This is a genomic window from Natrinema sp. 74 (assembly GCF_046097095.1).
Classification (GTDB): domain Archaea; phylum Halobacteriota; class Halobacteria; order Halobacteriales; family Natrialbaceae; genus Natrinema.
In genome coordinates this window covers 1119365-1339811 of sequence record NZ_CP175698.1, presented here as the reverse complement: position 1 = coordinate 1339811, position 220447 = coordinate 1119365, and the positions used below count along the sequence as shown (strand labels likewise).

Below are 220447 nucleotides of genomic sequence, written 5' to 3'. Positions count from 1 at the left end.
CGCGGCTTCTCCCCGCGACGCCCGTCTGGGAGCGCGAGTGGGACGTCTGCTGTATCCTCGACGGCTGTCGCCTCGATCTCATGCGCGAGGTCGCCGCGGTCGGCCACGACGCGCTTCCCGGCCCCGAGGCGGTCGACTCGCTGTGGTCCGTCGGCTCGCAGTCGGCCGAGTGGATGGACCGGACCTTCGGCCCGGCACACCGCGCGGAGATGGCTCGGACCGCCTACGTGACCGGCAACCCCTTTTCGTCGCAGTCCTGCGAGCACATCCTCGTCACCTCCGACGAGGTCCTCCCGCTTTCGGCCGACGATTTCGGCGTCTTCCACGAGGCCTGGCGCGACGAGTGGGTCGACGACGAAATCTCGACGATTCCGCCCGGGTCCCTGACCGACGCCGCGATCGCCGTCTGGCGCGAGCGCGAGGCTCTCGGGATCGACCGCGTCCTCGTTCATTACATGCAGCCCCACGCACCGTTCCGATCGCAGCCGGGGTGGTTCTTCGGCTCGGCCGACATCGAACACTGGGGGCAGTTCACCGACGGCGACGACGGCGCGAACGGCGACGACGAGGACCTCGAGCTCGCCGACCTCTCGCCCGAGGAGCGCGAGGCCCTCGAGGCGCTCGCCGAAGCGGAAGACGATGGTGGCGACTCGATGAACGACCCCTGGCTGCGCGTCCGCGACGGCGACCTCTCCTTCGAGGCGGTCTGGGGGGCCTACCGGGACAACCTCGAGTGGGTCCTCGACGACCTGACGCGACTGCTCGAGAACTGCGACGGCCGTGTCGCGATGACCAGCGACCACGGCAACGGCGTCGGCGAATTCGGCGTCTGGTCGCACCCGCCCGGGACGCCGGTCCCCGCGGTCCGTCGGGTCCCCTGGGTGGTCCGCGAGGGGCGTGATCGAGAGACCTGCGATCCCGGGCTCCCCGACGGAATCCGTGATCGCGACGGCAACGCGGCCGGCGACGAGATCGGCTCGCGCCTCGAGGCGCTGGGATACAAGTAATGGCGGGGCTCGTCCGCGACGCGATCTACGCCGTCCGGAAGGCTCGCCTCGACCTCGAGCGTCGCCGTCTCGATTACGGCCAGGAAACACGCGAGCGCGCCGAGCGACTGGCTGACGTGCTTCCGGCGTCGGCGGCCGAACTCCGCGAGTACGAGCGCGAGTATGGCGATCTCGAGTGGTTCCACGACTCCTACGCCGACGGTGTCGCGGAAATCCACGAGGCCGGCGTCGCGACCGACACGACCCACTGGCGCGACGGGATGACGACCTACGTCGTCTGTCGCGCGCTGGGGATCGAGACCGCCGTCGAAACCGGCGTACTGTTCGGCTCGTTCGACGCACACGTGCTGGCGGCGATGGAGCAAAACGGCGGCGGGACGCTGCACTCGGTCGACCTGCCCGGCGGACCACCAGGGCCGTTCGAGTACGGCCACCTGATCCCAGACCACTGTCGCGACCGCTGGCGGCTTCACGAAGGCGACGCCCGGGAGGTACTTCCGACGTTGCTCGAGCGCGTCGGTCCCGTCGATCTCTTCTTGCACGATTCGGACCACCGGCTGCCCCACATGCGCTTCGAGTACGAGACGGCACTCGAATCCCTCGAGCCCGGCGGGGTGCTGGCGAGTCACGACGTGCGGCTCTCAAGGCTGTTCGATCGATTCACCGCGGAAAACGAGTTGCGGTCGTGCGTCGTCTGTGATACCGGAATCGCGCGGGCGTCTCACTCGAGGCGGCTCGGTTGATGTCGTCGGATCGGCTATCCGAAGCGGTGACGGTCGCCCACACGAGCGAGTGGCGTATCAGGGGCTGGCCCGGAACGCGAGCTTCCTTCTGTTGCTCGTCCCGGTCGTCGCTCTCGGCCTCGACCACGTCGCGGCCATCGCTGCGCTCCCGCTGTCGCTCGGACTCACCGGGAGCGTCTCCCCCGAGGACGACGTGCTGGTCGCGTACGTCTCCTCGCAGTTCCGTCGCCTGACCGGCCCGAGGGCTTGAGCACCAGTTGTCAGACCCACGTGAACCGCACGGGGACGGAGAACCGATCGATAGTAGTCCACTTTTTTCACCGCCGATATCTTAGTTAGCATATGGATCGTCCGGCGACAATGTTTCTGCTTAGCGTGGTCGGCGTCATCGGTGCGCTACTGTTCCTCGGACTCTCCGTCTACCCCTTCCAGTACGGGGTAGTAGAGAGCATCGTCTTGGCGGGCGGCTTCGTCGTGTTGTCAATTTTTCAATTTGTCCTGGACGATACGGATATCTGACGACGAGTCGCGCCCTAGTCGCCACTGAAACGATTCACACACTGATCGCAACGCTGTCGAGCGATCAGGTATGCAACGACGCAGCAACCCGTACTTCGCATGTATATTCGGTGGGTAGATTCTGCCAACGTACTTAAAAGGAATCGCGGGACCTAACGAGAGTGGTACAACTAACGGGCGCAGGTATGTGGCTAATAAGTCACCTAACCGGTAAGACAATAACACCGAATTCAACGCCCGTCATCCGGTGAATACCTCCAATGTCTCATCACCGATGCCTGACCGCGAGTGGATCGTAACGAAGTCGTCAACTTCGATCGTCGTCTCTCCTGTCGGTGTGATAGCCTGATCGTCTCGGTCGATTCTCACGATTAAAACGCTCGAGGGAATAAGATTCGCTTCGTTCGCCTGTTGGAGTGTCTTACCGGCGATCGGCGCTCCCTCTTTAACGATGGCTTCGATCACGTCTGCATCCCCAGAGAGACCCGCAACACCCGTCACCGGCGAGATCGGCTCTTGCTCTCTCGGACCGAACCGTGCGTACGGGCGGAAATACTCTCGATGAATCAGGCCCTCGTCATCGATTTCGATGCCGAGAGCGGTGATATCTTGTGCGATTCGTGTGAGGTCGTCGGTATCCGTTCCGACGACCTTGATTTGAAGGTCACCCTTGCCCGTCATGATCTCTCTCACGTTAATAACGCCGGGGACATCGAGCACACGCTGGGCCAGTTCCTGCCGATCGGTCGCTGACGTACTACAGATGAATAGATTCGTTAGCCGGCTATCAGCGTGTTCGTAATCGATATGCGCATGATACCCTCTGATGATTCCGTCTTCTTCGAGTCGCCGAATTCGATTACGAACTGTCGGGGCCGAGACATCAACATTACCGGCGATATCCGGTGCAGATGTGTGGCGGCCCTCCTGAGTGAGGTAATAGAGTATTTGCTTATCGATATCATCGATACTCTGAGACATATTTATATGGGAGTATTGGTTCCGTATTTCCTTTTAACTTGGCTTTTGTTATTGATTGGAGAAGATGTCCGACCGGGGAGATCGCTTTACAGTTCGGTTTGAATTCTTTGGCTTCTACTAGCTACATGGTCTCCCGGTACCAAACGATCCGAAAGCATTCTCCGATCGAGCAAACGAACCAGTATATACAACGGAAGTATTTTCCTTTCCCGATCGAATGGTTTTCGTATGAGCGATCCAGTTGACGAACAATCGGTACCGGACCAACTCCCGGACTCTCTCGTCAAAGAACTTGATACGCTTGGATCGGCAGAACTCCGCGTAGTTCACGAATACGTCGAACAGCGTCTCACAGAGAGTCAGCAACCCATCGAAGAACAGATCCTCGAGGACGCAGAGGGAGAAGTCTTGAGCATTGAGGACCGGGGGATCTACACCCTCGTCCGAAAGCGTCCACCGAGTCAAGGAGACTCCGAGAGGGAAACTCGACTCGTCTCTCTCTATCAGGTGACACGAGAAAGACACCCTGACGGGGAGGAAACCTTACACTGGTCGTTCCTGGGAGACGTACATGATACGAATTCCGAGTAGATGCGATCGGTCACGGACCACACCGCGGAGCCAGTCACCAACAAGTGACTGCACGCGCCATCAAGATGGTTCCAAACACTATCGCTTCCCGAGAGCGGTAGTCATTATTGATCGAAGAGATAGTCGGCCGGTCGCCTGAGGTATACGTTCTGTATGTATATTATCATCGTTGGAGCGGGCGATATCGGAACACCGCTGATGGAAATCGCGACCAGATCGGGAAACGAAGTCGTCGTCATCGAGCGAGATGCCGAACGAGCAAACCGGATCGCCGGTGAGCATGACTGTCTAGTCCTTACTGCCGACGCAACGGCCCACGAAGTGCTTACCGACGCTGGTATTGATCAGGCAGATGCACTGATAAGCACGACCGACCGTGATGCGACCAACATCATGGTCTGTCTGCTCGCACAGGAACACGACGTCCCGTCGATCGTCTCGGTCGTGCACGATCCCGAACATATGAACGTATTCCGTCAGATCGACGTCAACACGATAGAAAATCCGCAAGACCTCATCGCTGAATACCTCTATCGAGCGGTCGCTCGGCCGGCCATCATCGACTACATGCGGATCGGCGATGACGCGGAAGTATTCGAAATCCGTGTCACCGGAAAGGCACCTATCGCCGGAAAGACTCTCCTCGAAACGGCTGACGAGGACTTACTTCCCGATGAGGTGCTGGTCGTCGCGATCGAACGCGAAGGACGGGACCCACCGCTTACACCGCAGGGGAGTACGCGGATTGAGGCCGGCGATCTGTTGACAGTGTATTCGGCGTTTGGGGCGACGCCAAAACTCACCGATGCGTTCGGCCATCCCGAAGATCGGATCGAATGAGTCCCGGAACGAGCGATCGAGGTGCGGTCTCTCGGTCGGACGCTCTCCGTGCTAACGTAGCCGATCTACGATGGACATATCGCTCGCGACGTTGTCTGGGCCGCTAATCGTCTCACTGCTAGGTTCTCTGGTCTGGGCGAGTAGTGGGCAGTATCAGCACTGATTGTCTCCGGAATCGTTATTGGAGACATGCGTCTCTCTCCCTTGGTTTTCATCACGACGCCCTGTCTCGAGGACTCTACGAGGTCCGTCAGTAGCACTTAGGTCTGAAGGCCAGAGTTCGCATCGGGGTCTCTGACCCATCGCGCAATATCGATCACGAGCGCGAGGACCATGACGAAGAGTGCAATTCCGAGTAGCGCTGCGATGATACTGATGAGGGCCATAGTTCCCCTTCGCTTCCTATTCGGATAGCGCTTATCGTTGAAAGCGTACTCGTCGTCGAACTCCGGATTAGGCTTTCACTGGCGAGCTGTTCCACAGATAATCCAGCGCCATTGCGCACGTCATCATGAAGGCCGCAACCTCGACTCCGAAGGTTACGAACTGGAACTACTTGTTCACTATCGTCTTAGAGCCAACGATTGAGGAGTGACGTTATTCCGAGATTCCGCTTTGCCATGAGAACCGTGCTTTTTGCGTTCCAGCCGATCTCTTCCGGCACAGAACCGAAGGTGAGCTGATTAAGGAGTCCTTCTCGTGTTGCGCCGACGATCGTAATGTCGTATCCCTCCGACTCTTCGACGATCGTCTCGACCACGTCATCGCCTTCTATGACTCGTGTCGTGATTTCTCCTGCATCACTCACATAATCTTTCGTTGACGCAAGTTGCTCTTGTGCGTTTCGTCGTTCCGTCTCGTCTGCATCCGGATCGACAACGTGGACGATATCGACCCTCGAGTTGTCACTATCAGCGATCGCAGATGCGATCTCTGCTGCGAACTCGGCGTGTGGACCCCCCGCAGTAGGGAGGAGCACGGTCTCTGCCGCACCAGTTGCATCGGGACCTAACCGCTCAACGAGTACGTCTGCGTTCGCTTCTTGGGCAACCGTGTCTACGTTACTTCCGAGCACGATATCACGCCGTTGGCTCTTGTGCTGTCCTTTCCACCCCATCAGCACACCCTCACTCCCATACTGGTCAATGGTATTCAAAATCGCCTGTGCGACATCGTGACCGATACGGATGGTACCGCTTACGGGGATATCCTCTGCTTCTGCGATTTCCATCGCCTCGTTCAGCACCTCGCGTTCGTCTGTGATGAACTGCCGACCCTGCGAAATCGGTGTCTGTTGGGGCACCGTCACCACACTCATGACGAGTATTTCGCCGCCACGATCCTCTACGATATCGACCGCAGTCCGCATGAGTTGAGTCGCGTTCTCGGGGTTCGCAATAGGAACGACGAGTTGCTGCTCCGCCTCTGACGGTGTTCGCTCAGAAATGATCGTCGGTGTTTCCTCCTCGAGTTGCTCGGCTTCTTGCTGTTTCGAGTAGCCGTAGTAGATCGCAAGCCCGAGTCCCATCCAGACCGTCGTCGTAACAAGTGCGATGAGCCCATGGTTGCTGGTACCGATCCCGACGAACTCGAGTCCCAGCGTGTAGATGAGAAACGGCGTCAAGAGAAACTGCAGGAAGATCCCGATAAGCGGCGGCCACGGCATAAACGGAACAGTATACGTCCGCGGGAGGTCAGGATGGGTCTGACGCATTCGGATGACGGTCCAGTTCACCTGCACGAAGAGCAGAATGAACATGATGTCTGCCGAGGCGGCGACCGCCTCGATAGGGAGCGCGACTGCCATAATCGCAATAAGGACGGCTGAGAGGAAGATCGCCACGTCGGGTGTGCGCTTGTCCGGATTGATTCGCTTAAACATCGCCGGCAGTGCCCGATCACGACCCATCGCGAACGAGACTCGACTGGACGAGTACACCGTCGCGTTCAGCGCACTCATCGTCGCTGCCAGTCCAGCGAAGAGAAGGAGTGGAACGCCAAACGGAACGAACTGCCCCGCCGCTTCGATAATACCGAGTTCTCCGAGTTCTCCGAGCAGTTCCCACGTGTACACCTGTTGTTGGCCGCCGAGGCCACCTTGCTGAACGAGATCCTGCGTTACTTCGATGCCACCGATGGAGGCGAACGCGACGAGGATGTATATGGGAACAACGATGACCATCGAGTAGAACACCGCCTTCGGGATGTTCGTTCCCGGATTGACGACTTCCTCACCTGATTGGACGATGATCTCGTATCCTTCGAAGGCGATGTAGGTAAACCCCATCGCGCCGACGATCCCGAACAAACCGGCCGGCGCGAACTCTGGACTGTTCAGGAACTTGCCGGTCCAGTTGGGGCTGTTGACGGTTGCAAGGATACCGAAGCCGACGAAAATCCCGAGGACGATAACCTTGATTACAGTGACGATGATCCCGGCGGTGCCCGTTTCCTCGGCACCGCGGTAATTGATATACGCAAACAGCGCGACCATCAGCACCGCAAATAGCTTCTCGAGGAGCGAGCCGGTGATGAACCCAAAGAGGAGGATCTCTTCTCGAGCAGGGAGATAGCCGGCGTAGTGAATCAGTTCCAGCAAGAACGTTCCGAAGGTGATTGCGTACAGTGAACAGGCGACGGCGTGGGCGAACCAACTCATCCAGCCGGCGTAGAACCCGTTCGGATCGACCAGTGCTTCCTTGACCCAGAGATAGCCACCGCCGGCCTCGGGAAACGCAGCACCGAGCTCGGCATACGAGACCGCAGTGAACGTTGCGACGAAGCCGTTCAGCAGGAACGCCAGTGTCAACGCCGGCCCGGCGAGCCCGGCAGCAAACCCAGTTAAGGCGAAGACACCGGCACCGATCATCGCCCCAACGCCGATGAACGTCACGTCGGCGAGACTCATGTCCCGTGAGAGTTCTGTCTCAACCTCGCCTGCCGCCTCCGACTGGCCAGTATCGGCCTCTGACCCAGAGGAGGTGCTGTCTCGAGCGTCATCAGCCATCGTATATACCGCCTATACGGCAACAGGAAAAAGCGAATGGCTTTCAAAATGCGCACTCGCCTGTGGGACAGGGATTGGATGTAGAAAACAAACGCCCGATTTCACAAACGGAGGTCGCAGCAGTTTATCTGTTCCCCTATCGGGTCCGCACAAGAGTACAATGATTGAATTCGTCCTGGACGATACGCTATCTGACGACGAGTCGCGCTCTAGTCGCCACTGAAACGATCCACACACTACTTGCAACGCCGTCCAGCGATCAAGTGTCAGTGACAGTGGGTACGATAGCTACGACTCTGCCACCCCGCTCCCCCGGAAGTCACAGAGCACAGCGAGCCGTTCGGCCCGCTGAATCAGCAGCGCGCTCCCGGCACCCGTCAGGCGGTAGACGGCCATGTAGGCCGGCGGTTGGGCACCGGTCCGCCTTCTCTCGAGGACCGATTCGGGTAGCTGTGGGTCCTTCTCAACGAGGGAAACCGACCCCTCATCGCGAATCCGTCCACTGTCGAGGCCAACATCGATTACAAAATCTCGCACGTTCGGCGCAGACTGCGAGCACTGCAGGACGGTGGATTCGTAGAGTATTACGACGAAGATCGGGGTCTGTATCGGATCAGTGAGCAGGGTCGGGCATATCTTGCTGGGGAGCTTGCTGCCGATGATCTAACTGAGTATTGACCACTAAATGCGCTCACTGGTGTCGTGGTTTATTTGATGTTATATACAAATGGGCCTCTCAATTTGAGATTTTGTCGGCAAATGAATTTATAACCAAATAAATAGGCAGCCCGTAAAGAGTGATCATGAGCGGTATCACGATGATCATAGGGGTGCTGTCTCCTTCTCCAATTACATAAACTATTGATGCTAAGAAAAATACGATCAGTCCCAGAAACCATTCTGTTCGGTCCATATATCAGGATCCATTCTTAAAGAATTTAAGGATAATGCTTCCAAACTCGAGATCGGATATGACGTGATCGTTGAACTGACACTGAGTGACGAGTTCATGCGGGAAAATCCAGAAGTAGCGGGAGTATTCAACCTGAGGTACCAACTCCTTGTCTCCGCGCGACCGTCTAATTTAGCCCCAGTAAGCGAACTGATTCACTGACAGCCGCCCGGTAGAGATCACTCCGGCTACGGATTAGTAAACAGATCCGCGGCCCCCGATACCCCCGATAACGCATCAGCAGCTAGCACCGCCGCCCCGCAGGTCCACGTCGGCCGTTCGCTCGGCCAGAACACCTCGTCTTCGAACTGGTAGCCCGTCCAGAAGACGCCCTCGTCGTCGGTCCATTGGAACAGCCACTCGTAAATCTCGCGTGCGCGCTCCGTGTGCCCTACCGCGGCCAGGGAAATCACCAGTTCGCAGGACTCGGCGACGGTCACCCACGGCTCGTCGTCCACGCAGCGACAGCCCAGCCCGTCCTCGAGAAATCTCCCCATCCCGGCCTCGAGCCGATCTCGCGCCGGCTCACCAGTCAGGACGCCACAGAGGACGGGGTAGAACCAGTCCATCGCGTAGCGGGACTTGCTCTCCCACGTGCGGTCGAACCGGTCGGGCCGCGTGCGAATCGCGGTCCCGAGGTCGGCGCGGGCCTCGAGCCACCGGTCGCGGACCGCGACGTGGCCGAGTTCGTCCGCGATTGCCGCGCCGCAAGCGAGGCTCTTGTAGAGCGAGGCACAGCCGGCGATGAGCGCGTCCTCGTAGGCCTCGCCGCTCGGGTCGACCGACCAGTAGATTTCACCGCTGTCGGCCTGCTGGGCGCACGCGAACGCGAGCGCGTCGCAGACGGTCGGCCACAATGCTTCGAGAAACGCTCGGTCGCCGGTACACAGGTAGTGGTGCCAGACGCCGACGGCGACGTAGGCGCTGCGGTGGGTCTCCTTGCGCGGCTCGTCGCCCGCGTGGGCCCCGTCGCCGTCTTCCGATTCGCCGTAGGTGGCCCACAGCGCGCCGTCGTCGTGCTGGGCGTCGGCCACCCAGCGGTAGGCGCGCTCGGCGGCCTCGCGGCGGCCGGCGATCGATAGCCCCATCGCGCTTTCGACGTGATCCCAGGGATCTGCCGGCCCGTCGGGGTACCAGAGAATGAGCCCGTCCGATCGCTGGACGCGCTCGACGTAGTCGATCGCGGGCTCGAGGCTCCACGCCGAGAGCGACTGGCGGCCGGAGGCGTCGCTCACGCCCGCCCCTCCAGCCGGAAGTAGTAGACGACGCTCTTGCCGACGACCGGATCGAGCGCGCGCTCGAGCAGCCGCACCGGACGGGGTGACTCGAGGACGTCCCACTCCAGAAAGCGGTCGTAGGCCCGCAGCGCCAGCGGCGCGTCGTCGTTTTGATCGCGGTCCCACCAGAGACATTTCAGCCACCAGTAGGGCGCGTGTAAGGCGTGGGCGAAGTGGCCGCCGACCTTCCGGAAGCCCCGGTGCTCGATCGCGGCCCGAAGCTCCTCGCGGTCGAAGATACGGACGTGGCCGCCCTCGACGCGGTGGTACTCGTCGGAGAGCGCCCAGCAGACTCGCTCCGGCCCCGCTCGTGGCACGCTCACCGCGAGCGTCCCGCCGGGTGCACAGACGCGCCGGAGTTCGTCGATCGCCGCCTCGTAATCTGGAAGGTGCTCTAACACTTCGGTACAGCAGACGATGTCAAACGCGCCGTCTTCGAAGGGAAGCCGGAGCGCGTCTCCGGACAGAAAGGTGACTGGCACGTCCGTCTCGCCGGCGATGTACTCCTCGAAATCGTCGCGGGCCGCGGCCAGGTTTTCAGGCTCGAGATCGAGGCCGACGACCTCGGCGACGTTCTCGAGGGCGGCGGCGTGGACGTGTCGTCCCTCGCCACAGCCAACGTCGAGGACGCGCGTACTCGGCGTCAGCGGAAGCCGGTCGAAGTCGATCGTCTCCATCTCAGGTCCTCCGTGTACGCGTTTCGATCGCATCGCGGTATGTTCGGACGGTCTCGCGGGCAGCCCGCCCCCAGTCGAACTCCTCGACGATGCGCTCGCGGCCGCGCTCGCCGAGCCGACGGCGGCGCTCGTCGTCGGTCAGTAGCTCCCGAATCGCCTCCGCGAGTGCGGCCGAATCGGCCGGTTCGACGAGGACGCCGGCGTCGCCGACCACTTCGGGGAGCCCCCCGCCGGTGGTCGCGACGACCGGGACGCCACAGGCCAGTGCCTCGCCCGCGGGGAGGCCAAAGCCCTCGTAGATCGACGGGACGACGGCTACGTCGGCGGTTCCATAGAGGTCGACCATCCGGTCGTAGCTGATCTCGCTGTGGGTCTCGATCGCGTCACCGATTCCCAGTCTCGAGATCAGCCGGTCGCAGTCGCCGCCCTCGTCAAACTCGCCGACGACGACGAGTTCGGCGTCGACGGCTTCGCGTACCTCGGCGACGGCCTCGAGGAGGTAACGCGCCCCCTTCAGCGGCACGTCGGCGCTGACGGTCGTCATGATCCGCGGGCGGTCGCGGGGCCGCTCGCGGGGTTCGAACAACTCTGTATCGATGCCGTTGTGGACGACGCGGATCGCATCGGGATCGGCACCGAAATCGGAGACGGTGTGGCGTTTGGCCGACTCGGAGACGGTCAGGACGTGGGGGAGCGCTTGGACGACTTCGCGTTGCATCTCGAGGAAGCGATACCACCGGCGGATCAGCAGTCGCTCTTTCCAGTCGTCTGCCGCGGCGAGGGCGGCGTCGCGGTCGACGGTGATCGGATGGTGGACGGTCGCCACGACGGGGTGGCCCCGCTCGCGCAGCGCGTGGAGGCCGTGACAGAGCGACTGGTTGTCGTGGATCACGTCGTAATCGGGCTCGTGTTCGTCGAAGTAGTCGACGACGCGGTGGCCGAAGGCGTAGGGATCCGGAAAGCCGCCGGTGAGCGCGCTCAGCCACTCGTAGAGGGCGAGCGGATCGCGGAGATAGGACGGTTCGAACTGACCTAGCCGGTCGAGTTCGTCGACGACGTTCTCGCCAGGTAGTTTCACCAGGTCGACGTCGTCGTCCAGTTCCGGATACGGTTTTCCCGAGATCACGTCGACGGAGTGGCCGAGCTCGGTCAGTGCCCGACTGAGGTACTTCACGTAGACTCCCTGTCCCCCCGAATACGGGTTCGACCGGTAGCTCAGCAGACAGATATCGAGCGGTGTACCGGCCTCGGCCGCCTTGAGCGACGGCTCGGACTTCCCCGTCGGTTCCACGGCGGTCGCTCCCCTTGCCGACGCGGACGAGGTGAGAACGCTCCCCCGGAGAAGACGCCTGAACGTACCAATGACCATCGCAGTCTATCCTGCATGTGTGGGCACTCCCTCATAAACCTCCCGCTCGTGTACTGTTTCTTGATACTGTTCAGTCTCGAAACGTGGCTCGAGCGGGGGGCGATCGTCGTGCTCGAGACCGGAGATCGGTCCTCGAGCGACCGGATCGCGTCGTTTGGCTCCGAACGCTGTGGAGCGAAACTGGTTCCCGCGCTGGGTGGTCCGCTGGGCTATTCGCTGGGCGATACCTTCAGAGCGGTCGCCGTAGTAGCGGTCAAGTGACGCGATATCTAGTTACTCGGTATCTCGTCGCATGGCAATTTCGAACCACGGGCAGAACCGGAACTGGCGGTACCACTCCGGATGGGCGCTGAGTCGCTCGTAAGGGACCCACATCACGCCGGCGACTTCCTCCTCGTCGGGATCGAGGCTGCGGTCCGACAGCGTCAGTTTGAGGACGGCACACACCTCGTGCTCGACCCCCTCGTTCTCGAAGTAGCGCTTGTACTCGAAGCGGTCGGTCAGCCGCAGGTCGTCGTACTGGTCGGGGGTGATCCCCAGTTCCTCCTCAACGCGCTCGCGGGTCGCTTCCTTCTGGCTTTGGCCCTCGACGGGATGGGAGGCGACGGTGCCGTCCCAGTAGGTCCCCCAGAGGCGCTTATCTGGCGCTCGCTGGGCGAGCAGTACGTTGCCGTCGCCGTCGAAGACGAGCGAGGTAAAGGCGCGGTGGCGGATACCGTCGCCCGTATGGGCATTGAGTCGGTTGACTAACTCGAGTTCGGTGTCGTCGGCGTCGACGGCGATCACGTCCTGTCCTGCGTTCTCGTGTTGGAGCTCCTCGTCCGGCGTACTCATACCCCGATAATTACGATGGCTCTTGAAACCAGTATCGTCTCGTCACGGCTGTTTCGAATCGATACCCGGCGCTATTCGGCCCGCTCGAGCGGCCACAGTTCCTCGCCGTCAGGGTTGGGCTGATACGCCTCGCCGACGGCCATACTGAGCGTCTTCGCTTCCGTCTCGAGGCGCAGCGTTTCGGTCTCGAGCATCTCGCCGTCGAGGCTGTACTCGACGGAATCCGTTCGGCTCTCGATGACGACTGACGGCGTGCGACGCCGGACGATGTGCTCGCTGCCGCGGTCGAACAGCCTCTCGAGGGCCGCCCCCTTGAGCAGGGTGGCCGGCGACGCGTCCGCGACGATGGTGACCTCGAGCAGGCCGTCTTCGACGTTTGCCTGCGCCGCTCGCGCGCCGGTAAACCGCCGGCAGTTCCCGATGAGAACGAACATCGCCTCCCCGTTCCAAGCCTGCCTCGTCTCCCCGTTCGGGCCTGCAACCGTTTCCACTCGCAGCGGCAGCGACTCGAACGAGCCGATCGTCTCGAGCGTGGTCTTGACGTACGCGAGGACGCCGAGTTCTTTTTTACTCTCCGAGGAGGTCTCGCTGCTGGCTTCGGCCGTGACGCCACCGACACAGGAGTTGACGAAGACGCGATCGTTCGCGACTCCGATGTCGATCGACTGCCGTCGCCCCTCTTCGATCACCGTAAACGCGTGCTCGATTCCGCGAACGCCGATGTTCGTCGCGAAGTTATTGCCCGTGCCCGCCGGGACGACCGCGACGGTCGTCGTCTCGAGTTCGTCCGCGGCTGCGACGCCGTTGACGACTTCGTTCACCGTCCCGTCGCCGCCGGCCACGGCCACGAGGTCGGCGGTGGGCGCGGCGTCGCGGGTGAGTCGGCGCGCGTCGCCTTCCCCCTCGGTCGTTCGAACGTCGAACCCGTGTGCTTCGCCGCGCTCGACGATCTCGTCGACGTGATCACCGCTTCCGCTGACGGGGTTGAGGACGAGGACGCGGTCGTCGCTCGGCTGGCCGTCGTCCGGACCCGCGAGTGCCATGCCACGGAAAACGCCGGCCGAGCGCAAAAGGGTCTGGCCGGCGTTTGCACTTCCGTGTACTCCGTCGACCTGCACGCGCACACGCGATTCTTCCACGGGCGTCGGGACCTCGGGGACCGGTTCGATCCGCTTGGCGTTCGATTGCTCGCCGAAGTCGCCGACCGACGCGGCCTCGAGGGGGTCGCGACGACCAACCATGACTACTACACGCCGCTCGAGCCAGACGGCGGTACCGCGACGCTGCCGGGGATCGAGATCACGACCGATCGGGGCCACGTCCTCGTCGTCGGTCCTGATCCGCCCGAGGCGACCAAGCCGGGCGCGCTCTCGCCCGAGGAGGCCGTCGCGCTGGCACACGACCGCGACTGTGCCGCCATCGTCGCCCACCCGTTTCGCAACAGCACCGTCCGCGAACTCGAGGATATTCCCTTCGACGCCATTGAACTCAACGGCAAACACCCCCGCTCGCGCCCGCTGGTGGAGGAACTGGCTCGAGAGCGCGGCCTGCCGCTCGTCGGCGGTAGCGACGCCCACTACCCCTTCGAGGTGGGCCGGGCCTACACCGTCGTCGAAGCCGACCGGCTCACGCCCGAAGCGGTCGTCGACGCCATCCGCGACGGTCGCGTGAGCGCGCGCGTCTCACACTCGCGGTTCGATAGCCTCCTCCGCCGGGGCTACCGCGCGATTCACGACCGCAAGCGCGTAATCGACGCGCTCGAGCGGCCGACCCCCGGTGTCGGAACGCCGCCCGGCGAGGAGGGATCCTGAACCGCCCGCTCTCGGTCTCTCGATAAGCTGGCTCGCAGCGCCGTCGGCCGATAACGAGCGAGGCTGCCGTTCAGCGCGGCCGGTTCAGCCGAGCTCTTCGTCCAGAATCAGCCGGGTCTTCGTGCTCACGACCTCTTCCTGATCGCGGGCCTTCGTGATGAGATCGTTGACCCCGCGCGTGTCCGCGGCGTCGACGACGAGCACCACGTCTTGCTCGCCCGAGACCATCCAGACGAAGTCGACCTCGTCCCACTCGGCCATCCGCTCGGAGACGGCCTTGGTGTCGACGTCGACCGCGACGCTAATCTCGAGCATCGCCTGGACGTTGCCCGTGCGAGTCGAGATCGTAAAGCGCTCGATGACGTCGTCGTCCATCATGCGCTCGACGCGGTTGCGAACGGTTCCCTCACTCGTCTCCACCTCGTCGGCGATCTCGGTGTACGGCGTCCGAGCATCCCGCCGGAGGATATCGAGGATTTGCCGGTCCAGGTCGTCCATGGAGATGCACGACTACGACCAGCCTGCACTTACCGATTACGAAAATCGTAACTGAGCTTCGAAGACAACACTTATGGAGGTCCATCCGATACGTAGATCGTAATGACGGAAGCCTACGTCGCACTGGAAGGCGGCCACGTACTCGAGGGACGTGGTCGTGCATCAGGTACGGCCCGCGGGGAACTCGTTTTCACGACAGCGTATACGGGTTACGAGGAGAGTCTGACCGATCCCTCCTACGAGGAGCAGATTCTCACGTTCTCGTACCCGCTGATCGGAAACTACGGCGTCCGCGAGGAGCGTTTCGAGGACGACCGCGTGCACCCGCGTGCGGTGCTTGCAAAGGAACTCACCGACGACGTCGCCGAGTGGCTCGAGGGCGAGGGCGTCCCGGCGGTCGACCACCTCGACACCCGCGAGGTCGTCACCGACATCCGCGACGGCGGCGCGATGAAGTGCGGCATCGCCGTCGGCGAGGACGTCTCCGAGGAAGACGCCATAGAGCAACTCGAGGCCTGCAAAGCGATGAGCGACCACACCGAGATCGGTGCGCAGGTCAGCGTCGACGAACCCGAGGTCCACGGCGAAGACAACGACGGTGAGACCGTCGCGCTGGTCGATTGCGGCGCGAAGGGTTCGATCGTCGACTCGCTGCTGGCCCGCGACGCGACGGTTCACGTCCTGCCCTACGACGCCAGCGTCGCGGATGTCGAGGCCGTCGACCCCGATGTGCTGTTCATCTCGAACGGACCCGGCGATCCGGTCAATTTCGAACAGGCGATCGCGCTCGTTGAAGCGTTCGTCGAGGACACGCCCGTCGCCGGCATCTGCCTCGGCCAGCAGATCGTCGCCGAGGCGCTGGGCGGTTCCACCGAGAAGATGACCTTCGGCCACCGCGGCGTCAACCAGCCCGTCCTCGACTTAGAGTCCGGACAGGTCGTCATGACCACGCAGAACCACGGCTACACCGTGGCCGAGCCCGGCGAGCACCTCGAGGTCACCCAGATCAACGTCAACGACGACACGCCGGAAGGAATCGACGGCGTCGAGTACGACGTGATTACCCGTCAGTATCACCCCGAAGCGAACCCCGGTCCTGAAGACACCCTCGACTTCTTCGACGACGTGCTCGCCATGGCTTCCGGGCGAGCAGACACGCAGGCGGTTCCCGCCGACGACTGATCGTCAGGCACTGACCGCTGATTGTTGTTTTCGCCGTTTTACTGCAACTGATCGACGCCGTAACGCCGTTTCCGTTTCGATCCCGGGACAGGATTACACGTTCACGCACACGCTCGTGAGAACAGAAAGGACGCTACCAGTACCGGTGACCCGCCGCTCGAGGCTCGACGATATCGTCGCGACCTCGAGACGGTGTGGCCGACGACCGGAGTCATGGTCTGCAATCGCAGCCGCGGTTTCAAACGCCCCCGGTAACGATGTTCGCAACGCGTTCACGGTCGAACAGCGTCGCATCTGCGAACGCACCGGGGTAGATGTCGTTTGCAGCGCGTTCGGTCTGGTAGAAGTTGATGATCGGCCCCTGATCGAGATAGCCGGCATTATAGACGGCCTCGTCCCGGACTGCTTGTACCTCGCTGGCGACTGGGTCGTCCTGTAGCGGATCGACGACCGCTTCTTGGAACTCCGATTCGGACGCACCGCCGTGGTTGCGCACCAGCAACACCTCGGGATCGATCTCGAGGAGCATCTCCAGATCGAGTGTCCCCCGCTCGCTATAGCTGTAGTGGTCCACGTCGGTCGCCGTGAGCGCATCCGTCAAACCGAGATCCCGCCACTGTTTGGTGCTGATCCCGCCGTCGTCGAACCGGAAGGGGAAGAACTCGGTGCCCGAGCCGCTGGCCGGGTAGACGAGCATCGCGTTCGGTCGCTCCTCGGCCGGCGGCAGTCGTTCGTCGATCGTCGCGAGCATTTCGTCGTGGAGTTCAACGTACGCCTCGTAGCGCGCTCGTGCCTGAAATACATCGGCCATCAGTTCGAGGGCCTCGTAGAGGTCGTAGTAGCGGTAATCGTGCCACTCGTCACTGTGACGGCGAATGAAGTTACCAAAGAAGGGCCCGATGTCGTCTCGTACGTTATCGACGTCGGACCGCTCCCAGCCGTACCAGTGTGTCAGTATGTGTGGGTCGATGAAATGGGCGTCGGCGTTCATTTCATAGAACAGTTCCCTATCGACACCGCCTTCGGTCAGTTCAACGACGTCGTCCTCGTCGAACTCGAGGCCGGGAAGCTCGTCGTAGACCTCGGTTCCGAACCGAGCGTGGTTCTGAATCCCGAGTGTCTGTCCGCCGCCGAGTGCGAACCCCATATCCGCGTAAGTCGGCAGCAACGCGGTCCACTTCTCGGGTGGGCCTTCGAATTCGACCTCGCCCATCGGCGCTATCGAGACCGTGTACGTCTCGTCGCTCGAGCCGTCCATTGCGTCGCCGCTAATACAGCCCGCGAGGAGCGCGCTGCCGGTGGCGACCCCCGCGCCGATGAACTTCCGTCGTGTCGTTTCGGACGATCTCATCACGCCTGATATTTTAGGCTGACCTAAAAATCGTATCGATTGATCAGTCGTCGATCAGGTCGGCGTCCGACCGCGCGTTACCGCCCTCGAGTTCCGCCGCCCGCTCGCGGATCGCCTCGTCGTCGACGGCCTCGAGCAACACGTCGTCGTCGAGCGCGGCCGCGAGCCGCCGTTGCCCCCGTTCGGCCTGTCGGTCGGCGGTCTCCGAATCGACGTAGGCCGTGTCGCGGTCCGCGGCGTAGCGTTCGGCGAGTCGGCGGACCGTCTCGGTCTCGCGGTCGTCGGGCGCGCTGTCTTCGAATAGCGCAATCCATCGCTCGAGGTCGTCCCACTTCTCCCGCCGGTTGCCGGCCTTGCGCCGCCAGTCGTAGTGGCCCGCGAACCGGCCCCAGTACCCCTCGTCCTCGCGCAGTTTCCGGAGCAGCGTCCGGGCGACCGTGGCACCGTGACCGGCCGCGACGATCGCCTGATCGCCACCGCCGGCGAGCGGCCCGGCGACGTAGAGCCTGTCGACGGGCGTCCGACCGTCGCTATCGGGGTAGTCGCGATCGAATCGCCGAGTGGTCTCGCCGTCGTGTTCTTCGGTGACGAACATCGCGCCCTCGTCGTCTAGCCCGCTGAGGTACGACCCGTCGTATTTCGTCGCGGCGATCACGAATCCGGCCGTGACGGGATCTCCGTCCTGTGGCTCGAGCCGAAAGCCGCCTCGCTCGAGCGCCGTCACCGACTCGATCAGGTCGGCCTCGATCCGACACCCCGCGATTTCGGCGTGGTCGTGGGCCAACTCGAGGAAGGTCTCGGGGTCGATCGCACGGGGGAAGCCAAGGTAGTTCTCGAGGGAGGCACACCGCCGTAGCGAGGAGGGGCCGCGATCGAAGACGACCGTCTCGAGGCCCGCGCGGGCAGTGTAGATGCCGGCCGAGCAGCCGGCTGGGCCGCCGCCGACGACGGCGACCGCAGCGTCGTGGTCCGTGTCGGTGTCGAACGCGACGTTCTCACTGCCCATCGCTGCCCGCTCCGGTGACGATGTTTGCGATCTGCTCGCGATCGAACAGCCGCTCGTCTGCCGGAATCTCCGGATAGGACTGGCCCGATTCGTAGCCCGGCCATGCGCCGAACTGGTCGGGGTAGAGCTGCTTGGCGGTCATCTCGAGTTGGAACAGGTTCATGATCGGTCCCTGATAGCGCATCCCGCTGGCGACGACCCGGTCGTTTTGTACCGCGGTCAGTTCGCTGCCGGCGGCGTGTGATTCCATTCGGTCGCGGACGTCCTCGATGGCGTATCTCGAGGTGATGCCCCAGAGGTGGAGGATGACGTCCGGGTCCGCCTCGAGCATCGTCTCGTAGTTGACGGTGCCCCAGTCGCCCGACCACTCCACGTCGGCGAGCGCATCGCGTGCGCCGAGCGGTCGCGTCTCGGCCTGCCAAAAGCCCGGCGTATTGAGGTGGTAAGAGTAGAACACGCCGTCGCCTAGCGTGACTCGGGCGGCCGTGGGTCGCTCATCCTCGGGCGGGAGATTCGACTCGATGTACGACCGCGTCTCATTGTAGACGCTCCGGAGCTCCTCGTAGCGCTTTCGCTCCTGGAAGATGGCCGCGACCTTCTCGAAGAGTTCCCAGAGCGTGTAGTACTCGTAGCTGTCGGCGTACGCCGCCGCGGGGTCGCTGTGAACGCCGCTGTGGTAGCTACCGACCCACGGAGCGACCGTGTCGGCGATGTCCTCGATGTCGGATGCGTCCCAGTCGTTCTGCGTCGTAAGCACGTACGACGGATCGAGGAAGTGGACGTCGCTCTCCGCGTTGTAGAGTTGCTCCTTGGTCACGCCGTCATCGAGCGGGTTCTCCAGTCCCTCCCAGTCGAAGGAAACGCCCGGAAGCCGTTCATAGAACTTGCTCATCGTCGATCCCGACATCTCTGGAGCGTGCAGCGAATTCACCGCGTCGCCGTGGCCGAGCGCGACCGCCATGTCGGCGTACTGTGCGAAGGTGACGAAGGCGTCCTCGGGAACGGCGTCGAACTCGAGGTCCCCCATCGGTGCCATCGACACCGTGTACGAGCCGTCGCTCTCCGAGGGAGACCCCGCTCCACCGATACAGCCGGCCAGCGCCGCGCTCCCGGCCGTAATCCCCGCCGTCACGAACGCTCGTCGACTCGAGCCGAACTGCCGTGTCACTTCCATGCAGTTTAGGCTCACCTAACAATTCAAAAGTCGTTCGGTTTTAGGCCGGCCGAAATCGGGCGGAGCGATACGACGGCGTCGGTCGGCGACGATCGCTGCCGACCGACACCGTCACTCGGCGAAGGCGTACGTGACCGTCACGCTGGCGCTGACGCTGACTGGCTCCGCGTCGATCTCCGTCGGGGGCGCGCCGCCCGCCGCGTCGCCGCTGGCCATCGTTTCCTGTCGAACCGGATGGACCTGAACGTCGCCGGTCGTGACGGCCGTCGTCCCCTCGAGGCTGACGCCGCGGTTGTCGGCGATGTGGGTCGCCTCCGCGTCGGCGTTCGAAAGCGCCGCGTCGATCGCGTCCTTGCGGAGTTCGGCGCGCGTTTCCGCTTGCAGCGAGAAGTTCACGTAGCCGACATCGTCCGCGCCCGCCGTGACCGCCGCGTCGATGACCTCGCCGACGCGGTCGACGTCGGTCAGCGTCACCTCGAACGAGTGAGTTCCCTCGAACCTCACCTCCTCGCCGGTACGCTTGCGGGCCGGCGAGATTCGATACTGTCCCTCCTCGACATTTTCGCCGGGGATACCCAGTTCGTCGAACGCCGCGCGGAGCCGTTCGGCTCCCGTCGCCAACTCGTCGGTGACGGCTTCGGCGCTCTCGCCGCTGGCCTCGACGCCGACGCTGACGATCGCTCGGTCCGGATCCGCTTCGACCGTGCCGTCGGCGCTGACCGTGATCTCGCCTCGATCGGCGCTTTGCTTCCCCTCTCCGTCCGAGCCGGCATCGTCGGTGCGAAGCGGACTGCCAGTACAGCCCGTCACCGTCGCCGCGAGTCCGACCGTCGATGCCGCGATGAACTGTCGTCGGTCCATGGGGGTCCGTCACGGGGAACGGAGAAAAACGCATCTCAAGCTCAAACGAACGTTTACCCTTTCGCGACGGCGCTCGAGACCGCCTCGTCGCGGATGACCATGACCTTCACGCGACGCACGTCGTCGAAGTCGCGAAGCCTGTCGGTGAGGTCGCGGACCCGGTCGGCCGAGCCGCGACAGAACAGCGACTCGAGACACCACTCGCCCTGATGAGTGTGACTCGTGTTGAGAATCACGTCTTGATACTCGTGTTGTACGGCGTGGAGCGCCCGGATCACGTCGTGGTGTCGGTAATCGAACCCGACCAGAGCGACGATTTCACCGGTCGTCGCCTCGAGCCGCGAGTGGGCTTCAATGTACTCCTGCATCGCCTCTCTGACCGCTCGAGACCGGTTGTCGATGCCCTGCTCGCGCCAGATCTGATCGAACTCCTCGAGGAGGTCGTCTGGGACGGTGAACGATGTTCGCATATCTCCGGAACAGTCGCGGTTCCATAAGAGTCTCCCGTATGATCGAACCCCGGTTTCGGTAGTAACAACCGTTAACCGTGCCGTCACGCTCTCTCAGATAGACGATGATACACGGCGATGCGTTCGGCCTGTTCGCAGGTGCCGTCGCGCTCGGTGCAGTCCACGGCATCGAACCGGGACACGGCTGGCCGATCGCGGCATCGTATGCGCTCGATACGGGAAACGAATGGGCGTACGGCCTCGTGGCAAGTCTCATCATCGGCGTCGGCCACCTCGTGAGCAGCATCGCGATGGTGGCAGTGTTCTTCTACGCGAAGGATTATTTCGGCCTCACACAGCTCAACGAGCCGATCACGGTCCTCGGTGGCGTGCAGATCGGCGGGCCGGTGAGTCTCGTGGCCGGCGTCTTGCTCATTACACTCGGCGTCCGCGAGTACCGCCACGGCCATACGCACGGAAGCCACGACGGTGGGCACGGCCACGATTCCGCCCGCGCTGACCGCGCTGCCGGTCATCACCACGGGTCCGATATCGAACACTCCCACAGCGATTCGCGTTCACACGATCACGGCCACTCACACGACCACAACTTGCACGACCACGATCACGGCCACTCACACGACGATCTCGAGCCAGACGCCGACCGCGACCTGCTCGGCATCGCGTGGTTCGCGTTCGTCCTCGGGTTCGCCCACGAAGAGGAGTTCGAGATCATCGCGCTCTGTGCCGGCTCGACTCACTGTCTCGAACTGATGAGCGCCTACGCGCTCACGGTCATCGTCGGCATCGTCGGGTTGACCATGCTCCTGATCGCGGGCTATCAGCACTACGAGGAGCGGGTCGAGCAATACACGCCCTATCTTCCCGCCTTCTCCGCTGCGGTCCTCGTTGCCATGGGCGTCGGCTTCGCCGTCGGGCTGTTCTAAGTCCCACGCCGGCCACGTATCGGCAGCACGTTCTCCCTCACCGACTGTTAAGCATGTGGACAGTGGCCACGACTCATGGAATCAGTTGGCAATGGATTCGCATCGATCGAGTGGCACGACCACCGCGCCGACGTCTCCCTCTCGAGGCCGGATACGCGAAACGCGATGACCGTCCCACTCATGCACGATCTGATCGAGGCCTTCGAGCGGGTCGACGCGACCGACGATATCCGCGCGGTCACGTTGCTTGGCGAGGGTCCCGTCTTCTGTGCGGGAATGGACCTAAACATGATGCGCGACCGCGTCGAACCCGATTCCGAAATCGACCGCGACGTCTTCCCCGACCTCCTCGAGACGATCGAGGGACTCCGCCAGCCGGTCGTCGCGGGAATCAAGCGGGCCGCCCCAGCGGGTGCGTTCGAACTCACGCTCCCCTGTGATTTCCGAATCATCGGCCGCGACGCGAAATACGGCCTGCTCGAGATCGAACTTGGAACCTTCCCCCACGGCGGCGGTACCCAGCGTCTGCCTCGGCTGGTCGGTCTCTCGAAGGCCAAAGAGATCGTCCTGACCGGCGGATTCGTCGAGCCCGAGGACGCCGCCGAGATGGGGCTGGTCCACGAGGTCGTCGACGCCGGCGCGGTCGACAAGCGAGCGAAAGCCTTCGCCGATGACCTCTGTGAGAACGCGCCGCTCGGCCTTCGAAACGGAAAACGGGCACTCAACGCCGCTTTCGAGATGTCCCTCGAGCAGGGGCTCGAGTACGAGCGTCGACTCGGCCACGAACTCGACGACACCCATGACTACCGCGAGGGGTTCGAAGCGCGACTCGAGGACAGAGAACCGGCGTTCCGCGGCGAGTGAGTGGGCAGGGCCGATCGCGGCCGCTCACCGCCGATCGTAGAGTTGAACTGCACGGTCGTGTCGCACCGAGAGCCCGTTCGGGTTGCGCTGCTCCGACCGATCGGTGTACCGGGCGCGAACGCCGTCCCACAGTCCGCGGGCGACGTTTTTGGTCACGTCGGTGCCGTCGGAGAGCCAGTCCGTCGGCGTCGAGTCGCCGGCGATAAGCCGGCGGGCTCCGGTGATACCGTCTCGGACGGCACTGCCGGCGGTTCGAGCGAGCACGCTCGGTCGCAGCCCGTAGTTCTTCGCGAGCCGGTACGACAGCGATCGGTAGGTCTCTCCCCAATCGGGATCCGCCCGACCGCCGTCGGTCCCGACTTCGAAGCGGGCGGCCATCGCCGCGTCCCAGGCGATGTCGTAGCCGAGTTCGGTCGCGCGGTGTGCACAGTCGCGCTCGCCCGCCGCCTCGAGGTACTCGTCGAACCCGTCTAGGGCCTCGAGGACCGGCCGCTCGAAGGCGACGTTGTCGCCGTGGAAATGCGTTACCGCGCGCCCGCCGATTCGCTGGGGCGATCGCAGATCGCTCCCGTCGGGATCACCGGTGACGGGACCGGTGACGATGTTCGTTCCGTCGCCGATCACCTCGTCGATGGCCGCGTACCAGCCGTGGTCGATCGCGTACTCGCCGTCGAGGAAGGCGACGATCTCGCCCGTCGCCTGCTCGAGGCCGGCATTTCTCGAGACGCCGGCGTTTCGTTCCGAAATTTCGACGAGGACGTCGACGTCGCCGCGCTCGCGTACTACGCCGGTCGTCCCGTCCGAGGAGGGGCCGTTGACGACGATGACCTCCGTCGACGGTGGCGTCCGCTCCTCGAGAGCGTCGAGACACGACAGCAACCGCTCCCGGTCGTTGAGCGTCGACACGACTACCGAGAGCTCCATACCTCGCGTTAGGAGCCCCCGATAGTAAATAGATTGGATTTCGGCCGGTCCGATCAGCGGACGTGGGCGTTCCAGTACGACACCGACGCGAAGTGGTCGCTAAGCGGGAGTTCACCGGTCGCTTCGTCGATCGCACGCAGCGGCGACGCCAGTCCGTTGGGGATCGACCGGTAGAGCCCGTACGGCAGGAGGAAGTCGTCTTCGACGTCCTCGAGTCGCAGTTCCGTCTTCGCGAGCAGGACGGCCACTTCGCTCTTCGAGTAGAGCCGCGATCCCATCGGGAGCGCCCAGTTGTAGACGCTGCGCGACGAGAAGCGATTGAAGGTATCGAAGACGATCTGATCGCGCGAGACGCGTCGCATCTCCCGAAGGAACGCCTCCGGATCGTCCGCAAGATGGAAAAACCGCATCGCGACGACGATATCGAAGTGATCGTCCGGAAACGGCAGCCGTCCCGCGTCTCCCCGGAGGAACTCGAGTGTTCCCTCCGTCTCGGTGTTTTGTGCCTTCCGCCGTCCCTGCTGTAACATCGCCGCCGAGATGTCCAGTCCGACGACATCTGCTCCCTGATGGGCGAGCATGAGCGTAAATCGCCCGGTACCACAGGCGATCTCGAGAACCGACCGGTCCTCGACGGGCATGATCGCCTCGAGGACGGCCTCCTTCTCCCGGCGATCGATCAGCTGTCCGCCCCGGGAGAACCGCTTATCGTCGTATTCCTCGGCGACGTCATCGGCTTGGTACCACTCCTGTCCTTTCACACTGAGCGAAGCTACAGTCCTGATGGGATAAAACGATACTGGACTCCGTCCGAGCGGCTGGCGTATTCAAACCGAAGACGTCCGATCTTCGCGGTGGCCGTGGCCGAGAGACGATGTCGAAATCCTGTGTTAATACTCCATCCATATGCCTTATACAAATTGCATCATTCGTATCTGAATATAGGGAAGCTTTACCATTAGCGATTCCGCTCACGTAGATATGAGCACGCGTACAGCCGAGGACCGTGGCGCTGCCGCCGAGGAACCCCTCTCGGAGGACGAATACCGCGATCGACTCCGTGACCTGCCCCCGAGCGCGAAACTCGTCGCGAAAGTCCTAGAGACGGAGTCGCCGCTCTCGCAAGGCCAACTCGCCGAGGAATCACTGCTCCCCGACCGAACCGTTCGCTACGCCCTCAATCGACTCGAGGAAGTCGGCCTCGTCGGCTCTCGATACAGCTTCCGTGACGCCCGTAAGCAAGTCTACTTCCTCAAGCACTGACCGGTCCGTCCCGATCGCCCTCCCGTTCGCCCGTCTGTGTTCCACCGCTTGGGGGGAGCGGGAGGTGGACTGACCGATGTCGTCCCCGCCGATACATCCTTTTTCGTCCGCTCGTATTGTCGACGTATGCACGTTACGCGGTGTTCCGTCCCGGTTGCGACGCGCGCTCCCAGCGGCGACACCAACGCCTATCTGCTGCGAGAGCCGACGTCCTCGTCGCCGGATGACGACCGTCGCGAGTCCGGGACCGATCCCGCGGTCCTCGTCGACCCGGCGGCACGAACCGCCGATCTCGATCGACTGGTCGCCGAGCACACCATCGAGCACATGCTTGTTACTCACACTCATCCCGACCACGTCGGTGCCGTCGACGAGTACGCCACAGAGACCGATGCCACGGTCTGGGCCCGCTACGGCCGCACCGACCGCTTTCGCGACGCGACGGGCTGTGAGCCCGATCGGACGTTCGCACCCAGAACGACGCTCTCGCTGGGGGACGAGCGCGTTCGCGTTCTCGACGCGCCAGGACACGCACCGGACCACATCGCACTCGAGGCCGGCCGCGGCGGCCCGGTTCTGTGCGGCGACGTTGCCGTCCGCGAGGGCAGCGTCGTCGTCGGCGCGCCCGAAGGCGACATGCGCGCGTACGTGACGACACTGCGTCGGCTCTGGGCGCGAAACCCGCCGGCGCTGTACCCCGGACACGGGCCCGCGATCGACGCTCCGCGGGAGACCCTCGAGCGACTGCTCGCCCACCGCGCCGACCGCGAACAGCGGGTGTGCGAGGCCGTCCGCGGCGGTGCGGAAACGCTCGATGAAATTCTCGATGCGGCCTACGACAAGGAGCTCTCGGGCGTGCGCGATCTCGCACGGGCGACGGTCCGCGCCCACCTCGAGAAACTCGCCGTCGAGGGACGAGTCGCATGGGACGGCGACCGCGCGACGCCGCCGACGGTCGACTGACTTTTCCGCGTCGCCGCCCACGTTCGGGTGTGCAATCGCTCGAGGCCGAACTCGAAGATGCCCGCCGACTGGCCGTCGACGACCTCGCGGACGCGATCGAGTCGATCGGCTTCGAGTGTACCCGCTGTGGGGCCTGCTGCAAAGCCGACGCCGAGGACGATCACACGGCGACGGTGTTTCCGGACGAAGTGCGCGACCTCGAAGCCGGAGACAGTTACGACGGCGACTACGACTGGCGCGATATCGCCCGGCCGATGCCCTACGGTCTCTCCGAAACCGACGACGGCGGCTTCGAGGGCGAAACCTTCGAGTGGGCGCTCCAGACCGACGACTGCGGCGACTGTACCTTCTACGAGGAAGACGAGTCCGGCACCGGCGCGTGTACCGCTCACGACGACCGCCCGCTGATCTGTCGAACCTATCCCTTCAGCGTCGCGCTCGCGGGCACCAGCCAGCCCATGGGCGAGGCCGTCGACGAGGCTGGCGTGGTCCGGGCCCACGAGTGCGAGGGCCTCGGCCGCGATATCTCGCGAGATGACGCCGAGGAACTGGCTCGAGCGCTGAAAGAACGAGCTGTGCGCGAACTCGAGGAGGCCATCGCCGTCCGAGACGAGTACGAACCCGCCGATCCCGACCCCGGTGAGGTCGTCGTCCACGACTCCGAGGGTACAAAACGAGTCGACGGAACGCCGCTCGAGGAATGAGACGGAGCCGCGGCCGATCGTTCGATTCTTGGCTGGTACTGAATCCGACCGCTGTGACTTCTGTGACGAAATCGGACGATAGCTAACGGCTTGGCTACGAAATCGGTTACTGTACGGTGCGCTTTGCGCGCCGTTTCACCGAGCGCGAGCGTCGCTCGCACTCGGCCTTTTTTAGTCGAGATTTTTTGCCGGGGGTTGAGGGCGACGTCGAAGACGCCAGCCGATGCCCCCGGTAAAAAGGTCGTTCTTAGAACGTATCTTCGATGATCTCGCCGACCGCGAAGTTCGACTTGACCTCGGTGACTTCGATCTTGACGCGTTCGCCGACGTCGGCATCGGGGACGATGATGACGTAACCGCGTTCGACGCGGGCGATCCCGTCGCCCTGTTTGCCGATGTCTTCGATCTCGACGTAGCGCGTTTCGCCGACGTCGACCGGCGGTTGGGGTTCGGACGGCGCGGTCGACGGTTGACTCGTCGTCGTGGTGTCGTCGTCGCCGGCGGCCTCGTCGCGCGAGATGAGCGCAACGCGGTAGACCTCACCGGGGTCGATGTCGCCGGTCTCGACCTCTTGTCGCGGCACCTCGATGACGTACCGATCCTCCTCTTCCGAAACGTCCGTACTGAACAGACACAGCAGTTTGTCAGATATCTCCACAGGTAGACCCTCTATTTCAGTGCAGATCCCCATCCATAATAGAACTACCGACACCGAACCGCCGGTTGACGGAGGAATCGGCGGCACGAGGTCCCGCGAACGGGGCCGAAACTTCCTGTGGTTGGTTCACAAGAGCCGCGAGGGGAGGGGAAGTAGGGGTATCAGTCGGCGCGCTCGAGCGGCCGCGTCGTGACGAACTGGGAGAGGTCAAACGCCGTCTCGAGGTCGGCGTCGCCGACGGACTCGTAGGGGCGGTTGACGACGAGGTCGCCCGCGGTGCGGTCGCCGACGCCGGGGATGGCGGTGAGTTCGTCCATCGAGGCCGCGTTGAGATCGAGCGGGTAGGGAACGGCGGTGACCGAGCGGTAGCCGTGGTCGACGACCGCCGCGTCGATCGTGCGGCCGAGTTCGCGCTCGCCCGGGATGCCGACCAGCAGCGGGTAGGTGCCCAGTTGGCGGCCGAAGGTCGTGCCGTCTTGATGGTACTCGAGGTGGACGTCCGGCAGGACGGTGCCGGTGGGCGCGACCCGCTCGAGCATCGGATTGTCGATCTCCTCGCGGACCCGCTTTTTGTACCGTTTGAACAGCTTCTTGTGTTCGTTGGCGATCTCGGCTCCCGTATCGGACATGTCGGTGCCGTCGAAGGCCATCACCTGCCGGATGTTGATCCGCCGGAGCATGTAGCCCTCGTCGTAGACCCGCTGGAGGAACGCGCGGTTGCGCTCGTAGGTCTCCTCGCGCTCGCCTTTGAGCCCGTGCAGAAGGTTAATGCCGGGGAGTAGCTTGGGGAGCCGGTTCGGAGCGTCCTGCCCGAAACTCGGGCCGTCCGCGGGATCTTCGCCGGGTCGCCAGCCGGCCTCCTCGTTGACGATTCGGACCGCCTCGAAGCACTCCTCGGCGGTGACGTTGAGGTTGTTCTCCTCCTGTACGACGGGATCGGCGGATTCGAGGCCGAACGCGGCCGTGTCACCGGGCGTGTTGTGCTCGGCGATGATCCGAATCCCCTCGCGGCTGGCCTCGGGCCACTCGACGATCGTGATGGGGTTCATGTTGTCCAGATGCAGCGTCTCGAGGTCGGGTGCGACCTCGCGGATGCCGCCGTAGAGCTGCCGTAAGGCGTCCGGATTCGGCGCTTCGCCGTCGCCGCCGTAGGCGAGGATATCGGCCTGGCGACCGAGCCGGAAGTGTTTCACGCCGTGGTCTGCGAGCGTGTCGACCTCGCCGACGACGGTCGGCGGCGGCCGGAATTCGGGGTTGCCGTACAGCGGCTCCGTACAGAACGAACAGCGGTAGGCACAGCCACGCGAGGTCTCGAGTTCGGCGATGAGGTGGTCCGGATGGTTCGGATGCTGTTCGACGATGAACGCTCCCTCCCGAGCCCACCGCGAGACCTCCTCGACGTCGCGCATCCGGTTGTTGAAGCCCTCGAGGCCGCTCTCGACGAGATCGTAGACGGCGGCCTCGACGTCGCCCTTGGCGACGAAGTCGAAGTCCAGGTCCTGTCGCTCGGTCTCGGTCGCGCCGGCGTTTTCCTCGCCGACGCCGAATTTGACGGGGCCGCCCATCAGGCTCGTGCCGTTCGCGGTCCAGGCGAGTTTGCGCACCTCGTCGGGTTCGGCCGGCGTGCCGCCGACGTACTTGCCGGGGACGGTCATGCCCCCGAGATAGATCATGAGGTCGGCCTCGTCGACGGCCCGCCACTGGTCGGGTTCGTCGCGGAGGCCGTCGATCGTGTGGTACGTAATTCCCTCGCGGGGAACCCCCGCGTCGACGAGCGCCCCCGCAACGTATCGCGGGTACGTCGAGATGTACGGCGGCACCCCGAAGTGTGCCGGCTCGTCGACGTAGCCGTCGACGATCGTCACGGACAGCGTCTCGGGGTCGGTCATAGCTTCCGATAGCGACTCGAGGGCTAAAACGGTGACTACACGAAGTCCCGCCTCGACGGCCCGCGAGCCCGCCGAGGCGTCCCTTCCAGTTCCGCTCGAGTCGTCCGAAGCTGTGCCCTCTGCGCCTGACTCGCTCGCTTCGGTCGCTCGACCTCGCACGCCTTCGCCGACACGCCGTCGCTGGTGTCCAGATACGTCGCCAGCGTGTGCCGTGCCGACGGTCGATCCGCCGATTTCCGCCGCTCGTTCGGTACTATCGCACGACTCGACGCCGCTTTAGTGCCGCAACCCCGACGTTGATGGTCGTCGTGACGCTACTATCGCGTATGCCTCCGACGGAAGAGATCGTGTGCACCGACGATGACTGCTTTCTCGATCTGTTCGAGAACCACTACACGTACGACGTGCCCGACGACTTCGACGTCTCGGGGCTATCGTGTCCGGTCTGTGGCGGCACCGACTGTCTCGAGCGGGTGGAGCTCTGACCGGGCGATCGCGACAGCCCGGACCGACAGGGTCAGTCGGCTCGCGGCGACCGTTGTCTGACGTTTCTTTTGATAGCGCCAAAAGGGATATGAACGCGGCCGTTGTAGCTTTCGATAGAGTCCTCTCTGTCATGTACTGCCATGCCCTTCCCTCGATCCCTGTGACCGCTCCCGGCCTCGAACGCCCCGTCCGAGGTGACCGTCCGTGACGCTTACGGACCTCGGTAAATCGCTCGGCAGCGCGTTGTACCGTCAGGTCGGACGGGCGAACGGCCGTGTCCAGCGTCACCGCTCGCTCCCCGTCGACATCCTCGAGGACGGCGATTCCTATCGCGTCGTCTTCGATGCACCCGGTGCCGAACCGGACGACGTGGAGGTCCGCTACCTCGAGGGCACCGTCAAGATCAGGATCGATCGGTTCCGCCAGTTTCACGAGGGGTACGAGATGCGGTTCCCCGGCCGCGGGATGGGGCTGAGCGGCGAGGCCGAGTTGCCTGCCGACGCGGTTGTCGACCCGGACGCCGGCACGGCGAAACTCTCCGAAACGGGCACGCTGACGGTCGAAATCCCGAAGGATTCCGCGGTTGGCGGCGTCGAGACGACCGACGCTGCGACCGCTCTCGACGAGCGCGACGAGTCGACGTCGGACGCAAGCGCGGAGACGGAGCCCGTCGCCGTCGATGACTAATTCAGTCCGGGTCGATCGCCATCCCTGATCCGATCTCGAACGCCTCGTCGCCGTCGAACCGCGTCGGATCGAACGCGTCGATCCCCGACCCGCCTAAGAGTTCTGCCGCGATCCGCTCTCCGATCGCCGGCGCACGCATGAAGCCGTGGCCCTGAAACCCGGTCGCGACGTAGAGTCCGTCCGCACATTCTCCGACTAGCGGATCGCGGTCCGGCGTCGCGGTACAGAGTCCGGCCCACGCCTGCTCGAGGGTTGCGTCCCCGTCTGCGACGGCCGGTATGCGGTGTGCGACCCGTTCGCTGAGATCGTCGGCGAACCCGTCGTCGGCCTCGCGGTCGTACGCGTCTGGATCGGCCTCGCGGTTCTCGGTGCCATCGCCCGCGAGAAGGCCATCCGCGTGGGGCCGTAGGTAGAAGTCGCCGGTCGCATCGTAGCACATCGGCTCTGCGAGCTCGCCACTCGCGACGAGCGCTTGCACCCGGTAGGGTTTCATCGCGAGGGAGATCCCGGCGTTCGCGAGCAATTCCTTCGTGTGTGCACCCGCGGCCACGAGCACCGCGTCGACCTCGCTGGTCTCGCCGTCCGGACGGACCACCCGCGCCGGGTCGGTTCGAATCTCGACCGGCGTCTCGGTCTCGAGGGTCGCCCCGGCACCGGTGGCCGCGGCCGCGAGACAGGCCGCGTACGCGCTCGGATCGGCGTAGCCCGCCGCGCCGGCGATCCCCGCGACCGCGATGTCGTCGGTTCGCAGGGCAGGGAAGCGGTCCGCAAGCGTAGCGGCGTCCATTTCGAAGGCGACGACGTCGTTGTCCTGCATCCGCGCGACCTGTGTGCGGATGGCGTCGGCCCCTTCGTCGTCGCCCTCACGGGCGAGCCAGACGTAGGGACACTCGACAAACGGGAAGGTGTCGTCGCCCGACAGCGCGCGGAAGCGCTCGATCGCATCGCTCGCGAGTTCGGCGTCCAGTCCGTCCGCGAACGCGTCGTAACAGATCCCCGCCGCCCGACCGGTCGCGCCGCTCGCGACGGTCCCGCGGTCGTAGAGGGTCACGTCCGCACCCTCGCGGGCCAGATCGTAGGCCGCGGTCGCGCCGACGGCACCCGCGCCGACGACCGCCACCTCGAGACCCGCACCATCTCGCGTGAACGCGTCTGCGCCGACGGCCAGTTCGGGGTCGTCGGCGCCGCTCATCGGTGATCACTCGCTGATATCGGTCGGAACCGACGACTCGAGACGGGACCGCGACGTGAGTTCGTGCGTTCGAATTTGGCGTTCATGCGGCCCACTGGGGACGGGGTCCACTTACGTCTATGTGGTCCGGCCGCGTGTCCGGCCATTACCTTTCGGGTCCCTCGTCGGGTCGGAGAGGAAGGAAGGGGGTGGGGGTGGGGGTACGACGGCAGGGCGAACGGAACTCCATGGTTCAGTGTTGCCTGTCCCTGCCGTATTCATTTGTATGAACAGGGCACCGATACGGCTGTCTCCAAATATATTTGGGTCCAACCGGGAACCGACGTCAACCGGTTCGAGATGAGACTGCCCTCGCGCGAACGGTATCGCGACGGTGACGGACGAGGCGCGCCTATGAAACGTACAGCGAGTGTGCGATCACGAGGAAGCCGGCCAGCACCAGCAGGCTCTCGAGGAGAATACCGGTCATCAACGGGACCGCGAGCAGTTCGTACGACATCCCGGCGAGTACCAGCCCGAGCGTGACGAGGCCAAACCCAAGCGAGAGATAGCCGAGGGCCGGTTGCCGGGTTCGCCGGTAGGCTTTGTACGCAAAGAAGGTGATCACCCCGCCGACGATGAGCACGAGCGTTTTGACGACCGCGAGAGCGATCGCGGTCGGCATCACGGCGGCGGAGGACGACATAACTGTGTCTACTCGGATATCCGAGACCGGTACCAAGAACCTTGTCGTTCCCGAACTGGTGTGGGGTGACAACACCACACGTGATTGGAGCGATCGAACGGTGTGGCGCGAGCGAAGCGTTTTGACGGCGGCGACCGGAGACGTGACCGATGACACGATTGGTCGAACTCGAGGAGCGGGGCCCGCGGAAGCTCGATCCCTCGGATCTCGACGACGAGAAAGGCGACGTTGCGGTCTGTCAGTGCGGACTCTCGGAGTCGTTTCCGTTCTGCGATGGGAGCCATCGGCGGACGCGCGACGAGGACGAGGGGACGACCTATATCTACGAAGACGGGCAGCGGCGGGAGGTCAAACGAGTCGTGACGGTGGACGACGCCGCCGAGGAGTGAACGTCACATCGACCGCGCTGGCGGTCATCATCCGGGCGGTGTAGTCGCCCGACGACGCTACCGACACGTCGTCACGGCTCGGCTGACTGACGCTGCGTTTCGATTCGCCACCGCTCAGAACGCGTCGCGCTCGCGCAGCCGATCGACGATCGTCCGCACCCGCTGGGACGCCCCGCGAGGGGCGACGAGAATTCGGTCGTCGAACGCCGCGACGATCAGGTCGTCCACCTCGAGCAGGGAGACGCGGGCGTCGGGCGCAGCGACGACGTTATGTTCGGCGTCGATCGACAGCGTGTCGCCGGCGACGGTCGCGTTCGCACTCTCGTCGCCTCCGGCCCCGTCGTCGGCCGCGAGCACGCGCCCGACGGCGTCCCACGTGCCGAGGTCGTCCCAGCCGACCGACAACGGTGTCACGAAGACGTCGCTCGCCCGTTCCATGATCGCATAGTCGACGCTGACGGCGTCGACCGCGTCGAACCCTCGACCGGGCTCGCCGTCCTCGAGCGCGTCGACCAACGGCGCAAGCGGCGAGTCGCGCGCCTCGCGGAGGAGGGCGCTCGGCGTCCAGGCGAAGATGCCGGCGTTCCAGTACGCCCCGCCTTCGATGACGTGCTCTGCGTCCTCGCGGTCGGGTTTCTCGGTGAAGCGGTCGACCGCGGCGTAGTCGTCGGCTCCGAGGCCGTCGTCACCGGCCTCGAGAGCGGTCTCGACGCCCGCGGGCTCGGTCCCGTCGCTCTCAGGAACGATATAGCCGTATCCCGTCGCCGGACGCGTCGGCTCGACGCCCAGCGTGACGAGTCCGTCCGTCTCGACGGCGACCTCAGCGGCCCGCTCGAGGCGCGTCGCGAACGCGGCGTCGTCGGCGACGTGGTGGTCGCTGGGCAGACAGCACAGCACCGGCTCGGCGTCAAATCGGTCGCGGAGCCGCCAGGCGGCGTAGACCAGCGCCGGGCCGGTGTCCCTGCCGGCGGGTTCGACGAGCGCACCCGCCTCGGGTGCATGCTCGCGGATCTCGTCGGCAAACTCCTCGCGGGTCAGGACGTAGCGCTCGTCGGCGAAGGCCGTCCGATCGAGCGTTCGAGAGAGCAGCGACTGCTCGCCGCCGAACGCGAGGAACTGTTTTGGGCGGTCACTCCGGCTCGCGGGATAGAGCCGGCTGCCGATACCGCCGGCGAGGACGCAGGCAACGATTGGCCGGTCCATGTCACCAGGTTTCGATCCGGCCTTTGCGGACGTCCTCTGTACACCCCTCGCAGTCGGGATGGCCGGCCTCGTAACACGCCGGTCGGTACTTCTCGTCTAACTTCGCCGCGCGCTGCTCGGCGTAGCGCCGGCAGACGATCTTCGCCCGGCCCGCCTCGTCCGAGGGGAGGCTGCGGGCGTTTTTCGCCACCTCGTAGGAGTCACGAGCCTCCGTGAGTTGTTCGTCGGTCGATCTGCGAAGCTCTTCGAACTGCTCGCCCGCGCCCTGCAGCGTCGTACGCAGGAGGCGCTCGAGTCGACGCCGATCCGCCATTGCCACACCGTTTGGCCGCCGGGCACATATACTGTTGGCCGTCACCGGCGGTTGCCCCGCCCGCCCGACGGCAACGACTTTGACGAATCGAACTGACTCTCGAGCATGGACATCCGAGACGCGCTTCGGGGTATCACCTGTCCGACGGTGACGCCGTTCGACGATGGTTCGATCGACGAGTCGGCACTCGCCGACCTGCTCGCACACGTACAAGCGGGCGGGGTCGACGCCGTCTTCCCCTGTGGGACGACTGGCGAATTCCCGAGTCTGACGCCCGACGAACGCCGGCGCGTCGTCGCGGCTACCGTCGAGCGCGCCGACGTCCCCGTCGTCGCCGGAGCCGCCGCCACGAGCGTCGGGGAGACGGTCGCGGCCATCGACCGCGCCGCCGATGCGGGGGCCGACGCCGCCGCGATCGTCGCGCCCTACTTCACCACTGCGAACGCGCCCGCGGGCAACCGGCGGTTCCTCGAGGCCGTCCTCGACGACGCCTCGCTGCCCGTCTTGCTGTACAACATCCCGCAGTGTACGGGCCAGCGCATCGAACCCGAAACCGTGGCCGCCGTCGCGGAGCACGAGGCGGCCCTTGGGCTGAAAGACTCGAGCGGCGACCTCGCGTACTTCCTCTCGGTGCTCCGCGAGACCCCCGACGACTTCCTGTGCCTGCAGGGGTACGACGCGCTGCTGGTTCCCGCCTTGCGGATGGGTGCCGACGGCGGGATCAACGCGCTGTCGAACGTCGTCCCCGACGTACTGTGCGAGGCGCTCGAGCGAGCCGAAGCCGAACGCGGCCGCGAGCTACAACGCGACGCGATTTCGCCGCTGTTCGAGGCGTGTACGACCCACGACTTCGCTCCAGCGACGAAGGCGGCCCTGGCTCACCGCGGCGTCGTCCCCGCCGACGAGGTCCGCCCGCCGCTCGTTCCTGTCGACGACGCGGGGACGGAAGCGATCGGCGACGCCGTCGACGCGGCGCTCCAAGTCGGCGATCGATAGCATTAGTGTGGGTGTCGTAGATGTCTTCTCACGGCGCTCATTTCATACAATTACACGATGGATTAGTAGATAACTAGATGTACAAACCTAACACTGATACTTCAATCAGATATCATTGCTGTTGATAGAGCCGTGCCGAACACACAGTTCGTTTCGGTCACGGTTGTGACGAGGATCATTCGGAGGAGTTGCATTTCGCTCATAAGATGTCATGTTCGGACATGAATACATCATTCCTTCTATCTTGTCTTAAGTTCGGCTTTCTCCACGGTAGTCAAATACTGCCCAATAATAATCGACTTGCTGGAAGTCGCGTACAAAACTATTTACTCGTGTACTAATATTGCTAAGGGTATGAAGGGTGTAGAAACTGTCGAACGCATCTTCACTGCTCCTGAAGCCGAAGCCGAAATGAACGAACGCAGTGAAGTTAAGGCCGTCGCTAGAAGTGGCCTCCGGCGTGACAGATATTTCAGCGAAATCGAAACTGGGACCTTCGTCACGTGGGAGCCGGACGAAGAGCGCCCTGCTGGCTACGATCTGACACTCATTGAGCAAGAATCCATCGAGGCACTTGAGCGCGAAGCAGATATTAAACTCGCTCCCGGCGAGCATCGGCGGAATATCGTCACGCGGGATACCGCACTCAACCATCTCGTCGGCGAGCGATTCCGTGTCGGTGAAGCCATCTGTCGGGGCGATCGACTGTGTGAACCCTGTGGGTATCTACAGCACATCACCGGAAAAGACGTCTTGGATGCATTAGCCCATCGGGGAGGGCTTCGAGCGGACATCCTCGAAAGCGGGATGATTCGTCCCGGCGACAAAATCGAACCGCTCGAATAGTCCTCCCTATTCGTTCGGACCTGGATTGCATTCTCGCTTACGGCCGCCACGACCGATGGTCGGTCGCCCTGTTTGTAGACCGGGGCAGTCAGGAGGAAGGGGACGCGCTTACGGCAGCGCCGTCCGAAGGTCCTCGCGGAGGTCGTCGACACCTTCGATGCCGACCGATAGCCGGACCAAGGTCTCGGGAATGTCCGCGGTGTCCGATCCGTGGCTGACCTCGTCGGGGATCATCAGCGACGGTACCTCAACGAGGCTTTCAACGCCACCCAGACTGGCCCCTGGAGTGAATACATTGAGTCCTTTGACGAACGCCTCGGTTTCGGTTAGTGAGCCGTCGAACTCGAAGGAAAGCATCCCGCTGTATCCCGACATCTGTTCGACCGCGAGATCGTGTTGCGGGTGACTCTCGAGACCTGGATAGTAGACGCGGGCGATGTGGTCGTGGTCCTCAAGGAGGCGAGCGACCGCCATCGCGTTCTCCTCGTGTTGTTCCATCCGTGCCGGCAGCGTCTTGATGCCTCGCGCGACGAGGTAGCAGTCGAACGGCGAAAGCATGTTTCCGAGCCCGATCCGCTGGGAAAACGCCAGGTTCTCAAAGACCTCATCGTCATCGGTGACGATGGCACCGCCGATTGAGTCGGAGTGTCCGTTGAGGTATTTGGTGGTGCTGTGAACGACGATGTCGGCACCCAACTCGAGTGGAGCCTGGAAGTACGGGCTCGCGAAAGTGCTGTCGACCCCGAACGGGATGCCGTGGTCATCGGCGATGTTGGCTATCGAACGGATGTCGCACAGCCGCATCAGCGGGTTCGTCGGCGTCTCTGTCCAGACCAAGTCGGTATCTGAATCGACTGTCGCGGCGACGTTTTCGGGGTTGTGGGCATCGACGAACTCAACGTTGACACCGAAATGCCCGGCGATGAATTCCGTGAGCAGTTTTTCGGTTCCGCTATAGATGGAGTCCGACGAGACAAGGTGACCCCCCGGTGGAACGAGCGACAGCATCGTCGTCGAGATGGCAGCCATCCCCGAGGCGAACGCCAACCCGTGTTCGCCACCTTCGAGGCGGGCTAACTGCCCCTCAAGGGCCGCTCTCGTTGGGTTACTCTCGCGTGAGTAGTCGTGTTCGTTACCATCGTCCCCGCTGGCCCACTCGAAGGTACTCGAGAGATGTACCGGCGGGATGACGTCGCTCGTTCCGCCCTCGTTGGGGTGTGTCGCGTTCTCAGCCGACCCGACGGCGAGCGTCTTAAATCGGTTCTCATGGGCACGATCATCGTGTCGTGTCATAGGTGAACCACCGCAAGTGTATTCTGCACGTTGTCTCTGACAACTACCAGAGAGTTAGGATAGTCGTTTTGGTAACGTCTTCGTTTCTATCCACCAACAATAAGTGACACCGTCTAATGGTATACTGTTGAAGTCCCGTGGTGATCAGTAAGATTCACCCCACGTCATCGTTTGATCGATGCACTGTTTCGTGTTCGTCTACGAATCCGCTTAGTTCTTGGAGGTATGTTTTGAATGCAGTTACCCCTGACTTTGTGATATGGTAGCGCGTTTCGAAGCCATTTTGAGCCCACGCGCGTCGGTCCTCGACGTATCCTGCCTGTTCAAGTTTCTCTGCATGTGAGGCGAGATTCCCATCTGTGAGATCCAGATGATCTCGGACGCGAGTGTACGAGACGTCTCTGTGTTTGTATAGAACCCCCATGATTCGAAGTCGGGTTGGTTGATGGATGAGTTTGAGATCCGATGGGAGATCCATTGTTAGCCTCGATACGCGATGATCCAGCCGGTGACGAAATACGCGGCTCCCTGAATGAATCCGAGGGAAAAGCCTTCTCCGGCGACAGAGACATCTGCCTGGTGAATCGCGATGCTTGCGAGGAGGATCGCGATGCCGGCCAATACCATCGGTGTCAGCATCCATCTCGCGGTGTGCAAGAGAGAGTAGACGACGCCGATGATGGCTGTGAAGATGCCACCAGCGATTCCCATGACGATGTAGATGCTTGCCTCAGAGCCAAGGATAAGGGAGACGCCAGTTGTGACCGCGAAGAACAGGATGGTGAATCCGATTCCAAGGGAGCTTCCGCCGAGTGACGTGTGGTCCTGACCGAGTGTGATCGAGTGGGTGGACCAGAGCATTGCCGTGATGGCGACTGCGCCAGCGATCCATGGGAACCAGAGGACCGAAAGTGCCAGTGAGCCGTTTTCGAGCGTGGAGAGCCACGGATCGGCCGCCGTATAGGAGATCGGAATCGCTGCGATCGCCAGCGCGAACACCATGAGGTTCAATCCGAACACGCGTGCGGTCAGGCTTTCATCGTATCCCTCAATATCAGAGAGCGCCTGTGCTGCTTTGCTTGCGGGGAAGTCCTGAGTCGTATCTTCCGTCATCAGTTCTTCCTTATCGTCGGACACATATATTGAAATTGACCCTTTGTGGGGCAAAGACCGAAATGCCAGCGTTATTGAGATTGTCAGAGGGTTCTAATACCAACACGTGAAGAAACCGAACGTAGATCTCTGTGATACGCTAGCAAGAGCACCGGCTGATACGATCCCTGCCCGATCGTACGACGGCTACGCGACCGAGTGAACATCGACTTTCAGCGAGTGCGAAGTAGTCGACCACGCCCGCACCGATCGCCAGACCGGACGTGTCACGCTGCCGCCCTCTGCCGGTTTCTTTCCTCGTTGTTCACTTCCGCTCCGGTGCCGGCAGTTTAAATACTATGGGGAGCGAACGGACGTATGCCTCCCAGTGAAACCAAAGAGGAGGCGAGACACTATGAGCGACGTACGACAGCACGCGGACGACATCCACGAGCAGTTTTCGGACCACCTCGACGTGAGCGTCGAGGACGTCGAGGAGCGCCTGACCACGCTCGTCGACGAGTACAAAGTACCGATCGACGAGGCGCGCCGGAGCGTCACGAATCACTACCTCGAGGAGGCCGGCTTGGAGCGCGAGGACCTTGCGGGCGGTGACAGCGAGAAAGCCACCATCGAGGACGTCGACGAGCCCGAGGAGTGGATCGACCTCACCGCGAAGGTCATCGAACTCTGGGATCCCCGCAGCGACTCGGTCGCGCAAGTCGGCCTGCTGGGCGATCCGACGGGGACAATCAAGTTCACGAAGTGGGCCAAATCCGACCTCCCCGCGCTCGAGGAGGGCGGTGTCTACGAGCTTCGCAACGTCGTCACCGACGAGTACCAGGGCCGGTACTCGGTCAAACTCAACTCGACGACGGTGATCGAGGAGCTCGACGAAGACATAGAGGTCGGCGACGACACCAGCGAGATCGAGGGCGCGCTGGTCGACATGCAAAGTGGCAGCGGCCTGATCAAGCGCTGCCCGGAGGACGACTGCACGCGCGTCCTCCAAAACGGCCGCTGTAACGAACACGGTGAGGTCGAGGGCGAGTTCGACCTTCGCATCAAGGCCGTTGTCGACGACGGCATCGACGCCCACGAGGTTATCTTCGACAAGGACGCCACCGAGGACCTGACCGGACTGAGCTTAGAGGAGGCCAAGGACATGGCGATGGACGCGCTGGACACGACGATCGTCGCCGACGAAATCGCAGACGACATCGTTGGCACCTACTACCGCATCGAGGGACCGACCTTCGGTCGGTACGTCTTGGCCGACGAGGTCGACGAACTCGACGAGCCGGCGGATGCAGAGGAACTGCTGATCAAAGCGAGGTCGATGTGATATGAGCCAGGCAGAACTCACCCGCGAAGTCGCCCGCCGCGTCTTCGCCTCCGAATTCAACGATTCGACGTACGCCTTCAAAGAGAGCGACGACGAGCGCGCGCCCAACTACGCGTTGCTCCCGACGGGCGACCGCGCGAACCGCGTGTTCGTCGCCGGCACGCTGACCGAGACCGAAGACGTCGGCGATGAGAGCGAGTACTGGCGCGGCCGGGTCGTCGATCCGACCGGGACGTTCTTCGTCTACGCCGGTCAGTACCAGCCGGAGGCCGCCTCGGTCCTGCGGGAAACGGAGCCGCCAGCGTACGTCTCCATCGTCGGCAAACCGCGCACGTACGAGACCGACGACGGCACGGTCAACGTCTCCCTGCGACCCGAGTCCATCGCGGTCGTCGACGACGCCACCCGCGACCGCTGGGTCGTCGAGACCGCCGAGCGCACCCTCGATCGCATCGAGGCCTTCGAGGAGTGGGAAAGCGAGCAGGAAGCGCCGGAAAGCGGTTCGACCGCGCCCACGAACGAGTACGCCCAGATGGCCCGCGAGCAGTACGACTCGCCCGTCGTCAACTACCGCAATGACGTGATCCAGGCGCTCGAGAGCCTCGAGACCGTCGATTCGGACGACGCGGAAGCGTCCGTCTGATCCAGCGACCGATCCCACTTTTCGTTTTTCGACCGAGCAGTAGCGACGCCGAGTCGATCCCGGCGACTGCCCTCGGCTGTGACGCGAGGAAGGCGACACCGTGGTAGTCGCCTCGAGTCCGACCGCCGTTCGCTTCGGCTCAGGCTCTCGTCTGACTAATGGTTAAGTGTCGTGAACGACGAGTAGGGGTATCGATGGGGAACAAGAACAAGACCATCTCGTTTCGGGTCAACGAGGACGCGTTCGCGGCGCTACAGGAGATCGCCGAAGAGCGCGACATCTCGCTGTCGGCCGTCTTTCGGGACTACGTCGACCGGCTCGTCGAACACGACGGCCAGGTCGAGGTCGTCCCCGAGGCCGACCTCGAGGCCCGAACCGAATCGGACGCGGACGACGACGTCTCGTTCCCGCCGACCGTCGAGGTCCCAAAGCGGTTCATCCGCGAACACGAGCGGCTCGAACTCGAGGCCGAGCATCTCCGGGAGCAACTCGACGAATACAAGGCCTACGTCAATGACCTGCAGGACCGACTCGAGGACGGAGAAGACGAGGTGCTGTTGCTCGACGAGTTAGACGACGAAGACGAATCGTACCAGCTCCGGTAAGTACAGCGCGCGCGTTCGTTCCGAGCGGGTCACAGACGGTCGGGCCCAGCCGCCGCGCTATCGGGCGAGATCCTGCTTTGTCTGTCGAATCTCGTCGCGGTTCTCGTCTGCGCCGTCGACTCGAGCGAGCCCTTCGGCCGCCTCGAGCGTCCGAACGGCACTATCGAGGAAGGAAAGCACGTCGCCGGAGTAGGCATAGACCATGTAGTCGTCGGTCATCACGTCGACGATCGCGTCGGGGCCGAGCCCCTGTGCGCGCAACTCGAGCAAGTACCGCATGAATTTCCGCTCTGGACAGCCACAGTAGGGGTTGTTATCGCAATCGCAGTCGAGGAAGTCCTGTGCGAAGTCGAGGATCCGATCGCGGGTTGCGTCGTCTAACTTCTCTATGCCGTCGCCCTGGAAGAGCACGTCAAGCGTCGCGCCCTTGAACGCTCCCTTTGGGATGTTCGTCTCGAGCTGGGAGCTGAGCTGGCGGTGGTTCTTGACGTAGATCTTGTCGGTGATGGCCACGCGTTGACTGTCCTAACGGCTGTGCGCCGAAAAACGTCTCGGTCACGGTCCGACGAACCGGGCGAGCGCGACCGGTCGTCTTCGCCGTTCGAAATCGCGCGGTACGGAGTCGCATACCTCGATCTCGGAGTCGTAACGTATTTCAGGCCAACCGCGTGTAGAATAGCGTGCAAGCGCGTCCGGGTTGGGGTAGTGGTTATCCTTCAGCCTTGTGGAGGCTGAGACGCGGGTTCGATTCTCGCACCCGGACTTCCTGCGGCGTTATCGCGAACGGAGTGAGCGATGGCTCGGAGCAGTCTTGCTGCTCCGGTGAACAAACTCGTGAGCCGACGGAATCGTCAGAGGTTTCTAACCCGTCGGACGCGGCCGAGATGATGGCGCTCGACTCGAGCGCGTATCTGAAGGAGTGGCGCACTCAGGCGCTCGGGTTTAGCCGCCGGCTGCCGTATCGAACGGTATGGCTGACGCCCGATTCGACGGGCCGCTTGACGAGCCGCGGCGTGCGGTTCTGGCCTGGCTCGTCACGGCAGTCCTCGCCGCTTTCGCGATCGCACACGGGCTCGTCGGCTCGTATCGCTGGTTCATCTTTACCGGCTTCGCGGTCGCGATCATCGTGTTGCCGGCGGCCGCGTTTCGCGAGCCGCGCGCGATACCGCCGTGGCCGTTGCTCGTTCTCGTCTTGCTGCCGATCGCCGACGCGGCGACGTTCGGACGGTCGTTTCTGACCGCGATCGCCGTCTACGTGGCCGTCGCTGCGGTCGCGCTCGTGGCTGCGGTCGAACTCGATCGGTTCACGGCGGTCCAAATGAGTCACTCCTTCGCGGTCGCGCTGGTTGTCCTCGTGACGCTGGCCGTCGCTGGCGGCTGGCACGTCGCCCAGTGGGCTGCCGACGTGGCCGTCGGGACCGACTACCTCCTGACCGATCGCTCACAGGAGGCGGCTAATCGGGCGCTAATGTATGACTTCGCCTACGCGGCCGCTGCCGGCCTGCTCGCGGGCGTTCTCTTCGACCGGTACTTCCGTCCCTACTCCGGTCGCGTCGCCGGGCGACCGAGCGCGTCCCGTGGCCCACAGCCGTCCGCGGAGTCGGTTCCGGACCCCGTGCCGTCCCTGCTCCGCGATCGGCTCGACGCCTCGGACGCGCTCGTCAGGCGGCTCTCGCGGATCACGCAGGCCTCCCTCGTTGCGCTCTTGCTGTTCGGATTGGTCCGCCGGGACCTGACGACCGTCGTCAACGCCGGCGTCGCGCTGGGGATCACGGTCCTCCCCGCCGTCCTCGAGCGAGACGCCAAATTTCCCCTCGAGCCGGGGCTCGTGTTCTGGCTCACGGCGGCCGTCTTCCTCCACGCGCTCGGCTCGGCCGGCCTCTACGGGGTCGTCGGTCAGTGGGACAGTTTGACGCACACGATCTCGGCGTCGATCGTCGCCGCGGCGGGCTACGCGGTCGTCCGGGCAATCGACCTTCACTCCGACGAGGTGTACCTGCCGACGCCGATGCTGTTTGCCTTCATTCTGATCTTCGTCCTCGCTTTCGGCGTCGTCTGGGAGCTCCTCGAGTTCGCCATCGACGAGAGCGCACGGCTGCTTGGGACGCAGGCGGTTGTCGCCCAGTACGGGCTTAGCGATACGATCGTCGATCTCGTCTACGACACCCTCGGTGCCGTCGTCGCCGCGGTCTGGGGATCGTTCTACCTCACCGATCTCTCTCAGCGCATCGCGGGGCGACTCGAGGGCTGACGGATCGTTCGTCTCGCTCTCACTCCGCCGCGTCCGTCAGTCGCTGTACCTCGTCGTCGGACAGCGACAGCTGCGAGGCGGCGACGTTCGACTCGAGGTGGCCGGGATCGGACGTACCCGGGATCGGGAGGATGACCTCGGAACGCTCGAGCAGCCACGCCAGCCCGACCTGTCGCCGGGTGGCGTCGTGTTCGTCGGCGATTTCGTCGAGCAGATCGCCGTGTTCGTCCAGATCGTCGCCGTTGATGGGGGCCCATGGGATGAAGCCGATGTCGTGCTCCTCGCAGTACTCGAGGGCCTCGCGGCTGCCGCGGTCGTTCAGGTTGTACCGGTTCTGGACGGTCGCGACCTCGACGTGCTCGCGGGCGCGCTCGATGAGGTCGACCGAGACGTTGCTAAGACCGACCTGCTCGACGAGTCCGTCGTCCTGAAGTTCGGCGAACGCCTGTACGGAGTCCTCGAACGGCGTGTCCTCGTCGTCGGGCCGGTGGAACTGGTAGAGGTCGATGGTCTCAGTCTGAAGCCGATCGAGCGACGTGAGGGCCTGATTGCGGATGTAGTCGGGGTCGCCGTGGGCGATCCACTCGCCCTCCCGGTTGCGCAGCAGGCCGGCCTTGGTCGCGACCAGCACGTCGTCGGGGTCGCCGATCGCCTCGCCGATGAGCCGCTCGCTGACGGCGGGGCCGTAGGAGTCGGCCGTGTCGATGAAATCGACGCCGCAGTCGACGGCGTGTTCGACGACCTCGCGTGCGGTCTCCTCGTCGTCGGGCGCGCCGATAATGTCCTCGCCGGTCAACCGCATCGCGCCGAATCCGAGGCGGTGGACGGTATTCCCGCCGATTTCGAACGTGTCGCTCTCGTTGGTGATCGAGTTGCTGCTCACGGATGTACTGACAGTCCCGTGCCTCTTGAGGGATGGGCTTCCCCGAACGGAATGCCGGTTTGCGCTCGCCGCGCGTTATCTGTCACGCCGGCTCCCCTCGACGTCGGTGCGCTCGTACAGCGGACACCGGGCGACGCTCTCGGCGTTCGTCTCCGGGAGCATGTACTGCTTCCACTCTCGTTTCCGCGAGTCGACGAAGTCCCCGGCGTCGGGGTGCATCTCGACGTCGTCGTAGGCCGCCAGCCGGTCGCGGATGATCGTCCGGGCCTCCTGCCCGTCGTCGTCAAGCCCGGTCAGCCCCTCGAAGATCCCCCACGGCTGGACGGTGATCTCGAGGCCGTGGGGCGTAAACCGGCTCCGCCGGCGCTCGTAGAACGGCGCGCGGCCGACGAGGAAGGTCGGCTCTCCGGCGAAGCAGTACTGCCACTTCGGGTGGTCGGGGTCGGTCGGCACCGACGCGGGCCACGGTTCGGGATCGTTCGCCTGCAAGTACCGCAACACCGACCAGAACTGGCGCTTGTACGCCTCCGTGGACGGCTCGTCGGCCACGGCCGGATCTTCCTCGGGCGGCCGGAAGAGCACCACCAGCGACGGGTACTCACCGAAGCGCTCGTAGCGCTCGAGGAACTCGGTCAGCGGCTCGACCAGTTCGGCCAGCGCCTCCTCGTCGATCGGCGACTCCGGGAAGACGTACCGGAAGTCCCCCTTCCGCTGGGCCTCGACGGCGAAGTAACACGGGTACGGCGCGGCCTCGTCGGTCATCGTCTCGCGGAACGTCCGGTACCGCGTCGCCTTCCAGTCGGCCAGTTCGCCGGCCGCGAGTCGCTCCTCGAGCCGGTCTCTCTCGAGCAGTTCCACGGCCGTTGTTACGCCCGTTTAGCGGATAAACCTCGAGCCGACGCTCGCCGAGTGGCTCCACCGTCGGCTCCCGGCCGTCTCTCGCTTCCGGCAGTCGAACTCGAGTTCGGACCAGCCGACGGGAGCGGGGGAATCGAGTGCGCCGCTCAGCCGTCGGTGATGAACGAGTTTCGCACCGGCGGATAGCTCACAATCGTCGAGAGCCGCAACGTATACGACAGCAGGAACGCGAGCGGGGCGAAGGCGACGGCACACAGCAGGCTGAACGCGACCTGTAGCATCGTCTCCGAGACCGGCGGCCGGATCGAGGCGTCGTAGACGAGCATCGCGACCGCCGAACTGCCGACCGCGACGAAGCCGACGTACAACAACAATCTGGAGAGCGCGGCGATCTCCCGCTGGACGTACAGCGTTTTCGTATACTGCCTCGAGACGTTGAACATCCGCAGCGTCTTCTCCAGTCGGTCGAACGGCTCCGCCGGCATCGGCTCGAACTCCTCGTGTTGAAGGTGCTCCGCCGCGCCGATCAGCCACGCGCTGTTTACTCGTAACATGGCCGACAGCAGTTCGAAGGAGCCGAACTCGGCATCCTCGAGCGCGCTGTGCATCCGATCGGTGTTGGTCGCGAGCTGTTTCCGGACGACCTCTGCACGGCGCTGTAGCTCCTCGTCATCGGTGGCGGAAACGACCTCGCTGACCGACTCACCAGATTCTTCGATCGTTTCCACTAACACGCGCAGAAACGCTATGGGGGTGGGTTGGATGGCCGATACGTCGGCCAAGTCCTTGAGATTGCGCCGGAGGTCGCGCACCCCTTCGTCTCGCTCGTTGAGGTCGTGGGGCTTCCCGAACTCGCGAGAGAGGACGAGCTGGTTGATCGTAATCGTGATCGGGACGAGCGTGAGGTTCCCGGCGATGAAGACGCTCAACAACAGCGGTGCCGGTCCCGCAGCCGTTATTCCGATGACGCCCATCCACGTGAGAACGAAAAACACGACGAACACTGTGGTCGAAAACAGTCCGGCGACGACCCAGCGATTCGCGTCGATGAGCAGCCACTGGTTGATCGACGTCTCGACGACGTACTCCGGAACCGGACTGGTCGTCGCGACATCGACCGCCTCGTCGGAATGGCTCATCGGTCGCCGATAGCGGTTCGAGGCCGAAAACGTCGCTGCCGGAACTCCCATTGGTGCAGGAGGCCTCGCGCCCGTCCTCGAGCGAGAGCCGACCCACGCGCGCCCGCCCTCGAGCGTGACCCACGTGATGATAGCTGATCCGCGTGACGATACATGCCCGACGATTCGGCCACCCGGTTCTCCGGCCAGTCGGTTCTCTCGTTTCCCGTTCGTACTCGAAGACCGATCGCGATCGTCCGTGAATTCGTGTTGATTGACACCAATGCACATGACCTAACTGCTCGGCGACCGTAGCCGTCGTGTGGTCTCTCCCGGGCAGATATACGCCGCGGTCTGTATCGGCCTCCTGCTCGCCGCGTTAGGGATCTGTCTCCCGGTTCTCGGCGGCATTTTCCGGGACGGCCTCGAGCGACGGCACGACCGCCGATCCGAAGCGAACGATCGCGACGCTGCGGCCGATCCGTCCGTTCGACCGTCGACCGCTCCGCTCGAGGAGGACACGACGGCGGAATCGAGACTGACGTGTCGGCAGTGCGGAGCGGAGAACGATCCCGCGTTTACGTACTGTCGATGCTGTGTAGAGTTACTTTGAGCCCGCGATCCGCACCGTGTCTCCCGAGTCGTGACCGTCCAAAAGGCAGGCGCTTACGTCCCAGTTGCGGACGAACTCGAACAGCCGAGTCTGTATGCAGGTTAGTTTCGAATCCACTCCAGCAAGACGCCTACACCTTTTACGACGTGGTAGCTGGTGTGGACGGCCCAGTCGGCGAATAGCACGACCAGCAAACCGTAGCATTCGAACCACAGACTGACGGCGACAGCAACTAGCCCTGCGACAACGACCCCTTTCCGCAGGATCCGTTGCCAGAGCTAGCGCCGGTGGCCGTCGAACCCCCCGGAGAGCAGTAGTGGCGTCTCGTCGGTCCTGCGGGGCCGGTTCAGTCCCTCTGATTCGAGCCGAGCCCAACTGCGGATTTCTCCCGTCTACGTCGCCCTTATAGGTATCTCCGGAGCAATCCGCGTCTGACTATTGTCGCTCTGCGTTTCGCGCAGAAAGCATGCAGGCACGGGACGAAGTACAAAACCGTCGTCTCCGGCTACATCGACCTTGTGAAGACCGCTATTGTAGCGCTGACGAGCGAGTCGGAATTGAATATACCTTCATAACCCTTCAGTGGCACATCCGCTACTATGGCTTACGACGGCCTGACAGACGAGGAAGATCCAGACCTCGATAGCCATCGACTCGGAAACTTCAAACAGGGATGGACCTGCGCGGTTGAGGGACAGGAATACAACAAGGTCCTTGACGAACTCAAGTGGAACAACCTCGGATGGCGACTCGGCACACTCTTTGATGACACGTCCGAAGAAATGAAAGAGGAACTATTCGAGTGGTGCGTGCGACAACAGAAGGAGAACACAGACCACGAGTGACAAAGTCGCTCGCACACTGTTACCCTTCTCACACACAACTCTGGCTGACGAGTGACGATACGCGCCGACCTGAATCAAGGAATTCCCGATACGGATTGGAAGACGGATATCCACGGAATCACGCCCATTGTATCCTGTCCCCTCTGATTCATCCCGAATGAGGGAACAAACCGATACGTATACAGCACGTACAATGTGGTGAAACGCCCGACGGTGACGAGGCGTGCCCGGTTCAAACTACTCCAGGACTTGCAGGGACGCTGCTGCCGAAATCCATTGCTGTACGGTCAGCGTAGAACGGTTTGGAGAAGGATGCCGCCTCCCGGATTGAACTGAAATCAGACGTGCTCGCCGTGCTGTGCGCGTCTGATAGAGTTCAAATCCAGTCGTGAGCATTTTCACTGCTCACGTTGTCCGCAGGAAAATGCCGCCTCCCGGATTTGAACCGGGGACAGCTCGATCTTCAGTCGAGTGCTCTCCCAGTCTGAGCTAAGGCGGCCTATTCCTTTCTCCGTCCATGGTATAAAAAAGGATTTCGAATCGGAGCCGTCGTTCCCGTCCACTCACAGGAGTTCCGTCACCGGTTTCGCCTGTCACTCTGTGACGGGCTAACGGGAACACCCTCACGTCTTCTCACGTAAGCGACGCGAACGACACGTTACACACCGAATACGGTGACGCCCACGGACGATTACGCACCGTCTGTTGGATTATCGAATATTCAAGACACGCTTTTGCGCCCTGGGGGGTAATATCGTGTTATGGAAGCCCTTACCTCGAGCCAGGAAGCAGAGGAGCTGTCCGCCGACACGATCCTCGAGTTGCTGGCGAACCGACGGCGGCGCTATCTGCTCTACGCGCTTCGCGGCCAGAAAGATCCGATCGAACTGTCGACGCTGGCCGAGACGGTCGCCGGCTGGGAACACGACGTGCCGCCCGACGAGGTTGCGAAAAACGAGTACAAGAGCGTCTACGTCTCGTCGGTCCAGTGCCACGTCCCGAAGCTGGACGACGCCGGCGTCGTCGACCATGACGAGGACAACCACACCGTCGTCCTCGCGGACAACTTCGATCAGCTCGAGCCGTACCTCCGGATCGTCGTCAAAGACGAGCCGGAGAACTCGACGCTCCACGCCGCCCTCCAGACCGAGTCGGGCGACGGCCTGCTTGGCCAGATCCGGGAAAACGTTGCGCGGCTCAAGCAGTGACTACCGCTGCTCCCTGGACGGAGATCGTGCATAGTGGGTGATTAGTCGATTCGTCGGGCTCGAGGGCTCGAATACGCCGCTCTGTTCTGCGATCGCCGTCACGTTCGGGTCGCCCTCGCAGACACTGCTCTGACTCACGCGTTGTTCGACAGAGAAATAGGCTCGTCACGACGCTGTCGCTCACGAGCGGTTCCGCCAGCGGTAGTGGGCTCGGGCGGGTTCGAACCACCGACCTCGGCCTTGTAAAGGCCGCGTCATGACCAGCTAGACCACGAGCCCGCATTCGGGTTGAGTGCCCCCGTCCGAATAACCTTTACTTTCTCGCGGTGCAGGTATCCTGCATGGTGCTCGAGCGCGTATGGAAAGGTCTCCTCGCGGTCGCGATTCTCGGCCTCGGCGGTTTCGTCCTCGTACAGGCCGGATTCGTCTCCCCGCCCTGGGGGCCGGACGGAGGGACCGCCCGCGTCGTCGACAACGAGTCCGATGACGAACCGACGGCCGTCATCGATGTTGAGGTCGCAACCTCTCGCCAAGAGAAATATACCGGCCTGAGCGATCACGAATCCCTCGAGCCGGGCAACGGTATGCTATTCGTCTACGAGCAAGAGCAAAGCCGGACGTTCGTAATGCGGGAGATGGACTTCCCCATTGATATCATCTACATCGGTGCCGACCACGAGATCACGTCGATCCATCACGCCCGCGCGCCCGGTCCTGACGAGAACGGCAACAATATCGAGTACCCCGGTCGCGGGAAGTGGGTGCTCGAGGTCCCGCGTGGCTATACCAACGAGACGGGAATTGAGGTCGGCGACCGCGTCGAGATCGATCTCGAGTCGAACCAGACGATCATCCCCGGGATCAGTGCGAGCGCCGGTGCGCTTGCACCCATCGCGACGAGCGGCGAACTGGGGGCGCGACGAGCGGTCGAACGCGTGACCTATTTCGATTCGTAGGTAATTCTTATTGCCGACGGTCCCTGACCCTCGTCAATGAGCAGCGCCGATCTCGACGAGGATGATCCGTTCGAGGAGCAACGCGAGGCGGTCGAGAACCCGATGAAGCGCCTGTTCCTCGAGTACGGGTCGAACTACCTGGCCGCGGCGACCCTCGGCGTGATCGCCAGTATCGCCGCTCGGATCCTCGATCTGCTTCCAGCGCTGATGCTGGGGGTCGCGATCGACGCCGTGATCCGACAGGAGATCGGCTACGTCGAGGCCTTTCCGATCGGCGGGGGGCTGATCGCGCCGTACGTCCCCGAGGGCCGGATGGCCCAGTTTTGGCTGACGATCGGGATCATCGCGGGCGCGTTCCTGCTCTCGGCGGTGTTTCACTGGACCCGCAATTGGGGCTTTAACACCTTCGCACAGAACGTCCAACACGACGTGCGGACCGACACTTACGACGAGATGCAGCGGCTGAACATGGGATTTTTCGCCGACAAGCAGACCGGCGAGATGATGTCGATCCTCTCGAACGACGTCAACCGCCTCGAGAAGTTCTTGAACGACGGAATGAACTCCCTGTTCCGGCTGGTCGTGATGGTCCTCGGCATCGGCGGCTTACTGGTCGCGATCAACTGGCAGCTGGCACTGGTCGCCTTGCTACCGGTGCCGCTGATCGCCCTCTTTACGTACTTCTTCATCAAGACGATCCAGCCGAAGTACGCCGAGGTACGCTCGACCGTCGGCAAAGTCAACTCCCGACTCGAGAACAATCTCGGCGGCATCCAGGTCATCAAGTCCAGCACGACTGAATCCTACGAGTCCGACCGCGTCGAGGATGTCTCGCGGGAGTACTTCGACGCCAACTGGGGGGCGATCCGCACCCGGATCAAGTTCTTCCCCGGCTTGCGGGTCCTCGCGGGGATCGGCTTCGTCATCACCTTTCTCGTCGGCGGGCTCTGGGTCATCGGTGGCCCGCCGGGGCCGTTCTCAGGCGAACTGAGCACCGGGATGTTCGTCGTCTTCATCCTCTACACCCAGCGCTTTATCTGGCCGATGGCCCAATTCGGGCAAATCATCAACATGTACCAGCGCGCCCGCGCCTCGAGCGCCCGCATCTTCGGGCTGATGGACCAGCCGAATCGCGTCGGCGAGGACCCTGACGCGTCTGACCTCGAGGTCACCGAGGGGAGCGTCGCGTACGACGATGTCTCCTTTGGCTACGACGAGGACGAGGCGATCATCCGAAACGTCGATTTCACCGTCGACGGCGGCGAGACGGTCGCACTGGTCGGACCTACTGGGGCCGGCAAGTCGACGGTCCTCAAACTCCTCTTGCGGATGTACGACGTCGACGAGGGGGAGATCCGTATTGACGGCCAGAACGTGCAAACCGTCACCCTCCAGAGCCTGCGCGAATCACTGGGCTATGTCAGTCAGAACACGTTCCTGTTCTACGGCAGCGTCGCGGAGAACATCACCTACGGAACCTTCGACGCCGATCGCGAGGACGTGATCGAGGCCGCGAAGATGGCCGAGGCCCACGAGTTCATCACCAATCTTCCCGAGGGCTACGACACCGAAGTCGGCGAGCGCGGCGTCAAGCTCTCGGGCGGCCAGCGCCAGCGAATCTCGATCGCCCGCGCGATCCTTCGCGATCCCGACATCCTCCTGTTAGACGAGGCGACCAGCGACGTCGACACCGAGACCGAGATGCTCATCCAGCGCTCGATCGACGACCTCGCCGCCGACCGAACCACGTTCGCCATCGCCCACCGACTCTCGACGATCAAGGACGCCGATCAGGTCCTCGTCCTCGAGGGCGGCGAGATCGTCGAACGGGGCACGCACGACGAGTTGCTCGCGAGCGACGGCCTCTACTCACACCTCTGGGGCGTCCAGGCCGGCGAAATCGACGAGTTACCACAGGAGTTCATCGAGCGTGCACAGCGCCGACAGGCGCGAACGGAAGTCGGCGGTGACGACGACTGAGTCGGTGTCGGCCCACCTCGCTCAAAACGATTCCTGTTCGCGCTGGTCGTCCTGGTCCGGCGCGCCCTCGTCCTGTCTGTCTTCGCCCGCTGCGGGCGGCGTTCGATCGCTGTAGTTCTTCCGCCCGATGGCCTCGTCGCCCACCATGGTCATGATCGCTCCCTCGAGTTCCCCGTAGTCTCGATACTCATCTTCCCCCAGCGGCCCGATGACCGCCTCGAGCGTCGTCGTCTCCCCGCTCATCTCGATCTCCTCGTCGCCGTACCGTTCGAGCAACTCGTCGTGGCCGATCGGATACTCCTCGTCCTCGAGGTCGTCTCGCAGGTCACCGAGGTCGACGCCGAGCTCGCGGTTATCGTCGGGCATACTCGATGGTTCGTGACGGTGCACAAACGGGTTCGCCCTGCGCTCGCCACGGGATGGCGGATCTGCAAGCGAGTGTTCGAAACCGGCGGTCCGACGGCGGCTACCGCGGGTTTCATGTCCGCGCGGTCGGCATACCTTCGCATGGACCTCTCCGACGCGACGTGGACCGACGTGCGCGACCTCGAGACGGACCTCGCGGTCGTCCCCGTCGGAAGCACGGAACAACACGGGCCCCACGCGCCCCTCGGGACTGACGTGTTGACCGCCGAAGCGGTCGCCGATGCCGGGATCGAGCGATCCGACCGCGAGGTCGTGCGCGCGCCGCCGATTCCGGTCGGGATCGCGGAGGAACACCGCCAGTTTCCCGGGACGATGTGGGTCTCCGAGGACACCTTTCGGGACTACGTCGGCGAAGCCGTCTCGAGTCTCGCACACCACGGCTTCGACCGCGTCATCATCGTCAACGGTCACGGCGGCAACGTCGACGCCCTTCGGGAAGTCGGCGGCCGGCTTACTCGGAACGGCGACGCCTACGTCGTCCCGTTCACGTGGTTCGAGGGCGTCGGCGAACACTCCGCCGACATGGGTCACGGTGGCCCCCTCGAGACCGCCCTCTTGCGCCACTGCGAGCCCGAACTGATCCGCGAAGAGCGGGTCGACGAGGGCCGCGCGGGCGCGGCCGACGGCTGGGGCGACTGGACGAGTTACGTCAATCTGGCCTACGACGCGGCGGAGTTTACGGAAAACGGCGTCGTCGGCGACCCCACGGCGGGCGACGCCGATCGGGGGGACGAACTGCTCGAGCTAGCGGGCGACGCGCTGGTGCGGCTGCTCGACGCGGTCGCGGAGCGAGACGTTTCGCGGCCCGAGCGCCGATAGCGAGCGACGACGGGCGGCCGGTACGAAACGCCGGCTATCTGGCTGTTACCGCCGGCGTCTGCGGCCCTGTCACTCGTCCTCGGACTCGCCCTCGTCCGCGGCGTCAGCGTCAGCTTCGTCCGCGTCGTCTCCATCGTCTGTTTCGTCGGCCTCCGAGGCGCTCGGTCCCGTTCCCTCGAGCGTGCCGCGAAGCGCCGGGATCGTGGACGCGAGTTCGCTCACTTGGCTGCCCGCCTCGGAGATATCGGTGATCGCGTCCTCGAGGGCTTCGATCTCCGCCTCGAGATCGTCGGCATCGTCGAAGGCGTCGGCGCGCTGGCCCATGGTGAACCACTTCTTGGCGTCGTGGAGGTGATCCTCGGCGTCACCGGCGTCCAGCGCGGAGTTCAAGCCGTTGAGAACCCCCAGCACGTTATCCGCGTCGGCCTCCCAGATGTCGTCGGCATCGGGCAGCGCCGCCCAGGCGTCTGCGAGCGAGGACTCGACGTCCGCGCGCATCTCGTTGGCCGCTTCCCCGAACAGTTCGTCATCGTCGCCGAACGTGGCTTGGCTCATGTCACCGTCTTTGCGGGCACCGGGGTTAAAAGATCGCCCGAAAGTGAAAGTGGAATCTGCCGGGAGCGTTCCGGTATCGGTCGAACGGCGCTCGGATTTCGAAAGGGAGGTCACTCCGACTGTGTCGGTCGCCGACTGAAAGCGATGGCATCGCCGAATCCGACGCCGTGGATGCTCCGCTCGAGTCGACTACCGGGACCACAAAGCATATTCTATCACCGTCCAATTTTCCGGATAGGACGGTGAACAGCGGGTAGGGGTACTCGCAGTTTCTGTTCACCATTTATCGACCGTCGAGCGGTGCACAGGCGATGCTTGCGAGTAGCCGTTCCGATAACAGCGTGCTTTCGTGTCGATCGTCGTCGCGTCCTTACTCTCGAACCGACTCGAGGCGCATCAGCGGATAGCCGTCCGCCATTTCCATGCAGGTAACGACCTCGCAGTCCTCGTAGTCGACGACGATCTCGACCTCGAGGAAGCGTCCCGTCAGTTCGGTGTAGTCGGCCGCAGACTCGGCGAGTTCGGCCTCGAGCTCGTCGCGCTGGACCGCGACGGTGACGGCCGTGCAGTGGGGCTGGTTTTCGATCGCTTCCTCCATCGCGGCCTCGAGGCTCGCGGCGCTGTCGGGTGAAAGCGGCGTCCCGGCGAACTGGTGGTAGAGCGAGCCGAACTTGATGCCGGCCTCGAAGCAGGCGGCTTCGGCGTCCGTGGGAGATGTGTCCGTGGCCATGTATACGCGGTCGCGTAGGGTCGGTAAGGGGATTGCGATGAGCCCAAACCGGCAGAGATGGTTTCCGCATCTGGTGAGCGTACAGCACCGCCGTGTGTTGAGAGAGGCGTAGTGAGAGACCGTTCTGCTATTGTGGACACGAGGGTTCCCATGCCCTCCTCAGCCGATTTCTGCTCACGAGCTTCGCCCGGTCGCATGGTTCACGGGACCGTCGGTCCCGTGCTACCGTTTGCGCAGAGTCATCGGCAGCCCGCACTCGCGTCGGACTGCCGACAGCGCGCCACCGCACGTGACGTATCAGGGAGGAACGAGCCGTGAGCGGTCGCCCTTTCTTCGAGCGACGCGTGCCACCACCGCCCGCGCTCCGGGCGAACCGCATGGTACTTATCGGCGCTAGCCTTCACACCGAACGAATGGCACAGTCAGTCCTGCTCACTGGGGCTGCGGGGCGGGTCGGAGAGGCCATCCTTGGCGGCCTCGCGGACGACCACGAGTGGCGATTGGTAGACCGCGATCCGCCGACCGACGAGCAGCCGGGCGAGTTCGTCGTCGCGGACATCACCGACGACGAGGCCGTCCGCGAGGCGATGGACGGCATCGACGTCGTCGTCCACCTCGCGGGCGATCCGCGTCCGGAAGCACCGTGGAACAGTGTCTTGACAAACAACATCGACGGCACGCAGACGGTCTTCGAGGCGGCCGTTGACGCCGGCGTCGAGAAGGTCGTCTTCGCCTCGTCGAACCACGCCGTCGGCAACTACGAGACCAACGAGCGCACGCCCGCGATGTACCGCGAGCACGACGACTACCTGCTGGACGGTACCGAACTTCCGCGACCGAGTAACCTCTACGGCGTCTCGAAGGCTGCCGGCGAGACGCTGGGTCGGTACTACCACGATGAGCACGACCTCTCGGTCGTCTGCGTCCGCATTGGGAACCTCACTGAAGGCCACCCGCCGATCGACTACGAGCGTGGGCAGGCGATGTGGCTCTCCTACCGCGACTGCGCACACCTCTTCGATCGCTGTATCCGGGCCGACTACGGCTACGAAATCGTTTACGGCATCTCCGACAACGACCGGAAATACTACTCGCTCGAGCGGGCTCGTGACGTGTTGGACTACGACCCGCAGGACAACTCCGCGAACTACGACTGAGCTTCCGCCTAGTGTTCTTATAGATAATTATTCTGCCCGAATTCGGCGTAACCATACGCTCTGGCTACTTCTCTCCCAAATCACGTGGCGATGTATGGCTCCATCTACTTGTTGAACATCGTTGAGAAGATATGGTCAACTTGAAAATAAAACGCTGGATGAGAGGGGTGAAACGTGGAGACACCTCACTTCACGTTTGACTGCTCTCAAGTATCAGCTACAGCTCTTCCAAGATTTCTTCTTTCTTCTCTTCAAATTCCTCCTCATTGATGAGGTTCTTATCGCGCATCTGTTTTAGTTCCTCAAGTCGGTCTGCAGTGGTAGATGCGGCCGTTTGACTTGTCTCTCCCGCCTGTATTTCGTGCATCCGTTTACGGACATATTCTATGGCGTTTTCGCCTTCCGTTCCGACGAAAAATATAAATTCTACTGTCCTCCCGCCGGATTGAGTTACCTTGAGCGTTGTTCCGTTGTCCTCTACTTCACTAATATTCGTATAGGGGACGCTGAAGCTATTGTCCGTCGAGTAGTAGAAAATACGTCGGTCAGTAACGACTGTGGTACGCATGTGCCCCTTCTTGTATCGAGGCTCATCGTCAGGGTTCCAGCTTAACTGCAGGTTTGGATGTTCATATCTTTGAACAAAGTGTGGTTGCTCCCCTTCATCGAGATGGCTGACGATAGAAGAGTACGATGACTTGGCGATTAACCCCGTTTTTACTGTTCCTGAGTCTTCAAGGACCTCTTTCGTGACCGAGTCTCCTCTGGCGTTTTTCACCAGTACGTCTACGTCCATCTTCCAGCATAGAGAACAGATCAGCACGTGAAAAAGGTATCCGCCACCGAAGCGCTTGCTCGTTCTACCACCTCCGTTATCGCATATCACCATTTGGAGCAAAGTCAGAGATGAAATGAGAGTACGAGTCACAGGATAGCTCCGCGAACCGCGACTGACGGTATCAGGACCGATCGCACCTCGCGTTTGACAAAGCCGGCAACCGATTCCGACGAGCCGCGCCCTTTTGTCGCTCGGAGTGGCACCTCCCGCCATGGAGTACACGACGCTTGGCTCGACCGGTATGACGGTCAGCCGCATCTGTCTCGGGTGCATGAGCTTCGGCACGGGGCGGGAGTGGATGCTCGAGCCCGACGAGAGTCAGGAGCTCATCGACCGCGCGATCGATCTCGGGATCAACTTCTTCGATACGGCGAACGTTTACTCGACGGGCGAATCCGAGGAGATCCTTGGCGACGCGCTCGCAGACTACGACCGCGATTCGCAGGTCGTCGCGACGAAAGTCTTCGGGGAGATGGATCCCGACGATCCGAACGCGAGCGGGCTCTCGCGCAAGGCCATCGAACAGGAACTCGCGGCGAGCTTAGAGCGGCTGGGGATGGACACCATCGACCTCTATCAAACTCACCGCTGGGACTACGAGACGCCGATCGACGAGACTCTGCGAGCGCTCGACGACGCGGTTCGGCGTGGACAGGTCCGTTACATCGGCACCTCCTCAATGTGGGCCCACCAGCTCGCCGACGCGTTGCACACGAGCGACGCGCTGGGTACAGAGCGCTTCGTCACGATGCAGAACCACTACAACCTCCTCTATCGCGAGGAGGAACGCGAGATGCTGCCGCTCTGTAAGAAGGCGGACATCGGCGTGATTCCGTGGTCGCCGCTAGCCCGCGGCGTCGCGGCTCGGCCCCACGCGGAGATCGAGTCCACGACGCGCGGCCAGACCGACAAGTACCTCGAGCAGATGTCCTATCTCCAGGGCGGCGGCGAGGCGATCAACGAGCGGATTCAGGAGGTAGCCGACGAGAAGGGCGTCTCGATGGCCCAGATCTCGCTGGCCTGGCTGCTCCACAAAGAGTGGGTCGACGCGCCTATCGTCGGGACGACCAGCGTCGAACACTTGGAGGACGCCGTCGAAGCCCTCGAGATCAACCTCTCGGACTCGGAACAGGAGTACCTTGAGGAACCGTACGAGCCGCTGCCGGTGGCGGGCCACGAGTAATGCGTTCGGCAGGGTCGACCTTGCCGCTCTCGCCGGTGTCTGGGTCCGCGGTGTTTGGGTCCGCGAGAGTCAGAACAACCCTTCCACGTCCTCTTCACGGGCCCGCCGCCGCCCGACGTGATCCGCGAGCCGCCGGTAGATGATCCCGCGGTTTGCGTCCTCGCGGACGAAATCGAATAGCAGCGTGATGAACCGACTATCGTCGTCGCCGCCCTCGAGGTCCCGTTTCGCGTACGTCCGCGCCCGCTCGATTGGTTCGTCGTCGTAGCCGAACTCTTCGGCGAGGACGACCGCCGCGATCGCGGTCGGCTCGAATCCAACGTCCGCGAGCGTCGGCGCGGTGCTTTCGTGTTCGATCCGCTTCGGCTGCCGCCGCTCGACAATCTCGGGGTCGGCCGCGAGTCGAGTCAGAAACGAGCGGACGGGCTCGAGCCGAAGGTCGCGGTAGTCGGCGGGCAGCCCGGCGAGGTACTCGCCGCCGCTTGCGGCGAGCCCGACGGCCCCCTCCCAGTTGCGCTCGCGAGCGTGGTAGACGGCGGCGCTGTACTGGATGAGGCCGTGGAGCAGCCGCTCGTCGTCGCTGCCGGACGCGAGGTCGAGCCAGCGGTCCTCCCAGGTGTCGTGGGCGGCGTGGTAGTGGCCGTCGTTGAAGACGGCCGCGCCCGCCCGGAGCCGATCACGCATAGCCGTCGTTGGGGCTCGACACTCGAGAACGTGACGAAAACGGTGACCGCCGGATACCCCGTCGGACGCGGCGTCGTAGTCGCTCCCAGAGCGAACGACGCCGCGTGCCGGTGTTCGACGGCGGAGATACCGCCTCCGGCAGGGCGGAGCAGACAACTGTGGACGTGTGGACGAGTCGTTCGGGACACGAGGCCCCTAACTGGCCGCCACCGGCGAGGCGGTACGCTGAGTGAGGGACGACGCACGTATTAGTATATAGCAGCTTCCGTGCTCCGAGTCGGCTGTTGGTGCCGTAATCGGTGCCTAGCCCGGACGACGCTGCTCCGTCAGCGGCTCTCCCTTGCCCCGTCACCACGGCTCGCGCCGCTTGCCGTTTCGACCCGAGGGGGTCACACCGCTCAGCCCTCGCCGTCTCCGAATCGGAAGTTGCCGTTGCGCTGGACCACTTCCCCGTCGATCTCGAGGAGCGAGTCCTCGCTTACGTCGGTGATGAGATCGACATGGACGGCCGACTCGGTGCCCGTCTCGCCGTCGGGCAGACAGGCGTCGTAGGCCCGACCCAACGCCAGGTGGACCGTCTCGCCCATCTTCTCGTCGAAGAGGATGTTGTCCGTGTAGCGGTCGATCCCGCGGTTCATCCCGATCCCGAGTTCGCCCAACCGACGCGCGCCGTCGTCGGTCTCGAGCACGTCCTCAATCACGTCCGCGCCCTGCTCGGCGTCGAAATCGACGACCTCGCCGCCCTCGAATGCGAGGCGGACGTTTCGGACGGACTCGCCGCGGATCGTCATCGGCACGTCGAAGGTCACCTCGCCTTCGGTCGCGTCGGGCGCGGTAAAGACCTCGCCACTGGGGAGGTTGTGGGAGTCGTAGGCGACCGAAGCGGCACTGTTGACCGCCGTGCGGCCGCCGATTTGCATCGTGAGGTCGGTGCCCGCCGAAACGAGTCGGACCTCGTTGCCGTCGTTGAGTCGGTCCTGTAACTGGGCCATCTCCTCGGCCAGCGACTCCCAGTCCCGCAGGATCGCGTCGTAGGCGAAGTCCCGGTACTCCTCGTAGGCCATGTTCGCCTGCTGGGCGAGCGAGCGCGTCGGATGGACCGTCGAGACCCAGCGCGTGTCCAGGCGGAGTTCGCGGAGTTCGCTTCTGGCATTGTTGTACGCCCGTCGCCGCTCGCCGGGTACGTCGGCCGTCGCGCTCGTGTTCCGGCCGCCGCCCAGCGAGAGGTAGACGTCGGCGTTCTCGAGCAACGCGCGCTCGTGGGCCGGAGTTTCGTCGAAGTCGCCGTCGTGGGCTCGCAGATACGCCCGCGTGATCTCGCCCGAACTGTAGGTCGCGAGCAAGTTCGCTCCGCGCTCGCCGAGCGCCTCGGCGACGGCGACCGCCAACTCGTGGGCGTCCGGGCCGACCGAGACGACGACGTCGTCGCCCGCGTCGACGCGAGCGCTCCAGTCGACCAGCACCTCGGCGTGTTCGCGTACGCGTTCGTCCATACGCGTTTCTCTCGAGCGGGCCACTAAACGCTCACCGTTTCGCGGACCCCGAACGTCCGCGGCCGCCATCGACCGCGCTCGAGACGAACATTCAGGCGGCGTGAACGTCGTCGGCACCGTGGTCCTCGCGCGAGCGGACGAGCGCGACGATGGCGTAGACGATCGGCATGTCGAGGACGGCGATCGCGAGTTTCAGCAGGTACTGGCCGACGATCAGCGAGAGGACGACGTTTGCCGGTAGGACGACGCCAACGCCCAGCACGGCGGGCGCGATGGCGAACGCGACCGCGACGAAGATGACGGTATCGATCGCCTGGCTACTCGCCGTCGACGCGATGTTGCGCAGCCAGAGCTTCTCGCGGCCAGTCTGTTCGCGAATGCGGTGAAAGACGATCACGTCCCAGTTCTGGCTGACGATGTAGGCGAACAGGCTCCCGACGACCACGTTCGTCGACGCGCCAAGCGCTGTCGCGAACGCCTCGGGGTCGACGCTCGAGTCGGCCGCCGGAGCGGCGATCGTCGACCAGACAAGCGCGAGGACGACGAAGTTCAGTACGAATCCTACGTTAACGACGATCTGGGCGGCGCGACGGCCGTAGAGTTCGGTGTAGCAGTCGCTCGCGAGGAACGTAAGCGCGTACGCGAGCGCCGCTCCCGGTAACGCGAGTTGCGCACCTGCGATGGGGAGCCTAAACGGCAGTCCGAACGCCAATATCTTCGACGCGGTCAACTGGGCGGTCCCGAGGGCCGCGACGAAGAGGCCGATCAGGGCCACCTGTGCGACCGTCGGTACGCCGTGTGTCCGTGACTCGGTCATAGCGCTGCCTACCCATCGAACCTATCTAAACGGTGTCGTTCGGAAACGCCTCGCGGACGACCGGTGGCCGGTTTGTGAGTTGGGAACGCGGATTGGCCCCGCGACCGACGGTCGCTCGAGGAGGGTACCGCTACCGAGGGCGGGCGCTACGTAACCCGGTTCTGGACGGACGGTCGGTTCGGCTCGAGGCGAAAGCGACGACACCGGATCGCTCTCGATCAGTCCCACCCTCGGAGCCGCGCTGCCAGCGGAACCGAAGTCCTCCTGCTCACGCTCGACGGAGACGGCAGAGTGTAACAGAGGCGTTCGTACTCGATCGATTTCTCTGGGAAATAGAAAATCCAAATCGATCGAGTGGCTCGTTCTCTTGTACTGATTGTCGGGTTTTGGACGCAGATTATTTTGTTTCGACATATGAGCCATAGCAGAACTGTTATACGTATCGGGGACCTCCGTTGAAACGCAATGGCGAAAGGAAACGTTGATTTCTTCAACGACACAGGCGGCTACGGTTTCATTTCGACGGACGACGCGGACGATGACGTATTCTTCCACATGGAAGACGTTGGCGGTCCGGACCTCGAAGAAGGCACAGATATCGAATTCGACATCGAACAGGCCCCCAAGGGCCCCCGCGCCACCAACGTCACCCGGCTGTAAGACGGCTTTCACGTTCGGTACCGCGTTTTTCGTTCGACCGTCGTTCGTCCGACTCACGTCGTGAGCGACGGCCGGCAATTACTCGAGTGGACGGTGAGTATGTTCTGTAAGATTGTTCGTATCATACAACTAATAGCTATATCTCGACCGCGAAAATTCGGGTGAACAGAGACCGAACCGCCGGACGTAATCACTCATTACTAGACGAAACAGGAGACAGTAGCGACGACGACTCAGTTAGTACGACAGAACGTACGGAAAACGGTTGATACGAAATCGATAACAAATAGCCGTGTTCCCGTTCGTCCGCCTGAATACGACAATGGACGATCTGACAGGGTTTCAACGAGACCTTCTGTACGTGATCGCGGGGGCCGATCAGCCGTCCGGCCAGGACGTGAAAGATGAAGTCGAAACGTACTACGATAGCGAGATCAATCACGGCAGGTTGTATCCGAACCTTGACACGCTCGTCAATAAGGAACTCGTCGAGAAGGGACAACTCGATCGGCGGACGAACTACTACGAGATCAGCGACAGCGGCCGCCGGGCCATCGAAGAACGACGGCGGTGGGAACAGCAGTACATCAACGACTAGCTCGTCGGCCCCCGCTCTTGCACGTCGGTCATCATTCGACCTCAGCGACCCCCGAATCGGGGGAAGCTATCCTCCATGACGAACGTCGCGTATCTGGACCAGTTTCAGAGCAGGGTGACACCGATGCTACGGCCAGTTCCAGTCGTGCTCGATGGCTCGCTCTCGAGAGGCGCGTACACGACGCGAACGCCGACGGATGTCTCTTCGAGCCACGACCGAACGCGACCTCGGGCGGTCAGGCGACGATGCGACCATACTCGAGTCCGATACTCTGTCCTTATAAGCAGCACTCGTCGAGCGACCGGAACCGTTCAGTCGAGACACTACGCTTTTTGACTCGGCGACGGATGGGTGCAGTGGCCCGTGTCTGGACCCGACCCGATACAGTGTCCGATCTGCGGATGGACAGGGAAACAGTCCGCACTCGATAGTACAAACACCGGACCCGTTTGTCCCGCTTGTGGCGAGTCCGTGGTGATCGAGTAGTTTCATAGGTCTCCTTCGCGCTCGGAGCTCGGTATCAGTCGATCGGTTTCGCTCAAGACCCATCTGCCGTCGACTCGAATCTTCCATCGCCGAGCGCATGCCGACTGTCCTCGTCGTCGCGTGATGGACGATGGCGTTCGGCTCTCAGCGCGTATAGCCGCCCGCCGGAACTAGTGACTTGTTCGGCTCCGGTTCAGCGGCCGATGAATCGGGAGTAGAAAATAGCCGTCTCGTATCGTTGAGGTTGCTCTTATCGGCCGAATCTACATCGGCCACAGTTCGACTGTTTTGCGGATGGGCCCTGACGGATTCGAACCATCGACCACTCGGTTATGAGCCGAGCGCTCTCACCGGACTGAGCTAAGGGCCCGCCAGACGAGAGAAATCGTGCCCGGTAATTAACGCTTGCTGTCCGGTTCGCTCGCGAGAAAAGGACGGAGCCGTTACGCGGTCAGCGCCTCGAGGTCCTCATCGTCGAGTTCCGCCTCGAGTTCGTCTTCGCTGTGGAACTCGAGGAGTTCCTCGCGCTCCTCGGCGTCGAGTTCGGTGGCTGTTTCGAAGTGGTGGCACATGGCATCCGAAGACACGCGAGCGCTTTCAATAAAAGCTGGGTCAGGCGTACTGACTGCTCGCTCGAGTACCGGAGCGATCGCGCTGCCGCTCGTTCGACGTCCTACTCCTCCCGATAATCCGCGAGCGTCTGGTCGTTCGCGCCGGTGCGGTGACGGGTCGCCAGTCCCGCGAGGTGGGGCGTCTCGGGGACGATCAGTTCCTCACAGGCGGTCTCGCAGGCGCTTTCGCTCCCGGGCAGGCAGAAAACCGGCGTATCGACGGCGATTCCCGCCGTCGCGCGCGAGGCCATCGCCCGCGTCCCCACTTCGTCCCACGAGAGCGAGCGGAACAGCTCGCCGAAGCCGGGCAGTTCGCGTTCGAACAGCGACGCGGTCGCCTCCGGGGAGACGTCGTCGGCCGTGACGCCCGTGCCGCCGGTGGTACAGACCACGTCGATGTCGCGGCGCGCGACCAGTCCGCGGACGGCGGTCCGGATCGCCGAGTAGTCGTCCCGGACCAACAGTCGCTCGCGCACCTCGTGGCCCTCGGCCTCGAACGCCTCCTGAATTGTGTCGCCGCCCGGATCGTCGGGATCGGATTCGCTCGCCCGCGAACTCGAGACGGTCACGATCCCGACGTGGAGCGGATCGATGACGTCGTGGCCGTGATGGTCGGTACCCCGTCGGTCGTCGCCGTCGCTGGTCATACGACTATCTCACTGCCGAGCGACGTTAATTCCTCCCCACCGAGTACGGCCCTCTCGTCGATTCGAGAGCCTTCGCGAGTACCGTTCGAAAAACAGCGCCGAAGCCAGGACTCGAACCTGGGACAACCTCGTTAACAGCGAGGTGCTCTACCATCTGAGCTACTTCGGCTCATCAATTGATAGCCGGGTTGATTTGATAGGGCTTTCGTTTTCGCTTCCGGCGGTTCGACACCCTTTCACGCACCGCTCGAGTAGCCCCATGCGATGAGCGAGGAGGACGCCGATCGCGACGAGTCGAAGACGCGAGACCTCGAGCGGGTCGTCGCCGAGGTCCGAACTGAGGTCACTCCGGACGCGGACGAACGAGCGCGACTCCGCGAGATCGCCGACCAACTCATCGATCGGGCCGACCGCGCCGCGACGGATCGGTGTGCCGACGCCGACGTGCTACAGGTGGGCTCGACGGCCCGCGATACGTGGATCAGCGGCGACCGCGACATCGACATCTTCGTCCGCTTCCCACCCGACCTCGACCGCGAGACGCTCGAGGCGTACGGCCTCGAGGTCGGCCACGAGACGCTGCCAGCGGGCCACGAGGAGTACGCCGAACACCCCTACGTCAAGGGTACCGTCGAGGGATTCGACATCGACGTCGTCCCCTGTTTTCGGCTCGAGTCGGCGACGGAGATCCGTTCGGCGGTCGATCGGACGCCGTTTCACACGCGATACCTGCAGGAGCGACTCGACGACGATCTCGCCGGCGATGTCCGCGTGACGAAACAGTTCCTCACGGGGATCGGCGCATACGGCAGCGACCTCCGGACGCGGGGCTTTAGCGGCTACCTCACCGAACTGCTCGTCTGCGAGTACGGCGGCTTCCGGCCGCTGCTCGCGGCCGCGGCCGACTGGCAGCCGCCGGTCGAACTCGATCCCGAAGCCCACGGCCGCGCGAGCTTCGAGGATCCGTTGGTCGTCATCGATCCCACCGACCCCGAGCGCAACGTCGCGGCGGTCTGCTCGCCGGCCAACGTCGCCCGCTTCCAGCATTACGCCCGCGAGTTCCTCGACGCTCCGCGCACCGCTCTCTTCGAACCCACAGCTCCCGATCCGCTGACGGAAGCAGAACTGCGTGCCCACCTCGAGCGCCGCGGCACTACACCCGTCGCCGTCCGCTTCGACGCGCCCTATCTCGTCGAAGACCAGCTCTACCCACAGCTCCGGAAGTCGCTTGCAGGAATCACACGGGGCCTCGACGATCGGGGGTTCGACATCTTCCGCGCCGTGACCGTCGCCGACGAGACGGCCGTCGTCTTCGCGGAACTCGCGGTCAGCGAGCGCCCCGCCGTCGAGCGCCACGAGGGACCGCCGATTTCCGTCCGCGACCACGCGACCGGCTTCTACGACGCTTACGTGGACGATACCGACGCCTACGGCCCGTTCATCGAGGGCGACCGCTACGTCACCGAGCGCGACCGGTCGTTCACCACCGCACGTGCGTTCCTCGAGAGCGACCGACTCTTCGACGTGGGTCTGGGCGCACACGTCGAGACGGCGCTTGAAGACGACTACGAGGTGCTCGTCGGCGAGGAGGTCGCAGTGCTGCTCGAGGAGTTCGGGACCGAGCTCGCGGCCTACTTCGATCCCCAGCCCTGAGCCTGCAGACCGGCCTAGAGATCGCCGAGATCGACGTCGAGATCGTGCGCTTCGAGGACGTCCTCGAGGGTGGACGCTGCCTTCCCGTCGGACTCGCCGTCGGGGGCGATCGGCTCGCGTCCGTCGAAGGTCTCGTGGACGATCGCAACGCTATCGGCGAGAACGTCGAGCCCGTAGCCGCCCTCGAGGACAAAGGCCAGCGCGGCGTCGGTGTCGTCGGCCAGCGTCCGCAGTCGGTCGGTCAACAGCGCGTAGGCTTCCGTTGAGAGCCTGATCCGCGAGATAGGATCGTGGCGGTGGGCGTCGAAGCCGGCACTGATCAACAGCAAGTCGGGGTCGAATTCGGTTAGCGCGGCGGTGATCGGCCCCTCAACGGCGGCCAGATACTCGTGATCGTCGGTGCCGGCGGGCATCGGAACGTTCATCGTCGTCCCCTCACCGTCGCCCTCGCCGGTCTCGTCGACGGCACCGGTGCCGGGGTAGAGCCCCTTCTCGTGGAGCGAAACGAAGAAGACGTCGCCCCGGTCGTAGAAGATGTCTTGCGTCCCGTTGCCGTGATGGACGTCCCAGTCGACGATCGCGACCCGGTCTACATCGTGTTCGTCGTGATCGAGCGCGTGCTGGGCGGCAACGGCCACGTTATCGACGAAGCAAAACCCCATCGCGTCGTCGTAGACGGCGTGGTGTCCCGGCGGTCGACCGATCGAAAACGGTGTCTCCCGCCCCGTCGCACCCTCGAGCGCTTCGTCGGCGGCCCAACACGCCAGGCCGGCGCTCTGGCGGGCCGCGTCCCACGTCGCCTCGACGGCGGCGGTGTCGGGATCCCAGCTTCCGCCGCCCTCCGCGCAGAACTCCCGGACGGACTCGAGGTACTCGCGGTCGTGGACGGCGGCCATCGCGTCGAGGTCACAGGGGTCTGCCTCGACGTACTCGACGCCGTGTTTCTTCTTCAGTCGCTCCCGGATCGCCCGTAGCCGGTCCGGCGACTCGGGGTGGCGCGAACCGGGGTCGTGTGCGAGACAGGTCTCGCTGTAGCCGAACTGCATTTGCTCACTCGAACAACGAGAAGTACGTCTCGATGTCGTCGTCGGTGATGGTGCGCCGGTCGGCGTGGTGTGCGAGGGTCGCCGCCGCCCGAGCGACGTTGTCGGCGTAGTCCTCGAGAATGTCGGCCAGTGCGACGCGCGCGTCCATCGAGACGCGATAGCGATCGTCGATCTCCAGTCTGGCGATGCGATCGACCGGCGCGACCGGCAACTCGAGGTCGTCTTTGTCGACGACCCGTTCGACGCCGAAGTCCTGTGCCATCAGTGTCTTGCGACCGTCCGTCGTCGCCTCGTCGGCGGCGTCGATCGCGAGCTCGCTCCCGTGTTCTTGAATCCGCGTTGCGAGTTCCTTCGACGCGTCGGCACTCACCCGAAGATCGCCCGCGTTCCGCCGGATTATCGTGTCCACCGGGGCGAACGGGAGTTCGACGTTCATATCATGATAGGCGAAGCTAACTCCCTTAACGCTTTTCCTAGGCGGACGATGAGGTTGCTCGCGGCGTCAGAACACGTCGTTTGCCTCGAGTCGGCCGTCACGGACGACCCCTCGGGCCGTTATCTCTTCGCCGAGGCCGACATCGACGTTGGTCGCGACGCTCATGGTCGTCTCGCCGTCGTCTAAGACGATCGGATCGCCGGCTTGGACGACGACGCCGGTGAACTCGAGTTCCTCGCCGTCCGACGGCTCGTCCGAATCGGCGTCGGCGCTGGCGGCCGCCTCGCTACCGCTGCTTGCGTCCTGTCCTGTGTCGGCCGTCTCGCCGTTCGAACCGTCTCCGTCCTCGCCGGCGAAGGCAGACAGGCCGGCGTTTGCGTCGCTCGAGCCGTCCTCGCCGCCAGCAGCACTCGCGTCGGCCGAGTCGGACTCCAGTACCGTGATCGTCGACTGCCAGCCCGCCGACGCCTCGAGGTCGTCTTGCCAGCCGTCCTGGATCTCGACGTCGCCCAGCGCGACCTCGTCGCCCGGACCGATGTCGATGTCGGCCTTCTCGCCCCATAGCGCCACACGGATGTCGTCGGTCGCGTCCTGGACGCGGATGTTGCGGACCTGTCCTTCGGAGCCGTCGTCGCGGTCGAACGTCCGTTTGGGGTCGGCCGAGCGGACGACCCCCGCCAGATCGACCATCTGATCGATCTCCACGTCCTCGATGGGCGTGCTCTCGGGGACGTACTCGACCTCATCATCGACTTCCTCGACCGCGCCGCGGTTGCCGACGTGGAGCTCGAGACTGCCGTCGCGTTCCTTGACGTAGCCGTCGATCACTTCGACGGTCGCGCCGGCTTCGAACTCCGTCGCGAGGGCCGCCCGTTCGTCCCAGAGCGTCACGCGGATGCGGCCGGTCGGATCGCCGAGTACGAGGTTCGAGACCTGTCCTTCGGAACCGTCGTCGCGGTCGAACGTCCGAACGCTGTCGGTGTCCAGAACGAGGCCGACGAGGTTGACATTCGAGAGGCCAAGCGAGAGGTCCTCGACGGCGTACGTATCGGAAACCTGTACGTCGACCTCGGTATCGGCATCGGGCTCGACGTCGTCGACGCTGACCTCGACGCCGGAAAAGCCCTCTTTGGGTCGGCCCTTGATCCGCAGCACCTGCCCCTCCTCGAGTTCCTCGATAGCGGCTTCGGCGTGGTCGTCCCAGAAGGCCGCCCGGACGGACCCCGTCTCGTCCGCCACTTCGACGTTGACGACCTGCCCGTCCTCGTCGTCGCCGTCGCGCTCGAAGGTCCGTTTCTCGCCGATCGAGAGCACCTTAGCGACGAACTTCGCCTCTTCCATGCCCGGTTCGATGTCGGCGATTCCGCCGACCTCGCTCTCGCCCACCTCGTGAGCGACGAGCATCGCCGCCGTCTCCTCGTCCGCGAGCCCTCCCATCTGCTCGACCTTCGCCTCGACAGCCTCGCGAAATTCCTCGAGGGAGACGTCGGCCTCGAGATCCTCGTATACGCCCTCGATGTCGCTCATTCTATGCTCAGGCATGGGCAGGTCGCGCATAAGCGTTGTCCATTCGGCGTCCCGACGGCAGATCGCGTTCGGCGGATTGCGCCGTAATAGGCACCATATCGGTCGATATCGGCGTCGTGAGTTCGGCGCGTCCGGGCCGTTCGATGGCGGCACTCGAGCGGGGAATCATGCCGCCGTCTGGCCGCTCGATCGTATATAAACTGTCGTGTGGGGGGAGAGGGCCGTCGAGCCGCGACTCGTCAACCCCTTCCGATCGGACGGAAGCGATACGCGCGAGGTCAACGGGGTCAACCAGCATCTGGATCGAACCGTGTTGACGGGCGACACGAATCGCCGGCCGGCGACCGATTTCTTTCGAAAGGGCTTTAATGTCCACGCGGTTACGAAGAGATGAGTCCTGATAGGGTAGTGGACTATCCTCTTGGCTTGCGGAGCCAGGGACCGGAGTTCAAATCTCCGTCAGGACGTTTTTCCGAACACAACGTCGACGAGCGTAGCGAGTCGGCCGTGTTTGGCAACCGGACCCGGCGATGTGAGCAGGGAAGTCACAGCGGCCAGCGAAGCGATCGTCTTCCGTGTTCGAATCTCCGCCAGGACGTTCACCCTTCGCGAGCGGTTTACGCTACGCAGCGCTTGCTTCGGCGTTCGGTCCTGCCGTGTCTCCCGCTCATTTTGTTCGTGTGAAACATCGTCAGGACGTTTTTAGCGACGGCAACTCCGAGAACGTGAGGTGGCTATATCGGAGCCCGTCGGACACAGCGAGTCGAGGAGCCGTTCGCGGCCCGAGCGCGCACTGAACGAGGTGATGTGGGCCACTCGAGTTCGCGTAGCAATGATTGTGCCGAACTCGCACGGAAATGACCATTCTTCGAACGTAAACTGAAATCCATAGCTGTTGCAAAAATAGAACGATTGCGAGAGCCCGGTTCGACATCGAAAACCGCGTTATTCGTTATATAGTAATGGGGGTTACATATCTCGGGCCACCTATGCGTCAGAATACGAGACGGAAGTTCTTGAAAGGATGCACGACGGCCGCTGTGGCCGGTGGGGTACTCGCGGGAGCCAACGGCGTGAGCGCGACGTCCGGGGACGAAGACGGATCTACCGACGTCGCTCCTCGCCCGCCCGAAGCGGCGACCGATTGGTCGACCGCACGGTGTGGCCCCGGACGGACGGGGGCGGTCGGCTTCAGTGACGGGTTCGGAGAGGCCTTCGAGTTCGACGCCCTCGAGACCGACTGGACGACCGACGCCGAGGCGCTGCCGGTTGTCGCCGACGGGACGGCTTACCTGTCTGTCGAGGGCGCAGTACGTGCGCTCGACACCGCCGACGGCTCCCTCGAGTGGCAGTGCAAGGGAATCGGTGCCCATGGCCAGCCGACGGTCGCGTACGGAACTGTCTACGCCCGCTGTGACAATACCGTCGTCGCCCTCGACGCCGCGACCGGGGCCGTTCAATGGGAAACCACAGTCGCGGACGCCGCCGACGATACCGTCGCGTCGCCCACGGTCGCCTTCGGAACGGTCTACGTCTTCACGGAGGAGTGCCTGACCGCGATCGACTGCAAGACGGGCGCGGTCGAATGGACGCGCAGCGGCGTCGAGCTGTCGATCGGCGATCCGTGGGAGGAGCCGGAAACGGTCAGCAGATCGCTCGAGCGCAACGTGGTGGCCGATGACGACCGTATCTACGCCATCGCCGAGAAGGGGACGATCGTCGGGCTCGATCCGCTGACGGGCGATCTGGACCTGACGATCAAAACGAACTACTACTACTTGTACGACCTCGTCGTGGCCGGCGGGAGGGTGTTCGTCAGGACGCAGTCTGAAGTCGTCGCCGCCTACGATTCGGAGACCTGTGAGCGAGTGGGGATCTGGTACGGTGGCATCCGTCGGATCGCCGTCCGTGACGAGACGCTAGTGTTCGTCACGCGCTATGAACTCGTCGCGATCGATCTCGAGAGCGGCGAGGAGCGGTGGTCCGTCGGGAAGTACTCTCATGCCATCGGTGATCCGGTGATCGCCTGCGATACGGTCTTCGTCAGTATCGGGCTTCAGGGCGGTCAATACGAGAACTCGCTCGTCGCGTTCGATATCGACGACGGCAGCGAGCGGTGGGTTCGGCAGCGAACGGGCAGTGCATACGTCGGCGAACGCTGCGTCGTCGCCGATCGAACGGTCTACATCGACGACGGCGGGTTGACCGCGATCCGCGTGTCATCGGACGACGGCGGTGACGGCGACGATAGCGCCGACGACCAGCCACAGCCGAACACGGGCGATGCTGCGGACGACGAGACGCATGACGATGGGTCGGACGTCGAAGAACCGCCGAAGACCGACGCTCGAGATGCCGCCGACGATGTGCAGGAAGACCCGAACGAGACGGCCGACGGTGGCCAACACCAGGCTTCGATATGGACGAAGCTGCTGAGCCTGTGCTGGTAGAATCGAGACGGCCGCTTTACTGACGGCGAGGCGCACTCGAGCGGCCCCGTCGCTCTCGAGCGTGAAACGGGTGAGAGGAGTAAGCCCCCTTCTGTTCGGCCCGGCATTCGGCTGAGCGTCCGCACCGTCCGCGGCAGTGCCGCAGGGCGTTCGGGCTACCACGGCGCGGACTTGCACCGGTGAGGATTCGCCGTTCCATCGATCCTCGGCCGTCTTGGTGTGGGCGATCACGCCGAGCGCGATCCATGGGTTCGAACCATGATCGGTCGCTCACACGCTGCTCGACGGCTTGCGCCGTCTCGCCTTCGGCGGTTTCCACCGCCTCACGAATCGTGGCCGCGAGGCGGCCACGCATTCCCTCTGCGGGTCAACTCCCCTTCCTCTCGGTCGGGTTCGCGCGCATCATCGGTCGGGCCGAGACGTGTCGTTTCTGTTCCAGCGCCAGCGGTCTCCCGCTCCGGACTTGCGTCCGGTCACCCGCCCGAACGGGTGGGGGGACTTTCCTCGCGGGCGTTGGGCAACCCGGTGGGTTGGCCAACGTTTCGAGAGGTGATCGCGCCGTTGCCGGTACGATCATCGCGGCAGCCGGGCTCTCTCTCCCAGTTCTTCTAGACGGGTCGGGTGAATAAGTCCCCCGGTCGGCGTCCGAAACGCGCCTCGAAACGAAGGGAAGCGTTTTAGGACGACTACTTCTTTGTGTCTCTGTATGTCCCAGGGACAGGGCGTCGACCTTTCCTACGAGGACGGTGCACGCGCGGTCGAACTCGCGCGTGAATCCGTCGAATCCTACGTACAACACGGCCAACGAGAACAACCGGGCAGCATGCGCGAAGCCTTCTACGAGCGGACCGGCGCGTTCGTCCGCCTCGAGTCGACCCGCGGCCGGGGGAGCCTGCGGGGCTGTGCGGGCGGCTACCGCTCGGGAGACCAGCTCGGCCACGTCATCGTTGACGCGGCAATCGAAGCCGCCAGCGAGGACTCCTGTGGCTCTGAAGTGAGCCCGTCGGAGCTGCCGAATCTCACCGTCTCGGTCTGTACCGTGAGGAACGTACTGTTGACCGACGATCCGCTGGCCGACCTCGAGGTCGGCACGCACGGCGTCGCAATCGACGGCGGTGACGGCGGCTGGCTCTATCCGACCGTCCCCGTCGAAAACGGCTGGAGCGCTCGCGAGTACCTCGATCGCACCTGCCGCAAGGCCAAACTCGCGCCGGGGGCCTGGCAGGACGACGACGTGATCGTCACGCTGTTCGAGGGGCAGGTCTTCCGCGAGCGCGAGGCGGACGGCAGCGTCGAACAGGTTTAACGGCGACAACACCGCTTTTGCTGACAATTTTCCGGGATTCGAGAGCACCCTGTCATCGGACCGCCGACGTGACTAGCTCAATCGTCCGATCGCCCCGACCGATTCAGCGCCGCGAGCTTCGCCTCGAGCAGGTCGTCGAGCGCCGTGAACACGTACTGGACGGTAAACCAGCGCGCGAGCAGGTTGACGATGAGCACCAGCGGGATCGAGAGAGCCGAGGACCACGGGAGCAGGATCAGCGTACAGAACCGGCTGATCGCGAAGATGATGACGAGACGGACCGACAGTTGGTCGCGATTTCGGAGAAAGGGGCGGCGGAGCCGAGTGCCATCGACCGACTATCGTCCAGGACGAGTAAAAGTAAACTAGACTGAATGGTCGGTTCACGGACCACTCGAGACAGTGGCGATCGGCCGTTACCGACGTCTTATGGTGACTCACCGAATCCGACCGCCTCGGCGTCCGCGAGGCAGCGTTCGGTCGCTTCCTCGAGGTCGAACTCCCGGACGATCTCGCCGTCGCGGAGCAACGGCTCGAGCAGCGCTTCGCCGCCCTCGGGCCCCTCGCGGTCGGCGAGCGCGACGTGATGACCGCCATCGGGGGTCCGGTAGACCTGTTTGACGCCGGAGAGTTTCCCTCGCTTGGAGATCGGCTCCCTCTCATCGTCGGACGGCGTCCGACTGTTCGAGGGATCGGAAGATCCCTCGCTGAGTTCCACGATGTCGAGGCTGAAGTCCACTGAGTTTGCGCCGGTGATGTGGCTGCCGACGCCGAAGCCGTCGGCGACCTCGCGCAGCGGGCGGATGGTCTCGGGCGTGAGACCGCCGCTACAGAAGATGTCGACGTCCTCGTGGCCGCGGGCGTCGAGTTCCCAGCGGACTTCGCGGATGATGTGCTCGAAATCGCCGCGGCGCGAACTCGTGGTATCGATGCGGACGCCGTCCAACTCGTCGCCGAGCGTCTCGGCGGCCAGCAGGCTCTCGCTCTTTTCGTCCCAGAAGGTGTCGACCAGTGCGATACGGGGGACGTCCTCGCCGACGGCCTCGTCGAACGCCTCCCAGGCCGCGGCCTGGTTGCCCTCGCCGAAACAGAACATGAGCGCGTGGGGCATCGTCCCGCTCGCTTCTCGGTCGAGGATCTCGCCCGCCGCGACGTGCGAGAAGCCGTCCAGCCCGGCGAGCAGCGCGGCTCGCTCGACCGTCGACGCGATCGACGGGTGGACGTGGCGCGCGCCAAAGGAGAGGACGAGCGAGTCGGGAGCCGCCAGTCTGGCCTCGAGCGCGGCCGTCGCGAAGCCGCTTGGCTGCGAGAGGAAGCCGAGCAGCGAGGTCTCGAGTTCGGCGAACGCGAGGTAGGGCCCTTCGATTCGGCAGACAGGCCCGCCGTCGAACAGCGTCCCGTCGGGGAGCGCGTCGACGTCGACGGGCCGGCCCTCGAACAGCGTCGCGATGTCTTTCACGCCGGTGAAGACGTCGAACTCTCCAGTCGGGAACTGGTCGGCGGTCACTTCGGCGATGACGTGGGGGTTCTTCTCAGCGTGCTCGAGCGTGGCCCGTGTACGCTCGAAGTAGGCGTCAGTCGCGTCCCCCGCGAGAATCGCCTCAGGAGGAACGGTTCCGAACGGATTTGACATATCGCCGGTTGCCCGCGGGAGGCAAAAAAGCTACTCGTCTGCCGCCGCGCGCCGGATTTCCGGCGCACCCGTAGGTCAGCCCGCGGTTGCCGGTGTCGCGGACGCCGTAGTCTGCGCTCTCGACGTGGACGCCGGCTCGAGCGCCCGCGTGGCGGTCGCGGCCGGCTCGCCGCCCGCGGCGTGAATTGCTGCAAGGGCGTCGACGCTCGGCGCGCCGACGATCTCGACCGTCTGGCCGCCGACCGAGACGCGGTACGCGCCGGTAAAGGGCTCGCCGTCCGGAATCCGGTAGACGTCGGTCTCCGCGGTTCCAGCGGCGTCGATCGGTTCGGCACCGCGGTTCTCGAGGAGGTCACGGTAGGCGGCGGCGAACTCCCGTGCGTCGGCCGGCTTCTCCCAGGCGAGTCGCCAGACGTGGCCCGTTCGGTTCGCGTTCGCCGTACTCCGGTAGACCTGGAAGCTATCGCCGGCCCACCCCGCCGTCGCGGGGTGGGAGTAGTTGTACGGCCCGAGGTCGGTGCCACCGGCGGTGAGCGGCCGGTCGATCACGCCGTTTGCCCACAGCGTCGCGAACATGGTCGCCTCGCCGATCGTCTCCGTCTGGGGCTCGCCGGCACCGTGGCCACTGCCATCGCCGTTCGAGCCGCCCCCGATCGGCCGCCAGGCGTCGCTCGAGCGATCCCGGATCGTCACGTCGACCGGCTCGCTTTCGGGGTAGCGGTCGGGGTGGATCAGCTGGGCGGTGCTCTCCGGCGGCGCGTCGTGGGCGCGACCGACGGCCGCCCAGCCGTCCCGTTCGTAGAGATCGGCGACGAACGGCGGTCCTTCGGCGTACGGGGCGTAGACCGAGAGGAAGAGGCCGACGTTGAACGGGCGGTCGGCGAGCGCCTCGCCCGAGGCCGTTCCGGTCTGGTGATCCGGCAGGCACCGCCACTCGTCGCCACAGCGGCGGTCGTAGCGCTCCGGGACGAGATTTGCTTCTCCCTCGAGCAGGCCGTTCTCGGCCCGCAGGCCGTCGATCGTCTTGCTTTGCCGAGCGATGCCAAACCGCTGGTCCTGCAGGGCGTGGGTCAGTTCGTGGACCAGCGTCCAGCGGTCGATCCGGATCTCATCAGTGTTGTTCGTGATAATGACGATCCGGTCGTCGATGTAGTAGCCCTGGATGGAGTCGCCGTAGAGATCGTCGAACGCCCGACTCACGTCCGTCTCGCCGTCGACGACGAACGTGCCCCGCCAGAGCTCGTTTCGGAACGCGGAGGCGTTTCCGTTCCGGGCCGCTCGCTGGGCGCGATACTCGTCGCGGCTCACCACCTCGAGGTCGACGTCGCGGCTGAACTTCAGCCCCCGGACGACCTCGATTCGAGCCATCGTACGGTACTTCACGGCCTCGAGTTGGTCGCGGGTGAGGCCGTCGCTCGCGTCGAACGCGAAGGTGTCGTCGTGGGCGTAGTCGCCGACGTGACCGAGTTCGCGGTTGGTGTCGAATCCGGTCGTGTCGCCGGGGAGCGTACACCCCGAGAGGACGACCAGCGCGACGACCGCAAACAGCCTGGCCCGCGTCATTGCCCTACTGTTCGGCGAGAGCGTGAAAGGTATCTCGGTCGCTGGACCCGGCGGTCGGTTTCGGCTCCGCGTTCGATCCGTCTGAAACGAGACCGATCAGGCCCGGCTCATATCGAGGGCGATCCGCGTTGCCGTGCCAAGCAGTGCGATCGCGATCACGCCGACCGCGACGAGCGGGCCGAACTCGGGGATCCCGTCTGAGCCGTCGCTTCCGTCGAGTTCGATCGTATCCTCGCCGTCGGGTGCAGTGCCGGCCTCGACGTTCGACAGTTCTCCGACTGACGGCGCGCGGACGATCGTCGCTGTCGTTCCGTTTTGTTCGATCGCGTACGCGCCGGCGTAGCCGCCGTCGCTGATTCTGAAGGTGTTCCGTTGCCCGTCGACGGGTTCGGCGTTGTGGCTCTCGAGTAGGTGGAGGTAGCCGTCAACGAACTGCTCGGCGTCCGTTTTCGACTGCCACTGCGTGCGCCAGACGTAGCCGGCCTCACCGGCCGCGGCCGGCGTGCTGGCGTTGACGGCGTCATCGTTCGTGTAGACGACGAGTTTGTCGCCGGCCCAGCCGTTCGTGACCGCGTGGTTGTACTGATAGCCCCGGTTATCCGCGAGGAACTCGCTGTCGTTGATCACCGCATCCCGGCTCGAGCCGAACGCGTCCGCGGTGAACATCGCGACCATGCCGGCCTCGCCCACGGTGTCGCTCGCGGGCTCGCCGTCGACGGTGAGCTGTCGCCAGTCGCCGCTCGAGCGATCCGGCACCGAGACGTTCGCCGGCTCGCGCTCAGAGCCGGGGTGGATCACCGCCGACGTGGTCGTCGGCGGGTCGTCGTAGGCCGCGTTGACGGCCGACCAGCCCGGCCCCTGATAGCGGAGGTGGTTCACGTAGTCGGGGCCGTCGCTGTAGGGCTGATAGATGGTGAAGTAGATACCCCAGTTGATCTCCGGCGGCAGACCGCGATTCGCGCTGCTCGGCTCGAGGCAGTTCCATATGTGGCTACAGTAGCTCTCGTACTCGAGTTCGACCCGCTTGGCGTCGCCCTCGACTAGACCGTTCTTCGCAAGTTCGCGGTCCTGGGTCGTCCCCTCGAGCGCCGAGAGGTTGTAGTGTTGGTCCTGCAGAGCGTGGACGAGCTCGTGGGCGAGCGTGACCTCGTCCAGTTCGGGCGTCTCGGGGTTCTCAGAGACGATGACGATCTCGTCGGTCTTAGGGTCGTAGTAGCCGCTGACGGCCCCGCCGTACAGCGACTCCGTCGCGTTCGACGCGGCGGTTTCCCGGCCGACCATGAACAGCGCCTCGTAGGCGACGTTTTGCTCTAAGCGTTCGGCCGCGGTGAGGTTTGCAAAGCGGCCGTCGTTATTTCGTCGATACGCCGCACGGGAGACGACGTCGACGGAGACCTTCTTCTCGAAGGTCATGTTGCGGATCAGTTCGACGCGGGCCATCGACCGGTAGACGACGGGCGCGAGTTCGCCATCGTCGACGACCGCGTTCGACTGGTTGTCGACCGGTAGCGGATCGTCGTACCAGTAGCCCGAGACGTAGCCGACGGTTCCGCTGGTCGTCGGATTCTCGGGCCGATCGGTTTGTTCTTGGACGGTCGCCGCGTTCGTCGTCGCGATCGAACCGGCGGCCGGGGCGAGTGTCGAATCGGACGACGCGGTCGCCGGCGCACTCGAAGCTCCCAGCGTCGGTTCGGCACGCACCGGACCGGCGACCGCGCCGGTCACCAGCACCGCGACGAGCAACACCGAGAAGAGGGCGACGGACGAACGGAGAGACGTCGATTCCATCTGAATCGGATAGCTATCCGTTGGAATAGGAGTGTAAAAAGCACGGTGGTTGCACCGCTCGAGAGGTCCCAGTCGTCGCCGCGACGACGGCGGATGCGTAGCGCGCGAAGGGGGCGGCTCAGTCGTCGTCCGTCACGTACCGACCGAGCACGATGCTCGCGATCGCGGCCGCGAGGCCGGCGACCAGCGCGAGCGCGCGTCGGTGCATCGACGCCTGAAGCTGGTAGCTACGGTCGCGCGCCCGCTCGTTGAACGGGCCGTGTGCACCGTAATCGCCCGACAACGGCTCGTGGAGGTTATTCTCGCGGTCCGGATCAGTCGGCTCGTCGGTCAACTGCGAGTCGTAGCCGCCGCTTGCGAGCATGTTGTCCAGCCGCCGCGGAATCAGGCGGTCGCCCAGAATCGCCTTCACCGTCGATCGGCCGACCCACAGTTCGTCCTTGTCGCGGTCGACGGCCCAGGTGATCGCTCGAGCGGCAACCTCGGGCTGGTAGATCGGCGGCACCGGCTGGGGCTTGCGCGGCATTCGGCTCTTCGACCACTCGAACTGCGGCGTGTTCATCGCGGGCATCTGCACCATCGAGAGCTGGACGTCGCAGTCGTCGTGGATGAGCTCGGTCCGCACGGACTCGGTGAAGCCCTGAATGGCGTGTTTCGCGCCGCAGTAGGCCGACTGCAGCGGGATCCCTCGGTACGCCAGCGCCGAGCCGACCTGGACGATCGTCCCCTCGTCGCGGGGGCGCATCCGCTCGAGGGCGGCCTGCGTACCGTAGACGTAGCCCAGATACGTGACCTCGGTGACGCGCCGATAGTCGTCGGCGGTCATCTCCGCGGCCGGCGAGAACACCGACACCATCGCGTCGTTGACCCAGACGTCGATCGGGCCGAACGCTTCTTCGACGGTCTCGGCCGCGGCCTCGACCTCGTCGGGGTCGGCCACGTCCGTCGGGACGACGACCGCCTCGCCGCCCGCGCTCTCGACATCTTCGCGTGCGCCCTCGAGGCCGTCCTCGCCGCGCGCGAGGAGGCCGACCTTCGCGCCGCGTTCGGCGAACGCGCGAGCGGTGGCTCGCCCGACGCCGGCCGATGCACCCGTGATGACGACGACTTCCGAATCGCGTGTTCTTTCCATCGTTAGCTCTTGAGAGGGTTGAACCGGTCGAACGTCTGGAGGGTGGCGTACTCCTCCCAGCCGCCGTAGTGGTCCGCGAACGAACCGCGCGGGACGCTGAGCACCACGATGAGCGCACCGGCGATGACGGCGTTGATCGCCGCGAACGTCGGAACGCCATCGAACAGCCACGGGGCGACGGCGACCCAGGCGGCCAGCGGGACGTTCAGGAACCGGATCGCACGCGCTGGCTCGGCGGTCGCGATCACGGTGAAGGAGACGACCAGCGAGCCGACGAGGTGGCTGCTGTCGGCCATGAAGCCGGTCGTCCCGAAGACCGTCGGCGAGAGCATGAGCCATGCGCCCAGTGCCATCGCGCCCACCAGCGTCCACGGGGTCGAGATGCCCCAGAATGGCTCGCTCGCCGGAGAATCACCGATGTCCCGCATCGCGTGCTCGTCGACGCCGGCCTCGTCTTCTGGAAGCTTCCCGCCCATCCAGAAGGCGGTCCAGAGGCTGTCACCCTGGCGCATCAGCCGGACGACGAACTGCCCCATCGCGACGACCTCGTCGACGGTCAGCGAGATCATCCAGAGCATGCCAAAGGCCGACAGGAGACAGAGGGTACACCACGTCCCGACCATGATCGGTTGCATGATGACCAGCAACACCTGCATGAAGCCCAGGGGGATCACGACGACGCCGAAGAAGGCGACCATCCACGGCATCGTGCGCCAGCGCCGCCGGTCGCCCATGAAGCCCATCAGGGCCTCGACGGAGTAGGCGACCGCACCGAGACCCGCGTCGGAGACCGGGAACGCCTTCGACACCCTCGAGGTGAGGATCTGTTCGGTACCGGACCCGTAGATTGGGTCCCAGACGCTCCCGATGTAGCCGAGTTGGAAGGCGGCCATATACCACGAGGCGAAAAAGCCGAAGATCCCAAGCGCGATCAGCGGCGCGCGTTGTGCGCGCGTGGAGGGGTTGTACGTCCAGCCTGAGGGCACGGTCGGCCCCTCCATCTCCGAACGCATCACGATCAAGACCGAGAACGTGATCACCATGACGCCGACGAGCCCGCTGTTCGCGTAGGCCGTGGCCGTCGGTGCCCAGAACGCGATCGGCGCGAACACCAGCCAGAGGCCGACGAAACCGTTGGCGTAGTTGGCGTACCCGCTCTCGCGGTAGATCGTGAGCCCGGCCAGCGCGATCAGGACGAGCCCGCTGCCGACGCTGTTCCAGAACACCAGCGCGCTCTCGTAGCCAAGCGCCGGCGCGGTCGCGACGAGCCAGATACCGAGCGAAATGACCGCGTACTGGGGCCAGATTTCCTTGGTCGGATGGGCGAGCATCATGTCGCCCGGCCGCATCGAGTCGCCGCCGTCATCGTTGCCGTCGTCACCGCCGTTCCCATCGCTACCGCCACCATCGCCGCCGTTGCCGCCGCTGCCGGTCGTGCCGCCCGCCCCGGCCCCGTCGCCGGCGGGCCGCGGGCGGCGCTCTCGCGCGTCGGTCGTTACCGCAGTCGGTTCGTCGGTCGAGTCGTGGGCTGTGTCGCTCATTGATTGTCTCTCACTCGTTGTCGTTCGACTGGCGGACGATCTCCGCGCTCGAGTCGATTCCATCCGCGCCGTCGGTGCCGAGCGGTGCCAGTGACGCGTCGCTCGAGCCGGCCGCATCGGCGAGATAGAGCGCGCTGTTGAGCAGGCCGATGTGGCTGTACGCCTGCGGGTAGTTGCCGCGTTGCTCGCCGCTCTCGGGGTCGACCACCTCTCCGAGCAGGCCAAGCGGGCCGACGTACTCGAGGATGGACTCGAAGCGGTCGCGGGCCTCGTCGGTCCGGCCGGCGAGTGCCAGCGCGGTAACGAGCCAGAACGAGGTGACGAGGAACGGATTGTCGACGCCCGGGAGGCCGTCGTCGCCCTCGTAGCGCCGAACGAGCCCGTCGTCGGTCGCCAGCCGGTCGAGTGTTGCGTCGATCGTCCCCTGCACGCGGTCGTCGTCCGGTGGGAGGAAGCCGACGACCGGCACGAGCAGGGTCGCCGCGTCGAGCGTGTCCGCATCGCCGAACGAGCGCACGAAGCTGTTCGCGGACTCGCTGACCCCGCGCTCGAGGATCGCCGCCCGGATGTCATCGCGAGCCGTCCGCCAGCGCTCGAGTGGCGCGTCGACGCCGTCGGCCGCCTCGGCGAGCTTGATTCCTCGATCGAGCGCCGTCCAGCACATGACCTTCGAGTAGACGAAGTGCTCGTGGTCAGTCCGCAGCTCCCAGATGCCGGCGTCTGGCTCGTCCCAGCCCTCAACGACGTAGTCGACGAGATCGCACACCACCGTCCAGTCGTCGAGTCGCATCGGTTCGCCGTAGCGGACGCTCTCGTAGAGCGCGAGGACCAGTTCGCCGTAGACGTCGAGCTGGTGCTGGTTTCGCGCCGCGTTGCCGACGCGAACGGGGGCGGAGCCGCGATACCCCTCGAGGTGGTCGAGGACCCGTTCCTCGAGGTCGCCCCCGCCGTGGAGGCCGTAGACCGGCGGGACCGCCGCCGGATCGTGCCGGCTGCAGTGGTCGAGACAGAGTTCGAAGTACGAGCGAGCCTCTGCGAGGTGGCCCAGTTCGGACAGCGCGCGGACGGTGAAGGCCGCGTCGCGGATCCAGTTGTAGCGATAGTCCCAGTTGCGGACGCCGCCGCAGTCCTCGGGAAGCGACGTCGTCGGGGCCGCACACACCGCACCGGTCTCTCGGTGGCTGAGGAGTTTGAGGACCAGCGACGAGCGGATCGCGAGGTCGTGCCACCGGCCGCCAACTGGACACGTCTCCTCGTCGCAGTCGTGGGTCCAGTCGCGCCAGTACTCGACCGTCTCGGCGAGCGTCTCTCGGTGGCGCGCCGGCTCGAGGGCGATCCCCTCGCCGTAGCCGAGCACCAGCCAGTGTGTCTCGCCGCCCTCGAGCGTCGCCGTCGCGCTCGCCCCGCGGCCGTCGCGTGCGGGTTCGAGGCCGAGGCCGCTTGAGAGGACGGCCCGTTCGTCGTCGCCGGCCGCGACGACGCCGTCGGCGGTCGCTTCGATCTCGGGCACGTCCTGCGCGTAGTCGAACCGGGGATCGAACTCGATCTCGACCTCGAGCGGGCCGTCCTCGCAGTCGAGCTTCCGGTAGACGGCGGGCGGCCGGTCGTCGGCGTCGATGGCCTCCGCGATGGGTATGAAGTCCGACATCGTCATCGCACCGGCGGCCGTCTGGAACGTCGTCTCGAGGACGTTCGTTCGGTCGCGGTAGCGCTGGACGGACTCGAACGACTGCGCCGGTCGGACGGCGAAACGACCGCCCCGGTCGGCGTCGAGTACGGCGGCGAAGACGCTCGGCGACTCGACGTGGGGCAGCGGACACCAGTCAATCGAGCCGTCACGGCCGACGAGGGCGACCGTATTTCCGTCGCCGATTGCGCCGTACTCTTCGATCGGAGTGTACTGCATGATAGCGTCGGGTTCGACCACATCGTCACCGTCTTGCGAACGATACGCACACTGATACCCTGCCGATTCAATCCTCAGTGGACGCTCCGTCCGTAGTCGCTGCGTCCGTTTCCCTATTCGGCAGTCATTCGAATGGTCGCTGTGCTTGCGATGGACGTGGTAGAACGCGCGAGCCCCGCTTGCGAGCCGACCGTCCGACGGGGCGGTGTGTCGGCGTGGTGGTTCCGATCGGTCCCGTCGACCGGCCGGCTGACCGCCGGGGCTCGCGGGCGAACCCCGGACTCAGCGGTCGCGCTGGACCAGTTCGGGCGGTACCGAACAGCCACAGGGACTCGCGGTCCCCGTCAGCGGGCCGCTGGCGGTGACGAACCCGACCGGGTCGCCACAGCGCGGGCAGTCGGGCAGCGGCGATACGCCGTCGCCGTCGTCGTCGGCCCCGTCGGCGTCGCTATCCATCACGACCGCGCCTCGTTCGGCGGTACCTCGACGGCGTCGACGCTGGTCGTGTCGGGCGATTCCGGTGTCGTGCGGGACGTTTATATCCCGGTAGAATCAACGCAAACATGGCTTTCGAACCCTCTCGGGTTGGAAGCCACGTCTCGGGTGGTTCCAGCACCCGGGGCATTTCGATGAGCCCCCTGTTCTCGGAGAGCGACTTCCGATCGGATTTCTAATCTATTGTAACTTATATCTACTGTTACCGGTGTGGGATATAATCGGTTCGCGCGGTGCGCTCTCGAGTGACGCGACCGCGGCCGTTCCCGGCCACCGTTCTCGCGCCCGCGAACGTTTTTACGATGCCGTTCGTACACCCATTTAGACATGCGCCTCGAGCCAGATCGCACGGCGGTGGTGGTCGTCGATATGCAAAACGGCTTCTGCCATCCGGACGGGTCGCTGTACGCGTCGGGCAGTGAGGCCGTCATCGAACCGATCGCCGACCTCATCGAGCGGGCCCGCGAGGCCGGGGCGCGGGTGATCTTCACCCGCGACGTCCACCCGCCCGAGCAGTTCGACGACACCCACTACTACGACGAGTTCGAGCAGTGGGGCGAACACGTCCTCGAGGGGTCGTGGGAGGCCGAAATCGTCGACGGACTTCCCGCCGAAGACGCGGATCTCGTCGTCGAGAAACACACCTACGACGCGTTCTACGACACCGAACTCGAGGGATGGCTGAACGCCCGCGGGATCGACGATCTCGTGCTCTGTGGCACCCTCGCAAACGTCTGCGTCCTCCATACCGGCGGCAGCGCGGGGCTGCGGGATTTCCGCCCGATTCTGGTCGAGGACTGCATCGGCGCGATAGCAGACGACCACCACGAGTACGCCCTCGAACACGCCGCGTGGCTGTTCGGCGAGGTCGAACTGAGCGCGGACCTCGAGTTCGCGTGATCGACCACGGATTCGCAGGCTCGCGTCTCGAGCCCCCGCGTGGTGATCACGAATGAATCGACGACGGCTGCGACCGCTGTACCTGCTCGGGATCGCGCTCAACGTCGTCGCGTTTGGGTACGCCGCGACGAACGGGACGGTGCTGTACGCCGGGGCATTCGCCGTCGTGGCGGTCTATCTCGTCGTTCGGCTCCGCATGCTGTCCGCCGATACGTAGGTCACAGGTGAGCAATCGCGAGACCGAACGCTCGAGCGATCGAGGGCGCGACGCCGCACGACCGTCAGTGAACAGCTTTTACTGCCGTCTTTCCGACGACCGGATATGGAAGGAACTCGAGCGCGTCTCGCGGTGTCGGCCGTCGGTCTGTGGTCCGGCTCGGAACGGAACGGGGGCAGCGAATGAACGAAAGCCGGTTGCGGTCGGTGTACGTCGTCGGTATCATGGCCAGTGCGTACGCGTTCTGGTACGTCCTCACCTCGATCGACTCGATTCTATACGCCATCCCGTTCGCGCTCGCGACGGCCGTCTTCGTGCTTCGCCTCCGGACACTGACTTCCGATTCCTAACGCGGACTGGTCCCCACGCCGGGCGATGACTGCGACCGCCGGCCCTACTCGGGCCGGAAGACGCGGTAGGCCCCCTGGCCGGTCGCCACGGCTTTCGTCTCCCCGTCGGGAGTCGTGCTCTCGACGGTGATCTCACTGACGCCGACGCTCTGTCCGAGGCGGATCACGTTCGCCGTCGCCTCGAGGTCGCCGGTTGCCGGCCGGAGGTAATTAATATTCAGATTGATCGTCGCCATGCTGACGGCGAAGGGGTCCGCGTCCTCGAGGGCCGTCTGGAGCGCGAACCCGCCGACGGTGTCGATGAGCGTCGCGGCGACGCCGCCGTGGAGGTCCGCGCGTCGATCGACCGTGTCCGGGCGCGTGTTCGTCAGTTTCTCGTCGTACGGAATCGCGAGCGTCATCGTCCCGCGGTCGACGTTCTCGACCGTGGTCCCGAGCCACGACAGAAACTCCTGATTCTCGTCGATAAGGTGCTGCAGCGCGCTCTCGAGGTCGTCGAACTCCTCGAAGAACGCCTGCATCTCGTCGGTCATACACTCTCGTCGCCCACCGACGTTCTTTACGGCTACGTTTCCGGCCGTTCCCGTTCTCGAGCGTTCATCCCTCTCCGGACCGTTCGAAGAGTATGATCTGCGCGTTCGACGGCGGCCGCGCCGCGAACGACCGTTTTGGTGGTGAGTCCGATGAGTTCCCGGGCACGGACATGGCTCGCAAGTACCTTCGGATGGGGGACACCCGCGAAATTCGCTCCGCGAGATATCCCGGCAGCCGGAAATACGACGACGGCGACGAGCGCGAGCCGCGGCGCTCGTCTTCGAGGAGTACTGGGAGCGCGTCCACGAGGACGAGGCCTATTAGCGGGTGAAAGCCGGTCACCGAGAACAGACCGACTAGCGATGGTCGACGCTCGAGCGAACGCGCACCCGAACGTGCGCTCCCTGCTCGAACGAACGATCGGGACAGATCAGCTTCGCGCCGAAGTCGCCGTCGCGCGCACAGAACAGCGAGAGCCCGGTGATCGGCTCGCCGTTGGCAGTCACGGTCACGTCGTCCCACGCGATCGTCCGGCCGTCGGCGACGCCGAGCCGATCGCCGTTCAGCGAGACGACGGATTCGGCGTCGGCCTCGAGCGATCCACCTCCCCCGCCGCGCTCGAGCAACCCGCCGCCGTCGTAGTGGGGCAATCCGCCGTCTACGACGCCACCGCCGTCGGCCCGAACGCCGACGAATTCCGTGCCGGGAGCGGGATGTGCGGGCGCGTCCAGCACCGCGTAGGTGTCGCCGGTCGAGACGACACGACCGGTGCCGTCCCACTCGAGCGGCCGGACCCGGACTCCGAGTTCGATCGGGAGCGATCCCGATGCCCGATACGGGTTCTGGTCGGGCCGGCGGAAGCCGACGTGGAGGTGGTTGTCGACCCACGGCGCGAAAAAGCCCACCCGGACGAGCCGACCCAGCGAGTCGCCCGGTTCGACCCGATCGCCGGCCTCGACGGCGGGATCGACGTGGAGGATTCGGGTGGTCAGCCCCTCGAGCGGCGCGGGGCCGTCGCAGTCGATCAGAATGAGATGGTCGTGCTCGGGTGCGTAGGGTTTCGGCGGCGCGCTGACGGTGCGGGTCTCACGGACGATGCCGGCGACCGGACTCGGCGCGGCCGTCGTTCGGTCGTCGACCAGCGTCCCGGGGTAGAGGTCGATCGCGCAGCCGCCGTCGTGAGCGGGGTACGGCGAGTTGTATAGCGAGAACCGCTCGTACTGCGCCAGCACGGCCTCGGGGAACGTGACGGCCATCGATTACCGATACCTGCGCGGCGGGAGCGTTTAGGTGCGTCGAGTCCGACGGTGGGCTATGCGCGTGTTCCGCGGGCGGGCGGCGTCGATCGAGGCCGATCGCGAGGCGAGCGACCGGCTCCTTTCGGCGGTCGCCGACGGCGAGCGCGCCGTTCGCGTCTGGATTCCCCACCAACAGGTCGCCTTCGGCCGACGGGACGCCCGCCTCGAGGGGTACGATCACGCCCGCGAGGCCGCGCGTGAGCGCGGCTATCCGCCGCTCGAGCGCGACGTGGGCGGCCGCGCGGTGGCCTACGACGGCGAGACGACGCTGGCCTTCGCCCGCGCCGAGCCGGTTGCCGACGGTCGGACTGGCACGACGGAGCGTTACGAGCGCACGACGGCAGACATCGAGCGTGCGCTTCGAACGCTCGGACTCGACCCGGTTTGCGGCGAGCCCGACGACTCGTTCTGCCCGGGGACGCACTCGCTGTCGGTCACAGACGGAGCCGACGGCGGGCAGCGGGACGGACAGCGGCGGAAGATAGTCGGTATCGCCCAGCGGATCTGCCAGAACGCGGCGCTCGTCGCCGGCGTCGTCCTCGTCGCCAACCGCGAGGCGCTCGCGGGCGTCCTCGAACCGGTCTACGACGCGCTCGAGGTGGCGTTCGAGCCGCGATCGGTCGGCACCGTCGCGGACGCGGGCGGGCCGTCCGAACCGGAGGCCGTTCAGGCGGCGCTCGAGGACGCGCTGGTCGGCGACGCGCGGCCGTCGGTGACCGCGGTGAGGTAACGCTTTTTCGGCTCCGGGGTGTCCGACTCGAGTATGACGACGCAAACGCGCCCGGAGGGCGGTCGATGACGAGCGATCGTTCGGAGCCGACGGACGAGTCGGCCGACGCCGACGGCTCGGACGCGGCCGATCCGCCGTGGGACGACCTCCTCGAGGACGCACGCGCCATCGCCGAGGAGTATCGCGAGGACGACTGGGACGCCGTCGTTCTCGAACCAGACGGCGTCTCGCCGGTCGAGTCGGACGACAGGATCGGCCTCGACGTGTCGGTCTCCGCAGAGGAGTACGACGCCGTTGCGGGACTCATCGAAGAGGGCGACGTAACGATCTCCGCGGCCGACGTCTACTACCGCCCGCTGGCCGACGAGGGGAGCGACCGACGGGTCGCGCTCGCGGTCGAACGTGACGAGGAGGGTGAGACGGCGATTTTCGTCCCGCTCTCCTACGACATCTCCGACGCGCGGTCCGTCTTCGAGACGGCGCTCGTCGAGGAGCAACTGCTAATCCACGTACTGGCGGCTCCCGAGAACGGCTGGGTCAGTTTCTCTCACGACGATCCGTCGCTCTTTCTCGAGAAACAAGATGTAGCGTCTATATTTAATGTAGACGAAGGCGAAGAAGAATCACGATAGGAGTCTATCAGTTACGACAATCAGACTCATAGACCGTCACAACCATGGGGATACCTAACAGAGATCGTCCATCATTAAGCCACCCCCATGTCAAACTATCTCATGACAAAGGGAACAAAAATAACACAACCAATCACTACAGCCAAAGTTGTGACTATGAGGCTGTGAACGTAAGGTGAGTGATGAACAATTACTGAAGGAGTGAGTGTAACGAACGGTTTTCCGTAGGAAAACCTTCAGTAATTGTGAAGAACGGAACCTAAGTGAACAGCCGAATCATATACATTTGCTGAATACATACATCTGCCTCAAGACATACCACTAACAGCACACCATTATCCTATCTTGTATTCTTTCCTTATTGGGAATGTTACATAATTATGAGTTATTAAGGACCATCATTACTTCTAAAAGCCATAGAATAGTCTATAACCACTTTCTTACCCCAAGATAATGGAAACTACTTGGAATAGAAAAGAATTGGTTGTGGAATGAATGAGGCATCTTAGAATCAAAATGAGAACCAAGTCTCTGGTGTATCTCTCGAGTAGAGTGATCTGGAAGTGTAGATTGCTGGCTTGAGGTGTAGGTTTTTGGCCAGAGAATGTAGCTTAACCGTCTCTATATCATTGCTGATGGACAGTGAGCATTGTCCTACCATCCTCATTGTACATCTCTGCTGTCCAACCAAGCTGCTCGATCTTACGAATATCCTCTGTCGTAATGTGGTTGACTTTGAGAGTTAGGCTTGGGTCCTGGTACTCTGCTATCGCTTCTGCAATGAGAAAGTCAAGCAACTCTCCTTGACTGCATGGTTCTTCTTCTGTACTCTCATTATCTGCGCCATCGTAGGTGTACTTCTCTGCCGACATTACATTATTGACTAAGAGAATTATAGTATTAAATCTAATGTAGGTGTACAGGACAGGCATACATATATCTTTGGTAGACAGGTGTATCTTTCTATCACCCTCCCCGTCAAAATTAGATTGACAATAGACCAGATATGTGGCGGGGTAGAGCAGATCATGATGCCTCTCCCCATAGAATATATTTCTGGGGAAAGTTGAAAGGGAACCTAATTTGCTCTGAATATTATTTTGAAATACTCCTGAACGTATTTGTCCCAAATCCGTCCATCTCATAACTCTCATGCATTATAATTATGCAGCCATGTGCGGACAGCAATATTATATGATCAACAAACCGAAGATTTTAATAATCTGGATTAATAATTATACCAATGAGTCATGACTCGTAGAATTAGGAAGATCGATAACAGCACAAGTTCTGATGAAGCCATCAATTATCAGACTGGTAACGAAACTGAAGAACTTGAACAAGACCTGGACTTTGATGAAGAACTACTCGAGCAGGAAAAGCCATGGCAGAGTGAGAAACTTCTGCGACAGCTACACTATGGCAACGGTATGAGTCAACAGGAAATTGCAGACTTTCTTGGAACCAAGAAAATGGTTGTTGCAATGAATATGGGGGAGAAAGACGTTAGTATCTAACCTCTACATTCAGAATATCGGATCAGTCACATCTATTTTTATTTTTCTTAAAGCTACCATCATAGTGGCACGGTTTCCTTCACTTGGAAACAAAATAGTCTGCTATAACCAATATATTGAGAAAATGTGTTCTAAACATACTGATGAAGAAGATCATACCGACGATGGAGAAATAATCCACAAAGACATGGCTGGAAACGAAGAAATCGAACAATCCCAAGAGGATTAATATATGTCACAAGATTTCTATACTGGCCGTGATCCACCTGCAAGGGTCTATGTCGATGACGTAGAGATCCCTGTCATCAACAAGGGTGTTGAGACACAGGCCAGAGTTGATGGTCCCATGGATATCAACAAGATTAGCGACGTATATTTTCCCGTAGAGTGGCAGGGAGAGAACATCGCTAAGAAGATCGATGCCTATGCTCCTAACAATGGAGATACAAATGTCTGGGAACCTGTTGATGTGAAACTCTTAGATCCCACTACAGGAGAATACGTCACGTATCACCGTGGCTTCTCTATGGCCTATGGTGCTGGCTCGAAAGAGACATTAGAAAGGAGACTTCGTGTTGGTGATCCAGGGATGCTCTTGAACAACACTCCTTTTACTGAGAGTTATTCCAGAGGTGCTACTATTGGTGATATACTCAATGATGTTATCAAGAAGTTCAATAATCATCAGGATGTTTTCAATGTCGTTGACGTAGCACATATTGATGAACGAGTTTTTGAAAGTGATGTAAGAGGTGGCTCAGGTGGTGGGCTAAACATCTCTTTAGGCATTGATCTGACTGCACAAGCACTTGGTGACTTTTTCACTGGATCTGGCAAGAAGCAATTTAAGAGTAATAGAGATACTCTCCAAGATGCTATGGATTTCATTACATCAAGACTAAATGGCGAGATTTATTTCACGAACTCAGGGACAAACCCCAGTGATATCTCACTTGTCTACGATGAAGATAGAAACAGAGAATTCCACCCTAAACATACTGGCAATGAATCTGGCCCAACAGTGATTAAGAACAACTCTCTATACGAAATTCAACCAATTAACTCTGTAGAAGTCCGTGGGAGTACGAGTAGAGGAGTACTTGATGATCTAACTGACATCATTGATAACGATGGGAATGAATATCCTGTTGCTACGGCGAGACACAAGCGACTCTATGAATTAGCAGGATCTGAGTACAAACCTCCTATCAAGGAACCTCCCAATGTGAACAATATTTCTGACGCAGAGGACTATGCACGAGAAACACTAATCAAAGAGATTGAAGGAGGTGGCATGGGGGAGATAATTCTATACCAATTCCCCCATATCGAACCTCATGACCTGATCAGTAGTCAACCAGCTTGCGGCCAGAACGTTGCTCAAAACGTGGAGCCAATCACCTACTCTGTAGAGGAGGTTACACAAAGAGTTGGCTACGAAGGAGATCAATTTCTACGTAGAACACATCTCCGTGTTAATACTGAGGTGACAAATAACAATATTGAGATCGTAGACTCTGGTACTGAAGCATTATGATCATAGAATATCTCCATTGTATGACTTTCCAATAGTTCTTTCTATACTGAATGTATTGCAGTGTAGTATGGTATCAAGAAGGGGAATCCTTGCTGCAACAGGTACATTAGGTGTTGGCGGCCTTGGTGCATATGTATTACTGGGTTGTAGATCTAATATTGATATTGATGAAGGAGATATTGGTTCTCAAGCCACAGTTACAGGAAGATTATCTATAAAAAGTAGAGATAATAGGCGCATCTCTGTAAGAGGTGATGACAAATCAGTTTCCGTTTTGATGCAAGCGCGTTATCGAGAACACATTGACGACACTGAGACAGGTGCATGTATCACAACATCTGGACTCGTCACAGAAGTGGAAGAAGAAGAAACTTACACAAGAATTCGTATGGAATCTGGAACTGTGGAATAATCTTTTGCAACTATCACTCGAGTTTTGGCCCAAACTTTTCTAAAGTATTCGTTACATCTCTTTGATCTAAACCAAGATAATCCTCTGTGGTTGGAATATCACTATGTCCTAATGCTTTTTGAATCTCTCTCACACTGATATCATTCTCCAAACAACTCATGGCGAAACTCTTTCTGAGGGTATGAGCAGTGATTAAGTATCGAGGTCTACCCTGTTGATCCTCACCAACTTTCTCTTGTAGGCCAGCGTTCTCTGCTGCTTTCTTCACTGTCCTATTGATTTGTTTCACATTCATCTTTTCTGACTGTCTCGAGAGAAATAGATAATCAGAATTAGAGGATTTTTTGAAAGTATCTCTGTTTCCATAATGGATGTAGTCTCTAAGTAGAGACTTGACTCTCGAATCAAATGCCCCCATCCTTGTACTGTCGGTTTTGGAGTCATAGATCTTCACTCTACCACTCTCAATCTCTATGTCTCGTAACCTCACATCTCTCGCTTCATGTCGTCTCATTCCTGTCTCATACATCAGGGCAATCAGAAGCTCGTTACGTGTTGTAGGATTGCTAACGTTATCAATCAGCAACTCTATCTTCTCTTGAGAGAGACTGACATTTTCTCCTGCATGTTTTTCCTTCATTGATTCACCATTGCCTTTGAAAACATTGAGGCTGCCAATGTCAATGAAATTGCAAGGACTTTCCCACTCTTTATTCTCCAACTCGAATCTTACTGATGGGTTTGCATGTAACTTCTCTAACCAAGAATAAAATTTCCTAATAGCAGTATATCGGGTTTTGATTGTAGATGTAGCATATCCTTCATCCGACAGATGGTTGAGATAATACTTTATATCCCTGTCAGAGACGTTTTCCAGATCATCTTTCCCCCTCTTATCCAATATCCATTGTGAGAACACATCAATCTCTCTTTTATAGCCCCTATATGTATGTTCAGCCAATTCCATCTCCATATCATCGTAAAATTCCTCACGGAGATTCATTGTTCACCTTCTTTCCAATAAACAGTAACTCCATCAACAGTATCTTTAGAAATATCTTCTTCCTCTATACCAAGCTCAAGATAGTAATCAACTGCTGAAGGAGTGTAACCAGTTTTCTCTCTTATCATGTCCGTGGTTGAACGAGAGACTTGTCCCCCTGTGGGAGAAGAAGTCTTTTTCTCTGTAGGGACATGGCTTAGAACAGTCTGATAGCGTTCTGTGTCCGTTTCTCGAGTATCTTGGGACTGTTCAATAGCTCTTTCACTCAGTTGACTCAGATCGTCTATATCACTCTGTAAGCCTTTGATGAGATTACGAATATCACCCATTTCGTCTTTCAATTCATCTATCTCACCATCTACTGTTGGTGAGCCACTATAGGCCTCTCTCCCACTCTGTTCTCTTGCTGCTGCTTTCTCGATGAAATGAGTGAGTGACCTGTATTCATCTGATTCGTCAACGTGCTTCTCCCACTCTTTCTTCTTGTCAGAGTCGATCCGTATATTGATCTGGCTTCTATCAGCCATGGCTATATTCACTTGTTTATGCTACTGGTCTATAAAACCTATAGACGTTTCAGGAGTGTCTCTCGAGGAGTCGGACGTCAAGGAGTGGAGTGCAGAGTAGGGAGTGGAGCGTGGAGTAGGTGCGGGGCGCTACTCGCCCGTTTTGAACGACAGATCCAGCGACGGCGCGGAGTGAGTCAGCGATCCCATCGAGATTACGTCGACGCCCGTCGCGGCGTACGCGGGCACGTCCGCGAGGCCGATGCCGCCGCTGGCTTCGGCCAGCACGCCCTCGTAGTCGGCGAGTTCGTCCACCGCCGCCCGCGTCTCTGTGGGCGTCATATTGTCGAGGAGGACGATATCGGCCCCCGCGGCGGCCGCCCGCGGCGCGTCCGCGACGGTCTCGACCTCCACGTCGAGCTTCGTCGCGAACGAGGTCCGTTCCCGGAAGTGATCGATGGCCTCCTCGAGTCCCAGCTCTTCGATGTGGTTGTCCTTGATCATCACCATGTGCGAGAGATCGAGCCGGTGTGTGTCGCCGCCCCCCGCCACGACGGCCCGTTTCTCGAGGCCGCGCAGCCCGGGCGTGGTCTTTCTGGTCGCGGCGATCGCAACGTCGTCGGCTTCCGTCCGCGCCCGTTCGACCGCCTCGCCGGTCCGCGTCGCGATCCCCGAGGCGTGGCCCGCGAGATTCACCGCGACGCGCTCGCCCCGAAGCACCTCGCGGGCCGAGCCGACGACCCGGAGCAGTTCGTCACCGGGTTCGATTTCGGCTCCCGCCTCGAGCCGGTCGGTCACGGCCACGTCGAGGTAGTCGAAGACGGCCGCCGCGGCCTCAAGGCCGGCGGCGACGCCCGATTCCTTGGCGACGAGCCGGCCGGTCGTCTCACCGGGTACCTGATTCGTCACGTCGTGGTGGCCGACGTCCTCGCGCAGCCAGCGTTCGACCTGTGCGTCGGTGATCATCTTAGTCGTTAGCGGTCGGTTCGGCCGTCGACTCGTCGCCCTCGACGACGTAGTGACAGCCCACCGATTCGTCGTTCTCGCCGGCCGCGCGGGCGATCAATAGCGCGGTGACGCTGGCGTTACGCAGTTCGTAGAGCTCCCGGGCCGTCCGCGTGCGGATGTAGGCGTCGACTTCGCCTTTGAGCCGCCGGAGGACGCTACTCGCGCGGGCGATCTCGTCGGGGTCGCGCTCGAGACCCAGGGACTCGTCCATCGTCTGTCGCAACCGGGTGAACTTCTCGGCGGCGAAGCGCTCGGGCAGTTCGGGGTCGCGGTTCAGCAGTTCGGGCGCTTCGACGATCTCGGGGTCAAATCCGGTAGCGTTTTCGCCCGCACGTAGGCCCCAGACGAGCCCCTCGAGCAGGCTCGTACTCGCCAGCCGGTTCGCGCCGTGGACGCCGGTGCGGGCGCATTCGCCGACGGCGTAGAGCCGGTCGAGCGAGGCGCGGCCGCGCTCGTCGACGTCGATCCCGCCACAGAGGAAGTGCTCGCAGGGTGCGACGGGGATCTCGTCGCCTTCGATCCCGCGGTCGCGACATTTTTCGGCGATACCTGGATACTCGGCCTCGAACTCGAGCGGGCTCACGTCCAGGACGACCGCGCCCGTCTCCTCGCGTTCCGTTTCGACCGCGCGCGCGACGACATCACGGGGTGCCAGATCTCCCTGCGGGTGATAGTCGTCCATGAACTGCTCGCCCTCGCCGTTGCGGAGGACGGCCCCTTCGCCCCGAAGCGCCTCCGAGAGCAGGAACGGGTCCTCACCGGCATAGGCCGTCGGATGGAACTGGACGTACTCCAGATCTTCGACGTCGGCCCCGGCGAGCGCAGCCATGGCGATCCCGTCGCCGGTCGCGTCGTCTGGGTTTGTCGACCGGCCGTAGAGCGCACCGATTCCGCCGGTTGCAAGAATCGTCGCGCCGGCGTAGATCGGCTGCCCCGTCGGCGCGCTCTCTCGTGGGCGCTGCCCGCTCACGGTTTCACCGTTCGCTTCATCGAGGCCCTCACTTCGTTCGCGCCTCGCACCGCTCGAGTCTTCCGAGGGGCGTGGCCCCTCGCGGTCACTCACGACGCCGTGGACGCGCCCCTCGGCGGTGATCAACTCGAGCGCGGCCGTGTCCTGCCGGACCTCGATCCGCTCGTGGTCGTCGACGTGGTTCAGGAACGGCCGGAGGATGTGCGTCCCCGTCGCGGCGTCGACGTGGAGGATGCGATGCTCGGAGTGGGCGGCCTCGCGTGTATAGTCCAGGCCGCCGTCGGTCTCGTCGAAGCCGACCTCGAGCGTGTCGATGAGCACGTCCTCGACCGCGTCGTCGGCGTTTGCGACGAGTACGTCGACGGCGTCTGGATCGGCGGTGCCATCGCTGGCGTCGATGATGTCCTCCTTGAGCGACTCGGGGTCGCCGCGCGTCGTCGAGATACCGCCCTGCGCCCAGTCGGTGCTGGCGTCGTCGGGCTTCGTCGCTTTCGTCAGGAGGGTGACCGACGCGCCCGCTCTGGCCGCGGCGAGGGCGGCCGCACAGCCCGCGATGCCGCTGCCGACGACGAGCACGTCGGTCGTCTCACCCTCGGTCGTCGTCGCCGTGCCGGTGTCGGTTTCGGTCATGGTCAGATCTCGAGCATCCGATCGAGCGCGACGCCCGCGAGTTCCTTCTCCTCGGGGGCGACCTCGATCACGTTGTGTTCCCGGCCCTCGGCGAGTTCCTCGAGCACCCAGGTGAGGTAGTTGGGGTCGATCTGGCGCATGGCGTTGCAGTCCATGCAGGCGTCGCCACAGAGCGGGACGACGTTCACCTCGGGGTGCCACCGCTGGAGGTGGTTCGTGAGGTGGATCTCGGTACCGATGGCCCACGTCTCGCCGGGATCGGCCTCGGCGACCGTTTCGCAGATCGTCGCTGTCGAGCCGGCCACGTCGGCCGCCTCGACGACTTCGCGTCGGCACTCGGGGTGGACGATCACCTTTGCACCGGGGTTCGCTTCGCGAACCCGCTCGATGTGTTCCTCGCGGAAGCGCTCGTGGACCTGGCAGTAGCCGTCCCAGAGGATGATATCGCTCTCGGCGACCTCGTCGGCGTCCTTGCCCTCGGGGTCCCAGGGGTCCCACTCGGCGATTTCGTCTTCCATGCCGAGCCGGTGGGCCGTGTTCTCCCCGAGGTGCTTGTCGGGGAGGAACAGGACCTTGTCTCCCTTCTCGAAGGCGTACTCGAACGCTTTGTGCGCGTTCGAAGAGGTACAGACGAGCCCGCCCTGGCTCGCACAGAACGCCTTCAAGTCTGCGTAGGAGTTCATGTAGGTGATCGGGACGATGTCGGCCTCGGGCGCGGCCGCGGTGATCTCGGCCCACGCGCTGTCGACCTGTAGGGCCTCGGCCATCCCGGCCATCGGACACGAGGCCTCCATGCTCGGGAGGATCACCGATTGATCGTCGTCCGTGATGATGTCCGCGCTCTCGGCCATGAACGTCACGCCGCCGAAGATCACGTACTCCGCGTCGGCCTCGGCAGCCTCCGTCGAGAGCTGATAGGAGTCACCGATGAAGTCGGCATGCTCGACGATCTCTCGCCGTTGGTAGTTGTGGCCCAAGATCACGACGTCGTCGCCGAGTTCCTCGAGCGCCGCCTCGATGCGTTCGGTCCGTTCTGCCTCCTCGAGGTCTCGATACCGGGACGGGAGTTGCTCGAGGGTGTCGTATTTGAACAGACTCAAATCGGTCTCCAGCTCCGCCGTTTCCATTTCGACCATATCACGTCACCTGTGGTTGATCACATATCGGAGGGGACTATTGAATAACTTTTTCCTTCGATACCCCTTACTGGGGGAATACCATCGACTGGTGGAACGATCGAAAACGCAACGGTCGTTTGTCACCGGCAGCGACAGGTGACGACAGACGAACGTCTCTGTTGCGAACAATAGCGGCCTTTTCGCCTCGAACCGTACGGCCGGTATGCCACTCGAGGACGCCTTTTCGAACTTCACGCGACGGGACTGGGAGCGCGAATCGGTCGCGGGAACGGTCCGCGTGGCCGTCGTCGGAATTGGCGGGTTCGCCCGCCAGCGCGCGCTCCCCGCGATCGCGGACGGCGACTACTGTGAGACGACGGTGTTGGTCACGGGTTCGCCCGACGGCGTCGCCGATGTCGCCGAAGAGTACGGCGTCGACACCGTCGTCGACTACGAGGCCTTTCTCGCGGGCGAGTCCCGCGACGCCTACGACGCGGTCTACGTCGCGACGCCGAACGCCTTCCACGGCCGGTACGCGACCGCCGCGGCCGATTTCGGCAAACACGTCATCTGCGAGAAACCCCTCGAGACCACCGCCGAGCGCGCCCGCGCAGTCGTCGACGTCTGCGCCGATGCCGGCGTGACGCTGATGACGGCCTACCGGCTCCAGACCGAGCCGACGGTTCGGCGCACGCGGGAACTCGTCCGCGACGGCGTCATCGGCGACGTCGTCCAGGTCCACGGCGGGTTCTCGCACCCGCTGCTCGAGCACGCGAGCCCCAACACGTGGCGGCTCGACCCCGACCTCGCCGGCGGCGGCGCGCTGGTCGACCTCGGCGTCTATCCCCTCAACACGATCCGCTTTATCCTCGAGTGCGAGCCGACGGACGTCTTCGCGACGACGCACTCGAGTGGCGGCCCGTTCGCGACCGTCGACGAACACGTCGCCTTTCAACTCGAGTACGAGACCGACGCGACGGCCTCGTGTACGGCGAGTTTCGACGCCCACGCCCGCAGCATCCTCGAACTGGTCGGCACCGAGGGGATGATCGACATCGAGTCGCCCTTCGGCGGCGTCGTGCCCCAGGAGATCGTCGTCGAGAGCGGCGATATGCGCATGGAGTACACCGGCCCGCGGATCGACGAGGTCTGCGAGGAGTTCGACTACTTCGGGTACTGCGTGCTGACGGGGACCGACCCCGAACCGGACGGCGAAGACGGGCTTGCCGATCTGCGCGCGATCGAGGCCGCCTACGAGTCGGCCGAGACGGGCCGACAGGTCGACCTCGAGTAATCGATCCGCTCGCGGACCGAGTCCCGGATGGGTCGTTCGAATACAGGGAACACGTATACCTCGCTCGCCCACGAACCGTCGATGTCTCATGAGCGACGGGAGCCTGGGACTCACCGAAGCGGTGGCGATGGCGCTCGGCGGGATGATCGGCGGTGGAATTTACGCCGTTCTCGGTATCGTGACCCAGATAACGGGTGCGGCGACGTGGGGTGCCTTCCTGTTGGCGGGGGTTGTCGCATCGTGTGCGGCCTACTCGTACGTTCGATTGAACGAACTCGTCACCGACGGCGGGAGCGACGGTGGCGGCTCGGTCACGTTCGTCCAGTCGTTTACTGGCAACTCGACGCTTGCCGGAATGATCGGGTGGACGTTGCTCGTCGGCTATCTCGGCTCGATGGCGATGTACGCGTTCGCGTTCGCCGAGTTCTCGATCGCCCTTCCCGGTGTTCCGAGCCGGCTCGCGGGACTCCCGCTTCGGCCGATTATCTCCGTGCTCGTGGTCGCGGGATTCGTCGGGCTGAACCTGCTCGGCGCACGCGCGACCGGATCTGCGGAGAACGTCCTCACGTCCGTCAAAGTCCTCGTCCTCCTCGCGTTCGGCGTCTGCGGACTGGCGTACGCGCTGTTCGTCTCGTCCGATCCAGTCGACCTCGGCGTATCACAGTTCACGTCGCTTCATCCGATCATGGCCGCGGCCGTCTCGTTCGTCGCCTTCCAGGGATGGCAGCTGCTGTTCTATGATCAGGAGAGTATGGCGAACCCGCTCGCGGAGCTCCGGAAAGCGATCGCGATCGCGATCCCGGTCGCCGTGTCCATTTACGTAATCGTAGGAGTTGTGACCTACAACCTCGCCCCGCAGGCCGTCCAGCGCAACCCCCACACCGCGCTGGTCGATGCCGCCTCGACGATCGGCGGCGTCGCCGGGCTGGCGAGCGTCGGCGCGATTATCATCTCGCTCTCGGCGCTGTTCTCGACCGGAAGCGCGATCAACGCGACGCTCTTTTCCGCGGGATACTTCGCCAAGGGGATGCTGTCCGACGATCTGTTACCGGACCGGGCCGGCGACTCGAGCGCCAGCGGCGTTCCGACCCGGACGCTACTCCTCCTCGGCGGGATTACGGCGGCGTTTACCGCCTACGGTAGTCTCTCGGCGATCACCTCCTTTGCGTCACTGTCGTTTATCGTCGTCTTCGGCGCGATGAGCGCGCTCGCGGTCACCCGTCGCGACGCGGACCGGATCGCTGCCGTCTGGCCGGTGATCGGGACGATCGGGGCCGGTCTCTTTTTCGTCTTGATGCTCTATCACCTCTACACCGCCGAACGAGAGACGTTCTATGCGGTCGTGCTGATCGCCATCGCGATGGTCACCGTCGAGGGGCTCTACTTCGAACGCGACCGCATCGAACGAGAGATCCCCTACCTCGAGCCCGATACCGAGTAGCCGCCCTCGGAGAGCCGTTTTACGACGTTTCGTCGACGACTTGTCGCCGTTCGCGGGCGGCCCGCGCTTCGTCGATGGACTCGTTCGCGACGAGGCGGTCTACGCGCCGCTCGAACTCGGCTTCGGAAATCTCGCCGTCGACGTACTGTTCTTTTAACTCGGCGAGCGCGCGGTCGGCTCGCTCTTCGGCCGACGGCTCCGGCGGCGAGAGGACCTCGGAGAGCCCGAGTGTGCGAAGCGGGGAGTACTCGCGCTCGAGGCGCTCGGCCGCCGACGCCGCCCGTTCGCTCCGTGGCAGCGACGCGTGTCGGGCGAACACCCACAGTGCGCCGACGCTCGAGACCGCCAGCACTGCCATCAGGAGGGTGACGGCCGCGAGCACGGGAAGTGCGAGTTCGAGCAGCGTCGCCGCGATCGGTGCCCCGGTCGCGAGCCCCGAATAGACGACCAGCGCGAGATAGCCGACGACGACGAGCAACAGGCCTCCGGAGAGGAGGGCGCCCAACACGGACAGCCATAGCCACTTGTTCTTGTGAAGCCCCATTATCGGGGAATACGGCGACACCGTTTGTATATCCAACGCGTCTCGTGTCGGCCGGCCGCCGACGACGTTCGCGGTCGTTCTCTCTGCCTCCCGTCGGGCGGGTGCCCTGGGGAGAGGGGTCTGCAGTATCAGGCCTCCTCCCAGGGCTTCGTCTCCGCGTCGATGAACTCGAACATGTCGCCGAAGTCGTCTGGCAGTTGCGCTTCGATGTCGGCGAGCTCACTGCCGGGAAGGTGTTCGTCGAGGAGTTCCGTGATCGCCTTGATCCGGTAGACCGCCTCGCCCGTATCGACCGGCGACGGCGCGCCGTAGGCGGAATCGAGCGCCAGATCGTCGTAGTTCAGCCGTTCGACGACCCGGTCGACGAACTCGTCGTAGTCATAGCGCTGGCCGTGATCGGCGGCCAGCAGGTACCGATCGATCTCCATCGGGAGCGGGCTCGCGATGTCGGTCGCTTCACCCTCTTGAACGCACTCGCCGAGCGTCTCGAGGACCGCCCGCGTCGTTCGGACGGCCTCGGCCCGCCGGCCGGCCTCGATCCGGTGCTGTACCTCACCGATGAAATCGGTATAGCTCGTGCTCATAGCTGTTTCCGCGCGCTCGAGTTGTCGCCCGTCGACTGCAAAAACACCGACCGCGGATTCGCAAGGGTCTCGATCCCCCGAGCGACGGGACGCCGCCGCGACCGCTATACGTTCTCGGGCGCGAGCGCCTCGATCGTCGCCTCCGTCACCTCGCTCGAGGCGGGTTCCGGGACGACGACGATCGGGTGCTCGATCCCCGTCTCGGCGACGAGCGTCCGGAGTTGCTCGCGGGCCTCGTCGGGCGTCCCCGCCACGCCGAGATCGGCGAGCAACTCGTCGGTCACTGCGCCCGCGGCCGCCCGTCTCTCACCGTCGCGCCACGCCTCGGCGATCCGATCGGCCGTCTCTGGGAACTCCGTCGCGACCGCTCGGCGGTAGCCCTCGCCGCTGCCGACGTAGTAGGCGATGTGCCGGCGGAGCGTGTCGCGCGCTTCCTCGGGATCGTCGCTCACCGCGGACGGAACGTACGGCGCGATCTCGATCGCGTCGGGGTCGCGGCCGCGTTCCCGCGCGGCCGCCGCGACCTCCTCGAAGGCCTCGTCGAGCCGCGAAAATGGGATGTTGTGGGGAATCCAGCCGTCACAAAGCCGGCCGACGACGCGGCGGTTGGCTGGCCCGAGTCCGGCGTGGTAGATCGGCACTGACGCCTCGAGCGAGGGGAACGACGACGACGCGAGCAGTTGGCCCTCGTAGTCGACCGGCTCGCCGTCGCCGGCGGTGAACGCGCGGAGCAGTTCGATCGTCTCGTGGGCCCGGCGCACCGGCCGGTCGAACGACATGCCGTGGAGGGACTCCACCGCCGTCGCCGTGCTCGTCCCGAGTCCGAGCGTGAACCGGCCGTCGGCGGCGTCATCGAGCGAGGCCGCGGTCATCGCCAGGACGGCCGGCGAGCGCGAGTAGACGTTCAGGATCGCGGTGCCGATGTCGATCTCGTCGGTCCGACAGGCCATCTCGGTCGCTTGGACGACGCCGCTGGCACCCCAGAGCTCGCCGACCCAGACGGCGTTGTAACCCCGACTTTCCGCGCGGACGGCCACGTCCGCGAGGTCCGCGTCACCGAAGTCGGTTACCATGAGTCCAACGTCCATGCCCTGCCAGTCACTGCCCAGGGGCAAAAATCGCCCCGCTCGATCCGCATTTGAGCCGCCACTCGGCACCCGTCTCGAGCGGCGCGTCATCTTCGGCTCGGTCCCGCCGTTGTCCGCGCCCGCGCCGGCGCGATCCGGCGCTCGGTGGCCGCGCGCGAATCAGCAACTGTTAGGGCCTCGCCCCGTCTCGACCCACGCATGACAGACCCCGAGGACCTCGCCGAGCGGGTGCGCGAGGGCGACCTTCGTCTCCACGAACTCGAGGAACACGCCGACCACGACACCGCGGCCGAAGCTCGCCGGCTGCTCATCGAGCGCGAGACGGGCACGGAACTCGAGGCGATCGGCGACTACGCGTTCCCCGCCGAGCAGGCGGACCCGAACGTCGAGAACATGATCGGCGCGGCGCAGGTGCCGATGGGCGTCGTCGGCCCAGTTCCCGTCAACGGCGAAGAGACTGGATCGGCCGACGGCGGCGCGGCTACCGGCGAGTACTACCTGCCGCTGGCGACCACCGAGGGCGCGCTGCTGGCGTCGGTCAACCGCGGGCTGGGCGTGCTCCGCTCGGCCGGCGGGGCCGAGGCCCGCGTCACGAAAAACGGGATGACCCGCGCCCCCGTGTTTCGGGTCGAGGGCGTCGCCGCGGCCGCCGAAACCGTCGAATGGGTCGAGGATAACCTCGAGACGCTGCGTGAGGCCGCCGAGTCGACGACGAGCCACGGCGAACTGCTCGATATCGAGCCCTACGTCGTCGGCGATTCCGTCTTCCTGCGCTTTGCCTTCGATACCAAGGACGCGATGGGGATGAACATGGCTACGATCGCGACCGGCGAGGCCTGCGAGGTCGTCGAGGCCGAGACCCCGGCCTCGCTCGTCGCGCTCTCGGGGAACCTCTGTTCGGACAAGAAACCCGCCGCGATCAACGCCGTCGAGGGACGGGGCCGGTCGGTGACCGCCGACGCCGTGATCCCCGGCGAACTCGTCGAGGAACGGCTGCACACGACCGCCGACGCCATCGCCGAGGCCAACACCCGCAAGAACCTGATCGGCAGCGCCAAAGCCGGCAGTTTAGGATTCAACGCCCACGCTGCCAACGTCGTCGGCGCGGCCTTCCTCGCGACCGGCCAGGACGAGGCCCAGGTCGTCGAGGCCGCGAATACGATCACGACCATGGACGCCCGCGAGCGCGAGGACAGCACCACCGACCTCTACGCCAGCGTCTCGCTCGCCTCGCTCGAGGTCGGCACCGTCGGCGGCGGCACGAAACTCCCCACACAGGCCGAGGCGCTCGAGATCCTCGGGCTGCGGGGCGGGGGCGACCCGTCGGGCTCGAACGCGGACGCGCTCGCCGAGATCATCGCGGTCGGCGCGCTGGCGGGCGAACTCTCCTTACTCGGCGCGCTCTCTTCGCGCCATCTCGCAAGCGCACACGAGGATCTGGGTCGGTAGCGACCGACCGAATCGCCTGCCGCGACGCTGCTCGAGTCCGCACTGGCAGGGCCACCCCCGTCCGTTTTGGGGCTGTACGGGGCAGAGACCGTATGACCGAGACCGTCGCCGTCACCGGCGGCAACGGCCGCGTCGGTCGGTCCGTGATCGCGCACCTGACCGACGAGGGGCACCGCACCGTCAACTGCTCGCGGGGTGAGCGCGACGAGGAGCGGGCGGACGCCTATCTCACGACGGACCTGCTCGACGCGGGCGAGGTCTACGGCTCGCTCGCGAAGAGCGACGCCGATGCCGTCGTCCACCTCGGCATGATCCCGACGCCCGAGACGACGCCCGGCTTCCGGACCTACGAGAGCAACGCGCTCTCGAGCTACCACGTCCTCGAGGCCGCGGGCGAACTCGGGATCGACACCGTGGCGCTGGCCTCGAGTCTCAGCGCCATGGGCGGCGGTTACGAACCCGAGCCGATCGCCGTCGACTACCTGCCGGTCGACGAGGCCCACCCGCTCAGGCCGTCGACCGCCTACGGGATCGGCAAGCAGACCCTCGAAATCACCGCCGACGGGTTCGCACGGCGGTCCGCGGACCGGCCACGCACCATCACCTCGCTTCGATTCCCGTGGATCGTCGACGACGACCTGGCTCGAGAGACGTTCCGCGAGGCCGATCGGACGCTGGCGGGGTTGCGAGAAGCGGGCGCGTTCCACGCCCAGCGCAACACGCTGTTCAGTTACGTCCACCTGTCGGACGCGGTCGACCTCGTCCGGCGGACCGTCGAGGCGACGTTCGACGGCCACGAGCGCGTCTGGGTGTCGGCACCCGATACGAGCGCCGACGCGCCCAGCCGCGAACTCGCCGCGACGGTCTTTCCCGACGCCGACACCCGCGACGCGCTCGGCGAGGGCGACCACACGTCGCTGATCGACACCGCGAAAGCCGAAACGCTGTTCGACTGGACACCGGAGTGGAGCTGGCGGCAGCCGGCCTGATCGCGCCGGACGCGGTTTCGCGGGGCTCGCCCGGACTGTCTAGAGGAGCCGGTACCGCCCGCGGCTCTCGCTGACGACGCCGCGTCGCGTCAGCCTCTCGAGCGACTTTCGAACGTACTCGGCCGACACGCCCCGCTCGTCCGCGTAGTCGACGACCTCGTCCTCGGTCGGCTCGTCGAGGGCCTCGAGTGCCCCCTTCACGATCTCTTTCTTGCTGCCGCTGCGGCTCGGTCCGCGGGGATCGCGATCGCCAGCGGCCTCGACCTCGTTCACGTCGAGTCCCGATTCCGCGAGGTATTCTTGATCGTCGACGACGCCGTCGGCCACGTCGTCCTCGAGGTCCGCGAACGAATCGAGTCTCGCGAAGGCCTCGCCCTCGCCCTGCCGGTTGGCGAGCATCGACGCCCGAACGTCGCGGGCGTGGGCGGCGTCGTCGGTCTCGACGAACTTCTTGCGCTTCTCGTAGGCTTTGCGCGCGCCACAGCGAGGACACTGCGTCGTCTCGGATCGCCCCTCGATGATCCAGAGGTTCGAACAGTCGCTACAGCCGACGACGGCGTACATGGCTCACAGTCGGTTACCCCGGCAGTTCAACCTTCGGCAACCGAAGCGAACGTGGTCGGGCGGGAACCGGATACTGACGCGGTGACCGCGGTCACTCGCCCGCGACGTCCAGCACCACTTTCCCGGTGAGCCCGCTCCCCTCGACCAGCTCGTGGGCCGTCGCGACGTCTTCCAGCGGATGCACCGAATCGATGACCGGCTCGAGGCGGCCCGCGTCGACCAGCCGACGGAGCGCATCGAGCGGTCGCCGGTCTCGCTCGAGGAACAGCATCTCGACCGAGAGGTTCTTCTGGTAGGCGGTTCCCCACTCGCCCTCCGGCTCGAGAACGGTGACCAGCCGGCCGTGGGGATTCGTCACGCCGGTGCTGTCGACCAGCGTGTCGCCGCCGACGGTGTCGAAGACGAGGTCGACTCCCCCGCCGAACTCCGCATCGATCACGTCTGCGAACGACTCGGACTCGTAGTCGACGGCGCGGGCCGCACCGAGTTCTTCGGTCTGATCGACCGTCTGCGGGCTCGCCGTCGCGATCACCGTCGCGCCGCTCTCGTCGGCGATCTGGACCGCGTGGGCACCGACGCCGCCTGCACCGTGGATCAGGACCGTTTCGCCGGCCGTCACGTCGCCGCGGGTGACGATCGCCTCCCAGGCGGTCGCCGCCGCGAGGGGGAGCGCCGCCGCCTCAGTGTGGGACAGCGAGTCGGGTTTCCGGGCGACGATCGATTCGTCTGCGGTGTGGAACTCCGCGTAGCTTCCTTGCTCTCCGAAAATCTCCGGCGTGTAGAAGACGTCGTCTCCGGCCTCGAACTCCGTCACCGACTCGCCGACCGCCTCGACGACACCGGAGACGTCGTAACCGATGACCGTCGGGGGTTCGATGCCGGCCCACGAACCGGCCTGCCGAATCTTGCAGTCGACCGGATTGACCGACGACGCGTGGACCCGAACGAGCAGTTCGGTCGGGCCGGGCGTCGGCCGATCGATATCGCGGCGTTCGAACACGTCGGTCCCGCCGAAGTCGGTGATGACCATCGCCTCCATGGACCGATGTCGACCAAGCAGCGGGATATAGGTGGGACCCTCGTTCGTCTCGAGCCGAGACACCGTCCGCCTGTCAGTTCCGCCGCCTCCCGACGCGACCGACGATCGACGCCGCCGACGCGGGGACCTATTAGCGTCCGCCCCCTCTCGAGACGTATGGAACGCGTCTCCCTCGACGACTGTGACCCGTCCGAAGCCGCCGACGGCGTCCGGCTGGCCCTGCTGGCCGGCACCGACTCGATGAACGTCCAGCACTTCGAAATCGAACCCGATGCGACCGTCGACGAGCACAGCCACCCCCACGAACAGACCGGCTTCATCGTCGCGGGCGAACTGACTTTCCTCGTCGGCGGCGAGGAAATCGTCTGCGGACCCGGCGATTCCTACGCGATTCCCGGCGGTGAATCTCACGCGGCCGAGAACCGCGGCGATGAGACGGTCCGCGGCGTCGATATCTTCAGTCCGCCACGGGAGAACCCGAACTGGCAGTCGGACTGAGTCACGACTGGGCTCGACTGCCCGCAACTCGAGAATACCACGGAGTTATATATCGCAGTTCGAAAGGGTGCCCGATGGCAACCGAACAGCAGTCGGTGGGACGTGGAGGAATCGGAACGGCGCTCGAGCGACTGGGGCCGACGTGGGTGGCCGGCGCGATTGCAGCGGGGCCGGCGACGATGGGCAGCCTGCTCGTCGCGGGCGCGAGATTCGAGTACGCCCTGCTGTGGGTCGTCGTCCTGTCGGCGGTGCTGGGGACGGTCGGCCAGTACCTCGCGATGCGGCTGGGACTGCTCACGGAGGCAGGACTCGTCTCGGTCGTAGAACGCCACCTCGGCTCGTTCTGGGCATGGGTGCTCGTGATTGATGCGCTGCTCGCCGCAGGATTGGCCCAGCTCGTCATCATGAAGACGCTCGCGTCGGTCAGCGCGACGATGGTCGCCGAGGCAGGCGTCGGTGTCGCGGCCCTGACTGACCCCCGATTCTGGGGCGTCGCGTGGGCGGTCATCCTCGCGCTGGGGCTCGCCGGCGGTGGGTACCGCGTTGCGGAGTTCGGGGCCAAACTGCTGGTCTCGATCGTCGTCGTCGCGTTCGTCGCGAGCGCGTTCGTCGTGCCGATCGATCCTGCGGCAGCGGCGAGCGGGCTGATTCCCGCGATTCCGGCGGGCGTCGACGGCGCGCTCGTCGCCGCGGGCATCCTCGGCGGCGCGGTCCACATCACGCTGCTGACGATGCAGAGCTACACGATGCGCGAACGCGGCTGGACCGCCCGCGACACGGACGTCGCGGCGGTCGACGTCGTGAGTTCGATGCTCATCGCGTTCGGCGTCTTCAGCCTCGGCGTCTTCCTCGTCGCGGCGAGCGTCCTCCCGGCGGCCGGCGTCGATCCCGCGACGATCGACGGCATCGGAGCCGCGCAAACACTCGGGCCGGTCGCCGGCGCGTACGCCACCTGGGTGTTCCTCGCCGGCCTCCTCGGCGCGGCCGTCTCGACGCTCGGCGGGAACACGATCGTCCCGCCGTACCTGCTCGCCGACAAACTCGGCTGGGAACGCTCCACCGACGACGGCCGCTACCGGGCCGCCGTCGCCGCCGTCGCGCTCGTCTCCGCCGGCGGCGCGTTCCTCGGCGGTTCGTTCTTCCAACTGCTCGCACTCACGCTGGCGTTCGGCCTCGTCGGCACGCCCTTCGCGATCGCTGTGATCCTCTTTCTGCTGAACGACCCCGACGTCGTCCCGGAGACGAACTCCCTGTCGGCGAACGTCGGCGGGCTCGCACTGTTCGCCGTAACGGTCGTCCTCGCCGGCGAGTTCGTCCGCGGGGAGCTCGAGACGGTCTCGGAACCGGTCTCGGCGTTCGTCGTCGTCTTCGCGGCGGCGATGGCGCTGGCGCTCATCGGACTGGCCGGCAGCTACGCGCGCGATCGGATCAGTACGAACTGACTCGGCCAATCTCGCTCGAGGCGCTATAGCAACACTCCGGCGACGAGCGCGAAGAAAACGAGCAGTCCGCCGCCGGTGATGGCGGCGGCGATCGCGAGCGGGACGAGCAGTCGGCCGAGTCGCTGTGCCGTCGTTACCGTGGTCGCGACCGCGTCTACGGGGGTGCGAACGTCCTGTTCCATATTATCGACGCCAACGCTCTGACCCTTGAAGCTCAGTCAGACGCTCGACAGACGCAGACCGCACGCTCCGGTGGGGCGGCAGCGAAGCCGACTACTCGCCGTACTCCTCGAGCGAGAGACTGCTGTGCTCGGGTAGCAGTTCGTCATCGGAACTCGTCATGTGACGGTCAGATCTCATACCTCGTGTGCAGATTCCGTTCGTATAGCTATCTACGTCAGTTATCACTGAAATCGCGGTGTTTTATTACGAGACTCCAGAGAACAGTCTCTGAGAGTGCCTTTAGTTGTGGCCGTGCTGACCATAGCGTTATCAGTTGGCTATTAGAATAGTATTCTGACGGAAGACGGATGATGAGTGAAAAGAGAAGTCAGATTGAGGCAGTTACCTTTGACCTCGACGATACGTTAGTCCAGTACGAACGCTCTCCCGCAGAGGTTCTTCGGACGTCCTTCGAGATCCTCGAGGTTGAACCGCTCTTTTCTGTCGAGGAGTATTACGCCCGGTACGACGAATTTGCGAGGAAGTGTAATTCGATGGAGGCGCTTCGTTCCGAATGTTTTGCAGCGCTCGCCGCCGAGAACGGATACGAACGGCAACTCGGGCGAGACGTTGCGAATACGTTTAGCAACGAGCGTGACCAGTCGAACGTCGAATTACTACCGTCAGCCGATCGTGTCTTGGACGAGTTCAGTCGACGGTACCAGGTAGCCATCATTACGAACGGGGCACGGGATGCCCAACAGCGAAAGATCGGTGCTGTCGATCTCGAGCAGTGGACGGATACGGCGGTCGTCGCGGGTCGTAACCTGTTGCCGAAACCGAATTCAGAACCCTTTGAACGCGCGATGGAGTCGCTCGACGTCTCCCCATCGACCACCGTTCACGTCGGTGATTCGCTGGAAACGGATATCGCCGGCGCAACCGCTGCCGGACTCGATTCCGTCTGGATTTCTCCCGACGACGACCGACAGGGATTCGATCCGACGTACCGAGTAGCTTCTATCGGCGATCTTTTGCAGCCCCCGTGGACGGCGGACTCTGTGAGCGATACACGGTAATTCGTCTCTCTGTACTGATCGCGAGTTTCACGAATGAACCCAGAAGTGGCAGCGAGCGTGCGAACCGAACGAGTCAGTTCACCGGCTTCCGCATTTCGACATGGGGAATCCCTGCCTCCTCGAATTCCTCGCCGCGCCGTTCGTAGCCGAGGTCGCGATAGAAGCCGGCTGCTCGCGTCTGCGAGTGGAGCTTCAACGCCGAGAACCCGAGCGTGGCGGCACGCTCCTCGAGTGTCGCCATTAGCGCGCGACCCACGCCTTCGCCCCGGCACGGCTCGAGGACGGCGACGCGCTCGACTTTGCCGACGTCGTCTGCGGGTTCGCGGAGCCGGGCCGCGCCGATCGGCTCGTCGCCGTCGTACGCGATGAAATGGACGGCAGCATGGTCACGGCCGTCGTACTCCAGTTCCTCGTCGACGCCCTGTTCCTCGACGAACACCACGTTGCGGACCGCGAACGCGTCCTCGCGCTCTCGCTCGGTCTCGGCGACGCGAACCTCGAACTCGGCCATCGCGTGGCGGTACGCTCGCCGGGAGTGAGAGCGTTACGACACGGCACCGGTGGCACCGTTTATCGCGTCGGTAGAAGAAATGGCAGAGATCGAATGCGCTCGCGGCCGTGTTACGAGAGCTTCTCGAGAGCGTCAGACCGCTTCGCGGCCTGACTGCCCGAGAAACGGTCTACGACAGTTTCTCGATGTTGTCGACGACTTCCTCGGCGTACTCGCTGGTGGCGAGTTTCTCGGCATCCTCGAGTTGGCGCTCTAGATCGTAGGTGACCTTGCCGGAGGAGATGGTCTCCTCGACGGCGTCGCGCACGAGGTCGGCGGCGTCGTCCCAGCCGATGTAATCGAGCATCATGCGGCCCGAGAGGATCATGGCGGTCGGGTTGACCTTGTCCTGGCCCTCGTACTTGGGCGCGGAGCCGTGGACGGGCTCGGCCAGCAGGAGGCCGTCACCGAAGTTGGAACCGGGGGCGATGCCGAGGCCGCCGATCTGCGCGCCAGCGGCGTCGGACATGTAGTCCCCGTTCAAGTTCATCGTCGCGATGACGTCGTAGTTGTCGGTGCGGGTCAGCAGCTGCTGGAGCATGTTGTCCGCGATGCGGTCGTTGACGACGAGTACGTCGTCGTCGGCCTCGCCGTCTTGCTCCTCCCAGAGGGTGTCCTCGGTGATGACCGTGTCGCCGTACTCCTCTTCTGCGACCTCGTAGCCCCAGTCGCGGAACTGGCCCTCGGTGAACTTCATGATGTTACCCTTGTGGACCAGCGTGACCGAGTCACGGTCGTGCTCTAAGGCGTAATCGATGGCGCGGCGGACGAGTCGCTTCGTGCCGAACTCCGTGATCGGCTTGACGCCGATGCCGACGGGGCCGTCGTGGATGGTGCTGTCGAAGCCCATCTCGTCTTCGACGAACGCCTTGACCTGCTCGACTTCGTCGGTGCCTTCCTCCCACTCGATGCCGGCGTAGACGTCTTCCGTGTTCTCACGGAAGGTGACCATGTCCATCTGCTCGGGCTCGGAGACGGGAGACGGGACGCCCTCGAGGTGGTAGGTCGGGCGAACGTTCGCGTAGAGGTCGAGCTTCTTGCGCAGTGCAACGTTCAGCGAGCGGAAGCCGGCACCGACGGGCGTCGTCAGCGGGCCCTTGATCGCGACGCGGTGCTCTTTGATGGCCTCGACGGTCTCGGCGGGCAGGTTCTCGTCGTACTTCTCGCGGGCGGACTCGCCGGCGTAGACGCGCATCCAGTTGATTTCACGGCCGGTCGCCTCCGCGGCGGCCTCGAGGACCTTCTGTGCGGCGGGGCCGACGTCGCTCCCCACGCCATCACCGTAGATAATCGGGATAACCGGGTCGTCAGGCACCTCGAGTTCGTCTTCGGTGCCCTCCTTCAGCGTAATCTTTTCCCCCTCGTCGGGGACCTCGATCTTGTCGTAACTCATCTCGTCTACACGGTTCTTCGACGGGGGTAAAAGGTCTCTCATTTCCGTTTCGGCCTGGCAAAAATTGAACGAACTCCCGTTTTTTCGCCCCTTCAGTAACGGCAAAACCGGGCGTGAGAAGCATCGATCGCAGAAATTGGATGATAATTCGTGCAATATAACTCGAGTTTACATCGACATTGAGCGAACGATCGGCACACAGAGCGGACGGAGGGTCGCGTTCAGGCGGTGTCTCGTTGAGTCAACCGCCCGGTCGAAATGGGCCGAACCGGCGAGCACGAACGAACCGCTCATCGGTCCGGGAGATGTCGAAACGACGTCAGGCGTGCCTGCGAAGCACTGACAACGCGAAAATCGGTGGGGGCCGCCGCGAAACCGGCGCGGATCCACCCGCCGGGTACGTTCGTGCGCCGGTCTCACGGTGGCCGACTGCCGAGCCGACGTCAGCGTCCGGTGACGATCGCTCGGTTCGTGGCGTCTCTCACGCCACCTGAACCCGGGGCGCGAACGGATATAATCCGTGCGACCGTTTCACGGGTCTCGAGGTCGACACGCGCGATTTCTTCCGCAAACGGTTAGCGAGCGAAGATATCCGTGGGCACACCGCACTCGACCGTCGTCGTCCGGGCTGCGGTTTCGACAAACGTCGAGGCATAGATTTATTATTGACGTACCCGTGGCTCGATACATGCTCCGACCACCGCAGTACGCGGCGAAACAGTGTCCACACTGTACCGCGACGCTGTCGAACGTTCAGGGCGTCGCCGTCTGTCTCGACTGCCACTGGGTCGATGGAACTCGCCGCCCCGTCGGCGACCGGACGGGGGAGTAGCGGCGTTCGACGGCGAGACGGAACCTCTTTTTGTCGATCGATGTAAGTCAGACGCATGGCTGAATCCGAGGTGGACCTCGAGTCCGAGCAGTACGACAAACATCGCGAAGCCGGCGAGATCCTCGCGCAGGTACGCGAGGAGGCCGCCGAGCGCGTCGAGGTCGGTGCGAGCCACCTCGAGGTCGCCGAGTGGGCCGAAGACCGCATCCGGGAACTCGGTGGCCAGCCCGCCTTCCCGGTCAACATCTCCATCGACGAGGAGGCGGCCCACGCGACGCCGTCGATCGACGACGAGACGACCTTCGGCGAGGAGATGGTCAACTTGGACATCGGCGTCCACGTCGACGGCTGGCTGGCCGACACCGCTATCACCGTCGATCTCTCTGGCAACCCCGAACTGGCCGAAGCGCCCGAACAGGCCCTCGAGGCCGCCCTCGAGATCGTCGAACCCGGCGTCGACACCGGCGAGATCGGCGCAGAGATCGAGGACGTCATCGACGGCTACGGCTACAACCCCGTCGTCAACCTTACCGGGCACGGACTGGGCCACTGGGAACAACACACCAGCCCGAACATTCCTAACCGCGCCGTCTCCCAGGGTGCGACCCTCGAGGTCGGCGACGTCGTTGCGATCGAGCCGTTCGCGACCGACGGCGGCGGCAAGGTCACCGAGGGCGCAACCGAGGAAATCTTCTCGCTCGAGCGCGAGGGCAACGTCCGCAACCGGCAGGCCCGCGAGGCCCTAGACCAGATCACCGAGGAGTTCCGCACGCTGCCCTTTGCGACGCGGTGGCTCGAGACCGACCGGCCGGAGATGGCGCTGCGCCGACTCAAGCGCAACGACATCGTCCACGGCTATCCGGTGCTCAAAGAGGACGACGGCTTCCTCGTTAGTCAGAAAGAGCATACGATCATCGTCACCGAGGACGGCTGCGAAGTGACGACCGAGTGAGTACCCGATGGCGGTTTGAATCGGTAATACTCGGAGCGACCGCGACCGCCTCGATTGGTATCTAAAGCGGGAGACCGGGCAACGAGAGCAGTATGGCGCTATCCGCGTCCGAATCGGCTTCAGGCGTTGTTCATCCGCTGGCTCGTTCGGTTCCCACACCGCTGACACTCGCTGACGCGGTACGGTTCGCGGGAGAACTGTGCGTTCTCTTGCTTGAGGCTCTCGGTCCTGATCTGGACGGATACCTCATGGAGTGTCTCTAAGTCGCATTCTTCACAGTGCTCGGTCATCCCGTTGAATGAGTCGTCGGTCGTTGCCATTACCGAAGTACTTGCAGTAGCCTCCTCTTAAAGCCATGCTTCATTTTGAACCGTGAGTTGTGGAAACCGCAAGTGGGCATTAACACCGGGGTAAAATCGGACGAGAACGTTCTATATCGTTTATAGATCTCTCTCGAACTTTCGTAGCGATATCGGAAATCTCCCGCGACGCGAGGTCGGTGGCCGAGCGCTGGATCGATCACCGCGAGCGACGGGGGACTGAAACGCTTTTGGCGCGCCTCGAGTGGTACCCGATATGGAGCAGGTGTTTGCACCGTGGCGGATCGAGTGGATCAGACGCGAGGAGAAGAATCCGGACGTTACCGACTGCGTCTTCTGTGAGTTGCCCGAACGGGACGCCGATCGCGAACACCGGATCGTCGCGCGCAGCGAGCACGCGTTCGTCATGTTGAACAACTATCCGTACAACCCGGGCCACGCGATGGTGATACCGCATGTACATACCGGCGATTACGGCGCGCTCGCGGACGATGTCCTCCTCGATCACGCTCGTTTGAAACAGCGCACGTTCGATGCACTCGACGCCGCCTTCGAACCGGACGGCTTCAACGCCGGCTTGAACCTCGGCGACGGTGCCGGCGGCTCGATCGACGACCACCTGCACACCCACGTCGTTCCGCGATGGCAGGGCGATACTAACTTCATGCCCGTCATCAGCGACACGACGGTGATCGTCGAGGCGCTCGAGGCGACCTACGACCACCTCCACGACGCGTTCGCCACCCAGGACGGCGTGACCGTCACCGACGAGTCCGACGCCGTCGCCGTTGATCGCTGATCACCACCGCGTCGGCCTCCCAATCCCGCTCGAGCGACGCGAGTCGCCGTTGCCAGCAATCCAGGCCGGGCAACCAGACCCTTTTCCCCTCCGCCACCATGCACAATGGTAGCATGGACTACGACGTGGTCCACACCGATGACGTACCGATCACCGACCTCTCCGATATCGACGAGATCCCGCCCGATCTGCGCATCCGGGCGATCGACGAGATCTTCGACACCAATTCACTCAACGTCAAACTCTGGTACTTCGAACCGGGCGAGGAGATCGGCTACCACGCCCACAACGAACAGGAGGAACTCTACTACGTTCTCGAGGGCGAGTTCTCGCTGAAACTCGGTCGCTCGGGCGAGACGGAGTTCGTCGACGCCGGTCCGGGGACGTTCTGGGTTGCAAAACCCGAGGTCGGCCACGGCCACCGCAACGTGGGCGACGAGGAGGGTGTGATCTTGGCGATCGGCGCGCCCGCGGTCGACGATCCGGGCGTCGACCCCCACGGTCTCGACGACGACGCGTAGCGATCGGCGGCCGTTCACTCCGTCAGGCGTACGTCGTCTCGAGGTAATCGAGGATGCGCTCGGACTCGGCCATCGTCACACCGCGGTCCTCGTCGACGACGACCGGCACCTGTCGCTGGCCCGAGACGCGCTTGACCTCGTCACGTGTCGAGTGGAGCCCTTCGACCCAGACGCTCTCGTAATCGACGTCCAGTTCCTCGAGCCGATCGACAACGTGTTCGCAGTACGGACAGCCTTCCAGTCGGTAGAGCGTGAACATGCCCGGTGCTATGGCATACATCGGCAAAAGGATACGCCTCGCTCGAGGCCCTCGGAGAACGCCCACCGTCTCGGTTCGGTGACCGCCGCCGTCGGTTCCGCCACACGCTCGTCGGTGTTCACGACGCGGCCTCGCCGACAGATTCCCGCTACGCCGAGTTTTTTGTCGTCGCGCGAGCATCCATGCGTATGCCACCGACCGAGGGCGAGACCGTCGCCGATGTCGAGGCGGTTCTCTGTGACGGCGAGACGTTCCGATCGACGGCGCTTTCCGACGCGCTCGGCGCTCGCGGCGGCGTCATCGTCTCGACCGGCTTCGCGTTCAGCGCCATCGCACGGAACTGGTGGAAACGGTTCGTCCGCGCCGGCTGGGACGAGTTCGAGGACGTGTCAATTCTCGGCGTAAGCCGGGACGGCCCCTACGCGCAAAACGAGTTCCTCCGCTGGCTGAACCGGCCGGGGTTTCAGTTCTTCGCGGACGTCGACGGAACGGTAAGCGGGTCGCTCGAGTTGCTGACCGACCGGACGCACATGGCCGGCGTCTCGACGCCCCGTCGCTCCGCGTTCGTTCTCGGTCCCGACCGCGAGGTTCGATACGCCTTCGTCGCGGACGACTGGATTTCGCCGCTTCCGCGCGAGGAGATCGAGGCCGCCGTCGTAGAGTGTTGACGGTCGCGAGCCGCAGGCTCAGCGACCGGTGCGTTGTTCGTCTCCGCGAAAACGAGTATTTGCCGTGCGCTCGAGGGGATTCGCCAACCGGACGACCCTGTTTCGGGGCGATCCCGTCTCGTCCAGTAGCGGTCGACCTCGCGCTTAGATCGGCGTCCCGAACGCGTACATCGTCTCGTGGGCCGTCACCTCGAGATCGACGAAGTCGCCGGGCGCTATGCCGTAGTCGTCCGCATTCTGCACGATGATCTGGCGGTAGGCCGAGTCGCGACACTTCACGGAGTCGGCGGTGCCCTCTTCGACGACGAGGCAGTCCTCGCGACGCTCGCCGACCATGTCCGCATAGGCGTCGGCGACGATTTCGCGCTTGGCCGCGCTCATCTCCTTCGACCGCTCCTTCTTGACGGTGCCGCCAAGTCCCTTCATGTCGGCGGCGTCGGTGCCCGGCCGCTTCGAGAAGCGGGTGACGTTGATCTTCTCCGGGCGAGTCTCGCGCAGCAGCGCCATCGACTGCTCGTGATCGTGTTCGGTCTCGGTCGGGAAGCCGACAATGAAGTCCGTCGAGAGCGTCCAGTAGTCAAGCGCCGCGTCGAAGGTCTCGACGACCTCGAGGTACTCCTCGACCTGATGCTGGCGGCGCATGTCGCCGAGCACGTCGTCCGAGCCGGATTGGACCGGCGCGTGCAGGAAGTCGTAGAGTTCGTCGTTCGCGGCGAAGACTTCGGCGAGTTCCTCGCGGATGCCGTGGACCCCCTTCGGGTTGGCCATCCCCACGCGAACGCGGAAGTCGCCCTCGAGTTCGCAGATGCGCTCGAGCAGGCGGTGGAGTTTGCGCTCGCCCTCGTCCCAGCCGTAGACGCCGGTGTCCTGGCCCGTAATACGGATTTCTTTCGCGCCCGCGTGAATCAGCGCGCGGGCCTTCTCGACGTTCTCCTTGATCGGCGGCGAGTCGATCTTGCCGGTCGCCTTCTTGGTGATGCAATAGGAGCAGTCGGACATACAGCCCCGCGCGATGGGGAGGATGCCGACGACGCCGTCTATGATCGGCTCGGCGTCGGGTGTCGTCGTCGGACACTCGCCGTTGGTGACCGCCTCGGGAACCTCGTCCCAGTGGAGTACCTGCCCGTCGACGTCCGCCTGCGCGAACTCCTCGCCCTGGGCCAGGGCCATACAGCCGGTGATGAAGAGGTCGGCCGTCTCGTCGGCCAACTCCTCGGCCCGCCGGAGCATGTTGCGCTCGGTCTTCTCGACGACGGTACAGGTATTTAAGATGGCCACGTCCGCCTCGTCGGCACTGTCGACTCGGTAGTGACCCGCGTCTCGGAGCCGTCGCTCGATCTCACGGCTCTCCCCGCGGTTGGACGTACAGCCGTACGTCTCGATGTGATACCGAGCCATTCGTCTTGGTCCACCGTCGGGTGCGGGAAGGCAAAAGCCCGACGGATCCCGGTCGCGACCGTGACCCGTCGGCTCAAGCCGTTACCGCCGGTGGCGGTCGGCGCTTTGCCGGTCGATCCGCACCGGTCGTGAATACTGAGTTGTACGTCACCCGAAAATTTTTGCACGGTGGGGAACGAACCACTGTCAACGAACTCCCATGAATCTTCGAGTGCGAATGTGTGCGGTCCTCGCGGTGTTCGTCGCGGTCAACGCCGCGTTCGTCTTCGCGGTGTGTTGGGCCTACGGCGTCCTCCTGCCGGGGATCGTCGGCGGAGCGCTCGTCTTCCTCCGGCACGGTTCCGTCGCCTTCGATTTCGTCCGACTACCGATCTCGTGGCCGGCCGCCCTGCTGTTGATCGGCGGCTTTCTCGCGGCACAGATTTACTACGGCTATCGGCACCTCCTCTCTGAGACGCGCGGTACCGTCGGTGACGCGGATCACGCCGTCACTCGAATCGTCCGTCGGCTGGCGATGACTGCCGACGTCCCGGAACCCGACGTCCGCGTCGTCGACGATGAGACGCCGAGCTGTTACACCGTCGGGCGGTTCACCGACGCGACGATCGTCGTCACGACGGGACTGGTCGCGACCCTCGACGCAGACGAACTCGAGGCGGTGCTGGCCCACGAGCTCGCCCACGTCGCGAATCGGGACGTGACGCTGATGACAATCGCGACGCTGTTTCTCGAGATCGCCGACCGGGCCTACCACGCGGCGGGGCTGGCTCGGCGCGCGCTGTCCGACCCTAGCGGGCTGTCCGTCGGCGGCCGCGTGGCGCTGTACTGGTTCCTCCCGCTGGTCGCACTGACCTACGTCTTCGTCGCGCCGATCCTGTGGGCGTTTCCCGCAGTCGCCAACTGGGCGACGCGCACGCTCTCACGGACTCGCGAGTTCGCCGCCGACACCGCGGCCGCGACGATTACGGGCTCGCCGCTGGCGCTTGCGACCGCGTTGCTGACGATCTCCGAGGCGACGCCGACGCCCGCGACGGACCTCCGAACGGGCAAGATCCGCGCATTGTGTATCGTCCCCTCCGAACCGATCGCCGGCGACGAGACCGCGTCGCTACCACGGGTTCGGCGGCCGGCTGACACCGCCCACCGTCGCGAGCGCGTGACGGCGTGGCTCGAGGGGGCGACACCGTCGGCTCCCGTTGACGCCGACGATCCGTCCGGCACGCATCCGCCCGTCGAGGCCCGGATCCGGAACCTCAGCGACATCGCGACCGAACTCGAGACGGAGGCGCGACCGTGACGGGGACACGCCGGGTCCTCGTTCTCGCCGGCTGTCTCTGCTGTCTGCTTCTGGTCGCGAGCGCGCTGCCCGCGGCCGATCCCCGAATCGACCGGCCCGGCGAGCGCGGGGGCGAACCGATCGCCGGCGATTGGGAGTCGATAGAGGGGACGCCGGACTTCAGCCTGCCGGCGGCCGACGATACCGATGAGCACACCGACGAGACGGCCGATGACGAGATCGAGATTGAGGGCAAGATCGAACCGGGCAATAACGTGACCGTCAAGACTGAGCAGACCGGATGGTACCGGCCGAAGACGATCCGCGTCAACGGCGAGAACGTGACCGAGACCAGCCGATTCGGCCGCGCCAATATCACCGTTCCATACAACGAGACGATGACCGTTACGATCCCGGATCTCAACCGCTCGCGGACCGTCAGCGTTCCGACGGCGGCGACGATCACCACCCGCGGCGGCGCGGCTCCGGCTCACGACCTCGAGCTCCGGGCGACCGTCGGATCGACGCCGGTGGAAAACGCGACGGTGTTGCTCGACGGGGAGGCCGTCGAGACGACCAACGCGAACGGCGAGGCGTCGGTGCGTATGCCGGACACTGCCGGTTCGGTGGACGTGCGCGTCGAACGCGGCCCGGTCACGGGCGACACCACTGTCGAGATCGCCGAACCGACCGTCAAGTTCGTCTCCCCGCTGTTGTTCCCCGGCGGACCGGCTCCGGTACAGGTGTCGGCCGACGGCCACGGCGTTTCGGACGCGACGGTCTCGCTCGAGAGCGGTGGGTCGTCGGTGACCGGCGATGACGGGCGCACGCGGATCTGGCTCCCGATCGATGACGGGGCGACCGTAACCGCCGAGGTGGGCAACGAGACCGCGACGGCGACCGTCGGGAACCTCTACCTGCGGCTGACGGCCGTCGCCGTGTTCATCCCCGGGTTCTGCATCGGTGGCATCTTAACCTATTTCCGGCTGGTCGCCGCCGGCGAGCGCCGTCGCGGGAGCGGGGCCGGTGGCACCGGCTGGTTCCTCGCGCTCGCAGATGTCGTCGCCGGGCTGGCTGACTCGGTCGCAGCGCTGTTTCGCGGCGATCGCACTCCCCTGTCGCTGTCGTTCTCGCTTCCGCGTCCCTCGCTCGCGCGGCCGTCGCTCGCATCGGTCGGTCACGCGTTCGGGATGGTACCGTCGCTCGGCTTGCTCACTCGGTCGCGGGACCGCGAACGCGGGTCGGCGCTCGGCGATCTACTCGGAACGACCGACGACAAGGCGGCCGACGGACCCGACGAGGACCACGGCCACGACCTGGCGGCCGAACCGCTCGCACCTCGCGGGCCACGTGCCGATGTCCGCAAAGCGTGGCACGCGTTCGTCGATCGCCTCGAGATCGACGACCGGGAGACGGCGACGCCAGGTGACGTCGCTCGTCAGGCGCTCGCCGCCGGCTTTCCGGCCGATCGGGTCGATCGTCTCGTCTCGCACGTCCGTGAGATCGAGTACGGCGGCCACAGCCCGTCTCCGGAGCGGGTCGACGCCGTGTGGGAGACGGTGAGCGAACTGCTCGCGTCGGAGCCCGACGAGGAGGGATCGTCATGAGCCGCCGCTCGCCTCCGGATTCCAGGCGGACACTCGCGGCTCGACTTCCGTCGATCGATCCGGAGACGGTCGCCGCCACTGCCGTCGCTGTTGGCGTCGTTCTGGCGATCGGGACGGTGTTGTTCGGTGGCTTCGCACCGGACAGCCGACCCTTCGTCTCGCTTCTCTATCCGCTGGCGCTGCTGTTTCCGGCGCTGGGTGCAGTGCTCGTCCTCGGCGTGTGCTGGTGGCTGTGGGACGACGACGGCTCGAGCGCGCCGCCGTTACTCGAGGGGAACCCGCCCGAAACGATGGAGACGTGTGCGGACGAGTGGCTCGGCCGCGAGACGGAGCGGGAACTCACGAACGCCGCTCGCGGCTGGTACGCTTGCTCGATGACGGGATCGGCCGCCGACGTTCGCCGACGGCTCGTCGAGGGCGCGGTCCGCACCCTTACGACGAAATACGGGCTCGCAACGGCGGCGGCGCGCGAGGCCGTCCGGTCGGGGTCGTGGACCGACGATCCGGTCGCCGCCGCGTTCCTCGCCGACGACCTGCGCCAGCCCCCTCGCGAACGGCGACGCGCGGCGATCGATCCCGGCGCGGCGTACGACCGCCGCGTCCGTCGGACGCTCGACGCGATCGAGGCGCTCGACGGGCAGGTGACGGACCCGGAGGTGGCTCAATGAGCCAGCGGACCGTCGATCGGCTCGAGAACGGGAAGTGGGCCGTCGCGACGACGGTCGCGATCGCCGGCCTCGGACTCGGCGTCGGCAGCCAACTGCTCGTCGCCGCCGCGACGCTACCGCTGTGGTACGTCGGCGCGGCCGCCCTCGGGTCCGAGGGAGACGCGATGGTACGCGTTCACCGGCGGCTCCACGTCGCCGACGGGACGGCCGGCGACAGGGACACTGATGGGCCCGTCTCCGGCGATCCTGGCGATACCATCACCGTACGGATGACCGTCCAGAATACCGGTTCGGAGCCGATCGTCGATGTACGCGTCGTCGACGGCGTCCCCGAGGCGCTGCCAGTCGTCTCCGGCTCTCCGCGGGCGTGTGTCTCCCTCGAGCCGCTCGCGGAGACGACCGTCGAGTACGACCTCGAGCTCCGTCGCGGCGAGCACGCCTTCGACGACGCCACGGTTCGCACGCGTGATCTCACGGGAACGGTCGCCGAGACGTGGCGAGCGAGCGTCGACGGCGGCGACGCGGTGACGTGTTCGCCGGCCGTCGAGTCGGCTCCGCTCGGCGACGGCACGAACGAGCACGTGGGCGAGGTACCGACCGATGAGGGCGGTACCGGGGTCGAATTCCACTCCGTCCGCGAGTACGAGCCCGGCGATCCGGTCGGGGCGATCGACTGGCGGCGCTACGCCAATACGCGGGAGCTGGCGACCGTCGAGTACCGCGCCGAGCGGGCGACGCGGACCGTCTGCGTCGTCGACGCCCGCGCGAGTCAGTTCCGTGTGGCGACCGCCACGCGACCGCCCGCGATCGAACGCTCGGCCAACGCCGCCGAACGGACGTTCGAGGCGCTGATCGACGCGGGCCACTCGACCGGCGTCGTCGGTCTCCACGACCGACGAGTAACCGGCGTCTCGCCGGGGGACAACGCCGCGACGCGACGGGAGGCGTCGCGCCTGTTCGCGGAGCTACGGTCGGCCGATCCCGACTACTGGTCGTTTCGGCAGTCGCAGACGAGCGATCCCGTCTCGAGCGTCGTCGACCGCCTCCCGGACGAGGCGCAGGTGTACCTGTTCACCTCGTTCGTCGACGACGCGCCGGTCGACCTCGTCAAGCGGCTGCGAGCGCACGGATACGCCGTCCGCGTTGTTTCGCCAGACGTGACGGCCGATGCCGACGCCCTCGAGACGCGGTTACAGGCGCTCGATCGGCGGACGCGACTCGGCCGCGCTCGCGCAACCGGCGCGTGCGTCGTCGACTGGGACCACGGGCGACCGCTCGAGCCGGTCCTCCGCAGGACGGTCGGAGAGGTGAGTAGCCGATGAGCGCACCCGACGGCCGGCTCCCGGCGACGACGCGGCGGGCGATCGCCCTCGCCGCGGGTGTCGGGACGCTCGCGCTCGCCGTCTTCGAACCGATGGTCGTCCTCGGCGTCGGCCTCGGACTCGCCCTCGCGGTGTCGATCGGCCTGTTCGCCGGCTCGTACCGCCGCGTCGCGCTCGGGTCGGCGTTCGTGCCGCTCATTGTCGGCGGCGGTATCGTCGCTGTCGCCGTCATTGGAGCGCCAGTTCCAGGCCTCGTGACCGCCGTAAGCATGATCGTCGCCGTCGCCGCCGCCGGCGTCGTCACCGGCTGGCCGCGACCGGCCGTACTCGTTCGAGCGGGGGCGGCCACGCTGTGTGCAGCGGTCGTCGCCGCCGCCGCGGCGCTGCTCGCGCTGGGCGTCGATTCGGCCGGCGGCCCGCGATCGGCCCTCGACGCGGTGCTATGGGTCACCGGCGACGGGATGGTCGGGACGGGCGTCGCGATCGGTGCTGCTTGCGTCACCGTCATCGGCGCGCTCGTGCTCGTTCCGCAGGCAGCAGTCACCAGGCCACAGGATCGCAGTTCGTACGTCTCGTCTCGCAACGGCCTCGCTGCAGCGATTGCGGTCGCGACCGTGCTCGCGCTCGCCGCCCTGTTCGTACTGGCAATCCTCTCCTCGTTCGCGGCACCGCTCCGGGACCTCGCCGACGCGATCGGACACAGTGCCGTCGTACACGGCCTGCTTACGACCGTGACCGCGGTGGCAATCGCCGTCTCCGCGTTTGCGGTCGTCGTCCGCTGGTCGTGGCTTTACACCGAGCAGCGACGCAACGTCGTCGTCCCGATCGTGGCCGGCGCGGTCGCCGGTGTCGGCTTTGCGGCCGCGGGCGCGATCGGGGTCACGGGTTCGGCTGGCCGCTCGGCGGTGTTCCTCGGCGCGACAGCGGTCGTCCTCGGCCTCGGCTGGAGCGCGGCGTGGGTCGCCGAAGGGGCGATGCGGAAAAACACCCTCCCCGCCATAGCGACCGTCCTCGCCGTCGCGCTGGCCGCCGGTGGCGTCGTCGTCGGTGCGACCGTCGACGTCGTCACGCTCGGACTCGAGACGGTGCGGGCCGGGGGAGCGACGGTCGTTGCGATCGCGACCGCCTCGTTCGCCTTCGACGCCGGCCGCTACGGGCGCGGACTCGGCCGCGAGATCGGCCCCAGCGCGTCCCGCCGGCCCCAGCTCGTGCGGCTCGGCTGGAGCGCCGCGGTGGCGGGCGTCGGTCTCTTGGCCGCCGCTCTGGGACTGGCAGTCGCGACACTTCTCGCGCCGACGCTGTCGATCCCGGCGACGGCCGGTGCGGTCGCTGCGCTGCTCGCGTTGCTTGCCGGGGCGTGGTTACTGGTTCGCTGAGGGCGGTTCCATCGCCGGGACTTCACACTGCTCGAGGACCGAATCGACGACCGCGCGCCGGGAGACGCCGTCGACGCTCGCGTCGGGCATCAACACGAGCCGGTGGGCGAGCGTGGGGCGAGCGATCCGTTTGACGTCTTCGGGCACGACGTACTCGCGACCCTCGAGGACGGCTCGCGCCCGACTCAGTTCGAATAGCCGCTGGACGCCCCGCGGGGAGACGCCGACGTCGACGCGACCGTCGGTCCGAGTGGCGCGACAGACGGCACCGATGTAGTCGCGCATCGGCCCTTCGACGGTGACCGTTTCGGGGACGCGCTGGAGTTCGCGGACCGTCTCGCGGTCGACCACCGACTCGACGGTCGGATCCGGCCGATCGCGGTCGGCGCGGCGGTCGATCAGTTCGCGCGTTCCGTCTTCGTCGGGGTAGCCGAGTGCAGTCTCAATCATAAAGCGGTCGCGCTGGGCTTCGGGCAGCTCGAACGTCCCCTCCTGTTCGACGGGATTTTGCGTCGCGATGACCACGAACGGCTCCGGAAGCTCGTGGGTCTCGCCGTCGACGGTGACCTGTTCTTCTGCCATCGCCTCGAGCAAGGCGGCCTGCGTCTTCGGCGGCGCGCGGTTGATCTCGTCGGCCAGTACGACGTTTGCAAACACCGGTCCGGGCGTGAAGTGGAACTCGCCGGTCTCCTCCTCGAAGACGTACGAGCCGGTGATGTCCGACGGCATGAGATCGGGGGTGAACTGGATCCGGGAGAACTCCAGCCCGAGCGCGGTCGCGAACGATCGCGCTGTCAGCGTCTTACCCGTTCCGGGTACGTCCTCGAGGAGGACGTGTCCGCGAGCGAGGAGTCCGGCAGTGATCTCCTCGAGGACGGTTCGATCGGCGACGACGGCGGAGCGAATTTCGTCGACGACGGCGTCGGCCGTCGCCGCGGCGTCGGGGACTGACATACGGATACAGTTGTCTACGAAAATATATATCTCACGACTATCGACACGATCGGCGGCGGTCGGTCGTCGGGCGGAGCGACTCGTCGTCGAATCACTTCGCTTCGACGACCGGCGTTACTCGTTGTCTGTTCTCAGCGACGCGGTGGCGTTGGACGAGCCGCTCCGGAAGACGAGATAGAGGACTAACACCGCGATCAGGAAGTCGAACCCGTGCTCGACGAGGTGGTGGACCGTCATCGGAACGAGACCGAGGACGGTCCCGAGTCCAGTGATCGAGCGGACGACGAGGACGCCGAGGACGACGCAGATGAGCCAGTAGCGGACCGTTCGTCGACGGGAGTACGCGACGAGTCCGACGACGAACAGGGCGGTCGTCCCGAGTACCGCGAGGACAATGATGCCGATGAGGACGGGCGCGAGTTGCGGATTCAGCCACTCCCCCGTGACAGACGTTGCAGACACCATGCAATCGTACCGGTACTCGGTCCGACGGCTACCTATTCGTGTCGGTCTTTCCGACCGGACAGCGCCGGCGGATCGAGCGCCACCGCATCGATCGTCCGTTCGGCAGACGCTTCGATGCGAGCCGTGAGCCGACCGTTCTCGGCCGTTGGGAACGCGGTGAACCCGTTATATGCACCTGGCCGCTAGCTATCGGTACGTCCGCCCGCAGGGCGACCAGGGGTTACGATGACTGAGACGCGACAGGAGATCAGGACACACGTCGGTTCGAACGCCGGTATCCACTTCAACGAACTCGTCAGGGAGTCCGACTTCGCGCCAGGACAGGTCCAGTACCACGTCCGTCGGTTGCTCGAGAACGATCGGCTCGTCCGCGAGGAGTTCTACGGCCGGACCCACTACTATCCGCCGGCATACGACGAGTGGGAGCGAGCCGCACTGGCGCTGTTCCGCCGGGAGACCGCCCGCGAGATCGTCGTCTACCTGCTCGAACACGAGTCGGCCGCGCCGGCCGACATCGCCGACACGCTCGAGATCGCTCGCAGCACGCTCGAGTACCACGTCGACCGACTGGTCGACCACGAGATCGTCACGAAACGGTACGACGAGCGAAACCGCGTCGCCCTCGCACTCGCCGATCCGACGGCGACGGGGCGACTGCTGACGACGGTGACGCCGACGGTTCCGGATCGGCTCGTCGATCGGTTTACGCGACTCGTCGACGAGGTGCTTTCCGGGACGTCCGACACCCGATAGGACGGTCGCGACGGTCGGCCGTGTTACGGTCGCTCGGCTACGACGGGGGCGACCGAACTCCGTCACTGCAGTCCCGGTTCCGTTAGCTGGTTGTAATGTTCTCGCATCACGTTCAGCGTCGCGATTAGCGCGCCGAGGACGACCGGACCGTAGAACAGTCCCATGACGCCGAACGCGTAGACACCGCCGAGAACACCGAGAATGATAACCGCGGGATTGAGGTCGGCGTAGCGGTCGACGAGGATCGGCCGGAGATAATCATCCGAGAGGCCGACGACGACCATGCTGTAGGCAAAGAGCGCCGTCGCGAGAAACGGCTCGCTCGTCGCGAAGAGGTAGACGACGGCCGGTCCCCAGACGAGAAACGAGCCGACCAGCGGAATCAGCGAGAGGATGATCATGACGACCGTCCAGAACGCGGCGTTTGGCACGCCGGTCGCGACCAGTCCGAGGCCGGCGATGACGCCCTGAATGATCGCGATCAGCACGTGGCCTGCGAGGACCGCCCACATGACCGCGTCCAGTTGCCGGTAGAAATCGTCCTGTGCCTCGTCCGGCAGCGGCGTCAGCTCTCGAATCCAGGCGAGCAGTTCGCTCCCATCCTTGAGCAGATAGTACAGCAGGAAGACCGCGACGCCCAGCCCGACGATGGTGTGAGTCAGCGCGCCGACCCATGCGGTCGATTGCTCGAGGATCATTCCGCCGATACCCTGTGCGGAGTCGGCCAGCGTCGCCGTCAGATCGACGCTCACGCCGGTTCGCGTCTCGATAAGGCGCTCGAGCTCGGCCGTCTGAAACGCTTCAGCGTCGGCGTTCTCGACGAGCCGCCGGGCGTCGCTGGCGACCGCGGCGACGATGACGAACAGCGGGACGACGACGCCGGCGACCGCGAGGACGACGAGCGCGAACGCGGCGATCCGCGGCGAGACTCGCCCCTCGAGACGCTCCTGTGCCGGATAGAGGATGTACGCGACGAGGATCGCACCGAGGACGTACTGGAAGAAGGGGAGGACGAGTAACAGCGAGAGGTACGCGAAGACCCCGACAAGGACGAACAGAAACCCCTTACTGAGATTCACGGTTGGTATCTCTCCGCTCGAAAGAATAAAACCACCTATCCTACCTATCTCTCGTACTGACTGTCGTCTGAAGCCGTCACACGCCTTCAAGGGCCTGGTTGGCGAACTCATACTTGAATGTCGACCCAGCTCGATCCGCTTTCGCTCTCGGCCGATCTCTTGTTTACGGTCAAGACCGAGGGTGACGCCGATCAGTTGCGAGAGCGACTCGCGACCCTCGAGCAATCACACTTAGAGCGGGCACTCGCCGGCCGTGAAGGCAAACTCGCGTTCTGGCTCAACTGTTACAACGCCTACGCCCAACTCCTCTTGGAGGAACGAGAGCCCGATCTACTCGAAGGTGGATTCCTCGACCGCTGGAAGTTCTTCGGTCGCGATCGGGTTCCCGTCTGTGGCGTCTGGCTGAGTCTCAACGACATCGAGCACGGGCTGCTCCGCAGTTCGAAACATCCCTGGGGATTTGGCTACATCCCGCGACTGTTTCCCTCGTCGTTCGAGCGGGAATTCCGGCTCGAGGAGTGCGATCCGCGGATTCACTTCGCGCTGAGCCACGGAGCCGACCACTGCCCGCCGATCGCGGTCTACTCGCCGCGTGATGTCGACGAGGAACTGGACATCGCCATCGAGTGGTTCTTAGAGGAGAACGTTTCGTACGATCCCGAGGCCGAGACGGCGACGGTCCCGCGACGCTTCCGGACGTATCGCGGCGATTTCGGCGGCCGGCGCGGCATCGTCTCGTTCCTCCGAGAGTACAACGCCGTCCCACCGGACGTGTCGCCGTCGCTCGAGTACGAACAGGTCGACCGGTCCGCGGAGCTCGAGGTCGATCTCGAGGGCGAAGACGTTCGGCCGTAACGCCGCCCGATCGACCGCCGGTGCTCACCGCTCACCGCGACGCTCGACGGTCGCCGTCGCGGCGCTTCGCATCACGCTTCGCGCCGCCCGCTCGGCGTTCGACCGCGAGACGTATCCCTCGCCGCTGTCGGCGACGATGTTGCCGTTCCAGTGGACCAGCCGCCAGCGCCACTCGCCCGCCGTGTCCTCGTAGACCTCGAAGCGACTCCGCCGGCCGTCGTCATCCGGCCGGTCGTCGTCCGTCGTCTCAGAGCCCGTGCTCTGGACCGCCGCTGGTTCGTCTTCGCCTTCGGTGGCGCTCCCTGGTGGTTCGTCCTCGCGTCCACCGCGACCCGCGACGTCTGCCGGCGACATCACGGCCGCCGCCGGGCTCACGTCGGTCGCGTCCGACCGGTCACCGCGGTCGTCGTCGGAAGCAGCGCGGTCGTCCGCGTCGCGGTCGGCGATCCGAACGCTCGAGCCGTCGGGGTCGTCCCACTCGAGATCGATCTCCAGTTCGCCGACCGGCGGCTCCGAATCGGCGTCGCGTTCCGCCTCGAACTCGGCGACGACGCCCCGCGGGACCGCGAGGCTGACCATCTGTTCGTCGCCATCGAGCCGGATCGGGCGGCCGGCATCGAAGGCGTCTGCGAACTCGCGGAAGACCGCTGCGAGCTCTTCGCGGTCGTACGCACGCTCGAGTTCGAACTCCGTTACGTCCGGTCGATCGGAATCCGCCGGCGAATCGGTCATACGAAGACTACGACCGACTGCGAGTTAGTATTTCGCACGGTTACGCCGTCGCGCCGGTGCGTTTTTGGTGTCGGCCTGTCTTCGCTCGCCCGTGACTTCCCCCGACCGCCACGCCGATCGAGCGGCGGTGTTCGACCGCGACGACCGGCGCTGTCGACACTGCGCGACGGACGGCGACGACGAATCAGTGACGCTTCGACTCTACTCCCTCGACGACGGCCCGGCTGCCGACTCCCACGAGAGCGGTCTCGTCACCGTCTGTGACGACTGCGCTGCGCTCCTCGAGTCCGCGCCCGAACCGGTGTCGATGGCGAACGACGACCTCTTTCGTCTCGTGCGAGACGCGACGGGCGTTCAGAGCGCGACGATTTCGGATATCGCCGGCTTCGCGTCGCTTGCGACCTCGCTCCCCGAGACGCTCGCGTCGGCGGTCGACGACGGAACCGGCGCGGACCTCGACGACTCGATCGACGAGTTCCGCCGCGCCCGCCGTGACGTCTCGCTCGCGCTCGATATCGTCGACGCTCGGCTCGAACGCATCGCCGCGCTCGAGTCGGCCGCCGATTCCGACGTTCAGCCGCCGCTTGCGGCGTTTTCGGAGACGGCGGCAGACCTGCAGTCGGACCTCCGCCGAGTTATCGAACTCGGCGAGACGGTCGCGACCGGGCTCGAGCGCTGCCACGGCTGTTTCGACGCGCTCGAGGGCGATCGCGGAACGTGTCAGACCTGCGGACTCGCCGTCCGCGAGACGGCCGACTGGCGCGACGACGACGAAACGCTCGCGTTCGATCGGCTGTTCGCGACGATCAACGAGACGTTACGGGCGGCCTCGACGACGACCGAGATGCTGACCGATCGGACGATGACGCTCGCAGAACGGCTCACGGCGTAACGCGTAACGGCCGAACTCAGCAGTCGGTAGCCGCCTCGAGCGCGATGTCGATCGCACGGCCGACGTTATTCTTCGCCTTGTCCGGGAGTTCGTCGTCTTCGGTGTCCGTTCCCTTCTGGGTGCCTTCGACGAGGTTGCCGTCGACGGTACAGATCGCGCCGGCGCGAAGGCCCCGTCGCCGGGCCAGCGAGAAGATGGCGGCGGCCTCCATCTCGACGGCGAGTAAGCCGGCGTCCTCCCAGTCATCGACGGTCGCACCGGTCTCGGCGTAATAGGCGTCGTCCGAGGCGATGGGACCGACGTGTACGTCTTCGTCTCCGCTCACGGTTTCACTGGTCGCGCTATTCGCGGCCCACTGGGCCGCGTGCGCTTTGGCGGAATCGACCAGCGCCGACAGCACGTCGTAATCCGGCACCGCGGGGTACTCGACGGCCTCGTACCGCTTACTCGTCCCTTCGTTTTTGGCCGCGCCGGTCGCAACGATCATGTCGCCGATCTCGATGCCCGACTGGAGCGCCCCGGTCGTCCCGACGCGGATGAACGTCTCGACGCCGACGTTGGCTAGCTCCTCGATGGCGATGGCGGCGGAGGGACAGCCGATGCCCGTCGAACAGATCGTCAGCTCTCGGCCCTCGTAGGTGGCGTTGACGACCTTGTACTCGCGGTTACGTGCGATCGTCTCCGACTCGTCGCAGTGGTCGGCGATGCGATCGACTCGTCCCGGATCGCCCGGAATGAGCGCGATGTCGGTCAACTCGCCGTCCTCGACCAGCAGGTGTGGCTGCGTCGCCATATCGTCGCGTTCCGCGAGCGGCGAGAAAAAAGATTCGAGGAAAGGCCGAGGTGCTGGGACCGCGTCGGCGATCCTCGACGCCACCCCCGGCTCCCATGCTCGCCCGTCGATCGAGATGTCCCGGTCAGTCGAGCGGACACACGTCGATGCGCTCGGGTCGGATCGTAACCACCGCGTCGTCGGTCTCGAACCCGACGGTCCCTTGCGTTCTGGAACCACCGCGGTTCGTCTCGGCGAAGAGACTGTCGAGTGCGTCCGGGTCGATATGGTCGTACAGCTGCGTACTGGCCGCAGTGACGTCATCGCCGTGATACTGTGCCAGCGCCATCGCAGCGGCGATACTGGGCGGTTCGTCCGCACGTCGCTCGTACCGGATGCGCCGTCTGATGTCGCATCCATTAGGCTCGTTTACCCTTCCTTCCGTCATGTCTCTCAGTCACGAGATCGTGACCGTTCACTCGATTTCGCAACGGCGCTGCGTATATAGCTACCGTCAGACAGCATCCGGTGAGAACCGCATGACGGCAGTCCGATCGGCCGTGTCTTTGCGGCCGCCGAAACACCGGTCACGACCGGCGGTCGAGCACGCTGTCGATCGCCGCTCTCGTCGGCGCGCTCCGGGCCCCGTCGCGGTTCGCGGTCAGCGCGCCACAGGCGTTTCCGTATGCCAGCGCACGGTCGATCTCCCCGTCCTCGAGCCACGCCGCGAGAAAGCCCGCCGCGAAGGCATCGCCCGCGCCGGCCGTGTCGACCGGATCGACGTCGAAACCGGGGTGGACGGTCTCACCATCCGGCGCGTACGCTTTCGCGCCGTCGGCCCCGCGGGTGACGATGACGAGGCGATCGTCGGTGATCGCCTCGAACTGGTCGACCTCGAGTGCGCCGGCCTCCCGATCGGTCAGAAACACGACGTCGGCGAGCGCGAGCGTCTCGCCGTAGTCACGGTCCCCGAACCGGCGGCCGGGATCGAAGCTGACGCTGATACCGGTCTCGCTTGCGAGCTGTGCGATCGCGGCGGCCGTGTCGGGCCGCTGGCCGGTCAGGTGGACGTGGTCGGCCGCGCGAATCCGAGCCGGCTCGAGGTCGGCGGGCGCGACGGCCTCGTTGACGCCGTCGTTGCCGAGAATCGCCACGTCGCCGGCCCCATCGACGAGCAGGTACTTCACCGCCGTCGCGGCGCTCTCGACCACCCGCACGCCCGACAGCGAGACGCCTGCGGCTTCGAGTTCGCGGCGGGCGAGCAGGCCGTTATCGTCGTCACCGACGCTGCCAATCAGGCTCGTCTCGACCTCGAGAGCGGCCAGCGCGGCGGCGACGTTGGCGGCGCTGCCGCCGCCGGACTGGCGCTGCGAGTGGATCGCGGCCTCGCCGTCGGCCGCGGGGAGCCTGTCGACGCGGAGGGTTACGTCCCAGTTGACGTGGCCGGCCGCGAGCACCGAGACCCGATTCATTGCACGACTAGAGAGGGACGATATCGGCCGGGAAAAACCTAGGTACCGGAGCACGACGGCCGCGCGAAGAGGTGACGGATCAGCCGACGACGAACAGCAGCGTGTTGTGGATGGCCGGTCCGAGCCCGACCGCCGCGACTAGTGCGAGGATCGTCCGGGCCTGCTGGGGCCGTTCGTCGACGTACTCCCGGAAGAGGCCGAGAATGACCAGCGCAAGGACGACCTTGACGAGGACGAACAGCCAGCCGGCACCGATGTATTCGGCGGTCGGCAGCGCCTCGCCCGCCTCGAGGATCACGAGCGACAGTGGCACGCTCTCACTGACACCGAGGACGTCGTAGCCAACGGCGGTTGTGACGCCGTCCAGTGCGTGGCCGAAGACGACGAGCGCGCCGGTCGCGCCCGTCGTCGCCGCGACGTCGGTAAACCAGAGACTCAGCGCGACCCAGGCGATGGCGGTGACGATACCGGCGGCGACGACGGCGATGACCGGCCAGAACGGTTCGAGCGTGTCCGTCTGGACGGTACGAAAGATCGCGATCATCGCGAAGACGGTGAAAAACGCCGTGCCGGCGATCCCGACGAAGCGCGGTATCGTCGGCTGAAGTCCGCCTATATGGAGGAAGACCGCGATTATCCAGGCGATCCCCGCGATGACCGCCGTCACCGCGTAGACCAGCGGTGAACTAAACAGGGCTTCGATACTCGCCGGAAACGCACCTATCTTATAGAGGACGTGGAGAGTCGCGCCGAACATCATCCACGGCGCGAACGCGATGACCGTGCGATCGGTGACCGGCGGCTCGATCGCCCACAGCAGTGCGATGACACTCCCCAGAATAACGACGACCGGAACCACCAGGTACCACGGCGGGATGACGAACCCCTCGGGTAACACCATAGGGGGAATAGCACACACCAGTGACTAACACTTTCCGATTATCGGCACTGTCTGGGGTAGCACCTCTGGCGCACCTGTTTGCCGAGTGAGCGATGTGAACGCCGCCTCAGACGAGCGGATCGACGTCTCGAATCACCGGAACGTTCAACACGCCCTACTCACATGAGAGAGATATGAAAGTCGCCCTGATCGGAGTCGGTCAGGCCGGTGGGAAGATCACCGAACGGCTCGCCCGGTTCGACGCTGACATGGGCTTTGGAGCCGTGCAGGGTGCACTGGCCGTCAACTCCGCGAAACCTGATCTCCAGTCTCTCCAGTACGTCGACACGCAGCTGATCGGTGCCGACCGCGTCAACGGCCACGGCGTCGGCGGCGACAACGAACTCGGGACCGAAGTAATGCAGTCTGACATCGAGCAAGTGCTTGGCTCGCTCGACGGCCGCGTCACCTCGAAAGCCGAGGCGATCTTCGTCGTCGCCGGTCTCGGTGGTGGCACCGGCAGTGGCGGCGCGCCGGTGCTAGTCCACAACCTCCAGCAGGTCTACGACGTCCCCGTCTACGCCCTCGGCGTTCTGCCGGGGCGCAACGAGGGGGCCCTCTATCAGGCCAACGCCGGCCGCTCGCTGAAGACCCTCTTGCGAGAGGCCGATTCGACGCTGCTGATCGACAACGACGCCTGGCACGAGCAAGGCGAGAGCGTCGAAGGTGCGTTCGAGACGATCAACGACCGCATCGCAAAGCGCGTCGGCCTGCTGTTCGCCTCCGGGGAGGCCGTCGAGGGCGTCGGCGAAAGTGTCGTCGACTCGAGCGAGGTCATCAACACCCTCCGTGCGGGCGGCGTCGCGGCGCTTGGCTACGCGACAGAGATCGCAAGCGAGGACAGCGGCGAGAACATTCGGACCGCGATGACCGTCGCGCGGCAGGCGCTGTTGACCGGGACCAGCCTGCCCGACGCCACGACGGCCGACTCGGCGCTGCTGGTCGTCGCGGGGCAACCCGAGGCGATCCCCCGCAAGGGCGTCGAGCGGGCCCGACGGTGGCTCGAGGACGAGACCGGTAGCATGCAGGTCCGCGGTGGGGACTTCCCGCTCGACAGCGATCGGCTGGGCGCGCTGGTGTTACTCGGCGGAGCGGAGCGCTCCGATCGCATACAGGCGTTCATGGAACGCGCTCGGGAGGCCACGGAGGCCCAGCAGTCGGAATCGACGGACCACGCGGCGGCGTTCGAAGACGACCGACTCGAGGACCTCTTTTAGCCGCCTCTGAAACGTCGGAAGGGCTTTTTACCCCCGGTTCACTCACAGTGACAATGACCGAGGAGTGGACCGGTGGCATCGTCACGGACCGCAGCGGTGACGGCCCGCCCGTCGTCGAGGAGTGGCGGTCGGTGTCGGTTCCCGGACGGCCCGCCGCGTTCGCCGACGAGGGGCCGATCGCCTACCGAACGACGTTCGCCGATCCCCGAAGCGACGCGACCGAACGGGCGCTGCTCGAGCTCTGCGGGGCCTACGACCGCGCGACGATCTGGCTAAACGGGACGCGACTGGCGACCCACGACCCACACTTCGTCCCCGTTCACCTCGAGTTCGAGCCCGAGCCTGAAAACGAGTTGATCGTCGTCTGCGAGCGCCCCGAGTCCTTCGCGGGGATTTACGAGACCGATGCGGTCCCTACCGGCGTCGGGACGCCCGGTATCTGGTGGGGCGTCGCGATCGAGTCCCGACCCGCGACGTTCCTTCGACGCTTCGAGGCGCGACCTCGGCCGGAGGCGAGTACGGACACAGCCAAGACCGCGAACGCGGCGGCCGAATCCACCGCGGGCGACGTGACCACCGACGGCGCGGGGGCCGCGATCGACGTCACGCTCGAGATCGACGCCGGGCGAGCGATCGACGACGCGGTGACGCTATCGGTCCGGCCCGAGGGGTTCCGCGGCGGCGCGTCGATGGAGCGACTTCCGGTCGCCGCCACCGCGGGCGAGCGAACGACGGTGTCGAAGACGATCCCGATCCGACAACCGTCGCTGTGGTGGCCACGCGAGTACGGCCCGCAGAGCCGGTACACGATCCAGGCGACACTCGGGGGCGACACACTCGAGCGGACCGTCGGCCTCCGAACGGTCAAGCGCGACGCGGATGGCCTGCTGGTCAACGGCCGGCGCGTTCGAGCCCGCGGGTTCACGCGGCTCCCCGGCGGCGATCCCCGCGAAGACGTCGATCGGGCCGTCGAGGCCAACGCGACGGTGCTTCTCGCCCGCGCGCACGTACCACCGCACGCCCTCTACGAGGCCTGCAACGAGGCGGGTCTCCTCGTCTGGCAGGATTTGCCCGCTTGCGGCCACGAGCTCCCGGTCGAACGGGGGGCCGAACTGGCGGCGGCGATCGCCGACGAATACGGCCGGCATCCGAGCCTCGCGATGTACGGCGTGTGGGATCGGCCGACGGACCCGTTTGTAGAGCCCCTCGGGAGCGGTCTGCTCTCGAGACTCCGCTTTCGCTATCGCGCGTGGCGAACGTCGGTCGATCACGGTCCCGCCGACGAGGTCACCGACGCGTTTCCCGACGATCGCCCCGTCGTGGCGACGACCGGTGTGCCGGGGACCGGCGCGGACGCCGCCAACCTCGCGCTCGGCTGGCAGTACCTCGCGGCCGACGATATCGACTGGCTGCTCGATACCTATCCCTCGCTTGGCGACCTCGTCGGCGGGTTCGGTGCCGGCTCGCTCGTGGACGACGACGCCGATCCGGCGGCCGTGGCGGGGCTCGACGCAGCCCTGCTCGAGCGTCGGACGACCGACGCCGAGGGGTCACAGCGCGAGCAGGCGCGAACGCTGAAGACGGTCGCGGAGGGGCTCCGCCGACGTGGCTGTGGCGTCCTCGCGGCGTCGACGATCCGGGACACCGCGACGGGCGGCGGGATGGGCGTCCACACCGTCGACGGCGAGCCCAAACCTGCCGCCGAGGCGATCGCCCAGTCGTTCGAACCCGTTCAGGCCGTCCTCGACGGGCCAGCCCGCTCCGGAACGATCGGCATCACCCTCTGTAACGACACCGACGACGCCCTCGAGGCGATCGTCGGCTGGCAGGCCGGCGAGAACACGGACACCGAACGGGTCAGCGTCGACCCCTTCGAGACGGCCGCCGCCGGGTCGGCGCGGATTCCGGCCGACGCCGAACGGGTCGTCCTCGAGGTTGGGATCGCCGACCGGCGGATCCGCAACCAGTACTATTTATAAGTATTACGCGTCGTGTGCCATCCCCCAGCATGGCAAGACGAGGTCCCTGCGAACCGGTTTCAGGGGGTTGGTGACCGGTACATTTAAATTACAAGGGCCAGTAGTCACGGTTACCAGAACGCCGCCGGGGCGCGTATCGCTCGACGATCGATGACAGGAAATCTTATTCACCGAGGTTTCGCAGATCGTGAGCGCTCGCTCCGAACGGCCGGGCGGCCGTCAATCGATCCTCTTCGTTCGATACTCGACGAGGGGTTCGTACGAGCCGTCCGACCGGTTCCCCGGTGCGGGTATGGCACAGAGGTTTGAGTAACATGGTAGACGAATCGAAGAACATCGAACTGACAGAGGACGACTTAGAAAACAAATCGAAGGGACAGCTCATCAAGATGGCCGGTCAGCTGCGAGACCGGCGAAACGAGCTGAACCAGATGGCTTCCGAGCGCGCTTCCAAACGCGACGACCTCAACGCGAAGACCCGCGAGAAGGTCGACGAGGCCCAGGAACACCGCGAGAAGCGCGACGAGCTCAACGAGCAGGTCCAAGAGCACAAAGAGAGCCGCAACGAGCTCAACGCGGAAGCCAACGAGCTGTTCGACAAGGTCGAGCAGCTCAAATCGGACATGGAGCTCGACGAGGGCAAGGACCTCGAGGAACTCGAGGAGGAGATCGAAGAACTCGAGTTCAAACAGCAGACCGAGGTCCTCTCGAGCGAGGACGAGAAGGAGCTCATCGAGAAGATCGAGTCCAAGCGCGAGGAGTACGAAGAGCGCAAGCAGAAGCTCGATCAGAACGAGGACTTAGAAGAACTCGTCGAGGAAGCCGAGGAAGTGCGATCGGAAGCCTCCCAGCACCACCAGAAGGTGACTGAGCTCGCGGACAAGGCTCAGGAACACCACAATCAGATGATCGAGGCCTATCGCGAGGCCGACGACATCCGCGACGAGGCCGACGAGATGCACGAGAAGTTCGTCGAAGCCCAGGAAGCCGCCGACCGCCACCACGAGGACTTCGTCCGCGTCCAGAAGCGCCTGCGCGAACTGGACAAGAAAGAAGAAGAAGAGCGCAAGTCCGAGCGTGACAAGAAAAAGGAGGAGGCCAAGGAAGAGGCCGAGGAGATCTATCAGAAGTTCAAGGAGGGCGAAACCTTAGACACCGAGGACCTGATGAAGCTCCAGAAAACGGGGCTGCTGTAAGCCGATCTCGTCTACCGCGGTTTTTCCCGTTGTTCGGGATTCGACGGCGGACGCCTAACGGAACCGGCACCGCTCCGGCATAACCGGACGGCCGTTTGAGCGACCCACGGATCACAGCGTGCGCGTAGCGAACCGATCGTTCGTCAGAACTGGAATTTCTACTCGGCCGAACGCACCGATCGCCTGTTAGTCTCGAGTCCGTTTTCATCGCCCGCGAACCGAGTGGCACTGTTTCTATCTAGACACGCGTATTCGACGCGACCGACCAGGGCGATGAGCCACCGACCCGGTCGATCGAAACCCTGACCGCTCGAGCACGACTCGCCGAACGGTACGCGGCGCTCGAGTATTGCCATCACTGAACGTCACTGCACACCTGCTCACTGGCTGGCATTGCGACCAGTGTAGAACTCGTTTCAGTGGCTACTATCGGTCGATGGAGGGCTATCGTCGGCCGCGAGGTAATCGCCGCCGTCCTCGAGACCGTCGTCGCGACGCCGGTCGACCGGACCGATACGTGCGGGCGCTTCCAAAGCGGTTCGTCGACGCGGACGAGACATGGTGGTAGCCGGTTCCTACGTCGGAACGGCCGGCGGTAGGCCCATCGATATCGCGTTCGTTCGCGTGTTCGACCTGCAGGCCGGTCGGACAGTCGGGTGTACGGCCGACGGAGAACCCACATCGAGCACCGTGTATTCGATGCCTACCACCGTGTATCTGCGGCCAACTCGGTTCGGGAACCCGTGGCGCACAGTATTCGATCTATAACAATGGAACCAGATCCACTCCCATGGGTCATGAAACGTTCCAGGGACGACGCAAGCGTGGTCGTGCCGGGGATCGACGCGCCGAGTACCGTCGCCTGCCTCCGCTCCCTTCGACCGCGCGGCGTCCGCACTATCGTCGGCTCCGAGTCGCTGTCGACTCCGGCGGCCGCCTCGTCGCACCGAGACGAGTTCGTTGCTCTCCCGGATCCCGCGACCGATCTCTCTGCCTACGGCGACGCGTTGCTCTCGCTCGCCGAGCGCCCGGACGTCGAAACGATCGTCCCCGTTCGTGAGGAAGACGTCTACGTCCTCGCGGATCGGAAGGACGCGTTCGCCGACGAAATTGCGACGCCGTGGCCCGAGTTCGAGACCCTCCGCCGAGTGCAAGACCGCGTCGACCTATTCGAAGCTGCCGACGCCGCCGGCGTCGGAGCACCCGCGACAGCCCTCCTCGACGACTGGGACGACTGGGATCGCGAAACGATCGTGAAACCGCGCTACACCGTGGCGGCACCCGCGTATCTCGGTCCGACGTTCGATCGCGCCGAGATCGGCTCGACCGAGTACCAGCACCCGGGGACGCGGCCCGATCCGGCGGCGGCGGTCGAGACGCGCGGTCACGTGCCGCTCGTCCAGGAGCGGATCTCGGACCCGAGGGAGTTCGGCTTCTTTGCGCTCTACGATCGTGGCGAGCCGATCGCGACCTTCCAGCACTGCCAGCGCCGGGGCTGGGAGTACTGCGGCGGCCCCAGCGCCTATCGGGAGGCGGTCTACATCCCGGAACTCGAGACTGCGGGCCGCGCCCTGCTCGACGAACTCGAGTGGCACGGCCTCGCGATGGTCGAGTTCCTCCGCGATCCCGCCGACGGTGAGTTCAAACTGATGGAGGTCAATCCGCGCTTTTGGTCGTCACTGCCGTTTTCCGTTCGCGCGGGCGCGGACTTCCCGTACTACTACTGGCGGCTGGCGACCGACGAGCCGATGCCGTCGGACCCGACCTACGAGGTCGGAATGGGCGGCCACCTGCTGCGGGGCGAACTCAGCTACCTCCACAGCGTGGCGACCGAGGAGTACCCGCTCGTCGAACGCCCGGCGCTGGACGAGGCCGTGCGGGACGTCGCTGCGTCGCTCGTCCGTCACCCCCGGTTCGATTACGCCGTTCCCGACGATCCGGTGCCGTTCTTTCAGGACGGCGTCAACCTCGTGCGGGCGTGGCTCGAGAGCGCGACGACGGCGGATTCCTCGGCGGAACCCGGGGTCGCCGTGAGCACCGAGACCGATGCTGCGGCCGAGGGCGACTCCGAACGCGACCCCACCGGAGACGGTGCGGACGCGACCGATACGGGCCTGGCCGCGGACGGTGATCCGACGCGGTCGGCCCAGACCGACGGCGGCTCGCCATCCGACTCGCGCCGGTCGTAGCGCCCGCCGGCACGGAATTCCGGCAGTACGATCGGTGACCGCCAACGCTTAACGGGATCCCCTTCCAGATACCGATATGCTTTCGACTCGAGGTGGACGCCGTGGTCAGTAGTGAGGGTATCGGCCGACTCGCGATCGTCGTCGTCGGGACGCTCGCGTTCGCGCTCGTCGGCGTCGGCCTGTTCGTCGTCTATCCGGCGACGCTGGCGGAGCTATTGGGCGTGCTCCTTGCGCTCGTACTCGCACTCGTCGGTCTCCGACTCGCGGGCAACGCGGCCGGCTCCGTGTTCCCGGGCTACGACGTCGCCGAGGTCACCGTTGAGGGGCCGATCAGCCGCGACGGCGGCGGCGGTCGCTTTCCCACGAGTCCGGGTTCGACGCCGGCCGACGACATCGTCGACCAGATCGATCGCGCGAACGACGACGACAACGTCCGGGCACTCCTCCTGAAGCTCAACACGCCCGGCGGCGAGGTCGTGCCCAGCGACGACATCCGGCTCGCGGCCCAGCGGTTCGACGGGCCGACGATCGCTTACGCGACCGACGTCTGTGCCAGCGGCGGCTACTGGATCGCCAGCGGCTGTGACGAGCTCTGGGCTCGCGAGGGCTCCATCGTCGGCTCGATCGGTGTCATCGGCTCGCGGATCAACGCGAGCGACCTCGCCGAGAAGGTCGGCCTCTCCTACGAGCGCTTTGCCGCCGGCGAGTACAAAGACGCCGGCACCGCGCTCAAGGAACTGGACGAGGACGAACGCGCGTACCTGCAGGGACTGATCGACGACTACTACGACACCTTCGTCGAGCGGGTCAGCGACGGCCGCGACCTCGACGCGGAGTTCGTCCGCGACACCGAGGCACGGATCTACCTCGGCGAGGAGGCCGACGACATGGAACTCGTCGATCACCTCGGTACGCGCCGCGAGATCGAAGCCGAACTGGCGGACCGACTCGAGGTCGACGACGTGACCGTCGAGGAGTTCGAACCGAAGCGGCCGCTGATGGCCCGAGTCGGCGCGGGTGCCCAGCGGGTCGCGTACGCGTTCGGTGCCGGGATCGCCGGCCTCGGCGACGGGCGCGGCTTCCGGCTGCGAAGCTAAGTTGGCGGTCGACCGCGCTCGCGGACGGCCGTGTGACCGCCGAGCGTGCGAGACTGTCTCGAACGAGTAAGTGGTTTTATCGTCGCACGGAACCCAACGCCTATCCGTGACAACGCTGGTCGTCTGCCTCGACCGGACCGACGACGTGGGCCGCAAGACCGGCCTCCGATCGCCGGTCGTCGGCTGGGAGGCAGTCCGCGCGCTCGTGACCGATGTCGGCCTCGCGGATCCGGAGGACTCGGGAGTGAACACGTTACTCGAGTCGCTGCGCGTCGCACAGAACCTGCGCGACGAGAACGAGGAGGTCGTCGTCGCGGTCGTTTCGGGGGACCGAGAGTCGATGGTGTCGGCCGACCGGGCGGTCGCCGAACAACTCGACGACCTCATCGCCGACTACGACCCCGAGTCGGCCGTCGTCGTGACCGACAGCGCGGAGGACGAGCGGTTGATTCCGATCGTCGAGAGCCGAGTTCGGGTCGATTCGGTCGACCGCGTCGTCGTCCGACAGGCCCGCGACATCGAATCGACCTACTACCTGCTCAAACAGTTCCTCGCAGACGAGGAACTGCGCCAGACCGTGCTCGTGCCGATCGGGCTGGCGCTGCTGGTCTTTCCAATGCTGGCGACCACCGTTGGTCCGGCGACGGGCGCGGCCGCGATCACCACAGTCATCGGCCTGTTCCTGCTCTACAAGGGATTCAACGTCGACGAGCTCTTGACGCGGTTCGCCCATCAGACGCGGGAGTCGCTGTATTCCGGGCAGGTGTCGGTCGTCACCTACGTGGTCGCGGCCGGACTGACGCTCATCGGGTTGTTCGTCGGCGCGCTCGGCGTCTCGAACCTCGGCGATACGCCAGGTGTGGTGATCCCGGCAACGCGGTTTGCCTTCGACAGCATCCCCTGGCTCGCGATGGCCGCGCTGACCGCGAGCGCCGGCCGGCTCCTCGACGAGGCGATTGGCGAGGACCCGATCCGGACGTCCTTCCTCAACCTGCCGTTTATCGTCCTCGCCGTCGGGCTGGTCGTCCGCGGCTTCTCCGCGTACTTCCTCGAGCAACAGGACGTGATCGAGCCGTTCGTCGTCCCGGCGGCCGAACTCGGCGTCGTCTCGAACGAACGGTTCGTCATGGGTGCCGGCGAACGCCTCGCGCTCTTCGTCGTCACCGCCATCATCGTAAGCCTCGTCGGTGCGCGAGTCGCCTCGGCCTTCAGCGGCTCGAGCGAGGCCGTGGAACGGGGAGACGGCGGCTCGGACGCAGGAGCCGCAGCCGGTGGGACCGGCGCTGACACCGACCTCGAGGCCGCCCGCTCGGCCGACGAGACCGCCGACCCTGAGACCGAGCGGGGACTGGACCGGACCGATCCCGAACTCACCGACGGCGGGGCCGATCCGAACGCGGATTCGGACGCCTCTCGAGACCCGCCTCGCTGAGCCATCCGGACTCGGTATCCCTTTACCCGCGCCCGCCCACGCCCGACCATGAGCGATGCAGACGGCGCGTGGGTGAGCCTCTTTTCGGGCGGCAAGGACTCCGCGTGGGCGCTGTACCGAGCGCTCGAGCGCGGGCTCCCGGTCGAGCGACTCGTCACGGTCCACCCCGCGGGCGACTCGTACATGTACCACGTCCCTGCGACGGACCTAGCCGCGCTGGCGGCCGAGAGCATCGGGATCGAACTCGTCGACGTCGAACCGGACGACTTCGGAGCCGACGCGGCGACCGACTCGAGCACGCAGGGCGATGACGAACTCGAGCCGCTCGAGGCCGCGCTCGCGACCCTCGAGCGCGACCTGCCGGGCGGGGTCGCGGGCGTCACGGCGGGAGCCGTCGAGAGCGAATACCAGACGAGCCGCATTCGAGGGATGTGCGACCGCCTCGGCTGCGAGCTCTTCGCCCCGCTGTGGCAGGAAGACCCGCGGGAGCTGGCTGACGCGATGCTCGAGGCCGGCTTCGAGATCGAGATCATTCAGGTCGCGGCCCACGGCTTGGACGAGTCGTGGCTCGGTCGGACGCTCGACCGCGAGGCCATCGCCGATCTCGAGGCGCTCAACGACGAGTACGGCGTCCACATCCTCGGCGAAGGCGGCGAGTTCGAGACGCTGGTCGTGGACGGGCCGCACATGGATCGGCGGATCGACCTCGAGTATGAGCGCGAGTGGGACGGAACGCGCGGGCGGTTGCGGATTACGGATGCAGCGCTATCGTGAAGAGCGAAACGACGAGTGCGATCGGGAAACGGTGGGGAGTGACGTTTCGAATGACGGGCGAACCGCTTTGCGCGTCCCCGCTGACGTTGCGTCCATGATCGAGAGCGACCGCGATCTGTTCGTCCGAGAGCTCAGGAAACTCTACCACATCGAGCGCGAACTCGAGGACCTCCAGTCTGGGCTGGCCGAGGCCGCGACTGACGAGGATCTCGAGGACTTTTTTATGGGCCACAGCGAGCGGACGACGGAACAAATCGCCCGGCTCGAGCCGATCTTCGACGGAGTGGGAGCCGAGCCCACCCCACTCGAGAACGCGGCGCTCGAGGGGCTGCGCACCGACCGCGAGGACCTCGTCGAGGACCTCGAGGACCCGGTGCTCGGCGATCTCGTCGAGACGGAGTTGGGTCGGGGGATCGAACGCCTCGAGATCACGAAGCTCGAGACGCTGCTGGCGCTCGCCGATCGGATGGAGCTGCCCGACGAGATCGTCGATCCGCTCGAACAGACCAAGACGGAGGCCGAAACCGGCCTCGAACGGCTGCGAGAGCTGACCGCGGTATAAGAGCAATGAGAGCAATGGGTCGGCGTCACAGCGACGGTCGATACCGCGGCGGCCCGACGCGTTCACTGCGCCTCGAGCGCGGCGTCGCGGTCCTCGGGGTCGGTGTGGGTCCACCACGCGATGCGATCGAGTTCGAGCGGGGTGTACCCGGAGACGAACGCCAGCCACTCGCAGGAGGCGATCGTCCGTCGGTCGGTCGCGGTATCGATCGGCGATGACTCGAGGTCGGCGTCGACGGCCTCGAGCAACCGTTCGATCGTGGGGCCTGGCCTGACGGTGTCGACGCCGGCCAACTGGCGCAGGTACTGAAACGTCGACGGGCCAACGCCCGAAATCGCTCCGATCGGGTCCTCTTCGTACCGATAGTGGTCCGCCGTCGCGGCCCACCCGACGAGCGCGGCCAGCGCGTCGTCAGCGGGCCGGTCCGCGAGGACGCGTGCGGTCTCGAGGAGCACACGCCGTTTGCGCTGCGCTCCGAGGGCCTCGACCAGGTCGTCGTCCTCGAAGTCGACCTCGGCGAGAGCCGCCAGCGAGTCGACCCGATCGGTCGCGAGGAAGGCGGCGCGAAACCGTTCGACGGCCGGTTTGATGCCGTCGACGAACCCTTGGCCAGTCGACGCGGCGGCGGCCTCGGCGATCAGCAACAGCGGCTCGTCACCGGTCCAGCGTCGGTACTCGCGAAAGTCTCGTGCAAGCCCGTCGTAAGGCGCGTCATCGGCGTAGGGCTCGAGCACCGCTCGAACGGCCGGATCGGAGTGCATACGCGTCGTCCCCACGCATCACACGGGAGACCTATAGCTGTGTCGACCGGATCGATCCACACGAATAGTCGGTGACTGGGTCTACTCCGAGCCGTTCGTGATCGTCGTATGGGCACCGATCAGCGCCCCCGCGAGGTCGAGATCCTCGATATGGGTCCCCTGATCGATGATCGAGCGACGGATGTCGCCGTTGCGGACCGTCGCGTCCGGGAAGATGACCGTGTGTTCGAGGTTGGTCCCCTCGAGAGTGGCGTCGGCCATCACGTGGACGTTTTCGCCGATCGTGGCACCGTCAAGCGTCGCGGAGTCGGCGACGAGCGACTCGCCGTCCAGATGCCAGGCGACGGCGTCGAGGTAGCTCTCCGGAGTACCGATGTCGAACCACGCGCCCTCGAAGGTGTAGGCGTAGGTGTCCTCGCGGTTCTGGAGCCACTGGACGAACCACCCCGGCTCGTCGGGGTTGTTGCCGTCCTCGAGGTAGGTCGGCAGCAGGGAAAGCGAGTCCTGCGGGAACGCATAACAGGCGATCGAGACGAGCGTGCTCTTGGGGTCGTCGGGTTTCTCCTGAAAGTCGACGACCCGGTCGCCCTCGAGGTCGACCAGTCCGTAGGACTTGGCCTTCTCGCGGGAGCCGACGTCGTAGGCGGCGAGCGTGGGCGCGTCGTGGTCCTCGAAGTAGTCGAGGAAGTCGGAGACGGCGAAACTAATCAAGTTGTCGCCAGCGATGACCAGCAGATCGTCGTCGACGTTCTCGCGGTCGATCAGCTGGGCGAGCGCGCCGACGACGCCGAACTTGTCGTCTTCCTCGGTCGTTTCCTCGACCGAGAGCTGGGGCTTGTCGAACTCGCTGTCAGCGAGGTGGGCCTCGAAATCGGGGGCGAACCGCTCGTTCGTGCTGACGTAGACAGTTTCGATGCGATCGTCCGCTTCGAGTTCCGCGAAGATGCGATCGATGACGGTCGATTCGCCGATCGGGAGGAACATCTTGGGCCGATGTTTGGTTATCGGCCACATACGCGTCGCGTACCCGCCTGCAAGGACGACGGCCTTCATGGACCGGTGTTCGCCAGCGGGGTGTAAGTCACTTACCCTTTCAGTGACCCGACTGGAAGTCCCCCGGTGTCCCGACACGCGGTTTCGAGGGCGGGCGGACAGAGCAAACGGTAAACGCACGAGCGCCGTGACTGGACGTATGCGCAAAGCCGACGAAACGACGCGACAGCGACTCGCTGACGTTCTCCGTGACGAGCCGGCGACGCCGACTGAACTGGCTGCGCAGTTCGATCTAACGCCGCACGCGGTGGTCCGCCACGTCGAACACGTCTCTCGATCGGTTGACGGCACCGACGAACAGTTGCTTGTCGCACCGCCGACATGCCGAGACTGCGGTTTCGACGACTACGACGATCTCTTGAACCTCCCCTCGCGGTGCCCCGATTGCAAGAGCGAGTCGATTGACGAACCGACGTTCACTATCGAGTAACGCCGTCAACGTTCATCCGTTGCTGACTCTCAGTATTAGTTGACAATTCTCAGGTAAATCCGATACTAATATTTACGGTGCAGCAGAGAGACTGATACGAACCCTCGAGCGAGCGGCAGCGTCTAGCTTCATTGACTGCGGGTATCGTCTCCGTCGTTTGACGTCGTCGCTCGACTCGAGGACTCGAGCACCCATGACTTCCGAATCTAACTCGGAGTTCGACGCGGTCGAGTTCGTCCAACGACTGCTCGACTGGCTCGACGGCGACGAGCGCGACGCGTCGGGCGAATCGCTCGATGACGCGTTCGCCCTGCTGGCCGACCAGCGGCGGCGGTTGCTGCTCGAGGTCATGCGAACCTACGAGGAGGAGTTGACGCTCCCCGACGCGGCCGAGGAAGTCGCCGTCCGCGAAACGGGTCACGACGTGACGAACATCTCGGCCGAACGGGTCACCGAGGTCTATCTCTCACTGTATCACGACCACCTCCCGCGGCTGGTCGACGCCGGCCTCCTCGAGTACGATCAAGAGCGGGATCTGGTCGCCCCCGACGCGGTCTAGAACTCGACGTTCGAGGTCGAGGTCCGATCGAAATCGTCGTCCTCGATCGGGCCCGTTCCGACGAACTCGTAGCTACCGTCGGTCAGATAGACGTCACCGTCGGCGACGCTCACCTCGAGTTCGGTGAGGTAGGCCCCCTCGCAGGGGCCGAACGTGCACTCGCCGGAATCGGCCTCGAAGTAGGCGCCGTGGTTCGCACAGACGAGTTCGCCGTCTCGCATCGGCGCGCCCGACCCCTTGTCTAGCTTGATGTGCGTGAGATGCTGGCAGTAGTTGAGCCAGCAGGCGACGTGGTCCGTTTCGGCGGGTCGCTCTCCGCCGTCCGTCTCGGCGGTCGATTCGCCGCCGTCCGTCGCCGCCGGGTCGGTCCTGACGAGGATCGCTTCTCGAACCTCGCCCGCGTCGTCGGTCACGCGAAAACAAACCGTCGAGTCGTCGGGCACCTCGGAGAGCGCCGTAATCCGTCCTGCGTCCATCACGCCCCGGTTATCGATCGGCCGCCCTGAACGTTACGCCACCGAACGGACACGCGTCTGACGGAACGTTAAACCACCTCTCCGACCAACACCGCCCATGGATTCCCTTCTCGTCTACGGCTCCTACGGCTACACGGGGCGGCTGATCGCGCGCGAGGCCGTCGCCCGAGGGGGGTCGCCCGTCGTCGCGGGCCGCGACGGTCGCGCGGTCGCCGAGCAGGCCGATCGGCTCGGCGTCGAAGGCCGGACGTTCGACCTCGAGTCCGCCGCCCTCGAGTCCCACCTCGCGTCCTTCGACGCCGTTCTCAACTGTGCGGGGCCGTTCGTCGACACCGCCGGACCGCTGGTCGAAGCCTGCCTCGAGACGGGGACGGACTATCTCGACATTACCGGCGAGTTCGCCGCGTTCGAATCGCTCCGCCAACGCGACGCCGCGGCCCGCGAGGCGGGGCTCACGCTCCTACCCGGCGTCGGCTTCGATGTCGTCCCCTCGGACTGTCTGGCGGCGTTTCTCGCCGATCGACTCTCCGATGCCGATCAGTTGTGCCTCGGTGTCAAGGTCGGGGGTGGCCTCTCGCGGGGCACCGCCAAGACGCTCGTCGACCACCTCGGCAGCGGCGGCGTCGTCCGCCGAAACGGGCGGCTCATTCGGGTGCCGACCGCGTTCCGAACGCGCGAAATAGACTTCGGCGACGGTCCCGAACACGCCGTCACGATTCCCTGGGGCGACATCGTCACCGCGGCCCACACTACCGGCATCGAGTCGGTCGAGGTCTACGCCGCCGCGCCGCCGTGGACGACGAAGGGTCTCTCGGCAGTCGACTCGCTGGGGTGGCTCCTCGAGCGCCGATCCGTCGAGCGGCTCCTCGAGTGGGTGATCGACGCCCGCCTCGACGGCCCGGACGAACGCGAACTCGCGACCGGCAGCGCCGTCGTCTGGGGCGAAGCCACCGATCGAGCCACCGGCCAACGGGCGCGGGCGCGGCTACGGACGCCGAACCCGTACGCGCTGACCGCCGAGTCGGCGGTGACGGCCGCCGAACGCGTCCTCGGGGATCGCCACCGAATCCCGTCGGGGTTCCAGACTCCGGCATCGGCGTTTGGAAGCGAGTTTGCGCTCGAGCTTGCGGGAACGGAGCGCGAACTGGTAGCGACACCCGATGTGTTCGACGACTCGGACGAGCCGGAACGGGTGGCCACCGAGTCGGAGTGATCGTCGAGCGCCGATTCAGTCGTAACACGTCCGCTCGACGCGCTCGTCGTACAGCCGCGCGAGCCGGTCCGTGACGGAGCCGCCGCCGATCGACTCGCCGTCGAGGGCCGCGATCGGTCGCAGTTCCCACGTCCGATTGGTCAGAAACGCTTCGTCGGCCGCGTGCACGTCCGCGACCTCGTAGTTTCCTTCATGAACCGGAATCTCAGCCACTCGAGCGCACTCGAGTACGAGTTCCCGCGTGATCCCCGGTAGAACCGGACCGTCGGTCGTCGGCGTGTATAACTCCCCATCGCGGACGAAAAACAGGTTGCTCGTCGCGCCCTCCGCGATGGCCCCCTCGAGATCACGGATGAGCGCCTCGTCGGCGTTGTCGCCGAGTTCCGCGCGCGCGAGGATCCCGTTGAGATAGTTGTGGGTCTTCGCCGCGGCCGGCACGGCGTCGTCAGGGATCCGCCGCGTCTCGACCGTCTCGACCGCCGCTGGGTCGTTCCAGACGGGTTCGCCCTCAAGCCCACCCCGGGGGAGCGGTTTCACGTAGACGACCACCGTCGGATCGACCTCGGGATGGGGTGTCAGTTTCCCCGGCTGGACGCCGCGGGTGATCGACAGCCGGACGTAGGCGTCCGCGAGGTCGTTCGCGGCGAGCGTCTCGTCGATCCGACGCCGGAGGTCGTCGGCCGACAGTCCGTGCGCGAGCGAGAGGGCCTCGCAGGTTCGATCCAAGCGCTCGAGATGGCGGTCCCACGCGAAGACCGTCCCGCCGTAGGCCCGCAGCGTCTCGAAGGCGGCGTCGCCGTACCGGAAGCCGCGATCGTCGACGCTGACGGTGGCCTCGCTCGCGGGAACGAGTTCTCCATCGACGTGGTAGAGTCGGTCGTCGGTCATGCGGTGGGCTCGAGTCGGCGTTGTCTCGTCGTGGCACTTGGAGCGGTATCAAGCTACGGGCTTCCGCTCGAGCGCGCCGCCTTCGTCCTGTCTCGGGTAGCGGACTGCGGACTCGTCCGCTACCGCGGCGAGTACTGCGCGATTACCGGCGATGCGGACCTCGAGAGGCCGCTCAGCGCGATGGCAACCGCTCGTGTGGCGACAGATCGACTCGGTTCGGCGCTCTCGAGAGTGGGGTCTCGGTGTGGAGACGGACGGTGAGAACCGGTGATTTCGCGTGGCGTGTCTCGGGAGGTGGCGGTCGTCTGTCCCAGTCTCTGAGACGCCATCGAAGAAGCATCCAAGTTCCAGTCGAGGCAGTCGAACCCAGTGCATGGGTCATCGTATTCAGCTCACTTGATAGGTGGCCGAACGCCGTGATAACTACGTGTGCGAACCTAACGCTGTGCCTTCCATCAGCTAATAGATGTGTTGAGAGAGGCGTGCTGAATACAGGGCGCGAATGTCGCATGAGACCGGGCCCGGTTTGAGAATGTGGTGAGCGCTCAGTACAGCGGAGGTATATCCTATCCAGTAGAGAACAGCAGTCCCCTTCATCAGGAGTAACGGATCATCTCAGTCCAGTTTGATTGTGAACCCCCACTCTCCGTAATCCCCCAGTTGCTCCTCCATTCGATATGTTGTCGGTTCCGGACAGACTCCGTTAAAATTCCCACCAATTCCAGCTACCGCGTATCGGTTTCTAATTGTCTCGTCGGGCTCAAGACTGGTGTGTTGGATACCGTTAGCAGCTACGAAATGCTCGAGACGTGCGCAGCCACGCGAGGTATCCCTCAATTGAGACTCAACCTCCTTTTCCAGCCCGATTACAAGGCGATCGTCCGCTGAATAGACTCGTTGTGGAAATGGCAGGTTTCCGACTCCTCCCCCGTATTCCCACTTAGCGGATTTCTTTCCCCTGTTTGTAACGGCAATATCTAATGTTGGAGCCCGAGTCTCGGTTAATGTCTCCTCGCGTAGGTCGATCTCGAAGGATAGCGGTTCGGGGCCACGGTCCACAGAGACAAGAGACAGAACCATGGGCGTCTCTCTAGCATCAATCGCAAGACAGCCACTCGTAACAGCGAAGCAGGAACCACCAACACCGGCAAGGAACCTCCGACGGTCCATATATTATGAATCGGACTAAAGCAATAAATGTCTTCGGCAAAATAAAAGAGCTGTTTGACTCAGCGCTAAATTCGCACGCGTAGTATGCGGGTTGTTCATTGGCTTCGGCATGAAACAAACAAATTCGTCGTGCTGAACCTATGCTCTATATTCAGCAGGGGGTTTCTGATGCCTATCCGAGAGATAGGCAGCTGCTCCGGTAACGCCTTCGCCTGCACTTATCGCTCGGTCATCGTCCAACCCCGTCCCACTCGAGTGGCTTGGGAAACACTCATTAGCAGGGTTTCTCTTCTCGGTCGGCCCGATCACTCGTCGACTCGAGCCGCGAACCGACAGAAGTTCGCGATCATGCGCTTCCCGAGGGCGAGCGAGATGCCGTCACCGCTGGCCGCGTCGTCGTGCCCCCGTGTGAGGATGCTCTCGGGGTGAAACTGCACGCCGACGTGGGGCTTCTCTCGGTGGCGGACCGCCATCAGGACGCCGCGCTCGTCGGCCGTCCGAGCGGTCTCCTCGAGTGTATCGGGGAGATCGGTGCGGTCGACCGCCAGTGAGTGATACCGGCCGACCTGAAACGTCTCTGGGAGGCCATCGAAAATCCCCTCGCCATCGTGGCCGATCGTCGACGGCTTCCCGTGGACCACCTCAGGCGCGTGGACGACCGGCGCGCCCTCGGCCGCACAGAGCGCCTGATGCCCGAGACAGACCCCGAGGATGGGATACTCGGTCTCGGCGAACAGCGGAATCGAGATCCCGGCCTCCCGTGGGGTCCCCGGCCCCGGCGAGACGACGATTCCCGTCGGCTCGAGGTCGCGGACGCCCTCGAGGTCAATTTCGTCGTTCCGGCGGACGATCACCTCGTCGGCGACCTCCCCCACGTACTGGACCAGATTGTAGACGAACGAATCGTAGTTGTCGATGACGAGCAACCGTTCGCTGCGCTCGCTCGCCGGCTCACGGCTGCCGTGCTTGTCACTCACGGTTCTCACCTCTCTCGGCCTCGAGCCCCAGTTCCGCGCGTTCGCCGAGCGCCTCGTCGACCGCGGTGATGAGCGCGCGGGCCTTGTCTAACGTTTCGTCGTACTCGCGGGCGGGGTCCGAGTCGTGGACGATGCCCGCGCCGACACGGAGGTGGTACTCGTCGGCGTGGCGGACCAGCGTCCGGATGACGATGTTCAGCGTCGCACGGCCGTCGAAGCCGAAGATCCCCACGCTGCCCGTGTAGGGACCACGCCGGGTCGCCTCGAGTTCGTCGATGAGCTCCATCGTCCGCGGCTTGGGCGCGCCGGTGATCGTCCCGCCGGGGAACGTCGCGGCGATGGCGTCGGACAGCGTCGCCTCGGCGCGGAGCCGACCGGTCACGTTCGAGACGAGGTGCATCACCTCGGCGTAGCGGTCGATCCGGCGGTACTCCGAGACGTCGACCGAGCCGTACGCACAGACCTTCCCGAGGTCGTTGCGCTCGAGGTCGACCAGCATCGCGTGCTCGGCGCGCTCTTTCTCGTCGGTCAGCAGGTCGTCCTCGAGCGCGGCGTCTTCCGCGGGCGTCTCGCCGCGCGGTCGGGTGCCGGCGATGGGTTCGGTTCGGACGAAGTCGCCGTCGCGCTCGAGCAGGAGTTCCGGGCTTGCACTCACCAGATCCGCCGCCCGGAACTCGAGCAGACTGGAGTAGGGTGCCGGATTAACCCGCCGTAGGGCGTCGTAGGCCGCGACGGGGTGGACCGCCGCGGGCGCGACCAGTCGCTGTGAGATGTTGGCCTGAAAGGTGTCGCCCTCGCGGACGTACTCCTTGACTCGGCGCACGCGAGCGGCGAAGGCCGCGCGACCGCAGTCGCTCTCGAAGGTCGCCTCGGGACTCGAGACCGGCGGCTCGCCGACCGCGGGGTCGCCTTCGTGGACCGCCCGGGCGAGCTCAAGCGCCCGGTCCCGGCCGCGCTCGTAGGCCGTCTCGAGGTCGGCGTCCGTCGGGTCCGTCTCGCCGCCACCGACTCGCGGACAGGCCGTGATCCGCAGCGTCACCGCACCGTCGGTCGGCCCCTTCCAGGCGGCAAACCGGTCGTAGACCGCGGTCTCGAGTCGGGGCAGTCCGCGGTCGTCGATGGCGGAATCGGGCAGGTCCTCGAGTTCGCGAGCCACGTCGTAGGAGAGCCAGCCGACGGCTCCACAGGGGTAAGGCACGTCGCACTCGCCGCGGACGAGTCGATCGCCGGCGAGGAGTCCCTCGAGCGCGGTGAGCGTCGGCGACTGCCCGTCGTCGTCCGAGCGCACGACGGCGTCGGCACTGACGGTCAGTCGATCGACGGGATCGACGCCGAAGTAGCCCCAGCCGGGTTGGCCGCCGGTCGTCTCGAGGAAGGCTCCATCGTCGCCGTCGCGGGCTCGACGGTAGGCGAGAAACGGATCGTCGACGGTCGTGCGAACCTCGACCGGAACTCGGCGTCCGGCGCGCGTCGAGACGTCACGGTCGGCCGCCGCGTTACCGTCGTGGCCGCGAGCGGCGGCGCGAAACGAGTCGACCGTCGTGACGACGCGCGGATCGCTCATGTCTCATCGATCGAGACCGGCGGCTAATCCTCTTGCGATTTCGGGCCGCGATGGCCGTCTCCGTTGACGGGGCAAGCGACGTGAACATGACTCGCGGTCGTCTACAGAGCGGAGAATCCGTCGCGAGTAGCCACTCGAGGACGAGTCGGACGGTCGGTTGCGGTCCCGGGTCGCCAAGCGATGCGGATCGGTTATCGGACTTCGGCGCGGTCGATCCAGCCTTGAATGCGCGTCTCGGAGATATCGGTCTGGTCGGCCAGTTCGGCGGCGTCCGCGACGGCGAGTTCGCCGACGGTTTCGACACCTGCACCGGCGAGTCGGTCGGCGTAGGCCGGACCGATGCCCTTGATCGAGTCGACCGGCTCCTGATTGGCCGGCTCTGGTTCGGGCTCGGTGTCGGCCTCGTCTGCGTCCGCTTCGCCCTCGACCGGCCCGTCGGCCGCGCCGACGTCCTCCGCGTCGGCGTCCGGTTCGTCCTCGGGCTCCGTGGGTTCCGTCCCCGCCTCCGCTTCGGCCGCCTCTGTGTCCGTCTCGGCCGTAGGCTCTGCTTCCGCTACGTCGACGTCCCCCACGCCGGCGGCGTCCGGCTCGGGCTCCTCGCCCTGAGAGAGATCAGGCGTCTTTTCCGCCGTCGGTGCTGCGTCGCCCGTCTCTGGGCCGGTCGCTTCCGCCGGTTCAGCGCCCTCCTCCGGGGCGTCCGTCGGCTCCGTCAGCGACTCCGTCGATCCCGCCGCACTCGAACCGCTCGCGGCCGACTGCGGGGGCTCAGCGGCCCGCCCCTCTGTCGGTTCATCCCGATCAGCGCCGGCGGGCGATCCGTTCCCCTCGTCCGTCGACCCTTCCCGTTCGACCGTTACCCCGACCTCTCGAGCGCCTCCGCGCTCCGAGTCCGACCCATCGAATCCCAACAGGGACTTCAGCTTTTGGAGGATTGCCATTATCCCGATGTAGTCGGCTCCGACACTTAAATTCGCCTGATACTGTCGGCGGAACTGCTCGGAGACGCACGCTCGCGATATCGTCAGAGCCGTGAGCGAAGCGCCTCGTTCATCGCTGCGACGGGCGCGTCTCGATCGGTCCAGATCTCGAACGCCTCGACGCCCTGATAGAGCAACATCCACGCGCCGTCGACGGTCGTCGCCCCGGCTGTGGCCGCTTCGCGTAGCAGTTTCGTCTCGAGCGGTTGGTAGACCGCATCGAGGACGGCCAGGTCGTCGTGGAGGGCGTCGGCCGGCACCGGCGAAACGTCCTCTTCCATGCCGACGCTCGTGGCGTTGACCAACACGTCGGCCTCTGGCACCAGCGTCTCGAGTTCCGTGAGGCCGTGACCGGTCGCATGCGGAACGTCCGCGGCCAGTTCGCGGGCCTTCGGCTCGGTCCGGTTAGCGATCGCGACCGTCGCGCCGGCGTCGGCGAGCCCGAACGCGACCGCTCGGCCCGCACCGCCGGCACCGACGACGACCGCTCGCGCCCCCTCGACCGTCACATCGTGATCGCGCAACGCGCGTAGCGCGCCCACGGCGTCGGTGTTGTACCCCGTCGGCGGTCCCGACCCCGAGAAGTCGATCGTGTTGACCGCGCCGATCCGTGTCGCCAGATCTTCGGGGGCGACGATCTTGAGGGCGTCCTGTTTGAACGGGATCGTCACGTTCAGCCCTGCGATGCCGAGCGCGTCGGCTCCGTGGATCGCGTCGGCGATGTCTTCGGGTTCGGGTTCGAACGTGACGTAGCGCGCCTCGAGTCCGAGTTCGTCGTAGGCGGCCTCGTGTAGCGGTGGCGATAGCGAGTGCCCCACCGGGTTGCCGAGGAGCCCGTATACGTCCATAGCCATCGGTTCCTGTTCTTCGGTGCGGGAAGACTATAATCGGTCTGGCTTCGGCAGGGATCGACTGTCGGAGTGGCCTCTCAGACAGGTTCGATAGGCCGGAGCAATAACGATCGGCGATGCGGCGGCTTCGGTCGACAGCGATCAGTCGTGGCCGTCGGTCGCGGTCGACGACGAACCGACGGGATTCGTGAGTTCTCGCGGTGACGTCTCCTCGCTGCTCGAGCATCCAGCGCGCGGTCGTGCCAGCATCCACGACATGTTGCCGCTGTCCGTGGCTGACTCGGCCGCGCCCGTCTCGTCGCTCGTCGTCTCGTCCGAATCACGTTGGTCCTCGGCCGTGTCGTCTCCCCGTCCGGACCGCCGTTTGAATCCGGAAACGTCGGCGAGCAGCCCCTCGAGCAGCCAGTCGGCTTCCCACTGGGGTGCGTCGGTGGCGAGCGCGACGCGACGAGCGTTGCGGTCGTATTCGACGAGGCCGGCGTCGGCCAGTGCGGGGAGGTGCTCGTGGACGATCGACGTGGTGGTGTGTGCCTCATCCGCGGAGTTCGCGTCGGCAGTGTCCGTTTCGCCGGTCGCCTCTCGAGTGGCGACCGCTGTGGCGAGTTCCGAGACGGAAATCGCTCCGTGTCGCGTCGCGAGGACGGCACAGACCGCTCGGCGACGCGGCGCGCGAAGCGCTTGCAGCGTTCGGTTCAGCGTCTCCTCGTCCGCGGGGAACGATTCGCCGGTTGGATCCTCGAGTACGGTCTGGACCCAGTCGGCCTCGAGAATCGGGTGGTCGTCGAGCCCGACTATCGTCGTGTCGCCGCGAGATTCTCGAGTCAGAAGCCCGAGATCGACCAGTCGCGGGACGTGGAGATGATACAGGGCGGTCTGCGTCTGCTCGCACTGATCATCGGTGACGATGGGACAGCCGTGCTCCGTGGTCGCGACCTCCGTCGCGAGCGTCCCGACCGATAGGCGCCCCATCTGCGACGAGCGGTCCGACGCTGTGTCCGCTCGCTCGCGTAGTGTGGCGAGCAGGTATCGTCGCCGCGGCTTCGCGAGGACGGCTATTGCGGTCGTCGTGTCTGACGCCGGGGATGAACTCATTGTCCGATAGAGCCACTGGGCGGGGGAAAGAACTGTACCAGCATGCTCTGGTATCGCCGGGTAGTCGTCAGTCGGCTGCTCGGAAGTACGCCGAGAGGAGCTTTGCAAGCGCGACCCGGAGGTGCTGGTGGAACGTTTGGCGGGCGATTCCGAGCCGGTCGGCAATCTCGCCGGCGTCGCTGTCTCGCGTCGGCCACTCGAAGTAGCCGCCGTGGTAGGCCGCCTCGAGGGCCAACTGCTGTTTCTCGGTCAGGGACGACTCGACGCGCTGCCGGAAATCGCCCCACGTTTCGACCGGTCGGTCGACGCTTCGCTTCGAGACGAGCCTCGTGTCAGGGTAGGCCGACGTGACCGCGTCGAGGAGTTCGCGCAGGTCCGCGTCGGGGCTCACCTGAACCGTGAGCGTCCCGGCACCGTCACGAACGGTCTCCGACTGCAGTCGCGCGCCGTGCTCGGCGAGCAGTTCGGTGATCGTCGCCCCGCGAACGACGACCTCCCAGTAGCTCTCCCCGTCGGTCGCGTCGATCAATCGAAACTCCGTGATCGCCTCGTCGTCGGTCGCCGCCTCCCGGATCCGCTCGGGGGTGGCATCGGAGACGGTGAGGTAGTAGACGAACACCTCGTCGGTCAGCGGGAGCACGTGATCGACCGATAGCGTACAGCCGGTGCGCTCGGACATGCGAATGCAGGTGTCCTCTCGGGCGGTCAACTCGAGCTCGAGTTCGACGACGGTGTCCATATAGAGGAGCCGTCGGACGGCCATCGCGTTGATCGCGTGGCCGATCGTGCCGCCAAACTCCTGTAAGACCTCGCGCTCGCGGTCGGCGAACGCCGCCGGCTCGTCGGCTCCGATCACGAGCGCGCCGAGCGGCCGATCGGTCGCGACGATGGGAACGACCGCGACCGCGTCATAGTCACGGTCGCGGGCATCGCTTCGCCAGTCGTCGACGGGGCTCTCTCGGAGGTCCCGGTACCGCTGGACGGTTCGCGTTCCGAACGGTGACGCTCCCGATACGTCGGCCGGCGGATCGACGAACGACGCGAGCACGTCGTCGGCCGCTAGTTCGTCGATTCCGGCTCGGGCCTCGGGCTCCCAGGTGTACCCCTCGGCCGTCGCGGTGGACGCTGCCCGCCCGATGACTGCGAACCGGTAGGCGTCGGCGGCGGCGAACTCCTCGACGACCGCTGTCTCGATCTCCTCACGAGTTTCCGCGCCGACCATCGTCTCGTCGATCGCCCGAACGACCGCGTTGAGCCGCTCGAGGCGCTCGAGTTCTCGCTCGCGTGCTTTGCGCTCACTGATATTGCGGCCGACGCCGGTAAAACCGAGGACGGTGCCGTCGTCGGCCGTGATCCGGGCGCTGTTGAACTCGTAGGGGATTCGCTGTCCGTCGTCGGCGAGCACCCGTCCCTCGGCGGTCACCCGCTCGCCCTCCGCTAAGATGCGCTCGATCGCCTCGCCGATGCGGTCGCGGTCTTCCGGTGCGATGAACGTGAGCGGGTCTACATCGGTGGATTCATCCGGGTCGTAGCCGGTCGCGCGCTCGAACCGCTCGTTCCACTGGAGCAGATTCCCCTTGACGTCGTAGGCGTAGAGCACGTCCGGCTGTGCCGTGAGGATGCTCTCGATTAACGCCTTCTCCTCGCGAAGCGCCTGCTCGCGCGCCTTCCGGTCGCTGATGTCACGACCAGTGCCCGTAAAGCCGAGAACGGTGCCGTCGTCGTCGGTGATCCGGGCGCTGTTGAGTTCGTAGGGGATCCGGCGCCCGTCTTTCGTGAGGAGTCTGGCTTCGGCTGTGACGCGCTCGTTCTCCTCGAGAACGCGGTGAACTGCCTCGGCAATACGCTCGCGGTCCTCCGGCGCGACGAACTCGGTCGGGGTCATCCCGGCCAGTTCCGCCTCGGTGTATCCCGTCACCGCCGGCACTCGGTCGTTCCACTCGAGGTAGTTCTCCTCCGTATCGAACGCGTAGACGATGTCCGGTTGCGCCTCGAAGATGTGCTCTGCGAAGGCTTTCTCTTCGCGGAGTTCCCGCTCCCGGTCGCGTTCCTCGGTGCGGTCGTGGACGACCCAGAGGTAGCCTCGCAGGTCGCTCTCCGTGACCGCCCCATCGCCGGCGAGTTCACCGTCGAGACCAATCGGGGCGACGACCTCGTGGACCCAGAACCGGCTCCCGTCCCGCCTGACCCGCCAGCCGTCGGTCTCGGTCCGGCCGTCCGTCCGCGCCTGCTCGAGGAGCCGCTCTGGGCGGCCGGATTCGCGGTCTGCCGGCGGGAAGAACGTTCGGTAGTGTGTGCCGAGGATCGTCTCCTCGCCGTACCCCGTAAGCCGTTGGGCTCCGTCGTTCCAGTCGGCGACGGCTCCGTCGGGGCCAAGCGGCGCGACGGCGCAGTCACTGCTAAGGTCGCTCAACTCCGCGGGCTCGAGACCGATATCGTCTGCCATCCCGCTTTCGGTGTCCCCCTGTGCTGCCGATGACTTCCCGCGTTTCGGCGGTCTATCGCTCATCGATCGGTGGCCTATCCGTATTCGGTATGCGTTACTGCCACATACGAAAAGCTACGGGTGGCAAGCGCTACGCGTGTTCGCCGCTTCGGTGTCGAGGAGAGAGCCGCCGCGAACCGGCGCCGTTAACGCCCTCAAAACGCGACCACGAGTATGACCACGCTCGCGATCGTCGAGAGCCGCGCCGACCGCGCATCGGAGCACATCTGCGAAAAGCTCCGCGAGCACGCGGACTGGGGGCGACACACGGACGAGACCCGGCCGGCGGCCGACGGCGGCGATACCTACTATCGGACCGACGGTGCCGAACTCCGCTCGTTCGACGACCTGCATATCGACCTCAAGCGCCCCGCCGACGCCTTCGACTGCGACCCCGACCTGCTCGTCTTCGCCTCACGACACTCAGGTGATACCGGGCCGTTGCTGACCGGCCATTTCACGGGCAACGTCGGCCCGGCCGAGTTCGGCGGCGAGCCCGACGCGCTGGCCGACGCCGCGCCCAACGCCGTGGCCCGCCTGCTCGAGGCCTTCGACGAGTACGCGCCCGAGGAGTACGACGTGGGCATGGAGTGTACCCACCACGGCCCGACCGACGTGGGCTGTCCCTCGCTGTTTGCCGAACTCGGCAGCGGCGATGAGCAGTGGGACGACCCCGCCGGGGCCGCGGCCGTCGCTCGCGCCATCCTCGACCTACGGGGTGTGGACCCCCACCGAGACAGACAGATCGTCGGCTTCGGCGGCAACCACTACGCCCCGCGATTCGAGCGGGTCGTCCGCGAGACGCCGTGGGCGGTCGGCCACGTCGCGGCCGACTGGGCGCTCGAGGCAATGGGGCACCCGACCGCCCACCGCGACGTCCTCGAGCGGGCCTTCGAGGCCAGCGACGCCGAGATCGCGCTGCTGGACGGCGACTGGCCGGTCCTCGAAGAGACCCTCGAGTCGATGGACTGTCGGATCGTCAGCGAGACGTGGCTGCGCGAAGCGGGCGACTGCCCGCTCGACCTCGTCGATACGGTCGAGTCCGAACTGGGCGCGATCGACGACGGGATCCGCTTTGGCGATCGGCTCGCCGACTCGATTACGGTCGTCGACCTCCCGACGGAACTCGTCACGACCGCGGAGGGGATCGACCACGAACGCGTTCGAACCGTCGTCGAAGCACACACCGTCGCGTTTACCACCGAGAACGGCGGGAGTCGCGTCGGCTCACGGGCCGCGGTGCCCGCGACCGACGTCGAGAGCGGGACCAGCGCTGACGGCGACTCGAGCGGCCCTCGGGCGGCGATCGTCGAGAAACTGGCCGCGATCCTCGAGTCGAAGTTCAACGATGTTCGGCTTGAGGACGACGCCGTCGTCGCGGAGGAGGTCGCCTTCGATCCCACACTCGCACGCGAGGCCGGCGTTCCGGAGGGACCGAAGTTCGGCGCGCTCGCCGAAGGCGAGGCCGTCACAGTCGATGAGGAAACAGTCAATCCTGAGAGGGTTCGGACCGAGCGGACGCGTCGATTTCCGTTCTGACCAACCCGGCGGTCGACAGTAGTAGACATTTACTCCGCGCCGCATCGCGAATTTCCCGTTTCCGACCCCGGACACGTAATATTCTATTAACGTGTCGGACAGACGGCTGACGTGTAGGGGAAAGGTAATTATGCTCCATCTTTTAGACAGGGCCAAGAATGGACTCTATCATCGACGACGCGATCGACGAGGCCGAGAACGGGGACCCCGCCGGGGTTCCCGACGGCGCTCCGGGAGCGGGGCAGTCGCCCGAGGGCGACGCCGGCCGACAGACGGGGACGATGACCGACGACGAACTCGAGGACGTGCTTCAGGACCTCCAGACCGACATCACGGTCGTCGGCTGTGGCGGTGCCGGCGGCAACACGATCAACCGCATGCACGAGGAGGGAATCCACGGCGCGAAACTCGTCGCCGCCAACACCGACGTCCAGCACCTCGTCGAGATCGAGGCCGACACCAAGATCCTCATGGGCGAGGAAAAGACCGGCGGCCGCGGAGCAGGATCGCTCCCGCAGGTCGGCGAGGAAGCCGCCCTCGAGAGCCAACAGGACATCTACGACGCCATCGACGGCTCCGATATGGTCTTCGTCACGGCCGGCCTCGGCGGCGGCACCGGCACCGGTTCGGCCCCCGTCGTCGCCAAGGCCGCTCGCGAGGCCGGCGCACTAACGATTTCGATCGTCACGACGCCCTTTACCGCGGAGGGAGAGGTCCGACGGACCAACGCTGAGGCCGGCCTCGAGCGCCTGCGCGATGTCTCGGACACCGTCATCGTCGTTCCCAACGACCGCCTGCTCGATTCGGTCGGCAAACTGCCCGTCCGTCAGGCGTTCAAGGTCAGCGACGAGGTGTTGATGCGGTCGGTCAAGGGCATCACGGAACTCATCACGAAACCCGGCCTCGTCAATCTGGACTTCGCCGACGTTCGCACCGTCATGGAACGCGGTGGCGTCGCCATGATCGGCCTCGGCGAAGCCGACTCCGAAGCGAAGGCCGAAGACTCGGTCAAGACTGCACTGCGCTCGCCGCTGCTCGACGTCGACATTTCCGGCGCGAGTTCCGCGCTCGTCAACGTCACCGGCGGCAACGACATGGCCATCGAGGAGGCCGAAGGCGTCGTCGAAGAGATCTACGACCGAATCGATCCCGACGCCCGCATCATCTGGGGGACCTCGATCGACGAGAGCCTCGAGGGCAGTATGCGGACGATGATCGTCGTCACCGGCGTCCAGTCACCCCAGATCTACGGCCGCCCCGACGGCGAGGAGGCCGTCCAGCCCGAAGCACCCGCACAGGGCGACGACATCGATTTCGTCGACTGATCGTCTCGTCGACGGTTCGAGTCCACTTCGAATCCGCCCGGTTCCGTCTTCTCGATACCGCCCAGCGAGCCGCGGCTCAACAGATCGGCTTCGGATCGAGGCCGAGTTCGTCCAGCGACGCCGCGTAGTCGTCGTAGGCGACGCCGATCACGGCCTCCGCGGCCGACCGAGCGCGTTCCCAATCCTCGGTGTCGTCACAGCCGTCCTCGAGCACCGCAAGCGCTTGATCCCCCTGCGCCGTCGTCTCGCGTCGCAGGTCCCGAAACGCGTCGGCCCGTCGCTCGTCGCCTTCGTTGACGAAGAAGTTCACCACCTGGAGGTGTGTCCGGTCGCCGACCAGCGACCGCCCGACGACGCCGCCGAGGCGCTCCGCCGTCGTCTCGAGCGCTCGAAGCCGCTCGTGCATCGCTCCGCCGTCCGCGTCGTCGGCCTCGTAATCGCCCTCGAGCAGCGCCGCGACTCGCTCGTAGTGGTCGCGCTCCTGGTCTCGAAACGCGGCGAACGCGTCACGTGCGTCCTCGCGGTCCTCGTCGTCCGCCCACGCCTCGAAGGTGTCCGCGGCGGCGCGTTCGCCGTCCGCGGCGGCCCGTAGTACGCGATCGATGGTCAGGTCCGCATTCGTTCGAGCCACGAGGAGCTTCGAGGAGCCGAGGCGCTCGAGTTCGGTTGCCATCGATTCCTCGACCGCGGGCCGGACGTCGTCGGCGTTCATAGCGGCTCGACACCGGCGGGCATGTTGAACCTTGGCGGTGCTCCGGACAGCGACCGGACGGCGGGGCGCGGCTTTACCCGCATCGGGCGCGTACTCATCGCCATGACCGACCGGAGCGACGACGCCGACCGCGCGAGCGACAACGGGGGTGCGAGCGACAACGGAGCGTCGATCGCGCCCGCGGCGCTTGTCGACCGGCTGCGGGCCGGCGACGACCTGACCGTCCTCGACGTCCGCGACCGCGACGAGTTCGAGCGCTGGCACCTCGAGGGCGAGGGCATCGAGGCCGTCCAAGTTCCGCACGTGCGGTTCATCCAGGCCGAAGCGACGGGCGGTGTCGACGATCTCGTGGCGGATCTCGACGACCCGATCCTCGCGGTCTGTGGCCACGGCGAGGCGAGCGCCCACGCCGTCGGCCTCCTCCGGGACACGGGCGTCGAGGCGTACAATCTCGCCGGCGGGATGGACGCCTGGGCCGACCTGTACCTCGCCCGCGAACTCGAGACGGACGCGCCCGCGACGCTTTTGCAGTATGACCGGCCCTCGAGCGGCTGTCTCGCCTATCTAGTTGTCAGCGGCGACGAGGCCGCGGTGATCGATCCACTGCGGGCGTTCGCAAATCGATACGTCGCAGCTGCCGCCGACCGCGGTGCCGAACTCTCCTACGCGGTCGACACGCACGTCCACGCCGATCACGTCAGCGGCGTCCGCGACCTCGCTGCGCGAACCGACGCCGAAGCGGTGGTCCCCGAGGGCGCTCGCGACCGCGGCCTCGCGTTCGACGCCCGGACGCTCGTAGACACCGCGGAACGGGGTTCCGCGAGCCCTGCCTCGCACGCTCGGCCGGACGGCGACGAACTCCGCGTCGGTGAGGCGACATTGACCGCGATGGCCACGCCGGGACATACGACCGAATCGCTCTCGTACCGACTAGGAGACGTGCTGTTCACCGGCGATACGCTGTTCCTCGAGGGCGTCGGCCGGCCGGACCTCGAAGGTGGACGTGACGAGGCACCGGCCGCCGCACGTCGGTTGTACGAAAGTCTGCAAAAGCAGCTCCTCGAGCAGTCAGACGAGACGACCATCGCACCGGGCCACTACAGCGACGCCGCCGACCCGCGGGCCGACGGGACCTACGCCGTCCGACTCGGCGACCTTCGCGGCCGGCTTCCGGCGCTCTCGATGCGCAAAGACGAGTTCGTCGACCGCGCTACGAGCGACCTCCCGCCGCGGCCGGCCAACGACGAGCGGATCGTGGCGGTGAACCTCGGCCGCGAGGACGTCGACGAGGAGACCGCGTTCGAACTTGAACTCGGGCCGAACAACTGTGCGGTCGCGGACTGACGGCGACGCGAACGAACCGAAGAGGACTCGAAAATGCGGACGCCGGTGTGCTCAGTCGTCGGCGACCGCGCCGTCGCTCGCGCCGCCCGCGAGATCGCCATCGATGCTCGACGGGTACGTCCCGCGCTCGAGTTTCAGGTCCGACTGCGGGCGCGCCATACACGTCAGCGCGTACCGCTCGGCTTCCTCCTCTGTTAGCCCGCGAGCGGCGGGCTGGGTGACCTCTCCCTCGAGGATCTCTGCCGAACACGCCAGACACATCCCGACCCGGCAGGAGTACTCCTGGGCGATGCCCTCCTCGAGGCAGCGGCTGAGAATCGTCTCCTTGTCGGTGCAGGTGATCGTCTCACCCGTCCCGACGAACTCGATGGTGTACTCCGTCATACACCTCGGTACGGATGACCTGCCTAAAACGTTTTATGTGCCACGACCTGTCCGGTTCGATCGGCACCTGATACGGACGAATGCCTCCGGCGGCGCGGCGAATATCGCGCATCGACCATAAAACGTTTTCTTACCGCGGTGTCCACAGTATTGATATGAGTACGCAGGAGCAGTCGGCCACCACGACGACCCGGACCCAGTCGCCGGACGCGGTCGTCGTCGGGGCCGGTACCGCAGGGTGCTACGCCGCAGCGACCGTCGCGCAGGCGGGGTACGACGTCGTCATTCTCGAGCGCAAATCCGAGGCCGAAGCGGGTCACATCGCCTGCGGGGACGCGTTGAAGGGTGCCGACGCCTTCCCCGAAGCGATCCCAAAATCGAAACTCGAGCCCGCCTTTACGAACACGGGTGTCGACCACGGCCGCTTCGAGATTCCGCAGGAGGACACGGTCCTCGAAATCCCGGTGCCGGGCGAACTCGCCGTCATCGACCGCTGGGAGTACGGTCGGCGCATCATCGAGGGCGCGGGCGACACCGGCGTCGACTTCCACTACGATACCGTCGTCAAGAACGTCGTGCAGGCCGATGACGGCCGCGTCACGGGCGTCGAGGCGATTCGAACGGGCGACCCGATCGAGTACGAGTCCGACATCGTCATCGACGCCGCGGGCTCGCTTTCTATCCTGCAGGATAACGTCGACTTCTCCGACTCCACGTTCGATACGAACGTCAACTACAGCCACTTTTGCTCGGCCTACCGCGAGATCGTCCACGTCGACGAACCCGTCGAGTGGTCGGACGCGCTCGTCTTCAAGCCGACCGAGCGGGCCGCTGGCTACCTCTGGTATTTCCCGCGCACCGAGACGGAGATCAACGCCGGGCTGGGCTTTCAGATGACCGAAGAACCCATGCAACTGGTCGACGACTTAAAGCACGACCTCCAGAATCGCCCCGAGTTCGCCGGCGCGGAGGTCGAGGACAAACTCGGCGCGGCCCTGCCCACCCGCCGCCCGTACGACTCCGCCGTTCATCCGGGTTACATGGCCGTCGGTGACGCCGCCGGACACGTCAACCCCACCACCGGCGGCGGCATCGCCGGCGCGGCCTACGCCGGCAAGTACGCTGCCGAGCAGGCGATCGAAGCGCTCGAGACCGGCGACTACGGCGAAGCCACCTTCTGGAAATACAACGAGCGCGTGATGGATCACTTCGGCGCGCGCTACGCCGCGCTCGACGTCTACAACATCCTCTCGACGGCCGTCGACGTTGACGACCTCATGGGCCTGCTCGCCGCAATGCCCGGCGACAAGCTCGCCGAGGCGCTGTACTCGGGCAGCACGAACATCGGGCTCAAACTCAAGCTCGAGGCGCTACTCAAGAGCCGCGGCCACTGGGGAACCATCTGGAATCTCTACCAGACCAAGCGCCGGGCCGACGAACTGCTCTCGCACTACGAAAACTACCCGACCAGCCCCGAGGGACTGGCCGGCTGGCAGGATCGGCGCGATCGGTTGATGGAGAAGGTCTACGAGACGACCGGAGCCGACCCGAAGTACTAGAACCAAACGGTTGCTCTGTCGTTCGGAAGACGCTACGCGTCTTCCGTGATGACGAAAGGCGCTTCGCGCCTTTCGAACCACGTACGGTCGCTTCGCGACCGCACTCGGCAAACCGTTGCTGAAAAGCACTCCTCCCTCCCCTGGCTCGCGGCGTTACCGCTCGCCTCGCCGCGGCGCGTCGCGCCGCGCTTTCCGGGTCGGTCGTCGGCCCGCTCGCTCACCCTTCGGGTTCGCTCGCAGTGTGTGTCGGTGAACTGCCTGCCCTCCCCTGAGTCGCGGGCTCCTTGCGATGCTCGGAGCCCGCTCCCGGCCACTTCCGCTCGAGAGTAGTAGAAAAAGCGCCGATTAGGTGTGTTGACGGCTAATCTGCTCGATCGAGCCCGCGAGCACGTCGATTCCGTGACCGATGCTGTCCTCGTCAACGTCGAACGTCGCGGTGTGGTGGCCACCGGGGTGGTCGGTGCCGACGCCGACGTAGCAGGCGGTCCCACCGTTTTCCTGTACCTTCCGCATGAGGTACGTCGCATCCTCGCTGCCGCCGAGTTCGTCGCGCTCGAGGACGCGCTCGACGCCCGACGTCGCCGCCGCGATGTCGGCGACGATCGAGACGAGTTCGTCGTCACTGGTCGCGCTCGGGGCCTCCGCGCCGGTTTCGATCGAGACCTCGCAGTCGTGCATCTCTGCAGCGCTCCGGAGGATCTGGCGCGCTCGCATCTTCATCGAATCCATGAGCGCGGTCGTCTCGCCGCGGACCTCGGCGACGATCCGGGCTTCGTCGGGGATGACGTTGGCGGCGCTGCCGCCCTCGACGACGCCCGCGTTGACCCGCGTCTTCCCGTCGTTGTGCCGGGGAATGCCATAGAGGTTCTGTACCGCCGTCGCCATCGCCTGGACGGCATTGCGCCCCTGTTCGGGGTGGCCGCCCGCGTGGGCCGACTCGCCGGTGAACTCCGCCTCGAGGTGTGACACCGCCAGAAAGCCGTCGATCCCCGCCACGATCTCGCCGGTCGGGTGGTCGAGGCCGATGTGAACCGCGAGCAAGGCGTCGACGTCCTCGATGTGTTCGCTTTCGGCCATCGACTTCCCGCCGCCGACAACCTCCTCGGCGGGCTGGAAGAAGACCTTCAGCGTCCCCGAGAAGTCGCTCTCCGCGAGTCGCTCGAGAACGCCGATCCCGATCGTCGCATGGGCATCGTGGCCGCAGGCGTGCATCGCGCCCTCGCGTTGGGAGCGAAAGCCCTCGGCCGCGGGTTTGTGGACCGGATCGTCGGATTCCCTCCGCGGGAGGCCGTCGATGTCGACCCGGAGGCCGACGGTCGGCCCTTCGCCGCGCTCGAGGACGGCGACTGCGCCCGTATAGCCTCCCTCGAGTGACTCGAGGATCTCTTCGTCGACGCCTGCAGTCCGTGCCCGTTCGTACCAGCGGGCGAGTTCGGCGTCGTCGGGGACCGCCATCCGGCGGTCGGCCGCGATGGCGTCGGGCCCGACGTGGAGGGCGGCGAGCTCGTCGCCGAGTCGGGACTTGAGTTCGTTGACGATCCGTGCGGTGGTGTAGAATTCGCGCCAGGCCGGTTCGGGGATTCGGTGGAAGTCACGGCGCAGCGACACGAGGTCGTCAGCTGTCATAGCTCCGATGTGGTCGCGAACGGTAAAAAGGGCTACTGACCCTCGCACGCCGCGACGGGGCAGGCGCGTCAGTTCCCGCGGCCTGCGCCGTGGATCTGCTCGACCTCGGCCTCGATGTGGATCGAGTCGGGGAAGTCTTGCGAGGCAATATCACGGGCGAGTTCGTCGTGGCCGTGGATCTCGAGTTCGCGGGTGAAGACGGTGTACTCCCACGAGGAAAAGCGACGCTCGTCGTCGGCGTGGAGTCGACAACGCTGTGGAACCGAGAACTTCTCGGGCGGATGAGAGTGAGGCCCCTTCAGCGCGGCCCCCTTTCGCTCGGCGGTGGTCTTGATGTCCTCGACGATGCCATCGAGCGCGGCGCGATCGCCACTCTGGAGGGTGAGACGGGTGACGAAGGTCATGGTGGTGCTGTCGAATACGTCCACGGTGGGTGCGTAAAAACCTGCTGAGACGCGCCGACGTGTGCCGCTGGCGATAAACAAGTGCAGTCGATCGACCCGCGTCAGCGTGACAATCGGATCCGGAAGCAGTGTACGCTGGACGAACAGTCCGATATTCTCTTAACGTCGCATCCGTTATCCCAGTTAATGGCAGTCGAAGCTACGAGCGCAGGCGCGATCCTCTTCCGCGATACGCGGGGCCGGCGCGAGTATCTTCTACTCAAGAGCCGCCCGGGCGACTGGGAGTTTCCCAAGGGCGGTGTCGAAGGAGATGAAGAGCTACAGCAGACGGCGATCCGCGAAGTAACGGAAGAGGCAGGTATCGAACAGTTCAGATTACTCGACGGCTTTCGCGAGGACTACGACTACGTCTTCGAGGCAAACGGCAAGACGATCCACAAGACCGTTCACCTCTTTATCGCGAAATCGTTCGAGGCCAGCGCGGAACTCTCGAACGAACACAGAGACCTCCAGTGGCGTGACTACGAACAGGCGGTCAACACCGTCACGCAGGACGGCCCGCGGGAAATCTTGGAGGAAGCCGACGAGTTCCTCGACGAACGCACGGAGGAAGACGAAGCCTAAGATCGCGAGCGAGACCGATCGAGAAGTGCTTTTGCACGCCCGGCACCAACGGCCGCTGTGACCCCATCCGCCACGGAGTTCGGGTTCGAGCTCCGGGTCTGTCGGTGGGCCGAACGCGAGTGGCCACCGGGCACCGACCTCGAGAGCGACCGCTATACGTCCGTCGTTGCCCGCCAACTGGGGACGAAGCGCCGCCGCTGGGACACCATCGTCCTCGAGTGCGACCCCGAAGCCCTCCGCCGGCGGGCGAACTTCGGCCCCGACCGACTCGACGGCGATCTGCTACACGTCGTCCGCAACGCGCCTGCAGAGTGGACGTACTATCGCGATGCCCTTCCTCATCCCGGCTACCCCTGGCGGTACGTCCGCGAATCGATCCACCGCGCCGACGACCGCGGCATCGTCGAGACCCGAAAGGATGGCACTCGCATCGAAATTCGCCGGAAGTGGGCCTACCCCGACTGGCTCAAGCGGATCGTCGCGATCGAGAACAAGCCGGACCTCGACGCGAGCGCCGCTCGCGCGCTCTCCTCGCAACTCGAGTACGACGTCGCGATGGGGCTGGCCGACGAGGTCTGGGTCGCGACCCGAACAACCGACGACCGCGTCGAACCGGTGCTCTTCGAAGACCTGCCCGTCGAGGCGGGGATCCTCGCGCTCGAGCCCGAGACGCTGGCTGCCGACGTGGCCTGGCACCCGCGAACGCTCCCGGTCGACGACCCGGGAACTAGCATCCTCGAGCGACCCGACGGCGGGAAGCGAGACGGCTCCGCGGCTCGGTTCGAGTACGTCGACCCGGAAACGAAGGCCGACAAACGGCTCGCGATCGCCGAACGCGCCTACGAGCGCGGCTGGCGCTCGTTCGCCGACACGATGCGCCCCGACTGCCGGCACTTCGAGTTGCGCGCTCGAGACGGTTCACAGGCGCTACCGTACTGCGCCGCCAAGGGTCGGTGTCAGACCGCTGCCGAGTGCGCCGGCTCCTGTGCTGATTTCGAACCCGAGCCGCCGTCTTGGCGCACCCGCGACTGGCCGATCGAGGGCGGACCGGGAAAACGGCTTAAGCGGGTGCTCGAGGAACGTCGGCGGCGACGGCGGCCGGGACTGTAGCCCGATTCGACGGCTCGAACGTGAGCCGTCAGTCGGCGACGCCGACCTCGAGGTCGTCGCGCTCGACGGCCAGCCGGAACGTTGGGACGGTGCGGTACTCGACCTCGACGACGCCCTTGCGACGCAGGCTCTGGAGCCCCGAGCGGACGTCCTCGGCCGCGGGATCGATGTCGTACTCGTCCCGGAGCTTATGCAGCACCGAGACGACGCTCTCGGACTCCTCGTCGGGGCCGGCCAGTATCGCGACGATCTGTGCCTGCAGTTCGGGGACGCGGATTTTCGAGGGGATTCCGTCGTCGGGGTCGCTTTCGACCCCCGGCTCGACGTCGACCAGATCGGCCGCCTCGGCGGTCGCCCGGATCAGGCTATTGTCGTCGCGGAAGTAGTAGTCGCCGAGCTCGTTCTCGAGGTACTGGTGGACCTCGCTGCCGCTGTCCATCCCCCAGCGTTCCTGGAGTTCGGAGTTTTTCGTCGGCTGTAGCTCCACGACGTCCGCCAACCGGTCCTGGGCCTCCTCCGAGAGCGTCATCGTCGAACCGTATGCGCATCCGGTACTTTTGCGTTGCGTCCCGCCGTGCGCTCGTGCGGCGTTTCCGGACCGGCGGACGGTTCGCGGAGAAGGGTCGGACGTGGCTTACCCACAGCGGTGTCACGTCCGATCCCGGCGAACGGACGAGGTCGAAGCGATCCTGCCGGCCCCGATCGCGCGACGAATACCGTCGCGGGGTGTGCCTTCAATCGCTCCCGACGACCGGTATCGAGGCCGTCGTCTCGAGCGTCTCCTCGACCTGCGTGTACACGAGAATTGCTCCGAGGACGGCGAGTGCACTGCCGAAGATGAACGGGACCTCGAAACCGAACCTGATCAGCACGCCCGAGGAGAGCGGGCCGGCCGCGATCCCGTAGCCGAAGGCCATCGTGAGCACTGACAGCTTCGAGCCGGACTCGCCCTCGCCGGCGAGGTCGCCCGCAAGCGCCAGCGACGGCGCGAACACCATCGCGGCCGCAACGCCTTGGGACAGCCGCGCTACGAACATCAGCGGCGATGAGAGGATAACGCCCTGCGCGAGCGTCGTCGGGATCAGCAACACCATTCCGGTGACGATGAATGGTCGGCGACCGTACCGGTCGCAGGCCCGCCCGATCGGCGTCTGGAGGGCCACCTGCGCGATGATAAACGCCGCAAACTGGAGGCCGAACCAGGTCGCGCCCTGCTCGAGGCGGGCGTTGACCTCGGGCTGGATGGTCGCGAACAGCGCGATCGACGTGGCCATGAAAAACGACGCGAGACCGAGCGTGAAGATCGGGTCGAGCAAGGTGGTGCCCGACCGATCGAGGATCGGGATCGAGAGATCCGCGCCGGCGTTCGCGGCCGTCGACTTGGGATCGGAGACGAGGATCGTCACCATGACGTAGCTCGTCGTGGCCGCGAGCGTGGCGATGTAGAACGCGGCGTCGAAACCGTCAACCGTCATCCCGCCGGGGAGCGCGTAGGGACCGCGGCTGACGACCGCGCCGGCGACGGCCGGTCCGGCTCCAAAGCCGATCAGCCGGAACGTGTTGTAGACGCCCATGTTCCCGCCGCGGTCGCCCGACGTCGCGAGTTCGTTTACCAGCGCGACCGACGACGGGATAATAAAGGCCACGCTGACCCCCTGTAGCCCGCGGATGAGAAGCAGCGAGACGTACGTCTCCGCGATGACGTAGGCGGCGTTGGTCAGCGCGAGCCCTGCGAGCCCGACCAGAATGAACGGCTTGCGCCGCCCCAGCCGATCTGACAGCCGGCCGGTGAGCGGCTGAAAGCTGCTGTTGAGAAAGCCAAAGAGCGAGAGGATAAGCCCGATGAGCAGCGATTCGCCGAGCCCGAACGCCGTTCCCTCGACGACGCCGCTGGTCACGTACAGCGGGATGACGATGATCAGAAACGAGTTGCCGATCCCGTCGGCCATCCGGGCACCCGCCAGCGCGAGTACCCGTCGGTCGACGGCAAACGGTGCAACGAGCCGATCAACGAGGCTCCGCATCGCCTCTGTCGTAGGCGACCGCGCCCGATTATAGTTTCGAACCGAAATATCGGATTCACTGACCGTCCCGGCCATCGCGGGAGAACTACAAGCACCCGGCCAGCGTCTTCCGACTCATGTCCGAAGTCAAACTCAGCCGCATCGAGTCCGTCCTCGCCGACCTCGAGTATCCAATTGCGACCGATCAGGCCGCGACCGAACTCGAGGACGTCACCCTTTTGCTTGCCGATGGAGAGCGAAACCTGGGCGAGCTCGTCGAACAAAGCGACAGCGTCCGCTTCGAGTCGGCCGACGACCTCGAGTCGGACCTCCACAACGTCCTCCCGCGCGAGGCCGTCGGCGAGCCCTACCAGTCCGAGGGCGAAGGCTAACGCCCACCGACGGCCGATCGGGGGTCCCAAACGGGTCCCTTAAGTCGCTCGACCTCCGTAGCCCGGACAACGATGGAATTCTGCGACGAATGCGGTTCGATGATGAAAGCCGACGACGGCATCTGGGAATGCGGTAGCTGCGGCTTTACGAAGCCGAAAGGCGACGCGTCCCAGTACACCGTCACCGACGCCCAGGAGGCCAGCGAGATCATCGAGTCCTCCGGCGAAACCTCGCTGCCCGAGACCGACGCCATCTGTCCCGAGTGTGGCAACGACCGCGCTCACTGGTACATGCAACAGATCCGCTCGGCCGACGAGTCCGAGACGCGCTTTTTCATCTGCACCGAGTGCGAGCACAAGTGGCGCGAGGACGACAACTAACAACCTTTTACCGAGGGACATCGCGAGCGAGGCGCTCCGTGCCTCGCTCGCGATGTCCCTCGGTAAAAGGTTGATCAAAAGCACTCCTCCCCCCCCCCTGCGGGTCGGTCGTCGGCCCGCTCGCTCCCTGACTCGCGGCCGTCGGCCGCTCGTCTTACCGCGGCGCGTAGCGCCGCGCATTCGGTCGCTCGCGGTCGGTGGCGGGGTGACGGCCTGCCCTCCCCCGGATCGCGGACTCCTCGCGATGCTCGGAGCCCGCTCTCGGCCACCGCTCACTCTGTCGATCTACTATCGACTGGTGGTTATTTATATGAAATTTCATCCAAGAAATAAAAGACGGGAATGCCAGAGAATAGAAACTCAGTCTGGGATGAGATACGATCACTAATTGGAGCACTGATTATCGCACTGATCCTCGTGTATAGCAACTCGACCTTCGGCCTTTCGTGGTATCAAATAGTGATCCTCGCCTTTGCCGTCTCGGTACTGTTTCACGAAATAATACCGAAATCGGTGGCGCGGATCCGCGAAGCGAACGACGCGTAAGTACGTGGTATACTATTCGTTGCGCGCGATCGTCAGATACCCCGTGTGACCCACGGGTGCGGTCGACGGTCTCGAGCCCCGGTCGTCGAACTGCATCTCACGTTGGATCGTCTCCCGCGTGGTGACGTTCGCTAGTCCGACCTCGCGGGCCGTTGTCGCGACTTCGCGCGTCGACTCGATGAAGGGGCTGTAGACCGCGACGAAGCCGCCGTCGACGAGCAGGTCGGGCCCGTGTTCGACCATCGCGGGCGCGTCGGCCGTATCGAGCGTGAGCACGTCGAACGACGACGGCTCGAGGTCGTCGATCTCGTCGGTCACGTCGCCAGTTCGAACGTCGACGGCGTCGGCGACGCCGCCCAGCGCCATGTTCTCGCGGGCGACGTCCGCGAATTCGGGATCTTGCTCGTAGGTCACGACCTCGGCCCCGGCCCGAGCCAGCAGGGCCGCGAGCACACCAGTTCCGGTGCCGGCGTCGAGGACGCGATCGCCGCGGGCGATCCCCGTCTCGCCGATGACGAGGCCGATATCGCGGGGGACCATCGGTGCGCCCGTCCGCTCGAAGTGGTGAAAGAGGTCCGGCCCCCGGAGCCCACGTACCTGGAACTCGTCGCCCAGATGCGTCTCTATGGTGTCACCCGACTGCACGTCCTCGGGCACCTCGAGCACGCCGAGGTCGGTCCCCTGTTCGCCGCCGGGTGCGACGAGGTACTCGCGGTCGCCACGGACGAGCAAGACCGGGACGCGGTCGTCGGTCGACGCGTCTCCGCCGTCTGCGCTATCGGTGTCGCTCACTCGAGGGATTCGACCGCCGCGGCGAGGTCGCCGTCGTTCTCCTCGAGTGCCGTGCGGGCCTCGTCCTCGCTGACGTCGGCGCGCATGGCGACGATTTCGACGTCGTCGTCGGGGATCGACGCTTCGGCTTCGCTGCCGGCGTCGTCGCTGCCGGTGGCACCGCCGGCCGACCCGGCCTCGACCTCTTCGGGTGAGCCGATGACCTGGTAGGTCTCCTGGCCGCGGGCGTCCATCTTGGTCACTTCGGCGTCGTCGAAGACGAGGTCGTACTCCTCGGTGCGGATGATGACCTCCTCGGCGTCGATGTCCTCGACGTCGATACCCATCTGTTCCATCATCTGTTCCATCTTGCGCGGATTGAGTCCGCCGCCGCCTCCTCCGAACATACTCGCTACGTCGCCGCGGGCGACCTTTTACTCTGCGGTTCAAACTTTTACGCTGCGGGCGCGGCGGAGCCACGCCCTCGGTAAAACGTTGCTGAAAAGCACTCCTCCCTCCCCTGGCTCGCGGCGTTACCGCTCGCCTCGCCGCGGCGCGTCGCGCCGCGCTTTCCGGGTCGATCGTCGGCCCGCTCGCTCGTTTCACTCGCTCGCGGTGAGCGTCGGTGAACTGCCTGCCCTTCCCCGCTGAGCGGAAGCTTGCTTCTGCGATGCTCGGAAGGGCTCGCTCTTCCGTAGGGTCGCTGGCTCCGAGCATCGCGAGGAGCCCGCTCCCGGCCAACCGCGTTTGTCTAGTTAGTTCTCTGCGGGCGCGCCTTCGCGCACGCTCACCGCCATTCCGGTCTCGAAGTCCCGGATCGCGTCGGCTGCGAGCTGGGCCGTTCCGACCGCAAGCAACTCGCCGCGCTCGTGGACCACCAGCACCTCGTCACCCGGCCGAATGTCGTCGCCGGCCTCGAGAACGAACTTTGCGAAGACGTTCTTCTCGTCGCGGACGAACGGCTCGCTTTCGTCGTCGACGACGACGCGATAGGCGGGGGCCTCGAGTGCGGCATCGAGTCGGCGACCGCCCTCGAGGCCGAGGGTGAATCGGCCGTCGGTGCCGAAGGAAACGAGCCGGCCCGCGTCGGCGTGGACCTGCTGGGGGCGGCCGGAAGTGGTGCGTTTGATCGTCAGCGATTCTGCCGGGGGGAACAGGGCCGCGCCGGCCCTCGCGCCGAACTGGTAGTCCGCGATGGTCCGGAGTTCGGACAGTCCCGCGCTGCCGTCCGTCGAGTCGCTCATCGGTCGCCGTTCGACGCGGCGGGTCGAAAGCCCTTCGACCTGTCCGCAGGTGGCTATGGTAAAAATTTACATGTGAACGGCGGAGACGACGTACTCGACCGGCCGCGAACGGACGGTCGCCGGAACGAGAATCGTACCGAGATGGTGACTGTTAAGACAATAGATTTGAAACTACCGCCAGCGATGGATGTCACACAGATCGGTCTCGGGGGTGGCCTCTTCGTACTCGGCACTCTGACGCTCGCCGGCCCGGCCACGATCGTCACGGGGCCGTTCGTCTATCTTTTGTCCGGGGCGACACTCCTCGTCACGGGCTATGCGCTGTTGCTCGGCCTCTGGCAGAACAGGCAGCCGAATTAGCCCGTCGTCGGCTCCGGATACATCGCGGGCCCGCTTCGGTCAGCGCGGCGCGAACGCGGGGCTCAAAGTAGGAACGTCTCGTGGCGTTCGCCGAGATCGAGGAACGAATCGGCTTCGGCGATCAGTTCCTCGGCCGTCGAGGACTCGAAGGACATCACCTCGACGCGGACTCCCTCGTGGCGCAGATGCGAACAAAGCCGCGAGAAGTCGCCGTCACCCGTGCAGAGAACGACCGTGTCGACGTGGTTCGCCAGCGTCACCGCGTCTAAGCTCATGCCGACGTCCCAGTCGGCCTTTTTGGTCCCATCGGCGAACGTCTTGATATCCTTGATCTTCGGTTCGAAGCCGATGTCGATCAGCGCCTCGAAGAAACTCTCCTCTTCGGGCGAGTCCGCACGGATGACGTACGCGATGGCGCGCGTCAGCTGGCGGTCTTGGACGGCCTTGTCGAGCAGGGCCGAGTAGTCGATATTGCGGCTGTAAAGGCTCTGTGCGGTATGGTAGAGGTTCTGGGCGTCGACGAGGACGGCGACGCGCTGACCGGAATGGATTTCCGTCACGTACGAGCGTATCCCGGCGAACGTAAAAAATCGCGTCGGTCGACCGTCACGCTCGAGCGAGGCGTTAGTTTCGAAGCCGTTCGATCCGCTTTTCCGTCGGCGGGTGCGTCGAGAGGATCTGCTGAAGGAGGCTTCGATCGGCGTTGAAGATACAGAGCGCGTTGACGCCGCTGTCGTCGACGGCGGACTCACGACCCTCGGCACCGGCAGAGATCTTCTCGAGGGCGCGGGCGAGGGGATCACCGCTGCCGATGTACTGCCGGGCGTCGTCGTCGGCGACGTACTCGCGATACCGCGAGATGGCCATGACAAAGAGCATGACGAGGAAGTTCGCCAGCATCGAGGCGACGTAAGCGACGATGAAGCCACCCGGATTGTCGTCGCCCAGCAACTGGACGACGATGAAGACGGCGTAGCTGACGACCGTCCCGATCGACTGGCCGAGAACCATCGTGATCGTATCGCGGTTCTTCAGGTGGGCGAGCTCGTGGGCGATGACGCCCTCGAGTTCGTCGTCCTCGAGTAGGGAGAGGAGCTCGCTCGAGACGACGACGACCCCGGCACCCTTGCGGCCGGTCGCGAAGGCGTTTGGAACGCCCATTTTGGCGACCATCAGCCGCGGCTTGTCCATGTCCATATCGTCACAGAGGGACTCGGTCATTCGATGGACGTGCTGGAACCGGGCGTCTTCGGGCATCTCCTCTGCCCCTGAGCTCCGGATCGCGAGCCACTTGCCGAGTTTGTACTGGCCGGCTGGCAGGAGGACGATACTCAGGATAAGCACCGGCACGAGCGATATTCCGAACGCGGCGGAGACGAACAGCGCCGTGGCCAGATAGAGGCCGAACAGCACAGTACCGACGACCGCCATCCGTAGCTGGAGACCTAGATCGTTCATGCGCGGTGATCAGTCGCGCGGACGGATAAACTTCGCGGCAACGAACTGTTCGCCCAGGCGACTAGTTCGTGGTGCCGGTGGCGGGTCCCCTCGACCGATCTCCGACGAACGGGGCGCTCGTTCGACCGAAGCCACAACCGATAAGGCAGTTCGCTCGAGTTTTCCGTATATGCGTCGCGTCGCTCACCCGACCGTCGGTGCCGTCGTGAGCGGCGACTGCTCTCGTTTTCCGAAACGTAAACGCGCGTGAGAGCGCTCGCGGCGGGCGTGGCACCCCCGTCCCGGGCGCGGTTCGACCGCGCACAGTCCCGTTTCACCGATCACCGACCGGCCACCGATCGGAACCGATACACCCTACCGATTGGGGGCCGACACACGACCCAACGACACACACACACTCATGACAGCAATCGACCTTTCGGGCGTCTTCCCGGCGATGTGTACGCCCTTCGACGAGGACGAACGGATCGACTTCGAAACGCTCCAGCAGGATGCCCAGCGGCTCGAGGCCGCGGGCGTCGACGGGCTCGTTCCCGTCGGCTCGACCGGCGAGTCCGCGACCCTAACCCACGACGAACACGTCCGCGTTGTCGAGGCGGTCATCGAGGCCGTCGACGACGTGCCCGTCATCGCGGGCACCGGTTCGAACAACACCCGCGAGGCCCTGGAACTCTCCGAGCGCGCCGCCGAGGCCGGCGCTGACGGCTTGCTCCTCATCTCGCCGTACTACAATAAGCCAGAACAGCGCGGCCTGATCGAACACTATCGGACGATCGCGGACGCCGTCGACCTCCCGCAGATCGTCTACAACGTCCCCTCGCGGACGGGCCGGAACATCGAGCCCGACACCGCCGTCGAACTCGCGAGCCACGAGAACATCGCGGGCTTCAAGGCCGCCAGCGGCGACCTGGGACAGATCGGCGAGATCGCCGAGCGCACCGCCGACGAGGAGTTTGCCGTCCTCTCGGGCGACGACGCGCTCACCCTGCCGACCATCTCGGTCGGCGGGACCGGGACGATCAGCGTCGCCGCGAACGTCGAACCCGCACGGACCTGCGCGATGGTCGGCGCGGCACTGGACGGCGACTACGAGCGCGCCCGTGGACTCCACCACGAACTCGGCCCACTGTTCCGCGAACTATTCGTCGAGACCAATCCGATTCCCGTCAAGGAGGCCATGCAGATCCGCGGCTACGGCTCCGCTCGCATGCGCCCGCCGCTGACCCGCCTCGCCGACGAGTACCGCGAGGGCCTCGAGGCGGTGCTTTCCGACCTCGAGCGAGACACGACCGAGGTCGCCGACGCGGCGGAGGGCGATCGATGACGGTCCGGCTCGGCGTCACCGGCGCGACGGGCCGCATGGGCCGAGAAGTGATCGCCGCCGCGACCGGGCGTGAGGACTGCGAGATCGTCTTTGCCGTCAACCGCGAGCCCGACGACGAGACGGTCGACGGCATCGCGGTCGAGCCGGCGAGCGAGTTCGACGCGCTGGTCGCCGACCGCGAGCCAACGGTCGTCGTCGACTTCACCGGCCCCGAATCGGCCGCCGACTACGCCGAGACCTGTGCCGACGCCGGCGTCGCCTTCGTCACCGGCACGACCGGCTTCGACGATGAGGGACGGGAAGCGCTCGAGGATGCCGCCGAAGACGTGGCCGTCCTCCACGCGCCGAACTTCGCCCGCGGGGTGCAGGCGCTCGTCAACGTCGTCGGCGAGGCGGTCCGGAATCTGCCCGGCTACGACGTCGAACTCGTCGAGACCCACCACAACGCCAAGCGCGACGCGCCGAGTGGCACCGCGAACCGACTACTCGAGGAGATCGAGGAAAACGGCGACCTCGACGAGCGGACGCACGGCCGCGAGGGCGAGGCACCGCGAGACGAGGCCGAGATCGGCGTTCACGCGCTTCGCGCGGGCGACATCACGGGCGAGCACGAGATCCTGCTGGCGGGCAACCACGAGGAGGTCCGGCTTACCCACCGCGCGGAGGACCGCGGCGTCTTCGCCGCGGGCGCGGTCGACGCGGCGGTCTGGATCGCTGGACAGAAGGCAGGCAGCTACGACTTTGCGGACGTGATCGCAGAATGAGCGCACTCGAGACAGAAATCGACGAGCTGTGGGAGCGCAAGCAGAACGACGAACTCACCGCCGAGACCGCCGGCGAGGACGAGTACGCGACCCTCGAGGCCTTCCTCGACGCCCTCGAGGCCGGCGAGGTCCGCGCCGCCGAGAAATCGGGCGGCGAGTGGGAGGCCAACGAGTGGGTCAAGCAGGGAATCCTGCTCAACTTCGGCCTCCGCTCGATCGAGCCCCGCGAGCACGGCGGCGTCACGTACAACGACGTGCTCCCGCTTGCCGACTCGAGCGAGTACGGCGACCGCGGGAGTCGGAACACGCCCGACGGGACGGTCGTCCGTCGCGGTGCGAACATCGGCTCGGACTGCATCCTAATGAGCCCTGCGTTCGTCAATATCGGCGCTCGCATCGGTGACGGCACCCTCGTCGATTCCTGTGATACGGTCGGCTCCTGTGCGCAGATCGGCGACAACGTGAAACTCGGCGCGAACCTCCTCATCGGGGGCGTTCTCGAGCCCGTCGAGGACGCGCCGGTCATCGTCGAGGACAACGTCTCGCTGGGCGCGGGCTGTCGGGTCACCAGTGGCTTCGTCGTCGGCGAGAACAGCGTCGTCGGCGAGAACACCCTCCTGACGCCGCGCATCCCGGTCTACGACCTCGTCGAGGAGGAAATTCTCTACGGCGAACTGCCCCCGAACCGCCGTGCGTTCACCCGCTTCGTCGAGTCTTCGATCGGCGACCACGACCTCTTCGACGGCGGCGCGTACAAGCCCGCCGTCGTCGCCACCGATCTCGAGACGGAGACGCTCGAGGCGACCGAACGCGAGGACGCGCTTCGGGAATAACCCGCGGACCACCCGAATCGCGTCGGCAGTTCCGTTATCGCCGGCGTCCGCCGACGTAGGTTACGTCGATCCGCCTCGAAAGCCGCCAAAGCAGCCAAATCCCCGGTAGCAGTGCGAGGAAGGTGAGCATGGAAATGAGTGTGCCCACTCTGGGCCACGGATCGCTTCGCTCGGCTTCGTACACCCGATAGTACGCCGTCTCTCCGTCCTCCTCGATCCGAATCGGGGTCTCCGGGACGGCAATCGCATGACTGGTGCGAGTGTCGCCGCTCCGGACGACCTCCGCGACGGCCGATGGCACGTCGTCCGACGAGACGGGACGACTGACGGATCGGAGTACCTCCTCGGGGGCCATCCGCTTTAGGGATAGCTCTACGCGGTACATGCCGCCGCGTCGGGCCGACTCGTTCGCGACATACGTCGGCTTGTAGATGGTGTCGTCAATGTGGACGTACTGATACCGATAGCGGTCCGTCGGGAGCGGCTCCGTTTTCCCCGGACTGGCGCTTTGGACCCGCGTTGGAACGGTCTGGTTCTCGAGTAGTAACCGCTCGAACGCGCAGGGGCGCGTCTCCCAAGCGCCCGAACAGGCGATCTCGTCGCTGATCGGCGTTCCGCTTGGGACGTCGGTTTCGGTAGCGTATTTGATCTCTGTCCCGTTGGTGACGACTTCGGCACGCTCGTACCGAACGTTCGGATCGCTCAGGTGCAAGGTGGGTACCCACAGCGGCGCAGCGAGTAGCCCGATCACGGCGAGAACGAGCACGGCGTCGCGACGGAGCGGCGTCAGGAAGCGATCAGCAGGCATCGATCATAGCACTTGGTGTAGGAAATATAATACTTCATATTTGAACTGCGTCCGCTCCGATCGGAGGACCGAAAAACGATCATGGAAAACCCAAACGCTTGAATCCTCGCGGTTACTTGGTCTCGCCAATGACTGACGCTGCGGCTTCGCTGCCCGTTCGCCGCCTCTCTAACTGGAACGCGGCCGAACTGCAGATGCTCGTCGACGACTACGGTTCGCCGCTGTACGTCCTCGATCTCGAGCGCGTCCGGGAGAACTACCGGCGGCTCGCGGCCGCCTTCCCCGACGCGGAGATTCTCTACGCGGTAAAAGCGAACGCGCTGGGTGACGTTCTCGCGACGCTGCGCGAGGAGGGCGCGGGCCTCGAGTGTGCCTCCGCCGGCGAAGTACAGCGGGCGCTGGAAGCCGGCGCGTCAGGCTCGGCGGTCCACTACACGGCGGTCAACCCGCCCGCGCGTGATCTCGACTGGATCGTCGACGCCTGGGACGACCACCCCGAACTGACGGTCACCGCCGGCTCCGCGGACACGATCGACCGGCTGGCCGATCGGGGCTACGACGGCCGGCTCTGCCTCCGCGTGAATCCGGGGATCGGTGCGGGCCACCACGAGAAGGTCCAGACCGGCGCGGCCGCGAAGTTCGGCGTCCCGGCCGAGCGCGCCGTGAGTGTGCTCAAGGACGCCGCCGATCGGGGCTTCGACGTGGTCGGCATTCACGCCCACGTCGGCTCCGGCGTCTCGAGCGACCAACTCGACGATCACCGGGAGTTCGTCGCGCGACTGGGTGAACTGGCCAGAGACGTGAACGAGGCGCTACGCGCCTCGAACAGCCAAACGGGGAGCGAAGCGACCCGTGAGACGAGCGAACTCGAGTTCGTCGACGTTGGCGGCGGCTTCGGGGTTCCGTACCGCAAGGACGAGGAGCCGCTGGATCTCGCGTCGGTCGCCGACGCGACCCGGGAGGCGCTCGGCGAGGTCGACGCGCGGCTGACGATCGAACCCGGCCGCTATTTCGTCGCGGACGCGGGCGTACTCCTCACCGAAGTGAACACCGTCAAGGAGGGCCGCGACACGGTCGTCGCCGGCGTCGACGCGGGGATGACGACCCTGATTCGGCCGGCGATGTACGACGCGTACCACCCAGTTCGGAACCTGACAGTCGACGCAGCGCCGGATTCGGGGACGGCCGGCTCGAGCGCCGCCGAGGGCCGCGAGACGATCCCACAGACCGTGGCCGGACCGATCTGCGAGAGCGGCGACGTGTTCTGTTCGGACCGTGACCTCCCCGCGAGCGAGCGCGGCGATCTTCTCGCAATCGGCAATGCAGGGGCTTACGGCTACGAGATGGCGAATCAGTACAATTCCCGGCCCCGCCCAGCGTCGGTCGTTCTCGATGGCGAGGACAGCCGGCTCTCGCGGCGTCGCGAGACCGTCGACGACGTGACGCGGGTGGAACGCGAGGCGCGAACGGTGCGAGACTAGCGTCTCGCAGGCCGTTCGCGCGGCAACGCCGCGCGAAGACGAAGTGAGTGCCTTGAGGAGGGACGCAGGACAGGACGACCCGCGAACGCGAGGCCGAGCGGAACGGGACTGACGCTCGAGCAGCGAGCGACGGATTGAAGGCGCGACCGAACAGAGAAGGGGTACACGACCCGGGGTCGCCGCGGCATCCGCTGTCGGCGACCGCGACGATGAGCACACTCTAGTGATCGCACGATGACCGTTCCATTTCAGAAGTACCACGGCACCGGCAACGACTTTCTAATTATCCACGCGGACGAATACGTCCCCGACCGCGGCGCACTCGCCGAGCGCGAGTGCGATCGCGACGACGGCGTCGGTGCTGACGGCGTTCTCTATCTCGCTCTCGAGGAGACGTTTAACCCGCCCCGTGTCGTCATGACGCTGGTCCAACCCGACGGTGCGACGGCACCCATGTGCGGCAACGGCGCTCGCTGCGCCGCCGAGTGGACGATGCAGCGGACCGGAGCCGACAGCGTGATGATCGACACGCAGGCGGGCACGCTGCGCGCCGACCGAGCGGGCGAGGACATCGTCATCGAGATGGGCACGCCCGCGTTCGATCCAGAGGAGGTACCCGTCCGCGCCGACGAGCAGGTGTTCGAGGAGGAGATCGAGGGCCTCGAGGTGACGATGGTCAACACCGGCGTTCCACACGCGGTCGCGTTCGTCGACGACGTCGATGACGTCGACCTCGAGGCGATCGCGCCGGCCGTTCGCTACGCGGACGTCTTCCCGAAGGGGACGAACGTCACCGTCGCGAGCCACGACGGCTCGGGGGGCTTTCGCCAGCGAACCTACGAGCGCGGCGTCGAGGGCGAGACCGAGTCCTGCGGTACCGGCGCGGTCGCGATCGCCGTCGTCGCGCGCCGACTCGGACTCACTGACGCCGACCCGGTGGCCGTCTGTCCGCCCGGCGGCGACCTGCAGGTAAGTTTCAACGAGCGCGGTAACGCGACGCTTGCCGGCCCCGTCGAATACGAGTTCGACGGCGAGGTGGCCGTCGAATCGCCGGTCGAGTCGTGACGGGAGCCGACGCGAGCGCGGCCGATTCGTTCGATCCGATCGCATTCCTCGAGGATGCCGTCCAACACGCCTCTCACGAGGACGTCGGCCCGATGCGGGAATTTCTCTGCGAGACACTCGCGGACCGGGGGCTCGAGGCCCGCGTCGACGACGGCGGAACCGTGCTGGCCGCCCGCGGCCCGCCGGCGGCCGACACCGAGACCCACGTCGTGTTGAACACGCACATCGACACCGTCTCGCCCCACGTCCCGTTCGAGCGCGACGAGAACGCGCCAGAGGCCGACGGCGGTGGTGTGATCCGCGGCCGGGGCTCTTGTGATGCCAAAGGGCCGCTCGCGGCCATCCTCGCTGCCTTCTTCGCCGTGGAACCGACCGACGACCGCGTCACGCTCGCGATCACGCCCGACGAGGAGGTGCTCTCGACGGGCGCGTACGCGCTGGTCTCGGGCGAGGAATCGCCGACGCGGGACGCCGACGCGGTGATCGTCGGCGAACCCACCGATCTCGACGTCTGTACCGCGGCGAAAGGTCGCTTTCAGGGGACGATCCACCTCTCTGGAGCCAACGCCCACGCCGCCGAACCCGAGACCGGCACCAACGCGGTCGCGGCCCTCGAGTCCGTGCTCGCGGCGATCCGGACGTTCGACGAGCGCGACGACGCGCCGCCGGCCCACCCGCAACTCGGCGCAGCGACGCTGACGCCGACCGTCGTCGAGGGCGGCGAGGCTACGAATCAGGTGCCGGCCGACTGTGCGCTCACCGTCGACCGCCGGAGCGTTCCGCCGGAGACCGCCGACGAATTCCACGAGGCGCTGACCGCGCATCTGCGGGCCGCAGTTCCGGATGATGTAGGCCTCGAGTTCCGCTTTACTGACCGGCCGACGCCATTTCTCGAGGCGTGGGACACCGACCCCGACGCGCGGGTGGTGCAGACGCTCGCCGACGCGTCCGGCGGCGACGTACGCCCGTTCACCGCGGCGACAGAGGCCTCGTACTTCGCGGCCGAGGCTCCGACGGTCGTCTTCGGCCCCGGCGTCCTCGCCGACGACGAGGGAGCCGTCGCGCACGCCCCGCGGGAGTACGTGGAAGTCGCGGACGTGCGGGCGGCGGCGCGAGCGATCGAGACGACGCTTTCGGAACTGGTCGCGTAACGGTTCTCCCCGTAGACGTATCGCTCGAGGGTCATACCGAACGATTGTATCTCCCGAAGGCAAACTGTGTGCGGGTGAATGACATGCAAAAGAACGTCGGCGGAATCGACCGCACCGGCCGTCTGGTCGTCGGCGCGGTTGCCGCGCTGGCCGGTATCGCCGCGCTGACTGGCTACTGGGCCGTCGGTATCGTGACCGCGCTTGTGGCCCTCGTCATCGGCGCGATTTTGCTGGTGACCGGGACGACACAGAAGTGCCCGATCAACAACGCTACGGGGATCGATACGACGAACCGGCCGTGAACTCGAGGGGGTCAGACGGACATCAACACGATCGCAAGCACGCTCAACGCGATCGAAGCGAGCTTGCGGGCAGTGACGGTTTCGTCGAAGGCGACGATGCCAACCAGCGAGCTGACGACGATGAAGAGGCCGTAGATCGGCACGACGATACTGACCGGACCGAGCGCGAGCGCCCGGTAGTAGGTCAGCAGGCCGACGGTCAGTAGGACGCCCATCGCGGCGATATTCGGCGTCTGTGGATGCCGGAGATAGGGCCGGACGGACAGCCCGCGGTAGAGAATCACCAGCCCGACGGTGACGAACATCACCGAATTCGAGAGGAACACCGCCAGCGTGCTTGGCAGATCGGTCATCGCAACCGAGAGCAGCGGCGCGACGAGGCTGTAGGCCAGACAGGCAAACATCGACAGCTCGAGGTAGCGACGCATCACTCCTCACCTCCGGCGGCGAGGTAGATCGCGACCGCCGCGACGACGATACCGGCCCCGCGGGCGGCGGTCAGCTCCTCGTCGAGAAACGCGATCCCGATGATCGAACTTCCGACGATAAAGAGGCCGTATATCGGCACGACGACGCTGACCGGGCCGCGCTCGAGCGCCTGATAGTACGCGAGAATCCCGGTCGAGAGGAAGAGGCCGGCGACGTAAACGATCCCCGCTGCGGGGGTGGTTACGTCGGCTGGCCGGCCGGTCCCCGTGGCGAAGAGGACGACGGTCGTCAGACAGAGGAAGATCGTCGTCGAGAGGAAGAGCGCGACCGCGGGCGGCACGTCCGACGTGACGACGCTCGTCAGGGGCGCGATGAGACCGTAGGCCACGAGGGCGACGATCACCCACAGCAGATAGTCCATACCGAGGTGTAGCTAACGGCGACTTATACTGTCACGGTCTCGAAAGCGTGGGCCGTAATCGCGGTCCGCAACAAGACTGGACCGTCCGCGTGGAAACCCGGCTACTCGCTGCGCTCGAGGTCGTCGACCAACTCGCTTGCGACGCCGGTGTAGCCCGCGGGCGTCAGCGCGTGTAATTCCTCGCGAACGTCCTCGTCGACGTCCAGTTCGTCGAACATCGCGCGGAAGTCCGCGAGGGTCACGTCTTTTCCGCGGGTGACGGCCTTGACACGCTCGTAGGCGTCTGCCTGTCCTTCGCGCCGGAGGATCGTCTGAACGGCCTCGCCGATGATCTCGGGGGTGTTCTCGAGGTCGTCGCGCATGACCTGCTCGTTCGGAACGACTTTCGAGAGCCCGGCGGCGGTCTTGCCGTAGCCGATCAGGCAGTGGGCGAAGGCGCTGCCGATGTTGCGCTTGACCGTCGAGTCGGAGAGGTCCCGTTGGAGCCGGGAGGTGGTGACGTAGTCCGCGAGGAAGGTGAGATCGGAGTTGGCCTTCGAGAGGTTGCCCTCGCTGTTCTCGAAGTCGATCGGGTTGACCTTGTGGGGCATCGTCGAGGAGCCGGTTTCGCCTTCGACGGTCTCCTGGCCGAGGTAGCGATCGGAGACGTAGAGCCACATGTCGAGATCGAGGTCCAGCAGGACGTCGTTGGTCCCGCGGAACGCGTCGAACAGCGCCGCGAGGTCGTCACAGGGGTTGACCTGCGTCGTCAGCGGCTCGAACTCGAGGCCCAGCCCCCGAACGAAGTCCTCCGCGAAGGCCTGCCAGTCCACGTCGGGGTAAGCGGCGACGTGGGCCGCGTAGGTGCCCGATGCGCCGCCGAGTTTCCCGCTGAGGTCGTCGGTCGCCTGCCGGATTCGCCCCGTTGCGCGGCCGAGTCGCGAGGCGTAGACGGCCAGCTCTTTCCCGAAGGTCGTCGGCGTCGCGGGCTGGCCGTGGGTGCGGGCCAGCATCGGGGTATTGCGATAGTCCCGCGCCATCCCGGCCAACGTATCGCGCACGTCGTACAGGTCGGGCAGGAGCACCTCGTCGACGGCGTCGCGGACGAGCAGCCGGTGGGCGAGATTGTTCACGTCCTCGCTGGTCAGCCCGAAGTGGATCCAGGCCGAGGCGTCGCTGCCGTCGGGCAGCCGGTGGCGGACGAAGTACTCGACGGCTTTGACGTCGTGGTTGGTCGCCTCGAAGTCGGCGTGGCCCTCCGTCTCGAGTTTCTTGATCAGTTGGGCGTCCTCCTCGGCGAAGCTCTCGTAGAGGCTCCGGAGGTGCTTTCGCGCCTCGAGGTCGAGTTCCAGCGGGGTCGCCTCGAGGTCGGCCAGCGCGATCAGGTACTCGACTTCGACGCGAACGCGGGCGCGCATCAACGCGGCCTCGCTCGCGTACGGCGATAGCGGCGCGGTCCGGCCGCCGTACCGGCCGTCAAGCGGCGAGACGGCGTACAGGGCGTCGGTCTCGGTCATACCGACCGTTCGTCCGGGGCATCGCAAAAGCGTGTCGAAACCCTGCCCGTGCGGGGCCACGAGCGTGCATACCTCCGGCAGACGAGTCTCGAATAGGGGTTGTATGATACACGATCGTGCATATAACGGGGCTCGAGACCGCAACCACTTTGCCGCTTGCGAGCGCGGGTTCGACCATGACGCGAATCGCCGGGATGGCCGGCAACCGAGGGCGCAACCTGTTGAACATCGCCGACCGACGGCCAGGCGGAGCCGAGTTCGCGGTACTCCTGACGAACACGGAAGACGCGCCGGTACTCGAGGCCGCCGAGGAACGCGGGATTCCGACCGAAGTCGTCCCGCTCGAGGACGACATGAGTCGCCGCGAGCACGAGGAGGCGGTGCTCGAGGCCCTCTCGGACTACGAGTTCGACCTCGTCTGTCTGGACGGCTACATGCGAATCCTCTCGGATACGTTCCTCGAAGCGGCTCCGACGACGCTGAACGTTCATCCCGCCCTACTGCCCGCATTCCCCGGGATGGATGCCTGGGGCGACGCGCTCGAGGCCGGCGTCTCGGTGACCGGCTGTACGGTCCACGTCGTCACCGACGCGACCGACGAGGACGGCGAGGTTATCGAGGACGACGTCGACGCCGGTCCGATCGTCACTCAGGAACCGATTCCGGTCTACGAGGGTGACGACGAGGAGGGGCTGAAGGAACGAGTTCTCTACGAGGGCGAGTTCCGCGCGTACCCCCGCGCCGTGAAGTGGTTCGCCGAGGGCGCGGTCGACGTGGACACGGATACAGGTGAGGTCTCGGTCGACGCCGACGTGGCGAGCACTGATTCGGATGACCATGACGGGCTGCCCGCCCGCCGGTTGGTCTCCGACGACCGCGCGGACACGCTCCGCTACGGCGAGAATCCCCACCAGGACGCCGCGGTCTACGCCGACTACACCACGGACGAGGCCAGCGTCGTCCACGCCGATCAGTTAAACGAGGGCGCAAAGGCGCTGTCGTACAACAACTACAACGACGCCGACGGCGCATTGAACCTGATCAAGGAGTTCGACGAGCCCGCCGCGGCGGTCATCAAGCACACCAACCCCGCCGGCTGTGCGACCGCCGATTCGCTGGCCGAGGCCTACGAGCAGGCCCTCTCGACGGACCCGATGAGCGCCTTCGGCGGCATCGTCGCGCTCAACCGCGAGTGCGACGCCGCGACTGCGGAGCAGATCATCGACTCGTTCAAGGAAGTCGTCGTCGCGCCCGGCTACACCGACGACGCACTCGAGGTCCTCTTCGAAAAGGACAACCTGCGCGTACTGGACGTTGCGGAGCTCGGCGAGCGAACCGAGCGCTTCACGGAAAAGCCCCTCGTGGGCGGCCGACTGGTCCAGGAGCGCGACCTGCAGTCGATCTCGGTCGACGACCTCGAGGTCGTCACCGATCGCGAGCCGACCGACGAGGAACTCGAGTCGATGGTCTTCGCGTGGCAGACGCTCAAACACGTCAAGTCCAACGGCATCCTCTTTGCCGATGGCACCGAGACGGTCGGCATCGGGATGGGGCAGGTCTCGCGGGTCGACGCGGTTCGGCTGGCGGCGATGAAAGCCGACGAGCACGCGGAGGGCAAGGACGCCGAGGGCGCGGTCATGGCCTCGGACGCGTTCTTCCCGTTCCCGGACGGCATCGAGGAGGCCGCCGAGGCCGGCATCGAGGCGGTCGTCCAGCCCGGCGGCTCGGTCAACGACGAGGACGTGATCGAGGCCGCGGACGAACACGGCATGGCGATGGCGTTTACGGGCCAGCGGTCTTTCAGACACGACTGAGCGAGAGCGAAGGCGTATCTGAAACTCGAAAGACGATCGAAGTGACGTCTTTCGTTGGTTCAGGCACGATTAGATCCGCGAACGACCGGCGGGAGTGAGCGGCTTTTTGGTCGAGATTTTTCGAGAAGGGTGAGTGAGCGGCGCGAGCGAACCTGACGGGAAAAAGGTCGATGCTGCGATGGCGTTTACGGGCCAGCGGAGTTTCCGCTACGATTAAACGCGATCGAGCCCACCCGCCATCAGAACCCGCTAATTTTAACGGTTCGCGACGGACCAATCGTCTATGAACGAGCCGCGAGCCGTCTTCCGAACCGGTTCCTCGATCGCATCGAGACAGACAACGGGTGCTCACCGATGATCGAGGACCGCGACCGCCTCGCCTCGAGCGAGGCCCGCGAGGTCGCACTCGCCTGCGTCGAGGCCGGCATCGAGGCGGGTCACCCGCGGACGGTCGTCCGCGAGGCCATCTCGCTCGAGGGCGATAGCCTTCGCATCGCGGACGCGGCGTACGATCTCAGCGACTACGACGAGGTCGTCGTCCTTGGCGGGGGTAACGCCGCGGCCCACGTCGCCGCCGCGCTCGAGGCCGTGCTGGGCGATCGGATCGACAATGGCGTGGTCGTCACGGACGATCCCGTCGAAACGGCCCGCGTGACGGTTCGCAGGGGCGATCATCCGGTACCGAGCGAGCGCGGCGTCGAGGGAACGCGCGAGGTGCTTGCGGCGGCCGACGCGGCCGATGCGGGTACGCTCGTACTGGCGGCGATCACCGGCGGCGGCAGCGCGCTCATGGTCGCACCGGCGGGCGACGTCTCGCTGGCCGATCTGCAGGCGACCACCGACGCCCTGCTTGCAAGCGGGGCCGACATCGGCGAGATCAACGCGGTCCGCAAGCACCTCTCTGCGTTAAAAGGCGGCCGACTGGCACGTCGGGCCGCTCCCGCGACGGTCGTCTCGCTGGTCCTCTCCGACGTCGTCGGGAACGACCTCAGCGTCATCGCGAGCGGCCCGCTTGCACCCGATGCGTCGACGTTCGACGAGGCGCTCGCGGTCCTCGAGCGCTACGAAATCGACGCGCCCGACACCGTCACGAACCACCTCGAGCGCGGCGCGGCCGGCGAAGTCGCCGAGACGCCGGGGCCGGCCGATTCCGCCTTCGAGACAGTCTCGAATCGCGTGATCGCCGACGGGATGACCGTGCTCGAAGCCGCTCGAGAGGCGGCGCTCGAGCGTGGGTACGAGCCGCTTGTGCTCTCTTCGCGAGTTCGCGGCGAGGCCCGAGCGGCGGCCACGACCCACGTGGCGATCGCTGAGGAGATCCGGGCGACGGAGACACCCGTTTCCCCGCCGGCCGTGGTGCTCTCGGGCGGTGAGACGACGGTGACGGTTCGGGGCGACGGGACCGGCGGCCCGAATCAGGAGTTCGCGACGAGCGCGGCGCTCGAACTCGATACGGGGGCCGAAACCGGACTCGAGACCGGCATTACGGCCGCCGCGGTCGACACGGATGGGATCGACGGCGCGACCGACGTAGCTGGTGCGCTCATCGACGGGACGACCGTCGGCGGGCCCGACGCTGCACGCGCTGCGCTCGCCGACAACGACGTCTATCCGTACCTCGAGTCTCGAGACGGGCTCGTCCGAACAGGGCCGACGGGGACGAACCTGAACGATCTGCGGGTACTGGTCGTCCGCTAGAAGACCATTCCCGCGACGTTTCGGAGAACGGCGATCCAGACGATACTCGAGACGCCAAGCACCAGCGTTGCGAGCGTCCACGCCCGGTAGGCCGTCGACGCCTCCATGTCGGTGAACTCCGTGATGATCCAGAAGTAGGAGTCGTTGGCGTGGCTGACGGTCATACTGCCGGCACCGATCGCGAGGACGGTGAACACCTGACCGATTTCGGTGTTCAGCCCGAGCGAGCCCAGCAGCGGCGCGACGAGGCCGGCCGTGGTCAGAATCGCGACCGTCGAGGAACCGAGCGCGGACTTCATCGCCGCCGCGACGACGAACGCGGCGAACAGCCCGATGCCGAGGCCGCCGAGCGTGTCGGTGATGAAGCTCTCGAGCGGGAGTGCGCCGAGGACCTCGCCGAACGCGCCGCCGGCACCGGTGACGGCGAGGATGACGGCGGCGTTCTCGATCCCGTCGGAGACCCATTTGTCCGTCACAGCGCTTTCGAAGTCAGGGACGATCGCGAAGGCGATGAACGCGCCGATGAGCAGGGCGACGGCGGGGTCGCCGATGAACAGTAACCAGCGCTGGATTGCACCGGTGATCAGTTCTGGATTCTCCGCCTCGGGGTAGGCGGCGATCGAGCCGACGGCGATGAGCGCGATCGGGACGAGCAGCGGCGCGAACGAGGCCGCGCGAGAGGGCAGCGTCCCGTACTCGGCTTTGATCTCCGCCATCGTCAGCTCCGGATCGGGATCGATGTCGTAGTTCGACGCCACCGTGTCGGCCCACTTCGCGGCGACGAAGACGATCGGTGCGCTGACGATGATCCCGGCCAGCATGACGAGGCCGATGTCCGCGCCGATGATCCCGGCCCCGGCGATCGGGCCGGGCGTCGGCGGGACGAAAACGTGCGTGACGTAGAGCCCGCCCGCGAGCGCGACTCCGAGCGTCGACAGCGAGAGGCCGGAGCGCTCCGCGAGCGATCGGTTCAATCCAGAGAGGATGACGAACCCGGAGTCACAGAACACCGGAATGGAGACGAAACTCCCCGTGATCGCCATCACTTCCGTCGTGTACTCCTCGCCGACGTAGTCGAGGACCGTCTCCGCGATGACGATCGCCGCACCCGAGCGCTCGAGGCAGGTGCCGATGACCGTCCCTGCGAGGATGACGATGCCGATGTAGCCGAGGATGCCGCCGAACCCGTCGGTTACCAGCGAGGCAACCTTTGCGGGATCGAGCCCCGCGACGAGACCGGTCAGATAGGCGGTGATCAGCAGTGTGAGAAAGGCGTGGAGATCGAACTTCGCCGTGGCGACGATGATAAACGCCACCGCCGCGGCGAGCAACAATACCAATGGAAATCCTTCGAGCATGCAACCTACCCTCGATAATGAACTATGATGAACCTGACGATCGGCCCCACTACGTTATAGTAAAAATACCATCCACTATTGAATATATATGGGGAAATATAGAGAAGGATATAAATTATGGATGGCGACACCAAATTCGGAGACGGTACTGCTCGGCGTTTCGCGCATCGAGCCGATGGCGGTCGTCCGCCGATGGCTCGGTCTCAGTGATCACGGGATGAGCGCGAGGCTGGGCGGTGACACGCCGCTGCAGTCGCGAGAAAACGAGCTCATTGGAGCTACGGTTGTGCGTCCGGCGCGAGTGCGTCGATCACGCGGCAGGCGTTCTTCGAAAAGGCCCGGCGGAGCATGTCCTCCGAGACGTCGAGGGTGAGAATCTCCATGACCGCGACGTTCGGGTGACAGGCGGGCGCGCCGCTGCCGAAGAAGACGCGGTCGGGATGTTCCAACAGTGCGCGCTCGAGTTGCTCGCGATAGCGGACGAAACTCGTCTCGAGGTAACAGTCGTCGTGCTCGTCGAGGAGGTCGATCATCTCGTCCATGAGCGTGCGGTTCAGCGGGTGGCCGCCGAAGCGCCCGACGACGACGGGAAAGGAGCGCTCGAGCAGCGTCTCGGCGAGCGTGTTGGGCGGCGCGTCGACGCCGCCGCGGACGATTACCGGGAGGTCGACGTCCTCGAGGGCGGCGAGGACCTCCTCGTCGGGGTAGTCGTCGACGGCGGGGTCGAGGACGAACCCGTGGAAGCGGTCGTCGTAGGCAAACTTCTCGATGTCTTCGGGGGAGGTGTGGTGCTCCCCGCGGCGGCTCACCGCGTTACGAAGTCGGCCAGTCGCCTTCCGCCCCGGCGTCTCGCTTCCGTTGATCCGAGCGAATGCGACGAACGGCCGGTCGACGCTGCGCCTGGCGACGCCGTTGTTCGGCGCGAGATACCGTCCCTCCGGCTGTGCCGGCGGAAAGACGATTGCCTTCGTGATCCCCGCCTGATGCATCTCCCGCTCGAGTCGGTCGGCCGTGATCGTTCGTCCCCGGGGCCCCTCGCTGCCGTCGGCCGGCGGCAGCCGCGCCGCGATGTCGACGACGCGAAACCCATGTTCCAGCTCCAGCATCTACCGGGTGTTCCGAGCCAAGCCATATTTCCCTACCGGCTCCGTCGCGGGCCGGTCTGTCGCCGGTTCGCACGCGCAATCGCCAGAGGGAACGGTTGCCGGAGAGAAAGAATTATATAGAAGTGCTAACGACATGGTTAGTGAGGATCAACGATGGCACAACAGCGACGCATGGGTGGACAGCCCATGTTCATTATGAGCGAGGATAGCCAGCGAACGCAGGGCCGCGACGCCCAGTCGTCGAACATCATGGCCGGGAAGGCCGTAGCCGAGTCGGTACGCACGACACTCGGCCCCCGCGGCATGGACAAGATGCTCGTCGACTCTGGCGGGGACGTCGTCATCACCAACGACGGTGCGACCATCCTCAACGAGATGGATATCGAGCACCCCGCGGCCCAGATGATCGTCGAGGTCGCCGACTCTCAGGAGGAGGAAGTCGGCGACGGCACGACGACCGCGGCCGTCCTCGCCGGCAACCTGCTGGGCGAGGCCGAGGACCTGATCGAACAGGACGTCCACGCGACCACGATCGTCGAGGGCTATCACGAAGCCGCCCGCATCGCCCTCGAAGCCATCGACGAGCAGGTCAACGAGGCCGACGTCGACGACGACATCCTCCAGCAGGTCGCCGAGTCGAGCATGACCGGCAAGGGAACCGGCGGCCTGACGGCCGAATCGCTGGCCCAGACTGTCGTCGAAGCGATCCGTCACGTCGACACCGACGAGGGCGTCGCCCGCGACAACGTCACCGTCCACACCCAGATCGGTGCCTCCTCGAACGCGACCGAACTCGTCCCCGGCATCATCGTCGACGAGGAACCCGCCCACGACGCGATGCCCGACGAGGTCGAGGACGCCTCGATCGCCGTCCTCGACGTCGAACTTGACGTCCGCACGGGCGACGTCGACGCCGAGTACGCCATCGACTCGATCGACCAGCTTAACGCCGCCATCGACGCCGAGGAAGGCGAACTGCAGGGCTACGCCGAGACCATCGCCGACAGCGGGGCCGACGTCGTCTTCACCACTGAAGACGTCGCCGACCGCGTCGCCAACGCCCTTGCCAACGAGGGGATCCTCGTCTTCGAGGGCCTCGGCGACAGCGACGCTCGCGAAGTCGCCTCCGCGACCGGCGCTCGCCGCGTCGGCGCACTCGAGGATCTCGAGGAAGACGACTTCGGCTCGGCCGACCGCATCCACACCGAGAACTTCGGCGACGACGATCTGGCGTTCGTCGAGGGCGGCGCGGCCGCCGAGACCGTCACCGTCTTCGTCCGCGGCGGCACCGAACACGTCGTCGACGAACTCGAGCGCGCCATCGGCGACGCCTTAGACGTCGCCGCGACGGCACTGGAGTCCGGCGAGGTCGTCCCCGGCGCGGGCGCGACCGAGATCGCGATCGCGGACAAGATCCGACAGGAAGCCGCCGGCATCGAGGGCCGCAAGCAACTCGCCGTGACGGCCTTCGCCGACGCACTCGACGTCGTTCCCCGAACCCTCGCGGCTAACACGGGCCGCGATCCCATCGACGCGCTCGTCGACCTCCGTGCCGCCCACGAGTCCGAGGGCCGGGCCGGTCTGATCACCAACGGCGACGAGGTCACGATCGACGATCCCTTCGAGCACGGCGTCGTCGACCCCGCCGACGTCAAGCGTGAGGCCGTCGAGAGCGCGACCGAGGCCGCGACGATGATCGCCCGCATCGACGACGTTATCGCCGCAGAATAACGTCGCCGATCGTCGCTGTCGTCTCGAACGACTGATCTTTTTTCGACCCGCTACCATCGCCGTCTCGTCGTCTCTATTGGCCGCCAATGTTAAGTGTTAACATATGATATTTCAGCGCGTCATGTCCGGAACCGATCCGCGAGCGAACCTGACGCCTATCGGTACCACGACCGGCCGAACGGTCTATTACGACGAGGACCGGGAAACCTATCACACGTGGTGCGACGAGGGTGCATACGAGCCGGTGAGTACGGCACTGCTCATGACCGTCTCGTCGGTGCTCGGGGTCGAACCCGACGACCTCGAGCCGCTCTCGGAATGTATCGAGCCGGACGCGTTGAACGAGCTAGTCGTCCACTGGCGAGGCGACGAACCCCGTGTCGGTGACGGCTCGATTTCCTTTACGTTCTCCCGGTGTGCCGTCACCGTCCAATCGGACGGTGAGATCGTGATCGACCCGACGCGACGGCGCGTCCTCGATGGCTGACGGACGCGGACGGACGGCGCTTTGCGATCGTGATTCGGTCAGTCGTCGGTGTCCGTGACCGACTTGAGGACGACTCGATCGCCGGCCGCGAGTCCGAAGGCTTCGTCGCCGCGGCCCCGATTGACGTCCAGTTCGACGTAACCGTGGCTGCCGACGGTCGCGAGCCGCTTGCCGGCGGGGACGGCCGCGAACGTCTCCGCGACCGGGACGGGTTCGCCGTTCGCCGTGATCTGCTCGCGACCCTCGAGATACGAGCCCGGAACGTTCGTGATCGCGTTGCCAAAGCCGTCGACGACGAGTACCTCACCGATCGCTTGCCCGTCTTCCGGTTCGGCGGTCGGAAGCTCGAGGTCGCTGTCGAACGCGGTCGGCGCGAGCCATTCGCGGTCGCCGAGCGCGTCGAGATCGGCATCGTGGACGGCCGCAGCCGCCGGCGCGAAGACGTCTCGACCGTGGAACGTGGCGCTTGCAGGGCCATCGCTCCCGGAGAGCGCCGTCGCGCTCACGGTCGTCCCACCGTCGCCGGCCGGTTCGACCGGCTCGAGTCGGGGTTCGTCGACGGCGTAGGCCTCGAGCCGGTCCGGATCGCCGCCCGCCAGTCGCCGTGCGGCGGGGAGTAAGACGCCGTTATCGGGGCCGACGAGCGCGTGGTCACCGGCGCGAACGACGAGCGCATCGCGATCGGTGCCGACGCCGGGATCGACCACGACGAGGTGGACCGCCGGTGGAAAATAGGGGAGCACCTCCCGGAGCCAGAAAGCAGCCGCGCGAACGTCCTGTCGGGGGAAGTCGTGGCCGATGTCGACTAGTCTTGCGTCCGTGCGACGCAGCAGTACGCCTTTCATCGCCGCCGGGTACGGCGCGCCGAAGTCCGACGCGAGCGTGATCATGGCAGCCCCCACGACCCGCCGACCCAAATCAGTCCCCGTTTGCGTCCGTGTCGCTGACCATCTGGATGCGCTCGATGCCGTCCATCTCCTCGACGACCTCGACGACGGCCTCGGGGACGAGCGATTCCCAGTCGTCGCCGTTGATCATGCGCTCGCGGACTTCCGATCCCTCGAGTACGTCGCGGTTAAACATCGGCGACTGGCGGATCTCGATGCCGGCCTCCCGGAAGAGCTGGATGACAAGCGGGTTGTTCGAGTAGGCCACGTCGAAGTCGGGGCTCATGCTCTGGACGTGGCTCACCCACACCGAGTTGCGTTCTAGGTCCTCGATCGGGACGGCGTAGGTCACGAGGTCGGTGTCGACCAGCGACTTCGTGATCATCATGATCCGCTCGCCGGCGGTGAACGGATCCCGAACGGTGTGTGAGTTGTCGGCGCTCCCGATTCCGAGGACGAGTTCGTCGACGTCCTCGGCGATCCGCTCGACCATACTTCGGTGACCGTTGTGAAAGGGCTGAAACCGGCCGATGTAAAACCCCCGAGTCATGCCGAACATTGCTCGTGCGGTCCGCTTAAGCGTGGCGAGTTTCCCCCGTCTCGAGCCGATTTCGGTCGACGACGACCGATCGTGATCGATCGGTCGCAATACGGTAGATTCAGAACTGTTTTGATATGAATTGAATACGAAGTAGGACCAGCCTGATCGCCTCCGTCGACCGCTGTGTCCTCCGGTATCAGCAACTGACACCATACTCCGCATGGAGAAAGTATATCAGTCGCAATCCCTTCGAAACAGATACCGAACAGAGTTCTATGAGTAACGATACGAACGTTGACGACCCTCCCGAAGACGCTTCAGACGCCGCTCCCGACGGAGAATCCGTCGAAGAGCGTCGCGAGCGTCAGGGAGAGCGGTCGCCGTACGAGGAGAACGGCGACCGCCGCACCGACGTCGACGATCCGACCGACGACCTCGAGCCGTCGTCCGACGATGAGGACGACGACATCGAGACCGTCGACGACCTCGGAAGTTCAGTCGAGGTCGATCCCGGCGTCGAGGTCGACGAGGAGATCGCCGAGGACGACCTCCTCGGCGGCCTCAAAATCGACTCGACGGAGGACATCGAAGTCCCCGATCGGCTCGTCGATCAGGTCATTGGTCAGGACGAAGCACGAGATATCATCATCAAAGCGGCCAAGCAACGCCGGCACGTCATGATGATCGGTTCGCCGGGGACCGGCAAGTCGATGCTGGCGAAGGCGATGAGCCAACTGCTCCCGAAGGAGGAACTTCAGGACGTTCTCGTCTACCACAACCCGGACGACGGCAACGAACCGAAGGTCCGCACCGTTCCCGCCGGCAAGGGCGAGCAGATCATCGACGCCCACAAGGAAGAAGCCCGAAAGCGCAACCAGATGCGCTCGATTCTGATGTGGATCATCATCGCGGTTGTCATGGGATACGCGATTCTTGCCGGAGGGCGGCTCCTGCTCGGTGTCGTCGCAGCGGGGATCATCTGGCTGATCTTCCGCTATACCTCTCGCGGAACCGATGCGATGGTTCCCAACATGATCGTCAATAACGGCGATCAGCGCGTCGCGCCCTTCGAGGACGCGACTGGCGCTCACGCCGGCGCGCTGCTGGGCGACGTTCGCCACGACCCGTTCCAGTCCGGCGGCATGGAGACCCCGAGCCACGACCGCGTCGAACCCGGCTCCATCCACAAGGCCAACAAGGGCGTGCTGTTCGTCGACGAGATCAACACGCTCGACATCCGCACCCAACAGAAGCTGATGACGGCCATTCAGGAGGGCGAGTTCGCCATCACGGGCCAGTCCGAGCGCTCCTCGGGCGCGATGGTCCAGACCGAGCCCGTCCCTTGTGACTTCATCATGGTCGCCGCGGGTAACCTCGACGCCATGGAGAACATGCACCCCGCGCTCCGCAACCGGATCAAGGGGTACGGCTACGAGGTCTACATGGACGACACTATTGAGGACACCCCCGAGATGCGGCGCAAGTACGCCCGCTTCATCGCCCAGGAGGTCGAACGCGACGGCCGCCTGCCCCACTTCACGGACGATGCGGTCGAGGAGCTCATCCTCGAGGCCAAGCGTCGCTCGGGTCGGAAAAACCACCTCACGCTGCTGTTCCGCAGCCTCGGTGGGCTGGTCCGCGTCGCCGGCGACATCGCCCGCGCCGAGGACCGGGAGTACACCACCCGCGACGACGTCCTGCAGGCCAAACAGCGCTCGCGCTCGATCGAGCAACAGCTCGCCGACGACTACATCGAGCGCCGCAAGGACTACGAACTGCAGGTCAACGAGGGCGGCGTCGAGGGCCGCGTCAACGGCCTCGCCGTCATGGGCGAGGACTCGGGCATCATGCTCCCCGTCATGGCCGAAATCGCGCCCGCGCAGGGCGGCGGTCAGGTGATCGCCACCGGGAAGCTCAAGGAGATGGCCGAGGAGTCGGTCCAGAACGTCTCCGCGATCATCAAGAAGTTCTCTGACGTCGACCTCTCGGAGAAGGACATCCACATCCAGTTCGTTCAGGCCGGCCAACAGGGCGTCGACGGCGACTCCGCCTCCATCACCGTGGCGACCGCCGTCATCAGCGCGCTCGAGAACATTCCGGTCGATCAGTCGGTCGCGATGACCGGCTCGCTGTCGGTTCGCGGCGACGTGCTTCCGGTCGGCGGGGTCACCCACAAGATCGAAGCCGCCGCGAAGGCCGGCTGTAGCAAGGTCATCATCCCCGAGGCCAACGAGCAGGACGTGATGATCGAAGAGGAGTATGAGGAGATGATCGAGATCATCCCCTGTGCGAACATCAGCGAGGTCTTAGACGTCGCCCTGATGGGCGAACCGAAGAAGGACTCGCTGGTCGATCGACTCAAGTCGATCACCGGCACTGCGTTCGATCAGGGGACCGTCGGCTCTGCCGGCGGTTCGAATCCGAGTCCGCAGTAAATGCCCCAGTGGACGACGTTCGTCGGACTGACGGGCGTCGTCCTCGTGTTACTACTCGTTCTTTCGCACCTGACACAGTCAGCGTTTAGCGACGGCGACGCGGACGAGAACCACGGAACCACAGCCCCGACCGACGCGACTGGTGTCGCGGCCGACACGGACCGCGCCGACATCGCAGTCGAATCGCCCCCACGCGATCACGAGTCGGATGTCGGCCCGAACGCGGAGCCCGATTCAGACCGACGCTCCACCGATGCGACGGAACCCGATTGCCGCGACGATCCTCGAGCCGTCGACGAGCCGTCGCCGCGTTCCTCCTCGAGCGCTGTGGATGCCGTCGACGAGCGGACCGAACGCGACCAACACCGCGACTCGAGCGGCCCGTCCGCGTCAAGCACGGCCGGCGATCGACGCCGACGGCCGCCTGAAGGCGGCGTCGATCCGGACTCACTGTCGACCGGGATGGTCCTCGCGAACGTGGCCTTCTCTCAGGGCCTATTCGGGCTCGTGTTGCTCGGCGCGGTGGTCTACACGGCGATCCCGCCGTCGGCGCTGGGTATCGAGTTCTCCGTCGCCTACCTCAAGACGGGGCTCGTTCTAGGGACGGCCGCGGGGATCGCCTTCTACGCCGCGAACGAATTCGCCGCTGCGGTCGCGGCTCGCTTTGGCTTCGACCACGAGGAGCAGCTCCGAGAGCTGCTCTCGCCCGATTCGACCCGTGGCTGGCTGCTTTTGTTGCTGGGCGTCTTGCCGATCATCGCCGGCTTCGAGGAGTTGCTCTTCCGAGCGGCGCTGATCGGCGTTCCCGCCACCGGCTTTGGCCTCTCGCCGTGGCTGCTCGCCGTCGGTTCGTCGGTCGCGTTCGCGCTCGGCCACGGAATGCAGGGCTCGGTCGGCATCATCGTCACCGGTCTCCTCGGGTTCGTCCTCGCGGCCGTCTTCGTCGTCACCGGAAGCCTGCTAGTCGTCGTCATCGCCCACTACCTCATCAACGCCCTCGAATTCGTCGTCCACGAGGGCCTCGAGATCGAGTGGGCCGACACCCTCGAGAGCTAAGGGCCGAGAACGGTTCGGTCGATTCATGGAGCTGACTGCCGGATCGACGGCGCGGTCTCGAGCGATTACCGGCCTGATCGTCGGCTACTTCGCCGTGTTGGCCTACGCGACGATCGCGAACGACCCGCTGGCGGCCACGCTCGCGGAAGTCGGATTCGGGAGTATCGCGATCGCCGTCGGGACGATGCTGTACGGGCATCGCTCGGCAGCCAGATCGGCGCTGACCGTGGCCGCGGGTTGTTTGATCGCAGGCGGCGTGTCGGCGTTTGCCGTTGTCCTCACGCGGTCGGTCGCCGTCAACGCGCTCTCGTCGCTACTGGTTTTCCTCGGAATCGCTTGCTACGGCTCTGCGGTCTGGCGTTCGCGGTGACTGTCGGACGCCGTTAAAACTGCTCGAGTCCGGTCTGTTCGGCCTCGGCGAGGAGGTCCTCGCAGGTCGACCACGATTCGCGCGCGAACGGCGGGAGCGCGCCGTGGTCGTCGACGTACGCCGCGAGGAACTCGCGAGTGGTCGAATCGCCCGGATAGCCGCTGCCGATCGGGCCGTACTCCTCGGCCAGCGCGGCGACGTGTGAATCACGTTCGACCTTGGCGATAACGCTCGCTGCGCCGACCAGCGGCGACTCATCGTCGGCTCCATGACGGGCGTCGATTTCGACTGCTTCGAGCGAGCAGGCGTCGGTCACACGGCGTTCGAACCGGTCGGCGTCGGTATCGCAGGCGTCGCAGAGTCCTGTGAGCGGCGCGTCCGCGCTCGCGTTGCGCTCGAGGTCGTCGGCCGCCGCCTCGATCGCCTCGGCGTGGGCTTCGACCGCCAGCGAGTTCATGTCCGTCTCGGGGTCGTCGATCCGAGCCGGTGGGATCTCGGCAACGCCGACCGCGATCCGGTCGTCCTCGCGCAGGGTCGTGGCCAGGTCCTCGCGTCGGTCGGGCGAGAGGCGCTTCGAGTCCCTGATTCCGTCGGGGAGGGCGCTCGCGTCCTCGCAGTGGACCGCCGCGGCGAACATCGACCCCAGCGCGGGACCCTTGCCGGCCTCGTCGACGCCGAATGGCATACCGCGTGGGTCGCCCGCGGATACGAAAATCGTTGCGACTCGTCGTCGGTCAGTCGGCCGTCTCCGCGACTCCGTCGCTGGAGTCGGCTCGCGGTTCGTCTTGGAAGAACGCCTCGAGTTCGAACGGCTCGTCTTCCCCTTCGACGCCGGTCACGTCCAGCGCGGTCACCTCGGCGTCGGTCTCGAGCAGCCCCGCCAGGCTCGGCTCGGTCCGGCCGTTATCGCTGCTGATGAGTTCCTTGACGTAGAGCCCGCCCTCGCCGTGGAGCCGCACCTCGGCTTCGGTCGGCGATCGGAGGTCGCCCTCGATCGCGTAGACTGTCCGCTCGCGGGTGAGCCCCGCCCGCCGGTGGTCGACCCGCTCGGGCGTGTACTGGTCGACCGTGGTTCCCTCGAGGTCCGCGAGTACGGCCCCGAACGCGTCCTCGTCGACCGATTCGACGAACTCGACGTCCGCCCGGTACCGTTTGCTCGCGTCGTGTTCTTTCACCCGTTCGACCATCTCGTAGGTCGCGAGTCGCAGTCTCTCGACCTCGACCGCGCCCTCGGCGGCGTCGTTGATCGTGCGCTCGAGTTCGGCCGGGTCGGGGTCGCGTTTCCGGGGTCGTTTCACCTCGAGGACGAACGGGCGGCCCTCGCCGAGCATGCGGGCGTCGACATCTTCGCGGCCCGCGCCGTGGAAGGTGCCCTCATCACCGTCCATCGCGTCGACGACGTGCGGACGGACGACCTGCTCGACGCTGGTGTCGTACAGATAGCCCGAGCCGCCACAGTAATCGCAGGGCTCTTCGCCGTCGTCGCTCAGCTGGACCCCGCTGCCGCCGCATTCCCGACAGGGCCACTCGGTCTGGGGAATGTCGCGCTCGAGTTTGCGATAGCGGCCGTAGACGAACGCGGGGTTGACCTGCACGTCGACCGCGTGGCCCGTGACGGTCCCCGACTCGAGGGCCTCGAGCGGGTCGAACCCCTCGAGGTCGACGACGGCGAGCACGTCCGGGCGGTCGAAGTCGACCTCGGTTTCGGTCGCCGCGCCGACGCGTCGGCCGACCTCTCGGTTGACTTCGCGTTTGATCGACTCGCCGACGTCCGGCTCGAGGCCGGCATCCTCGCGCAGCAGGCGTTCGTTTTCCTCGACCAGCGGCGGGACGCGGGTGCCGACCTGGTAGGTGGCAAACTCGGTCCCCTCGAGGGCGTTGACGATGGCGTCGGCGATCGCATCGAAGGTGCCACAGTAGCCCTCGCAGACCCAACACTCCGCGGGCGGGGTGGGATCGAAATCCTCGTCGTCGGCCAGCGCGACCGTGGTCCGCAGTGCCCGGCCGCGCTCGGCGTTGGTCAGCCCGAAACTCCGCTCGGCGACGGGCCGTCCGAGACAGGAGTCACAGACGGCCCCCGTCGCCAGTAGCGCGCGGGCGTCTTCCGTGATCATACCTCGGGAGTCGGGCGGCCGCGGGTAACACGTTTTCCCTTCGTGGGCGACCTGATACGACGCGCTCGAGTGTTTCGGGCGTTCCTCACAGACACCGCGCATTCGCAGCGATGATTGCTATTTCGCCGAGACGTGTAACAGAAAACATCTCATGGTCATAGTTGGTTTTCTCGCAGTCGGCGCATGGTCGGCTGACTCACGGTGCCCCTTATTGACGTGAGACCGGTGAAAGAACCACCAGATCATCGGTTCCGTCGGAACACGCTTGCATGTCGGTACGTGCGTAATATGGCTCCGTCTGGCATCCGACCGATTTCTATGGATCGATTGCCCCGAGGTTCAAATGGGTCGGGTTCCATCGCTGCGTCATGCACGATTTCCGACTGGATCGGCGGTCCTTCCTCGCGGCCGCGACCGCCGGTCTCGCCGGTACCGTCGCCGGCTGTGCCGAGCCCCGGGCCGACAGCTCGATCGAGGGGAGCTCGTCGTACGCCATCAACCAGGGCAACCTCGCGGACGGGTCGGCGTTTACCGACCTCTATAACGCGATCATCGAATCGGTCACGCAGGTTCGCGTCTTCGGGATCCGGACCGACACCGGTGCTGCGGGCCGCGGCCAGGGCTCTGGCTTTCTCTACGACGACCGCCACGTCGTGACCAACGACCACGTCATCGCCAACGGGACGGCGGCCGACCTCCAGTACATCACCGGCGACTGGACGAGCACCACCCTCGTCGGCCGGGACTACTACAGCGATCTGGCCGTCCTCGAGGTCGATCACGTCCCTGATTCGGCCACGCCGCTGTCCCTGACCGACAAACGGCCGGTCGTCGGCCAGCAAGTCGCCGCAGTCGGCAACCCCTACGGCCTCGAGGGAACGATGTCGACGGGGATCGTCAGCGGCGTCAACCGACGGCTCGCGTCCCAAGAGCGCCGGTTCCCGTTCCCGAACGTCGTTCAGACCGATGCGGCCGTCAACCCCGGCAATAGCGGCGGGCCGCTCGTTGACCTCAACGGACGGGTCGTCGGCGTGGTCAACGCCACCATCGGCGACAACATCGGCTTCGCGATCTCCGCGGCGCTGGCAGAGCGCGTCGTGCCGGCGCTCATCGAGGACGGGGAGTACGAACACGCCTATATGGGCGTCGACCTCCGGCCCGTCGATCGGCTCGTCGCCGAGGCCAACGATCTCTCCGAGGCGACCGGCGTCATGGTCACGGCCGTCGTCGACGGCTCGGCGGCCGACGGCGTCCTCCGGCCGGCCTCGGGGACCGTCCAGCGGCGCAGTGAGTCGATCCCGGTCGGCGGCGACGTCATCCTCGCGTTCGATGGCGAGCCGATTCCCGATCGCCACGCGCTCTCGACGTATCTCGCGCTCGAGACCAGCCCCGGCGATACCATCGCGGTTCGGCTCCGACGAGACGGCCGGACGATCACGCGGGACCTGACCCTCGGCGCTCGACCGTCGGTCTGAGCTGCCCCTGTCTCTCGAAAACGCATGAGAGATCGTTTATAACGGATGGTTTACCTCGATTCAACTCCGTTCGTTCGGCCGCCCGTCCCGTATCAGGATCGTACACGTCAGTTCCTGTCGAGTTCTGCTCCGAACGGTTGAACCGTCCGAATCGAGTCGGACTCGAGCGCTACCGGCCGAGTTCGCCGAATTAGACACTCGATAACAATAGTACGGACGCTGGTAGTACTCGTTGGCGCGACCATCCGCCGCCCGAGACTGTATGACTGACGCCGACTTCCAGCCGCCCGATACCGAGGCACCGATCACCGACTTCGAGCACGTCTTGGTCGAGAACGACGACGCCCCGAACGAGTGCGCAATCTTTCCCCGAGATACCAGCGAGGACGTGCAGACGAACACCTGGATCTCGGCTCACGAGGGCTCGTTCGTCGACCTCGAATCGATCCGGTAGGTCGTGACGATGCACGTGAGCCACTCCGTCACCGCGGCCGGGTTCTGGCTCGGAACCCTGTTCCCGGTCGCCTATCTCCCCGTCATTGCCGGCGGCATCGATTCCGCCAGTCGCCTGTCGTTGTTCATCGGCCTACTCCTATTTCACGCATTCGCCCTCGTCGTCGGCCACGATTACCCGGGAGCGCGGTCTCGCTGACCTCGTCTCTCGCTCTTTCGCAACTCGCCCTGTTCGCTCGGTCGCGTGTGCGGTCTAGAACGGGTCAAGACCGCACCGAGAGAAATACCTGCCCGAACGAACCGCCCGCGTGCGAACTCGGTGTCCGCTCTGATGCGATCCGTATCGGGCGAGAAACGGCGACGATACCGGGTCGATGCGTAACAACTCGGCGAGCCGGTCGGTCCGTCGCCGACCGTCGGCAGAGCCGCTACTCGAGCGCGGTCGACCAGACCTGTGCCTGCGGCATCCCGCAACTGTCGCAGACGACCGCTTGCTTGGTTTTGTAGGTGTCGCGCTCGAGCTCGCCGTCCGAGCAGTTCGGACAGGGCCGCCCCTCGAGGATCGCGAGTAGCTGCCGCTTTCCACCGGACTGCGACGACTCTGATTTCGCCATATAGACACTCCATACTGGATACTGATGAAACGGTTGGCCATGCCTATGCAGCCCGACGGTGATTCCGAGTCGAAGAGCCTATACTCGACTCTGGTGTACGCCCGCAGGATGTGGCCTTGGGGACACCTCGCCGTCGCCTACCTGTTGTATTCCGTCGTCGCTCGCCGGCGCTTCGATCGACCGCCGCGTGCGCTGCCGGCGTTCGCGCTCGCTATCGGCTCGCAGTTCCCTGATCTGATCGACAAACCGCTCGCGTGGAACTTCGGGGTGTTGCCCGGCGGCCGAACGCTCGTTCACTCGCTGTTTACCGCGGCGATCCTCGTCCCGGCCGTCTTCGTCCTCGCGGACCGCCTCGAGTCCCGAACCGTCGGCGTCGCCTTCCTCGTCGGCTACGGCTCGCACCTGCTGGCCGACGTCCCGCCGTCGGCCCTCTCGGGCGAGTTCGACGCCGCGGCCTACCTCCTCTGGCCGGCCCTCGAGCAGCCGCCCGAGGCCCCCGTCGCGGGCATCCTCGACGCGTTCCTCCACTACTACGAGCTGGGACTCTACGAGTGGACGCAGTTCGCCCTCTTCGCGGCCGCCGTCGTCGTCTGGTACGTAGACGGGATGCCGGGGCTCGGACTGGTCCGTACCTCGCTCGAGCGCCGCCTCGGCGTGCGAACCTGATCCGCCGCCAAATCGTGGCGGCTATCCCGGCGGGCACCCTCGTCCCGGTATGCGCCAGTTCGTCCTGCTCGGCCACGATGTGCCGACGACGCCCGATTTCTCGCTCGACGACCTCTCGAGCGGGGCCGGCCGCCTCGATGCACTCTGCCGGTCGATCACCGCCGCGTTCGTTACGTCTCACGGCATCCGCGAGGACGTCCGCGTCCACCTGATCGCGCGAGATGAGTACACCATCACCTTCGACGGGCGCGAACTCCGCCGGCTCAACCCCGACGAGCGAAGCACGGCCGCGCTCGTTCGAAACGCCCTCGAGCACCGCGCGGACGCCATCGGCGCGCTCCCGGCCGAACCCAGTCCAGGGGTCGAACTGTATCGGCGGGGATTCGCGGGCACGCTCGAGGAGATCGCCGACGACGGGCCGGTCGTCCAATTGCACGAAGACGGCGCGGCGGTCGTGGATGTGGGACCGGACGCGCTCGGCGATGCGGTGTTCGTACTCTCCGATCATCGGGACTTCACGGACGCGGAGACGGAGGTGCTCGAGGGATACACCGACCGGCGGCTTCGACTCGGCCCCGAATTGCTACACGCCGACCAGGCGATCACGATCGCACACCACTATCTGGACACGGACGGCTACGAGCGGTTTTGAGGCAGGGATCGTGGGTGGGCTCGAGCGGAGAACGGGTCGCCGCCGGCGGGCTGACGGCCCCTTTCGCAAGCGTTAAACGAACGGACGCGTTCGTTTCGAATGCGGGCCGGTGGGGTAGCTTGGTATCCTTCGGCCTTCGGGTGGCCGTAACCGCGATTCGAATTCGCGCCGGCCCACTTCTGCCCGTGTTTTCTGAGAGTCGAGGATAATCCCCGTATAGCTTGGGGTTCGGGGGTTCGATCGCCGGTTTGGGAGGGGAGAGTCGAACATGACTCATGTTGGTGGTGGCGCTTGCTGGTGGTTTTCGCAAGGCCGTCGCGGTGAAAGTGGTCGTTCAACGTGTTGACTCTGGGTGATAACATTGTACGGTCACTGTGGGCGGTAACATTTCTTGGTCACTGTGGGTGATCGCAGTGGGTGGCTAGGGAGAACACAGGTCCTGACCGCAGTGGTTGGGGGTACAGGGTTGCTGCCTTGCGTTACCGGGTAGTATGATCGTGTTGGCAGTGCGTGGTTCGTCCTGTTAGTGTTCTGTGTTCGTGCTCGCTTTTCGTGTCCGTTGGGGGCGATAACATTTCGCGCTAACACTGCGCGGTCACTGTGGGCAATAACACTGTCCGACCACCGTGGTTGCTCACCGTGGGCGACTGGGGAGAACACGATTCCTGACTGCGGTAGTTGACAAGAAACCGGCTACTGTTCGCGCTCTGCGCTCAATTCGTCTTCCAATTCATCGAGCTCTTCATCGTCCACCTGACCCTCGGTCCCGTCTTCACCGCATGGGTTGCCGATCGGGCGTCTAACCATCCGTTTGAGTTGGGTGAGGGTGGCTGCGGCGCGGCGGGTCTCCTCGTCCTCGTCACCGTCCATGGTGTGAGAGACGCCTCCAGTTGATAAAAGAGTCAGTGCCGGTTGGTATCGGCAGTATGGTCGTGCTGGCAGGGCACCCCGACTACTGCCAGACCGGCCGTTGACAGTAACACGTCTCCCGACGGTCACGGGGGGTACCTGAACGTCTCCTCAATACGCTGGTGGAGTTTGTGATCCGAGGATTCCGAGGAAATCCGGAACTCGATAATGTCTTCTAATGTAACACTCCCGGTGAACTCCCCGGGCTTTCCCATCACCTGCTCCACGTACACGTTCCCGTTCACGTCTGTGTATAGGACATGCAACTGGAAGGAAATATCACGAATTCCTGCATCGTACAGGCGCTGTGTGGTCTCAGGAATAGTTGAGCGAATGTAGTTCTCCTTCCCGTCGCCTTTGTAGAAGACTTCCTTACACTCGACTTGTGCGGCGAACTCTACACGCCCATCATGCGGGCTTAACACGTCTCCTTCCCGTGAACTATCCTGTAAGTGGTCTCCCTCCGTGCGTGTGAGCGGGAAGTATCGAAGGATGATTTCAAACCCGTTCCCGTCTGGTGTGAGGAAACAGGCATCCTCAATGTCAATCGGCGTCCCTTCACCGGGGTCTGGCTTGTAACGGACAACCAGAGACGGGCGGACATACAGGTGTTCGGCAACGACTTCTCCGTGGTTCTCAAGTTGGAGATAGATAAAATCGACACTCGTGCCGCGCCCTTGTTCCGATTCGATTTCCTATCTTCGGGATTTGATGACTGGTTTGCTTTGGTTCTGCAACGTTTCCTGTAAGTCGTCCGTTTGTACTGTTCAAGGAACTTGCGGCCTGCGGGCAGTGCGGATGAGGTTCTTGACCAATACTCGGATTGTACAAATATCTGCCAATACATCGATTAGAGGAGTAACGAATATCCCACTCACCCCGATTTGAAAGGAAAGTAGATCTGTAGGTGGACGCAAATCCACCTATTCCGGCCCTTTCTGGCCGTGTTTTCTGAAAGCCGAAGATAATCCCCGTATAGCTTGGGGTTCGAGGTTTCGCTCGCCGGCTTCGGAGGGTAGAGTCGAACAGGACTCATGTTGGTGGTGGCGCTTGCTGGTGATTTTCGCAGGGTCAACGCGATGAAAGTGGGGTTTCGGCCATCAGGGTGAAGCGTTAACCAGAGCGACTACGCCTTGCTTGGGGTGCCTGCGGTGCAAGCAACTCAACGGCTCGAATAATTGTCTCCCCGGTTTCACCAGCCAACTGCGTGCTGGAATTCCGCGAGCGTAGTTTTCCGGTCTAGACAGTAGACGTCTATACTAACACGATCAACTGGAGACCGAATTCGACGGCCAAACCGACTACTCCTATTTGAGGGAGTCCGGAGGCGGCGATTCTGCAGACCTTGTTCTCGCTTGACGCTGACCGCGTGTGCGGGCTATTGCTGGGTACTGCGGGTGGTGTGCGTGATTGCAGGGGAGTAGTCGTTTTGTCTACCGGTTCAAACCCGGCCCTCAACTTCTTCACTTGCTGGCTGCCTGTGACGGCTGGTCTCGCCTGCTGGGGTTGCCGGTTGCGCGGTACTCACCGGGTTCCGAGCGTGCCGTTCGTCTTGGGTTCCCGGTGAGACCATTCATCGTTAGCGGCGGGCGTGTACTCCGTTCGATCGAGCCTCACGGGATAAATTCCGGCACCGAGCGGCTCCAAGCCGTTCGATGTTTGACGGGCTCTGCTGGGGGCTAGGTTCCAACTCACACCCAATCAATACAGTGTTGACAATTTCGGGCCTATTATTCGTGAGAACGAGAAAACCGGGAATATAGAGAATACCGTAGTTTTAGAAGACGGCCTTAATTCAATTGGAGTGCCCCGTACTTTTCAGTTCGTTCATTGAACGCGTCTTCACCACCTTCGAGAATCTTTTTTGCCTTTCTGCGTACGTCAGGATCGTCAATTGAGCCACGTTCCTGAATGAATCCCTGTCGGCCGTTGCAAAACATGACGTTGATTTTCTCAGCATCCCCCAGTATTGGGAGATTGGCGTTATGCGTGGCGGCGATAATCTGGCGGTTTTCCTTGACTTGGCTAGCCATTTCTACGACTTCATCGTAGATATATTCGTTATCAAGCATATCTTCGGGCTGGTCAACAATAAGAGGCTTCTCACGTTCCAGCATTGCGATAGACAAGAGTGCCGTACACTTCTGACCGTCTGACATGTCGTCAAGAGCTTTCCACTCTCCTTCATGCTGAATCTCAATTATGGGTTTATCATGAAGCTCTTTGATTTGGAGTTCATGAAGCTGATTCCTGAGGTTATCGAATCCTACTACATTCTCCGCGGCAGTCGGTGTCAATCCAACATCATCGATGAGCCGCTGGGTATCCTTATCACGGATAATCTCGAACAGTATCTCTGGGTCAAACTCTTCAGTGATGGATTCCTTATCGGTGGTCCGAACGTTCGACCCATTCAGAACGTCATTAAACCAGGATTGGAAACTCTCCCGGTCTCCGTCTGGGTCTAATCGGACTCGAATATTATGAAGCGATTCGGTAATATTCGTAATTCCCGCCCGTCTTGTATCCGTAATCCCACGACGAACATCCCGCAGTTGACTCAGGAGCTCTTGTCTTCTATTTTCTAAATCTTGAATCTCATTTTCTTTCTCATCCAACTCATTCTCTAAAGCATCGAGTTCCGCCGCTTCATCTTTTAGCTCGAAGTATTCGTCAATATCGACGCCTGTTTCGTCCTCAATTTCGTCTGCTAGCCGTTGATACTCGGTTTGTCTATCGTCTTCCCGCTCGCTCCATTCATCAATTGAATCGGACAGTTGGCTCCTCGCAGCCTCAATACGATCTTCAATGTCACTAATTGCCTGAACAACATCGTCCTGTGCTTCTTCAGCAATCTGATTGGCCTCCGCAAGCAGTTCATTGTTCGGAGTGTCTTCCGGTTCGGTAGTGGGTGCCGTCGGGAGCTCTTCCTCCGTGGGAATTGTATCGGCTAGGTCGTCTAGTGAGTCTTCAAGTCGGTCTAAGTGAATCTTTTCATCATCCCAGGAGTCCTGATCATCAAGAAATTCCTCGACGCCGCTATCTTCCATCAGCGCCAAGTTTTCTCGAACGGCATCATAATCCGTAATGTCGCTTTCTATCCGATCTCGGGCTGTCCGTGCACTATTCAACGCCTGCGCGTTACTCCGGAGTTCTGATTTCAACTCTTCCCGCTCGCGTTTCTGCTCGCCAAAATCGAAGTATGAGTCAATCAGGTCAAGCTGGTCAGAGGTGTTTCGGGCTTGTGCGAGTAACTGACCTTGGCTGTGAATTTCCAGGTCAAAGAACTCGTCCCGGAACGTTTCGATCCCAATATCTGCTTCCGTCCCGTCTGCCCGATTCACAACTGGGTCTTCACCGTATGTTCGGCAAACCCAGTAGGTGTCTCCAGCCTCAGTTATCACCTGTACCTTGATCTCGCCGTCAGGAGCCATTGTGGCCTCAATCAAGCTGTGGTAATCCTCCCTAATTCGGTCCGGACGGGGATCAATATCAAACGCGTACCTGACTTGCTGTATTACCGATGATTTTCCGGTTCCCTTACCGCCAATGAGGGAATTCAGGTTGGGACTGAGTTGAACTGCCCTATCATCGAAAAAGGGCCCATCGAAGCGGATTGAGTTGATATACGGATGGTCGTATTCAGCCTTTTCAAAGCGGATGCGTGACTCGGGGTCAGATAACGCAGTCTGGAATCCCTCAAATGAGGGTTCGGTCATCTTCAAGTACGTGAATCCGCGACCGAGATCATCCGGATGGTGGGCGTCTGAGGATCGGACTGCTGGGAATGCCGGGAATTCCTCACGAATAGCCGGGTCAACAACTTCAATTGCAGCGACTAAGTCCGGGTTGAAAATCTTGTCTCGAATGTTTCCAGATTCTGTTTCTTCAAGTGCTCCAGAATTAGCATCAATATGCGCGAGTACTGCCAAGCCACCTCGTTCTCTAATTTCACTACAGATTTCTGGAATTCTCTGGGAAGCTTGCGTACTGCTTGGATCTGTCGGGTCGATGCTGATGGTATGTAATAGTGCCGTGATTTCATCCACCTTCTGGGGAGGGAAAATCCCGACTAGGTGAATCTGATTATCCCCACCCTGGGGTGTAGTTATCTCAACTCCAGGGAGAATTTGAAGTTCCTCTGCCCGCTCTTCTGCCGCATCTTGTAGTTCATCAAACCAGCCAGTGCGGTTGTGGTCAGCGGCGACCACAAGTTCGAGTCCTTCTTCGATAAACGCGTCTACTAGGTCCTCTGGTGAAATATCGGCTTCATAGTCGTATGAGCCAGGCGTATGGACGTGGAGGTCCGCTTTACGAAATTCTGCACCACTATTCCCACGGGTAACCGGATTCATAGTAAAATCAGTCTAATCGTATTAATGTAAGTCTTAATATCATCACCCACTCACATTTGCCGTCATTTTAGAGTGTATTGTATAGTGTAACGTCGCGCGTTACCGTGAGGTGTCCTAGGGGGCTGACGGATGACACTGGCCATCCCCACATCGTAATCTCCTCCGGACGATACACACTCATACTACTCGTTTGGCACGCCCCTTCGTTCTCGAATCTGATTGTCCCGCCATTTACGCGAAAGGCCAGCCCTGAGGTCCGATCAATCGCCGCCGCAATGTCCTCATCGGAAATGGAGATATTTTTCTTGGAGGAAATCACGGATCATCGCCACTTCGATTCAATACTTGTCCGGTAGCGGAGCCTGAGAACCGAGGTGTTGCAGCATTCTTTCACCGTCTGTGGCGGGTACTGGTCGCGGACATCGTCGAGGTTCTCCCGGCTCTCGATGAGGTGTGTCAGCGCCGCATCGATGACGTCCGACATCGGCGGGTCATCCGATGGGTCGGACGCCACAATCTCCTCCGCTTGGTCGAGTAGTCTCTTCCTCTCGTCACTGAGTCTCAAGGTGGTACGGTCAGTAGACATAAACGGATGTGCATACGGGGGTTGATTCACCGTGATTCTGGGATTGCTGAATCGGGTTCTGTTTAAATACGATGCCTCGGCCGACCCTCGACCACGGCGTGAGCGGCGCGGCGACACGGCCGAATCTATGCACGCTCACCGGCTGGGTGCACACGCTGGCGTACATACATCGAGGATGCTGATGACATTGACGTGCAACCCCACGGGATCGGCCTCGAAGACCTGGTTCCCGACATCTGAGTTGCCATTTGTTTCGCATACAGACTGTTGCTCTTAGACTACCGTATAAAGTTGGAAAATCACCCACTGGTGTTCAGGCCTTGTGGCTGTATCCAAAAGTCGGGTTCTTCGGGTGTTACGTGGTTCTCCTCCTCTAACGAGCTAATTCTTCGTCACGTTCACGCCGAAGGGATTCCAATTGGCGTTTCGTGTTTCCGATGGGTGCCGACATGTCCTTCCTCGCTCATCCTGCTGTTCGTACGTCTCTAATCGCCCTTCGTACCGTTCTACTTATAGTGACACGATAAAAGCGGTCTTCAGCATACCCGATGCAGTTGACCTATTCAAAGGTCAAGCACGGAAAAGTACGATCCGGCAATTGATGTGAGAAATCGCTGAGTTCTCATCAGGATACGAATACGACCAATATCGGGAAACACTGGAGTTGATGTGAAGAGGGTGAAACGCCACGATGTGGAGAATTCGGGCCTACTACAGATCGAGGATGATGAGTTAATCCTCATAGGAGACAACGTTTAAGATTCGCTAAGAGGTCTCCATCTGTCGGTGAATTCGATGGTTTTCGCTGCACCTACTCTACTCGTTAGAAGAACTGCAGGCTCTGCATTGAAGCGAGCTTTTGATCGTCTTCAGAGGGTTATCTACGCTCAACACACTATCACATGAAGAACACTGGACGGTGTCCGTAGTTCCGATCCCGCTCCCGTATCCGAGAGTCACCGTTCGGGAAACTCCTTGTTCGACCAGTTCGATATCGATCTCTCCCCGTTCGTACTCTACCTGTGTTACCGTGAGAGGAGTCACTCGAATATCCAACGCATGCCGCTTTCGGATTTCGTCCTGCTTCTGGGGAAACCCCTGGTCTCGCCGTTCGTGCAGAGCTCTCAATTCCGAATCGACCTCTTCATACTCCGCTTTTGCCTCTTTCCGTTTCTTCAGTGCCTCCACGCGATCGTTCTGATCACTGCTATTGATCGCTTCACTCAGCTCATCGATCTCCAAAGACAGCTTAGAACGTTTCTCCTCCAGCTCTTGGATCCGTTGTTGTTGCAGTTGACGGTACTCTTCGACCTCTGCGTCCGCTGCTCTGGATGCCTCATTATGGATCTCATCAATTTCGTTCTGGATGCTCTGCATCAGCTGATCTTGGGCTGTGCTGAGAGGTGATCGTGCGTCTGATTTCGATAATGAGGATTCCGTGGTAGTCGGTGAGCCGTTCGTGGTTATCGATGCCATTTGAAGAAATGTCTCCTCCAACGCCGGAAGTCTCTCTTCCGAGCGGTGGTCGATGGCGATGGCGCGAAGGAGCTCTTGTTGGTATTCACTGACTGTCTCGATACTCACCTCGAAAAGTACCACAATCGCGGTACGGTCGTAGTACGGCGTGAACTGGATTTCCCTCACCTCTACGTCACCTTCTTTAATCCACTGTGGAATCACTACGTCGTCCTGATCGGCTTCCATCAGTATTTTTCCGGTAGGGCGACGTTCAGCTGCCTCTCTGAGCATCCGCTGGAAAAACTCACTTTCTGGATGAAGAGGCTCCCCAGTACTATCTTCGTCTCTGCCCGCACCACAAAGCAACGAGAGGCTGCCTGCCGGCAATTCTGTATCCTCATTGTCTGGGATTGCAACTTCCCAGGTGTCTCCTCGTTTCTCAATGGTGCCGCCGAGTGACTCTAAGTAGCGTTCGGTGAAGTTCTCAACGACGGACTGCGTGACCGCGAGTGCTTCGTCAGTCATCGCTTTCCCCCAAGTCGAATCCTTCGAAGACGCCGTTGTTGAACTCCTCCAGTTTGTCAGCGAGTTCGCGCTGTTCCTGCAGATCGACGGCCATCGCATCGAAGTCGTTCTCCAAATCGACCTCTGAATCAGCATTGACGAGTCGGTCGAAAATCTGGTCCTCGAAGCTTGTCCCCGACTCTTCTAGCCGACTTAATATCGAACTTAGCTCGCCCACGCTTTGTTGGAACAGGTCGATTTTATGGTAAAGGCGCTCCAGTACATATTCTTCAACTGTGTCCTTTAGCGCCATATTGAAGATGAAGACGTTTCGTTTCTGTCCGATACGGTGAACACGTCCAATTCGCTGTTCAACGCGCATGGGATTCCACGGCAAATCCATGTTCACCATTATGTTGCAAAACTGAAGGTTTCGACCTTCGCTCATTGCATCGGTTGAAACAAGGATTCCACCTTCTTCTTCAAAATCCTCTACGATCTGTTCTTTCTCACTACTGGAGTGCCCACCGTGGAATGCGTGGACGGTATACCCTTCCGAGGCGAGTCGATCAAGCACCTGGCGTTGCGTCGCACGGAACTGAGTAAAGACGATCACACGCCCCATTTCGACGGTCTCACGTGCTTCTTCGACGATATCGAGAAGGCGCTCCTGTTTCGTCACTGTATCAATCTCTTCTATCAGGTCCAGAATGGACTCCAGTTCATCCGCGTGGGTGAGTTCAGACTGCTCATAGAGTCGTTTCTCGATCGTTTCCTTGAGCGCTACAGGACTGCTAACAACCTCCTTCTGAAGGAGCATCAACACGAGCTTCTGGCCCTGATCTTGGCTGTAGGCACCCTTGACATAGTCAGAGACTGCCTGGTAGAGTTCACGTTCCTTTGGAGTCGGATCGAACGTCCGTGTGTCAATGGTTCGGTCTGTGAAGTCGATATCCGTGTCCTCTCGGCGGTTTCGAATCATCACCTTGTTTAACCGGTCCTGTAGCTCGTCCCGGTTCACCAGCGTCTCCTGATTGCTGTTCACGAAGTACTGGTGGAAGACGTCGCGTGTCCCGAACAGTCCGGGACGGAGTAGTGAGACGACGTTGTACAGGTCCGTCAGTTCGTTCTGAATCGGCGTCGCCGTGAGGAAGAACGCATAGTTGTACGAGAGTTGGTCGATCAGGTCGTATCGGTCCGTCTCTTCGTTCTTGACGTAGTGTGCCTCATCAAGAACCAGAACGTCCCAGTCGCGGTCGAGAACGGTCTGGCGGTGTCTCTCACTCTTCGCCGTGTCGATACTTGCAATGATGTAGTCATGCGCGTCGAAGTCCTCGAATTCGTCGTCGTAGTTGCAAACGAAGTCGAGTCCGAACTTCTCACGGAGTTCTGCTTGCCACTGTTTCGCCAGTTGTGCAGGCGTGAGGATGAGGGCGGATTCGTCCGTCTCTCGGAAGTGCATCTCCTTGAGAATCATCCCGACTTCGATGGTCTTTCCGAGCCCAACTTCGTCCGCGAGAAGGGCTTTCCCGTCCATTTCGAAGAGGGCTCGATAGGCGGCGTCCACCTGATGCTCCAGTAGCTTGACAGAGTTTTCGTCCAACTCTTTCAGCGACCGAAGTTCGGAGTCCGGCTGCCCCGCCTGGAGACGAACAGCTTGGATGCTTTGTAAATGATCCGTCTCTGCCCTATCCTCAGACAGCGAATCGAGAAGATCGTCTGCAGACTCGTGTGTGACCTCAACATCAACGAGGTCGTAACTTCCCATGGATTCGTAGAGACATGTTCGCGCTAAATACGTTTGGTGACCGGAAAACACTGGACGGTCCGTCTGCTTGGCCCCGAGAGAGGTATTTGCAAGACCATAGTGTTTATTGGGTGCCCAAGAGGTGTGTTTAAGTATCAAGATGGCACAGTCAGGATCCTTGTCGAATACCCTCGAAGACACGGTAACACTCAGCCGTGAGCTTCGGGAAGAGGGGCAAATCGACGGCCAGGTAAAGCTCTACAACGTGGATGACGATGACGAGTTCGAGTCAGACGCGGAACTCTTCTTCGAGCGAACCCTGATGACCCAGGGGCTCCGTGAAGCACTCTCCATTCTCCGCGATTCGCTCACAGGCGATGACCCGCGCGGGACGCACATCCTCTACGGTCCGTATGGCAGTGGGAAGTCCCACCAGATGGTGGCGCTGTACCACTGCTTCGACGACCCCGACGCAGCAGGCCAGTGGTCAAGCGACTCAGTCGAGGGGTTCGACTCGGCACTCCCCGAATCGGCGACGCCGATTACGGTCGCTATGCAGAACGAGCAGTACGAGTATCTCTGGGAGCCGTTTTTCGAGGCACTCGATTACGATCCTGGAACGTTCAGTTCCGGCGGATATCCCGATATGCAGACGATTCAGGAAGCCGTCGGCGACAACACGGTCGCGTTCTTCGTGGACGAACTTGAGGACTGGTTCGATACGCTCCAAGGCGACCGCAAGAGTGCGAACAAAGCCTTCCTCCAGTCACTTCTCGAATCGACGGCACTCTCTGATCTGGAACTATACACTATTGTCTCCGTCCTCCGTGAGGGCTCCGAGGTCCACGACATTCTGAATCGGGAACAGGCGGTCGAGGTCAACATGAACAACCAGGTGGACAAGCGCGAGGTTCTGCGTCACCGCCTGATCGATTCAGTGAACGAGAACGCCGCCCGCGAGATCGTCAACGGGTACTTCGATGCCTACGATCAATCTGACCACGTCTCCCTTCCCGATGATCTGCTGTCGGAGATGCACAATCTGTATCCGTTCCATCCTGTGCTTCTGGATGCGCTTGAGACACGGTACTACGCTGACGAGGATAACCAGAACACGCGAGGGATGATCTACCTCTTCTCGAAGGTTCTCCTAGAGATGCAGGATCAGACGGATCTGATCACGCACGGTGATATCGATGCTATCGAGTTCGAGGACGAGTTGGCGAAGATCAACTACGAGAGGCTGAACGCGGCGACGGGCGACATCAAGAGTCGAATCGATGACGACGACGTTCCCCACGGCCGACGTATTCTGAACACGATTCTCCTGTACTCGCTGAAGCCGAGCGAGGGCGAGGGTGCGGAGGTTTCTGAGATCGTCATGGGTGCCTACCAGACCGGGGATCTCGTCTCCGACGTTGTCCTCAATCTCGAACGTCTCCATGGTGTCGCGTGGCATCTCCACAAGCTGAACGGGAAATACGCGATCCGCGACCGACAGAACCCGAACGCACTCATCCGAAACGCAGCCGTGGATGTCTCCGAGACATCAGCGAAGGCTGAAGTCGCAGACTTCATGACCGACATCTTCGGATCGAACGCACACCCGGTAGGGTTCCGGACGAACGATATGCGGGACATCCCAGACGACCGTGAGGTCAAGGTCGTCGTGAAGGACGACCAGTGGACGAATGAGGAGGTCGAGAAGGTCATCACGAACGACGGCCGTGGCCGCGAGTGGCGTAACACTCTCGTGTTCGTCCAACCCTCTGGCGACAAAGCCATCGAGTCGGGGACACGGTACATCGACAAGGCGCGGTACATCGAGGGCGCACGGCAGGTTCTCGCCGACGAATCCCTCGATGACGAAATTCGCACGTCGATTCAGGGAATGCGGGAGCAGGAAGAGAACGAACTCCGTGAAGAACTCCAACTCTTGTACGGTGAGGTGCTTGACGGGAACGATCTGCTCAACGACTGGGGAAAGATGACGCCGATGGAACTCGACGTCTACGTTCACGATGAGGCCGAGCTGGACGCCTCGAACATCGCGGACTCGGCATCTGCTGATCCGTTCGACCTTCAGTCGGACGTCTGGGCTATCGCTGAGGATCTTCTGGAGCGACGCGGAGAAATCTCGGTCGAGGATATCTACGAGCAGTTCCTCCGCGATCCGGAGCTTCCGATCCCTGGTAGTGCGAACGACGTGCTGAATGCAACCGTCGAAGCGCTCTCGGACAAACCGGTGCTCGCCCGTGACACTGGCGGGTTCCGCGACGACCTCTCCGGAAGCTCGCTGGACACCGTCCTCGTCCAGCAAGACGATGTGGACGTATGGGGCGTCGATGACGTCGAACAAGAGCTTCGTCAACGGTTCGGGAGCGGAACGACCGCGCTCGATATCGGAGACTTCGAACTGGAGCTCGTCGAAGACGGCGAGATCTGGATCGACGGCGACAGCCACGACGTCGTGATGCGGGCAATCGGTCGGCTCGCCCGTGAGGACCAGTATGTCATCGTGAAAGGGAACGAGATCCTCGATAAGCCCCAATCCGACGCGACAGTCCGCGACGTCGGCGGCGCAGAGGTCGTCGGTGCATCATCCCTCGAAGGCCGCATCGAGACGCACATCGACGACGACGGCTACGCGAACCTCGACACGATCATCGGCGAAATCCGTGCCGAGGAGTCGGTGTTCCTCCCGCCGGACGAGACCGAGTCCGTCGCCCGCGAGGCAGTCAACGAATTCCTCGTAGACAACTACGTCTTGGAAGCCGGTGGTCGGTATCTCGGATCGCTCGGTGACCGCGACCCGACGACGGTAAAGATCGTCCCGACCGTTCCCGAACGGATCGGCGACCAGATCCTGGAGTACATCGAGGACCTAGAACCGGGCGACCAGTTCACGGTGAACAAGGTCACGGACCGGTTCGACAGCAGTGTTACCGAGTACATGGTGCGGACGTACCTGCTGGAGAACATCGGGAAGGACGAAGAGCCCGAGTACGTCGTCAACACGACCGGCTCGGAGAAAGCCTCCGACTGGGTTCCGGGATACCCGTTCCGGAAGGCCGACACGGAGATCCCCACGTGGCGCTTCGAGTACAACGGCGACGACGTCGCCGCGATGCGGAGTAAGTGGCGGAACAACCACCAGACTGGAAGTGTCGATTACGGCGACGTCACGTTCATGCTGCCCGACCGCGAGGGTGTTCCCGGCGCTCTTCAGGGAACCGCCGACGTCGAACGGACGCAAGTCAGCCTGACGCTGCGATCCGGACAGGACTACACGAAGGTGCAGGATCTGTTCGAGCGGATGCCCGATGAGGCGTCAAGCCTGAAGATCGAGATCACCTTCCAGAAGTAGACTCTCTTCTCCTACTGGTCGGCGTCCGCGTTTCTGACTAAGGCTTCAACGAGTATTTCGTCGCCGTCCGCCTCATCCAGCATATCTCTCAGCACAGTCTTTAGTCGTCTATCGAACAAACTGCGTGGGTTCAGTGGTGTCAGTTCCGCTTCAAGCTCATCTCGGCTTACTGTTCCAGAAATCACGAAATCTCCGTCTTCTCGCACTTCCAGCAAATCCGTCATACCCAACAATCCCCAGCATGCTGAATAGCCTGTTCGATTGTCTCCCAACTCGATAATCGACGTGGAACGGTGTTGGTGCGACTCTATCTGTCCCAGTACTCTGAGTCGGGTTCAGGCCAGACTTCACTTGCTTGCTTTGCGAGCCACTCACCACGCTCGGCAATCGTGTCCTCGTTCCATTCGTCGGGCCAGTCTGTTACCAAGTGCTTGTTCAGCCGCAGGACAGTATGCTCCTGAATCGCCTCTCGTTTATCGTCCCACGCTGCATTCGAAATCGAGGGGTTCAGCTTGTCGGTGAGGATTGTCAGGTTCCCGATTCGGTCCTTTGCATCATCACGCTCCATCCGTTCGACTTCAGCTGGTCGGTCTCCTGGGAGTGACCAGTGGGTGGACCACTTCTGCGGAAGGATATGCTCAATCTCCAGATCCTGCGTGAACTCAACTGTCTCGCTGTACCCAGTGTTACGCAACTCACGTTCGATAGCCGCGAACACCATTTTGAGGCGTCGCTGGTTGATAACGGCCCAGTACTCCATGTTCACCATCGAGTCTACCAGCTTCTCGTCTCCGGGCCAATAATCGCTCTCACCCTCTTTGCTCCGGAAGAATTCAACGACGACGTCACCGACGTGCTTGTTGTCCCCCTCTTTGAGCTCGTCCAGCAGTTCGATGAAGATCTTGTTATAGTTCTTCGACGTTAGTCGGGAGAGCATCCGACGCATCAGCCAGCTCTCGATTGCTTCAACGGCTTTCACCCGCTGTTCCTTGGGGATGTCCTCGTGACCGAAGATCCAGAGAAGAACCGGGTACGGTGTCGTGGTATCGAGGATGTCCAGCCGGTGGAAGAAGATCCCCTCCCGAGACCCACGGTCGGGCTCAGAGATTGTCTCGTAGATGGACGCGTAGTAGTCGATGTCCGTCACAATCTCTTCGACAGAGTTGTCGGTCCTATCGAGGTACTTTCGGAACGCGGGGAAGAGTTTCTTCGCACGGACCTGCTGGCTCATCTCCATCGTGAGCCAGTGCATGATGAAGACGTCTATCTTCGGGCGGTCGAGCCGTCCCTGCGAGACATCGACACGCCACTCATCTTCGTCGAACTGCTTCCAGTACTTGTCGTGGAGGTCGCCAGGGTCGTTGTGCTGAACGGATGCTTCCCGGAAGAGGTAGTTCTTGATTAGGTCGGCGGCGAGTAATGGCGTCCCGCGAGCGTTCAGCGTCTCGAAGATTACTTGTGCGTCGTCGTTAGATTCGAGGTCGATGACGACGACACGGAGCAGGTGCCACATCGTCGTGACGAGCGAATCGAGATGCTCCTCGCTGGATTCGTCTCCGGATTCTGCCCACTCCCGAATTTCGTCTCTGAAGTAACGGAAGCACTCTTCCAAGTTGTCGTCGCCGTCAAGTTCAGAATGCTCCGACTCCGGGTCCGAGAACGTTAGCACGTCGATGAACGCATCCTGATCGGCTTCTATCGGCCAAACCTTCAGCCGATCTGTATCGGTAGTGGTCAGATCCGTGTCGTTGTACATCAGCTTCTCCACCAACGATGCCGACTCCTCGTGACTGAGATCGGTCGCCACGGAATGTACGGCAGACAGCAGAACTTGGAGTGTGATCAAGCGCTGCTGGCCATCGATAATCTCGCGCGTCTCCAGCTTTTGCGTCGGCGTCGATTGCTGATCGAGGACAATTGCTCCCAGAAAGTGTGGAGAGGTGTCCTGTTGGGCTTCCTGGCGTTCGATTCTGTTGCTCGCCCCTGCTTGTCGATCCATTAGTTCATCCACGACGAGTTGGAGATCCTCCCAGAGCGGCTTCCAGTGTTCTTCCTCCTTCCAGACGTACGGCCGCTGGAAGCGTGGAACGACGTACCGCGTGTCCTTCCGGAAGATGTCCTTGAGGTCAAGCGTGTCCGCTTTCATCGATGGCCAAATGTTCCGTGGATAGTTGTATAAATGATTCCAAGACTAACCCATCATCCGAACCCGAGGGATGGGAGCGGGAAGACATCACCATCGCGCGGGCCAATTTATAGATTCCCCAACGAATCTGTGGTATGGCCCGTGTTGGTTCGTCTTTGGGCCGAACCACCGCATCGTCGTGTGTTCACAGACAATTCATTGAAAGCTCATCGGTTTCTGGCGTCGAACCCCTTCGCACCGCTGTTAGAAACCCGGGCTATCTCAGAACTCTGTGAATATTCTCACCCACTCCCTCCGGCACTCAAAGGCGTCTCACCCCGTAACACAACGTATTCCGAGGGTTTTGCTCGAATTGTAGCGATTCGGGAAACGAGTACCAAATCAATCCGATCCTCTCTGGGCTTACCTTTAAAAGTGGCTGGCGGTTGTAGTTGTTCGGGTTCAATCCACTATGCAGACAGAAAAAACGATCAACCGCGCGAAGAAGATCGACGAATCGCTAGAGATCATCGCTAAGATCGAAGAAGTGATCGAAGTACCGCTGGCAGAGAGCCGGCGAGAACTACAGGTGGCTGGACAGTACGTCATGAGTGACTCGATGTTTGTGGAACAGATAGTACAAGCAATGACTGAGGCAGCCGGTTTCGCCATCGAGACGGGTCATGACGACCTGGCATCCGACGCCATCCAGAACGTGACTGACCTCGAAACGCTCGTCTCTGACGACGAGTAGGCGACTTCTTCGACGCTCATTCCCCCTCTCGAAACACCCAACGAAGCTCGCTCGCTGAGATGTTACTGCGAAGAACGCACACTTATGTGACTCCTGCTTAATGTTATCGACATAATATGCCCTCACTTGATAAGTCAGAACTCCATTCGCTTGTTTTAGAGTCAATTGGCAGTGACGTAGTCCAGAATAGCGGGATTGATTCAGACCCACCTTTTGAGGTGAACCTGGAGGATGAGGAACCAACTCGGTGCCGGTTCTACTTGTTCACTTTGACCGCTACTGGGTCAGAACACAGATCAAAAGACGAATATCGAATTGACCTAAGACTACCAAACCACGAAGGAGGAGATGTTTCCCCCGCAGCTCCAGACCGTTCGGGGGATTCCTTAATTCTACTTGGGGGGTACAACCCAGAGAGGGAAGTATTCGCTTTCTGGGACGATGATCTGTATGAGAGTTACAGTTGGGTTCGGCATCTACAGGTAAAGGAGGAAACCCTTGACGAAGCGGAAGCAAAAGGTGTCGGTTTTCAGCATCGTAACGGCGGTTCTGGAGGTGAAACCGTAATCGCGGCTAAGAAAGAATCACTTCGACGTGCAATCCGGATGCGGTATCGATTAGAACAGACCCGAGACCTTCTTTCAGAGTATCTCCCGGATGATTGGCGTAGCATCTCATCAAATAATGAATCGATGCGAATCCATCGCTTTGAGCTTTTTGCTGATTATTTCTTCACACAAACTGAACAGACACATACCATTCCTGCACGATGCAATCGCGCCGAAGAACTCTCGCACCCTATCACATCTCATATTTTGGAGCAGATCGGGTTATCAGATAGGTCAGCGTTATATGATGTTCTGTCGAAGGTGGGACATGATTGGCTGGGGGAACCAACGTCGCAAGATATCGAAGCAGAACGTGATTCAGTTGAAGAACAAATAACATCTGAGCCGACACTCACCGAAGAGGAAGAGGAGTTCAATAAGACTCAACGTCGTGCACGTGACTCTGCATTTACCGAGGCAGTGAGGGATGCATATGACGAAAGATGTGCTGTCTGTGGGAGCAAACGGGTATCGCCTGCCGGGAATCCTGAGGTCGAGGCAGCCCACATCTACCCGAAGAGTATGAATGGCCGTGATCACGTTCAAAACGGTATTGCTCTCTGTAAACTCCACCACTGGGCCTTTGATTGTGGGTGGATATCACTCTCTGATGACTACGAGATCCTCGTCAAGGATGAGTCAGGGTTAGACGGATATGATGAATTCAGTCCGCTGGAGGAAGATAGGATACGCCTCCCGGAAGAGGACGACAAGAGGCCACATCCGAAATTCCTGGCTGAACACCGCCAGATGAATGGCTTTGACTCTTAATCGCTATTAGATCGTTAAACTCCTTCGTCAGAGAGACCCGGAAGCGTCGTCTGGCTGCCAGTTTGGAAAGAGCCTGCCTCGCTGGGTTCATAGTTCATCACAAGACGTTCCGTGACCTCTGTGCTGCGGGTTTCGTTGTCATGCTGCTTGTTCATAAACTGAGAGCGACCTCTTTCCACAACGTGATACGTCTCTAAGCGTTCGGGGAGCCGCTGATAGGAGACCGCCCACTTCCCGTCCATTTCTTCGAGCGTATCGACGAATCGGTCATGGTCGAACTCCCCGTGGCGGTATAGAGCGTCGCCTTCATCAACATATGGTGGATCAGCGTAGAAGAAGGTCTCCTCACTGTCGAAGCGATCCATTAACTCTGCGTAATCCAAATTCTCGATCTGAACGTCTTGGAACCTCTCAGCGAATTCGTGGAGTTTCTCTGTCGCATTCCGGAGTTTTCGAGCCTTATTCCGTTGGCTTGCTGATGCGAACCCCGATTTTGTCCGATATTTTGAAGCGTATTGTGAATATCGGAGATAAAAGAACCTTCCTGCGCGCTCAATAGGGTCATCCGGACGCTCTCCAGAGTAGAAACCCTCCTTCCATTCTTCATGAA

General features: G+C 64.0%; 226 protein-coding genes, 7 tRNA genes, 1 other RNA gene and 3 pseudogenes (2 of these 237 cut by a window edge). 112 read left to right on the top strand and 125 right to left on the bottom strand.

The annotated features are described in order from the left end of the window. The 4 genes from ACJ70B_RS06735 to ACJ70B_RS06720 all read left to right on the top strand — a co-directional run. A protein-coding gene (locus tag ACJ70B_RS06735) for a hypothetical protein (RefSeq protein ID WP_408959639.1) crosses the window boundary here: on the top strand, window positions 1–1007 show its 3' portion. It extends 58 nt beyond the left edge of the window; only the last 1007 of its 1065 coding nucleotides appear in the window; its start codon lies beyond the left edge, outside the window; its stop codon occupies window positions 1005–1007. Then, window positions 1007–1750, top strand: coding sequence for a class I SAM-dependent methyltransferase (locus tag ACJ70B_RS06730; RefSeq protein WP_408959638.1), 744 nt, complete (start codon window positions 1007–1009; stop codon window positions 1748–1750). Before ACJ70B_RS06735 ends, ACJ70B_RS06730 begins: the two co-directional genes overlap by 1 nt. Before the next feature lie 49 nt (window positions 1751–1799). Continuing rightward, window positions 1800–2000, top strand: coding sequence for a hypothetical protein (locus tag ACJ70B_RS06725; RefSeq protein ID WP_408959637.1), 201 nt, complete (start codon window positions 1800–1802; stop codon window positions 1998–2000). A gap of 110 nt (window positions 2001–2110) precedes the next feature. Next, entirely contained in the window at window positions 2111–2269 is a 159-nt protein-coding gene (locus ACJ70B_RS06720; RefSeq protein ID WP_408959636.1) for a hypothetical protein, read from the top strand. Window positions 2270–2509: 240 nt separating this feature from the next. Here the strand turns inward: ACJ70B_RS06720 and ACJ70B_RS06715 are convergent, their stop codons facing one another. Beyond that, a complete protein-coding gene (locus ACJ70B_RS06715) occupies window positions 2510–3250 on the bottom strand; it encodes a winged helix-turn-helix transcriptional regulator (protein WP_408959635.1) in 741 nt (246 codons plus the stop codon). A gap of 228 nt (window positions 3251–3478) precedes the next feature. Here ACJ70B_RS06715 and ACJ70B_RS06710 point away from each other — a divergent pair, with 228 nt between their 5' ends. Together ACJ70B_RS06710 and ACJ70B_RS06705 are read left to right on the top strand one after the other, a co-directional pair. Next, the gene (locus ACJ70B_RS06710) at window positions 3479–3841 is read left to right on the top strand and encodes a hypothetical protein (RefSeq protein WP_408959634.1); all 363 of its coding nucleotides are present in this window, start codon (window positions 3479–3481) and stop codon (window positions 3839–3841) included. 153 nt (window positions 3842–3994) lie between these two features. Further along, window positions 3995–4681 (top strand): potassium channel family protein, encoded by a 687-nt coding sequence (locus tag ACJ70B_RS06705; RefSeq protein WP_408959633.1) that lies wholly within the window; start codon window positions 3995–3997, stop codon window positions 4679–4681. Between the two features lie 260 nt (window positions 4682–4941). Here ACJ70B_RS06705 and ACJ70B_RS06700 read toward each other — a convergent pair whose 3' ends face one another. The 3 genes from ACJ70B_RS06700 to ACJ70B_RS06690 form a co-directional block, all read right to left on the bottom strand. Further along, the gene (locus ACJ70B_RS06700) at window positions 4942–5067 is read right to left on the bottom strand and encodes a hypothetical protein (RefSeq protein ID WP_408959632.1); all 126 of its coding nucleotides are present in this window, start codon (window positions 5065–5067) and stop codon (window positions 4942–4944) included. A 185-nt stretch (window positions 5068–5252) separates the two neighbouring features. Next, the gene (locus ACJ70B_RS06695) at window positions 5253–7688 is read right to left on the bottom strand and encodes an amino acid permease (protein WP_408959631.1); all 2436 of its coding nucleotides are present in this window, start codon (window positions 7686–7688) and stop codon (window positions 5253–5255) included. A gap of 288 nt (window positions 7689–7976) precedes the next feature. Continuing rightward, complete coding sequence (locus ACJ70B_RS06690) at window positions 7977–8225, bottom strand: hypothetical protein (RefSeq protein WP_408959630.1); 249 nt, start codon at window positions 8223–8225, stop codon at window positions 7977–7979. On the opposite strand from ACJ70B_RS06690, the gene ACJ70B_RS06685 reads away from it, so the two are divergent. Then, window positions 8139–8366 carry an ArsR family transcriptional regulator gene (locus ACJ70B_RS06685; RefSeq protein WP_408960084.1) on the top strand — a complete coding sequence of 76 codons (228 nt, stop codon included), beginning with the start codon at window positions 8139–8141 and terminating at the stop codon, window positions 8364–8366. The genes ACJ70B_RS06690 and ACJ70B_RS06685 overlap by 87 nt on opposite strands. 58 nt (window positions 8367–8424) lie before the next feature. Here the strand turns inward: ACJ70B_RS06685 and ACJ70B_RS06680 are convergent, their stop codons facing one another. The 4 genes from ACJ70B_RS06680 to ACJ70B_RS06665 all read right to left on the bottom strand — a co-directional run bounded on the left by ACJ70B_RS06680 (window position 8425) and on the right by ACJ70B_RS06665 (window position 11963). Beyond that, window positions 8425–8601, bottom strand: a complete 177-nt coding sequence (locus ACJ70B_RS06680; RefSeq protein ID WP_408959629.1) for a hypothetical protein — start codon at window positions 8599–8601, stop codon at window positions 8425–8427. Window positions 8602–8828: 227 nt separating this feature from the next. Beyond that, the gene (locus ACJ70B_RS06675) at window positions 8829–9875 is read right to left on the bottom strand and encodes a prenyltransferase (protein ID WP_408959628.1); all 1047 of its coding nucleotides are present in this window, start codon (window positions 9873–9875) and stop codon (window positions 8829–8831) included. Beyond that, a complete protein-coding gene (locus ACJ70B_RS06670) occupies window positions 9872–10594 on the bottom strand; it encodes a class I SAM-dependent methyltransferase (protein ID WP_408959627.1) in 723 nt (240 codons plus the stop codon). Before ACJ70B_RS06670 ends, ACJ70B_RS06675 begins: the two co-directional genes overlap by 4 nt. A 1-nt stretch (window position 10595) precedes the next feature. Further along, on the bottom strand, window positions 10596–11963 hold the full coding sequence (locus ACJ70B_RS06665) for a glycosyltransferase family 4 protein (protein ID WP_408959626.1): 1368 nt from the start codon (window positions 11961–11963) through the stop codon (window positions 10596–10598). 60 nt (window positions 11964–12023) lie between these two features. Between ACJ70B_RS06665 and ACJ70B_RS06660 the strand changes: the two genes are divergently transcribed. Further along, window positions 12024–12224 (top strand): hypothetical protein, encoded by a 201-nt coding sequence (locus ACJ70B_RS06660; RefSeq protein ID WP_408959625.1) that lies wholly within the window; start codon window positions 12024–12026, stop codon window positions 12222–12224. A gap of 12 nt (window positions 12225–12236) precedes the next feature. Here ACJ70B_RS06660 and ACJ70B_RS06655 read toward each other — a convergent pair whose 3' ends face one another. Together ACJ70B_RS06655 and ACJ70B_RS06650 are read right to left on the bottom strand one after the other, a co-directional pair. Next, the gene (locus ACJ70B_RS06655) at window positions 12237–12797 is read right to left on the bottom strand and encodes an NUDIX hydrolase (RefSeq protein WP_408959624.1); all 561 of its coding nucleotides are present in this window, start codon (window positions 12795–12797) and stop codon (window positions 12237–12239) included. A gap of 71 nt (window positions 12798–12868) precedes the next feature. Further along, window positions 12869–13840, bottom strand: coding sequence for a diacylglycerol/lipid kinase family protein (locus ACJ70B_RS06650; protein ID WP_408959623.1), 972 nt, complete (start codon window positions 13838–13840; stop codon window positions 12869–12871). Between the two features lie 54 nt (window positions 13841–13894). On the opposite strand from ACJ70B_RS06650, the gene ACJ70B_RS06645 reads away from it, so the two are divergent. Further along, the gene (locus ACJ70B_RS06645; protein WP_408959622.1) at window positions 13895–14608 is read left to right on the top strand and encodes a PHP domain-containing protein; all 714 of its coding nucleotides are present in this window, start codon (window positions 13895–13897) and stop codon (window positions 14606–14608) included. 84 nt (window positions 14609–14692) lie between these two features. Here the strand turns inward: ACJ70B_RS06645 and ACJ70B_RS06640 are convergent, their stop codons facing one another. Further along, window positions 14693–15106, bottom strand: a complete 414-nt coding sequence (locus ACJ70B_RS06640) for an Lrp/AsnC family transcriptional regulator (protein ID WP_408959621.1) — start codon at window positions 15104–15106, stop codon at window positions 14693–14695. Between the two features lie 102 nt (window positions 15107–15208). On the opposite strand from ACJ70B_RS06640, the gene carA reads away from it, so the two are divergent. Beyond that, window positions 15209–16288, top strand: coding sequence for a glutamine-hydrolyzing carbamoyl-phosphate synthase small subunit (gene carA / locus ACJ70B_RS06635; RefSeq protein ID WP_408959620.1), 1080 nt, complete (start codon window positions 15209–15211; stop codon window positions 16286–16288). A gap of 238 nt (window positions 16289–16526) precedes the next feature. On the opposite strand, the gene ACJ70B_RS06630 is transcribed toward carA, so the two are convergent. The 5 genes from ACJ70B_RS06630 to ACJ70B_RS06610 all read right to left on the bottom strand — a co-directional run bounded on the left by ACJ70B_RS06630 (window position 16527) and on the right by ACJ70B_RS06610 (window position 21150). Beyond that, window positions 16527–17501: an ABC transporter substrate-binding protein gene (locus tag ACJ70B_RS06630; protein ID WP_408960083.1), complete on the bottom strand. Its 975-nt coding sequence runs from the start codon at window positions 17499–17501 to the stop codon at window positions 16527–16529. Between the two features lie 181 nt (window positions 17502–17682). Continuing rightward, window positions 17683–18645, bottom strand: coding sequence for an NAD(P)/FAD-dependent oxidoreductase (locus tag ACJ70B_RS06625; RefSeq protein WP_408959619.1), 963 nt, complete (start codon window positions 18643–18645; stop codon window positions 17683–17685). Further along, window positions 18635–19819 (bottom strand): ABC transporter substrate-binding protein, encoded by a 1185-nt coding sequence (locus ACJ70B_RS06620; protein WP_408959618.1) that lies wholly within the window; start codon window positions 19817–19819, stop codon window positions 18635–18637. The genes ACJ70B_RS06625 and ACJ70B_RS06620 overlap by 11 nt, the downstream gene beginning before the upstream one ends. 111 nt (window positions 19820–19930) lie before the next feature. Further along, window positions 19931–20680, bottom strand: a complete 750-nt coding sequence (locus ACJ70B_RS06615; protein ID WP_408959617.1) for an SIMPL domain-containing protein — start codon at window positions 20678–20680, stop codon at window positions 19931–19933. A gap of 53 nt (window positions 20681–20733) precedes the next feature. After that, on the bottom strand, window positions 20734–21150 hold the full coding sequence (locus ACJ70B_RS06610) for a CopG family ribbon-helix-helix protein (RefSeq protein WP_408959616.1): 417 nt from the start codon (window positions 21148–21150) through the stop codon (window positions 20734–20736). A 104-nt stretch (window positions 21151–21254) separates the two neighbouring features. Here ACJ70B_RS06610 and ACJ70B_RS06605 point away from each other — a divergent pair, with 104 nt between their 5' ends. Then, window positions 21255–22076, top strand: a complete 822-nt coding sequence (locus ACJ70B_RS06605; RefSeq protein ID WP_408959615.1) for a hypothetical protein — start codon at window positions 21255–21257, stop codon at window positions 22074–22076. A gap of 75 nt (window positions 22077–22151) precedes the next feature. Beyond that, window positions 22152–22940 (top strand): enoyl-CoA hydratase/isomerase family protein, encoded by a 789-nt coding sequence (locus ACJ70B_RS06600; protein WP_408959614.1) that lies wholly within the window; start codon window positions 22152–22154, stop codon window positions 22938–22940. A gap of 24 nt (window positions 22941–22964) precedes the next feature. On the opposite strand, the gene ACJ70B_RS06595 is transcribed toward ACJ70B_RS06600, so the two are convergent. Together ACJ70B_RS06595 and ACJ70B_RS06590 are read right to left on the bottom strand one after the other, a co-directional pair. Next, complete coding sequence (locus ACJ70B_RS06595; protein ID WP_408959613.1) at window positions 22965–23864, bottom strand: glycosyltransferase family 2 protein; 900 nt, start codon at window positions 23862–23864, stop codon at window positions 22965–22967. Between the two features lie 53 nt (window positions 23865–23917). Next, on the bottom strand, window positions 23918–24625 hold the full coding sequence (locus tag ACJ70B_RS06590; protein ID WP_408959612.1) for a class I SAM-dependent methyltransferase: 708 nt from the start codon (window positions 24623–24625) through the stop codon (window positions 23918–23920). A gap of 220 nt (window positions 24626–24845) precedes the next feature. Between ACJ70B_RS06590 and ACJ70B_RS06585 the strand changes: the two genes are divergently transcribed. The 3 genes from ACJ70B_RS06585 (at window position 24846) to ACJ70B_RS06575 (ending at window position 26794) form a co-directional block, all read left to right on the top strand. Continuing rightward, entirely contained in the window at window positions 24846–25127 is a 282-nt protein-coding gene (locus ACJ70B_RS06585; protein ID WP_408959611.1) for a MarR family transcriptional regulator, read from the top strand. A 126-nt stretch (window positions 25128–25253) separates the two neighbouring features. Further along, window positions 25254–26090 (top strand): MBL fold metallo-hydrolase, encoded by an 837-nt coding sequence (locus tag ACJ70B_RS06580; protein ID WP_408959610.1) that lies wholly within the window; start codon window positions 25254–25256, stop codon window positions 26088–26090. 29 nt (window positions 26091–26119) lie between these two features. Next, window positions 26120–26794: a YkgJ family cysteine cluster protein gene (locus ACJ70B_RS06575; RefSeq protein WP_408959609.1), complete on the top strand. Its 675-nt coding sequence runs from the start codon at window positions 26120–26122 to the stop codon at window positions 26792–26794. A gap of 247 nt (window positions 26795–27041) precedes the next feature. Here ACJ70B_RS06575 and ACJ70B_RS06570 read toward each other — a convergent pair whose 3' ends face one another. Then, window positions 27042–27452 carry a TRAM domain-containing protein gene (locus ACJ70B_RS06570; protein ID WP_408959608.1) on the bottom strand — a complete coding sequence of 137 codons (411 nt, stop codon included), beginning with the start codon at window positions 27450–27452 and terminating at the stop codon, window positions 27042–27044. A gap of 161 nt (window positions 27453–27613) precedes the next feature. After that, the gene (locus ACJ70B_RS06565) at window positions 27614–29341 is read right to left on the bottom strand and encodes a radical SAM protein (RefSeq protein WP_408959607.1); all 1728 of its coding nucleotides are present in this window, start codon (window positions 29339–29341) and stop codon (window positions 27614–27616) included. Window positions 29342–29667: 326 nt separating this feature from the next. On the opposite strand from ACJ70B_RS06565, the gene ACJ70B_RS06560 reads away from it, so the two are divergent. Both ACJ70B_RS06560 and ACJ70B_RS06555 read left to right on the top strand, forming a co-directional pair. Next, window positions 29668–29826 (top strand): hypothetical protein, encoded by a 159-nt coding sequence (locus ACJ70B_RS06560; protein ID WP_408959606.1) that lies wholly within the window; start codon window positions 29668–29670, stop codon window positions 29824–29826. Window positions 29827–30031: 205 nt separating this feature from the next. Continuing rightward, window positions 30032–30514, top strand: a complete 483-nt coding sequence (locus ACJ70B_RS06555) for an Hsp20/alpha crystallin family protein (RefSeq protein ID WP_408959605.1) — start codon at window positions 30032–30034, stop codon at window positions 30512–30514. 1 nt (window position 30515) lies between these two features. Here the strand turns inward: ACJ70B_RS06555 and ACJ70B_RS06550 are convergent, their stop codons facing one another. Next, window positions 30516–31706 (bottom strand): NAD(P)/FAD-dependent oxidoreductase, encoded by a 1191-nt coding sequence (locus ACJ70B_RS06550; RefSeq protein ID WP_408959604.1) that lies wholly within the window; start codon window positions 31704–31706, stop codon window positions 30516–30518. 391 nt (window positions 31707–32097) lie between these two features. After that, window positions 32098–32391: a hypothetical protein gene (locus tag ACJ70B_RS06545; protein ID WP_408959603.1), complete on the bottom strand. Its 294-nt coding sequence runs from the start codon at window positions 32389–32391 to the stop codon at window positions 32098–32100. Between the two features lie 149 nt (window positions 32392–32540). Between ACJ70B_RS06545 and ACJ70B_RS06540 the strand changes: the two genes are divergently transcribed. Further along, entirely contained in the window at window positions 32541–32780 is a 240-nt protein-coding gene (locus tag ACJ70B_RS06540; protein ID WP_408959602.1) for a CDGSH iron-sulfur domain-containing protein, read from the top strand. A 114-nt stretch (window positions 32781–32894) separates the two neighbouring features. Here ACJ70B_RS06540 and ACJ70B_RS06535 read toward each other — a convergent pair whose 3' ends face one another. Further along, window positions 32895–33983, bottom strand: coding sequence for a mannose-1-phosphate guanylyltransferase (locus ACJ70B_RS06535; RefSeq protein WP_408959601.1), 1089 nt, complete (start codon window positions 33981–33983; stop codon window positions 32895–32897). Window position 33984: 1 nt separating this feature from the next. Beyond that, the gene (locus tag ACJ70B_RS06530; RefSeq protein WP_408959600.1) at window positions 33985–34296 is read right to left on the bottom strand and encodes a hypothetical protein; all 312 of its coding nucleotides are present in this window, start codon (window positions 34294–34296) and stop codon (window positions 33985–33987) included. A gap of 105 nt (window positions 34297–34401) precedes the next feature. Here ACJ70B_RS06530 and ACJ70B_RS06525 point away from each other — a divergent pair, with 105 nt between their 5' ends. After that, a complete protein-coding gene (locus tag ACJ70B_RS06525; protein WP_408959599.1) occupies window positions 34402–35292 on the top strand; it encodes a dihydrodipicolinate synthase family protein in 891 nt (296 codons plus the stop codon). A gap of 354 nt (window positions 35293–35646) precedes the next feature. After that, window positions 35647–36138 carry an MOSC domain-containing protein gene (locus tag ACJ70B_RS06520; RefSeq protein WP_408959598.1) on the top strand — a complete coding sequence of 164 codons (492 nt, stop codon included), beginning with the start codon at window positions 35647–35649 and terminating at the stop codon, window positions 36136–36138. Window positions 36139–36246: 108 nt separating this feature from the next. On the opposite strand, the gene ACJ70B_RS06515 is transcribed toward ACJ70B_RS06520, so the two are convergent. The 3 genes from ACJ70B_RS06515 to ACJ70B_RS06505 all read right to left on the bottom strand — a co-directional run bounded on the left by ACJ70B_RS06515 (window position 36247) and on the right by ACJ70B_RS06505 (window position 38568). Further along, a complete protein-coding gene (locus ACJ70B_RS06515; RefSeq protein ID WP_408959597.1) occupies window positions 36247–37431 on the bottom strand; it encodes a trans-sulfuration enzyme family protein in 1185 nt (394 codons plus the stop codon). 154 nt (window positions 37432–37585) lie between these two features. After that, window positions 37586–37855, bottom strand: coding sequence for a transcriptional regulator (locus ACJ70B_RS06510; RefSeq protein ID WP_408960082.1), 270 nt, complete (start codon window positions 37853–37855; stop codon window positions 37586–37588). Window positions 37856–37911: 56 nt separating this feature from the next. Next, entirely contained in the window at window positions 37912–38568 is a 657-nt protein-coding gene (locus ACJ70B_RS06505; RefSeq protein WP_408959596.1) for a hypothetical protein, read from the bottom strand. 370 nt (window positions 38569–38938) lie between these two features. On the opposite strand from ACJ70B_RS06505, the gene ACJ70B_RS06500 reads away from it, so the two are divergent. The 3 genes from ACJ70B_RS06500 to ACJ70B_RS06490 all read left to right on the top strand — a co-directional run bounded on the left by ACJ70B_RS06500 (window position 38939) and on the right by ACJ70B_RS06490 (window position 41116). Further along, window positions 38939–39868, top strand: coding sequence for a replication factor A (locus tag ACJ70B_RS06500; protein ID WP_408959595.1), 930 nt, complete (start codon window positions 38939–38941; stop codon window positions 39866–39868). Between the two features lies 1 nt (window position 39869). Then, a complete protein-coding gene (locus tag ACJ70B_RS06495) occupies window positions 39870–40511 on the top strand; it encodes an RPA family protein (protein ID WP_408959594.1) in 642 nt (213 codons plus the stop codon). A gap of 194 nt (window positions 40512–40705) precedes the next feature. Then, window positions 40706–41116: a ribbon-helix-helix protein, CopG family gene (locus tag ACJ70B_RS06490; RefSeq protein WP_408959593.1), complete on the top strand. Its 411-nt coding sequence runs from the start codon at window positions 40706–40708 to the stop codon at window positions 41114–41116. Between the two features lie 57 nt (window positions 41117–41173). Here ACJ70B_RS06490 and ACJ70B_RS06485 read toward each other — a convergent pair whose 3' ends face one another. Further along, entirely contained in the window at window positions 41174–41629 is a 456-nt protein-coding gene (locus ACJ70B_RS06485; protein ID WP_408959592.1) for a DUF5814 domain-containing protein, read from the bottom strand. A gap of 178 nt (window positions 41630–41807) precedes the next feature. Here ACJ70B_RS06485 and ACJ70B_RS06480 point away from each other — a divergent pair. Both ACJ70B_RS06480 and ACJ70B_RS06475 read left to right on the top strand, forming a co-directional pair. Further along, window positions 41808–41879: transfer RNA gene (locus ACJ70B_RS06480), tRNA-His, on the top strand. A gap of 207 nt (window positions 41880–42086) precedes the next feature. Beyond that, complete coding sequence (locus tag ACJ70B_RS06475) at window positions 42087–43367, top strand: hypothetical protein (protein WP_408959591.1); 1281 nt, start codon at window positions 42087–42089, stop codon at window positions 43365–43367. Window positions 43368–43386: 19 nt separating this feature from the next. On the opposite strand, the gene ACJ70B_RS06470 is transcribed toward ACJ70B_RS06475, so the two are convergent. From ACJ70B_RS06470 to ACJ70B_RS06460, 3 genes are all read right to left on the bottom strand, one after another. Next, window positions 43387–44250 carry an aldo/keto reductase gene (locus ACJ70B_RS06470; RefSeq protein ID WP_408959590.1) on the bottom strand — a complete coding sequence of 288 codons (864 nt, stop codon included), beginning with the start codon at window positions 44248–44250 and terminating at the stop codon, window positions 43387–43389. Between the two features lie 75 nt (window positions 44251–44325). Further along, window positions 44326–45108, bottom strand: a complete 783-nt coding sequence (locus ACJ70B_RS06465) for a YqcI/YcgG family protein (RefSeq protein ID WP_408959589.1) — start codon at window positions 45106–45108, stop codon at window positions 44326–44328. A 146-nt stretch (window positions 45109–45254) separates the two neighbouring features. Further along, the gene (locus ACJ70B_RS06460; RefSeq protein WP_408959588.1) at window positions 45255–46247 is read right to left on the bottom strand and encodes a hypothetical protein; all 993 of its coding nucleotides are present in this window, start codon (window positions 46245–46247) and stop codon (window positions 45255–45257) included. A 301-nt stretch (window positions 46248–46548) separates the two neighbouring features. Between ACJ70B_RS06460 and ACJ70B_RS06455 the strand changes: the two genes are divergently transcribed. Together ACJ70B_RS06455 and ACJ70B_RS06450 are read left to right on the top strand one after the other, a co-directional pair. Continuing rightward, on the top strand, window positions 46549–46839 hold the full coding sequence (locus ACJ70B_RS06455; protein ID WP_408959587.1) for a zinc ribbon domain-containing protein: 291 nt from the start codon (window positions 46549–46551) through the stop codon (window positions 46837–46839). A 599-nt stretch (window positions 46840–47438) separates the two neighbouring features. Further along, the gene (locus ACJ70B_RS06450; RefSeq protein WP_408959586.1) at window positions 47439–47684 is read left to right on the top strand and encodes a hypothetical protein; all 246 of its coding nucleotides are present in this window, start codon (window positions 47439–47441) and stop codon (window positions 47682–47684) included. Between the two features lie 425 nt (window positions 47685–48109). On the opposite strand, the gene ACJ70B_RS06445 is transcribed toward ACJ70B_RS06450, so the two are convergent. Beyond that, window positions 48110–48183 (bottom strand) — tRNA-Phe (locus ACJ70B_RS06445). A gap of 262 nt (window positions 48184–48445) precedes the next feature. Between ACJ70B_RS06445 and ACJ70B_RS06440 the strand changes: the two genes are divergently transcribed. Continuing rightward, a complete protein-coding gene (locus tag ACJ70B_RS06440) occupies window positions 48446–48892 on the top strand; it encodes a hypothetical protein (protein WP_408959585.1) in 447 nt (148 codons plus the stop codon). Window positions 48893–49097: 205 nt separating this feature from the next. Here ACJ70B_RS06440 and ACJ70B_RS06435 read toward each other — a convergent pair. Further along, a tRNA-Val gene (locus ACJ70B_RS06435) sits at window positions 49098–49171 on the bottom strand. A 62-nt stretch (window positions 49172–49233) separates the two neighbouring features. Here ACJ70B_RS06435 and ACJ70B_RS06430 point away from each other — a divergent pair. Further along, window positions 49234–49848, top strand: a complete 615-nt coding sequence (locus tag ACJ70B_RS06430) for a DUF192 domain-containing protein (RefSeq protein WP_408959584.1) — start codon at window positions 49234–49236, stop codon at window positions 49846–49848. Between the two features lie 36 nt (window positions 49849–49884). Beyond that, complete coding sequence (locus ACJ70B_RS06425) at window positions 49885–51828, top strand: ABC transporter ATP-binding protein (RefSeq protein WP_408959583.1); 1944 nt, start codon at window positions 49885–49887, stop codon at window positions 51826–51828. 21 nt (window positions 51829–51849) lie between these two features. Here ACJ70B_RS06425 and ACJ70B_RS06420 read toward each other — a convergent pair whose 3' ends face one another. Then, window positions 51850–52194 carry a hypothetical protein gene (locus ACJ70B_RS06420; protein ID WP_408959582.1) on the bottom strand — a complete coding sequence of 115 codons (345 nt, stop codon included), beginning with the start codon at window positions 52192–52194 and terminating at the stop codon, window positions 51850–51852. 141 nt (window positions 52195–52335) lie between these two features. Between ACJ70B_RS06420 and ACJ70B_RS06415 the strand changes: the two genes are divergently transcribed. Then, entirely contained in the window at window positions 52336–53073 is a 738-nt protein-coding gene (locus ACJ70B_RS06415) for a creatininase family protein (RefSeq protein ID WP_408959581.1), read from the top strand. A gap of 69 nt (window positions 53074–53142) precedes the next feature. Here the strand turns inward: ACJ70B_RS06415 and ACJ70B_RS06410 are convergent, their stop codons facing one another. After that, window positions 53143–53628, bottom strand: coding sequence for a DUF5790 family protein (locus ACJ70B_RS06410; protein ID WP_408959580.1), 486 nt, complete (start codon window positions 53626–53628; stop codon window positions 53143–53145). Between the two features lie 370 nt (window positions 53629–53998). Next, window positions 53999–54358 (bottom strand): dihydroneopterin aldolase family protein, encoded by a 360-nt coding sequence (locus ACJ70B_RS06405; RefSeq protein WP_408959579.1) that lies wholly within the window; start codon window positions 54356–54358, stop codon window positions 53999–54001. Window positions 54359–54771: 413 nt separating this feature from the next. On the opposite strand from ACJ70B_RS06405, the gene azf reads away from it, so the two are divergent. Then, window positions 54772–55515 (top strand): NAD-dependent glucose-6-phosphate dehydrogenase Azf, encoded by a 744-nt coding sequence (gene azf, locus ACJ70B_RS06400; protein WP_408959578.1) that lies wholly within the window; start codon window positions 54772–54774, stop codon window positions 55513–55515. A 217-nt stretch (window positions 55516–55732) separates the two neighbouring features. On the opposite strand, the gene ACJ70B_RS06395 is transcribed toward azf, so the two are convergent. Next, window positions 55733–56311 carry an SHOCT domain-containing protein gene (locus ACJ70B_RS06395; protein ID WP_408959577.1) on the bottom strand — a complete coding sequence of 193 codons (579 nt, stop codon included), beginning with the start codon at window positions 56309–56311 and terminating at the stop codon, window positions 55733–55735. Window positions 56312–56564: 253 nt separating this feature from the next. Here ACJ70B_RS06395 and ACJ70B_RS06390 point away from each other — a divergent pair, with 253 nt between their 5' ends. Continuing rightward, complete coding sequence (locus ACJ70B_RS06390; protein ID WP_408959576.1) at window positions 56565–57536, top strand: aldo/keto reductase; 972 nt, start codon at window positions 56565–56567, stop codon at window positions 57534–57536. 69 nt (window positions 57537–57605) lie between these two features. Here the strand turns inward: ACJ70B_RS06390 and ACJ70B_RS06385 are convergent, their stop codons facing one another. The 3 genes from ACJ70B_RS06385 to ACJ70B_RS06375 all read right to left on the bottom strand — a co-directional run bounded on the left by ACJ70B_RS06385 (window position 57606) and on the right by ACJ70B_RS06375 (window position 60530). Next, window positions 57606–58220 (bottom strand): DUF309 domain-containing protein, encoded by a 615-nt coding sequence (locus ACJ70B_RS06385; RefSeq protein ID WP_408959575.1) that lies wholly within the window; start codon window positions 58218–58220, stop codon window positions 57606–57608. A gap of 398 nt (window positions 58221–58618) precedes the next feature. Then, entirely contained in the window at window positions 58619–59713 is a 1095-nt protein-coding gene (locus tag ACJ70B_RS06380) for an aminopeptidase (protein ID WP_408959574.1), read from the bottom strand. Window positions 59714–59804: 91 nt separating this feature from the next. Further along, on the bottom strand, window positions 59805–60530 hold the full coding sequence (locus ACJ70B_RS06375; protein WP_408959573.1) for a queuosine precursor transporter: 726 nt from the start codon (window positions 60528–60530) through the stop codon (window positions 59805–59807). 465 nt (window positions 60531–60995) lie between these two features. On the opposite strand from ACJ70B_RS06375, the gene ACJ70B_RS06370 reads away from it, so the two are divergent. Continuing rightward, window positions 60996–61190 carry a cold-shock protein gene (locus ACJ70B_RS06370; RefSeq protein WP_006087767.1) on the top strand — a complete coding sequence of 65 codons (195 nt, stop codon included), beginning with the start codon at window positions 60996–60998 and terminating at the stop codon, window positions 61188–61190. Window positions 61191–61512: 322 nt separating this feature from the next. Next, on the top strand, window positions 61513–61788 hold the full coding sequence (locus ACJ70B_RS06365) for a PadR family transcriptional regulator (RefSeq protein WP_408959572.1): 276 nt from the start codon (window positions 61513–61515) through the stop codon (window positions 61786–61788). Window positions 61789–62569: 781 nt separating this feature from the next. Here the strand turns inward: ACJ70B_RS06365 and ACJ70B_RS06360 are convergent. From ACJ70B_RS06360 to ACJ70B_RS06345, 4 genes are all read right to left on the bottom strand, one after another. After that, window positions 62570–62644 (bottom strand) — tRNA-Ile (locus ACJ70B_RS06360). A gap of 73 nt (window positions 62645–62717) precedes the next feature. Continuing rightward, window positions 62718–62846: a hypothetical protein gene (locus ACJ70B_RS06355; protein ID WP_408959571.1), complete on the bottom strand. Its 129-nt coding sequence runs from the start codon at window positions 62844–62846 to the stop codon at window positions 62718–62720. A gap of 101 nt (window positions 62847–62947) precedes the next feature. Further along, a complete protein-coding gene (locus tag ACJ70B_RS06350; protein ID WP_408959570.1) occupies window positions 62948–63532 on the bottom strand; it encodes a molybdenum cofactor biosynthesis protein B in 585 nt (194 codons plus the stop codon). Window positions 63533–63628: 96 nt separating this feature from the next. After that, a tRNA-Asn gene (locus ACJ70B_RS06345) sits at window positions 63629–63701 on the bottom strand. 95 nt (window positions 63702–63796) lie between these two features. On the opposite strand from ACJ70B_RS06345, the gene cca reads away from it, so the two are divergent. After that, the gene (cca, locus tag ACJ70B_RS06340) at window positions 63797–65185 is read left to right on the top strand and encodes a CCA tRNA nucleotidyltransferase (protein WP_408959569.1); all 1389 of its coding nucleotides are present in this window, start codon (window positions 63797–63799) and stop codon (window positions 65183–65185) included. A 14-nt stretch (window positions 65186–65199) separates the two neighbouring features. On the opposite strand, the gene ACJ70B_RS06335 is transcribed toward cca, so the two are convergent. The 3 genes from ACJ70B_RS06335 to ACJ70B_RS06325 all read right to left on the bottom strand — a co-directional run bounded on the left by ACJ70B_RS06335 (window position 65200) and on the right by ACJ70B_RS06325 (window position 68194). After that, window positions 65200–66231, bottom strand: coding sequence for a histone deacetylase family protein (locus ACJ70B_RS06335; protein ID WP_408959568.1), 1032 nt, complete (start codon window positions 66229–66231; stop codon window positions 65200–65202). A gap of 4 nt (window positions 66232–66235) precedes the next feature. After that, window positions 66236–66667, bottom strand: coding sequence for a histone family protein (locus ACJ70B_RS06330; RefSeq protein ID WP_408959567.1), 432 nt, complete (start codon window positions 66665–66667; stop codon window positions 66236–66238). A gap of 66 nt (window positions 66668–66733) precedes the next feature. Further along, the gene (locus ACJ70B_RS06325; protein ID WP_408959566.1) at window positions 66734–68194 is read right to left on the bottom strand and encodes a single-stranded DNA binding protein; all 1461 of its coding nucleotides are present in this window, start codon (window positions 68192–68194) and stop codon (window positions 66734–66736) included. A 394-nt stretch (window positions 68195–68588) separates the two neighbouring features. Here ACJ70B_RS06325 and ACJ70B_RS06320 point away from each other — a divergent pair. The 3 genes and pseudogenes from ACJ70B_RS06320 to ACJ70B_RS06310 all read left to right on the top strand — a co-directional run bounded on the left by ACJ70B_RS06320 (window position 68589) and on the right by ACJ70B_RS06310 (window position 70644). Continuing rightward, window positions 68589–68661, top strand: a tRNA-Arg gene (locus ACJ70B_RS06320). A gap of 495 nt (window positions 68662–69156) precedes the next feature. Next, window positions 69157–69264 (top strand): annotated as a pseudogene (locus tag ACJ70B_RS06315) (twin-arginine translocation signal domain-containing protein); the annotation flags it as partial. A 3-nt stretch (window positions 69265–69267) separates the two neighbouring features. Then, a complete protein-coding gene (locus tag ACJ70B_RS06310) occupies window positions 69268–70644 on the top strand; it encodes a PQQ-binding-like beta-propeller repeat protein (protein ID WP_408960081.1) in 1377 nt (458 codons plus the stop codon). Window positions 70645–70712: 68 nt separating this feature from the next. On the opposite strand, the gene rnpB is transcribed toward ACJ70B_RS06310, so the two are convergent. Then, window positions 70713–71245, bottom strand: an RNA gene (gene rnpB / locus ACJ70B_RS06305) — RNase P RNA component. 105 nt (window positions 71246–71350) lie between these two features. On the opposite strand from rnpB, the gene ACJ70B_RS06300 reads away from it, so the two are divergent. Then, window positions 71351–71950, top strand: coding sequence for a TIGR00296 family protein (locus ACJ70B_RS06300; RefSeq protein WP_408959565.1), 600 nt, complete (start codon window positions 71351–71353; stop codon window positions 71948–71950). A gap of 427 nt (window positions 71951–72377) precedes the next feature. Here the strand turns inward: ACJ70B_RS06300 and ACJ70B_RS06295 are convergent, their stop codons facing one another. The 7 genes from ACJ70B_RS06295 to ACJ70B_RS06265 all read right to left on the bottom strand — a co-directional run bounded on the left by ACJ70B_RS06295 (window position 72378) and on the right by ACJ70B_RS06265 (window position 81969). Continuing rightward, window positions 72378–73583: a nicotinate phosphoribosyltransferase gene (locus ACJ70B_RS06295; RefSeq protein ID WP_408959564.1), complete on the bottom strand. Its 1206-nt coding sequence runs from the start codon at window positions 73581–73583 to the stop codon at window positions 72378–72380. A 75-nt stretch (window positions 73584–73658) separates the two neighbouring features. After that, window positions 73659–75146: an Hvo_1808 family surface protein gene (locus tag ACJ70B_RS06290; protein WP_408959563.1), complete on the bottom strand. Its 1488-nt coding sequence runs from the start codon at window positions 75144–75146 to the stop codon at window positions 73659–73661. A gap of 96 nt (window positions 75147–75242) precedes the next feature. Further along, window positions 75243–76934 (bottom strand): Hvo_1808 family surface protein, encoded by a 1692-nt coding sequence (locus ACJ70B_RS06285; protein WP_408959562.1) that lies wholly within the window; start codon window positions 76932–76934, stop codon window positions 75243–75245. A 118-nt stretch (window positions 76935–77052) separates the two neighbouring features. Next, window positions 77053–78066, bottom strand: a complete 1014-nt coding sequence (locus ACJ70B_RS06280; RefSeq protein ID WP_408959561.1) for an SDR family oxidoreductase — start codon at window positions 78064–78066, stop codon at window positions 77053–77055. A 2-nt stretch (window positions 78067–78068) separates the two neighbouring features. Then, window positions 78069–79607, bottom strand: coding sequence for a vitamin K epoxide reductase family protein (locus tag ACJ70B_RS06275; protein WP_408959560.1), 1539 nt, complete (start codon window positions 79605–79607; stop codon window positions 78069–78071). A 10-nt stretch (window positions 79608–79617) separates the two neighbouring features. Next, on the bottom strand, window positions 79618–81513 hold the full coding sequence (locus ACJ70B_RS06270) for a glycoside hydrolase family 15 protein (protein WP_408959559.1): 1896 nt from the start codon (window positions 81511–81513) through the stop codon (window positions 79618–79620). A 282-nt stretch (window positions 81514–81795) separates the two neighbouring features. After that, a complete protein-coding gene (locus ACJ70B_RS06265) occupies window positions 81796–81969 on the bottom strand; it encodes a hypothetical protein (protein ID WP_408959558.1) in 174 nt (57 codons plus the stop codon). Window positions 81970–82335: 366 nt separating this feature from the next. Between ACJ70B_RS06265 and ACJ70B_RS06260 the strand changes: the two genes are divergently transcribed. The 3 genes from ACJ70B_RS06260 (at window position 82336) to ACJ70B_RS06250 (ending at window position 83475) form a co-directional block, all read left to right on the top strand. Beyond that, complete coding sequence (locus ACJ70B_RS06260) at window positions 82336–82908, top strand: cysteine hydrolase family protein (RefSeq protein WP_408959557.1); 573 nt, start codon at window positions 82336–82338, stop codon at window positions 82906–82908. 52 nt (window positions 82909–82960) lie between these two features. Beyond that, window positions 82961–83125, top strand: a complete 165-nt coding sequence (locus tag ACJ70B_RS06255; RefSeq protein WP_408959556.1) for a hypothetical protein — start codon at window positions 82961–82963, stop codon at window positions 83123–83125. A gap of 182 nt (window positions 83126–83307) precedes the next feature. After that, the gene (locus ACJ70B_RS06250; protein ID WP_408959555.1) at window positions 83308–83475 is read left to right on the top strand and encodes a hypothetical protein; all 168 of its coding nucleotides are present in this window, start codon (window positions 83308–83310) and stop codon (window positions 83473–83475) included. Window positions 83476–83519: 44 nt separating this feature from the next. Here the strand turns inward: ACJ70B_RS06250 and ACJ70B_RS06245 are convergent, their stop codons facing one another. Then, window positions 83520–84008 carry a PaaI family thioesterase gene (locus ACJ70B_RS06245; protein WP_408959554.1) on the bottom strand — a complete coding sequence of 163 codons (489 nt, stop codon included), beginning with the start codon at window positions 84006–84008 and terminating at the stop codon, window positions 83520–83522. Between the two features lie 143 nt (window positions 84009–84151). Between ACJ70B_RS06245 and ACJ70B_RS06240 the strand changes: the two are divergent. After that, a pseudogene (locus ACJ70B_RS06240) lies at window positions 84152–84333 on the top strand (DUF4385 family protein); the annotation flags it as partial. Window positions 84334–84365: 32 nt separating this feature from the next. Here ACJ70B_RS06240 and ACJ70B_RS06235 read toward each other — a convergent pair. Continuing rightward, window positions 84366–85265, bottom strand: coding sequence for a hypothetical protein (locus tag ACJ70B_RS06235; RefSeq protein ID WP_408959553.1), 900 nt, complete (start codon window positions 85263–85265; stop codon window positions 84366–84368). A gap of 58 nt (window positions 85266–85323) precedes the next feature. Here ACJ70B_RS06235 and ACJ70B_RS06230 point away from each other — a divergent pair, with 58 nt between their 5' ends. Together ACJ70B_RS06230 and ACJ70B_RS06225 are read left to right on the top strand one after the other, a co-directional pair. Then, window positions 85324–86037 (top strand): biotin/lipoate A/B protein ligase family protein, encoded by a 714-nt coding sequence (locus ACJ70B_RS06230; RefSeq protein WP_408959552.1) that lies wholly within the window; start codon window positions 85324–85326, stop codon window positions 86035–86037. A gap of 65 nt (window positions 86038–86102) precedes the next feature. Beyond that, window positions 86103–86669, top strand: a complete 567-nt coding sequence (locus ACJ70B_RS06225) for a hypothetical protein (protein ID WP_408959551.1) — start codon at window positions 86103–86105, stop codon at window positions 86667–86669. Between the two features lie 626 nt (window positions 86670–87295). On the opposite strand, the gene ACJ70B_RS06220 is transcribed toward ACJ70B_RS06225, so the two are convergent. Then, entirely contained in the window at window positions 87296–87541 is a 246-nt protein-coding gene (locus ACJ70B_RS06220) for a hypothetical protein (RefSeq protein WP_408959550.1), read from the bottom strand. A gap of 378 nt (window positions 87542–87919) precedes the next feature. Between ACJ70B_RS06220 and ACJ70B_RS06215 the strand changes: the two genes are divergently transcribed. The 3 genes from ACJ70B_RS06215 (at window position 87920) to ACJ70B_RS06205 (ending at window position 90135) form a co-directional block, all read left to right on the top strand. Continuing rightward, window positions 87920–88186 (top strand): hypothetical protein, encoded by a 267-nt coding sequence (locus tag ACJ70B_RS06215; RefSeq protein WP_408959549.1) that lies wholly within the window; start codon window positions 87920–87922, stop codon window positions 88184–88186. 232 nt (window positions 88187–88418) lie between these two features. Continuing rightward, window positions 88419–89723: a hypothetical protein gene (locus ACJ70B_RS06210; RefSeq protein WP_408959548.1), complete on the top strand. Its 1305-nt coding sequence runs from the start codon at window positions 88419–88421 to the stop codon at window positions 89721–89723. Between the two features lie 67 nt (window positions 89724–89790). Next, complete coding sequence (locus ACJ70B_RS06205; protein WP_408959547.1) at window positions 89791–90135, top strand: hypothetical protein; 345 nt, start codon at window positions 89791–89793, stop codon at window positions 90133–90135. A 13-nt stretch (window positions 90136–90148) separates the two neighbouring features. Here the strand turns inward: ACJ70B_RS06205 and ACJ70B_RS06200 are convergent, their stop codons facing one another. The 5 genes from ACJ70B_RS06200 to nadA form a co-directional block, all read right to left on the bottom strand. After that, complete coding sequence (locus ACJ70B_RS06200; protein WP_408959546.1) at window positions 90149–91138, bottom strand: tyrosine-type recombinase/integrase; 990 nt, start codon at window positions 91136–91138, stop codon at window positions 90149–90151. Beyond that, window positions 91135–91665 carry a hypothetical protein gene (locus ACJ70B_RS06195; protein ID WP_408959545.1) on the bottom strand — a complete coding sequence of 177 codons (531 nt, stop codon included), beginning with the start codon at window positions 91663–91665 and terminating at the stop codon, window positions 91135–91137. The genes ACJ70B_RS06200 and ACJ70B_RS06195 overlap by 4 nt, the downstream gene beginning before the upstream one ends. 129 nt (window positions 91666–91794) lie before the next feature. Beyond that, on the bottom strand, window positions 91795–92610 hold the full coding sequence (nadC, locus tag ACJ70B_RS06190; RefSeq protein WP_408959544.1) for a carboxylating nicotinate-nucleotide diphosphorylase: 816 nt from the start codon (window positions 92608–92610) through the stop codon (window positions 91795–91797). Window position 92611: 1 nt separating this feature from the next. Beyond that, entirely contained in the window at window positions 92612–94252 is a 1641-nt protein-coding gene (locus ACJ70B_RS06185) for an L-aspartate oxidase (RefSeq protein ID WP_408959543.1), read from the bottom strand. A 2-nt stretch (window positions 94253–94254) separates the two neighbouring features. After that, the gene (nadA, locus tag ACJ70B_RS06180; RefSeq protein WP_408959542.1) at window positions 94255–95388 is read right to left on the bottom strand and encodes a quinolinate synthase NadA; all 1134 of its coding nucleotides are present in this window, start codon (window positions 95386–95388) and stop codon (window positions 94255–94257) included. A gap of 205 nt (window positions 95389–95593) precedes the next feature. On the opposite strand from nadA, the gene gfo6 reads away from it, so the two are divergent. After that, entirely contained in the window at window positions 95594–96664 is a 1071-nt protein-coding gene (gene gfo6 / locus ACJ70B_RS06175; RefSeq protein WP_408959541.1) for a D-xylose 1-dehydrogenase Gfo6, read from the top strand. A gap of 88 nt (window positions 96665–96752) precedes the next feature. Further along, a complete protein-coding gene (locus tag ACJ70B_RS06170) occupies window positions 96753–98105 on the top strand; it encodes an APC family permease (RefSeq protein WP_408959540.1) in 1353 nt (450 codons plus the stop codon). Window positions 98106–98124: 19 nt separating this feature from the next. Here the strand turns inward: ACJ70B_RS06170 and ACJ70B_RS06165 are convergent, their stop codons facing one another. The 3 genes from ACJ70B_RS06165 to ACJ70B_RS06155 form a co-directional block, all read right to left on the bottom strand. Next, the gene (locus tag ACJ70B_RS06165) at window positions 98125–98649 is read right to left on the bottom strand and encodes an SHOCT domain-containing protein (protein ID WP_408959539.1); all 525 of its coding nucleotides are present in this window, start codon (window positions 98647–98649) and stop codon (window positions 98125–98127) included. A gap of 128 nt (window positions 98650–98777) precedes the next feature. Then, complete coding sequence (locus ACJ70B_RS06160; RefSeq protein ID WP_408959538.1) at window positions 98778–99233, bottom strand: DUF2267 domain-containing protein; 456 nt, start codon at window positions 99231–99233, stop codon at window positions 98778–98780. Window positions 99234–99337: 104 nt separating this feature from the next. After that, on the bottom strand, window positions 99338–100321 hold the full coding sequence (locus ACJ70B_RS06155; protein WP_408959537.1) for an LLM class flavin-dependent oxidoreductase: 984 nt from the start codon (window positions 100319–100321) through the stop codon (window positions 99338–99340). A gap of 198 nt (window positions 100322–100519) precedes the next feature. On the opposite strand from ACJ70B_RS06155, the gene hmgA reads away from it, so the two are divergent. Both hmgA and ACJ70B_RS06145 read left to right on the top strand, forming a co-directional pair. Next, window positions 100520–101770, top strand: a complete 1251-nt coding sequence (hmgA, locus tag ACJ70B_RS06150) for a hydroxymethylglutaryl-CoA reductase (NADPH) (RefSeq protein ID WP_408959536.1) — start codon at window positions 100520–100522, stop codon at window positions 101768–101770. A gap of 92 nt (window positions 101771–101862) precedes the next feature. Further along, window positions 101863–102759: an NAD-dependent epimerase/dehydratase family protein gene (locus tag ACJ70B_RS06145; RefSeq protein ID WP_408959535.1), complete on the top strand. Its 897-nt coding sequence runs from the start codon at window positions 101863–101865 to the stop codon at window positions 102757–102759. Window positions 102760–102798: 39 nt separating this feature from the next. Here ACJ70B_RS06145 and ACJ70B_RS06140 read toward each other — a convergent pair whose 3' ends face one another. Beyond that, complete coding sequence (locus ACJ70B_RS06140) at window positions 102799–103323, bottom strand: DUF5817 domain-containing protein (protein ID WP_408959534.1); 525 nt, start codon at window positions 103321–103323, stop codon at window positions 102799–102801. 91 nt (window positions 103324–103414) lie between these two features. After that, window positions 103415–104362 carry a zinc-binding dehydrogenase gene (locus tag ACJ70B_RS06135; RefSeq protein WP_408959533.1) on the bottom strand — a complete coding sequence of 316 codons (948 nt, stop codon included), beginning with the start codon at window positions 104360–104362 and terminating at the stop codon, window positions 103415–103417. 156 nt (window positions 104363–104518) lie between these two features. Between ACJ70B_RS06135 and ACJ70B_RS06130 the strand changes: the two genes are divergently transcribed. After that, window positions 104519–104860 carry a cupin domain-containing protein gene (locus ACJ70B_RS06130; RefSeq protein WP_408959532.1) on the top strand — a complete coding sequence of 114 codons (342 nt, stop codon included), beginning with the start codon at window positions 104519–104521 and terminating at the stop codon, window positions 104858–104860. A 74-nt stretch (window positions 104861–104934) separates the two neighbouring features. Further along, on the top strand, window positions 104935–106302 hold the full coding sequence (locus ACJ70B_RS06125) for an NRAMP family divalent metal transporter (protein WP_408959531.1): 1368 nt from the start codon (window positions 104935–104937) through the stop codon (window positions 106300–106302). A gap of 23 nt (window positions 106303–106325) precedes the next feature. On the opposite strand, the gene ACJ70B_RS06120 is transcribed toward ACJ70B_RS06125, so the two are convergent. After that, entirely contained in the window at window positions 106326–106484 is a 159-nt protein-coding gene (locus ACJ70B_RS06120) for a hypothetical protein (RefSeq protein ID WP_408959530.1), read from the bottom strand. Between the two features lie 348 nt (window positions 106485–106832). On the opposite strand from ACJ70B_RS06120, the gene ACJ70B_RS06115 reads away from it, so the two are divergent. Then, window positions 106833–107543 (top strand): HAD family hydrolase, encoded by a 711-nt coding sequence (locus ACJ70B_RS06115; RefSeq protein WP_408959529.1) that lies wholly within the window; start codon window positions 106833–106835, stop codon window positions 107541–107543. A gap of 73 nt (window positions 107544–107616) precedes the next feature. Here the strand turns inward: ACJ70B_RS06115 and ACJ70B_RS06110 are convergent, their stop codons facing one another. Both ACJ70B_RS06110 and icd read right to left on the bottom strand, forming a co-directional pair. After that, complete coding sequence (locus ACJ70B_RS06110; protein WP_408959528.1) at window positions 107617–108054, bottom strand: GNAT family N-acetyltransferase; 438 nt, start codon at window positions 108052–108054, stop codon at window positions 107617–107619. Between the two features lie 169 nt (window positions 108055–108223). After that, window positions 108224–109486, bottom strand: coding sequence for an isocitrate dehydrogenase (NADP(+)) (gene icd, locus ACJ70B_RS06105; protein ID WP_408959527.1), 1263 nt, complete (start codon window positions 109484–109486; stop codon window positions 108224–108226). A gap of 688 nt (window positions 109487–110174) precedes the next feature. On the opposite strand from icd, the gene ACJ70B_RS06100 reads away from it, so the two are divergent. Continuing rightward, a complete protein-coding gene (locus ACJ70B_RS06100; protein ID WP_408959526.1) occupies window positions 110175–110318 on the top strand; it encodes a hypothetical protein in 144 nt (47 codons plus the stop codon). A 55-nt stretch (window positions 110319–110373) separates the two neighbouring features. Then, window positions 110374–111270, top strand: a complete 897-nt coding sequence (gene map / locus ACJ70B_RS06095; protein WP_408959525.1) for a type II methionyl aminopeptidase — start codon at window positions 110374–110376, stop codon at window positions 111268–111270. Window positions 111271–111389: 119 nt separating this feature from the next. On the opposite strand, the gene ACJ70B_RS06090 is transcribed toward map, so the two are convergent. Next, window positions 111390–111590, bottom strand: coding sequence for a hypothetical protein (locus ACJ70B_RS06090; protein ID WP_408959524.1), 201 nt, complete (start codon window positions 111588–111590; stop codon window positions 111390–111392). Between the two features lie 256 nt (window positions 111591–111846). Between ACJ70B_RS06090 and ACJ70B_RS06085 the strand changes: the two genes are divergently transcribed. Continuing rightward, window positions 111847–112389 (top strand): HIT family protein, encoded by a 543-nt coding sequence (locus ACJ70B_RS06085; RefSeq protein WP_408959523.1) that lies wholly within the window; start codon window positions 111847–111849, stop codon window positions 112387–112389. A gap of 113 nt (window positions 112390–112502) precedes the next feature. Beyond that, the gene (locus tag ACJ70B_RS06080; protein ID WP_408959522.1) at window positions 112503–112910 is read left to right on the top strand and encodes a cupin domain-containing protein; all 408 of its coding nucleotides are present in this window, start codon (window positions 112503–112505) and stop codon (window positions 112908–112910) included. Window positions 112911–112932: 22 nt separating this feature from the next. On the opposite strand, the gene ACJ70B_RS06075 is transcribed toward ACJ70B_RS06080, so the two are convergent. Continuing rightward, window positions 112933–113169 carry a glutathione S-transferase N-terminal domain-containing protein gene (locus tag ACJ70B_RS06075; RefSeq protein WP_408959521.1) on the bottom strand — a complete coding sequence of 79 codons (237 nt, stop codon included), beginning with the start codon at window positions 113167–113169 and terminating at the stop codon, window positions 112933–112935. Between the two features lie 188 nt (window positions 113170–113357). Between ACJ70B_RS06075 and ACJ70B_RS06070 the strand changes: the two genes are divergently transcribed. Then, entirely contained in the window at window positions 113358–113837 is a 480-nt protein-coding gene (locus ACJ70B_RS06070; RefSeq protein WP_408959520.1) for a redoxin domain-containing protein, read from the top strand. 144 nt (window positions 113838–113981) lie between these two features. On the opposite strand, the gene ACJ70B_RS06065 is transcribed toward ACJ70B_RS06070, so the two are convergent. Then, entirely contained in the window at window positions 113982–115235 is a 1254-nt protein-coding gene (locus ACJ70B_RS06065; RefSeq protein WP_408959519.1) for a tRNA (N(6)-L-threonylcarbamoyladenosine(37)-C(2))-methylthiotransferase, read from the bottom strand. A gap of 199 nt (window positions 115236–115434) precedes the next feature. Between ACJ70B_RS06065 and ACJ70B_RS06060 the strand changes: the two genes are divergently transcribed. From ACJ70B_RS06060 to ACJ70B_RS06040, 5 genes are read left to right on the top strand one after another with little or no spacing between them, the layout of a single operon-like run. Beyond that, window positions 115435–116532, top strand: coding sequence for a M48 family metalloprotease (locus ACJ70B_RS06060; protein WP_408959518.1), 1098 nt, complete (start codon window positions 115435–115437; stop codon window positions 116530–116532). Beyond that, window positions 116529–118118 (top strand): DUF4129 domain-containing protein, encoded by a 1590-nt coding sequence (locus ACJ70B_RS06055; protein WP_408959517.1) that lies wholly within the window; start codon window positions 116529–116531, stop codon window positions 118116–118118. The genes ACJ70B_RS06060 and ACJ70B_RS06055 overlap by 4 nt, the downstream gene beginning before the upstream one ends. Beyond that, window positions 118115–118786 carry a hypothetical protein gene (locus ACJ70B_RS06050; protein WP_408959516.1) on the top strand — a complete coding sequence of 224 codons (672 nt, stop codon included), beginning with the start codon at window positions 118115–118117 and terminating at the stop codon, window positions 118784–118786. Before ACJ70B_RS06055 ends, ACJ70B_RS06050 begins: the two co-directional genes overlap by 4 nt. Beyond that, window positions 118783–120108 (top strand): DUF58 domain-containing protein, encoded by a 1326-nt coding sequence (locus ACJ70B_RS06045; protein WP_408959515.1) that lies wholly within the window; start codon window positions 118783–118785, stop codon window positions 120106–120108. Before ACJ70B_RS06050 ends, ACJ70B_RS06045 begins: the two co-directional genes overlap by 4 nt. Continuing rightward, a complete protein-coding gene (locus tag ACJ70B_RS06040) occupies window positions 120105–121484 on the top strand; it encodes a hypothetical protein (RefSeq protein WP_408959514.1) in 1380 nt (459 codons plus the stop codon). Before ACJ70B_RS06045 ends, ACJ70B_RS06040 begins: the two co-directional genes overlap by 4 nt. On the opposite strand, the gene ACJ70B_RS06035 is transcribed toward ACJ70B_RS06040, so the two are convergent. Together ACJ70B_RS06035 and ACJ70B_RS06030 are read right to left on the bottom strand one after the other, a co-directional pair. After that, on the bottom strand, window positions 121470–122438 hold the full coding sequence (locus ACJ70B_RS06035) for an AAA family ATPase (protein ID WP_408959513.1): 969 nt from the start codon (window positions 122436–122438) through the stop codon (window positions 121470–121472). The two genes, ACJ70B_RS06040 and ACJ70B_RS06035, sit on opposite strands and share 15 nt — an antisense overlap. 114 nt (window positions 122439–122552) lie before the next feature. Continuing rightward, window positions 122553–122903: a hypothetical protein gene (locus ACJ70B_RS06030; RefSeq protein WP_408959512.1), complete on the bottom strand. Its 351-nt coding sequence runs from the start codon at window positions 122901–122903 to the stop codon at window positions 122553–122555. A gap of 225 nt (window positions 122904–123128) precedes the next feature. Here ACJ70B_RS06030 and ACJ70B_RS06025 point away from each other — a divergent pair, with 225 nt between their 5' ends. Beyond that, complete coding sequence (locus tag ACJ70B_RS06025; protein WP_408959511.1) at window positions 123129–123656, top strand: winged helix-turn-helix transcriptional regulator; 528 nt, start codon at window positions 123129–123131, stop codon at window positions 123654–123656. A gap of 62 nt (window positions 123657–123718) precedes the next feature. Here ACJ70B_RS06025 and ACJ70B_RS06020 read toward each other — a convergent pair whose 3' ends face one another. Next, entirely contained in the window at window positions 123719–124735 is a 1017-nt protein-coding gene (locus ACJ70B_RS06020; RefSeq protein WP_408959510.1) for an AI-2E family transporter, read from the bottom strand. Window positions 124736–124852: 117 nt separating this feature from the next. Here ACJ70B_RS06020 and ACJ70B_RS06015 point away from each other — a divergent pair, with 117 nt between their 5' ends. Continuing rightward, window positions 124853–125590: a DUF547 domain-containing protein gene (locus ACJ70B_RS06015; RefSeq protein ID WP_408959509.1), complete on the top strand. Its 738-nt coding sequence runs from the start codon at window positions 124853–124855 to the stop codon at window positions 125588–125590. 24 nt (window positions 125591–125614) lie between these two features. On the opposite strand, the gene ACJ70B_RS06010 is transcribed toward ACJ70B_RS06015, so the two are convergent. Continuing rightward, the gene (locus tag ACJ70B_RS06010; protein ID WP_408959508.1) at window positions 125615–126322 is read right to left on the bottom strand and encodes an amphi-Trp domain-containing protein; all 708 of its coding nucleotides are present in this window, start codon (window positions 126320–126322) and stop codon (window positions 125615–125617) included. A 91-nt stretch (window positions 126323–126413) separates the two neighbouring features. Between ACJ70B_RS06010 and ACJ70B_RS06005 the strand changes: the two genes are divergently transcribed. Beyond that, complete coding sequence (locus ACJ70B_RS06005) at window positions 126414–127214, top strand: HNH endonuclease (RefSeq protein ID WP_408959507.1); 801 nt, start codon at window positions 126414–126416, stop codon at window positions 127212–127214. Between the two features lie 16 nt (window positions 127215–127230). On the opposite strand, the gene ACJ70B_RS06000 is transcribed toward ACJ70B_RS06005, so the two are convergent. From ACJ70B_RS06000 to ACJ70B_RS05985, 4 genes are all read right to left on the bottom strand, one after another. Further along, the gene (locus ACJ70B_RS06000; protein ID WP_408959506.1) at window positions 127231–128007 is read right to left on the bottom strand and encodes a nucleoside phosphorylase; all 777 of its coding nucleotides are present in this window, start codon (window positions 128005–128007) and stop codon (window positions 127231–127233) included. Window positions 128008–128131: 124 nt separating this feature from the next. Next, the gene (locus tag ACJ70B_RS05995; RefSeq protein ID WP_408959505.1) at window positions 128132–128434 is read right to left on the bottom strand and encodes a HalOD1 output domain-containing protein; all 303 of its coding nucleotides are present in this window, start codon (window positions 128432–128434) and stop codon (window positions 128132–128134) included. Between the two features lie 139 nt (window positions 128435–128573). Then, window positions 128574–129458, bottom strand: a complete 885-nt coding sequence (locus ACJ70B_RS05990; protein WP_408959504.1) for a carbohydrate kinase family protein — start codon at window positions 129456–129458, stop codon at window positions 128574–128576. A 79-nt stretch (window positions 129459–129537) separates the two neighbouring features. After that, the gene (locus tag ACJ70B_RS05985; RefSeq protein ID WP_408959503.1) at window positions 129538–130359 is read right to left on the bottom strand and encodes a DUF63 family protein; all 822 of its coding nucleotides are present in this window, start codon (window positions 130357–130359) and stop codon (window positions 129538–129540) included. Between the two features lie 173 nt (window positions 130360–130532). On the opposite strand from ACJ70B_RS05985, the gene ACJ70B_RS05980 reads away from it, so the two are divergent. From ACJ70B_RS05980 to ACJ70B_RS05945, 8 genes are all read left to right on the top strand, one after another. Further along, window positions 130533–131615, top strand: a complete 1083-nt coding sequence (locus ACJ70B_RS05980) for a tubulin/FtsZ family protein (protein WP_408959502.1) — start codon at window positions 130533–130535, stop codon at window positions 131613–131615. Window positions 131616–131668: 53 nt separating this feature from the next. Beyond that, entirely contained in the window at window positions 131669–133594 is a 1926-nt protein-coding gene (locus tag ACJ70B_RS05975) for a glycoside hydrolase family 2 (protein ID WP_408959501.1), read from the top strand. Between the two features lie 314 nt (window positions 133595–133908). Continuing rightward, a complete protein-coding gene (locus tag ACJ70B_RS05970) occupies window positions 133909–134790 on the top strand; it encodes a coiled-coil protein (RefSeq protein ID WP_408959500.1) in 882 nt (293 codons plus the stop codon). Between the two features lie 797 nt (window positions 134791–135587). Next, entirely contained in the window at window positions 135588–136979 is a 1392-nt protein-coding gene (locus ACJ70B_RS05965) for a carboxylate--amine ligase (RefSeq protein WP_408959499.1), read from the top strand. Window positions 136980–137080: 101 nt separating this feature from the next. Further along, on the top strand, window positions 137081–138076 hold the full coding sequence (gene sppA / locus ACJ70B_RS05960) for a signal peptide peptidase SppA (RefSeq protein ID WP_408959498.1): 996 nt from the start codon (window positions 137081–137083) through the stop codon (window positions 138074–138076). A gap of 106 nt (window positions 138077–138182) precedes the next feature. Next, the gene (locus tag ACJ70B_RS05955) at window positions 138183–139508 is read left to right on the top strand and encodes a DUF373 family protein (protein ID WP_408959497.1); all 1326 of its coding nucleotides are present in this window, start codon (window positions 138183–138185) and stop codon (window positions 139506–139508) included. 48 nt (window positions 139509–139556) lie between these two features. Then, window positions 139557–140282, top strand: coding sequence for a diphthine--ammonia ligase (locus tag ACJ70B_RS05950; RefSeq protein ID WP_408959496.1), 726 nt, complete (start codon window positions 139557–139559; stop codon window positions 140280–140282). A 94-nt stretch (window positions 140283–140376) separates the two neighbouring features. Then, window positions 140377–140844, top strand: coding sequence for a ferritin-like domain-containing protein (locus tag ACJ70B_RS05945; protein WP_408959495.1), 468 nt, complete (start codon window positions 140377–140379; stop codon window positions 140842–140844). Between the two features lie 62 nt (window positions 140845–140906). On the opposite strand, the gene ACJ70B_RS05940 is transcribed toward ACJ70B_RS05945, so the two are convergent. Together ACJ70B_RS05940 and ACJ70B_RS05935 are read right to left on the bottom strand one after the other, a co-directional pair. Further along, window positions 140907–141605: a hypothetical protein gene (locus ACJ70B_RS05940; protein WP_408959494.1), complete on the bottom strand. Its 699-nt coding sequence runs from the start codon at window positions 141603–141605 to the stop codon at window positions 140907–140909. 81 nt (window positions 141606–141686) lie between these two features. Further along, window positions 141687–142658 (bottom strand): sugar phosphate nucleotidyltransferase, encoded by a 972-nt coding sequence (locus tag ACJ70B_RS05935; RefSeq protein WP_408959493.1) that lies wholly within the window; start codon window positions 142656–142658, stop codon window positions 141687–141689. A 139-nt stretch (window positions 142659–142797) separates the two neighbouring features. Here ACJ70B_RS05935 and ACJ70B_RS05930 point away from each other — a divergent pair, with 139 nt between their 5' ends. Then, window positions 142798–143088, top strand: a complete 291-nt coding sequence (locus ACJ70B_RS05930) for a transcriptional regulator (RefSeq protein WP_408959492.1) — start codon at window positions 142798–142800, stop codon at window positions 143086–143088. 193 nt (window positions 143089–143281) lie between these two features. Continuing rightward, window positions 143282–143647, top strand: a complete 366-nt coding sequence (locus ACJ70B_RS05925) for a hypothetical protein (protein ID WP_408959491.1) — start codon at window positions 143282–143284, stop codon at window positions 143645–143647. On the opposite strand, the gene ACJ70B_RS05920 is transcribed toward ACJ70B_RS05925, so the two are convergent. Next, on the bottom strand, window positions 143644–144123 hold the full coding sequence (locus ACJ70B_RS05920; protein WP_408959490.1) for a Rieske (2Fe-2S) protein: 480 nt from the start codon (window positions 144121–144123) through the stop codon (window positions 143644–143646). The genes ACJ70B_RS05925 and ACJ70B_RS05920 overlap by 4 nt on opposite strands. 97 nt (window positions 144124–144220) lie before the next feature. Here ACJ70B_RS05920 and ACJ70B_RS05915 point away from each other — a divergent pair, with 97 nt between their 5' ends. Beyond that, the gene (locus ACJ70B_RS05915) at window positions 144221–145336 is read left to right on the top strand and encodes a saccharopine dehydrogenase family protein (RefSeq protein WP_408959489.1); all 1116 of its coding nucleotides are present in this window, start codon (window positions 144221–144223) and stop codon (window positions 145334–145336) included. Window positions 145337–145351: 15 nt separating this feature from the next. On the opposite strand, the gene ACJ70B_RS05910 is transcribed toward ACJ70B_RS05915, so the two are convergent. From ACJ70B_RS05910 to ACJ70B_RS05875, 8 genes are all read right to left on the bottom strand, one after another. After that, window positions 145352–146224, bottom strand: coding sequence for an aminotransferase class IV (locus ACJ70B_RS05910; RefSeq protein ID WP_408959488.1), 873 nt, complete (start codon window positions 146222–146224; stop codon window positions 145352–145354). A 615-nt stretch (window positions 146225–146839) separates the two neighbouring features. Beyond that, on the bottom strand, window positions 146840–147394 hold the full coding sequence (locus ACJ70B_RS05905; RefSeq protein WP_408959487.1) for a hypothetical protein: 555 nt from the start codon (window positions 147392–147394) through the stop codon (window positions 146840–146842). A 305-nt stretch (window positions 147395–147699) separates the two neighbouring features. Beyond that, the gene (locus ACJ70B_RS05900; protein WP_408959486.1) at window positions 147700–148371 is read right to left on the bottom strand and encodes an anthranilate synthase component II; all 672 of its coding nucleotides are present in this window, start codon (window positions 148369–148371) and stop codon (window positions 147700–147702) included. Next, window positions 148364–149935 carry an aminodeoxychorismate synthase, component I gene (gene pabB / locus ACJ70B_RS05895; RefSeq protein ID WP_408959485.1) on the bottom strand — a complete coding sequence of 524 codons (1572 nt, stop codon included), beginning with the start codon at window positions 149933–149935 and terminating at the stop codon, window positions 148364–148366. The genes ACJ70B_RS05900 and pabB overlap by 8 nt, the downstream gene beginning before the upstream one ends. Before the next feature lie 191 nt (window positions 149936–150126). Further along, window positions 150127–150873: a helix-hairpin-helix domain-containing protein gene (locus ACJ70B_RS05890; protein ID WP_408959484.1), complete on the bottom strand. Its 747-nt coding sequence runs from the start codon at window positions 150871–150873 to the stop codon at window positions 150127–150129. An 83-nt stretch (window positions 150874–150956) separates the two neighbouring features. Next, window positions 150957–151760 carry a shikimate dehydrogenase gene (locus ACJ70B_RS05885; RefSeq protein ID WP_408960080.1) on the bottom strand — a complete coding sequence of 268 codons (804 nt, stop codon included), beginning with the start codon at window positions 151758–151760 and terminating at the stop codon, window positions 150957–150959. Between the two features lie 144 nt (window positions 151761–151904). Beyond that, entirely contained in the window at window positions 151905–152855 is a 951-nt protein-coding gene (locus tag ACJ70B_RS05880; RefSeq protein WP_408959483.1) for a hypothetical protein, read from the bottom strand. Window positions 152856–152922: 67 nt separating this feature from the next. After that, the gene (locus tag ACJ70B_RS05875; protein ID WP_408959482.1) at window positions 152923–155364 is read right to left on the bottom strand and encodes a PAS domain S-box protein; all 2442 of its coding nucleotides are present in this window, start codon (window positions 155362–155364) and stop codon (window positions 152923–152925) included. Window positions 155365–155514: 150 nt separating this feature from the next. Between ACJ70B_RS05875 and ACJ70B_RS05870 the strand changes: the two genes are divergently transcribed. Beyond that, complete coding sequence (locus ACJ70B_RS05870) at window positions 155515–156879, top strand: D-aminoacyl-tRNA deacylase (protein ID WP_408959481.1); 1365 nt, start codon at window positions 155515–155517, stop codon at window positions 156877–156879. Window positions 156880–157037: 158 nt separating this feature from the next. Continuing rightward, window positions 157038–158204 (top strand): cell division protein FtsZ, encoded by a 1167-nt coding sequence (ftsZ, locus tag ACJ70B_RS05865; protein WP_408959480.1) that lies wholly within the window; start codon window positions 157038–157040, stop codon window positions 158202–158204. Window positions 158205–158280: 76 nt separating this feature from the next. Here the strand turns inward: ftsZ and ACJ70B_RS05860 are convergent, their stop codons facing one another. Next, a complete protein-coding gene (locus ACJ70B_RS05860; protein ID WP_408959479.1) occupies window positions 158281–158916 on the bottom strand; it encodes a rubrerythrin family protein in 636 nt (211 codons plus the stop codon). 102 nt (window positions 158917–159018) lie between these two features. Here ACJ70B_RS05860 and ACJ70B_RS05855 point away from each other — a divergent pair, with 102 nt between their 5' ends. Next, window positions 159019–160260 carry an MBL fold metallo-hydrolase gene (locus ACJ70B_RS05855; RefSeq protein ID WP_408959478.1) on the top strand — a complete coding sequence of 414 codons (1242 nt, stop codon included), beginning with the start codon at window positions 159019–159021 and terminating at the stop codon, window positions 160258–160260. Between the two features lie 51 nt (window positions 160261–160311). Here the strand turns inward: ACJ70B_RS05855 and ACJ70B_RS05850 are convergent, their stop codons facing one another. After that, complete coding sequence (locus tag ACJ70B_RS05850; protein ID WP_408959477.1) at window positions 160312–160644, bottom strand: 2Fe-2S iron-sulfur cluster-binding protein; 333 nt, start codon at window positions 160642–160644, stop codon at window positions 160312–160314. Window positions 160645–160799: 155 nt separating this feature from the next. Here ACJ70B_RS05850 and ACJ70B_RS05845 point away from each other — a divergent pair, with 155 nt between their 5' ends. After that, window positions 160800–162203 carry a geranylgeranyl reductase family protein gene (locus ACJ70B_RS05845; RefSeq protein ID WP_408959476.1) on the top strand — a complete coding sequence of 468 codons (1404 nt, stop codon included), beginning with the start codon at window positions 160800–160802 and terminating at the stop codon, window positions 162201–162203. Window positions 162204–162548: 345 nt separating this feature from the next. Here ACJ70B_RS05845 and ACJ70B_RS05840 read toward each other — a convergent pair whose 3' ends face one another. Together ACJ70B_RS05840 and ACJ70B_RS05835 are read right to left on the bottom strand one after the other, a co-directional pair. Then, window positions 162549–163829 (bottom strand): amidohydrolase, encoded by a 1281-nt coding sequence (locus ACJ70B_RS05840; protein WP_408959475.1) that lies wholly within the window; start codon window positions 163827–163829, stop codon window positions 162549–162551. A 68-nt stretch (window positions 163830–163897) separates the two neighbouring features. Beyond that, window positions 163898–164233 (bottom strand): 30S ribosomal protein S10, encoded by a 336-nt coding sequence (locus ACJ70B_RS05835; RefSeq protein ID WP_408960079.1) that lies wholly within the window; start codon window positions 164231–164233, stop codon window positions 163898–163900. Between the two features lie 186 nt (window positions 164234–164419). Here ACJ70B_RS05835 and ACJ70B_RS05830 point away from each other — a divergent pair, with 186 nt between their 5' ends. Both ACJ70B_RS05830 and ACJ70B_RS05825 read left to right on the top strand, forming a co-directional pair. Next, entirely contained in the window at window positions 164420–164857 is a 438-nt protein-coding gene (locus tag ACJ70B_RS05830) for a bis(5'-nucleosyl)-tetraphosphatase (protein WP_408959474.1), read from the top strand. Between the two features lie 57 nt (window positions 164858–164914). Continuing rightward, window positions 164915–165967, top strand: coding sequence for a DUF5787 family protein (locus tag ACJ70B_RS05825; RefSeq protein WP_408959473.1), 1053 nt, complete (start codon window positions 164915–164917; stop codon window positions 165965–165967). Between the two features lie 28 nt (window positions 165968–165995). On the opposite strand, the gene ACJ70B_RS05820 is transcribed toward ACJ70B_RS05825, so the two are convergent. Then, complete coding sequence (locus ACJ70B_RS05820) at window positions 165996–166496, bottom strand: DUF5797 family protein (protein WP_408959472.1); 501 nt, start codon at window positions 166494–166496, stop codon at window positions 165996–165998. A gap of 205 nt (window positions 166497–166701) precedes the next feature. Beyond that, the gene (locus ACJ70B_RS05815) at window positions 166702–167991 is read right to left on the bottom strand and encodes an MFS transporter (protein WP_408959471.1); all 1290 of its coding nucleotides are present in this window, start codon (window positions 167989–167991) and stop codon (window positions 166702–166704) included. A 116-nt stretch (window positions 167992–168107) separates the two neighbouring features. Here ACJ70B_RS05815 and ACJ70B_RS05810 point away from each other — a divergent pair, with 116 nt between their 5' ends. Further along, entirely contained in the window at window positions 168108–168362 is a 255-nt protein-coding gene (locus ACJ70B_RS05810; protein WP_408959470.1) for a hypothetical protein, read from the top strand. Between the two features lie 72 nt (window positions 168363–168434). Then, window positions 168435–168743 (top strand): transcription factor S, encoded by a 309-nt coding sequence (locus tag ACJ70B_RS05805; protein WP_408959469.1) that lies wholly within the window; start codon window positions 168435–168437, stop codon window positions 168741–168743. Between the two features lie 558 nt (window positions 168744–169301). Here ACJ70B_RS05805 and ACJ70B_RS05800 read toward each other — a convergent pair. The 3 genes from ACJ70B_RS05800 to ACJ70B_RS05790 form a co-directional block, all read right to left on the bottom strand. Then, window positions 169302–170081, bottom strand: coding sequence for a methyltransferase domain-containing protein (locus ACJ70B_RS05800; RefSeq protein WP_408959468.1), 780 nt, complete (start codon window positions 170079–170081; stop codon window positions 169302–169304). After that, window positions 170078–170467, bottom strand: a complete 390-nt coding sequence (locus ACJ70B_RS05795) for a nascent polypeptide-associated complex protein (protein ID WP_408959467.1) — start codon at window positions 170465–170467, stop codon at window positions 170078–170080. Before ACJ70B_RS05795 ends, ACJ70B_RS05800 begins: the two co-directional genes overlap by 4 nt. Window positions 170468–170815: 348 nt before the next feature. Further along, window positions 170816–171304: a PUA domain-containing protein gene (locus tag ACJ70B_RS05790; RefSeq protein ID WP_408959466.1), complete on the bottom strand. Its 489-nt coding sequence runs from the start codon at window positions 171302–171304 to the stop codon at window positions 170816–170818. A 183-nt stretch (window positions 171305–171487) separates the two neighbouring features. On the opposite strand from ACJ70B_RS05790, the gene ACJ70B_RS05785 reads away from it, so the two are divergent. After that, window positions 171488–171664, top strand: a complete 177-nt coding sequence (locus ACJ70B_RS05785) for a hypothetical protein (RefSeq protein WP_408959465.1) — start codon at window positions 171488–171490, stop codon at window positions 171662–171664. A 62-nt stretch (window positions 171665–171726) separates the two neighbouring features. Here ACJ70B_RS05785 and ACJ70B_RS05780 read toward each other — a convergent pair whose 3' ends face one another. Beyond that, entirely contained in the window at window positions 171727–172224 is a 498-nt protein-coding gene (locus ACJ70B_RS05780; RefSeq protein ID WP_408959464.1) for an NYN domain-containing protein, read from the bottom strand. 64 nt (window positions 172225–172288) lie between these two features. Then, on the bottom strand, window positions 172289–173122 hold the full coding sequence (locus tag ACJ70B_RS05775) for a M48 family metallopeptidase (protein WP_408959463.1): 834 nt from the start codon (window positions 173120–173122) through the stop codon (window positions 172289–172291). A gap of 400 nt (window positions 173123–173522) precedes the next feature. Here ACJ70B_RS05775 and dapA point away from each other — a divergent pair, with 400 nt between their 5' ends. The 3 genes from dapA to ACJ70B_RS05760 are packed head-to-tail and all read left to right on the top strand — an operon-like array spanning window position 173523 to window position 176043. Next, the gene (dapA, locus tag ACJ70B_RS05770; RefSeq protein WP_408959462.1) at window positions 173523–174446 is read left to right on the top strand and encodes a 4-hydroxy-tetrahydrodipicolinate synthase; all 924 of its coding nucleotides are present in this window, start codon (window positions 173523–173525) and stop codon (window positions 174444–174446) included. Then, the gene (gene dapB / locus ACJ70B_RS05765; protein ID WP_408959461.1) at window positions 174443–175210 is read left to right on the top strand and encodes a 4-hydroxy-tetrahydrodipicolinate reductase; all 768 of its coding nucleotides are present in this window, start codon (window positions 174443–174445) and stop codon (window positions 175208–175210) included. Before dapA ends, dapB begins: the two co-directional genes overlap by 4 nt. Further along, on the top strand, window positions 175207–176043 hold the full coding sequence (locus ACJ70B_RS05760) for a 2,3,4,5-tetrahydropyridine-2,6-dicarboxylate N-succinyltransferase (RefSeq protein ID WP_408959460.1): 837 nt from the start codon (window positions 175207–175209) through the stop codon (window positions 176041–176043). The genes dapB and ACJ70B_RS05760 overlap by 4 nt, the downstream gene beginning before the upstream one ends. A gap of 34 nt (window positions 176044–176077) precedes the next feature. Here ACJ70B_RS05760 and ACJ70B_RS05755 read toward each other — a convergent pair whose 3' ends face one another. Then, window positions 176078–176851, bottom strand: a complete 774-nt coding sequence (locus ACJ70B_RS05755) for a hypothetical protein (RefSeq protein ID WP_408959459.1) — start codon at window positions 176849–176851, stop codon at window positions 176078–176080. Window positions 176852–176979: 128 nt separating this feature from the next. On the opposite strand from ACJ70B_RS05755, the gene lysA reads away from it, so the two are divergent. From lysA to ACJ70B_RS05735, 4 genes are all read left to right on the top strand, one after another. Beyond that, the gene (lysA, locus tag ACJ70B_RS05750) at window positions 176980–178332 is read left to right on the top strand and encodes a diaminopimelate decarboxylase (protein ID WP_408959458.1); all 1353 of its coding nucleotides are present in this window, start codon (window positions 176980–176982) and stop codon (window positions 178330–178332) included. A 234-nt stretch (window positions 178333–178566) separates the two neighbouring features. Then, window positions 178567–179397, top strand: coding sequence for a diaminopimelate epimerase (gene dapF / locus ACJ70B_RS05745; protein ID WP_408959457.1), 831 nt, complete (start codon window positions 178567–178569; stop codon window positions 179395–179397). Next, the gene (locus ACJ70B_RS05740; RefSeq protein ID WP_408959456.1) at window positions 179394–180548 is read left to right on the top strand and encodes a M20 family metallopeptidase; all 1155 of its coding nucleotides are present in this window, start codon (window positions 179394–179396) and stop codon (window positions 180546–180548) included. The genes dapF and ACJ70B_RS05740 overlap by 4 nt, the downstream gene beginning before the upstream one ends. An 83-nt stretch (window positions 180549–180631) precedes the next feature. Then, window positions 180632–180850, top strand: coding sequence for a DUF2892 domain-containing protein (locus tag ACJ70B_RS05735; RefSeq protein WP_408959455.1), 219 nt, complete (start codon window positions 180632–180634; stop codon window positions 180848–180850). A gap of 11 nt (window positions 180851–180861) precedes the next feature. On the opposite strand, the gene ACJ70B_RS05730 is transcribed toward ACJ70B_RS05735, so the two are convergent. From ACJ70B_RS05730 to purB, 3 genes are all read right to left on the bottom strand, one after another. After that, window positions 180862–181278, bottom strand: coding sequence for an EamA family transporter (locus ACJ70B_RS05730; RefSeq protein ID WP_408959454.1), 417 nt, complete (start codon window positions 181276–181278; stop codon window positions 180862–180864). Further along, entirely contained in the window at window positions 181278–181700 is a 423-nt protein-coding gene (locus tag ACJ70B_RS05725) for an EamA family transporter (protein WP_408959453.1), read from the bottom strand. The genes ACJ70B_RS05730 and ACJ70B_RS05725 overlap by 1 nt, the downstream gene beginning before the upstream one ends. Window positions 181701–181801: 101 nt before the next feature. Continuing rightward, on the bottom strand, window positions 181802–183196 hold the full coding sequence (gene purB, locus ACJ70B_RS05720) for an adenylosuccinate lyase (protein ID WP_408959452.1): 1395 nt from the start codon (window positions 183194–183196) through the stop codon (window positions 181802–181804). A gap of 176 nt (window positions 183197–183372) precedes the next feature. Between purB and purH the strand changes: the two genes are divergently transcribed. Together purH and ACJ70B_RS05710 are read left to right on the top strand one after the other, a co-directional pair. Beyond that, the gene (gene purH, locus ACJ70B_RS05715) at window positions 183373–185010 is read left to right on the top strand and encodes a bifunctional phosphoribosylaminoimidazolecarboxamide formyltransferase/IMP cyclohydrolase (protein ID WP_408959451.1); all 1638 of its coding nucleotides are present in this window, start codon (window positions 183373–183375) and stop codon (window positions 185008–185010) included. A gap of 354 nt (window positions 185011–185364) precedes the next feature. Beyond that, entirely contained in the window at window positions 185365–186708 is a 1344-nt protein-coding gene (locus ACJ70B_RS05710; RefSeq protein WP_408959450.1) for a glycerate kinase, read from the top strand. Here the strand turns inward: ACJ70B_RS05710 and ACJ70B_RS05705 are convergent. Next, window positions 186705–188066, bottom strand: a complete 1362-nt coding sequence (locus ACJ70B_RS05705) for a GntP family permease (RefSeq protein ID WP_408959449.1) — start codon at window positions 188064–188066, stop codon at window positions 186705–186707. The two genes, ACJ70B_RS05710 and ACJ70B_RS05705, sit on opposite strands and share 4 nt — an antisense overlap. A gap of 278 nt (window positions 188067–188344) precedes the next feature. Further along, entirely contained in the window at window positions 188345–189172 is an 828-nt protein-coding gene (locus ACJ70B_RS05700) for an amidohydrolase family protein (RefSeq protein WP_408959448.1), read from the bottom strand. A gap of 186 nt (window positions 189173–189358) precedes the next feature. Here ACJ70B_RS05700 and thsA point away from each other — a divergent pair, with 186 nt between their 5' ends. Further along, complete coding sequence (thsA, locus tag ACJ70B_RS05695) at window positions 189359–190903, top strand: thermosome subunit alpha (protein ID WP_408960078.1); 1545 nt, start codon at window positions 189359–189361, stop codon at window positions 190901–190903. Between the two features lie 121 nt (window positions 190904–191024). Next, the gene (locus ACJ70B_RS05690; protein WP_408959447.1) at window positions 191025–191390 is read left to right on the top strand and encodes a HalOD1 output domain-containing protein; all 366 of its coding nucleotides are present in this window, start codon (window positions 191025–191027) and stop codon (window positions 191388–191390) included. A 38-nt stretch (window positions 191391–191428) separates the two neighbouring features. Here ACJ70B_RS05690 and ACJ70B_RS05685 read toward each other — a convergent pair whose 3' ends face one another. Beyond that, window positions 191429–192280 (bottom strand): S-adenosyl-l-methionine hydroxide adenosyltransferase family protein, encoded by an 852-nt coding sequence (locus ACJ70B_RS05685; RefSeq protein WP_408959446.1) that lies wholly within the window; start codon window positions 192278–192280, stop codon window positions 191429–191431. 28 nt (window positions 192281–192308) lie between these two features. Further along, window positions 192309–192827, bottom strand: coding sequence for a nicotinamide-nucleotide adenylyltransferase (locus ACJ70B_RS05680; RefSeq protein WP_408959445.1), 519 nt, complete (start codon window positions 192825–192827; stop codon window positions 192309–192311). A gap of 266 nt (window positions 192828–193093) precedes the next feature. On the opposite strand from ACJ70B_RS05680, the gene lonB reads away from it, so the two are divergent. Genes lonB through ACJ70B_RS05665 form a run of 3 tightly spaced genes read left to right on the top strand, consistent with a single transcriptional unit; the run spans window position 193094 to window position 196679 of the window. Continuing rightward, the gene (gene lonB / locus ACJ70B_RS05675) at window positions 193094–195253 is read left to right on the top strand and encodes an ATP-dependent protease LonB (protein WP_408959444.1); all 2160 of its coding nucleotides are present in this window, start codon (window positions 193094–193096) and stop codon (window positions 195251–195253) included. Further along, the gene (locus ACJ70B_RS05670) at window positions 195254–196309 is read left to right on the top strand and encodes a type II CAAX prenyl endopeptidase Rce1 family protein (RefSeq protein ID WP_408959443.1); all 1056 of its coding nucleotides are present in this window, start codon (window positions 195254–195256) and stop codon (window positions 196307–196309) included. 25 nt (window positions 196310–196334) lie between these two features. After that, window positions 196335–196679 (top strand): hypothetical protein, encoded by a 345-nt coding sequence (locus ACJ70B_RS05665; protein WP_408959442.1) that lies wholly within the window; start codon window positions 196335–196337, stop codon window positions 196677–196679. 13 nt (window positions 196680–196692) lie between these two features. On the opposite strand, the gene rnhB is transcribed toward ACJ70B_RS05665, so the two are convergent. Beyond that, window positions 196693–197364, bottom strand: coding sequence for a ribonuclease HII (gene rnhB, locus ACJ70B_RS05660; RefSeq protein ID WP_408959441.1), 672 nt, complete (start codon window positions 197362–197364; stop codon window positions 196693–196695). A 49-nt stretch (window positions 197365–197413) separates the two neighbouring features. Beyond that, a complete protein-coding gene (locus ACJ70B_RS05655; RefSeq protein ID WP_408959440.1) occupies window positions 197414–198793 on the bottom strand; it encodes a tRNA pseudouridine(54/55) synthase Pus10 in 1380 nt (459 codons plus the stop codon). Between the two features lie 368 nt (window positions 198794–199161). Between ACJ70B_RS05655 and ACJ70B_RS05650 the strand changes: the two genes are divergently transcribed. The 3 genes from ACJ70B_RS05650 to ACJ70B_RS05640 all read left to right on the top strand — a co-directional run bounded on the left by ACJ70B_RS05650 (window position 199162) and on the right by ACJ70B_RS05640 (window position 200920). Then, window positions 199162–200268, top strand: a complete 1107-nt coding sequence (locus ACJ70B_RS05650) for a S1C family serine protease (RefSeq protein ID WP_408959439.1) — start codon at window positions 199162–199164, stop codon at window positions 200266–200268. Between the two features lie 262 nt (window positions 200269–200530). Continuing rightward, entirely contained in the window at window positions 200531–200722 is a 192-nt protein-coding gene (locus ACJ70B_RS05645; protein ID WP_408959438.1) for a hypothetical protein, read from the top strand. 9 nt (window positions 200723–200731) lie between these two features. Beyond that, window positions 200732–200920: a hypothetical protein gene (locus ACJ70B_RS05640; RefSeq protein ID WP_408959437.1), complete on the top strand. Its 189-nt coding sequence runs from the start codon at window positions 200732–200734 to the stop codon at window positions 200918–200920. 229 nt (window positions 200921–201149) lie between these two features. Here ACJ70B_RS05640 and ACJ70B_RS05635 read toward each other — a convergent pair whose 3' ends face one another. Continuing rightward, on the bottom strand, window positions 201150–201335 hold the full coding sequence (locus ACJ70B_RS05635) for an HVO_A0556 family zinc finger protein (protein WP_408959436.1): 186 nt from the start codon (window positions 201333–201335) through the stop codon (window positions 201150–201152). Window positions 201336–201443: 108 nt separating this feature from the next. Here ACJ70B_RS05635 and ACJ70B_RS05630 point away from each other — a divergent pair, with 108 nt between their 5' ends. From ACJ70B_RS05630 to ACJ70B_RS05620, 3 genes are all read left to right on the top strand, one after another. Further along, the gene (locus ACJ70B_RS05630) at window positions 201444–202001 is read left to right on the top strand and encodes a metal-dependent hydrolase (RefSeq protein WP_408959435.1); all 558 of its coding nucleotides are present in this window, start codon (window positions 201444–201446) and stop codon (window positions 201999–202001) included. 49 nt (window positions 202002–202050) lie between these two features. Next, window positions 202051–202653, top strand: coding sequence for a tRNA (pseudouridine(54)-N(1))-methyltransferase TrmY (trmY, locus tag ACJ70B_RS05625; RefSeq protein ID WP_408959434.1), 603 nt, complete (start codon window positions 202051–202053; stop codon window positions 202651–202653). Between the two features lie 103 nt (window positions 202654–202756). After that, window positions 202757–202829: transfer RNA gene (locus ACJ70B_RS05620), tRNA-Pro, on the top strand. A gap of 517 nt (window positions 202830–203346) precedes the next feature. On the opposite strand, the gene ACJ70B_RS05615 is transcribed toward ACJ70B_RS05620, so the two are convergent. The 7 genes and pseudogenes from ACJ70B_RS05615 to ACJ70B_RS05585 form a co-directional block, all read right to left on the bottom strand. After that, complete coding sequence (locus tag ACJ70B_RS05615) at window positions 203347–203523, bottom strand: hypothetical protein (RefSeq protein ID WP_408959433.1); 177 nt, start codon at window positions 203521–203523, stop codon at window positions 203347–203349. 125 nt (window positions 203524–203648) lie between these two features. Continuing rightward, window positions 203649–203987 (bottom strand): hypothetical protein, encoded by a 339-nt coding sequence (locus ACJ70B_RS05610; protein WP_408959432.1) that lies wholly within the window; start codon window positions 203985–203987, stop codon window positions 203649–203651. 1365 nt (window positions 203988–205352) lie between these two features. Continuing rightward, entirely contained in the window at window positions 205353–207917 is a 2565-nt protein-coding gene (locus ACJ70B_RS05605) for a TrlF family AAA-like ATPase (protein WP_408959431.1), read from the bottom strand. Window positions 207918–208239: 322 nt separating this feature from the next. Beyond that, window positions 208240–208503 (bottom strand): hypothetical protein, encoded by a 264-nt coding sequence (locus ACJ70B_RS05600; RefSeq protein ID WP_408959430.1) that lies wholly within the window; start codon window positions 208501–208503, stop codon window positions 208240–208242. A gap of 299 nt (window positions 208504–208802) precedes the next feature. Next, window positions 208803–209001: pseudogene (locus tag ACJ70B_RS05595) on the bottom strand (hypothetical protein); the annotation flags it as partial. Window positions 209002–209319: 318 nt separating this feature from the next. Continuing rightward, the gene (locus tag ACJ70B_RS05590) at window positions 209320–210486 is read right to left on the bottom strand and encodes a hypothetical protein (protein ID WP_408959429.1); all 1167 of its coding nucleotides are present in this window, start codon (window positions 210484–210486) and stop codon (window positions 209320–209322) included. Further along, window positions 210479–212233, bottom strand: a complete 1755-nt coding sequence (locus ACJ70B_RS05585; RefSeq protein ID WP_408959428.1) for a DEAD/DEAH box helicase — start codon at window positions 212231–212233, stop codon at window positions 210479–210481. The genes ACJ70B_RS05590 and ACJ70B_RS05585 overlap by 8 nt, the downstream gene beginning before the upstream one ends. A gap of 139 nt (window positions 212234–212372) precedes the next feature. On the opposite strand from ACJ70B_RS05585, the gene ACJ70B_RS05580 reads away from it, so the two are divergent. Next, on the top strand, window positions 212373–215579 hold the full coding sequence (locus ACJ70B_RS05580) for a DUF499 domain-containing protein (protein ID WP_408960077.1): 3207 nt from the start codon (window positions 212373–212375) through the stop codon (window positions 215577–215579). An 11-nt stretch (window positions 215580–215590) separates the two neighbouring features. Here the strand turns inward: ACJ70B_RS05580 and ACJ70B_RS05575 are convergent, their stop codons facing one another. Continuing rightward, on the bottom strand, window positions 215591–215803 hold the full coding sequence (locus ACJ70B_RS05575; RefSeq protein ID WP_408959427.1) for a hypothetical protein: 213 nt from the start codon (window positions 215801–215803) through the stop codon (window positions 215591–215593). Window positions 215804–215886: 83 nt separating this feature from the next. Beyond that, window positions 215887–217725: a DUF262 domain-containing protein gene (locus ACJ70B_RS05570; protein WP_408959426.1), complete on the bottom strand. Its 1839-nt coding sequence runs from the start codon at window positions 217723–217725 to the stop codon at window positions 215887–215889. Between the two features lie 451 nt (window positions 217726–218176). On the opposite strand from ACJ70B_RS05570, the gene ACJ70B_RS05565 reads away from it, so the two are divergent. Together ACJ70B_RS05565 and ACJ70B_RS05560 are read left to right on the top strand one after the other, a co-directional pair. After that, window positions 218177–218458, top strand: coding sequence for a hypothetical protein (locus ACJ70B_RS05565; protein WP_408959425.1), 282 nt, complete (start codon window positions 218177–218179; stop codon window positions 218456–218458). A 116-nt stretch (window positions 218459–218574) separates the two neighbouring features. Continuing rightward, on the top strand, window positions 218575–219837 hold the full coding sequence (locus ACJ70B_RS05560) for an HNH endonuclease (protein WP_408959424.1): 1263 nt from the start codon (window positions 218575–218577) through the stop codon (window positions 219835–219837). Window positions 219838–219851: 14 nt separating this feature from the next. On the opposite strand, the gene ACJ70B_RS05555 is transcribed toward ACJ70B_RS05560, so the two are convergent. Further along, window positions 219852–220447, bottom strand: the 3' portion of a protein-coding gene (locus tag ACJ70B_RS05555) for a DNA adenine methylase (protein WP_408959423.1). 253 nt of this gene lie beyond the right edge of the window; only the last 596 of its 849 coding nucleotides appear in the window; its start codon lies off the right edge, out of view — the gene reads right to left on this strand; its stop codon occupies window positions 219852–219854.

Bases quoted from the DNA above. Each gene is read 5' to 3' on its own strand.
- ACJ70B_RS05570 (WP_408959426.1), bottom strand. From the start codon at position 217,725: ATGAAAGCGGACACGCTTGACCTCAAGGACATCTTCCGGAAGGACACG.
- ACJ70B_RS06125 (WP_408959531.1), top strand. From the start codon at position 104,935: ATGGCAACCGAACAGCAGTCGGTGGGACGTGGAGGAATCGGAACGGCG.
- ACJ70B_RS05940 (WP_408959494.1), bottom strand. From the start codon at position 141,605: ATGCACTCCGATCCGGCCGTTCGAGCGGTGCTCGAGCCCTACGCCGAT.
- ACJ70B_RS06260 (WP_408959557.1), top strand. From the start codon at position 82,336: ATGCGCCTCGAGCCAGATCGCACGGCGGTGGTGGTCGTCGATATGCAA.
- ACJ70B_RS06600 (WP_408959614.1), top strand. From the start codon at position 22,152: ATGGAATCAGTTGGCAATGGATTCGCATCGATCGAGTGGCACGACCAC.
- ACJ70B_RS05930 (WP_408959492.1), top strand. From the start codon at position 142,798: ATGCGCAAAGCCGACGAAACGACGCGACAGCGACTCGCTGACGTTCTC.
- ACJ70B_RS05725 (WP_408959453.1), bottom strand. From the start codon at position 181,700: ATGGACTATCTGCTGTGGGTGATCGTCGCCCTCGTGGCCTACGGTCTC.
- ACJ70B_RS05985 (WP_408959503.1), bottom strand. From the start codon at position 130,359: ATGGTGTTACCCGAGGGGTTCGTCATCCCGCCGTGGTACCTGGTGGTT.
- ACJ70B_RS06065 (WP_408959519.1), bottom strand. From the start codon at position 115,235: ATGGCTCGGTATCACATCGAGACGTACGGCTGTACGTCCAACCGCGGG.
- ACJ70B_RS05835 (WP_408960079.1), bottom strand. From the start codon at position 164,233: ATGACCTTCGTCACCCGTCTCACCCTCCAGAGTGGCGATCGCGCCGCG.
- ACJ70B_RS05705 (WP_408959449.1), bottom strand. From the start codon at position 188,066: ATGCTCGAAGGATTTCCATTGGTATTGTTGCTCGCCGCGGCGGTGGCG.
- ACJ70B_RS06015 (WP_408959509.1), top strand. From the start codon at position 124,853: ATGTCGACCCAGCTCGATCCGCTTTCGCTCTCGGCCGATCTCTTGTTT.
- thsA (WP_408960078.1), top strand. From the start codon at position 189,359: ATGTTCATTATGAGCGAGGATAGCCAGCGAACGCAGGGCCGCGACGCC.
- ACJ70B_RS06395 (WP_408959577.1), bottom strand. From the start codon at position 56,311: ATGGACGTAGACGTACTGGTGAAAAACGCCAGAGGAGACTCGGTCACG.
- ACJ70B_RS06385 (WP_408959575.1), bottom strand. From the start codon at position 58,220: ATGCGTGATCGGCTCCGGGCGGGCGCGGCCGTCTTCAACGACGGCCAC.
- lysA (WP_408959458.1), top strand. From the start codon at position 176,980: ATGACTGACGCTGCGGCTTCGCTGCCCGTTCGCCGCCTCTCTAACTGG.
- ACJ70B_RS05950 (WP_408959496.1), top strand. From the start codon at position 139,557: ATGAGCGATGCAGACGGCGCGTGGGTGAGCCTCTTTTCGGGCGGCAAG.
- ACJ70B_RS06680 (WP_408959629.1), bottom strand. From the start codon at position 8,601: ATGGACCGAACAGAATGGTTTCTGGGACTGATCGTATTTTTCTTAGCA.
- ACJ70B_RS06165 (WP_408959539.1), bottom strand. From the start codon at position 98,649: ATGGGGCTTCACAAGAACAAGTGGCTATGGCTGTCCGTGTTGGGCGCC.
- dapA (WP_408959462.1), top strand. From the start codon at position 173,523: ATGACAGCAATCGACCTTTCGGGCGTCTTCCCGGCGATGTGTACGCCC.
- ACJ70B_RS06225 (WP_408959551.1), top strand. From the start codon at position 86,103: ATGACGAGCGATCGTTCGGAGCCGACGGACGAGTCGGCCGACGCCGAC.
- ACJ70B_RS06500 (WP_408959595.1), top strand. From the start codon at position 38,939: ATGAGCGACGTACGACAGCACGCGGACGACATCCACGAGCAGTTTTCG.
- ACJ70B_RS06070 (WP_408959520.1), top strand. From the start codon at position 113,358: ATGCCACCGACCGAGGGCGAGACCGTCGCCGATGTCGAGGCGGTTCTC.
- ACJ70B_RS06425 (WP_408959583.1), top strand. From the start codon at position 49,885: ATGAGCAGCGCCGATCTCGACGAGGATGATCCGTTCGAGGAGCAACGC.
- ACJ70B_RS05905 (WP_408959487.1), bottom strand. From the start codon at position 147,394: ATGGACCGTCGGAGGTTCCTTGCCGGTGTTGGTGGTTCCTGCTTCGCT.
- ACJ70B_RS05850 (WP_408959477.1), bottom strand. From the start codon at position 160,644: ATGACGGAGTACACCATCGAGTTCGTCGGGACGGGTGAGACGATCACC.
- ACJ70B_RS05700 (WP_408959448.1), bottom strand. From the start codon at position 189,172: ATGCTGGAGCTGGAACATGGGTTTCGCGTCGTCGACATCGCGGCGCGG.
- ACJ70B_RS06115 (WP_408959529.1), top strand. From the start codon at position 106,833: ATGATGAGTGAAAAGAGAAGTCAGATTGAGGCAGTTACCTTTGACCTC.
- carA (WP_408959620.1), top strand. From the start codon at position 15,209: ATGACGGAAGCCTACGTCGCACTGGAAGGCGGCCACGTACTCGAGGGA.
- ACJ70B_RS06145 (WP_408959535.1), top strand. From the start codon at position 101,863: ATGACCGAGACCGTCGCCGTCACCGGCGGCAACGGCCGCGTCGGTCGG.
- dapF (WP_408959457.1), top strand. From the start codon at position 178,567: ATGACCGTTCCATTTCAGAAGTACCACGGCACCGGCAACGACTTTCTA.
- ACJ70B_RS06220 (WP_408959550.1), bottom strand. From the start codon at position 87,541: ATGTCGGCAGAGAAGTACACCTACGATGGCGCAGATAATGAGAGTACA.
- pabB (WP_408959485.1), bottom strand. From the start codon at position 149,935: ATGAGCGATCCGCGCGTCGTCACGACGGTCGACTCGTTTCGCGCCGCC.
- ACJ70B_RS06545 (WP_408959603.1), bottom strand. From the start codon at position 32,391: ATGTCGTCCTCCGCCGCCGTGATGCCGACCGCGATCGCTCTCGCGGTC.
- gfo6 (WP_408959541.1), top strand. From the start codon at position 95,594: ATGCCACTCGAGGACGCCTTTTCGAACTTCACGCGACGGGACTGGGAG.
- ACJ70B_RS06585 (WP_408959611.1), top strand. From the start codon at position 24,846: ATGAGCACGCGTACAGCCGAGGACCGTGGCGCTGCCGCCGAGGAACCC.
- ACJ70B_RS06495 (WP_408959594.1), top strand. From the start codon at position 39,870: ATGAGCCAGGCAGAACTCACCCGCGAAGTCGCCCGCCGCGTCTTCGCC.
- ACJ70B_RS06700 (WP_408959632.1), bottom strand. From the start codon at position 5,067: ATGGCCCTCATCAGTATCATCGCAGCGCTACTCGGAATTGCACTCTTC.
- ACJ70B_RS06085 (WP_408959523.1), top strand. From the start codon at position 111,847: ATGGAGCAGGTGTTTGCACCGTGGCGGATCGAGTGGATCAGACGCGAG.
- ACJ70B_RS06380 (WP_408959574.1), bottom strand. From the start codon at position 59,713: ATGGACGAACGCGTACGCGAACACGCCGAGGTGCTGGTCGACTGGAGC.
- ACJ70B_RS05935 (WP_408959493.1), bottom strand. From the start codon at position 142,658: ATGAAGGCCGTCGTCCTTGCAGGCGGGTACGCGACGCGTATGTGGCCG.
- ACJ70B_RS05805 (WP_408959469.1), top strand. From the start codon at position 168,435: ATGGAATTCTGCGACGAATGCGGTTCGATGATGAAAGCCGACGACGGC.
- ACJ70B_RS06300 (WP_408959565.1), top strand. From the start codon at position 71,351: ATGTCCCAGGGACAGGGCGTCGACCTTTCCTACGAGGACGGTGCACGC.
- ACJ70B_RS05965 (WP_408959499.1), top strand. From the start codon at position 135,588: ATGAAACGTTCCAGGGACGACGCAAGCGTGGTCGTGCCGGGGATCGAC.
- ACJ70B_RS06475 (WP_408959591.1), top strand. From the start codon at position 42,087: ATGGCTGACGCCCGATTCGACGGGCCGCTTGACGAGCCGCGGCGTGCG.
- ACJ70B_RS06120 (WP_408959530.1), bottom strand. From the start codon at position 106,484: ATGGAACAGGACGTTCGCACCCCCGTAGACGCGGTCGCGACCACGGTA.
- ACJ70B_RS06040 (WP_408959514.1), top strand. From the start codon at position 120,105: ATGAGCGCACCCGACGGCCGGCTCCCGGCGACGACGCGGCGGGCGATC.
- ACJ70B_RS06705 (WP_408959633.1), top strand. From the start codon at position 3,995: ATGTATATTATCATCGTTGGAGCGGGCGATATCGGAACACCGCTGATG.
- ACJ70B_RS05815 (WP_408959471.1), bottom strand. From the start codon at position 167,991: ATGCGGAGCCTCGTTGATCGGCTCGTTGCACCGTTTGCCGTCGACCGA.
- ACJ70B_RS05650 (WP_408959439.1), top strand. From the start codon at position 199,162: ATGCACGATTTCCGACTGGATCGGCGGTCCTTCCTCGCGGCCGCGACC.
- ACJ70B_RS05755 (WP_408959459.1), bottom strand. From the start codon at position 176,851: ATGCCTGCTGATCGCTTCCTGACGCCGCTCCGTCGCGACGCCGTGCTC.
- ACJ70B_RS06135 (WP_408959533.1), bottom strand. From the start codon at position 104,362: ATGGAGGCGATGGTCATCACCGACTTCGGCGGGACCGACGTGTTCGAA.
- ACJ70B_RS06100 (WP_408959526.1), top strand. From the start codon at position 110,175: ATGCTCCGACCACCGCAGTACGCGGCGAAACAGTGTCCACACTGTACC.
- ACJ70B_RS06620 (WP_408959618.1), bottom strand. From the start codon at position 19,819: ATGGAAGTGACACGGCAGTTCGGCTCGAGTCGACGAGCGTTCGTGACG.
- ACJ70B_RS05760 (WP_408959460.1), top strand. From the start codon at position 175,207: ATGAGCGCACTCGAGACAGAAATCGACGAGCTGTGGGAGCGCAAGCAG.
- ACJ70B_RS05775 (WP_408959463.1), bottom strand. From the start codon at position 173,122: ATGAACGATCTAGGTCTCCAGCTACGGATGGCGGTCGTCGGTACTGTG.
- ACJ70B_RS06375 (WP_408959573.1), bottom strand. From the start codon at position 60,530: ATGACCGAGTCACGGACACACGGCGTACCGACGGTCGCACAGGTGGCC.
- ACJ70B_RS06510 (WP_408960082.1), bottom strand. From the start codon at position 37,855: ATGGGGGTTCTATACAAACACAGAGACGTCTCGTACACTCGCGTCCGA.
- ACJ70B_RS05585 (WP_408959428.1), bottom strand. From the start codon at position 212,233: ATGGGAAGTTACGACCTCGTTGATGTTGAGGTCACACACGAGTCTGCA.
- ACJ70B_RS06130 (WP_408959532.1), top strand. From the start codon at position 104,519: ATGGAACGCGTCTCCCTCGACGACTGTGACCCGTCCGAAGCCGCCGAC.
- ACJ70B_RS05875 (WP_408959482.1), bottom strand. From the start codon at position 155,364: ATGAGCGATAGACCGCCGAAACGCGGGAAGTCATCGGCAGCACAGGGG.
- ACJ70B_RS06215 (WP_408959549.1), top strand. From the start codon at position 87,920: ATGACTCGTAGAATTAGGAAGATCGATAACAGCACAAGTTCTGATGAA.
- ACJ70B_RS05605 (WP_408959431.1), bottom strand. From the start codon at position 207,917: ATGAATCCGGTTACCCGTGGGAATAGTGGTGCAGAATTTCGTAAAGCG.
- ACJ70B_RS06325 (WP_408959566.1), bottom strand. From the start codon at position 68,194: ATGAGCGACATCGAGGGCGTATACGAGGATCTCGAGGCCGACGTCTCC.
- ACJ70B_RS05890 (WP_408959484.1), bottom strand. From the start codon at position 150,873: ATGGCAATCCTCCAAAAGCTGAAGTCCCTGTTGGGATTCGATGGGTCG.
- ACJ70B_RS06230 (WP_408959552.1), top strand. From the start codon at position 85,324: ATGCGCGTGTTCCGCGGGCGGGCGGCGTCGATCGAGGCCGATCGCGAG.
- ACJ70B_RS06535 (WP_408959601.1), bottom strand. From the start codon at position 33,983: ATGGACCGGCCAATCGTTGCCTGCGTCCTCGCCGGCGGTATCGGCAGC.
- ACJ70B_RS06185 (WP_408959543.1), bottom strand. From the start codon at position 94,252: ATGACCGAAACCGACACCGGCACGGCGACGACGACCGAGGGTGAGACG.
- ACJ70B_RS06560 (WP_408959606.1), top strand. From the start codon at position 29,668: ATGCCTCCGACGGAAGAGATCGTGTGCACCGACGATGACTGCTTTCTC.
- ACJ70B_RS06245 (WP_408959554.1), bottom strand. From the start codon at position 84,008: ATGACCGACGAGATGCAGGCGTTCTTCGAGGAGTTCGACGACCTCGAG.
- ACJ70B_RS06550 (WP_408959604.1), bottom strand. From the start codon at position 31,706: ATGAGCGGCGCCGACGACCCCGAACTGGCCGTCGGCGCAGACGCGTTC.
- ACJ70B_RS06730 (WP_408959638.1), top strand. From the start codon at position 1,007: ATGGCGGGGCTCGTCCGCGACGCGATCTACGCCGTCCGGAAGGCTCGC.
- ACJ70B_RS06440 (WP_408959585.1), top strand. From the start codon at position 48,446: ATGGAAGCCCTTACCTCGAGCCAGGAAGCAGAGGAGCTGTCCGCCGAC.
- ACJ70B_RS05995 (WP_408959505.1), bottom strand. From the start codon at position 128,434: ATGACGGAAGGAAGGGTAAACGAGCCTAATGGATGCGACATCAGACGG.
- ACJ70B_RS06090 (WP_408959524.1), bottom strand. From the start codon at position 111,590: ATGGCAACGACCGACGACTCATTCAACGGGATGACCGAGCACTGTGAA.
- ACJ70B_RS06275 (WP_408959560.1), bottom strand. From the start codon at position 79,607: ATGAGCGACACAGCCCACGACTCGACCGACGAACCGACTGCGGTAACG.
- ACJ70B_RS06285 (WP_408959562.1), bottom strand. From the start codon at position 76,934: ATGGAATCGACGTCTCTCCGTTCGTCCGTCGCCCTCTTCTCGGTGTTG.
- ACJ70B_RS06710 (WP_408959634.1), top strand. From the start codon at position 3,479: ATGAGCGATCCAGTTGACGAACAATCGGTACCGGACCAACTCCCGGAC.
- ACJ70B_RS06350 (WP_408959570.1), bottom strand. From the start codon at position 63,532: ATGACCAGCGACGGCGACGACCGACGGGGTACCGACCATCACGGCCAC.
- ACJ70B_RS06650 (WP_408959623.1), bottom strand. From the start codon at position 13,840: ATGGCACTCGCGGGTCCGGACGACGGCCAGCCGAGCGACGACCGCGTC.
- ACJ70B_RS06720 (WP_408959636.1), top strand. From the start codon at position 2,111: ATGTTTCTGCTTAGCGTGGTCGGCGTCATCGGTGCGCTACTGTTCCTC.
- ACJ70B_RS05590 (WP_408959429.1), bottom strand. From the start codon at position 210,486: ATGACTGACGAAGCACTCGCGGTCACGCAGTCCGTCGTTGAGAACTTC.
- ACJ70B_RS05910 (WP_408959488.1), bottom strand. From the start codon at position 146,224: ATGACCGACGACCGACTCTACCACGTCGATGGAGAACTCGTTCCCGCG.
- ACJ70B_RS06075 (WP_408959521.1), bottom strand. From the start codon at position 113,169: ATGTTCACGCTCTACCGACTGGAAGGCTGTCCGTACTGCGAACACGTT.
- ACJ70B_RS06420 (WP_408959582.1), bottom strand. From the start codon at position 52,194: ATGCCCGACGATAACCGCGAGCTCGGCGTCGACCTCGGTGACCTGCGA.
- ACJ70B_RS06280 (WP_408959561.1), bottom strand. From the start codon at position 78,066: ATGGAAAGAACACGCGATTCGGAAGTCGTCGTCATCACGGGTGCATCG.
- ACJ70B_RS06025 (WP_408959511.1), top strand. From the start codon at position 123,129: ATGACTGAGACGCGACAGGAGATCAGGACACACGTCGGTTCGAACGCC.
- ACJ70B_RS05975 (WP_408959501.1), top strand. From the start codon at position 131,669: ATGACCGAGGAGTGGACCGGTGGCATCGTCACGGACCGCAGCGGTGAC.
- ACJ70B_RS06335 (WP_408959568.1), bottom strand. From the start codon at position 66,231: ATGCAGTTCGGCTACAGCGAGACCTGTCTCGCACACGACCCCGGTTCG.
- ACJ70B_RS05925 (WP_408959491.1), top strand. From the start codon at position 143,282: ATGACTTCCGAATCTAACTCGGAGTTCGACGCGGTCGAGTTCGTCCAA.
- ACJ70B_RS06615 (WP_408959617.1), bottom strand. From the start codon at position 20,680: ATGGACCGACGACAGTTCATCGCGGCATCGACGGTCGGACTCGCGGCG.
- ACJ70B_RS06295 (WP_408959564.1), bottom strand. From the start codon at position 73,583: ATGTCAAATCCGTTCGGAACCGTTCCTCCTGAGGCGATTCTCGCGGGG.
- ACJ70B_RS05830 (WP_408959474.1), top strand. From the start codon at position 164,420: ATGGCAGTCGAAGCTACGAGCGCAGGCGCGATCCTCTTCCGCGATACG.
- ACJ70B_RS06200 (WP_408959546.1), bottom strand. From the start codon at position 91,138: ATGAATCTCCGTGAGGAATTTTACGATGATATGGAGATGGAATTGGCT.
- rnhB (WP_408959441.1), bottom strand. From the start codon at position 197,364: ATGCCATTCGGCGTCGACGAGGCCGGCAAGGGTCCCGCGCTGGGGTCG.
- ACJ70B_RS06695 (WP_408959631.1), bottom strand. From the start codon at position 7,688: ATGGCTGATGACGCTCGAGACAGCACCTCCTCTGGGTCAGAGGCCGAT.
- ACJ70B_RS06595 (WP_408959613.1), bottom strand. From the start codon at position 23,864: ATGGAGCTCTCGGTAGTCGTGTCGACGCTCAACGACCGGGAGCGGTTG.
- ACJ70B_RS05645 (WP_408959438.1), top strand. From the start codon at position 200,531: ATGACTGACGCCGACTTCCAGCCGCCCGATACCGAGGCACCGATCACC.
- icd (WP_408959527.1), bottom strand. From the start codon at position 109,486: ATGAGTTACGACAAGATCGAGGTCCCCGACGAGGGGGAAAAGATTACG.
- ACJ70B_RS05980 (WP_408959502.1), top strand. From the start codon at position 130,533: ATGAAAGTCGCCCTGATCGGAGTCGGTCAGGCCGGTGGGAAGATCACC.
- ACJ70B_RS06365 (WP_408959572.1), top strand. From the start codon at position 61,513: ATGGACGATCTGACAGGGTTTCAACGAGACCTTCTGTACGTGATCGCG.
- ACJ70B_RS06155 (WP_408959537.1), bottom strand. From the start codon at position 100,321: ATGGACGTTGGACTCATGGTAACCGACTTCGGTGACGCGGACCTCGCG.
- ACJ70B_RS05730 (WP_408959454.1), bottom strand. From the start codon at position 181,278: ATGCGTCGCTACCTCGAGCTGTCGATGTTTGCCTGTCTGGCCTACAGC.
- ACJ70B_RS05970 (WP_408959500.1), top strand. From the start codon at position 133,909: ATGGTAGACGAATCGAAGAACATCGAACTGACAGAGGACGACTTAGAA.
- ACJ70B_RS06515 (WP_408959597.1), bottom strand. From the start codon at position 37,431: ATGACACGACACGATGATCGTGCCCATGAGAACCGATTTAAGACGCTC.
- ACJ70B_RS06255 (WP_408959556.1), top strand. From the start codon at position 82,961: ATGAATCGACGACGGCTGCGACCGCTGTACCTGCTCGGGATCGCGCTC.
- ACJ70B_RS06390 (WP_408959576.1), top strand. From the start codon at position 56,565: ATGGAGTACACGACGCTTGGCTCGACCGGTATGACGGTCAGCCGCATC.
- ACJ70B_RS06490 (WP_408959593.1), top strand. From the start codon at position 40,706: ATGGGGAACAAGAACAAGACCATCTCGTTTCGGGTCAACGAGGACGCG.
- lonB (WP_408959444.1), top strand. From the start codon at position 193,094: ATGAGTAACGATACGAACGTTGACGACCCTCCCGAAGACGCTTCAGAC.
- ACJ70B_RS06625 (WP_408959619.1), bottom strand. From the start codon at position 18,645: ATGGGCAGTGAGAACGTCGCGTTCGACACCGACACGGACCACGACGCT.
- ACJ70B_RS05845 (WP_408959476.1), top strand. From the start codon at position 160,800: ATGAGTACGCAGGAGCAGTCGGCCACCACGACGACCCGGACCCAGTCG.
- ACJ70B_RS05945 (WP_408959495.1), top strand. From the start codon at position 140,377: ATGATCGAGAGCGACCGCGATCTGTTCGTCCGAGAGCTCAGGAAACTC.
- ACJ70B_RS06610 (WP_408959616.1), bottom strand. From the start codon at position 21,150: ATGCGAACATCGTTCACCGTCCCAGACGACCTCCTCGAGGAGTTCGAT.
- ACJ70B_RS06655 (WP_408959624.1), bottom strand. From the start codon at position 12,797: ATGAGTACGCCGGACGAGGAGCTCCAACACGAGAACGCAGGACAGGAC.
- ACJ70B_RS06205 (WP_408959547.1), top strand. From the start codon at position 89,791: ATGGTATCAAGAAGGGGAATCCTTGCTGCAACAGGTACATTAGGTGTT.
- ACJ70B_RS06640 (WP_408959621.1), bottom strand. From the start codon at position 15,106: ATGGACGACCTGGACCGGCAAATCCTCGATATCCTCCGGCGGGATGCT.
- ACJ70B_RS06140 (WP_408959534.1), bottom strand. From the start codon at position 103,323: ATGTACGCCGTCGTCGGCTGTAGCGACTGTTCGAACCTCTGGATCATC.
- ACJ70B_RS06530 (WP_408959600.1), bottom strand. From the start codon at position 34,296: ATGGCGGATCGGCGTCGACTCGAGCGCCTCCTGCGTACGACGCTGCAG.
- ACJ70B_RS05860 (WP_408959479.1), bottom strand. From the start codon at position 158,916: ATGAACGCCGACGACGTCCGGCCCGCGGTCGAGGAATCGATGGCAACC.
- ACJ70B_RS06355 (WP_408959571.1), bottom strand. From the start codon at position 62,846: ATGTGCCACCACTTCGAAACAGCCACCGAACTCGACGCCGAGGAGCGC.
- ACJ70B_RS06370 (WP_006087767.1), top strand. From the start codon at position 60,996: ATGGCGAAAGGAAACGTTGATTTCTTCAACGACACAGGCGGCTACGGT.
- ACJ70B_RS06580 (WP_408959610.1), top strand. From the start codon at position 25,254: ATGCACGTTACGCGGTGTTCCGTCCCGGTTGCGACGCGCGCTCCCAGC.
- ACJ70B_RS05685 (WP_408959446.1), bottom strand. From the start codon at position 192,280: ATGATCACGCTCGCGTCGGACTTCGGCGCGCCGTACCCGGCGGCGATG.
- ACJ70B_RS06045 (WP_408959515.1), top strand. From the start codon at position 118,783: ATGAGCCAGCGGACCGTCGATCGGCTCGAGAACGGGAAGTGGGCCGTC.
- ACJ70B_RS05635 (WP_408959436.1), bottom strand. From the start codon at position 201,335: ATGGCGAAATCAGAGTCGTCGCAGTCCGGTGGAAAGCGGCAGCTACTC.
- ACJ70B_RS06060 (WP_408959518.1), top strand. From the start codon at position 115,435: ATGAATCTTCGAGTGCGAATGTGTGCGGTCCTCGCGGTGTTCGTCGCG.
- cca (WP_408959569.1), top strand. From the start codon at position 63,797: ATGAGCGAGGAGGACGCCGATCGCGACGAGTCGAAGACGCGAGACCTC.
- ACJ70B_RS05580 (WP_408960077.1), top strand. From the start codon at position 212,373: ATGGCACAGTCAGGATCCTTGTCGAATACCCTCGAAGACACGGTAACA.
- ACJ70B_RS05915 (WP_408959489.1), top strand. From the start codon at position 144,221: ATGGATTCCCTTCTCGTCTACGGCTCCTACGGCTACACGGGGCGGCTG.
- ACJ70B_RS06450 (WP_408959586.1), top strand. From the start codon at position 47,439: ATGGCTTACGACGGCCTGACAGACGAGGAAGATCCAGACCTCGATAGC.
- azf (WP_408959578.1), top strand. From the start codon at position 54,772: ATGGCACAGTCAGTCCTGCTCACTGGGGCTGCGGGGCGGGTCGGAGAG.
- ACJ70B_RS06195 (WP_408959545.1), bottom strand. From the start codon at position 91,665: ATGGCTGATAGAAGCCAGATCAATATACGGATCGACTCTGACAAGAAG.
- ACJ70B_RS05790 (WP_408959466.1), bottom strand. From the start codon at position 171,304: ATGAGCGACTCGACGGACGGCAGCGCGGGACTGTCCGAACTCCGGACC.
- ACJ70B_RS06670 (WP_408959627.1), bottom strand. From the start codon at position 10,594: ATGGAGACGATCGACTTCGACCGGCTTCCGCTGACGCCGAGTACGCGC.
- ACJ70B_RS06250 (WP_408959555.1), top strand. From the start codon at position 83,308: ATGAACGAAAGCCGGTTGCGGTCGGTGTACGTCGTCGGTATCATGGCC.
- ACJ70B_RS05735 (WP_408959455.1), top strand. From the start codon at position 180,632: ATGCAAAAGAACGTCGGCGGAATCGACCGCACCGGCCGTCTGGTCGTC.
- ACJ70B_RS05630 (WP_408959435.1), top strand. From the start codon at position 201,444: ATGTGGCCTTGGGGACACCTCGCCGTCGCCTACCTGTTGTATTCCGTC.
- ACJ70B_RS05600 (WP_408959430.1), bottom strand. From the start codon at position 208,503: ATGTCTACTGACCGTACCACCTTGAGACTCAGTGACGAGAGGAAGAGA.
- ACJ70B_RS06415 (WP_408959581.1), top strand. From the start codon at position 52,336: ATGGACCTCTCCGACGCGACGTGGACCGACGTGCGCGACCTCGAGACG.
- ACJ70B_RS06290 (WP_408959563.1), bottom strand. From the start codon at position 75,146: ATGACGCGGGCCAGGCTGTTTGCGGTCGTCGCGCTGGTCGTCCTCTCG.
- dapB (WP_408959461.1), top strand. From the start codon at position 174,443: ATGACGGTCCGGCTCGGCGTCACCGGCGCGACGGGCCGCATGGGCCGA.
- ACJ70B_RS06110 (WP_408959528.1), bottom strand. From the start codon at position 108,054: ATGGCCGAGTTCGAGGTTCGCGTCGCCGAGACCGAGCGAGAGCGCGAG.
- ACJ70B_RS05710 (WP_408959450.1), top strand. From the start codon at position 185,365: ATGATCGAGGACCGCGACCGCCTCGCCTCGAGCGAGGCCCGCGAGGTC.
- ACJ70B_RS05680 (WP_408959445.1), bottom strand. From the start codon at position 192,827: ATGACTCGGGGGTTTTACATCGGCCGGTTTCAGCCCTTTCACAACGGT.
- ACJ70B_RS06270 (WP_408959559.1), bottom strand. From the start codon at position 81,513: ATGCAGTACACTCCGATCGAAGAGTACGGCGCAATCGGCGACGGAAAT.
- ACJ70B_RS05640 (WP_408959437.1), top strand. From the start codon at position 200,732: ATGCACGTGAGCCACTCCGTCACCGCGGCCGGGTTCTGGCTCGGAACC.
- ACJ70B_RS05840 (WP_408959475.1), bottom strand. From the start codon at position 163,829: ATGACAGCTGACGACCTCGTGTCGCTGCGCCGTGACTTCCACCGAATC.
- nadA (WP_408959542.1), bottom strand. From the start codon at position 95,388: ATGGTCGAAATGGAAACGGCGGAGCTGGAGACCGATTTGAGTCTGTTC.
- ACJ70B_RS05655 (WP_408959440.1), bottom strand. From the start codon at position 198,793: ATGATCACGGAAGACGCCCGCGCGCTACTGGCGACGGGGGCCGTCTGT.
- ACJ70B_RS06565 (WP_408959607.1), bottom strand. From the start codon at position 29,341: ATGACCGACCCCGAGACGCTGTCCGTGACGATCGTCGACGGCTACGTC.
- ACJ70B_RS06170 (WP_408959540.1), top strand. From the start codon at position 96,753: ATGAGCGACGGGAGCCTGGGACTCACCGAAGCGGTGGCGATGGCGCTC.
- ACJ70B_RS06210 (WP_408959548.1), top strand. From the start codon at position 88,419: ATGTCACAAGATTTCTATACTGGCCGTGATCCACCTGCAAGGGTCTAT.
- purB (WP_408959452.1), bottom strand. From the start codon at position 183,196: ATGACCGAGACCGACGCCCTGTACGCCGTCTCGCCGCTTGACGGCCGG.
- ACJ70B_RS06605 (WP_408959615.1), top strand. From the start codon at position 21,255: ATGATACACGGCGATGCGTTCGGCCTGTTCGCAGGTGCCGTCGCGCTC.
- ACJ70B_RS05615 (WP_408959433.1), bottom strand. From the start codon at position 203,523: ATGGACGGTGACGAGGACGAGGAGACCCGCCGCGCCGCAGCCACCCTC.
- hmgA (WP_408959536.1), top strand. From the start codon at position 100,520: ATGACAGACCCCGAGGACCTCGCCGAGCGGGTGCGCGAGGGCGACCTT.
- trmY (WP_408959434.1), top strand. From the start codon at position 202,051: ATGCGCCAGTTCGTCCTGCTCGGCCACGATGTGCCGACGACGCCCGAT.
- map (WP_408959525.1), top strand. From the start codon at position 110,374: ATGGCTGAATCCGAGGTGGACCTCGAGTCCGAGCAGTACGACAAACAT.
- ACJ70B_RS06050 (WP_408959516.1), top strand. From the start codon at position 118,115: ATGAGCCGCCGCTCGCCTCCGGATTCCAGGCGGACACTCGCGGCTCGA.
- ACJ70B_RS06405 (WP_408959579.1), bottom strand. From the start codon at position 54,358: ATGGCCACGGACACATCTCCCACGGACGCCGAAGCCGCCTGCTTCGAG.
- ACJ70B_RS06080 (WP_408959522.1), top strand. From the start codon at position 112,503: ATGGACTACGACGTGGTCCACACCGATGACGTACCGATCACCGACCTC.
- ACJ70B_RS06235 (WP_408959553.1), bottom strand. From the start codon at position 85,265: ATGGCCGTCACGTTCCCCGAGGCCGTGCTGGCGCAGTACGAGCGGTTC.
- nadC (WP_408959544.1), bottom strand. From the start codon at position 92,610: ATGATCACCGACGCACAGGTCGAACGCTGGCTGCGCGAGGACGTCGGC.
- ACJ70B_RS06715 (WP_408959635.1), bottom strand. From the start codon at position 3,250: ATGTCTCAGAGTATCGATGATATCGATAAGCAAATACTCTATTACCTC.
- ACJ70B_RS05870 (WP_408959481.1), top strand. From the start codon at position 155,515: ATGACCACGCTCGCGATCGTCGAGAGCCGCGCCGACCGCGCATCGGAG.
- ACJ70B_RS05855 (WP_408959478.1), top strand. From the start codon at position 159,019: ATGACCGACCGGAGCGACGACGCCGACCGCGCGAGCGACAACGGGGGT.
- ACJ70B_RS05690 (WP_408959447.1), top strand. From the start codon at position 191,025: ATGTCCGGAACCGATCCGCGAGCGAACCTGACGCCTATCGGTACCACG.
- ACJ70B_RS06410 (WP_408959580.1), bottom strand. From the start codon at position 53,628: ATGAGCCAAGCCACGTTCGGCGACGATGACGAACTGTTCGGGGAAGCG.
- ACJ70B_RS06035 (WP_408959513.1), bottom strand. From the start codon at position 122,438: ATGTCAGTCCCCGACGCCGCGGCGACGGCCGACGCCGTCGTCGACGAA.
- ACJ70B_RS05560 (WP_408959424.1), top strand. From the start codon at position 218,575: ATGCCCTCACTTGATAAGTCAGAACTCCATTCGCTTGTTTTAGAGTCA.
- ACJ70B_RS06330 (WP_408959567.1), bottom strand. From the start codon at position 66,667: ATGAACGTCGAACTCCCGTTCGCCCCGGTGGACACGATAATCCGGCGG.
- ACJ70B_RS06520 (WP_408959598.1), top strand. From the start codon at position 35,647: ATGAAGGGTGTAGAAACTGTCGAACGCATCTTCACTGCTCCTGAAGCC.
- ACJ70B_RS06665 (WP_408959626.1), bottom strand. From the start codon at position 11,963: ATGGTCATTGGTACGTTCAGGCGTCTTCTCCGGGGGAGCGTTCTCACC.
- ACJ70B_RS05885 (WP_408960080.1), bottom strand. From the start codon at position 151,760: ATGGACGTATACGGGCTCCTCGGCAACCCGGTGGGGCACTCGCTATCG.
- ACJ70B_RS06160 (WP_408959538.1), bottom strand. From the start codon at position 99,233: ATGAGCACGAGCTATACCGATTTCATCGGTGAGGTACAGCACCGGATC.
- ACJ70B_RS05575 (WP_408959427.1), bottom strand. From the start codon at position 215,803: ATGACGGATTTGCTGGAAGTGCGAGAAGACGGAGATTTCGTGATTTCT.
- ACJ70B_RS05795 (WP_408959467.1), bottom strand. From the start codon at position 170,467: ATGTTCGGAGGAGGCGGCGGCGGACTCAATCCGCGCAAGATGGAACAG.
- ACJ70B_RS06430 (WP_408959584.1), top strand. From the start codon at position 49,234: ATGGTGCTCGAGCGCGTATGGAAAGGTCTCCTCGCGGTCGCGATTCTC.
- ACJ70B_RS05665 (WP_408959442.1), top strand. From the start codon at position 196,335: ATGGAGCTGACTGCCGGATCGACGGCGCGGTCTCGAGCGATTACCGGC.
- ACJ70B_RS06265 (WP_408959558.1), bottom strand. From the start codon at position 81,969: ATGGATAGCGACGCCGACGGGGCCGACGACGACGGCGACGGCGTATCG.
- ACJ70B_RS05920 (WP_408959490.1), bottom strand. From the start codon at position 144,123: ATGGACGCAGGACGGATTACGGCGCTCTCCGAGGTGCCCGACGACTCG.
- ACJ70B_RS06540 (WP_408959602.1), top strand. From the start codon at position 32,541: ATGACACGATTGGTCGAACTCGAGGAGCGGGGCCCGCGGAAGCTCGAT.
- ACJ70B_RS06525 (WP_408959599.1), top strand. From the start codon at position 34,402: ATGGACATCCGAGACGCGCTTCGGGGTATCACCTGTCCGACGGTGACG.
- ACJ70B_RS06030 (WP_408959512.1), bottom strand. From the start codon at position 122,903: ATGGTGTCTGCAACGTCTGTCACGGGGGAGTGGCTGAATCCGCAACTC.
- ACJ70B_RS05785 (WP_408959465.1), top strand. From the start codon at position 171,488: ATGGATGTCACACAGATCGGTCTCGGGGGTGGCCTCTTCGTACTCGGC.
- ACJ70B_RS05810 (WP_408959470.1), top strand. From the start codon at position 168,108: ATGTCCGAAGTCAAACTCAGCCGCATCGAGTCCGTCCTCGCCGACCTC.
- purH (WP_408959451.1), top strand. From the start codon at position 183,373: ATGACGCGAATCGCCGGGATGGCCGGCAACCGAGGGCGCAACCTGTTG.
- ACJ70B_RS06010 (WP_408959508.1), bottom strand. From the start codon at position 126,322: ATGACCGATTCGCCGGCGGATTCCGATCGACCGGACGTAACGGAGTTC.
- ACJ70B_RS05880 (WP_408959483.1), bottom strand. From the start codon at position 152,855: ATGAGTTCATCCCCGGCGTCAGACACGACGACCGCAATAGCCGTCCTC.
- ACJ70B_RS05565 (WP_408959425.1), top strand. From the start codon at position 218,177: ATGCAGACAGAAAAAACGATCAACCGCGCGAAGAAGATCGACGAATCG.
- ACJ70B_RS06630 (WP_408960083.1), bottom strand. From the start codon at position 17,501: ATGGGCGAGGTCGAATTCGAAGGCCCACCCGAGAAGTGGACCGCGTTG.
- ACJ70B_RS05670 (WP_408959443.1), top strand. From the start codon at position 195,254: ATGCCCCAGTGGACGACGTTCGTCGGACTGACGGGCGTCGTCCTCGTG.
- ACJ70B_RS05820 (WP_408959472.1), bottom strand. From the start codon at position 166,496: ATGACGCTCTCGGAGGAGGCCCAGGACCGGTTGGCGGACGTCGTGGAG.
- ACJ70B_RS06460 (WP_408959588.1), bottom strand. From the start codon at position 46,247: ATGAGCCATTCCGACGAGGCGGTCGATGTCGCGACGACCAGTCCGGTT.
- ACJ70B_RS05990 (WP_408959504.1), bottom strand. From the start codon at position 129,458: ATGAATCGGGTCTCGGTGCTCGCGGCCGGCCACGTCAACTGGGACGTA.
- ACJ70B_RS06000 (WP_408959506.1), bottom strand. From the start codon at position 128,007: ATGGCGACGCAGCCACACCTGCTGGTCGAGGACGGCGAGTTGACCGAC.
- ftsZ (WP_408959480.1), top strand. From the start codon at position 157,038: ATGGACTCTATCATCGACGACGCGATCGACGAGGCCGAGAACGGGGAC.